Genomic DNA, 204,822 nt, shown 5'->3' on the forward strand with positions numbered 1-204,822 from the left:
ATTGCCCATTCACATGCTTCTTCAATCACTTGTTGCGGGATGATTTGTTTGTCTAAGGTACTCATAGCTGCACTTCATATTTTTTTAACCTAATGTACTTAAGACGCTGAAAGTTGCAATAAGACGCTCACTTTCTGGATTTATTTTTCGTTTTTTTACTCAACAAAGCGCCGAGTCATATCCTGCCTTGTGTTTATCTTGGAAAGAGCTAACTATTCCGCTTCGTTGTTTTCCTTGCTTACTTTCGATAAACAGAGAGTCAGTGACAACGCTCTGAATCCAGCACCTTGAAGTCACTTGAGTATATCCCTCTTTCTTTGCGGCGGATGACTGGTTAAAATGCACAAAATTGCGCACTAACTGGATAGAACATGGCAAAACTTACCCTTCAAGAGCAAATGCTAAAAGCAGGCTTGGTTAACGAGAAAAAACTGAAGAAAGCGAAAAAAGGCTCTAAAAAATCACGCGTTCAAGCTCGCGAAGTAAAAGCGGCGGTTGAAGAGAACAAACGTCAGCAGTTAGAGCGTGACAAGCAATTGAGCGAGCAACAAAACGCAGAACGCTTGAACAAAGAAATTAAAGCACAAATCAACCAACTGATTGAAATGAACAAGGTTGATTTGAAAGATGGCGATATCAAGTACAACTTCACACACGGTACGCTTGTGAAGTCTTTGTACGTTGAGTCAGAGATCCGCGAACAGCTTATCAAAGGCATCTTGGCAATCGCGATTGTTGGTGAAAGCTACGTTGTCATCCCACGTGGTGTAGCAAACAAGATTGCTCAACGTGATGAATCTGTGATCATCGAACAGAAAGAACCAGAAGCAGACATCCCTGCAGAAGATGACCCGTACGCAGATTTCGTCGTACCAGACGATTTGATGTGGTAAGAGTACCTCAATTTATAATAAGAAAGGCCGCTGTCTAAGCGGCCTTTTTTCTTCCCGAGATGCATTAAAATCTAAAAACAGTGTCTTTACTGCTCTTCAATATCAGCATGAAGTTGCTTGATTCTTGCTTGAAGCCTTGGTGCTAAATTCTGCATCATAGTTTGGCTTAAAATCATCGACTCCTGAGTCACTTGAGGCATCTTCTTCAAAATGCTCTGACCCTCGTCCGTTTGATAGAAAGCCAGCATTGCTGAAATCTCAGCTTCAGTAAACTGTCTCATGTAGACATCCATTGTCATAGGCTTAAGTTTAGCCCAACTCACTTCCTCTCTAAGCATCTGGTTAACATCTTGGTAGTACTGCTCAATGATGGCTTGCTTCGACTCTGAGACGTTGAGCTCTTTGGAGGCTTGAATAGTGACCTCATTCACCTGGGCATGAATTGTTTCAACAATCGCATCCATGTCCATAATCTCTAGCAGTTCACTGAGTTTTTCTAATTTGGTTTCTTCTGAAGCCATTACATGTAACGGCAACACAAGCAACAGAGCTAATACCAACTTCCTCATCACTCTATCTCATCCTCTAAAGCTATTGATATTTCTAAAATATTCACGTAATTGCTTAAACAGGTATGACTTTATAAGTTCGTGAGCAACATTGCACTACTGCTGATCACAATAACGGATTTCCTCACTAAATAAGCCAAGATAAATGACTACCAGCACCGTAAACGTGTTCAATGTGCTCTTTCAAAGCATCTCCGCCTCAAAGCGCGCCGTTCGCGCTTGCGCGATGGTACAGTTTGTTTCTGACATCAACTCTGCCAAAGTAATATTTGGGTTTTCTGATACCAATCTAACGAGCTTGGCTTCCAGAGGTTCGAGCTTATCGCTGTGTTTGGTGAGACCAACTTCTATTTTGCTGATCATAAATCGCATCGGCTCGGGCTCTTCGGCCTTGATATGATTTAAAAAGGCTTTCACGTCCAAAGCTTCACCAGCGATTTGCCAATTACGTGAACGTCGAATGCGTTTTAGTTCGCACTTCTTCTCCACCGCAATTGCTTTAGCCCGCTTAGCATTATCACCACCAATTCGGTGTATTAACGATGGTAGAGGGATAGTAATGGTTGTGTCTTTCAATGTATTACACCTCTACCACCGATACATTCTCACCCACCCACTTCAACAACTGTTTGGCGGCTCTGGATAGCACCTGATTCTGACGCACGATGTAACCAAAATCGGTGTTGGGGAAACTAGGCAGCGGTGTTACTTCTCGTGAGAGTTTTAATCTTGGGTCGAGCGAGAAATCTGGCACAATCGCAGTGCCAAAACCGGCTTCTGCCCAATCTATTTGCGCTTCAACACTGCCGACTTCCATGACTCTATGTTTTGGCAGGTTTAGCTCTGGCAGAGACGCATCAATCAGTTCACGCGTTCGGGTATCGTGCCCAAGTAGAATCAAGGTTTGGTTTTCTTCTGAGTTCTCTTTCCATTTAAAAATATTATCGCCAAAAGCGCACCAATGAATTTGTGTGAGCGGAGTAAAGTGCAGTGGTTGACTCTCTTTCTGTGCAATAACAAAACCAATGTCTGCTCGAGCACTTTTTACCAAATCCACCGCTTGTGATGAGGTGGTATTGAACAGCGCTAAATCGATACCAGGATACTCGTTTTTAAATTGTTGGAATGGCTTGATAAGTAACAAACGCGAGACAATATCACTCGCCGCAATTGAGAGCGTGCCTTGTGTTAAGTCATTGATCGCATTGAGATCGGATTGGCAGATTTGTAACTCATTCAACATATGCTGAGCAGTGTCCAATAATCGCTTACCCGCTTGAGTCAATTGCACAGGGTTACGTTCGATCAATTTCGCGCGCGTCGCTTGCTCAAGTTGTTTGATGTGTAAGCTCACATTTGGCTGTGTCATATGCAGTTCAATCGCTGTTTTGCCGAAATGTTTTACTTCTGCCAAGGTGACAAACGTACGTAACCAGTTCAAATCTAACATAGAAAATTACCCGATATGAGTTTCTTATCAAGTTAATGAGTATAATTAATTTCTCTTATTCATGCGAGCATCCTAAGATTTTCCGGTCTGTTTTTGGAGAATGAATTATGTCGTCTATCGTTGTTGTGGGTGCAAACTGGGGTGATGAAGGCAAAGGCCGCATCGTTGACTTTTTGGCAGAGCAAGCTTCTGCAAGCATTCGTTTCCAAGGTGGTAACAACGCGGGTCACACCGTAGTTAACGACCTAGGTACGTTCAAGCTGCACCAGCTACCAAGTGGCGTTTTCAACCCTGACTGTTTGGCAGTTTTAGGTCCGGGTATGGTTATCAGCCCTGCGTCGCTGTCTCAGGAGATTGCGGAAGTTGAAGAAGCGGGCGTGAAAGTGAAAATGTGCATCTCTGATCGCGCAACACTGTGTCTACCTCTACACGCACTAGAAGATACGCTAGAAGAACAACGCTTAGGCGACAACGCATACGGTTCAACTCGTCAGGGTATTGCCCCTGCATACGGTGACCGTGTGATGAAAAAAGGCATCCTAGTTGGTTGGTTGAAACAACCAGAAGTTCTAGTAGAACGTATCAAGTTCTGGATGGACTGGAAACTTCCACAACTACGTGCACTTTACCCAACGTTCGAATTCGAACAAACCGCTGAAGAGATGGCGAACTGGTTACTAGAAGTGTCAGCACCTTGGCGTGATGCTATCTGCAACGTAACGCTTCCGCTAAAAGAGCTGCAAGCAAAAGATCAAACTCTACTATTCGAAGCACAGCTAGGTGCGGGCCGTGACCTTGTTTACGGTGAGTACCCATGGACAACCTCTTCAAACGTTGTGTCTATGTACGCTGGTATCGGTAGTGGCCTTCCTGCTCTGCGTCCAGAGCGTGTTATCGCAGTAGCAAAAGCGTTCAGCTCATCAGTAGGTACAGGTACGCTGATCACAGCAATGGAAGAGCAAGATGCATTCCGTGAACTAGCGGGTGAGTTCGGTGCAACAACCGGTCGTCCACGTGACATGGGTTACTTCGATGCTGTTGCAACGAAGAACGGTGTTGAACTTCAAGCAGCGACTGAAATCGCGCTGACAAAAGTGGACTGTCTGACTGGCCTTAAAGATCTAAAAATCTGTGTTGGCTACGAAGGCGAGCACAGCGAAAACCCAATTTGGCCTCAAACGGCTGCACTAGCACCAATCTACGAGAAGATGGAAAGCTGGAGCGAAGACATTACTGGTTGTCGTAAATTTGAAGATCTACCAGTCGCGGCACAAAAATACGTTCTACGTATTGAAGAACTGATGGGTGTACCAGTGAAAATGGTATCGGTTGGTCCTGGTCGTGAACAAATGATTATGCGCTAAGACGTGGAATAACACGTCTATTGGCAAGCGGCTTTTATCTTTTCCGGGGTAAAGCCGCTTTTTTTATAGCTGTCAAATACATAGCAATATATTTCATGAAGACAAGCTCACGTTCTTCATGCAAAATACTTGAGTTTGAAACTAATGATTTTGCGCCAATTAGGCTTTTACAATATCCAAGACTTCTATTTCTCTAAGTCTACCCCGCACGATGAATTTCTAGCGTTTGTAGAGCATAACGAAACAGTAGGAACATCAGGTAAGTCTGATAAGAGCACACAATGCACTCTTTTGAACGCTCATTAGATCAACCGAACAAACGACGCTTCATCCCTGCCCTTTCGAGAATTCGCGTAGTGATCTCTTCCACCGACAAAGACGAAGTGTTGATGTAAGGAATTGCTTCCCGTCTAAACAGCGCTTCTACCGTATCAAGCTCCAACTTACATTGCTCTGTGCTCGCGTATTCACTGCCTGATAAACGGTTCTCACGGATCTCATTCAACCGTTCTGGGTTGATGGTTAAACCAAACAGCTTGTGTCGATGAATTTCAAACTCCGGCAATAAACGCATCATCTTGACGTCTTCTGCAATAAACGGGTAGTTCACCACACGTAAACCAAACTGCATCGCCATGTAAAGACTGGTTGGGGTTTTGCCGCTGCGTGAGACGCCAAGCAAAATAATGTCAGCCTCCTCCAAGCCTTTGAGCGTAATACCATCATCATGAGCAAGTGTGTATTCAATCGCCGCGATACGGTCAAAGTAAGTATCTGAATCTTTGCTCACACTTCGTGAACGCTGCATTTTGGGTTGAGGCGCAATCTGAATATCATCCTGCACCTTCTGCACTATACTTTCCAATACATCGTAGCTGTACGCTGGTGCTTGTAACAGCATTTCGCGAATTTCTGGCACGACAATCGAGAAGAAAACCAAAGGCTTCACGCCATCACGCTGATAGGAAATCTCGATTTCTCTGATGACATCAGCAACTTTGTCTTCACTTTCGACAAAAGGAAAGGTTTTTTCATTAGGAATGAACGAAAACTGCCCCAGGACAACATGTCCCAAAGTCTCACATGTTATGGCGGTTCCATCAGAAACATAGAACACATCACGACTTTGGCTTTTTATTTGCATTTTTGTTTATTTTTTCAAATTCATTTGAGTAGGATGACTTACATAATATTAATAAAAGAGTTTGGCTTGCAATTACGTACCCCACAGCTTTGAAGATTCTTCGAAGTTTTTTTTGAGCTGAGACGTAATCGTTTGCCTTAACTATCAACTAAGAAAAATGGTTGGTACATGTTTGCGTCGGAAAATTCGTTTAAGCCCTAGTTGGGAAGTTGTAGTTAATATCCCTTACCTACAATGGCTGCTTTCAGCCCGATACTGCGTCTTCGATGACATTGACCTGCAAGGATGAACACCCACTGTTCGAGGTTGGTATTAATCCCCTACAAAGCTGCAATGTTTCTGGAGAAAGACATGCAAAAGAACACCCTCTGGTTCAATGGACTATCCATGGATGATGTCGACAAGGTCGGCGGTAAAAATGCTTCACTTGGTGAAATGGTGTCTAACCTAGCCAATGTTGGTGTATCCGTACCGAACGGTTTTGCGACAACCTCATATGCGTTTAATCAATTCCTTGACTACGAAGGTTTGGACGAGCGCATTCACCAACTACTTGATGAACTGGACGTTGATGATGTAGAAGCCCTGCGTAAGACAGGTGCCACCATTCGTCAATGGGTATTAGAAGCCCCGTTCCCAGCGGATCTTGAACAAGACATCCGTGATAACTACAAAGAACTGACAGACAATCATTCTGAGATTTCTGTTGCCGTTCGCTCTTCTGCAACTGCAGAGGATCTGCCGGACGCGTCATTTGCTGGTCAGCAAGAGACGTTCCTAAACGTAAAAGGCATTGACGCAGTACTAGAAGCGACTAAGCACGTGTACGCTTCCCTGTTCAATGATCGTGCTATCTCATATCGTGTACACCAAGGCTTTGACCACCGCGGCATCTCGCTATCGGCGGGTATTCAACGCATGGTGCGCTCGGATATTGCATCCTCTGGTGTAATGTTCACCCTAGATACGGAATCTGGTTTCGACCAAGTGGTATTCATCACCTCTTCTTGGGGCTTGGGTGAAATGGTGGTTCAAGGCGCGGTTAACCCTGATGAATTCTACGTTCACAAGCCAATGCTAGAAGCAGGTCAACACCCGATTGTTAAGAAGACTTTCGGCTCTAAGCAGATCAAGATGATCTACTCAAACAGCCAAGAGATCGGCAAGCAAGTTGAGATCATCGATACCTCTGTAGAAGAGCGCAATGCCTTCTCTCTGAACGATGAAGAGATCAAAGAGCTTGCTAAACAGGCGATGATCATCGAGAAGCACTACCAACGTCCGATGGACATTGAGTGGGCAAAAGATGGTATCGACGGCAAACTTTACATCGTACAAGCACGCCCAGAGACCGTCTGTTCTCAAAGCGAGCAAAACGTGATTGAACGCTACGAGCTAAACAACAAAGCAGACGTTTTGGTTGAAGGTCGTGCAATCGGTCAGCGTATCGGTAAAGGCCCAGTGCGTTTGGTGGACTCTCTAGACCAAATGTCATTAGTGCAAGAAGGCGATGTGCTGGTTACTGACATGACTGACCCAGATTGGGAACCAGTGATGAAAAAGGCGTCTGCGATTGTTACGAACCGTGGCGGCCGTACTTGTCACGCAGCCATCATCGCACGTGAGCTTGGCATTCCAGCTATCGTAGGTTGTGGTGATGCCACCAGCAAGCTGACTGACGGTGAGACAGTGACCGTATCTTGTGCAGAAGGTGAAACGGGCTACGTCTATCAAGGCGAATTAGAGTTCGAAATCAAACGCTCTGCGGTTGATGAACTGCCAATGCTACCAACCAAAGTGATGATGAACGTGGGTAACCCAGACCGTGCATTCGACTTCGCTCAAATTCCGAATGAAGGTGTTGGTCTTGCGCGTCTTGAATTTATCATAAACAAGATGATTGGTATTCACCCGAAAGCGCTGCTGAACTTCGATGCACAAAGCGATGAGCTAAAAGCAGAAATCGCTGAGCGTATTCGTGGTTACAAAGACCCAATCGATTTCTACGTCAGCAAATTAACAGAAGGCATTGCGACCATTGCGTCTGCATTCTGGCCAAAACGTGTCATCGTTCGTATGTCTGATTTCAAATCAAATGAATACAGCAACTTGGTTGGCGGTAGTGCTTACGAACCACATGAAGAGAACCCAATGCTGGGCTTCCGCGGAGCCTCTCGTTACATTTCTCCAGTGTTTGAAGAATGCTTCGAGCTTGAAACCCAAGCAATCAAACGAGTACGTAATGAAATGGGACTGAAGAACGTTGAAGTCATGATCCCATTTGTTCGTACACCAAGCGAAGCGGCATCGGTTATCGACTTACTTGCGAAATTCGATCTGCGCCGTGGCGACCAAGGTCTGAAAGTGATCATGATGTGCGAGCTGCCGTCAAACGCAGTGCTTGCAGATGAGTTCTTGAAGTACTTCGATGGCTTCTCTATCGGTTCTAACGATATGACTCAGCTTACGCTTGGTCTTGACCGTGACTCTGGCGATGTGGCACACCTGTTTGATGAACGTAATCCAGCAGTAAAAATCATGCTCAAGATGGCTATTGATGCCGCTACTAAAGCTGGCAAATACGTTGGGATCTGTGGTCAGGGACCATCAGATCATGAAGATCTTGCTGAATGGCTTATGGAGCAAGGTATCAGCTCTGTTTCACTCAACCCAGACACCGTTATCGATACTTGGTTGCAGCTAGGTAACGTGAGCAAGTAATTCCTCCCCCCTAGCCCATAACATAGCCCTCAAGCTCCTTAGTTTGAGGGCTTTTTCTATGTCTATCACGTCAAAGCACAGTAAGTTCGTGACGCCAATCTCAAGCCATATATACCTTTCATTCTCCCACCTCTCTTTTTCACCTAAAATTAAAACAACACCATTTCATAGAAGAACGGATGTATGAAAAAGCCTCTTGCTCTTATCTCAGCCTTAGCTTTGCTCGCCACCCCTACTTATGCCGATTGGGATGAGTTTTCCAACAAGCTTTCAGATATCGGTGAATCTGTATCTGAAGGGGCTAAAGATGCTTGGGATAGCACCAAGGAATTCTCTAAACAAGCTTGGCAAGATTTTACAAACTGGTCAGAAGAGGCGATTAATACTGCCGGAGAATGGACTGATGCAAGTATTGAAACAAGTAAAGAATGGATTGATGCAGCAGACAAGAAAATCGACGAGTTAATGGAAGGCGATACACCAGAAGAAGCTCGCCAAGCGATTGACTTGATGGCTGACAGTACCCTACTTAAACTGTTTAACGAAAAACCTGAAGCCAAAGTGCTTTACGACAAAGCTTACGGCTATGCCGTGTTTGATTCACGCAAACTGTCATTGATGTTCCACACTAACTCAGGCTCCGGTGTTGCGGTCAACAAATCGACCGACAAGCGCACTTATATGAACATGTTTGGTGCCGGCGTCGCCCTTGGTGTTGGCGGTAAGTTCTACCAACAAGTCGTGCTGTTTGAGGAAGAAAAAGACTTCAACACCTTTGTCGAAGAAGGCTGGGAAGCATCAAGCGAAGCTTCTTTAGTCGCTGGTGAGGATGGAGAAGAAATGACAGCCCAGTTCAACAGCGGCGTGGCTGTGTATCAGCTAAACACTACTGGCTTACTGGTTGATGCGAACGTTTCTGGCTCAAAATACTGGGTGAATAAAGAGCTAACCGACTCGCAGTAATCTCTTGGTTACAATGATTTATTGATGGGGAGCACAACGCTCCCTTTTTGTTTATCTCAACACTCGCCCCATCACTGGCATTCCAGCGTATTTCGATGAGAGCATGAACCCAGCGTGCTTATGAACCCACGATGTCGCATGAACCACACAACAGTCCTCATACCGTCACTCCAGCGAGCCGAAGCGAGACTAGGAGTCTCTGCAGCACGTTGCTAAACCCACAACGTCGCACGAACCACACAACAATCCTCATACCGTAACTCCAGCGAGCCGAAGCGAGACTAGGAGTTTCATGCAGCACGTTTCTAAACCCACAACGTCGCACGAACCACACAACAATCCTCATACCGTAACTCCAGCGAGCCGAAGCGAGACTAGGAGTCTCATTCAGCACGTTTCTAAACCCACAATGTCGCATGAACCACACAACAATCCTCACATCGTCACTCCAGCGAGCCGAAGCGAGACTAGGAGTCTCATGCAGCACGTTTCTAAACCCACAATGTCGCATGAACCACACAACAATCCTCACATCGTCACTCCAGCGAGCCGAAGCGAGACTAGGAGTCTCATGCTGCACGTTTCTAAACCCACAACGTCGTACGAACCACACAACAATCCTCATACCGTCACTCCAGCGAGCCGAAGCGAGACTAGGAGTCTCATGCAGCACGTTTCTAAACCCACAACATCGTACGAACCACACAACAATCCTCATACCGTCACTCCAGCGAGCCGAAGCAAGACTAGGAGTCTCATGCAGCACGTTTCTAAACCCACAACGTCGTACGAACCACACAACAATCCTCATACCGTCACTCCAGCGAGCCGAAGCGAGACTAGGAGTCTCATGCAGCACGTTTATAAACCCAAAACGTCGTACGAACCACACAACAATCCTCATGCCGTCACTCCAGCGAGCCGAAGCGAGACTAGGAGTCTCATGCAGCACGTTTCTAAACCCACAACATCGCATGAACAACAAAATAGCAGATAACTTGGGAATGCCAGCCCGTTGCGTTATGCTTACCTCAACCTTTATCGAACTCTCGAATCCCCATGCCGAACGACGCATTCAACACTCAACTTGCAGAGACAATTTCTGCCCTTAACTCACCAAGCTTTACGCCTAAACTCATGCGCGTTATTGCTTCATTGCTGAGTTTTGATTGCGCGGTGATCCTCGGCTACCGCGAAGGCAAACACCCTATCTACCTGTATGATTCGATTGAGAATGAACGCGAGCTTTTGTTCCAGCGTTATCTCACCACCTCTTTTCAAAACGACCCGTTTTACCAGAAGCTCAACGCCAGCAAAGAGCAAGGCATCTTCACGCTCAAAGATGTCGTAGGTAAAGACGTCGCGCGCAACGATCTCGATTACCAAGCCTACTGTGAGCAGTTTTACCATCAAACGGGCTGGAAGGATGAACTCAGCATGCTGATCGAAATTGAACCGACGCGTTGGGTGATGCTCTACTTCGGTTTTATGCAAGACGACAAACGCTTCGCTAAGCCTCAAGTGACCAAGCTAAAATCTCACTTTGCCATCATCCAATCTTTGTGCCAGCAGCACTGGAAACAGACCGAGTTTACACTCGCCGAGCCAGTGTTCAGCCCTAACGCTTATTCAGGACAAATGCGTGCAGCAATTGAATCTGCACTCGCATCTTTTGGCCAAACCATCCTCACCAAACGAGAACAAGAAATCGCCACATTGATCGCGCAGGGCTATGACAGCAAAGAGATTGCAACACACCTAGATGTTACGGAAGGCACAGTGAAGAACCATCGTAAACGCATCTACGCGCAGCTGAATGTGGCGTCTTTAAGCGAGTTCTTTCAGTTGTTTCTCAACCACCTGATCACTCAATCAAGATAACAAACTGTCCCTTTAGGGATATATCTCGATTCCGCATCGCCTTTTAATCTGAATACAACCAAACCAGATAAAGATAAGACGATGACACTGATAGAAGATTTACAAGCTCGCGGTTTGATTGCCCAAGCGAGCGATTTAGACCAAGTTCAACAACTGCTATCTGAGCCACAAACCTTGTACTGCGGTTTCGATCCAACCGCAGGTAGCTTGCACATCGGTCACCTTGTGCCACTGATTATGCTCAAGCGCTTCCAAGATGTCGGACACCAAGCCATCGCCCTGATTGGTGGTGCAACGGGTATGATCGGCGACCCCAGCTTTAAAGCCACAGAGCGAAGTTTAAACTCAGAAGAAACCGTAACGGGCTGGGTACAAGATCTGTCGAACCAAATTCAACAGTTGATGAATAACCAAGTCAGCAAACCAATGATCATGGTAAACAATGCGGATTGGGTGAAGCAGATTAATGTGATCGACTTCTTCCGTGATGTAGGTAAGCATTTCTCCGTGAATACCATGATCAGCCGCGAGTCCGTTAAACAACGCTTACAACGTCCAGATCAAGGTATCTCATTCACCGAGTTCAGTTACGCACTGCTACAATCTTACGACTTCGCAGAATTAAACCGTCAGTACGGCTGTCGCCTACAAATCGGTGGTAATGACCAGTGGGGCAACATTGTTAGCGGCATTGACCTTACTCGCCGTCAAAATGGTGAGCAAGTATTTGGCCTAACCTTACCTTTGATCACCAAATCCGATGGCACTAAATTTGGTAAAACCGAAGGTGGCGCAGTTTGGTTAGATCCAAGTAAGACGTCGCCTTACGCTTTCTACCAATTCTGGTTATCCGCGGAAGATGCCGATGTTTACCACTTCCTACGCTACTACACCTTCTTGAGTTGCGATGAGATTGCTGCGATTGAGGCACAAGACAAAGACAGCAAAGGCAAACCGCAAGCACAGCGTATCCTAGCAGAGCAAATGACGCGCTTTGTCCATGGAGAAGAAGGCTTAGCAAGTGCAGAGCGAATCACTCAAGCGCTATTTAGCGGCAATGTGCAGCAACTAAGTTTGAGCGAACTAAAACAGTTGGAGCTCGATGGCTTACCGAGCATGCAAAGTGCTGAGCAAGACTTAGTAGAACTACTGGTTGAATCGGGCTTAGCCAATTCAAAGCGCATTGCTCGTGAGCTAATTGGCAACAACGCCATCAGTGTAAACGGCGAGAAAGTCGATGCAGAACACCCAAGTTTGAACTTCCCGTTGTTCGATCAGTACTGGTTGCTTCAACGCGGTAAAAAGCACTTCTACTTGGTGAAACGCGTCGAGGGTTAACTGTTCCCATCTAACTACCTCCGACCTAGCTAGAGCAACTAAAACGCGAGCCAAAGTGCTCGCGTTTTTGTTTCCCAATTTTGTGAAGCCAAAAGCTAACTTTAGGGTGGATGCCCGTTATAGTGCTGTTCTTCAAATACAACAAAATATAACAACAGCACAAAACCATGATCAGACACATTCTACTCATCAAATTTAAAGCATCTGCCACCAGCGAAAAAATCCAACACCTGCGAGAGCTATTCGAAGCCATGCCAACGAAAGTGGAAGGCATAACCGACGTTGAGTGGGGCTTAAACAACAGCCCAGAAGGCAAAAACAAAGACTACACACACGCTGTAATGATGACGTTTGCCAATGAAGCGGGTCGTCAGAATTATCTGCCTCACCCAGAGCACGATGCATTGAAAGAAGTATTTAGACCACTGCTTAAAGACGTCATCGTGTTTGATTACGAAATCTGAATCTCTCAGGTAAGTATCCGGACAAATAAAAAGCCACCACGACAATTTGCATCATAGTGGCTTTTGAGGTTACTTCACGTGTTTAAAGTTTGGCAGAATCGTTTCTGGTTTCTGCTCAACAAACGCTTTGCTTGGTGAGTAAGCGCGGAAATACACAAACCAGTTTTCATCCGGTCGAGTTTGTACCCAGTTTGCTTCATTCACACCTTCTGGCTTAGTGGGTGAGAAATGGAACGTGTAGTTACCGTTGGCGTCTTTCACTGTGCCCGGAACGTTAGATCCCACATCGGCACGTTGAATATCGTTATCGATGATGGCGCGGTTTTCCACGTTGTACACCGTAATGGTCCAGAACAAATCGGCGTAATTCACATCGCCATCTAAAGTTAACGTGTAGTGATTGCTGCCATTTAGGCCATAACCTTCACCATCACGGTAGTTATCTAGATAAATCTGCCCCCAGCCACCATTTTCAAAACCATGCATCGCAATGTCGTTCGTTACTGCTTCATAAAACCATGCCGCGCGACCATCGAGATCCATACCATAAGCGCGATCTTGGTTTGGTGTTGATGCTGTTGCGACTTCCCATCGGTTCCCTTCAGGGCCATATTCTGATTGAGGTAAACGACCTGTTTTGTTGAAGTCGATATTCTTAGTCATGGCCTCACCAAGTACTACCGCTTCTTGCATGATCTTCACTTGTTCGGCATTTGGTTCGAAAGGTTTACCCTTCTCAATACCCAATGGACGCAACATGTCATGCATCATGCGATCGCGCTCTGCAACAGGTTCTGTTTGAATAGCTTCGTTGAGCACTTGCCAAAACTCCATACCACGTGGATGTTTCGCATCGAGACCTTTTTTCGGGAAATTAACGCCTCGATCGCTGAGTGGTTTGCCATCCAGATGCGTGATTGACATCGACTCCAAGTCCGTCATGCGTTGTTTCTCTGTTTTCGCCATTAAGCGCACACCAAAGAAGACATAGTTGGTATCCGATTCAAGTACCACCGCATCTTTTGGTAGGTTCTTTGGTGTTTCGCTGCCCTTAGCTTTTATCACGTATGTGCCTGGCTTGGTCATTTGTGCAATGCCAATCTGCCACATGGTATGCACCGCACCACGCAGTTCATCGGTCGGGATGTTCACCACTACGGGCTCTTTCTCTACGTTAAACCATGTAATCGCGTAAGGCGTTGAAGTGTTGTAAGTTAGGCCGCCCAATTTGGATTGATGCGATGCCACATAAGTAATTTGGCCATCTTCTGAGCCCATTTTTTCATACGCTGCCTTCCACGCGTAGTTAGACGTCAGCGGAATAGACCAAATGTAAGCTTGTGTCGCGCGCTGAAAATCCATCAGATTAAACAGTTTCTTTGAGCTTTCCTCTGTTGGAATGCCGTTGAGCACGCTGGTTTCAAAAGCAAAATCACCAGAGCGGGTGTGCATGTTTTCAATCTTGATGTTGTCTGCGTATGCGCTACTGGTTAAAGCAGCAAATATCAAACCAGAGATAAGGTTTTTCGTTACTTTGTTCATGTCTATTCTCTACTCATCGTTTCAGGCGGTATCGGGAGGATGAAGTTGAAATCAGTCATTTCTTGACCAACTCAATGTGGCGCAGTATAAAAACAAGTCAAGACTGAAAATTGACATTTTGAGAATATTTGAGTGAAAAACGAATATCGATTGAGTGCGTTATATCTCTCTGCTTTCCCTAGATTGTGCAGACGATATGGTGTTGAGCCTCAAACCTTAACCTCAAAGCTCAATATTCAAATCTCAACCTTACACGATGAAAACCAAGAGCTTAGCCATCAGCAATTTGCAGAACTGCTGAACTTGGCCGCCAAAGAGACCAAAGACCCACTGTTCGCCCTAGAGCTCAGTACCTTGATTGACTACCAGTCTTTGGACATCGCTATGTTGCTGATTGCCAGTCAGGAATCTCTCGCAAACATCTATCCGGTTTTGTTTGGTCTGTACAGCTATCAGCAACGTGCTTCTCGCCATCAACTTGATATTCGTGACGACATTGCTCGCCACTTTACTCAGTTCTTATTCGAACCCAATGTCGATACAAGCCAACACGCTTTGCTTTCCATTGGAGGTATCATTACGACATTCAAGATGGTCTTGGGCGAACAGTTGAAGTTGCATCGAGTGCATTTTAAAGCGCACTACCAAGGTGAATCAGGAGCACAGCAGCAAACACAGATAGAACGTCTTGAACGCTTCTTTGGATGCAAAGTGATATTGGGTAGTCAGTTCGATGGTTTTGAGTTCCCCAAAGCCCTACTCGCAGAAAAGCCCGACTTGGAGATGACCATTACCAATCAAATGCGACGCAAAGTCTCTCACGGTCTTCAACATCACAACACGCTATTGGAAATCACCACCAACTCGATTCTGTTATTGCTTCCTCTCGGTGATATCAGCAAAACCTTGGTCAGCAAAATGCTCGGCATCCACCCGAGAACGTTGCAGAACTTGTTGAACAAAAATGACCTCACCTACCGAGATATCGTGAATTCAGTCCGCGACACCGAGAGTAAGAAGCTGCTCACCAACAGCGAATATCCAATCCGCACTATTGCTGACATGCTTTGCTACGCTTCTGCCGATTCTTTTATCCGCCAGTTCAAACGCACCAATGGCACCACACCTTTGCAATATCGAAAACAGCATTGCGTATGACGGCTAGCAATCCAAGCTTGCAATTCGATTTGGTTATTACCTGAATTACATCAATTCATTTCTGTCATCACAGGCATATCGATAAAGTCAGGTCATCTCTTAATGACGACCTCAAGGTAAGCGACATGAAAAAGACCATCTTAGCGACTCTTATTGCCATCACCTCTATTCAGACCATGGCAGCCGTTAAAGTGACCGACGAAAACTTCGCCCGCGCAGAAACTGATCTGTACTTCACTCAACAACTAGAGCGCCAACCAATCAATGTGTTTGACCACAACCGAGACAGCGTCACCGTTGATAATCAGATGATCATTCGCTCAAACACCGACTTGCTCTACTCGACAGCCGTGGTCGATGTGTCGAAAGGGGCCACTTTCCGTTTAGCGAAAGGTGATGCTTACCAAATCATGCATTTCTTCAACAACAATCACGACAACCATATGGCCATTTACGGTGGTGACGAGATCTACATTGATTCGAAAATTGCAGGCTCGGATTACATTTACATCCTAATGCGTACCGCTACGACAGCAGGCATGGAAGAGGCACATCGCTTACAAGATGCCGCCGAGATTGATGCAAAATCCGCAAAACCATTTAAGCCAGCGCAAGATTGGGACAGCGCCTCTCGCGACGCGGTGCGTGCGAAATGGGAGAAGCAAGTCAATACAATTAAGACTGAAGAGGCCTTCACTACTGGCATTACTGCAACTTCAAACAATAAAGACTTTATGATTGGCACTGCATCCGGCTGGGCGGGTTTACCGGCAGACTACGCCGTGTACTCTTCACGAGCAGGCTCAGGGAAAGTCCAATGTGCTAGCGTTACCTTTGACAAACCATCGCTAAGCTACGAGAAAGGTGGTTATTGGTCTATTACCGCATACTCTGGTGAAGGCTGGTTGATGACCAACAATAACAGTATGAATTCAACCTCCGCCGTTCCAAATAAAGATGGCTCTTATACCATTCAATTCGCGCCACAAGGCGAGACATGTGGTGATGCTAACAATGTCATTGAGGTTAATGACGCTGAATGGAAATTTGTAACGCGAGCTTATCGCCCAAATAACAAAGCAAAAGTTATCAAAGAGATGCATAACTTCCCGAATGTGACGGCAAAGTAACGCAGAACAGGCTTAATCTCCTCAGACCAAGCCTCTGAGAACAAACCTCTAAGAACAAGCCTCTCAACCGAGAGGCTTATTTTTTTCTTCGATGATGGCTTGAGAAGTTGTGATGATTTTTCGTTTGAGCCACTGATGCATCGGGTGCATTCGCTTATTGTGCGATTCCACCAGCACAATATTTTTTAGCTCATCTGGGGTGTGATTAGGGAAAGAGACATATTCAAACTCACCGCGCAAATAATGAGCAAGCTGTTTAGAGCAAGGTAAAATAATATCGCTCTGCTTGATCACATCGAGCAAGGTATGCAGATAGGAACTTCGTGCTTTTACCTTTAACGTTTCACTTGAAAGGTGCTTGGCAATAAAGGGCTGGGTATCGTTCCATCCCGGCACCACCAAACTGGCGTATTCTGCTTGATTGATTTCAGATTGAGACAGAGTCTTTCCTGCCAATGAATGGTTAGTTTTCACTAAACCAACAAAATCATCTTCACCAATGACTTGGTGGGTAAACTGCTTACTGGTTTCAATTGGCGAATAGTTGATGGCTGCTTGAATCTCACCATCGAGTAGCTTTTTGAGTGTTTGAGAACCCCAATTCACGATGTTTACTTGTGCGCTTGGTGCCTCTTCAATCACCGCGAGACACAAGCGTGCACCTAGCCAGTTGGAGATAAAACCGTTAATCGCAATGGTAATGTTGCCTTGATAATCAGAAGGGTTAAAGCTTGGGGAATCCAGAATGACCTCATCCAAGCTTTCCATGATCATGGGAAGTTTCTCTCCCAGTTCAAGCGCACGTGGTGTTGGCTTCAGGCCCGAGTGAACACGGGTAAACAACTCATCATTAAAGTAATCACGCAGCCTCCCTAACGCTTTACTGACTGCAGGTTGGCTAAGTGCCAGTCGATCCCCAGCAATACGCGTGTTCTTGGTTTCGAGTAACACCAGAAAGATGCGAAGTAAGTTGAGATCCAATTGCTTCATCGTGATTCGTTCCCTAGTACAACCCTGTTTAGTATCGGCTATTCATTCCGAATCGGTGTGACATATCATCATCCATACGTCCACCTTTCCAGCCGCCGGAGCCTAGTAGATTCAATACATCTTGTGCATTGTAGTCACCACCGTCGAAGAAATCGTTGGCAACATCAGCACGCAGAGACTGAATTTGAGTATTTTCTTCCACGTTAAGTTCTTCAGGATTAGCATAAAGCGCTAAAGCGATTTGTTGTTGGCGCTTGCTCAACTCGCTTGTGCTGCTTTGCACTTGTCCGATAGAGAAATACTCGCGGCTGCCATAGCCCTTAATTAATCGGGCGGAGAGCAGCTTTATGACCTTCTTAATTCGACGACGTTGAATGACTCTAAGCACATTAATACCCTATTCTTCTTTTATCAAAATTGACGTTATATTTTGTGCATAACGTTGTGATGCTTTAGAGTGTCACGGTTTAGTACAGTGTTCAATAAGCATGGAGTGCCAGAGTGAAAATCGACGATCTCAAACTATTCATCAAGGTGGTGGAGTTAGGTAGCTTTACCGCCGCAGCCAATGCGTTGGATTTACCTCGTGCGAATGTCAGCCGACGAATCGGCGATTTAGAGCAATCCCTTGGTGCTCAGCTTTTCCATCGCACCACGCGCAGTTTATCGCTGACCAACAACGGCGAAGCCTATTATGAGAACCTACAAAAAGCGCTGACGATGCTCGACTCGGCGAACGAACAAGTTAGCAACGACACCAACGAGGTTCGTGGTCGTATCAAGCTTGGATTGCTACCAGAAACTGACGAACTGGTTCGTCCAATTTTGTTCGATTTCCATGACCAATACCCTCATGTTGAGTTAGATATTCGCAACATCAACAACGGCTTTCATGACATGTTCCAGCAAGGGCTAGACATCGCTTTTCATGGCGGTGCTTTGTTTGATTCCGATATCGTCGCACGCAAGTTACTGACGCTCGACCGCTGCTTAGTCGCTTCCCCAAGTTACCTGCAAGCCCACGGTACGCCGGAGACTCTCGAACAACTAACCGAGCATAAATGCGTGTGTTTTCGCTGGCCAAATGGTGACATCGATAATGTATGGCACTTTCAAGAACAAAGCGTACGGCTCAACCCGAAGCTTATCTCCAATAACATCGGCTTTATTAAGCATGCCACAATCTTAGATCGCGGCATTACATTTATGCCTAAGTTATTGGTGCAAAGAGAACTGGAAGCTGGCAGTTTAGTGCAGCTATTGTCACAGTATTCAGTAACAGAAGAGTCGGGCTGGCTGCTTTACCCTCAACCTAAAACCCTCAGCCAAGCAAGTAGACTACTTATTGAACACCTAATTCAAGAAATACCAAAACTTGTTTAGCCCAAAGCATTGTCTCGCTTTATGAGACAGTGAGTCACAACGTTGAGTAATTATCTGAACGACGTTCGATTGTATGATGGCACCAAATTTATGGAGCCAACGTATGAATCGTCTATTCAAAATCACCACTTTGAGTGCTGCGACATTTGCCCTATTGGGTTGCAATCAAAGTCAAGCCACTCTAGAAAAGCCAAAATCTTCACGCCCGATTCAAGTGGTCGAGGTTTCTGCTGAAAACGCTGCATTGAACAAATCTTTCAGCGGCATTGTTCAAGCTAAAGAGAGCGCATCTCTTTCTTTCCGTGTCCCTGGCACCGTTGAGAGTGTTTTGGTAAAGAAAGGCGATCATGTCGAGAAGGGAGAGATCATTGCTACGCTTGACCCTCACGATTACCAAGTTTCTTTGGAAGAACTGCAAGCGCGAATGTTGGAAGCAAAGTCCGCACATAAACTTGCAAAGGCTGAGCTAAAACGCGTGAAACAAGCGACGGCAGACGACGCGATTGCCAGCGTTAATTTAGATCGTGCCATCAGCGGTTATGAACGCAGCTTGTCCGCAGTGAAAGTGGTCGAGAAAAATATCCAACGCGCGGAAGACGCTCTGGCATACACCACACTACGGGCACCATTCACTGGCACCATTGGTGAAATTCGCATTGATTCATTTGAGCAAACTCTGCCAGGAGTGAGTGTTGCTACCATCCAACAAGATGGTCAATGGGAAGTCGATATCGACGTGCCTGAAAACATGATTCGCCAGTTCAGTCTTGGTCAGTCTGCAGCACTTTCTTGGTATGCTTCGGAATACGCTTATGACGCGAAAGTGACTGAAATTGCGCCGAAAAAGCATCTACTCAAACAAACATATCCTGTCACCCTAGCGATCGACTCGCTTTCTACTGAGTTATTCAATGGCAAAGCAGTGACAGTGACGACTTCATTCCAACCTAACCAATCTAGCCATTGCTTCCCGTACTCTGCAATTTTGGGCGAGAAGAAAACGCTTCACGTTAACGTCGTGCGCGATGCGGTTGTCCATACCGAGCCAGTGAGTTTGGAATCCATCGATGCTCATCAAGCTTGCGTGTCTGGCACTTTCCGCCAAGGTGACTATGTCGTGATCAGCGGAACGCATTACCTCAAACCTGGCGACAACACGCCAAACCTAACCATCAAAACGCTATAGGTCTGAACCATGCTCAATTTAGCTGAATTCGCGATTAGGCAGCGTACTTTCGTGCTGTTTTTCATCGCCTTAAGTGTGGTGGCGGGTATCTACTCTTACTTCGATTTGGGTAAGTTAGAAGACCCAAGTTTCACCGTAAAAACAGCAGTAGTCGTCACCTTGTATCCGGGGGCGTCAGCCCAAGAGGTTGAACACCAAGTTACAGATACCATTGAAACCAAGCTGCAGGAAATGGCCGAGCTGAACCGCTTACGTTCATTGTCTCGCCCGGGCATGTCGATAGTATTTGTCGACTTAAAGGAAAGCCTCAACTCCAAGGCATTGCCTCAACAGTGGGATTTGCTGCGCCGCAAAGTCGATGACGTGAAGCTACAACTACCTTCCACTGCACAAATAAGTATTGTGCAAGATGAATTCTCTGAAGTATACGGCATGCTTTTCTCTATCCACAGTAACGATGCTGCTCCAGAAGAACTACGCCGTTACGCAGAGGAGCTTCAACGCCAAATTAAGGCGGTAAAAGGCATCAAAAAGATCGAACTTCACGGTGTACAGCCACGTGTCGTACATATCGATATGCCTGATGAGCGTTTAGCACAATACGGCTTATCTGTTGCACAAGTGTGGAACCAGCTCAGCACACAAAACATGACCTTTGAAGCGGGCAAATTCGATGCTGGGACAGAGCGTATTCGCGTCACACAAACCAGTGAGTTTCAATCATTAGACGATATTCGAAACTTGGTGATCAAAGGTGGCGTAAGTGAACTAGGAACTGGTTTGATTCGCTTAGGCGACATTGCTGACGTATCTATGGGCTATCAAACGCCGGCGCTGACAGAAAGCCGATTTAACGGTGAAGCTGCGGTGACGCTAGCTGTGAGTCCAGTAGAGGGCATTAATGTAGTGTCATTGGGCGATACCATTCGTGACATTATCCATAACTACGAGCAGACGCTTCCGCTTGGTGTAGATGTTTCTACCGTGGCTTACCAGCCTGAAGAAGTACAAAAAGCGATTGATAACTTTGTCGGCAACCTGCTGGAAAGTGTCGCCATTGTATTTGTCGTGCTATTGGTCTTCATGGGCTTTAAGAGTGCGACGATTGTTGGTTCTAGCTTGCTGCTAACTATCTTACTCACACTGATTTACATGAACATCGCAGGCATTGACTTACACCGCGTTTCGTTAGGCACCTTCATCCTTGCTCTGGGCATGTTGGTGGACAATGCCATCGTGATCACTGACATGATGATTGTAAAGCTGAGCAAAGGTATGGAACGCACTCGTGCTGCTATTGATTCGGTCAAGGAAACGGCGGTACCACTGCTTGGTGCGACCATTATCGCCATCATGGGGGCAAGCCCTGTATTGTTCTCCAAAACTGACTCTGCCGAGTTCGCAAGTTCGGTATTCTACATTGTTGCTTCATCGTTACTACTGTCTTGGTTGGTCGCGATGACCTTTACCGTGCTGATGTGTTGGATGTTCATCAAACCAACACCTGTCGATGAAGACGCAAAGCCAAGCCGCTACAAGCAGTTGGTGTTTTGGACAGTTGATAACCCAATGAAAGCACTGACAGCATTGATTCCCCTGCTTTTAGTGACTGCCGTGGCCGTGCCTTACGTGGCGGTGAACTTTATCCCGCAATCTGATCGCCCTATCGTGTTCCTTGATTACTGGCTACCGAATGGTGCCAAGATTGAACAGACCTCAGCGGACATGCGCAAAGTTGAAGAGTGGCTGATCAAGCAACCTGAAGTAGAAAGTATTTCTAGTTACATGGGCGCAAGTGCACCTCGATTCTCGGTCACTGTAGAACCAGAGCCGTTTGATCCTGCATATGGCCAGATCTTGATTAATACCAAAGACTACACAGGCATCAACAAGCTCGTTGAACGTGGAGACAAATGGTTGCAAAACCAGTTCCCAGATGCAGAGCCACGCTTTAGAGCACTAAAACTGGCGACGTCAGACAAGTACGCGGTAGAAGCTCGCTTCTCCGGTCCAGATGAAGTGGTATTGCACCAGTTGGCGGATCAAGCTAAAGCCATCTTAGCTACTCACCCAGATGCAAAGTACGTTCGTGATGACTGGCGTCAAGAAAGCAAGGTGCTTCAACCTATCATCAACCAAGACAAGATGCGTCAAGCTGGCATTAACCGTGCGGACATCGCCTTTGCTTTAAAGCGCGCCTCTGATGGCATGCCACTAGGTCAGATGAACCTCAATGATGAGCTGATTCCGATTCAGCTGCGTGCCACGTCTCAAAACATGGCCTCGCTAGAAACCCTGCCAGTGCGTTCGCTGCTTGGCATGCACAGTGTGCCTCTCGGGCAAGTGGTTGACGGCTTTGAACTCGTAACGGAAGAGAGCATGATTTGGCGTCGAGACCGAGTCAAAACCATCACTGCACAAGCGGGTGTAGCGCGTCACTCGACGCCAGCAACGGTAAGAAATGCTGTCAAAGAACAGATTGAAGCGATTCACCTTCCTGCGGGTTACAGCATGGAATGGGGTGGCGAGTTCTACGACGAGCACAAAGCGGTCACAGATATCTTCAAGCAGCTACCGAAAGCAATGTTGATCATGGTGATCATTTTGGTGGCGATGTTTAACGGCTTTAAACAGCCAATCATCATCTTTGCGACTTTGCCATTAGCCGCGACGGGCGCCACCTTTGCGCTACTTGGTTTTGATAAACCATTTGGTTTCATGGCGTTAATCGGTGCAGTAACACTTACGGGGATGATCATTAAAAACGGCATTGTACTGATGGATCAAATCGAGCTTGAACGAGCAAATGGGCGCCCGTTGGCAGATGCCATCAAAGAAGCAACCGTTAACCGCACCATGGCGATATCGATGGGTGCTTTGACAACGGCTCTTGGCATGATCCCTTTGCTGTCGGACCTACTGTTCGACCAAATGGCCGCAACTATTATCGGCGGGTTAGCAGCGGCAACCGTATTGTCACTGTTCATCATGCCTGCGCTTTATCGCTTGGCATACAAAGACAAACCACAAACGACCCAAACAGACGCTGAAATGAAGGAGGCGTAATCATGAAAAAATTCGTTATTGCGCCACTAGTATTGGCAATGAGTTTATCTGGTTGTGCGGTTGGTCCAGATTACCAAGCACCGACCACCAGCATGGCAGAGACCTATCTGCATGTTGAGCAAGGTGGTGTTAGCCAAAACAGTGAGAAGGAAACCTTTTGGTGGACAGAGTTTAATGACCCAACACTGAATGATTTAGTTCTCGATATGCAAAGCCAAAACATCCCGCTCAAGGTAGCGGCAGAGCGTATCAAGATGGCTGACAGCTACAAAACCGTCGTAGAGTCATTCAAAGTGCCGACCATCAATGTAGGTGCAGGTTACTTCAATTACCAATTAAGTAAGAACGACTCCCTGCTTGGTCCTGCGCTCAATCCTATTGGCGACTCGGCAGCAGGCTTACCACCGCAGATTGGCAACACGACACTGTTGGACAACCAGCATGACGGCGTATTCGCAGGGGCGAGCATCGCATGGGAATTGGACTTATTTGGTCGTATTGACCGCCAGTCCAATGCTGCAAAAATTCGAGTTGAGCAAGCAGAGATCTATCAAAGCGGACTGACGACTTTGCTCACCGCAGACTTGATTCATAACTACTTGCAGTATCAAGGGGCAACCGAGCGTCTCGACTTAGCCAAATCGAACCTTGAAGACCAACAGAAAACCATGGCGTTGGTCGAGAAGGTGGTTCGCAGTGGTTATGGCTCTGAGCTCGATTTAGCCCAAGCTAAGGCAACGTTGGCAGCGATGGAATCGATTATCCCGCAACTGGAAATCGCACAGCAAGTTCATAAACATCGCATCGCGGTACTAATTGGTGAGCCGCTGTCGAAAGTCGAGACCAGACTTGCAGACACTCAGGGAGTGCCAGCGATGCAGAACATGGTACCAGTGGGATTACCTTCTGACTTGTTACAACGTCGTCCTGATATTCGTATTGCAGAACGTGAAATGGCAGCCATCAATGAAGAACTCGCGGCAAGTATCGCCAATCAATATCCGAAGTTCTTCCTAACGGGAGCGCCGGGCGTGTCCGCTTCTAGCTTTGATGATCTATTCAGCAGTGATTCTTTCGGTTGGGTTGGTGCGGCTGGTATCAGTTGGAATGTCTTCGATGGTGGTCGCGGCGATGCGCTTGAAGAGCTCAACCAAGCTCGTTTTGATGCAGCAACGCTGACTTACCAACATGCCGTAGATTCGGCCTTTTCCGAAGTAGATTCAACCTTGTTTGCTTATGGCAGAAGTCAAGAAAACCAGCGTCGAATTGATGATGCACTGGTAGCCACAGACAAAGCCGTGAGTAAAGCCAAGTCGCTCTACCGTGCTGGGTTGATTGACCACTTGTCAGTGCTCGATGCTCAGCGTCAACAACGCATGATGCAAGACAGACAGGTCGCGGCCAAGTTGCAAACAGCTCAAGTCACGGTTGCGCTCTACAAGTCGCTTGGTGGTGATTGGGAGTTGGAAAAAACGACAATTCAACAAAATTAAATGAACAGTTTTTGATTTTGGGGAGCGAGTTACGAATTCATAGGGGACCAAGAATTCAACCGCTCCCCTTTTTTATCCATAGCAATCCGACTAAGTTCAAATTCGTCGCTATGTAACTGGATGAAATGCAAACATGTCAGTATGTTTAAAAGATGAGCATACGGATTGATTTTCATATCGTGTGTATTCACCTCAACAGGAGTGATTATGAATTTTGTCGACGGCGTATTACAAGTCGAATCTTTTCTCGCGGTGACCCTTGGGATCGTCGTTTTATTTTTGGGCAGGCGCTTAACTCAGGCAAGCTCATTTCTCAAAGAGTTTAGCATTCCAGAACCTGTATCCGGAGGCATTTTGGTCTCTGTGCTATTCACTATTCTCCACTACGTCACTCAGATAGATGTACAGTTCGATCTAGCAACTCGTGACTTACTTTTGGTTTACTTCTTTACCACTATCGGCATCAACGCCAGTCTGCAAGACTTGTTCAAAGGTGGTAAGCCTTTATTGATTCTGCTTTCGGTGACCATCGGCTATATGCTAGTTCAGAACCTAACAGGTATTGGTATTGCCACCATGCTTGGACAACCAGAAGCAGTCGGCTTGTTAAGTGGTACTGTATCGTTAATTGGTGGCCATGGAACAGCCATAGCTTGGTCACCAAGAATTGCTGAGATCTTCGATCTTAATACCGCAATGGAAATCGGTATTGCCAGCGCAACATTTGGTCTAATTTTAGCAAGTTTAATGGGTGGCCCAATTGCTAAATACCTGATTAACAAACACAACCTTAAGCCAGAAAAAGTCGAAGAAATGGATGTGGGTACCGCGCAAGATGAGCCTCAACCATCCATCAGTGCTTATGACTTCTTAGATGCCATGCTTGCGATTCATGTTTGTATCATATTGGGTGCGATTTTGAATGAAGGAGTCAACAGCTTAGGATTGGAGTTGCCACTATTTGTGTCTTGTTTGTTTGCGGGTATTTTGATTTCCAACCTGATCCCTGCATCGTACCCTCGTCTAACAGGCACTCGCTGGCCGGCACGAAAACCTGCTGTTGCACTCATTGCGGACATGGCTTTGGGAGCCTTCCTTGCGATGTCACTAATGAGTATGCAGTTATGGGCGTTAGTCGACCTCGCAGGCCCTATTTTTATTATTCTTGGTGCACAATTTTTGGTGGCAATCTGCATCGCAATCTTCGTTGTGTTCCCATTGATGGGGAAAAACTACGACGCAGCGGTAGTATGTTCCGGTTTTGGCGGCATTTCTCTTGGCTCCACACCAACCGCCATGGCAAACATGTCGGCAGTCGCGCAAAAGTACGGTAACTCACACCAAGCGTTTATCATCGTGCCTTTAGTGTGTGCATTCTTTATCGACTTAGCGAACGCACTCATTATTCCTTACTTCATTAAATGGATTGGCTAATTAAAACGCTAAACGGTTAAAAAGAGGCCGCTTTGGTGGTCTCTTACCTAATCCGAATAAATATCACTACCACCTTGCCCCTAACTCAGTTGTATAATAGCTATTCTGAAATATTTTGTTACGTACTCGAACACCTTTGAGAAAACACATGAACAGCAGCAAATGGGCAGGCCTCGTGGTTGGCACGCTCTTTCTAATCGGCACTCTTATTCTATTCGGTTCTACTGTGCATTCGGCATGGTACAAAATTCCGTTGGAAGCTGTGAATGGCATTGCCTTCACCCTAGCTTTTGGGTTGGGTTTAAATCACGTCTTTGCCTATATTTCTGCTTTTATCACCCTAGCAGCCCTTTTCTATATTGGATACGCCATCGGGTCTCGTATTTTCCACAAGATAAGATAAGCACCTCCCCCATATATCTACACCTAACTAAAGATAGTGGCTTTAAAACAGCCGCCATCTCCTTCCTAAAGACACTCGGGGCCTTGTTCAAGGCTACATTGGTATCTGAATAGCCGCTCACTTTTTCAATAAGCATATTGAGATCGAGCCATTTTCCCGAAAACCGAATAGTTTTATGCAACTTCGAACAATAAAATGGTTTATAAAAACGGCGGTTTGTATCGAGTAATTCTATAAAGGTCGGTGTAGTGTGCTTGGGAAAATGAAGTGTTAATACAAACCTTTGGCTACCCTTAAAGATAGAATTCCCAGCGTATTTTCTTGTTTCATTGGAAAAAAACAAACATCGATACCAGATAAAAATCGACCTCTACTTCGCCTTCGTTGCTCCTCAGAGATGTTTGTATGGAAAGAACTTCCTTAGATAGGGTATTTGCGTTTTACTATGTTTGCTTAACGAGCTTGGGGATTGTTGTTACCTTAGTGGTGAGTGTTTATAGGAATGAACCGACTATAACTTACATTCCTTACCTGCTATCAGCATTTCTCTGCAGCTTGTATATTTGGTTTGGGCGAGCCTTGAACATCTCCCCGAATCAAAAGCTAATCATCATAGCTCTAATTTTTGGCTACTCGATTTGGTTCTATATCGATTCCATCAAGTCGGCAATGAGTTCATGCAGCCTAGAATTCGAAACCGTGAATATATTTAAAAATGTATGATAAGGGGCGCGACACTGCGCCCCTTATTTGGTTCTGAATCAACGCTATTGCATTAGATGGTAGACGCGTAGCGATTCCGCCATCATTGCTAAATCTTCACCAAAGAACTCCACGGTGACAGGTTGGTTCGCCAATAGCGTGATGCTTGAGTCGTCAAAGCGTCCAGCTGTATCACATTCAAGATGAACAAAGAACGCTGGCTTATCGGCAACGAGCGTGACTTTGTTAGCTTCAATCGTTACGTCAATCTTGGCGCTTTCCATTGGCAATGTTTTTAGCTCGTGAGTACTAAACCAAGTGTTGGTGATTCTCTCTTGCCTTACTTGCCCGTCTACGTAGAAGAAACCCGATTTCAATTCAGATGAATCAAATGCCTCATCCAACTGCCAAACAACGGTGTTGCTGTCATTGGAAACGGTGCGCTCTAACGACCAAGTTTGTTTCACTTCACCTTGCCAGCTCACCCAATTCAATTGCGCACTGACACCAACTGATTCTTTGGCGTCATTTAACAAGTGAAGACTCAACTTGCCAGTATGCTCCGAGAACACCAAGTACTGCGGCGCAAAGAAGCGTTTCGCATGGTAATGCAATTGCTTCCAACGGCCGCTGTACTCCAAGCTAGACCATGAACTCACTGGCCAATTATCGTTTAATTGCCAGTACAACATGCCACGACATACTGGAGAGATCGCGCGCCAATGGTCACAAGCGGTTTTGATTGCCATCGCCTGTTGCACTTGGCTGAGGTACAACATTTGTTCAAAGCCGGAAGGGAAACGGAAGTAGCGAGTAAACATCTCTGTGATGATGCTGTTACCGCGTGGGTTCTTTTGGTGCTGCTCAAACGTTGGTGAGGTAACATTCCAGTCCTGCTCTGGTACGAACTGTTTTGCTTCAGCAAACGAAGGCCAAGATTGGAAACCGAACTCGGAACAGAATCGTGGGTTGATGTTTAGATAAGCATTAAACGATTTTCCTGAGTGCCAAACATCCCAGAAATGCATGTCGCCTTTACTGTCATCGTGCCACGCATCGCCAAAATCCAGCTCGCCGTTACAAGGCGAGCTTGGCCAAAATCGACGTGAATCGTCCTGCTGACCAATGACTTGTTCGATCATTCGATTCAGACGATCGTAGTTCACCGTATATTTGACTTTGTTGTGCTTGGATTCGTCGTACCAACCAATTGCACCAATCACTTCGTTATCACCACACCACAGCGCAATGGAAGGATGCTCTTTTAGACGCGGGATTTGGAATCGCAACTCTTGTTCCACATCTTTTAAGAAATCATCATCAGATGGATACAGCGAGCAAGCGAACATCATGTCTTGCCAAACCAACAGACCCAATTCATCACAAAGGTTGTAGAAAGTTTCGCTCTCATATTGGCCGCCACCCCAGACACGAATCATGTTCATATTGGCATCGACAGCACTTTGCAATAACGCACGATAGCGGCTTTCACACTCACGCCCTGGCATAGCGTCCACCGGAATCCAGTTTGCGCCTTTGGCATTGATTGGTGTGCCGTTGACAACAAACTCCATCGCCGAACCATGCTCATCAGCTTGGTTATTTAAGCTCAACTCTCTCAGACCAATCTTGCGTGATAGCGATTGATCACCACAAGATACTGTCATTGGGTAAAGGTAAGCTTCACCATAGCCCGCAGGCCACCAGCGTTTTGGCTCGGTAATATGGAACTGGCAGTGATAGTGACCACTTCCTTCGGTTTGAATCGATTGGCGCTGACCATCAAATTCAATCGTGATTTCATGAGGTTGAGTATCGGTTTCTACTTCGGTTAATACATCAACTAGCACGCTACCATCAGCTTGCCATTGTTGCTCTGTAGAGAATCCTTTGAGCCACACATCGTTTATTACATCAATTTGAATCAGGTCATAAATGCCAGACACCATCAAACAAATGCCCCAGTCCCATCCCGAGTGACATTGTGTTTTGCGAATCAAGTTCATGTGCGGGATCTGGTTGTTCCCCATCGCCGAAGGAATAGGGAATGGTAATTTCTTCGCACGTTCTAGCCCTTCTATATCCACACGGGCAAACTCAACTCGAATCGTGTTAGTGCCTTGTTTTAAGTAAGGTTTGATATCAATACGTTGCTGGGCAAACATGTTGCTGCTAGTTAGTGCTTGCTCACCATTGATATAAAAGTTCGCTAAGGTGTCTACACGGGTGAGCGTCATCCACACTTGTTTGGCAGAGAGCACAGAACCATCGACATCAAACTCGCGTGAAATGTGCCAATCGCAAGTTTCAATCCAACGAACTTTCGCTTCATTATCAGCAAAATAGGGATTCGGGATGAGCTCTGCTTGCAATAATGCGGATACATTGTCACCGGGCAAAGTCATAGGAATATCGATATCTGGACGATGTGGCGAGGTAAGCTGCCACGTCCCGTTGAGTTCGATTTGAGCCATAGGGTAAGACCTTTAATTTTTATTAGAACAGGTTGGCTCAATGTAATCCTGAGGTGTCCTTACAAGAATAAGGGAAATGTCATTTACGTATGAAATGCGGCGCACTTCACGCAAATAATCTCATTCCATAAATCAGTTATTTACTTTAGAGATCGACAATTAATCGCGCTCTGCGGTTATATTGAGGTTCTCAACGTGCTAGTATCAGCGGCTTTTTGATCATCCTCACACTTTTCGAGCTATTGGTGTGAGGGAAATGCACGGCTTCCGAGCCCTAAAAAGCGAAGTAATTATGTCAAATATGACGAACGCCGCCTCTCATGCTCCTATTCAGGAGGCAGACTATTCTGCGATCCATCCTCCTTCCCTTCTAAAGCGCCTTGAACTCACTAACCCAGTATTCTGGCTAAGTGGTAGCTTCCTCACCGTGTTTGTATTACTTGCTCTGACGAATACAGACTCTCTGACCGCAATGGTTAACGCAGGCTTCGGGTTTGCGACTCAATACTTCGGTGCCTTCTGGCAAGTATTACTCCTTCTGAATTTCCTTATTGGTTTGGCTATTGCGCTAGGTCGTACGGGTTACGTGCGCTTGGGTGGTTTAGCGAGACCAGATATCGATACCTTTAAATGGTTGTCGATCGTACTTTGTACCCTACTCGCGGGGGGCGGTGTTTTCTGGGCTGCAGCTGAGCCTATCGCGCACTTTGTTTCTGCGCCACCGCTATATGGTGAAGCTTCACCAAAAGCTTCTGCAATCAATGCACTTTCTCAGTCTTTCATGCACTGGGGCTTCCTTGCTTGGGCAATCTTAGGTTGTCTTTCTTCTGTGGTTTTGATGCACCTTCACTACGATAAGGGCTTACCACTTAAACCACGTACTCTGCTATACCCTGTGTTTGGCGACAAAGCGATCAACGGTTGGATTGGTGACGTGGCTGACGCCTGCAGCATTATCGCCGTAGCCGCTGGTACTATTGGTCCAATTGGCTTCTTAGGTCTGCAGATCAGTTACGCGTTGAACTCTCTATTCGGTTTGCCAGATACCTTCATCACTCAAAGCATGGTGATTGTGGCTGCAATTCTAATGTACACCTTGTCAGCGCTAAGCGGCGTGAGCAAAGGCATCCAGCTTGTGAGCCGTTACAACATCATTTTGTCTGTAGCTCTGATCGGTTACATCCTGTTCTTCGGCCCAACCAGCTTTATTGTTGATGGTTATGTACAGGGTATTGGCCGCATGGTGGACAACTTCTTCCCGATGGCGCTTTACCGTGGCGACACAGAATGGCTAAGTTGGTGGACCGTGTTCTTCTGGGGCTGGTTTATTGGTTACGGCCCGATGATGGCAATCTTCATCGCGCGTATCTCACGCGGCCGTACTATTCGTCAGTTGATCCTGTCTATCAGCATCGCTGCGCCTTTGATTACCTGCTTCTGGTTCAGTATTGTTGGCGGTAGTGGTCTGGCATTCGAGCTAGAAAACCCAGGTTTGATTTCATCCGCATTTGAAGGCTTTAACCTGCCAGCGGTTCTGCTTGCAATTACTTCTGAGCTGCCTTTCCCAATGGTGATTTCGGTATTGTTCTTGATCCTGACTACGACCTTCATCGTAACAACCGGTGACTCGATGACGTACACCATCAGTGTGGTAATGACAGGTTCTACTGAACCCAATGCCGTGATTCGCTCATTCTGGGGCTTAATGATGGGTATCGTGGCTATTGCGCTTATCTCGATGGGCTCAGGCGGTATCTCTGCATTGCAGTCTTTCATCGTGATTACTGCCGTGCCAGTGTCTTTCATACTACTACCAAGCATTTGGAAAGCGCCAAGCATCGCCAACCACATGGCAAGAGAGCAAGGCTTGGTTTAACTACGTAACCCAAGTCTTTCTCTCAATTAGATAAGAAAACGGCCCCGACACATAACCTGTGTCGGGGCCGAATATTATGGATTAGATTCGAAAAGCTTCACTACTTACAAATGAAGTTTACGTAACTCTTTCTTATCCACTTTACCTACGCTAGTCTTGGCGATCTCATCCACCAGTTTCACTTTGAGTAGTAGTGCTTCTCTGGCAAGAATGCCTTTCGTGATAAAGTCTTTCGCAAAGCCTAATAGCTCTTTCTCTGTCACTTCAGCATCTTCTTTCAACGTAACCAACGCTAGTGGCACCTCGCCCCACTTATCATGAGGCATACCTATCACAGCGACTTCAGACACTGCTTGGTGCTGATGCAGAATGTCCTCTAGTTCTAGAGAGCTTACCCACTCACCAGAAATCTTAATCATGTCTTTTACGCGGTCAGTGATCTTGATAAAGCCTTCATTATCGATATGCGCGACATCGCCCGTATGCAGATAGCCACCACGCCACAATGCTTTAGAGTTCTTGTTATCTTTGTAGTAGCTTGGCGTGAGCCAAGGTGCACGAACAACAATTTCCCCTGCGGTTTCACCATCGTGAGGAAGCCTGTTCATCTCATCATCGACAATATGAGCTTCCACCAGCGCGACTTTCTTACCAGTCTTAGAGCGGTATTCCGCTTGCTGATCGAGGTCAAGTTCAAGCTGTTCTGGAGTAAGTTGAACAATAGACAAAATTGGTCCTGTTTCGCTCATACCATAACCCGCAAACACGTCGATATCGCGTTCAAGGGCTGATTTACACAATGCTTTTGGCAGTGCAGCACCACCAATCACAACTTTCCAACCCGAGAAATCAATAGACTTGGATTTTGGCGAGCTCAATAGCAGATGCAGGATGGTTGGCACACAGTGCGAGAATGTCACCTTCTCCTGCTCAATCAAGTTAAGCAGAACATCAGGTACATACTTGCCCGGGTAAACCTGTTTAACACCAAGCATGGTTGCCATGTACGGAAGTCCCCATGCGTGAACGTGGAACATTGGCGTAATCGGCATATAAATATCGCCTTGATGCAATCGACCTTGCGACGCATTGGTGCCGATTGTGCTCAGTATGCCAAGTGTATGCAGAACTAGCTGGCGATGAGTAAAGAACACGCCTTTAGGGAAGCCTGTCGTTCCCGTTGTATAGAAGGTCGTGGCTACGGTGTTTTCATCAAAATCTGGGAAGTTGTATTCGGTACTTTCTTGCTCAAGCAGACGCTCATACTCACACTCATCATTATCACGTAAAACGACGTAACGCGTGACCGTATCAATGCGGCCTTTGATCTGATCCAGAATTGGCAGAAACTCTTCGTTAATAAGGAGAATGTCATCTTCCGCATGGTCGATAGTGTAAAGGATCTGTTCTGGAGACAAGCGCACGTTGATCATGTGCAGCTTGGCACCAATCATTGGGATAGCAAAGTAGCATTCAAGATAACGGTGAGAGTCATAATCCATGACCGCTACCGTATCACCTTTCTTCACACCCATTTTGGTCAGCGCGTTAGCAAACTGTTTCACACGGTCATGAAACGTTTTGTAGCTGTGACGACGGTGGTTCGCATAGACGATTTCTTGCTCGGGGTTGAAAGCAACTGGGGAAAACAGCAAGTTTTTAATTAACAACTGATAATTGGATGGATCATTTACATACTGGTTCATATCGGGGTTTCTTTTTGTATTTTTCTTAACGTTCGCTTTGCGAGTGACTCTATTATCGCTCAAAAGCGTGACTGTATTCAGTACACAAGAATGAGATTAGATTCGAAAGTTCTATTGTAGCTCTCTAACGCCAACTCAGAAATGCTTCATCCCTAATCATTGAAACTCAGTTTTGTGATAGTCCGAGAAAGTGCAACGAAACTGTCACAGTTTGTCGTTAGCATACCTCACACACTCATAAGCCTTGCCAACCTGAGCATTGTAATTTCTTAAGCTTAATGTCCCTCCAAGTAGTTTCTTCAATCGGAACATCGCTGTCTCTGAGAGAGAGAACGTTTATGGTAACCGTACTTCTTTTTCCAATGCTCATTTGAACCATAGAGTTTCTGACACCCAACTGCTAGATTGCGAGGATGACCTCGCTCCCAGAAGACGGCACCTTCCCTCGGCGGAATGAGCGGAGCGGCTCGCTTGATGCGAATGGTTTTGTAGCGCGACCTTGCGTCATAAGCACCATCGCCAGATATCTCTGCGATTTTTCGTCAAGTCTGTTTGAGCAAATTAGGCAACACTTCACCGTCGCTCACATTCGATAAACTGAACTCAGCAGCAAGATTTCATACGTTTCGGTATCGACCGCTAAATGCAACTTTCTCCAGAAACAGCGCTTCCCGTCAATACCATGCTTTCTGACTTTCCACTCGCCCTCACCGTAGACCTTTAGCCCTGTCGCATCAATGGCTAAGTCACTAAACAAGCGAGGTCTTCCGCGGTTGCCCTATTTGATTTGCTTCCATAGCTTAATGGCTTCTTCATCAATCCAAATTGTCAGTGAGCCGCGATTAATTAAAGCTGGGTTATAGTGTTTCCAGCTGGTTGTCTAGTAGCGAGGCTTGGTCATTGGTCTAAGTGTTTGAGTGAACTTAGCTGATCAGATCGTGGGCTACTGATTTAGTTCCCTGATTTAGGAAACAAAGCCGTAGTTACACAGAATTATTTACAGGTTCCCTTTAATCAGTGGTTGGCAGGACAATCGTGTGAGAGGAAAGCTCATATTTTTTTTCTAAGTTTTGCTTTTCGATGAAACTCTTCTCTTCCGGTAAACAGGAGCTTGTTGCCATTAAGTCGAGGAAAATACCTTGATAACTCCACCCTTTACGACGCAACTTACTCACTGATTGCTCTCCACTTTGTAGCTTTCTTCCGTACCTATCTCTGACTGTCACAGTAACTTTTGTATTTTCCGGCTGCTCATTATATCCGTACCATATTAATGCCTGGGATTTTTCACCCAGTATAAATGGGTCATCGTTTGGGATATCTGAGCATTGAACAACGGTAAACGTTTGGTTTTCTCTGTCTTTCTTGTCGTGTTGGTGAGATAAGTATTTCAAGCCTGCAACCGGTTTGAGTTTATAGTTGTAGTTGGCAGAATCATATTCAAAGTACGAGTCATCGTAATGTGGATACATAGCCTTTTCAAACCAATCCCCACTTGGATTATCGACAAATTTAATCTCTGGTGCAGCGTGACTTTCGACAAAAGAAGGCGTGTATTGATAGGTCACTTCAAAAAGATGCTCTTCCATGTCTGGGTTGGTCAGTGAATCAAACGCTCGTCCCACGGATTTCTTGATTTTGCTAATCGAGTCAGGATGAGTTAGATAGATTTCAATTAAACCGTGCCCTGCAATATCTGCCGTACTCGGTGCTATAACGGTATTTGGTACAGGGACAGAGCCGATTCCTGTTAGTTGCAAGCCATTAATAACAAGGTCAGACGTTGATAAAATATAGTCACTATCGGGGGTTAATGTTGGCGAGGCCGGCGCAATATGAACCACGTGAATATTATCAGCGTCGTATCCTAATTGAGAAACAACATACTTGTAAGATTGGTTCACCCATAAGTTTCCTTGCGAGTGAGCAATATAAATTAGCTTTTTGCCTTTCCATGTATTGGAATCATTGATGAGTTTATGCTGCATCTGAGTTTTTTCAGTATCAGGTGAATCAATCGAAGCACTCAAGAGTTGTAAAAACTCACGAATCATCGTATTCATACCTTGGCTGACAAGATCAGAAACAAACCCTTTAAACCATGAAAAAGTCGCGCTAATTTTTTGGATAATGGAACTGTCCTGACGTCCGCTAACAATTTCCCAAAACGCTTCCCATCGGTCAAATTGCTTTTGACCCAACTCTAGTGTTCTTTGGTCAAAAGTTTCAGCAAAATCAGCTAAAACATTCAACCCGTTACTTTCAATGTAAGAGTCATTATAGAACAGTTGGTATTCAACGGGCTCACCGTTGAACTGTTCGATACCAAGAGTCGACTCTATTTTGTACTTCCCCTCCTTAGCCGAGTCTCGCGATGTAGCGACACCATTAAAAAAACTTATTGTGTATCCTTCAATATCACAGGAGTTCGCACTAACATGCACGGGAAGCACCATGCAAAGTAAAAAGGCATTTGTTAGCTTATTCACAGTACTTTTCCTCAGCTGGAAGCGATGTACTGACTGCACCATCTTGCAAATGATTGTAAGCCAGATAAGCCATAGTTCTGGCTTTTGTATTGTATGTTAATGCTCTGATTGTTTTAGAAGTTTCGATTAAATCATCTACTGGGATACCCACAAAATCTTTGCAAGCGATGACTTTATCGTATTCGTCACCAATCGCCATGGCTTTGTCAATATTAGCCTCAGTCTTCTCACTCCAATCATGATATAGATTCTTTTGAGAGTAACGCGCGTTTTGCTTAAGCGCACTGCGCACCGGCTCTGACACTTCTAACGCATTGATGAATGCCTCAATATCGTCGCGTATTCCGTCCTTGTTTTCATCACGACCAGTCAGGGCGTCGCTTCTATCTAATGTGTAATCAAATTTTCGATACAGCAGAGCAAATTGGTCATCAATTGTAGGCTGAGCTTTAAGTTCTTCAACAAGCTTCGGTGTTTTTTTAAAACTCTGATGTTGGTGATTGTGATTTGGCTCTGAAGGCGTGGTGTTTTGCTGGTTACAGCCAGAGAGTACAAGCAGAGCGAGTAGCGATATTTTTTTCATATGCATAATCCATGTTTTTTATGGATATTACCTTTGCAGTTTATTGCTATGCCAATTGTTTTTTATTATGGAATGGATGAGCTACAACCCTCACCAATTCTTATCAAAGTCCATTTTAGGCGCAAATTATTGAGATCCTAATTGCTTTTTCAACCATAGATATCGTGCAGGGAAACGGCATTGAGCAAACTCCTGATTTGTTCGATTGGCGTCGCTTGCGTATTTTCATCCAAGCAGATCACTCAATAAACTGTTTTTCAAGCAAGCTGCCGTCTTTTTTACAATTTAGCAACGTGAATGATTACGCAGCACACTTTTGGATTCACGTGATCTTCAGGCACAAAGAAAAACGCATCCGACTCAATCAAACTTCCTCCCCTTTGAAAGTGCAGGAGCTTTAGCCATTGAGGGGGGACTGTTTGTTCGACAATTGCAGCCTTTTGGCTATCGATAGATGACAAAGGTTTAAGCATGGGGTCTAGTAAACTGCAATTATAAAAAGAAAAGGAGCGCTTTCTCTGTTTGAGTAAACCCTACATTGTTTGTATCTTGAATCATTTTGCCGAAATCCTGACGAGTTCCATTAACGATTTCTGGGCGTACTGAGTCACTCAAAGATATCTAACATCGCCATCATATTGTTCACCACTGCCCTAAACTGTAACCTGCTCGATTAGCGGGTAAGTGTCATTTATAAATTTTTCTGCAGCCCAAAATGGGCCAGCACAGATTTCAGGCGTAGAAACATGTGAAGTTGTCGCCGTCGTTCCTAAATCCCAAACAATGTTGGTAGTTAGTGCTGGGAATCCTTTCAGAGTTGGGCCTGCGATCCAGTGACATATATGGCAACAAGCCCCAACCCCTCATATGCACACAGCATCATATAAAAAGTATCATTCGTAATGTACCGTTTACTTTCTTAGTTGAAATTAATCACTTGATTAAATACTGATTAATTTTTCGCATGTCGCATGAGAAATCAGCGTCTTATAATTAATCAAATGTTGAATATTTTGAGAGAAGATTGTGACGGAAGCTCATCGCAGGGCGGGAAGACCCACAGACAAAATCGATGCGCGGGAAAAACTCATTTTCCATGCGCGCGAACTCTTCACCATTATGGCTTATGACAAGGTGTCAACTCGCTTAGTCGCACAGAAAGCAGGCGTGAATGTAGCGATGATTCGCTACTACTTCGGCAACAAAGAAGGCTTGTTTGAGACCATGTTGCGCGAAACCCTGTCGCCAATGCAAAAACAGATGCAAGCACTGGTAGCTGACAGCAACGAGCGAAACTTCTTCGATTTAATGCGGACTTACTACCGCGAAATGATCAAGGTGCCACAGTTTCCACGCTTGATTGCCCAAGTCATGCACATGCCCCCCTCCGAGACTCAACGTAAATTACTCGAGAAAGTCTTCGCTGATATCAGCCAGCCAATGCAAGGCGTTCTCTTTGATAAGTTAGTCGAAAGCGGCGTTTTACGAAAAGACGCTGACCCTCAACTTTGTCGCGTCTCTTATATCAGCTTAATGGTATTTCCTTTTATGGCACCACCTGCACTCCTAGCCATTCACGGTATCGAACTCTCAGAAGCCTTCTTGAACCGATTATTCGAACACAACATACAACTGATGAAACATGGATTTTTAGACTCGGGCGACCAATATGAAAATGAATAAAAAATTGCTTTTCTTTCCTGCCCTTGCTGTTGGGGTCGTCATTCTGTTTTTGGCTATTAGCCTTAAGCCTGACTTGCCCGTAAAACCAGCGAGTGATCGTGCAAGATTGGTTGAAACCATCCCGCTGGAACTTAAAGCCATTGCTCCTATCGCTATCGGTTTTGGCAAAATTGCACCGAAAGTCGAGTGGAAAGCGATAGCAGAAGTAACGGGTAAAGTAGTTTACCGCCACCCGCAACTGGAAAAAGGACAAGTGCTGCAAGCAGGAACGGAAATCTTGCGCATCGATCCACTCGATTACGAGTTAAAATTGGTTCAAGCTCTAGCCGATCTCAAATCTGCCCAAACTTCTCTGGCTAAGCTGAACCAAGAAGAAGCGAATCTCAAAAGCACACTCAAGATAGAGGCCAATCGTCTGGTTATCGCCAATAAAGAGTTGGACCGAAAACAAAACCTACGCAAGAAAGGCCTAACTTCCCAATCAGATGTAGACCAACAAGAACAAAGCGCACTCTCTCAACGCAAGGTAGTACTGGATATTGAAAACCAAATCGGATTAATGCCAGATGAAAAGCGCGTCGCTGAAGCCTTAGTAAAGGTTAATGCATCAAAAGTGGATGAGGCCAAACGCTCGCTCGACAAAACCATCATCACTCTGCCTTACGATCTGCGTATTGCTGAAGTAGAAATTGAACAAAACCAAGTGGTCAATCTCCAACAAACCATGGTGACCGGGCATGGCATTGATGTCATGGAAGTTGAGGCTCAACTGTCCATTCATGACATGCAAACCTTGGCAGCGAGTATCGGTGAGTTTGTTCGCGACGAGTCCGGTATTCCACAGCCTGATATGAATGCGATTCACGCTAACATTGAACTCAACAGCGGTAATCTTTCTGCAAGCTGGCCTGCTAAAGTTGCACGCATCAGTGAAACCGTCGATCCAAGCCAAGCAACTGCTGGTGTGATTCTAGAGATTGAACAAGACTACCGAGCATTGAACCCAACCTCTGTTCCCCCACTGGTTAACGGCATGTTTGTTCGAGCCTTGATTGAGGGACAAGAAAACCCGAGTTGGGTCATACCGGAGCGTGCGCTTCATGGCGATAATATTTACCTGATGGGCGATGATAATCGTCTGCAAGTCGTGACGGTTGAAGTGCTATACCGCCGCAATAACCAAGTGGTGATTGATGGTGAACTTGAGCAAGGTCAGAAGCTGATCATCAACGATTTGCTGCCTGCTATTAACGGCATGCTATTGAAAGAATCACCTGAACAGTCAGAAGCCACTATTGAGGAGTCTGATTCATGATCCGATTCTTCGCCAAGCACCCAACAGCAGCCAATTTGCTGATGCTAACGCTGCTGATATTGGGGATTTCTTCACTTTCCACGATTAAGCGGGAAACCTTTCCTGAGTTTGATCCGCCCTACATCCTAGCTGGTGTGGTATACCCTGGCGCTTCCCCTCAAGAAGTCGAAGAGAGTATCTGTGTCCGAATGGAAGATGCGGTTGATGGCCTTGCTAACATTGAAGAAACTCAGTGTGAAGCAATTGAGGGCTCAGCACGTCTTATCTTAAAACTGAATGAAGAAGCCGACATCGGCCGTATGCTGGTCGACGTTCAAACGCAGATCAACTCGATAAACGATTTCCCACAAGAAATTGAGTCTCCGGTGGTTCAAGAGCTCGACTGGAATGAGCCTGTTGTGGATGTCGCCATCACCGCAGATACCACATGGCCGGAGTTAAAAGCGTATGCTGAACAGCTTAAGCGCACGTTAAAGCTCGACTATGACGTATCTTTAGTTGACGTGGCCGGCTTCTCAGACCACCAATTCAGAGTAGAGTTAGACACTCAAGCCATTCGCCAACTTGGCTTGAGTGTTGGTGATATTGCTGAGCAGATTGGTCGTCAAAACGTCAAGTTACCAAGTGGTAATGTAGAAACGCCAGATAAGAACTTTCTAATCCGCTTTGATGAGCGTCGTGTTACGCCTGAGGAACTTGAGACTATCGTCGTTGGCTCTGGACCAAATGGTTCTATCATTCGCCTAAGCGACATTGCGACGATTACCGATCGATTTGAATTGGACGAACAGAAAGTCCTCTTCGATGGTCACCCTTCTGCCCTACTAAAAGTCAGCAAAAACAAAGAAGACGATGCACTGCGTATCAAGGAACGTGTTGCTCAATTTGTCGAAGAACAACAAGCCATCGCGCCAGACGGTGTGATGCTACAAATGACCAATGACCTTTCATCCGTGCTTTGGGATCGCCTGACCATGATGGTCAAAAACGGTTGGCAAGGTATCATTCTGGTTTTCGCCACCATGTGGTTGTTCTTTAGTTTTCGCTACTCTTTTTGGGTCGCGGCTGGTTTGCCAGTTGCCTTCTTAGGTGGTTTATTTTTGATGGCACAACTTGGCCTGTCCATCAACATCATGTCTTTGGTTGGGCTACTCATGGCCATCGGTATCATGATGGATGATGCCATCGTTATTGCCGAATCGATCGCCGCTCACCTCGACCGAGGAGAAGAGATCGATGATGCCGTGATTAAAGGGGTGAAAAAGGTACTGCCGGGGGTAATTTCTTCCTTCCTAACCACAGTCTGTATCTTCGGTAGCTTGTTATTCCTGCAAGGAGAAATGGGGGCGGTACTTAAAGCGGTTCCTCAAGTTCTGATCCTCGTATTGAGTTTAAGTTTGGTGGAAGCCTTCTTGATCTTACCTAACCACCTTTCTCACTCACTGCATAAGCAAAAACAAGAGAAGACGACACCAAAGTTCAAACAAAAGCTGCTCGCTTCTTTTGAAAACTTCCGCAACACCACATTGGTCAATTCGGTAGATAAAGTAGTTGAATATCGCTATGCCTTTATGGGAGGTGTAATTACCTTGCTTCTTATCTCCGCCGCAACGTTAGTAGGTGGTTTGCTCAAGTTCCAACCTTTCCCTGAGTTGGATGGCGACATTGCAGAAGCGCGCATTATTCTTCCTCCGGGTTCTTCTCTATCTCAAACGGAAGCTGTCGTCGATAAGATCGTCGCTTCCGCTCAAAAGCTAGATAAAGAATGGACAGAGAAAGTGGAAGACGGCAATCCATTGGTTCTGCACATCACCAGTCAATTCAATGCTAACGCCGACGCAAATGAGTCTGGCCCACATATTGCCACGGTACGTCTGGATTTGCTTGGCGCAGAGAGTCGTAACACACTCATCGATGAATTTATCGATGCATGGCGCGAAGACATTGGTGAACTTGCAGATCCTATCTCGTTGGTATTTAAACAACCGACCATGGGGCCGGGTGGACGAGCTATTGAGATTCGAGCGAAGCATGATGACCTGGATGCGCTCAAAGCGGCTTCTATCGACATTCAGCAATACTTGAATGAGTTTGACGGTGTGCATGGCGTGTTGGATGACATGCGTATGGGTAAAGAAGAAGTCTTGGTTAAACTGCGTCCGGGGGCGGAAGCTTATGGGATTAACGGCCAGCTCATCGCTAATCAATTACGTGCGGCTTTCTTTGGCCAAACCGCAGACGAAATCCAAGTTGGGGTAGAAAACATTTCTATTGAAGTTCGCCTTGATAAAGCACAAGCCGGTGACTTACAGCAATTGGCAAACTTCCCAATTATCTTGTCCGATGGCAGTCAAATTCCACTCGCGACCATTGCGACTTTGGATTTCCAACGTAATTACGTCCGAATCCAGCGCATTGATGGCTTGCGTACAGTGAGCGTATTTGGCGACATCGACAACACGAAAGCCAACTCAACCGCCATCATTCGTCAATTCCAACAAGATGAAGCGCCTAAGCTTATGCAAAAGTATCCCGGTCTTCGCTTCGATTTTGAAGGCGAAGCCAAAGATACTGCTGAAACTGGCACCTCGATGGGCAAAGGCTTCTTACTTGGTTTGTTTGGCGTGTTTGCGATTCTGAGTTATCAATTCCGCAGTTACTTAGAGCCGTTCGTAGTGATGCTCGCAATCCCGCTTGCCTTTATTGGCGTAGTGTGGGGACACATTCTGCTTGGCCACTCTTTAAGCATGCCGAGTATGATGGGCTTTGTGTCATTGGCAGGGATTGTGGTGAACGATTCAATTCTGTTGGTTCAGTACATACGCCATCATGTGGATGAAGGGGATAATGTTCACGACTCGGTAGTCAAAGCAAGTCGAGAGCGTTTTCGCGCCGTATTCCTTACATCGATGACTACTGCTGCTGGTTTGCTCCCACTACTCACAGAAACCAGTTTGCAGGCACAGGTTATCCAACCTCTGGTGATCTCCATCGTGTTTGGTATCTTTGCTTCTACTCTGTTAGTCCTGTTTATGATCCCAGCGGCGTATGCCATTTTGGCCGACTTCGGATTGGTCCATAAGCACGAAAAAATCTAAAACGACGAATAAGTTTCCTTATCAAAGTGGACGAGAGCGGCTTCGGCCGCTCTTTTTTGTTTGCGGTAAAAGCGTTAAATACCACACAAACACTTAACAAACTCATGGTTATTATGTGGCATTAAGTGCAAATATGAACAATTGAGAATGCAGTATGTCGAGTTTTATATAACCAATTCAAATGACAGGTAAGGAATTTATGATGAGTTTTATTATCAAAAGCGGCATTTGGCACAGTAAAAATACACACAAACAACACATTCACAATCTGGACTAACGATAATGAAATCATTGATTGAAGAATTAACATTTTAACAATGATTACAACAATGTTAACTTTAGCCCCGTTGGTCGCACTGGTGGTAAGCCTCTCACCAAGCCTATTGTCAGTATGATATGGACGTTCGACCACCTCCAAAATGAATAGACACCAATTTGGTGCCCTTTTTTCGCCCGTGAAGGTATTCTTCGCGGGCTTTTTTCTATCTGCCATATTTTCTCTTAACCTTTACCCCAGCTTCTAGCTAAACTTCTTCAATTAGCAGGCATAAAAAAGCCAACCCAATTGATAGGTTGGCAAACAGAGCAACAAGGTTGACGCAGACTGCTCACTAGCGCCACACTTGTATCGGATGCACTCTGGTTAATCACTCATCCTTGTGACTAACACGGAATCTTTGTGGTCAGAGGTTATGACTTGGTTGCCCCTGTCTTCTGGCATTTGATCTTTACCAGTTGAGCTTGCTGTTCTTTGATGTGTTTAACAATACGGTCATCGCGTTCATCAATTGCGTCCATGTTCATTTGTTCGATGTCCGCTACTGCCTCATGCTTCATTGTTGTAAATTCTTGACGTAGATCTGCACTCCACTCTTCTTTGTCTAGAGTGTTGGCAGCAGCGATTGGTGATGACATTACAGCAATAAGACCTAGAGTAGATAGAAATACGCTTTGCATAATAAGCTCCTTAAGGATTAGCAGTTCATTGGGTTGCACTTTATACATTGCACATAGAATGCCAACTTTTTAAGCCTTTAATATCAACAGCTTAAATGTGCATTTATTTTCCTACCATCTGCTCAATGGCGAATTTCACACACACAGTGTTAAATTAACCAACGATATTTATGAATATTTAACCATTCACTCAACTTATAGTATAGAGTCTATTCCAGTTCGCTTAAGGCATAAAAAAAGCAGCCCGAAGGCTGCTCTAGATTTTCGCTTTAGATGAAACTAGCTTTGCGTACTTTCGTTACCAACAGCGCTTGATGACTGTGACTTAAACTGACCAATCAAGCGACCAAAGAATCGCTTCACAATGCGGAAGATATTTTTAATATCTTCTAACATCAGGTACAAACACGGCACCAAAATCAAGGTAAGTACGGTTGCAAATAGAACGGCAAAACCAAGCGCTACCGCCATAGGAATAACAAAACGAGCCTGCAAGCTGGTTTCAAACATGATAGGTAGAACACCAGCGAAGGTGGTAATTGACGTCAGCGTGATCGCTCGAAAACGTGCACATCCAGCGTCAACGACAGCCTGCTTAATGCTCATGCCTTTTTCACGCACTTGATTGACGTAATCCGTCATCACCAACGAATCATTGATAACAACACCCGCAGCAGCAATTAAGCCAAAGGTCGACATCATGCTGATATCCATGTCTAGCCAGAAATGTCCCCAAATCGCCCCCGTTAAGCTAAACGGAATTACCGACATAACAATCAGTGGTTGTGTGTAACTCTTCAATGGCACAGCGAGCAAGATGTATACGATAATCATACCTGCGATAAAGAACATGATTTGCTCATTACGTTGTGCCGCCTGCTCTTCGATGTCACCACCCAATTCAGTTTTCACACTTGGGAAGACTTTCTGCATATCCGGCAGAATGTTATCATCGATAACCTTCACTACTTCCTGTGGCTCTACCAATTCCTCATCAATCGAACCATACACATACACAGTTTGATAGCCACCCTCACGGCGAATACTGCTTACTCCTGGTTGCTCACTAATCTTAACCACGTCACCAAGCATGACCTTTTTACCTGCTGGCGTCGTAATCACGGCATAGCGCAAAGAAGAGAACGCTTCACGAGTAAGTTGTGGGTAACGCACCATAACTTTGATTTCTTCACCGTCACGGATAATGCGCTGCGCTTCACCACCATAGAAGCTACCACCTACTTGCTCTGCGATCATGGTGAGATCCAAGCCTAAGTCATAAGCGACTGGAGCAAGAGATAGCAACACTTCTTTACTACCGGAATCGATAGAAGAAGAGATATCGTACAGACCTTCTTCTTGCTGTAAGCGACCAATCAAGTAGCGACCCGCTTCATTTAGCTCATTGATGTCCGAACCAAATAGCAAGTAACCAAACTCATCACGGTCACCGCCACCTGCGCTTTGTTCACGAATCTTAAAGCTCTTCATTCCCGGAATGACTGGCATAGCTTCACGCCAACGACGAGCAAGTTCAAAGGTATTAAATGGACGGAGCTGTTCATCCACAAGTGGCACGAGAATACGACCTTCTGTCCGACTGCGATTATAGGAAAGCACATCGCGAATCATGCCTTGCCCGTGTTCATCAATGATCTGGTTTTCGATGTTTTGCATTACACCTTCAATGGTTTTTAACGCATTGATGGTTTGCTCACTCGATACCGTATCATTCATCTCAATCGTAATCGCTGGGTAATCCGTTGGTACTTTCGGATTAGGAATCACGCGCACGTAGTTTGAACTCACTAAAGCAGCACTGATTAACAGCAAGCCACAGAAGAAAGCAAACACCGTCCAGCGCCAATGAGTACAAGCTTTCACAAAGCTACGATAAGGTCCGTTTACAAAACCAAAGAAACGCTTGTTGAAGCCATCGCGCCAACCACCTGGCTTGATAGGTGTGAAATTGGTGTGCGCCAAGTGAGCCGGAAGAATCAACTTAGATTCAATCAAGCTAAAGATAAGACACAGGATTACCACACCCGCAATGCCATAGAAAAATGCACTATCAATACCGCTTGAGAGTAGGAATGGGGCAAATACCGCAATCGTGGTTAAAACACCAAAGGTAGCAGGTGTCGCGACACGTTTAACACCCGTCACAACATTCTCAACACCACCTCCCTTTTCTTCGATCTCACTGTAGGCACTTTCTCCGGTCACGATGGCGTCATCCACCACGATACCAAGCACCATAATAAAGGCGAACAAGGAAACAATGTTCACTGTGATACCCAACATTGGCATCATCATCACAGCACCTAAGAAACACACTGGCAGCCCCAGCATTACCCACATTGCCAATCGGAAACGAAGGAACACCGTCAACATGATCGCAACTAGCGCTGCACCTTGAAGCAGGTTTTTCAGCATCATGTCGAGACGACCATTGAGGTAATAGGTCATATCAACCAACACCTTGAGCTGAATGTCGTCAGGTAGGGTTTTGTTCTTCGCTTCGATGTAGTTACGAACCGATTCGGCAACTGGAATGATGTTTTGATCACGCGTGGCTTGAACCGCCATGTAGATTGCGTTTTGGCCCGAGTATTCGAAGTAACGATCTTCTTCTGTGAAGCCGTCTTTAATCGTTGCTATGTCTTGTAGGAGTACCTTCGCGCCATTCGCCCCAAGCTTGACTGGGATATTGCGGAACTCATCACCATGGTAGTACTGGTTCTCAATACGTACCGCGATCATACCTGCGTTGGTTTTTACTTCACCAGCAGAATAGTTCGCAGAATAACGACGAATCGCATTACTCACATCGTTCAACGTCAGGTCGTATTTACGCAAAACAAGCGGATCGACTTCAATCGCAATCTCTTCTTCGGGTGCATTCAAGTCCACCAGCATAACGTTTTTCAGTTGTAGTAACTCATCTTCAACTTGCTTGGCGATGGGCTTGAGCTCTTCTAGTGGTCTGTCACCCACCAGTCCCATCTCGATTACTTCTTGTCGCCATTCAACCTGATAGACATTAATTGGCTCCATGCTCGCTGGTAGATTGGATAAAGTGTCTACCCGCTGCTTAACATCGTCCAGAACGCGCTTTATGTCTGTATTTACGTCAACTTCAATCGACACGTAAGCACTGCCCCGGGAGGCTCGTGCAACGGTCTTTTTAATACCAGTAACGTCTTTGATCGATTCTTCGACTTTAACCAAAATACTCTCTTCAATCTCTTGAGGAGACGCACCAGGGTAAGCAGCCCGGATATTGATGTAGTTAATTTCAACGTTCGGAAACATCTGACGTTGAATAAACATAAAACTCACAATACCCATGACGATGATGAACATCATCATTAGGTTCGCAGCAACAGAGTTATTGGCAAAATAGGCAATAATGCCCTTTTGTTGATTATCTTCCATGATCGACCCCTACTTACTGTACGACGGTTTCGGAGTCGTCATTCTTTTTTGCGACTTGAACTGCCATGCCCTGTTGTGGATACTCAGGCAAAGTTAGAACCAGCTTGTCCGATTGCTCTAGGCCCTCACCGACGAGGAGAAACTCACCTTCTGCACGAAGCACATTAACGGTTCTTGGTTGCAGTTCATTTTCACCGTTCACAACCCAAACTGTGCGATTTTTCACTAACTCTTGAGGAAGGCGGTAAATGTGTTTGAGCTCTTTACCAGTAAAGCTCACTTCAACATACGAACCAAACTTAATCGGTGGCTGATTGTTGTCTAGGCCATATGGGTCTCTAACTTGGATCACCATGTTAATCATGCGCGTCGCACTATCGATCATGCCAAGATCTCGAACGACTTTACCTTCACGAGTGGTAGAGAGAATCCCTTGTTGGGTCACCGTAGCATGTAGCTCTTTCAATGATTCAGGTAAGAACGCACTGTCAAAGCCTGCGATAGGCACGTGAATCTCTGCCACTTCGATATTGTTCAACGTTGCAACGCGAGAACCTGAAGAGACAAACTGCCCGACCCCAATTTCACGCTCAACCACTAGCGCATCATAAGGCGCCACTACCTTGCAGTTTTCTAGATCGCGTTTCGCTCGTTTCAACGCAGCTTGAGCAGACTTAACTTGCGCTTGCGCACTAAGTACTTGCGGCTTACGTAGGTAAAGATCGGTCACTTGCTTGTCGCTTAGTTTCTTCGCCTGACGCTTTGCCACTTCCGCTTTTGCCTGCTCTTCAATCAGCGAAGCACGCGCACTCGCTAACCCCGCTTCAGCTTGTAGAACAGCCGCCTCGTAGTTATCACTCTCTATCGTGAAAAGAACCTCACCACGCTTAACAATACCACCCGTCACGAAGTTTGGATGCCAACTCACCACCTCACCGCTAACTTGGGCAGCTAGGTGTGTCTTTTCAAACGGAACCATTTCGCCATGGCTAGTAATGACAACTTTATGATCGGTAGGAAAGAGTGAAGATATTTGTACTGTCGGTTCACTGATGGTGTCTTTGATTGACTCTTTTTCCGGCGCCGTTGCAGCGATTGCGGCATAACCCGCATAAGAGCCACCAATGACAGCGAAAGGTAAAAGCCAACGTAATACTGGTTTTGCTAACATCGAAAATCCTTTTTATTTTTGTATTCTTCCATTTGTCCCCATTAGGCCTTGCCTTAAGCCAAGTTAAAAAGCCAATTGCTCAATAACCTTGCTACCTACTCCCCGCGGACAAACAGTGAGGTTTTGCATCTGAAATAGACAACTTTATAAGAGAGCCGTGCTTGCGTTGTTTTTGCAAATATCCATCACAAGTAAACTATCCATGGCAAGTTAATAAAATTAACAAAAAGTTAACCATCTTCGCAAGTTACAGCCTCTCTCGCTCACTCTTTATACGCAATGAGCATGCCAAAGAATTAACCATTAAATATCAACAACTTACTTTGAAAGTGTTATTTTTCACAGTTCAGTGTTGGCAATAACCACCAGATATTAGTGATATTGACCAATTACACCGAAAACATCACCCAAAAACATGATATTGTCCGCCCGAATAATATCGTTTCCAAAATGGCTATCATCCAAACCGGACTCAGTGATCTATTGAAAAATCTGCGACTTTGCGACAAGCATGCACGTTACCAGTCTTCGAAGCTTGATATATAATCAAAGGGTTGCGTCGTGTATTAACAAGGAAGTGTGTATTGCTACGTTATCTCTCTAAAGCCTTACTTGGCTCTATGCTTGTCCTGATCTCAGCATGTTCGTCGATCCAGCCAAGAGATCCCAGTGAGAAGTCCACCAGCTTTCAGTTTGGCTACCAAGCAGACTCCGCACTGGCTGAATTTTTTGAAAGCTACGATAAAGCTCCTGATTCAGACACTGCTTTCTATCCTCTCAATCAAGGAAATGATGCGCTTTTGGCTCGAATCGCACTGATTGAATCTGCAGAGAAAAGCATAGATCTGCAGTACTACATCTATCGCAGTGACGAGACTAGCCAACTTATCACTTGGCGTTTATATGAAGCCGCTCAGCGTGGTGTCCGAGTTCGTTTATTATTAGATGACATGCAAAAACGTAATGATGCAGGTATGGCGGAGCTGAACGCTCATCCAAACATAGAGATTCGTCTATTCAATCCCCATCATTATCGCGAAGCCCGAGTCTTTGCCTTCGCAAGCGATTTCGACCGATTAAATCGACGCATGCATAACAAATCTCTAATTTCAGATAGCGTCTCTGCCATAGTGGGCGGCAGAAACATTGGTAATGAGTACTTTTCTTTTGAATCCAATGTAGAGTTTGGGGATTTTGATGTGATGCTATTTGGTGAAGTAGTCACACAAACAGCAGACCAATTTGACCTTTACTGGAATAGCCTTTACGCCGTTCCAATGGAATGGATTGTCCCAAACTCCAACAAAGTTGATGATGACGAAATTCAAGCCCAAGTTAAAAAGTTGGGGTTAGAAGCGAAGTTCTCAACCGGTCGGTATAACTTCAAAAAGTTGGATCTGTACGAAAAACTACAACAGGGTCAACTGAAATTGTATTGGGGTCAAGGTGATGTCTGGTTTGACTTACCCGATAAAATCGAAACTCAAGAAAGCCAACTTGTTGCCAACTTAAGTGAGCTATTAGAAAGCGTTGAAGATTCGTTTGTACTAATTTCCCCTTACTTTGTACCAACAGAATCGGGAACCAAAGCACTGACAGAAGCCGCCCAACGTGGGGTTGATATCACGATAGTCACTAACAGCTTGGCATCAAACGATGTGTTTGCCGTTCATGGCTGGTACGCCAAATACCGTGAAGATTTGGTTAAAGCAGGGATTAAACTTTGGGAAGTAAAAGCCAGCGCCAAAATCAAAAGCAAATGGAGCTTAACGGGCAGCAGCCGAGCAAGTCTACACGCCAAAGCCATGATGATCGATGGCAAAACCTTATTTGTCGGTTCAATGAACTGGGATCCTCGCTCTGCAGAGCTCAACACCGAAATGGCTGTGGTTATAGAGCAACCAGAGTACGTAGAGAAATCTCTAGCACTATTGCCTGAGCAACTCAAAGAAAGTGCTTATCAAATAGCCATTAAAGATGGTGATATCGCATGGCTAGATAAAGAGACTGGCGAAGAATTCAATTCAGAGCCAGAAGCGAGTGTGTGGCGAAAAATGGGCGCTTGGTTTTCGGGAATTCTTCCAATCGAAGACCAACTTTAAGTCACTCACACTATGGTAAATTAAAAGTTCTTTACTCGAAGAAATTGGTTAACCTTTGAAAAATCAAAGCGCTATTCATGGTTGAGTCGCGTTTTTTATAACTAGAAAGGAATCGCAATGTCAGCAACATGGAACGAATACTATCAGAAGGTTGCGAGCCAACCTCACCGACCAAACGTAGAACGAGCCGCCAACCTGCTTACGCTCAACACCAAAATCGCCATTGATGCAGGATGCGGTATCGGTCGAGATTCCAACTATCTTCTCAAACAAGGCTTTACCGTTTACGCGTTTGACACTCATCAAGATGCGGTGGAAACTTGCTTGACGCGTTTCGAAGACAATCCTAACTTTTCCATATCGCAGTCTTGCTTTAGTGATTTTCATTACCCGCAATGCAGCTTGTTCATTGCCAGTGCCAGCTTGTTCTTTTGCCCTAGCGAACGCTTCGAAAGCGTGTGGCAGAGAATCAACGAAACATTACCGCCGGGTGGTGTATTTTGCGGGGATTTACTGGGGATTCACGATTCTTGGGTTGGCGCAAACACACATCCAAATATCAGTGCGTTTACTAAGGAAGAAGTGGAAGCATTATTTGAGGATTACGAGATCGTCCACTTTTATGAGAGGGACGAAGATGGCTGCACAGCCGTTGGTAGTACAAAGCATTGGCATATGTTCAGCATCACTGCAATTAAACGTTAGTGCATTATAACAAGGAGTGTTATGTACCATTTTCAAGGTGTCACATTAAGAAGAGCGATTCCGGAAGAAGCAAAAGCACTTTATCAGTTGATCACTGAAGATGAACGATGGGCTGAGTTCAATGGCCCTTACTTTCCATATCAGACACCAACACTAGAGGGCTTTCGCAACAACACCTTACAACGACTAATGAAAGGCGAAGACATGTTGTTGATTGAGTTCGAGGGCAAACCCGTCGGCTCTGTCAGTTGGTATTGGGAATGTGAAAGCACACGTTGGTTAGAAGCAGGCATCGTCATCTACGATTCCGACTACTGGAACAAAGGTCTGGGCTTTTGCGCGCTAGTGCCTTGGATAAGCCACATCTTTGATACTCAAGAGATCGAACGAGTCGGGTTAACAACTTGGTCGGGCAATCCAAGAATGATGCGCTGTGCTGAAAAGCTTGGCATGCAGCAAGAAGCTCGCATTCGTAAGGTACGCTATTACCAAGGCGAGTACTACGACTCGATCAAATACGGTGTATTAAGAGAAGAGTGGCAAGCGCTGATCCAGCAACTGTATAGTCAAGAACAGTTAGCTTAAGTCATTGTGCATAAAAGAAAAGGCTTAGTATTTAACGAAGCCTTTTTTATCAGGTTCATGTCAATTTCGGATAAACCACTACAAACCGCTCTAGCAGCAATAATCGCTGTTCGTGCCACTCAATGCCTAACTCATCACACTCGGCTTTGAAAAACCGAGTGTGTGCGTTTCGCCACCAAGCCATGGTGCGGTCACCTTCCCCTTCTGCGTGAGCAAAATCCTCACTCACGTCTGCATATCGACAAGTACTAACATCCGTGATTCGAATGATGCACACAGGTTCACCATCCCAGTTTGTCACAACTTGTAAGTGACCTACTTGCGGCATTACTTCTCCTTGTTGGCTATACCAAAGTTCCATGCTGCAAGATGCGGTTTTCTGACCAATTCTTACCAACTCAGCACAATTGTTGGCGTTGTACTCATCAGCACAGTAGTAATCCGCACTCACCGATGGGATTACGTCTTTTTCTTGCTGAGGCAATGTTTGAAGGTATTGTTCGAGGTAGGCTTGTGATTTTGCGTCCATATTGCTTGCCATTGGTTTCCAGTGGAGAAGAGAGTATCTATTCACCACAAAAAGAGCAACGCAAAAGCGTATTAGAACACGTTATAAAACAAGCATTTTTCATGAGAATTTTGCTAAACCTCATCTCTATTTGCTATGGTTTCAGAGATTCACCCATTCTCGACGCAAAAGGACGTTCTATGCGCTTAATCATCGGCATCTTCTTCGCTGCTCTTCTCTCTTTTCCAACCTTAGCAGCAGAAGGAAAACATTCAGAATCCGATCTTTTAGACAGACCACTAATGGAGCGTTATATCCTCGATGAACTGAAATCTCTGCGTCAGGAACAACAAGATCTTGAGCGACGAATGATCGTTGAGATCACTGATCGTGAGTTAACAGTCGCTGACAAATCATTGAACTACGCGAATGTGACCGTCACGTACTTCTTCTACATCATTGCTGGTGTTGCCTCGCTCATCGCCTTTGTAGGTTGGCAATCACTACGAGAATTTAAACACAACACCAAAGAGATGGCAGACAAGCGATTAGAAAAAATAGCCCAAGAGTACGAGAAGAAGTTTTTAGCATTAGAACGCGACTTAAAGCGTAAGACTCGCATCATCAGCGAAAACAATAAAGAAATTGAAAAGATCAACGAAATCCATAACTTATGGCTTCGTGCACAAAGCTCACAAACTCCGGAACAACGCATCGATATCTACGATGAAATTTTGCTTGTTCGCCCTGGCGATTTAGAAGCGCTGACTTACAAAGCCGACGCCGCTATGGAGATCAAAGAGTATCACTGGGCATTGAGTCTCTGTAACCGCGTACTTGAAGTGGATGACACCAACGGTCCAGCCTTGTATCAACGAGCTTGTGCATACTCTCGTTTAGGGATTGAAGAACAAGCAATTGAGGACTTGGAACGTGCGATTGATACCAGCCCTTCAATTCGTGACTTGTTGGCTGAAGAACAAGATCTCGAGCTGCTTCACGGTCATGAACGCTTTGAGCAACTCTTAGCAAGCAGCACGCCTGAGTCTTAAGCATGAGCAGCCACTTTAACCTTGAAGATGCCAGCCAAGTTTTGGTTGGCGCTTTTGCTCTCGCCGTCCCTATTTCTTTCTCGGAAGAAGCGTGGCGCTTGGGTGAAAGCTTGCCGATGTTGAATTTGCTGATGCTATTCAGCTTGTCAGTACTCTTCTTAGGGTTTTTCGCTTATCAAAGCGTATTTCAAAGCAACATAAAAACGCGCGTTGCCGTGTTCATCTTTCGTGTTGTGATTGCTTACTTCATTGCCGCTGTGGTGGTGGCTTTAGTGCTATTCTGCATCAACAAACTTCCTTTATTCACCGACCCACTAATCGCCCTCAAACGGGTGATTGTGATTACCATGCCCGCTTCAATGGGCGCGATTGTGGTGGATAGCTTCGATAAGGAATAGCCAACTCGGCGATTGTTATGACTCTTGTTCGTTGAGAGTTAGATTCGAACCTGCATGATCTTTACCAAGCACATCTTCAGGGTTTCTTAATGCACAAGTTTCTAGTGAGAGACACCCACAACCAATGCAACTACCCAAATCGTTTTGTAGCGCTTTAAGCTTTTGAATCTTTTGCTCTAACTGCTTATGCCAATGACTGGCCATGGTTTCCCACTGCTGCTTGTTGGGTGCCTGATGCTTGGGTAATTCTTCTAACGCTTGTCTGATCTCTTCCAACGATAAACCGACTTGCTGCGCGGCTTTGATCACTGCAACACGGCGAAGCACGCTGCGATGATAACGACGTTGATTACCTTGATTTCGCCAACTTGAAATCAATCCCTTCTGTTCATAAAAGTGCAATGCCGATACCTTCACTCCAGAACGCTTTGCTACCTCACCTACGCTGATTTCCATTTATTGTCCCTCTGAAAAAACAAAGGCCTAAAGATTACAGTTGCCCTTTGTTAAACAGAATATTAACAAACAACAAAACCAAAATCTAAATTGCCCATCTTGTCTAAAGACAACCCTAACATGTGATTTTATACTGACTAGATCGCTCCACCGCTCCTATTGCCACACAAGCAATGAGAACTCCAAACACGCATCTCTTAATTCATGATCCAGATTAAAAAATAATCACTTCCAGCATGAAATAAGTCACATAAATTATACTGCTATTACGGCATGCTAGTGTTGTAGTAACCCCTTATCTTATTTCAGCAAGGTGGTGGTTGTATGTATAGAGTCATCCGAAAAATGACATGGAAGACGAAAAGGCGGTAAACCCGCCCTACTCCAATGCAGTTCATGACCTGATATCAGGTTTGCTTTGGAATCGTTGATGTCTACAAAGACATGTTCGGTTTCGCAAGTCATTTGCAAGGAGGCTCTATGCCTATCAATAAGATCCGCAACGTCGCTTTTGTCGGTCAAACGGGTACCGGCAAAACCACTCTGATAGAAAAACTGCTCTACACCTGCCAAGCCACTAACCATTTAGGGTGTGTCGAAAAAGGCGATACCGTCACCGATTTCGACCAACAATCCATCCAATATCAACACAGCATCGAAGCCACTCCAGTCACCCTCAGCTGGAACAAACACCGCCTCAATATCATCGACACGCCCGGACAGAGTGAACTGCTCGGACGCACGCTCAGCGTGTTCCCTGCCGTTGAAACCTCAGCGCTGATCATCGACCCACAAATGCCCATCAACCAAACTTCTGACCGTTTATTCGCCTTTGCCAAAGAGCAGCAAAAGTGCCAGATGATCATCATTAACAAGCTCGACAATCACGGTAACCAACTCGAGGCTGTGATGGAAAACATCATCGAGCATTTCGGGGATAACTGCTTACCAATCAACTTACCTGCTGCCGATGGTCAATCGGTTGTAGATTGCTACTTTGAGCCAGAAATCGAGCGCGAAACCTTACTTTCTCAAGTCGATGAAGCTCATGAAACCTTGATTGACCAAGTCATCGAAGTCGATGAAGAGTTGATGGAACTGTATCTCGAACAAGGTTCCGAACTGACACCGGAGCAGCTGCATGATCCATTTGAAGAAGCATTAAGGACCGGGCACGTGATCCCAATCTGCTTTGTGTCTTCCGAGACAGGCGTCGGGGTGGAACTGCTGCTCAGAACCCTAGCGGAAATCATGCCGATGCCAAATGAAGGTAACCCGCCACTGCTTGAGAAAAATGGTAAGAAGGTCAAAGTAAACTGTGAAACTCTAGAGCACAGCGTGGCGCATGTGTACAAAATTAGCGTCGATCCCTACATGGGCAAGCTCGCCTATTTACGCGTTTACCAAGGCGAAATCAACGCAGGCAGCCAGCTCTATGTTGGCGAGAGCAACAAAGCATTTAAAGTCGGCCATCTCTACCAGTTGCAAGGCAAAGAGAGAACTGAAATCCCAAGAGCACTTGCTGGCGATTTCTGTGTGCTCGCCAAAGTAGACGAGTTAGAGTTTGACTCTATTGTTCATGACTCCCACGAAGAAGATGGTGTGCAACTCAAAACCCTCAACTTCCCGGATTCGATGTATTCTCTGTGCCTCAAACCTGTTAAACGTGGCGACGAACAAAAACTCGGTGACGTGCTGAATAAAATCGCCAGTGAAGATCCATCACTTCGTATTGAGCATCGTGCACGTACCAACGAAACCATCATCAGCGGACAGGGTGAATTCCATCTAAAAGTCGCGCTAGAGAAGATGTCTGCGGTCTACAAACTGGAAGTGGAAACTAGCCAACCAAGCGTGGAATATTTTGAGACCATTACCAAGCCAGCTGAAGGGCACTACCGTCATAAGAAACAAAGTGGCGGCGCTGGTCAGTTTGGGGAAGTTCAGTTGAAGGTGCGTCCACTTGAGCGTGGTTCAGGCTTTAAGTTTATTAATAAAGTAGTGGGTGGCTCTATTCCGACTGCACTGATACCAGCCGTAGAAAAAGGTATTGTTCAAGCACTAGAAGAAGGGGCAATTTCTGGTAATCCAATCAAAGATGTGGAAGTCACGGTTTACGATGGGAAGTATCATTCGGTCGACTCAAAAGAAATCGCGTTCGTCATCGCCGGTAAGAAAGCCTTCTTAGATGCGATCAACAATGCAGATCCTATTGTGCTCGAACCGATTGTTCAAATGGAGCTTCACATTCCAACCGCGAATGTTGGTGATGTGTCCGGCGACTTATCTGGCAATCGCGGCCTGATTGAAGGAACAGAGCCAATCGACGCTAACTTCACCATGCTAAGAGCGAAATCTCCAGTGAACGAGTTACAAGATTATGCTCGTCGTCTACGATCAATTACTGGCGGTGAAGGCAGCTTTAACATGACACTCAGCCACTACGAACCTGCACCACCAGCGGTTCAGAAACAAGTGTGTAATGAATCAACACAGCAAAATTAATACACCTTTTCACTAACAAAAAGCGCCACTTATTTCATCATAAGTGGCGCAGGCTTAATGAAAGTAGGTCTAATAACATCCGCGGTTCGACATTTTAAGTTCGAGGAATCAACCCCATCTTAAAACACGAGTCTCATTACCCTCCTCTGGCGTAGCAGGAATATTTAGCGACAGCAATAGGCTTATCGCCGCCATACCAGCCCCGATGTAAAACACGCTTGAAGGTGAGACTAACCAAATGACACCAAAGGTCACCGGAATCACCACAGCTGCAATATGATTGATGGTAAACGCAACGCCCGCCGTTGATGCCATATCGGCAGGATCCGCTATCTTCTGGAAGTATGTTTTGATCGCGAGGGCTAAAGCAAAGAACAAGTGGTCAATCACATACAGCGCAGCGGCCCACTCTGCCGTTTGCACCAAACCGTAACCAACGAAAACAAAAATCAAACCGACGTATTCAAACATCAGTGCTTTGCGTTCACCGACAGCCCCAATAAAGCGGCCGATACGCTTAGCAAACAGGAAGTTGAATAAGTAGTTGATTAAGAAGAGAAGCGTAATATCTGCTGCCGAATAACCAAACTTCTCAACCATCAAGAAGCCAGCAAAAACCGTAAAGATTTGGCGGCGAGCACCACTCATAAAGGTTAGAGCGTAATAAAGCCAGTAGCGCTTACGTAGAACCAGTTTTTTGTTTTGAGGCACTTCTGTTTTGAATTCAGGGAAAGCAAATGCCATGACGATGATTAGGATAAAACCAACACCACCAGCCAACAAATAGACAGTTTTAAAATCCAGTTTAAGCTGTTCTAGTAAAACCCAAATAGCACCATAAGTGATTAAAGAAGCAAGCGCCCCAACCGAGATAAACTTACCTAACATCTCCGGTGCTTCTTCTTTAGAAAGCCACTGTAAAGAGAGGGATTGTTTTAAGGTCTCAAAATAGTGAAAACCCGTCGACATCAGCAAGGTGGTAAAGAGTAAACCAAATAAAGTTGGAAAGTATCCAGTTAACGCGGTACCCAGAGTTAGCATCGCTAGCGAGACTAACATAAATCGTTGTTCTCTAATGAATAGCAATACAAACACAACCGTAAATGCTAGAAATCCAGGGATCTCTCGAACACTTTGCAGTAATCCAATGTCTGCACCATCAAAGTTGGCTTTTTCAATCACAAAGTTGTTTAGCAACGCCATCCAAGTTGAGAACGCGATCGGGACAATGATGGATATCAGTAGAAGAAAGTTTTGCGGCGTTCTCCAGCTTTTCGTGGGCGTATTCATGGCAAGTCCTTAGAATATGAAGTTGCCATCATACTGCTAAATGTAACAAATTCGCAATATCATTATTACCTCTGCTAATGAGCAAAAAGTACGCAACAATTTTGTAGCGTACTTATTTGACCAGCAAAGAAGAAGCTGAGTGCTATCTAGAAAAACCAATGCCTTAATCGATATTTTTCACATTCAATCGGTTGTGGAATTCAAATACCTTTTCAGGGCAGACATCTATGCAGCGACCGCAACTTATACAAGTTTGGTCCATTATACGTCGATCCCCCTCTTTGAGTGGTTGACGCAAAATGTCTGGCTCAGGGCAAACGTAATAACAGTCCATACATTTAGTGCAGTCTTCTCGTCGAACAGCGGTGACACGCAATAAACTCTTGCTGCCAATGACACCATAGGTTGCACCTAAAGGGCACAGGTGACCGCACCAGCCATGCTCTACCAACAATAAATCCAATACAAATACGAGCAATATCAGTACCCAACCTGCGCCCATCCCAAACACTAAGCCGCGATGGAGTGCAGCAACAGGATCTAACCATGTCCAAAGCACCGAGCCTGAAATCGCACTACCTAACATCAAAGCAGGGATCAACCAGTAACGGATATTTGGCGACCAACGGTAGCTCGCTTTAAGGTTGAGTTTTCTCCTGAGCCAAGCCGCAAAATCAGTAACAATATTCAATGGACATACCCAAGCACAGAAGGCTCGAGGAGCAAGAATTGCATAGAATACCAAGACGATTGCGACACCAAGAAAGGCATTGAACTCTGGAATGTGACCTGTCGCAAGGGATTGTAGAACGATCAAAGGATCGCTCAAGGGCACAGTATTAAGAAGCATACTAGAAGACAAGTTCCCTTGCAGAATGCCCCATGTCGGCCCAGCCATAAACAACACAATGATCATCAGTTGGCATAAACGACGTAGAATCAGGAAGCGATGTGCTCGCCACCAGCCCAGTTTCTCGATGGCTTCTTTGCCTGCACCTTGAGCTAAATTCTTGGCCATTATTGACCTCCTTTCAGCGACTCAAGCGCGCCACTTGGAACGGGGGTCTCTTCCGGCAGCACGTTCTCTAACGGCTTATCGATTTCTTGCCAACCAAAGTTGTAATGACTACCGACTTTACCTTTTGCTAAATCAGTAGGCACCACTTTGATGGCAGCGACATCCAACACACAAGCTTGCTCACACTTACCGCAGCCAGTACACACTTCGGAGTTTACTGTCGGGATCAGTTTCGCGTGATAACCCGTACGGTCATTTCTAATGTTTTCTAACGTAATCGCTTCATCGATTAACGGACAAACGCGGTAACAGACATCACAACGCAAACCTTGCCAGTTAAGGCACGTCTCATGGTCGATGAGAACAGCCGTTCCCATGCGCGCATCGTCGATGTCGGTCAAATCATGATCCAACGCGCCACTAGGACACGCCACGACACAAGGAATGTCTTCGCACATTTCGCATGGAATATCGCGAGCGGTGAAGTAAGGCGAACCAGTCGCGACTGGGGATAATAAACTGGCAAGTTTTAAGGTGTCGTAAGGACATGCCTGAACACACAAGCCGCATCGAATACAGGCAGATTCAAAGTCGCCTTCTGGTAACGCGCCTGGCGGGCGAATTGGCACCCCTTTGGTTTCGCGGGCTTGGCTTTGCAGCGATTGCAACCCAAGAACACACGCTGCCGCACCCACACCAGCTGCGGTGCGGGCAGTATCACGCAAGAATCGACGTCGACTTTGCGAGACTTTTGACTGAGAGGATTTCATTATAATATTCCTCAAACACGCTCTAATTGCTCTTAAATAAGTTAAGCATAAATAGCGCTAAAAAGACGTGCTCCCCATACCCCATAAGAGGTAAGTCCAATCTGCCTTGATTAAAATCAACTCGTTGCAGATACCAACTTCGCACTTTAATAAAAATGGCCTTATTTCGATCAATATACCCAAGTGACTTCAAGATGCTGAGTTCAGAGCGTTGTCATTGATTCGAGGTCAAAGAAAACAACGCCGTGGAATAGCGAGCTCTTTCCAAGTTGTTTGAAGCAGAGATCGAGTCAATGACACGCTCCCGAAGGGCACTCTTTGCAAATAGTAAGGGTCTTGGCTTGTATAATTTGCTGTCGATTCTTGATTTAGAACAACTAGACCTTTAAATCGCCGCCGCGTCTACAAACCAAGTCATTCTCGCTGAACCAAGCATCTCGAGGTTACTTGGGTATACAAATTCACCATTATTCTCCATAAAGGTGAAGTTCCTTAGTACGAAAATTCAACGAAAAATCACTCTCATTCGTGTTTTCAATGATAATTCACTAGAAAAAGTAAAAGTTAGAGGTTCATAACATGCTAATTTAAAAGCCATTTGAAGAGTAAAGGCAAAAAATGCTATTCAAAGTAACGTTCTCTAGTTAGATTGAAGTTAATTCCAATAAACCTAAGGAGAGAAGCATGGAAATTATCGTCCGTCCAACCACTGTTGAAGACGCTGCTGCGCTAGTCGAAATTTATTCGCAACCAAAAGCACAACGTGAAACCCTGCAACTCCCTAAGCCATCTCTCGCAATGTGGGTCGACCGGTTATCAAACATACCTGCTGGCGTGTATAGCTATGTCGCAGAAATCGATGGCAAGGTAGTCGGTAATATTGGGTTTCATCATTCACAGCGCCCGAGAACTTCGCACACTGCTTCATTTGGCATTGGTGTACATGACAACTTCCACGGCTTAGGCGTCGGCAGCGCGCTGATCAGTACCGTAATTGAGTTAGCAGATAATTGGCTGAACGTAAGACGCATATATCTTGAAGTGAATTCAGATAATGATGCTGCAATAGGCTTGTATAAGAAACACGGCTTTGAGATTGAAGGTGAGCTTGTCGATGCCTCTTTCCGAGACGGTGAGTTTATTAACACCTACAGTATGGCCCGCATCAGAAAACCGAAAAACTAACCGCTATCCACCAGAACAAACCTCCCGCTTATTCGCTATTGAAATCCAGCGGGAGTTTTTTTATTGCTTCAAGTCCAAATAGTCTAACGCTCGTTTCGTTAACGATTCGGTATAAGGGTTAATTTTCCAGTGGCCAGGACTCCATCCTTTAACAAACCGTTGAAAGTCAGCCCATGCAACAGCAAACAACGGGCGCCATTCTTGCTCAACGGCTTCACCATCGAGTTGTGGTTGATAGTGATTCAGCGCATTCGTTAGTGCGGCAAAATAGGTATCCAGTACCCAAGATTCCATCTCAGCACACTCGCTCGGTTCTACTGCGCTACTCATAAACAATGCAACATCTTTCATTGCACAGCCATGACCCACGTACTGAAAATCTACCGCAGCGACAGCTGAACCTTCATCGTTAAAACAAAAATTGGCTAACTTAGCGTCCCCATGAACCAAAGTTTGGAAATGCGCCTGACGTAAAATGCGATCAATTAACTCAGCACATTGCTTGAGCCTATCATCTTGTAGCGCAGCCAATTCATCCGGCCGCGTATCCAAATGCCAATAGGTACCGATTTGCCACAACTCTTCATGGCAGACACCAATATAGCGCGCGTGAAAGTTTGCCAACCACGTCAAACAAGCTTTCAGCTGCTCCTTACTGGCATGTTTGGCGACATTTGCATAACCCGCCTGAGCCAAATCTTCCATCACAATCAGCCATTCATTTTCATTCTGAAAGCACTTCAGAACTTGTGGGATTCGGCAACGCTCATCCAGTGTTAGACTAAAGTGCTGATACCAGCTCACTTCAACTTGGTATGAATGCAGCTTACGCTGATGTGAGCGATCGGTATTCCAGCCTCGAGGGTGTTCGGAGAGTTTAGGAAGTTGGACGTGTTTAATAATGATAGAACGGCTTGGAAAAGTCAGTCGCACCAACTCCCCATAACCACCCCACAGCGATTGAATGACATCAATGCGTTCAAGCGAACCAAGTTCGAGTTCATCACCGATGCTTTGATATAGCGGATTAATCATTGACTCCATTATGCGAGTATATGTGCCCATTCAGGGTGTGTTGCCATGTATTTAATCACGTATGGGCAAACGGGTACAACGCAGTAGCCTTGCGCTTCAATCTCGGGTAATACCGCTTCCATCATCACGTTGCCATAACCCTTCCCTCTGGCTTCTTCAGGGATAAGAGTTGAAGTGATACGCATCTCTTTTCCGTCGAGTTTATAAACCACTTTTGCTTTGTGGTCTTTATCTAAATCAACCCAAAAGATGGCATTTTCAGTGTCATGTGTCACTTTATGCATCTTTTACCCCCTATTTTTGGCAAACGTTTTATTGATTCAAACTATATCACTGCATAGAATTATTGCTACGTTTCGGCTTTGTAGCAAAACTTGCCGAAGCGCGTTACACCTAGGGACCAATATAATAATGAGAAATACGATGGCTAGTGGAAGGGACAATAGAGCAGCTCTTCATGAAAAGTCTGTACAGCAGCGACAGGCAAGTACCTTAAATAGTACTGATGCTATGGGAATGGTAGAGCATGGTAGTGAAGTGACATTAAACGTTACCACCCCAGTAGGAACTAAGTTTATTACAACTAGCCTTTTTATTGGGTGTCATTCCAACAATAGCGCATTGATAGAGATCCCTAATATTTCTGATGACGACCTTAAGTTCTATTTTCAAGAAGGTTTCTGGGTGAACGTGAAAGCACTATCGCATCGAGGTGAAGGAGCAATTATTCCTTTTAGGGCGCAAATAAAGCACCGTCTCGAAGAGCCCTTTCCTGTATTAGTACTGAGCCTGCCAAATACGATGCAGGTGTATCAACTTCGGAAAGAAGTCCGTTATGAAGTAAATCTGCAAGCCAAGGTTCATCTTGATGACTATAAAACTGATTGTGAAATCCGAGATCTGTCCAAGAGCGGCTGTCGATTTATTACCTCGCCAATGAGTAGGCAAATCCAAGTTGGCGAACTGGTTTCTCTTAATATCGTGCTGGGTGAGCGTGGCCCTATGCTCGCACCGCTTAAAGGCAAAGTTTGCAACTTACAGAAGTCCACTCACTATGCTCGTTATGGTGTTCAGTTTGACGACTTTGGTAAAGCCAATGCCAAAAACCTATTAGGGCAACTGAAGTTCAACGGCACAAAACTAATGCTCAAATAGCATTATATTTGCTAATACAAATAAGGCGCCAGTGGCGCCTTTTTTTACTTATATCTTAAAGAAACTCAATTGTTCTTTTTGCTTCTCTGCTAAAAGAGAAAGCTCACTACTCGCGGCCGCACTTTGGCTGATTCCCGCCACATTTTGGTTAACCAGCTCAGACATGTTCACCACGTTTCGATTAATATCTTGAGTGACTTGTGACTGTTGCTCAGCAGCTGTTGCGACTTGAGTATTCGAGTCATTAATATCTGCTACTGATTCAGTAATACCAACAAGTGCATGGTTCGCCTGTTGGGCAAGCTCATTGTTTTTAGAAAGCATATCTAAACTCACTTGCATGCTTTCATTCGCCAAACCAGACTGTGCTTGAAGCTCTTCAATAATTGATTGAATTTCTTCCGTTGATTTCTGAGTGCGCGCAGCAAGCATTCTCACTTCGTCCGCTACGACAGCAAACCCACGTCCCGATTCACCTGCACGTGCTGCTTCAATCGCCGCGTTTAATGCGAGTAGATTGGTCTGTTCAGAAACACCTCGAATTACCTCAACCACATTACTGATTTGCTCAGATTGCGATTGTAGGCGTTGCACTACTTGAGCGGCGTCTGCTAGCGCTTGTGACATGTGCTCACTTGCTTGCGCACTTTCTTTAAATACAGCAAGGCCTGACTTCGCTAATCCATCGGCTTCACGAGCCGTTGAATCTGCAGATGTCGCATTACTGCTCACATTGTCTGCCGTGCTAGCAAGCTCGTTGACAGCTGATGCGACTTGCTCTATCTCGATTAGTTCTTGCTGCGCATTCGCTTCTGCCTGAGTCATCACCGCAGCAAGTTCGGTTGAAGCCGATGCAACTTCTTCACTAATTCGCATTAGTTGGTCAACAGTACTACGTAACTGCTCTGCCGTTTGGTTTACATCTTTGCTCAGCATTGAAAGTTCATTGCTACCGTCTGACTCTGCACGTGCATTGAGATTCCCCTGAGCTAACTCACGCATAACTCGTTGCAAGTTGACTATCGGTGTAACTATTTTACCTGACAAGACCCAAGCACATAGCAGAGAGAGTGCAAATACGGATAGCACAATTGTTGTCGCGTTGCTCTGTACACGTTGGTTCTCGACTTCCGTCTGCTTCATGCTTGCTGCCGCAACTTCATTGACTCGCTTTGAAAGGGCGTTCATTACTGCCACCATGTCATTACCGGCTTGTCGGTAATTGGTGATAACGGCTTCTCGCTCAGCGTTGGATAGTAATCCTTGTTCAAAACGCGATACAGCATCAATCACACCGTGTGCATGCTTGATATAAGCGTCCACTTTGTCCTTCATTACCATCGCTTGCTGGCGGTACTCCGGATTGGATGCAATTTGATTCAGTTCTTGATGAATATCTTTAGATATGGATTTGAGCTCAGACACAAACGCCAGTCTGCGTTCTGGAATATACATGGCATAGATGCCACTAATTCGGAGAGGGTAAACCTGATTATCTATCGTTGCCAAAAGGTCTTTGTAGTGAATTACAGATTCGCTATTTTGAGTACTCTTTTCTAACTCAGCTTGCAAATCATTACGAGCAACACCTAGCGCAACCATTACTGCCAATGCGGTTACCAAAACTGGCAGCAATACTTGCATTCTAACTGACAAGTTTTTTAATAAAGCCTGCATTTTCGCCTCAATATTAGGGTCTGTTGACCTTTTGCGGTTAAATTTTGTTCGAGATAAAAGCATTTTAATCGCGGCGAGAGGTTTGTAGCCTAGTTATTCTAAGCAAAATCCTCTCAACAAAGAGTAAAACGCTTTTAGCCGAACCCTTCGGGCAGCGTTTGTGGCTCCTTTCTACTGCGTTATCGGCTTATCAGGTAGGGCAACTACATTTCAAAGCCTCTTCCTTGTATAAAGAACCCACAAACTGCTGCAAAAATCAGCTCAAAAGGTCAACAGACCCTAATGCATATTGTTTTATAAAAGGGCAGGCATCGTATAGAAATGTGCGTTTAGCGACCATCAAATTTCCACTATCGTAACGACAACAAGAATTTCTCAACAGCACTAAAAGGTGGAATGACTATACCCAAGCAACCTCGAGATGCTTGGGTATATTTTCCTAGGTTCAAAAAAAATCCCCAAGCCAATGCTCGGGGATTTTTGTTAATACTTCTAACAAGCACTATTACAGTTTGAAGAAACTTAGTTGCTCTTTCTGCTTCTCAGCTAGATGAGAAAGCTCTGTACTCGCACTTGCGCTCTGGCTGATACCAGCAACGTTTTGGTTCACTAACTCTGACATGTTTACTACATTACGGTTAATGTCTTGTGTTACTTGAGACTGCTCTTCTGCCGCTGTCGCTACTTGAGTGTTTGAGTCATTGATGTTTGCTACCGACTCAGTGATACCGACAAGAGCATCATTCGCTTGTTGCGTCAGTTCATTGTTTCGAGCCAGCATTTCTAGACTAACTTGCATGCTGTCATTCGCAAGACCCGACTGCGCTTGAAGCTCTTCGATAATCGATGAGATTTCTTGAGTTGAATCCTGAGTACGAGCAGCAAGCATACGCACTTCATCCGCAACAACAGCAAAACCACGACCAGATTCGCCAGCACGTGCAGCTTCAATCGCCGCGTTTAGTGCTAGAAGGTTAGTTTGCTCAGAAACACCACGAATCACTTCAATAACATCGTTGATTTGTACTGACTGATCTTTAAGGCGCATAACAACTTGCGCAGCGTCGTTTAGTGCTTGCGACATTTGTTCACTTGCTTGCGCACTTTCTTGGAAGATCGCTAAGCCAGATTGTGCTAGGCCATCCGCTTCACGCGCTGTCGCATCTGCAGAAGTCGCATTATCACTTACGTTGTTTGCTGTACTTGCCAACTCGTTAACAGCAGAAGCAACCTGCTCGATTTCTGCTAGTTCTTGTTGAGCATTCGCTTCCGCTTGAGTCATTACTGCGGCTAGCTCAGTTGAAGCAGAAGCAACCTCTTCACTAATGCGAGTCAAGTGGTCAACCGTATCATGAAGCTGAATAGCAGTCTGGTTTACGTCTTTGCTCAACTGCGAAATCTCGTTATCACCGTCAACATCGGCACGTACTGAAAGGTCACCGCCAGCCAGCTTACGCATCACTTCTTGTAATTTTTGAATTGGAGTAACGATCATTCCTGATAGGAACCATGCACCTACAAGCGAGAATACAAATACTGACAGAATAGTGATCATCGCGTTATTTTGAACGCGGATACTCTCACGATTGCTACTTTCTGCTGCTTCAATAGTAATTTCGTTAACGCGTTGAGATAGCGCATTGATGGTTGATACCATCTCATTACCTATGCGGCGATACTGAGAGATAAAATTACGGTATTCGCTATCTGACACTTGGCCGCTATCATGGCGATTAAAAAACTCGACTGCACGAGTTGAGTAATCAACATAAGCTTCAATCCCTTTACGAACCTGAACGGCCTCTTTGCGGAACGTTTCGCGAGCTTCAATCTGTTCTAAATCAGATTCAATCTCTCTCATGCCTACTTTGAGTTCATTTAAGAAACCATCGCGGCGAGATACGTCATAGATCGCGTAAACGGCGCTGATGCGCAATGGGTAAACTTGGTCATCAATATGTGCAAGAGTATCTTTATAAAAGACAAGAGCGTCAGAGTTTGAAGCGACAGCTTCTTGCTCAGCTTGAAGGTTATTTTTTGTGATCCACAGTGCAATAAACAATGCGAATGCGGTAAAGAGTACAGGGACAAGTACCTGCGTTCGTACTGACAGATTTTTCAAAGAAAACTGCATGATTAGCCTCGGATAGATTGGTCTTTGCTTCCATGCCAGTGGGATTATTCCCACGTGAATAAACAACGCGCCAATATTAGAGGCAGATCACAATTTTGTCCAGATAAAAGGCACACAATTTCATAAAGTTAGCGACAACATCCCGACGAAACGTCGGAATATTGTCGTTATTTTTATTTATGAAAATTTATGTCTTTATCTCAAAAGATATAGGAATTGATGCAGTTATTTTCGTAGAGAGTTCAGTTTCGCTTGAGCCAAACCAAATATCGTATCAATTGGGTATGACCCTTCATCTGTTGGCTCACCCGCAGCTTTCCCTGTAAATAACTCGATCGCTTCAGTGACGTGGTCAATTGCCCAGATGTGGAAATCCCCCTTCTCTACCGCTTTAACAATGTCAGAGCGAAGCATCAAATTGTGCACATTCGAGCGTGGGATGATCACCCCTTGCCCAGCATGACGACCTTTGATTTCACACACATCGTAGAAGCCTTCAATCTTCTCGTTTACCCCACCAATAGGCTGTGCTTCTCCGAACTGGTTCATCGAACCGGTGATAGCGATGTCCTGACGGTTTGGTTGCTTCGAGAACGCCGATACCACAGCGCAGAACTCTGCCATACTTGCACTATCACCATCAACGCCACCATATGACTGCTCAAAGGTAATCGTCGTTGTCAGTGGAACACGTGCCGTTTTACCAAACACAGATGACAAGTAAGCGGACAGGATCATTACCCCTTTAGAGTGAATACTGCCGCCCAGATCCACACTACGCTCAATATCAATCACCTCACCATCACCATAACAGGTTGTCGCAGTGATTCGATTCGGTGCACCAAACATGTGATCGCTAGTACTCAACACCGATAGAGCGTTCACCTGGCCGATGGCAGAGCCATCAGTATGAATCAAGGTCGTCCCATTAACGAAGGTTTCCATCACACTATCTTGCAAGCGGCTCACTCGCATTTCCTGATTGCTCAGCGCTTCTTCCACGTGTCCGATGCGGATCATGTTAGAGTTCGCTTGGCGAGCTACGTAGTTAGACTCACGCAATAAGTTGGCGATATTCGCAGAGTGAAGTGAAAGCTTGGTTTGGTCACCAGACAAGCGTGAGCTGTACTCGACAATACGTGCAATGGCTTTCATATCGCAATGCAGCATATTGTTGTCGTTCACAACACTCGAAATAAAGCGGGCATATTGCAGCTCTGAATCCGGAGTGCGTTTCATTTCGTCTTCGAAGTCAGCGGTCACGCGGAACAACTCACCAAACTCCGGATCATAATGTTGCAGCAATTGATAAGTATGATAATCACCGAACAAAATGATCTTAATATCCAAAGGAATTGGTTCTGGATCTAACGACACTGCACCCGTTAACGTAACTTCCTTCTCTAACGAGGTGAAACTTAGTTGGCGAGAGCGAATTGCTCGTTTCAGCCCATCCCATACATAAGGCTGCTCAAGTACCTTCTGTGCATCAAGCAGCAAAACACCACCGTTTGCCTTATGCAGGCTTCCAGCTCGAATCAACGAAAAGTCAGTAAATACTGTGCCTTTGAAGGTTGCAGTTTCAATTGAACCGAACAGTGAGTGGTAATTGGGATTTTCTTCTACAACGATTGGAAATTCAGTGTTGTTACGGCTGACTAATACGTTCACTTTGTAGCGACGCGGCAGTTTTTTATCCAACGACGCCGTTGCGATCTCTCCTTGCTCATCACTCTGATCAAGGAAGATATCTGCATTATCGACAATGTCTTTTTGCAGATCGGTTAAGTAAGTTTTGATTTCCGCATAGTTAGCGTAATCGACTTTCAACTGCTTGATAAAATGGGTGATCACATCCAGTGTCACATCATCGTTCAGTTTCTTAATTTTTTCACTAAACGTTTCTTCCCACTCGGTCAGTTCACGGATCATATTCCGCAAACTCACTTCCAGTTCATCGATACTACTACTGAAGTATTCTTGTTCTTTCTTACTCAACTCATCAAACGACTCTTCGGTATGTAATTCATCACCGTTCATCGCAACAAACTGATAATCACCCTGAGTGGTAATAGTTAAGCTAATGCCTTTTTCTTTTGCTTCTTTACTGATGCTATCGAGCTCAAGTTGCTGTTTATTAGCCAACTGGTTCTTCAGGCGATCGGCACGGCTGTAGTACATCTCATTGTCAAATGCGAGGGGCAACGCGTTAAGTAATTTGCCCATCAACTTTTCAATGTCCGCTTTCAACTTATTACCAATACCGCATGGCAATTTGAGGACCTTCGGTATGCGAGTGTCTTCAAAGTTGGCAACATAACACCAATCGAAAAGCGCTGCGTCATCGTGCTGATGACGATTTAAATAGCGCAAAATCATCGTGCGCTTACCTAGACCATTCTGGCCAATAGCGTAAATATTGTACCCTTTCTCCTTGATTGACATCGCAAACTCGACCGCCTTTTGTGCGCGCTCCTGGCCTACGATTTCATCAATTGGAGGTAACTCCTTGGTCGACTTACATGGCATATTTTCTAAATCAGCTACTGAATACAGCTGTTTAGGTTCCAATCTTTGTACTGCCATACTCGCCTCCTTTTTCTTATTGTCGTCTTCTCAGTGTAGAGATTATTTGCTTAATTTTAAGTGATTTACCTAGCAACGCAGTCTGAGTGCACACATTTTAACCGCATAGAACATCCGTTAATGACAATGATACACACTTGCAATTGATAATTGCTTTCATTTAATATCTAGGAAAATCTTATTTCTAGGGACGAGTCATGAATATAGAGCAATGCTGGATGAGGTATCTAAAAGCAGAACAATTGATGGAGCAAGGTCATTGGCCTGAAGCCCATCGGCTATACGATGATGTTCTTTCACACTTGCCAACACACATTCACTCGTCTTTGGAGAATGAGCAAACCAAGCCCTGTCAGTTTGTTTGTCTTATCACCGGGCTTCGAGATGCCGCGGTAACGCAATCAGAAATTTTGAACAAAATGGGCCAGCAAACTGATGCTTTTAAAACGCTCAACCAAACTTATGCTTTGTTCCAGTTTTTGCAGCTTGAAAGCCATGACTTGATCAATCGAGTAAACAATCTGCTAAGCAAGCAGAGTGAAGATTTGTTAGCTCATATGGCTGCATTTTGCTCCGCACAACGCAATGCGCAATGGATGATTGAACTTGATAATGTGACTCGTGCGCATGAACAGTTTTTGTATCTACAAGCCATGAGCGGTGCAGAAGCAAGAGCAACACAGCTTTACAACTAAGCGAATCAAGCATAAAAACGAGCCTCAGCAAGGCTGCAATATAGTAACAACTCGATACACAAGGAAAAGTGATGTCTACACAAACCATTCTTTCGGTGAACAACCTATCTGTCAGCTTTACGACAAACGATGGAATCATCGATGCAGTAAAGAAGGTGAGTTTTGATCTCAAAGCTGGTGAAACACTGTCTATCGTCGGTGAATCAGGCTCTGGGAAGTCAGTATCAACTAACGCATTGATGAAACTGCTGCCAGATAACGCCATTTTGCATCCTGATTCTTCTATCGTCTTTGAAGGTGAATCGATTCTAGATAAAAGCGAACGTCAGATGCAGAGCATCCGTGGCGTTCATATTGGGATGATTTTCCAAGAGCCAATGACCTCACTGAATCCTTACATGCGTGTTGGTATCCAAGTAGCAGAAGCCATCATGTGCCACCGTCCAGTAAGTAAGAAACAAGCCAAAGCTAAAGTGCTCGAACTGTTTGATTTGGTCCACCTACCAAATCCTCAACAAGCTTATGATAAATATCCGCACGAATTCTCAGGCGGTCAGCTGCAACGTATCATGATTGCCATGGCGTTGATTAACGAGCCCGACATTCTGATAGCTGATGAGCCGACAACAGCACTTGACGTCACCGTGCAGGCAGAAGTGCTTTATCTGATCAAAGAGATCCAAGCCAAAATGGGCATGGCAATTTTGTTCATCACTCACGACTTAGGTGTGGTGAAGCATTTTGCTGACCGAGTATTAGTGATGTGTAAAGGTGAAGTGGTAGAAGAAGGCATCACAGAAACGCTCTTTTTAGACCCGCAGCATGATTACACCAAGATGCTAATTAACTCGATTCCGAAAGGCAATAAAGACCCTATCGATGAAGGTGCAACCGAGCTACTCAAAGCAGACGACATCCGCGTTAAGTTTCTTGTTAAGCCGCACTTTATTGCAAGCAAAAATGAGTACTTTGAAGCAGTGAAAGGTATCTCCTTAGAGCTAAAGCAAGGTGAAACGCTAGGTATCGTTGGTGAATCGGGCTCAGGTAAATCAACGCTTGGCCGAGCATTGATTGGATTGTTGCCGTCAACGGGTAAAATCCAATTCAAAGGGCAAGAGCTAGCGCTTCTGACTGATAAGGAACGCTTTGCACTGAAAAAAGACGTACAAATGGTTTTCCAAGACCCATATGGTTCGCTTTCTCCGCGTATGACCGTTGGCGAGATCATTACCGAAGGGCTAACCGTTCACCAACCTCAGATGAGCAAAGCGGAACGAATGCAAAAAGCCCGCGATGTACTCCGAGAAGTACGTCTCGACCCGGCATCCATCAACCGTTATCCGCATGAGTTTTCAGGTGGTCAGCGTCAACGTATCGCCATTGCACGCGCGTTAATTCTAGAGCCTTCTTTCATTCTGCTTGATGAACCGACATCAGCACTCGATCGTTCTGTTCAGTTAACGGTGATTGATTTGCTAAAAGATTTGCAGAAGAAGCACAACATTGGCTATCTATTTATTAGCCATGACCTTTCTGTCGTGAAAGCACTGTCTGACCGTGTATTAGTGATGCAAAAGGGAGAAGTGATGGAGCAAGGTACAGCGGAAGAGATCTTCCATCATCCAAAAAGCGATTACACAAGAAAGCTGATTGATGCCTCATTTGATCTTGAAAACAATGAAAATCAACATGATGCTGCTTAGATTAATCGCAGTTTCATATTCATGCACTAGGATTAAAGTATGGTGAAATTTTCACCATAACTACGAAAATGGTATAGCTGCCATTCGGTTTGGCCGCCGACACTGGTTGGTTCAAAGTTAGGCTTAGTCACCCTAACTAACAATTTGAGTTCCCCCCAACCATGAAAAATGCCGCGATAGAAATCGCGGCATTTTTTATTGTCTTTCTGGTGCATTAAATTTAACAATTTGCACCAGTAAACGCTCATTAAATATCGAGCTTTTCGATACCCATATTATGTAATGCAAACGCATAAACATCTGTCGTAAGGTCGATTTGTTTGCTAAGTGGCATACCCGCACCATGTCCCGCGTTGACATCAATACGAATCAACACTGGATTGTCTCCCTGATGCTTATCTTGCAACTCTGCGATGAACTTGTACGAGTGAGCTGGGACAACACGGTCATCGTGGTCAGCGGTCGTGACAAGTGTTGCAGGGTACGAAACACCCTCTTTCACGTTGTGCACAGGTGAATAGCCCAGGATGTATTTAAACATCGCCTCACTTTGTTCAGAAGTCCCAAAATCGTACTTCCAGCCTTCACCGGAAGTAAACGTGTGGTAGCGAAGCATGTCCAGTACGCCAACCGCAGGAATCGCCACTTTAAACAACTCTGGACGTTGCGTCATACACGCGCCGACCAACAAGCCGCCATTTGAGCCGCCACGAATCGCAAGGCGCTCTGAGCTGGTGTAGTCGTGCTCAATCAAGTATTCCGCCGCGGCAATGAAGTCATCAAACACGTTTTGCTTTTGTTGCTGGGTACCTGCATTGTGCCAAGCTTTGCCATATTCGCCGCCGCCGCGCATATTTGCCACCGCGTAGATACCACCAAGTTCTAACCAGTTTGCGACATTTCCTGAGAACATAGGAGTCAAACTGATGTTAAAGCCACCATAGCCATACAGCATGGTTGGTGCGCTGCCATCGAGTTTGATGCCTTTCTTGTAAGAGATGATCATCGGTACTTGGGTACCATCTTTTGAGGTATAAAACACTTGTTGAGATTCGTATTCTTTACGGTCGAACGGTGCTTTCGATTCTTTATAAAGTACTGACTCACCGCTTTCTACATCAAACGAGAAGATGGTTGGTGGTGTCACGTAGTTAGTAAAGGTGTAATAAAGCGTCTTATCTTCTGCTTTGCCCTGCAAGCCATATACGGTGCCTTGGTCAGGTAGAGTAACTTCACGTACTAACTCACCTTGATAAGTAAACTGCTGAACTTTAGACAAAACGTCGACCATGTAAGTCGCAAACAAGTAACCACCACCTTTGCTGATATCCAGTGGCTGCTCCTGCTCGGCAATGATCTCTTCCCATTGTTGAGTTTGGGTGTGGTAACCAACCACTTTACCGTTAGGCGCATCTAAGTTGGTGTAGAAAATCAGGGTATCATCTTGGTTATCAATCAAATAGGTATCACCATCGGTTGTATCTCGAAGCGTGATAACTGCCTGTTCTTCCGAAGTGAGATCCACATAAAACAGTCGGTTTCCTGATGTAGATTCCGCACCTGTGATAATCAAGAAACGATCGTCTTTGGTGGTCACTCCCCCTACATAACGGTGCTTTTGTGACTCCAACGCGCCAAAAACCACTTTGTCTTGAGATTGTGGTGTACCTAACTCATGGTAGTAAAGCTTGTGCTGCTCAGTACGAGCCGAAAGCTCACTGCCCTTTGGTTTGTCATAGCTAGCGTAGTAAAAGCCTTTGTTACCAAGCCAAGAAATAGTGGTGAACTTAGCGTCGACAATTTCAGGTTCAAGCTGCTCTTTAGTTTCTACATCAATGACGAAGATCTTACGCCAATCGCTGCCACCTTCAGAAATGGAATACGCCACAAGTGTGTCGTCTTTAGAGAGCTTCACTTCGCCAAGCGATGTCGTTCCTTCTTCTGAAAAGGTATTTGGATCTAGGAAGATCTCCGCCTCTTCGTCCCCTTTGCGACGGTATAAAACGCTCTGGTTCTGTAAACCATCATTTTTATAGAAGTAAGTGTATTCACCATGAACAAAAGGTTGAGAGTACTTTTCGTAGTTCTGACTATTCGCCACTAAATCGCGAATTTGCTGGCGGAAAGGGATTTGACCTAAGTAATCAAAGGTCACTGAGTTTTGCCCTGCAACCCACTCTGCGGTTTCTTGGCTGAGATCGTCTTCTAGCCAGCGATATGGGTCTGCAATGTCGTGACCAAAATAAGTGTCCACGACTGAATCTTTACGAGTTTTTGGGTAATGCATAACGTCCGTGTTACTCCGTTTGAAGTTGAGTATTTTGTTTTATTATTTTGTTGAGACTTATTCTCAATCATCTACCTTAGGGCTCAGGTATAGAATTTCAACCAATAGATTGAAACATTTCTTATATTTATGAACCAACTAAAAGTAATGCGAGATAGTGAGATATCGCTCTCGAATGTGTTCTATCAAAAGCTTCACTTTGTTCGGCGGTTGACGAGTAAAAGGATAAACCGCGTAGATGCCGAGCTTTTTGCCGACCAACTCAGGGAAAATGTCCACCAGCTCACCACTGCGAATATCGTGGTAAACCAAACAACGCGGTACGTAAGCGATACCATGCCCACCCAAGGCTGCTTTTCGCAATGCCGTTGCGTTATCTGTAGAGAAGCAACCGGAGACTTTTACAATATAGTCGCCATCTTTACCTTTGAACTGCCAGTCGGTTGCCCCTGTGGTTTGGTAGGCGTATTGCAAACAGTTGTGCGTCGTCAGGTCGATCGGTTCAATAGGCTTGCCATGTTTAGCAATATAAGAAGGAGAAGCACACACCACCCACTGAGAGTCCAGAATATGCCTCGCTATCAGGCTAGAATCTTCTAGATAGCCGGTACGAATCACCAAGTCAAAACCACCAGCGACCAAGTCAACAAAGCGGTTATCAAGCGACATGTCTACTGTTAAACCAGGATGCATATTACAAAACTCTGCAACCGCGTCCGCCAAGATCAAATCACCTGAGATAGTCGGCACCGACATTTTGATATGACCACTGACATTCTCACCAAAGCCTGAAACTGCATCCATAGCCTCCTGAGTGGCTTGCTTCACATTTTTAGCACTGTGTAACAAAACCTTTCCCGCTTCGGTCAAAGTCAATTTACGCGTAGTTCGATATAATAGTTGAGCACCGATTTCTTCCTCCAACCGAGCTATCCTCTTACTAACTACTGAATTTGTAAGATTATTTTCCTCTGCCACCTTACTAAAACTGCCCATTTCTACCACCTGTGAAAACAGGATTAAATCATCTGCACGCATTCGATTATGTCACTTTTGGAAAAAATTAATTTCATTATTTCCCTATATCTATAAAAAATAAAGGGGTAGATTCACGTCAAATTAACAAAACCATTACAACAAAAATCATCTCTACAGCATAAAGCCGTTCGAGAAGTCAGCTTACGAGGATGTACCAATGAGTGAAACCCTACTTGCCCTTGTGGCGTTTTCGCCAATTGTTGTCGCCGCCATATTATTGGTTGGTCTCAACTGGCCTGCTAAAAAAGCCATGCCCGTCGCGTTCGGTCTAACCGTCGCTATCGCCCTAATGTTTTGGGATATGTCAGCCACTCGCGTACTGGCGTCAGTATTTCAAGGATTAGGTATTACTGTCTCTGTCCTTTGGATCGTGTTTGGTGCCATCTTCTTGCTCAACACTTTAAAACACACTGGCGCGATCACCACTATTCGCAATGGGTTTACTGATATTTCAGCCGACCGTCGCGTGCAAGCCATCATCATCGCTTGGTGTTTTGGTTCATTCATCGAGGGCGCGTCTGGTTTCGGTACGCCAGCGGCCATCGCAGCCCCACTATTGGTAGCGATTGGCTTCCCTGCTCTTGCCGCGGTACTGATGGGCATGATGATCCAATCTACGCCAGTATCATTTGGTGCGGTTGGTACGCCAATCATCGTGGGTGTGAATAAAGGCTTGGATACACACAACATCGGTGAAGCGTTGGTTGCTCATGGCTCAACATGGGATGCATACCTGCAACAAATCACCTCAAGCGTTGCAATGATTCACGCAACGGTTGGTACTCTAATTCCTGTACTTATGGCAATGATGCTGACTCGCTTCTTCGGCAAAAACAAAAGTTGGAGCGAAGGTCTAGATATTCTGCCATTTGCACTATTCGCCGGCATTGCCTTCACCGTTCCTTACGCACTTACTGGCGTGTTCCTAGGTGCTGAGTTCCCATCATTAATCGGTGGTCTAGTTGGCCTGGCAATTGTAGTTACAGCAGCGAAGAAAGGCTTCCTAGTACCAAAAACAAAATGGGACTTCGAAAGTGAAGATAAATGGCCAGCAGAATGGTTGGGCTCTCTGAAGATCAATCTTGATGACAACCCAGGCAAGCCGATGAGCCTAACTAAAGCTTGGGCACCTTACGTAATGCTAGCGGTTATCCTAGTAGCAAGTCGCGTAAGCCCTGAATTCAAAGGTTTGCTTAAGAGCGTAAGCCTATCATTTAGCAACATTCTTGGCGAAACAGGCATCAGCACGGCAATTCAACCTCTATACCTTCCGGGTGGCATCCTAGTCTTCGTTGCACTGCTTGCAGTTCTTCTACAAGGCGGTGGTGCGAAATCACTAGGCAAAGCGTTTGGCGAATCGAGCAAGACGTTAATCGGCGCAGGTTTCGTACTCGTGTTCACCATCCCTATGGTTCGTATCTTTATTAACTCAGGTGTCAACGGCGCAGAGCTAGCAAGTATGCCTGTAACCACAGCTAACTTCGCGGCAGAACTCGTTGGCTCAGCATTCCCAGCGTTGAGTGCTACCGTTGGTGCCCTTGGTGCATTCATCGCAGGTTCGAATACTGTGTCTAACATGATGTTCAGCCAATTCCAGTTCGAAGTGGCACAGACACTGACCATCTCAAGTGCTGTTGTTGTTGCATTGCAAGCGGTGGGCGCTGCTGCGGGCAACATGATAGCTATCCACAATGTGGTAGCTGCATCCGCAACCGTTGGTCTATTAGGACGCGAAGGTGCAACGCTGCGTAAGACGATCATCCCAACCTTCTACTACCTAGTAGTAACAGGCATCATCGGTCTGATTCTGATTTACGGATTCCAAATCACCGACGCTTTAATGAAGTAAGACTAAATGCAGGGTTTCCCCGCCCTGCTCTTTCTCTGGCACATCGGTCAGCACTACTACCCCGACTTTTGGTGTAGCTTGCTGCATCAATCCCCCGTCCGATGTGCCAGCCTTTTTCAATGCAGATAATTGATTGTTCTGTGTATGGAACAACCCCAGCTCAATCACTTATCTATACTCTAATTCTGACGTCGACTGCCGAAAGGAAGGCAGTCAGTGAAACACTGACAGAGCAGCTGCTCATTGATTCAGGACGCAATCTTAGAATAACAGCCAGGACACACTATTATGATTATCTCTGCTTCTACAGATTATCGCGCTGCTGCGAAAGCCAAACTGCCTCCATTCCTTTTCCATTACATTGATGGCGGCTCATACGATGAGCGCACGCTAAAGCGCAACACCGATGACCTAGGTGATGTTGCGCTGCGCCAACGTGTTCTGCGTGACATGAGCGACTTAAGCCTAGAAACGGAGATCTTCGGTGAGAAGCTCGCTATGCCAATCGCACTCGCGCCTGTTGGCTTAACAGGCATGTATGCACGCCGTGGTGAGGTTCAAGCAGCAAAAGCGGCAGAAAAGAAAGGCATTCCTTTCACCATGTCGACCGTATCCGTTTGTCCAATTGAAGAAGTGGCACCTGCGATTGAACGCCCAATGTGGTTCCAGCTGTATGTTCTGAAAGACCGTGGCTTTATGAAGAACGTACTTGAGCGCGCGAAAGCCGCTGGCGTAACAACGTTGGTCTTCACCGTTGATATGCCAGTCCCTGGCGCACGTTACCGTGACATGCACTCTGGTATGAGTGGTCCAAATGCAGCGATGCGCCGAGTATTCCAAGCCATGCGCCATCCAAGCTGGGCACTGGATGTAGGCGTGCTGGGTAAACCTCACGACTTAGGTAATATCTCAACTTACCGCGGCGAACCAACGAAACTGGAAGATTACATTGGCTGGCTCGGTGACAACTTTGATCCTTCAATCTCTTGGAAAGATCTAGAGTGGATTCGCGACTTTTGGGATGGGCCGATGGTCATCAAAGGTATTCTAGATGAAGAAGACGCAAAAGATGCGGTTCGCTTCGGCGCTGATGGTATTGTTGTATCGAACCACGGTGGTCGCCAGCTTGATGGTGTTCTATCGACGGCGAAGGCATTGCCTAGCATCGCCGATGCAGTAAAAGGTGATCTGAAAATTTTCGTCGACTCAGGTATCCGTACAGGTCTGGATGTGGTTCGTATGCTAGCGCTTGGTGCTGACTGCACACTGCTTGGTCGCTCTTTTGTTTACGCTCTAGCAGCTCAAGGTGGTGCTGGCGTGGAAAACTTGCTCGACCTATATGACAAAGAGATGCGTGTAGCGATGACGCTCACCGGAGCGAAAACCATTTCAGACTTATCACGCGACTCCTTGGTTAAGATGCCATAGACTTTTCCGACTATATCCCTAACAAAAAAGCGAGCTCAATGAGCTCGCTTTTTTTAGAAATTTGAATTAGTGGACGTGATGTTCGTACTCAATCACCACTTGGTTGCCTTCAATAAAAACGTTACGAATGTCGCCATCTACGGTCACTCTGTTTTGTAAGTAAACCGAACCTGAACCTAACACATCGCGCTCGGTCATTGATGGGATAACTTGCCCAGGACGAACATGCAATTGCTCACATAACTGTTTAACAAAGCCCAAAGTTAATGGCGCATTACCGCGTAGCAACGAGGAGAACTCATGTAGACTTAAACCTAGACGTTTTGCCATCTCCATCTGAGTAAGGTGCATTTTTGCCTTTTGTGACATCCAAATGTCGTAGAGCGCATTTCTGTCTAGCTCTGTAAATTCCATGGTTCATCTCCGCATTTCAAAGTAACGGTAAAGTCTCATATTTAGCTGTGATAAATGTTAGCGATGAGTCAAAGAACCTACAATTGATGGTTCGAATGATAGCGCTTATCTTTCAATCTACGAGTTTAATCACACCCTGCAGCACTGAAGACACATTGATTACATTTCACTATACGTTTCATTGCGTTGTATTTACATTTAAATCACTAACCTCCCTATAAACACAATCTCTACATTGGTATGGCACTGGATTCGAATGTGCATCACTCGGGTAGCATCATTTCTCTAGGGCGAATAGGCAATTTCTGATACCTTTCCCCCATTGTTTTATGAAAAGAAACTTTACTTATGCCACAGTGGTTTACAGAATTTCAAACATACGTATTAACCCATCAGCAAGACTGGAGTAGCAGTGTATTATTCATTACTGTTGCGAGCTTCTTTGCTTGGATTGCTTGGAGACTATTGCACTCACGCCTAGCGATATTGGTTGAGAAAACCCCTTTCCATTGGGATGACCTACTGCTAGAAGCATTAAAAACTCCCGTTAGTACGTTAATTTGGTGCTGGCCAGCAACGGTTTCATTAGGAATCGTTCTGCAAAGTGAGCTAGGAAACAAATTCAACTGGCTAAGTACGCTAAAGCTTATCCTTGTCATTAGTGTGATGGTATGGATTGTAATGCGGCTCATCACCAATGTAGAAGATTACATTCTAGAGCAAAAAACACGTGACGAGACTACTGTCCAAGCTGTCGCAAAAGTCGCGCGCCTGTTCTTTATCGTGATTGGTGTCCTCACCATCATGCAAGCATTTGGCTTAAGCCTTTCAGGGTTACTGACTTTTGGTGGTGTGGGTGGCTTGATTGTCGGTTTGGCAGCAAAAGACTTACTTTCGAACTTCTTTGGTGGCTTGATGATTTACTTCGACCGCCCGTTTAAGGTAGGTGATTGGATTCGTTCTCCGGACAGACAAATTGAAGGTACGGTAGAGCGTATCGGTTGGCGTATGACCAGCATTCGTACCTTTGATAAACGTCCTTTGTACGTACCTAATTCTGTATTTAGTAACATCGTAGTAGAAAACCCATCACGCATGCTTAATCGACGTATCTTTGAAACGATTGGCCTACGTTACGACGATGCAGACAAAGTTCCCGCGATCATTAATGACGTGCGTGAAATGCTGAAAAATCACAAAGACATCGATACACGTCAGACGTTGATCGTTAACTTTGATGCGTTTGGTGCTTCGTCACTAAACTTCTTCATCTACACTTTCACCAAAACCGTCAACTGGGTACGTTATCACGAAGTGAAGCAAGATGTGCTATTGCAAGTGATGACAATAATTAAGGAACACGAAGCGGATATCGCTTTCCCAACCCAGACGCTTAAACTCGACCCGGTTCAAATGGCAAAAAGACAATTACCAGATGAACATGAATTCTAGCTTTATCAAGGCGCCCTCATATTGAGGGCGTCATTCGATTCATTTACTCCTGCAACTACTTATCTAAAGACATGCCTACCTGATTAAGTTTCGCTTCAAATTGTTCGATGCTGTCGGCTTTATAAGTAGGAGAACCGTTAAAGTAGCGAGGCTTCTCTGGCAACATCGCATTCTTTAGTTCTTGCTCCTGGTCGACATTGTCATGGTACACCGTTACTCGATTTGGAATATCCTGTTTCATAAATGCCATTTTGGTTCTCCTTTATTAAGACGAATCTTAAGCATAGAAATGAACAAAAAATGCGCGAATCAATTTGTATAAAAATTAGACACTAGCAACAGTTTTTATTGATGACTTCAAAGCATTATACAAACCGAATGTGAACTGAGTTTTGATACGAAGCTATCGAATTGGTAGCAAATTAATCCGATCCCCTACCAAACGTGCGCCTTTTATCATTTCCATAAATTCTGTCTTTTTTTTGAGATTTTAGTCAGTAATGTGTCGATATAAGTAGCCTCATAGTTGACTTAGTTGGCTCCGGTTACCGTTCTTATTTTTGAGTTTTACTCGACTTGCTGATTCAGATGAATAGACGTGTTTTTAATAAACGCCCAACCATAGGTATCGTACTGCCTATGTTGAGCGGTTTTTATATGGGAGAGCTTAACGCCACGTTGCGCCAAATGGCCAAGCAACATGGGGTTAATTTGGTTTTTATCCGCAGCGGACATCGCCGAGATTTCGATTTACCTATCGCACTCCATCATTTAGACGCTTTATTAGTAGTATTGCACTCTGCTGCAGACCATTTGGTGCAAAAAGCACTAAGTAAAGGCATCCCTGTGTTGTCTTTGGGCGCAAGTTACGCACCTCTCAATGTAGAGCAATTTATCAGCGTACAGAGTGATGGTGTTCAAGCGCTTTATCGCTGGTTATTAGAACAAGGACATCAACGCATTGGCTTTTGTGGTGACCTGTCCGTTAACGATGTTCGCTCGCGCTTCAAAGCCTTTCAGCACGCAACAACCGAACATCAGGGCGCTTTCTGCCCTGAGAACTTCTTTAGCGTCAGCAACTGCTCACTGGCTGGTGGGCGAGAAGCCGCAGTAGCGTTCGTGCAACGTAAATCAAAATGTACCGCTGTTATTTGCGCCACAGACCACAATGCCATTGGCATGATAGAGCAACTCAAACACCTTAAAGTTACCGTGCCTGATAACGTTGCTGTTGTTGGCATTGATAATGTGTTCTTTGGACAGCAAACGCAGCCACCCCTGACCACGGCAGACCAACAGTTAGAGGTGCTGGCACGCCAAGCATTTAACCGAGCTATTGAGCGCATTCAAGGGGCAGGTTTTTCCAACCAGATCAATCAAGTTCCACAAAAGCTAGTCATCCGACAATCATGCGGCAACAATAATCCAGCCAACGAGTCAATAGAGAGCCCTACCTCGATTCGTCACACGCTGCTCAATGTTGCAGGTCGTTCGCCAGCAGAAATCTTCGAGAACTTCTACTCACAAGCTCAAAATGGCTTTAACTCCATACTTGATGCGCAAAGCCTTTATGGCAACAACCTTGATTGGGCATGCCTCGCACAATGCGATCAAGAGCAGTACCAAATCGAAAGTTGGGTCGAACAAGGGATGACTCAACCAACCACACTGCCAAAGCAGAGTACTGCAAGTGATGATATTCGTGACTTCCCTTTCCTCGAAGGCTGTGAACATTTTGTCGCTACAGTAATGCCGATTGCCACTGGCCAAAAGAATCGATGGCAGTTGGTTGCAGTGATCGATTCGCTCAACGATCAACAGAACATCAGCACCCAATCAGTGTTCAACAATTATCTCGATATGTTGTCTTTGTTCATCGAACGCGACGCGTTACTCCATACCAGCAACTTACGTCAGAAGAACTCACAGCAATTACTGCAACAACTCAAAGTGGTATCGAATAGCTCAAATGATGGTATCTGGGACTGGGATTTAACCAGCAATAAACTACGCTGGAACAGCCGCTTGGTGAACATGCTCGGCAATGAAAACCTCTCTCATCAGCGCTACATCGATTGTGATCAGCTATTCCAATTTATTCACCCTGAAGACATCGACCAACTAGAAGAGCACATCCAAGCGCACTTGGTAGATAAAGTGCCTTTCAAAACTGAATTCCGTATTCGCAAGCACGACAGCAGCTATATCTGGGTGCAAGCGAATGGTTCTGCTGTACGCAATGCTCAGGGGCACGCCGTTCGTTTTATTGGCTCTATGACTGATATTACAGAGCAAAGGGAAAGTGCTGCCAAGATCCATCATATGGCCTATTTTGATGCACTCACTGGTGTAGCCAATCGACGCAAGATAATAGAAGAGATCGTCACGCACATAGAAACAAACCCAGACCAACCTCGCGCAGTGATGTTAATGGATCTTAATCGTTTTAAGATGATTAACGACTCTTTTGGTCATCATGTTGGTGATGCACTATTATGCCATGTCACGAACGAGCTACAGAGTATTCTGGTTAAGCCACATACCATAGCAAGGCTTGGCGGTGATGAGTTCTTATTCTTTTGTAATGTCGCGAATAAAGCGCAAGCAAATCAAATTGCCAGCATGATCTTGCGCACTATCGAAAAACCCATGATTCATGAAGAAATAGAGCTTGTTAGCCAAGGAAGCTTAGGAGTTTCTTTCTATCCATTTGATGGTACGTCACCGGAAGAGTTGGTAAAAAAGGCGGATATTGCGATGTACCAAGCTAAGCAGCTAGGCGGGCGTAAAGTGGTTCATTATCATGAGAGTATGGACGCGAGTACGCAAAGCTTAGTAAAACTTGAACATCATTTAAACCGGGCAATAGAACAGGGCGAAATAGAGGTATTTTACCAACCTCAACTTTGTTGCAAAACACGTCGAGTATTGGCTGTAGAAGCTCTTGCGCGTTGGCACTCTGATACCTTAGGGTGCGTGCCACCAAGCCAGTTTATTCAAGTCGCGGAAAATGCTGGTTTGATTTCTCGATTAGGAGAGTACATTCTCAACCGCGTGTGTCGTGATGTTCAACAGTCGTCATGGCTGCAATCCATGAGACATATCTCCGTAAACATCAGCGCGAAGCAGCTAGTTCAACCTTATTTTCCCGATGATATCGTTCAAACTATCCTCAATTACCGTCTGCCGTTGTCGTTATTCTGTATCGAGATCACCGAAACCGCCGCTATCAGTGATTATGACCTGTGCGTAAAATCGCTTGAGAAGCTTAGGAAGGCTGGTATTGCTATCTCATTAGATGACTTTGGTACCGGTTTCTCGTCACTGTCACTATTAAAGAAACTTCCATTGAGTGAAATCAAAATCGATCGCTCCTTCATCGCTGACATCATCAAAGATCAATCTAACTTAGATTTTGTCTCCACGATGATTTTAATGGGTAAAAGTTTAGGCTATCGAGTCGTGGCAGAAGGGGTGGAAACTGCAGAGCATCTCTCTAGCTTGAGCGAACTTGGAGTAGATCTACTGCAAGGTTACTACTTCAGTAAACCTCAACCCATTACACAACTAGAGCAACAATACACGCCACTTAGTGTGATTTAAGTACAAATAAGTCGAACCTCAATGTTCGCCTTGTTCTTGAAAATCCTAGCTGAATTAATTTAACAATATTAATCCAACTTCATTTCCATCAAAGGTCGCCACATCTCGATGATGTCTTCCTCGGGTGGCATTTCGCTCTGCTCGATAGATTTTACTACGCGACATGGATTACCAACTGCAACGCAATCTGCTGGAATATCTTTAGTCACCACACTGCCTGCACCAATAATCGCTCGGTCACCAATCGTCACACCGTCCAGAATGATAGCGCCTGCGCCAATCCAAACACTGTCTCCAATAGTAATTGGATTTCCTGTTGCGATTGGACGAACACGCTCTGCAAGCTCAAATGGGTGCCCCGCCGTGCTGATCACGACATTTGGACCAATTTGCACATACTCACCAATATGAACAGGCGCAAGATCGAGAATGGTGACTCCTGCATTCAGAAAGCCACCTTGAGTAAAGTGGATGTTGTTACCCATGTCACAATAAAAAGGCGGCACAATATTCACACCGTTCGCACTGCCGAGCAGTGACTCAATTATCTCAGCTTTCTTCACATGCTCAGATGGTCGTGCATGGTTAAAGTCATACAACTTCTCCTTCACTTCGGTTTGAAATTCAAACAACTCAGGAGTAATGGGAATATGTACAGAAAAATCAGCCAGTTTACTACTCATCGCCAACCTCTTAAGAACATAGAATACGTCGATAAATAATCTTAAATTCAGCCAGTTAAGTGCTAACTATTCGCATCAATTCGAGATGTATTTGCGAGCAACAGCTCATTTTAAAGTTGGCAATACCAAAGTGGTGCAAATCAGTGTCGTTAGAGGCAAGTTTAACTAAGCGTTAGCTTTCGAGCTTGGCTCTTGGATCTGATAGAGGCGGCGTTCGTTGTCTGCGCAAGTGGTCTCGCAGTTACACACTTTATCAACGCCTACATTATTCAGACCACCGCAACTGCCTTGAATGCGTTTGTTGTGAAAAATTACGCCAAGTGACATCAACAAAATGATGGCTAAGAACCCAAGAAACGTGAATAACCAAACCATTACTTCACCTCTTTCATATAAGAAGAAACCAATGCTTTTAGTTTAGTTGGGCGAAGCGTCATGAGTGCATTTTTTGATTGAGGCTTAGAGTTGAGTAATAACGATGGCGCTTTTTTGCTGCCGCAGCCACCACAGCCACCCTTTTTCGCATGATTGATTGAGGGACGACCTTGTGTCGCGACTGTCAATGCTGATCGCGGCACACCCATAACATCATCCAGTGAGCTGCGCGTTGAGAGTTTGAACACTTGCTTACCGCTACTTAGAAGCTTGCCAAGCGCACGCTCGCCTATATTACGAACCAACACCGCATCAACTTTATACTCTTGTAGAGATTGAATGAGCTGTGACTTGGCTTTGCAGCCAGCTTGCGGCATAGCAGCAATATTGGCGAGGTTCTTCAACAGCCCTTCCGTATCGGAGTAAATAGCAATATATGGGGCTTTAACAAAGTGATTGGCGACGCGTTCGCCGTCATTTGGAATGGCATAAATCATGAGTTTGACTCCTGGTCAGGAAAAACAAGTGCATGACCCTCGACTAGGCTCTTCGCGACTTTAAAGCGCGCGCTCTTAACCGTGTTACCAAAGGTCTGGCGAGAGACACCCATTTGTTCAGCGGCTTGCTGTTGGCTTAGGCCTTCAAGGTCCGCCAATCGCAACGCTTCCAATTCTTCTGGCAATATGTCGACTTTTTCTAATTCATAAAACGGCACACCATTAGGCTTAAAACAATGGTGCGCTGCACGTCCACATATGCGTCTTTCTATTTTTGGTCTCGCCATCACATCCTCTCTACAAAACGCCTTCACTTTACGCTCGTTTATGGCATATGCCAATTATAGTTTTTAGCATATGCCAACATCTTAGTTTGCAGAAATAGAGTTTAACCCAAAATATTAATTAGACATCTAACTACGATGTAATCAAACATCTAAACCGACATGCTATTCATTGGCATATCATGATAAACGAACTCGTACAATCGATGCCATTTCAATCAATTTATCACCATTCGTTTCACGCTTGTTAACAGATAAATATATAATTAAGCTGACACATTAGTTTGAACACTAACGATTATTTCGTTACCCTAGATGAGCTATTTAGAGAAAGGAAACTCAATATGACGTACAAAACTCCCTTACTACTAGCGATTGGTGCGCTAGCTGCAACCAACGCAAACGCAAGTGAGTGTGGGACGGTTACCATTGCAGATATGAACTGGAACTCTGCAACACTTATTGCCAATGTGGACCGTTTTATTCTTGAGCACGGCTACGGCTGTGATGCCGAACTTATTCCTGGCGACACCATGCCAACTGGCACCTCAATGATTGAAAAAGGGCAGCCCGATGTGGCACCAGAACTTTGGAGTAACAGCCTTAAAGATGCGCTAGACAAAGGCGTTGAAGAAAAACGTCTACGCTATGCAGGTAAAGCACTCCTCGATGGTGGTGAAGAAGGTTTCTGGATCCCAGCCTATCTTGTTAAGCAATACCCTGAAATGAAATCTATCGAAGGTGTAAAAAAACACGCAAAGCTGTTCTCTCACCCAGAAGATAAAGCAAAATCAGCGTTTTACAGTTGTCCGGCTGGCTGGAACTGTCAAATCAGCGCAGGCAACCTTTTCAAAGCAATGGACCTTGCTGACTCGGGTTTCGACATCATTGACCCAGGCTCAAGTGCTGGTCTATATGGCTCAATTGCAAAAGCCTATGAACGCGAACAAGCATGGTTTGGTTACTACTGGGCACCAACTGCGGTTCTTGGTAAATACGACATGGTAAAAGTGGATTTTGGTAGCGGCGTAAATGAAGAAGAATTTGTGAACTGCACAACACAAGCAGATTGTGAAAGTCCAAAAACAACCATGTACCCACCTTCGCCAGTTCACACCATCACCACAGAAGAATTTGCTTCGCGCTCTCCAGCTGCGTACGGCTACTTCACTAAACGTGGTTTCACTAATGCAGATATGAACCAACTGCTAGCTTGGATGGAAGACAACCAAGCAGACGGTGAAGAAACTATGTTCCATTTCCTAGAAAACTACCCGCAGATCTGGACTACATGGGTTCCTCAAGACGTAGCTAAAAAAGTGCAAAGTGCACTGTAAGACTTAGACGTTTCGTAAACGGTATAGGAATACCGAATTGTTGTATGCCGAGGCTCGCTGGAGTCTCGGCAAGAAAAGGAAGTAAACATGTCTGACTCGAATTGGCTTAGCGAATTCCCAGAAATGGATCGCTCAGATCTTAGAGCCATCCGTAAAACCTTAGATGGTGCCTACCGCGATTTCTCTCGCGAATACGGCGACATTATTGAATCATTCTTCGATCCTCTTCTCTCATTTCTCGTTTGGTTCGAAAAACTCCTCATTTCTACACCATGGATGATCATTCTTGCTGTATGTACTGCGCTGGTTTACGCCGCAAGTCGCTCATGGAAGCTGGCAGTAGCGTGTTTCGTGTCATTGCTCCTGATTGGGTACTTTGGCATGTGGGAAGATACAATGCGGACGCTCAGCATTATCACTGTGTGTACCATGCTCGCCATTGCGCTCGGCATACCGATTGGTATTGCCATGGCACGTTCGAATCGCGTGCAATCCGTTGTGACACCACTGCTCGACGTGATGCAAACCATGCCCGCGTTTGTCTATCTGATTCCAGTGGTTATGCTACTTGGTATCGGTAAGATCCCCGGCTTGATTGCCGTTGTTATCTACGCAATCCCACCAGTGATTCGTTTGACCAACTTAGGTATTCGACTGGTAGACAAAGAAGTACTTGAAGCCGCCACCGCCTTTGGTGCCAGTAAGAAACAGCGCTTAGTCGGCGTGCAATTACCTTTGGCAATGCCAACCATTATGGCAGGCATCAACCAAACCATCATGATGGCGCTTTCTATGGTTGTTATCGCTTCTATGATTGGTGTTAAAGGCTTAGGTCAGCCAGTATTAAAATCAATCACCAACCAGTACTTCACGCTTGGTCTGCTTAACGGCCTAGCAATTGTGGCACTGGCGATTCTGTTTGACCGTGCATCGCAAGCTTACGCGAAGCGAACGCAAGCACACTTAGGAGATCTGAAACATGACTAAGCCACTTATTGAAATCAGCGGGCTGTATAAGATCTTCGGAGCAAAGCCAAAAACCGTCATTGAGCGAGTAAAGCAAGGACAAAGCAAAGACCAAATTCTTGCTGATACGGGTCATACCGTTGGTTTAAAAGACATCAACCTACAAATTAACAAAGGCGAAATTTTTGTCATTATGGGGCTGTCTGGCTCTGGTAAGTCAACCATGATTCGCCACTTCAACCGTCTGATTGACCCGACCATGGGGCAAATATTGGTTGAGGGCGTGGATGTAATGCAGCTTTCAGCGACCGAACTGGAGGAGTTTCGTCGCCATAAGATGTCGATGGTATTCCAACGTTTTGGTCTATTGCCTCACCGCACTGTGGTTGACAACGTCGCTTACGGCTTGGAAATCCAAGGTATCAAGAAAGAAGCGCGTCTTACGAAAGCTAATGAATGGTTGGAAACTGTCGGCCTTAAAGGTTACGAGAACCAATATCCTGCTCAGCTTTCTGGTGGTCAACAGCAGCGTGTCGGTTTAGCTCGCGCTCTTGCTACTGACGCCGAAATCCTACTGATGGATGAAGCTTTCTCTGCACTCGACCCATTGATCCGCAGTGAAATGCAAGATCAACTTATCGAACTGCAAGAAAAACTGCACAAAACTATTATCTTTATTACCCATGATTTGGATGAAGCTCTTCGCTTGGGTGATCGCATCGCAATCTTGAAAGATGGTGAGTTAGTACAACAAGGTTCTCCAGATGAAATCCTTCTTAACCCAGCAGATGATTATGTAGAAGCCTTTGTTAAGGACGTAAACCGAGCTCGAGCTCTGACCGTAGAAACCGTGATGCAGCCACCAGCGTACCGCATTACAGCAACCACCATCGAAGAAGCTCTCATAGAAATGAAGCGCGTAAAACAAGACTACGCCTACCACGTGACCGACGAAGGCTACCAAGGTGTCGTAACTAAAGAGAGCTTGCTAGACGCAGCGAAAACCGATGCCGCGCAAGAGCTGGCGGAGGAGATCTACGAAGAAGTGCCTGTTGTTTCTCCTGATTCGGTGATTGAACAAGTTCTGCCCGACACCATGTCTTGCGACTACTCACTGCCAGTTGTGGATGAACAAGGTAATCTACAAGGCGAGCTTGAGCGCAGTGCTGTTGCGGAAATCTTCACTGATAATTCAGATGAGGAATCACCGCCAAAGGAGGTCAAAACGCCTCCAGCAATGGATAAGGCATCCTAATACGTAAAAGGCTCATCATCTGATGAGCTTTTTTTATCTCAGAGGCATTATGGGGTTCACTGCTAGAGCCAAATCATCAAAGCAAAAATTACAACCAGCAGCAACATGCCAAAGTATCTCATCCTTGCGAGGAAAAACACGATAACAATCCAGCGGTGAAGCCTTCCGGTAACACTAACCGTCCAAGTGAATACCTCTTCCATTTTCTTTTTCTGTGCCTTCTTATTTGCAAACCACTGACGTTAAAGATTTTTTCTTACAAAAGTTGTTCAATGGTTTGCTTTTTTCTGACGCAGGCTTAGGAAACAGGTCTATTATTATGGCGGTATACCCAAGTGACCTTAGCATATAGTTACTAGGTTATTTGGGTATATCAACTCGTTGATTTAAAGAGGAATAAAATGAACAAGACATTACTAGCAATAACAATGGCTGCTGTATTTACTTTGGCAGGCTGTCAGGATGAGAAACCAGCAGAGAGCACCGCGACTGATGTACCTCAAGCAACTGAAGTTGAAACCACTCTTGATGCTACACCGATTGAAGAAGAGCAAGTGATCACCACAGAGACATTTGTTGATTCAGCACACAATGCACAAAATGCGCTAGATTGGAACGGCACATACACAGGTAAATTACCATGTGCCGACTGTGCAAGCATTGATACAACTCTAACCTTAAACCCAGATGGCAGCTATACATTGATGCAAGTTTATAAGGGTAGAGAGGACGGTGAGTTTAAATCTGAAGGCCAGTTCACTTGGAACAAAGCAGGTAACACTATCACACTGGTTGACGAAGCCGCACCAAACCAATACTTCGTTGGTGAAAACATGTTAATGAAACTCGACATGAATGGAGAAAAGGCAACTGGTGAGCTAGCTTCATTTTACAACCTAAGCAAGATGCCTTAATGCTGAGTAGCGATTTCATCTAATCCTGATAACGACCCAATCCGAGCCTCCCCCGCTCGGATTTTTTTATTCTCGTTCATTAGAACGACAACCAAGAATTTTCATTTATTGAGAAAAATAACAATGGTACCAATTGACGCAAACGATTGCCATTGGTAGATTGCGCCATCTTTTTCATTTGTAAGTATGCCGTATGCAAATCTTTAAACGTTTCGCTGCACTTATTCCTGCAGTACTTTCCTTCTCTGTTTTCGCTCAAACTCAACCAATCCTTGTTCAAGGTGCGATGGATATTGAAACCAGCACACTAGTTGAAGCTTTAAATGATGCGAAAGAAACCACCGTTGGCTCTTGGACCTTCTGGCAAGGTGAAATCGACGGCTACCCAGTGGTGGTATCTCGCACTGAAGTAGGATTGGCGAACGCTGCTGCTTCTACAACGATAGCGATTGAGCATTTCAACCCGAAATACGTCATCAACCAGGGCACATCTGGCGGCCACGATCCTAAGCTATACCGTGGTGACATTGTTATTGGTGAAGCAAGTTTTAACATGGGCTCTTACAAGTCTGAATTTGCTGAAAAAGGCAAAGGCATCGACCCAACCAAGTGGCAGAACTTCGACGTAACCATGCGTCTACGTGAAAACGGTGAGTTGGTTGAACATAAACAGTTCAAAGCGGATCCGGCATTGGTTGAAACTGCTCTTTCTTTGTCTGAAGGATACAAAAAAGGCCAAGTTGTGAAAGGCTTGATTGGTTCAGCGGACGAATTGAACCGCGAAGTAGACCGCATCAACTGGTTCCATGAAATCTATGGTACGTCTGTTGAAGAGATGGAAACGTCATCAGCGGCATTGGTTGCTCAAGCTTACCAAGTGCCGTTTGTAGGCATTCGTATTCTGTCGAACACAGACCAACATAAGCAAGACTTCGATCCGCAGACCGCTGTAGATTGCCAGCTGTACACAATTGACGTGATCAATGCGTTGATCAAAAAGCAGTAACGCCGCAATAGAACAGCAAAGGGAGGCTTAGCATAGCCTCCCTTTTACTTTGAATGTCGAATTAGGACTCATTCTAAATACACAACCAACAAATCGGCCTCAATAGCATTGGCAAGTTTTGGAATTGAAGAGAACAATCGACTCATGAACTTATGGTGGTGTCCACAAACAACCAGGTCGATGCTTTTTTCCTTCGCAATACCCGCAAGTTTGATATGCAGATCCCCTATCACAACCATGGTATCTCTCACCGGGTAATCACTCTCGTCAGCCAAAGCTTGCAATTCTTGCATTAGCTTTTGCTCATCCTTCGATTCTAGCGCCACTCTGTCGTGATCAACAAAAACAAAAGAAAGCTTACTGTTCGCATCTTTGGCAATCGCAATGGCCTTGTCGATCACCGCTCGGCTTGAATCCGATAAATCCACGGCAACCAAAATATGTTCGTAACTCATGCATTTCTCCCAACTGACCTACCTAGCTTAAGTCTAGCACCCCAAAAACAGCACAAGGCAACTCCCTTCAATATGTTATAAGCATTGCTGTTTGAGCCAGTTGGTCAATTTGATGATTTCAGGTTGGCGAGCACGATTCTTCTTATGCACAAAGTAAAAGCTGTCTCCGGTCTCTAATCCATGAGAAGGGATATAAACCAAATCCTGAGCTTTATCGCGCTCGTTCAACATAAAATCATTGGCGAAGGTAATACCCTGATCGTAACGTGCCGCTTCAATCGCTAGCAGCATGTGACTAAAGTGCTGCATATCGATATCTTTTGGTAGCTCATACCCACCAGCTTTACACCATTCCATCCAATCTTTACCACGCTCTCGATAGATAGAATCTGTAGAGAGAAGTGGATATTGCCACAATGCAATTGGCAGTGGTTGGTTTTGAATCTCTTTCCAAATCTTTAGGCTGCACACTGGGTACAAGGTCTCATCGTACAGACGTACCGCCATATAGTTTCTTTTTGGCTTTTGCACCGTGATAAAGCAATCCCCTACGCTATCGGTTTGATCTGGATCCCCCGCAACCATATTGAGCGTAAGATCAATTTCTGGATGTTGACGCTTGAAGTCCGCCAATCGTGGGATTAACCATTTCACCGCCAGCGAGCTGTAAATCGCCAAACGTAGACTGCCCTTTTCGCCTTCACGCACTTTTTGACTCGCCATCGCAATCGCACTAATGGCAGGGCTGATATCTTCAAGATAACGAAACCCCGTATCCGAGAGCGATAACTTACGCCCCTGACGGATAAACAACGCTTCTCCGAGATAATCTTCCAATAGGCGAATCTGGTGACTAACGGCGCTTTGGGTTACGTTGAGTTCTTCCGCTGCAAGGGAAAAACTTAAATTACGCGCAACGGATTCAAAGCAATGGACAGCTCTAAGAGGCGGTAATTTCATTATCTAAAAATCTCATACTTAAACCAATAAATATCACTTCACTTCATCCTATGACATCACCTACTCTTTGGCAAAGAATCAGGAGAGGAATAAAGTGAAAGTCACATCGGTCGGAGCAGCCATGCTGCTGTTAATTGTTGGTAACTTAGTTGCGGTGCTTTCAGATGCTTTGATCAAAAGCGTCAGTAATGAAGTACCAGTTTTTCAGTTTGTTTTTTACCGACAACTGTCAGCTGTGATGATGTTATTACCCGTTTATCTGCTTACAAAACAAACCCCCTTAATGGAAGGCTTTAAATGGCATGCTGTGCGTGCTCATGTATGGCTCACGGGGGCGATCTTTATGGTCTTCGCTATCTCATCAATGCCACTTGCCACAGCAAATGCGATCTTCTATGCCGCACCTTTGATCATGTTGCCATTGGCTGCGATCTTCTTTGGCGAAAAACTTTCCAAGCAATCTATTGCTGCTGCAGTTATGGGGTTTGCTGGCGTACTGGTGATTATTCGTCCCGATCAAATTGATTGGGCCGCATTGTCTGCTTTGGTTGTTGCGGTAACGCTTGCAGTCAATAACTTGTTGATTCGGAAACTTCCAAAAAAACAATCAGTGCCACATACACTGCTAATGACTAATCTTGCTGGTATTCCGGTATCACTGTTGTTGGTATTTATCGAGGGTGAAGCATGGGATTGGAGCTCTTTTCCTGTTGCAGCAGGTTCAAGCTTGTTCATCATGATTTATGCAGCAACGTGTGTGTTGGCTTATCGCTCCATTGATAGCAACAAAATTGCCAGCGCAGAATACAGCGGCTTGATTGGTGCAGTGGTTGTAGGTTTAATCTGGTTTGGTGAAGTGCCTGATATCTTTATGGCCATTGGTACTGTGATGATTGTTGTTCCTCTAATCTGGCTATCCAAACGCGAACGCCGTAGGCAAAAACAAGAGAAAGCCGTTAAACTCGCTGAAGAACAAAAGCACCATCAAGCGCCCGCTGCTTAAACTATCTAAAAAGCCGAGAATTCATCGCTCGGCTTTTGTGTTTTGGGACGAGACAAGGTTTAGAGAGAGACGAACATCGTCCCTCGCTGGCAACCTCTCGCTACTACCTGATCGCATTAATGGTAGCCGCACTCTGTTCCAAGGTTTTAAACTTATCACTCTGCTTAATCTGATTCAGTGCAGCTGAGACATCAAACTGACCGACTACCTGCTTTGCAGCGTCAAATGGTGTGATACCACTTTCTAACTTATTAATATCGTAACCTGCCGCTTTCAGTGCATAGATGGCTGCGGCGCCACTTGGATAAAAATAGCCCCACCCAAATTGAGATTCCACACTCTCTCGATTCTGGTAATTTGTGGTAAATGCATAGGACTCTACAAATTTTAGGTCAGAAAAGTTTGGCAACGCATTTCTCAAAGCCATCACTTCAACATACCAAGCACTGCCTTCAAACAGCTCTTGTCCCAACCCCATGTTCTTTGCATATTGTTTAGTGCTGGTATCAATATTGACCTGCTCTTGAGTCAGCGCAATGTATTGTTTGAGCATTGTTGTTGCCTCTTCTTGAGTCATCACTTTTGGCAAAGACTTGAATAGATCTAAAACGGCAAGCTTGTAGGTAATCTGCTCTACATTCACTGGATAGCCAGTAAGCTCATTGAAGTGGTTAGCAGGATATTTAAAGTGTTCATCCTGATAATCATGAAACATCTCATGCACGGCTAACGCGATGGTGTTACGTTGATGCACGCCTTCTACAAAGGTCTCCGAGGGCTTATACACTTGTAGGTAGTACTTAGCTCCATTAAACGAATATTGTCTTTCGTAGGCTCCATTGCCCTTATTGATTGCATCATGAAAGACATGCATATTGGGTTCATACTTATAGATATTCAACGCGCCGCTTTCGTTCACCCCTAACTTTTGCGCGCCATCAGGAGCTCTATTTGGATTGATCAGAAAAGCAGTAACAGGCGTGCTGCTTTTCTCGTCCAAACGCAACATATAAGTCGGAGCTTTACTCAGGTAGTTACCATAACCTCCCCAAATTGATTGAACCTTAAGAGCATTCAAAGACGAATTGAATTGCACAAAAAGCTGACTATCAACTTCACTTGCTAAAGCCGTTTCACCAGAAGACACCACCTTTCCAAGCCCATAAGCCGTAATTTCTTGCTCAGTCATATTATGCATACCTTCAGCAGGAGCGGCTTGAATGGTGAAGTAATAGAAACCTTCTGGGTTTGGGAGCTTCATTTTATTGTAGTAATCAATATAAGGTTGGTGATACTTATGACCGACAGGAAAGTCCGTTGCAACTCCGTCGCCAGCAGCCCATGCATGCACGCCAATTGTGGCACCTCGTTCGATAATTCGATTTACACCAGCTAAGAACAAATCCGTGCCTCCCGATGCAATCTCTCCGTCAGAGGCAATATACGAATCCAGCTGCTTCTCACGGACTTTATAAGCAAGTTTAAGGTTTGCCTCATCATCAATCGAACCGTCAATACTGATAAATTTGAGTTGCTTAATACCACTATGTGCAGCCATCATTTGTTCAAATGCCTTTGGAGAACCCTCACAAATAACACCTTTTAGTTCTGCTACGTCGCCTTTAACAGAAAAAGACAAACTTGGCTCTTGCGCTGACAATTGCTCATTGCACTGGGAGGTAAACACCTTGGTGTTGCTAGTTGTAGTGCTCTTCTCCCCATCCGTACCACAACCACTTAACGCGACGAGAATGCTCATCGTCAATACTTGTTTATTCATTTTTTTCCTCAATAAAACACCGTTCAATAATTAAAGTCATGATAAACAAAAACGTAACGCTTTCTGCTAATTCTTACGTGCGCTTACAGACGCTTAAGAAACGGTCAGTTACTCGACTTTTGTAAGCAGATACAGGAAGTTTGCTGGTATGAACCGATGAGGTGAGAAAGAGCACGTGAGATGAACTGCTATAGTTAAAGTAGTAATCAATATAAATAAGGCAGTATTGAATTCGTCATCGCCTCTCTTAACTTCTCAATACTTTTATGAGCTATAGCTCACGATTCAATGTATTGCTGCCTCTACTTGAGGGTCTGCACATGCAACACGGTTTTAAATCGATACTTCAATCTTTTGTAATTTCGGCATTTTTTATCCTCTCTTTTATCAGCACGTCTTCTGATGCATCTTCACTCAAAGTGGGGAGCTACCCCTGCCCACCTTTCGTTATCGGCACTATCGATACGGATTTAAGCGGTCTCAGCATTGAACTGTGGGAACAGATAGCTAAGGAGATGAATGTCGAGTTTATCGTTGAAAATCGCCCTTTAGATGACCTACTCAACGCGATAGAAACCGAGCAAATCGATATTGGTGTTTCGTGTATCTCCATCACTCCAGAACGTGAGCTATTTGCGGATTTCTCTCACTCTTTCTATGAAACTCACCTGGCGATAGCGGTAAAAAATCAAGGTTATCTTCATACTTTACAGTCGATTTTTTTGAACCCTTCTTTGTGGTTTATCGTTGGTGCAGTTGTGCTTGTCGCAGGATTAGTCGGAGCGTTTTTCTATGTTTTGGAGCAAGGGAAAAATGAAAAGCTTTACTCAATGAAAAGCCGAGCTGGTCGCTGGATTGAAAGCTTCATTCTTGGCTTGCTCTTTATCACACGTGGACCTTTTAACTATTTTGAGTTCAGGAGCTTGTCAGGACGGGTCGTTACTGTGTTTATTGGTGTTTTCAGTATGCTTTTTATCGCCAGTATTACGGCTGTATTAGCCAGTAAACTCACGTTGAGCCAAGGTTATTCACAAATCAAAGGCATCAATGACCTTGCCAATATTGAAGTTGGCGCTAAAACCGCTACCACCTCTTCTTTGCTGCTAACCAGTTTTGGTATCCGTCACAAGGATTATACTGATATGACAGCTCTTTTAGAGGCTCTGGAGAACGGCGAAGTCGAGGCCATTGTTGCTGATGACGTAGTACTCAAATACATGATTGGCAGCGGCAGATTAGTCGGGCAGTTTGAAGAGTTGGAGGTGTTGCCATACCAACTAGAGAAGCAGAATTACGGCTTTATTATTACGGAAAACAATCCGTACGAAGAAGAGATCAATCGTGCTCTACTGCAAATTCGCGAGTCACGAAAATGGCGTAAAACGCTGGTTGACTATTTCGCGGATAAGTAGCCATTAACACCAAATCCTAAAATTAAAAAGCCCTTAAGTTCAGTGAACAAAAGGGCTTTTTTGCATTCAAATTCGTTGGTGATTATTGAGGAAGAACCACTTGGCCATCTTGGATTGGGAATGACTTACCTGCAGGCTTACTCTTCATACGCACGGTGGTCGGTGCGCCTGCCACCTCATAAGTGACATTGTAACCAACCACTTTCTCAGAAGTCGTGTATTCTGTATGACATTGCTTCTCTGTTGAAGTAACAACATCGCCCTTTTGAACATTGTCTTGAATTTCACGCCCTGCAATTGCTCCAGCGATGGTTCCTGCTGCCGTTGCAATAACTTTACCCGAGCCACCACCAATTTGATTACCTAGCGCAGCACCTGCCGCCGCACCGCCAACAGTACCAAGGATCTTATTGTTGTCTTTTGGCGCAACTTGATGAGTTACAACCACATCCTTACAAACTTGGTGTGGGTTCTTCACTGTTTCAGTGACCGCTTCAACAAGCGTGATGTTCGCTTCTGTTGGTGCTGGTGGTGTCTTATCTTTACAGCCTGCTAATACAGCAACAACTGCTGTAGCGATTGCGATAGATTTCATATTCATGGATTACTTCCCAGTACAGTTATCTTTGCTTGGCGGTATAGTAAATCGCGGACTGAAATTCACATCAGGCGAAATTGAGCCTTCTGTCATTAGCAGGTTAAAAAACGTTGTTTTATTATAGTTACGTCAGCAAAAGAGCAAGCTAAGGTAAATCAGAGCTAGATCACATCAAGATGAGCTATGAGTATTCGACTAACTACATTGCTAGGATGAGTAATAATTACGCAGGAACCATCCATCGCGTCCAGAAAGCAAGCAACATCGAAGCAAACATCACCCAAACAACCGTCGCTGCGGTTAACGTGCCAACCAAACTCAAGCGGTAACTAAAGTAGAAGACAGAAATCAGATACGCGGCATAAGGGATAAGAGAATAGATGCCAAACAAAGCCGTTTGACGCAATGCTTCCATATCTCGCTCACTACCCACAATAAAATGAGCAATCAGTGCAAAGGTAGGGAATAACGGCACCAAACCTGCGATATAGAAGCTTTTCGACTTAGAGAGCAGCGCAATGATCAACACTGCGAACGCACCAAGCATCGACTTAAGGAAAAGACTGGTCATTGACGTTTACTACACTACCTAAGCCAAACTCAAAAATAACTCATCGTCTGTTAGATACTTATGGCGATGACTTAAACTACGTAAATGCATAAACATAAAGTCGGGAAAGCCTGGGGCAATGATGTTGTTTGGTTCCCAGAAGATGCCGCCAACAAAAACGTAACGGCCTTGTTTTTCATCATCATGTATTGGATTGTTGATCGGTGTTGATAGCTCAGCACGGCAACCTTCAACGACACACACGATCTGGCCTTTGAAAATGCCAATTACACGCTTAACAAGGTTCGCTTTAATGCCGCACTTCCATGCTTGGCGCGTCGCCCATTCATAGCCATGTTTGTTAATCGTTTTTTTTTGTAAATGTACAACCACGTTCATCATTCATTCCTGACTAGATTACTGGTTGTACTATAACTAAATCACCCTCTAGTTTTGCCGATATAAATTTATCGAAACCATAGAGGGTGATAATGAAGAAAAAAGGTTAGAGCTTGTGTTTTTGACTAAGCGTCAATTAAGTAGTCATCACCTTCATTCTCCAAGCGATCAAGCATTACACGACACTCATCAAGATCGAGTGGCTGTTCAAAACGACGCTTCAAATTCATCAAGAAGAAGATATCTTCACACATCGCTTTCTCTGGCTCATCACTGATTTTTGCAACTGGTGAACCATTGCAAGACACCATTTTGATAACGATAGACAGTGGCTTGTAAGCAACACCTTGTGCATTCGTGTAATCACCCATATCGTTTGCTAGCGACGTCCCAATACCAAAACTCACTTGAATGCGACCTTGGAAGCGCTCACAAATATCCAGTGCTTGCTCGAAGTTTAAACCATCGGTAAACACTAAGGTTTTGGTCATTGGATCGATGCCAAGTGATTGGTAATGCTTGATCATCTTCTCGCCCCATGTGTAAGGGCAACCACTATCATGACGAACACCCACGTACGCATTACTGAGTTCTTCATCGAAGTCTTTTAAGAAAGCATCAATACCAATGGTATCGGTTAACGCAATACCTAACGCACCGTTAAACATCTCTTGCCAACGCTGCAAAGCCACCTTTTGCGAATCACGAACATTCACCAGAGCTTGATGCCCCATGAACCATTCGTGTGCCACCGTCCCAATCGGTGTCAAGCCAAGCTCTTTCGCCAAGTGGTAGTTGCTGGTTCCTGTTAAGCAGTCAGGCAACTCTTTGCTCAGGTACTGCAACATTGAACGTTGTGCTTGGAACGAGAAACGACGACGGGTCGACATATCGGCAAACTTAAAGTTGGTGATATTGCGACGTTTCAGTTCTGCTTTGAGATGACGAACTTTCTCTTCTAAAACAGATTGGAACTGCTCAACAGGAATATCTGCCCAACGAGCACGGCTTCGCACTTCAGACACAATGCTCATGATGATGGTTTCGTAGAGAATGGTTTCTGTCCAAAGACCATTGATGGTGATGCGTAATTGGCTTGTACCATCCGCCATGGTTTTAATATTGAAAGAAACATCGCGTTGAGGGTTAAAACGAAACGCGTGCAGAGCATCAACAAATTCTGGTTTTAGATAAGGCGCAACGCCCTTCATGTATTCAATTTCTTCAGCAGAGAAGGTGATGTCTTGCAGTTTAAGAACTTCCGCTTTCACCTCTGGCAGTAATTCAGACAGGTCTTCTTCACTACGCACGATGAATTTGTAGGACACCATCGCATCAGGATAAAGCGCAGCAGCAGCACTCATCATATTCACTTTGTATACGTCAAAATCTAACGCACTTTGGATGATGCGAGACGAAAATAAATTGGTGGTCATTCGGAGCCCTTCTACATGCCCTTTTTCGTTTATACCCAAATTCCCTCAGTACGGTGCAAACCGCATCTTATTGTTTTTCCAACGAAGTTGGCGGGAAGTTTTCCACAAGGTAAACTTGGGTATATAACTTGTTGTTACTAACTAAATTGCGTAAACAATAAACACCCGCTTATAGTTTGTCAACTTTTGTTACTAACTACTCTTTTTTATAAGGTTTTTACGCGCAAAATTCCGACAGTTATTGTGGATAACCCGAATAAATAAGCGCATCCATACCTAGGGCCAATTATTCTGTGGTGGTCGCTATGTTTCTAACAATCGGTTACTTACCCATTGATTGACTACTTGTTATGCGCTAGATTACTTACAAATTATTCTCAGGACCAAATCATGATCGTAACCGTCGACATTATTCCATTCAGACTATCTGGCTGTGCCGATAAAGGGTTGGAAGTGTTGCTGATCAAACGTTCGAACCCGGAACGTCCGTACCACGGTGTATGGGCCCTACCCGGCGGATTCGTATTTGATAAAGACATGACCCACGAAGGTGGACGCCCAGCAGACGAGAACTTCGAAGCTGCACGACGCCGCATTTGCCGCGAAAAAATCCACACCTACCCTCGTCACTTTAGTGAAGCCTTTGTCGATGGTGACCCCAAACGCGATCCTGAAGATTGGAGCCTGAACATCACCCATTACGCTTTGGTTGACCGCAACAACAAAGAGCAAATCGATAACGCAGGCGTACCAGAATGTCATCTGAAGTGGTTCCCGCTGCAAGCGATCCTCGATGGCGAAGAAACCCTCGCTTTTGATCACCAAAAGATGATTGAAAAAGCATGGCAAAAGCTACGCGCCTCTATCGAATACACCTCGGTCCTGCTGTTCGCACTTGATAAAGAGTTTTTGGTTGCCGACATCATTGCCGCCTATCAAGAGTTCGGCATCGATATCAGTAGAATGACGATCAAGCGCAGGCTGGTTGATTCTGGCGTACTTAAACCAACCAACAAAGTTGCTTCCACTAACAAAGGTAAAGGTGGCAAACCAGCCATGGTGTACACCCTAGCAAGCGACGAAGTGACCTTTTTCCAAAACTGTTTGCGTGGCTAACGTAAGCATAAAGACAGACAAGGAGTCTGCCATGACAGTTCGAGTTAACTACCAAACCACCGCAGTGATCGACGTCGATCCTGAAAAAGGCTTCACCGAACTTTGCCCTGACGAACTGCCAGTAACCGGCGCATTAGAAATCGTTCCAGAGCTACTAAAGAACCACACGAAAGGTCGCTTAAAATTAGTCAGCCGTGACTTGCACCCACCAAAAGCGGCTTGGGATGCAGAAACGCCAGCTAACATGCTTGAGCCAGTAGGTTTACCAAACGTGGATATTAAGTGGAACCGCCACTGTGTGCTTGGCACAACTGGTGTTGAGCTGCTTGATGGCTTACCCCCTGTTCTAGACTACGATTTCCAAGTGAACAAAGGCATGGACCCAGACGCACACCCATACGGCATCTTTTTCCACGATGTGGCTGATACCAAAACCACAGGCGCAAATGAGTTCCTCAAATTCAACAATGTAGACACAGTTGTTGTTGGCGGCTTAGCACTCGATTTCTGTGTGAAAAAGTCCGTCACTCAAGCACTCGATTTAGGTTTCAAAGTGATTGTGAACCTAGCATCTAGCCGCGCGGTATTGCCAGATACCGTCGATGCGGTAATTGCCGAGATGGAAGATAAAGGCGCGATATTTGTAGACAATGCCGATGACATCATCGTAGAACACTTCGCGTAATTTCTTTGGCTATCATCGCCTTTATTAATAAAAACGGCCCAGCTTATCTGGGCCTTTTTTGCGCAATTTTTACGCAAAAAACATTATGAAACGAGTGCTAGATTGGAGAACATCACCTCTATTAGCCAAGAACCACTTCCACGCCTTGCTTTCTCAACTGTTCGAGGTCGCTTTTCGGAGCGGCTTCGTCAGTTAACAGCACCGAGATTTCACTCGTTTTACCAATCGAAGATGGGTAGATTTGCCCAAACTTACTTGAATCCGTCAGCACGATGTTACGACGCTTTTTCGCAATGATGGTTTCAGCGATTTCTGCGCGCATCATGTCTCGACTAGTGAAGCCAGTATCTTGATGGAAGCCGTCAATACCCAAGAAAGCCGTGCTGAAGTGAATATTCTCAATACACAGCTTGGTTAACGGTCCAACTAAGCTCTCGCCTTGATGCTGATACACACCACCAAGCAAGATGATGTTAGCTGAGGTGTTACGGATGAGGTGAGCAATGTACGCCGATGGGGTAATGATGGTGACGTCACCACGTTCAGCTAACGTGCGGGCCAAAAGCGCATTAGCACTGCCGCCTTCGATCAAGACGGTTTCGTTTGGCGATACCAAGTCTGCCGCTTTATTGGCTAACGCTTGTTTGATGTCGAAGCGCACTTCGAGTCGCGTATCAATATCGTCACTTTGTAGCGCCGTCGCAGCGCCGTGTACACGCTTTAAGTAGCCTTGTTGCTCAAGGAAGTTCAAATCCTGCCTGATAGTCACGCCCGACACGCCAATGATGTCAGAAAGCTCCGTCACTTGAACGCGTTTGCGGTCATTAACCAATTGCAGGATTTCATTTTGTCTTGAGTTCACAGGCTCGCTCCTTTTTGATGAGCTTGCAGTATACGCCCGAACACTTTCATATGAAAGCAGCCTGAGAACGATAGAAATAAGCTAAGCTGCGTTACGCCGTAAGCTCAAGACGGTTGCCATCCGGATCTAACACACAGCTTTCATAATAACCATCACCTGTTTGTCTCGGACCGTCGACCCATTGGTAGCCATCATCCACTAAGGTTTTGGTTAATTGATCCACTGCCTGTTCAGATCCTAAAGCAAAGGCAAAGTGTGCTAATCCTGTTACCTGCATCGCATGAGATTTTTCACAGGCGGTCACACCTTCCATCGACATCAACTCTAATCGTGCACCACTTTCAAACGAAAGAAAGTAAGATGAAAACTGCTTAGTTGGGTTGTGGTATTTATCGTTAGACACCGCGTTAAAGTATTTCTCATAGAAGGCTTTTAGCTCTTCCAAACGTTCTGTCCAAATCGCGATATGTTCAATTTTCATTAGGATTTCCCCTAGCTCTTAACTGCGTTCAACCTAACGAGGAAACGCAGCACAAAAAAGAGAGCAAATCACCACCGAGCTGTTCCTGTTTTATGGTTGGAGTTGTGTTTGAATGAAAGTGATGCCCATAATGGCGCAAAGTTTTTCAGGACAGAATGATGGAAGAAATTTACTTCGCAGGCGGCTGCCTTTGGGGCGTTCAAGAATTTATGCGCCACCTTCCGGGCGTAATCAGCACCGAAGCAGGACGAGCAAATGGCACGACGGATAACACTCAATCTGAATACGATGGCTACGCAGAATGCGTGAAAACCCAATTCGACCCTGAGCAAGTTTCGGTTGAAACTTTAATCGGGTATCTGTTTGAGATCATCGACCCGCACAGTGTTAACAAGCAAGGTGAAGATGTAGGTGAGAAGTACCGTACTGGTGTCTATAGCCAAAACGAACAACACCTAGCGATTGCCAAAGCGTTTATTACAGCGAGACCAGATGCCGATAAGATCGCCGTAGAAGTGCTGCCACTCACAAACTACGTGCCAAGTGACGATGAGCACCAAGACCGACTTACGCACTTTCCAAATGACTACTGCCATATCCCGTTAGGTTTGCTGCACAAGTACAAGAATCAGTCTTAATAGGCTATCCAAATCCAGCGTAACAACCCCTCCTAACCTCCCCTTGACTTCAACTTCGGAGCTTAAATTAGCCAATGTATATCAAGGGGAGGAACTGTCCGAGATCACCCGTCAGCTTGTGTAGGCCATCAGCTATTACCCCAACGAAAGCCGTCATTCCGTACAGCGACGAAGGAGCGCAATACGGAATCTACTGTCCGCGAGCAATCAACACAATTGAGCCTGACAAGTTTTCAAAAAAAAAGTCCTGCTCGCTTTATGTCTTTTCTAGAAGAGATAGCAAATTACGTTAATAAAAGGGTTATTGCAGGAGCTCTAGCACAAAGCCTCATTTTTATAGCAATATTGAACCATCTTTGATTTGCATCTCGTTTATTTTAAAGCTTCATTATTAGTTTCAAAATAAATGGAATATAAGTCACAGTACTCATTCCCTACTAGGTCATTGATATTAATGACTTCTATCACACTTAGCTCTCAGTGATACAAAAGTATAGTTATTGGATTTTTTTTACTATTTCAGAAAACCATAACATTAATTAAATTTGCCTCATTACTTCAGTACCAATGAGTCAAAAATGATTACAGAACTAACAAACGTCAATTTAATTAAAGGCAACCTTCAAGCAAATAATAAAAAAGAAGTCTTTGAAGAGCTAGCACAAATGCTATTCGAAAATAACCGAATCAGCGGCAAAGAGGCTTTTTTAACCGACATCGAAGCACGTGAAGCATTAAGCGTGACTTCAATGGACGGCATCGCTTACCCACACGCAAAAAGCAAAGCGGTTACAGAGCCTGCAATCGCTGTTGGCGTAAAGCGCGAAGGCATCGAGTATGGCGACGAAGAGGGAGTCAAACCGACCGTATTCTTCATGATTGCCTCACCAGATAACGGTGCCGACCACCATATTTATGTTCTTCAAGAATTATTCGGTAAATTTAGCGAAGAGTTTATTGAAGATATTCATAACGCAAAAGACGAAAACCAAATACTAAATATTTTAATTAATTCATAAGGCGTGAAATTATGAGTACAATCACAGCTCAAGCTAGTAATAATAGCGATTTCAAAAAAATCCTAAGTACCATGAAAGGCCACCTTTTATTCGGTACTTCTCACATGCTTCCATTTATTGTTGCAGGTGGTGTACTACTGGCGCTAGCGGTAATGGCTTCAGGTAAAGGTGCGGTTCCTGCGGACGGTTTATTGGCTGATATTTCTAATATCGGTATTAAAGGTCTGGTGCTGTTCCCAATTATTCTTGGTGGCTTCATCGGTTACTCAATTGCAGACAAACCAGCACTAGCGCCGGCGATGATCTCTTCTGGCATCATGGCTGACATGGGCGGCGGCTTCCTTGGTTGTATCGTAGCGGGCTTCATCGCAGGTGGTGTGGTATTCCAACTTAAGAAGATCCCTCTTTCTGCTAACATGACTGCGTTGGGCGCTTACTTCATCTACCCTCTACTAGGTACGCTTGTTTCAGCTGGTATCGTTCTATGGGGTATCGGTGAGCCAATCAAGATCTTCATGGCTTCTATGAACGAATTCCTAGCTTCTATGGCTGGCGCTTCTAAAGTGGTTCTAGGTACGATTCTTGGTGGTATGACTGCATTCGATATGGGCGGTCCAATCAACAAAGTAGCAACGCTATTCGCTCAAACTCAAGTAGATACTCAACCATGGCTAATGGGTGGTGTTGGTATCGCAATCTGTACGCCTCCTCTAGGTATGGCACTAGCAACATTCCTATTCAAGAAGAAGTTCACTAAGCAAGAGCAAGAAGCAGGTAAAGCAGCAGCAATCATGGGCTCTATCGGTATCTCTGAAGGTGCTATCCCATTCGCAGCAAACGACCCTGTACGCGTTCTTCCTTCAATCGTTGCTGGTGGTATCGTTGGCTGTGTATTTGGCTTCCTAACAGACGTACTACTACACGCACCATGGGGCGGTCTAATCACAGCTCCTGTATCAAGCAACATCCCAATGTACGTTGTGGGTATCGCACTAGGCTCACTAACAACAGCAGTTATCGTTGGCTTCTGGAAACCAGTAGCTGAAGAAGAAGCAGAAGACGAAATCGCAGAAGCAGCACCTGCACAAGCTCAAGCCGCTCCAGCAGCAGGCGAAGGCGAGTACGACATCGTAGCAGTAACATGTTGCCCATCTGGCGTAGCACACACATTCATGGCAGCGAAAGCACTAGAGAAAGCAGGTGCAGCAGCGGGTCTGAAAATCAAAGTAGAAACTCAAGGTCAAAACGGTATCCAGAACCGCATCACTGACCTAGATGTAGCAAACGCGAAGCTGGTTATTCTAGCTCACGATATCCAAGTAAAAGACGCTCACCGCTTTGCAAAAGCAAACGTTGTTGAGTGTTCAACGAAAGAAGCGATGCGTAACGCAGCGACTCTTGTAAAAGCTTAAACCTTAAGCTCCTCCCCCTAAGAGCCCTTTCCCCCAAAGGGCTCTATTTCAAGTTTTTAAGTTTTAGTAATACCCCTGATTTTTTTAACTATATAACCCTACAATTTACAAGGCTTTAAAAATGAAATTCAAACCTTCCCTACTCGCTTGCGCAGTTCTCAGTGGTCTAGTCGGTCTGACAGGCTGTAACAGCGACAACGACTCTTCCTCTTCACTACCGGGCGAGCCAGTTGTTGATCTCGCGGTGTTAAAGTACGTCGATCCAATGATCGGCACAGCAGCTTCTGGTCATACATTCCCGGGCGCAACGGTACCGGCAGGTATGGTTCAACTGTCTCCAGATACCTTCATCGGCTCTAACACTGATCACGAATCAGGGCTTAACCCTTGGCACTCTGCTTCTGGCTATTGGGATTCATCCAACTACGCAACTGGCGAAGTGGTTAACACTGACGTTCCGCTGTACGGCTTCTCCCATACTCACCTTTCAGGTACAGGCGCAACGGACCTAGGTGACATCTTGGTTCTGCCATACGCAGACATGGCGGACACGCAGCTGAACTCGTTCGACAAAGCCAATGAAGAAGCAAGCGCGGGCTACTACAAAACCAAGCTAAACCAAGGCCAAATCGAAGTAGAACTGAGCGCAACCAAACGCGTTGGTTTGCACAAATACACCTTTACTGATGGAGCGGACCGCAACGTGAAGTTCGATTTGGGTCATACCCTAATGAACAACAACGGCAAGTCTTTGAAGAACAAAGTAGAAGTGGTGGACGAATACACCATTCGCGGTCGTAAAACATCAACAGGCTGGTTCCAAGGGCAAGATCACCAAGGTCAGGACATCTTCTTCTACGCGAAATTCAACCAACCAATCGCGAAAGCACTGTTGGGCGAACAAGATCTAGAGCCAACGCGCGAAATGCGTAATGGTGCGGTTTACTCAGGCGATGATCTGACCGCTTACCTAAACTTCGGCACAGGCGAAGAGCCAATTGAAATCCGCGTGGGTATCTCTCCTGTTAACTGGCAAGGCGCACAGAAAAACTTAGAAGCGGAAGCGCCAAGTTTCGACCTAGCACAAGTGAAAGAAGACGCGGAATACGCGTGGGCTGAGAAACTAGCAAAAATCAAAGTTGAAGGCGGCACAGATGCACAGAAAACCAACTTCTACACTGGCATGTACCACATGATGATCGCACCAATCGAGTTCTACGATGTGGACGGTCAATACGTCGATATGCTTGGCACAGTGCGCACACTGAAAGATGGCGACACACCAAACTACTCGATTTACTCAACGTGGGATACGTTCCGCGCCGTTCACCCAATGTGGACCATCATCGACCCAGACCAAGCAACGCTATACGTCAAAGACTTGATTCGTAAATCCAACGACGAGTTTGGCCTATTACCGAAATGGGAAGGTCACGGCTCAGAAACAGGCACCATGATCGGCTACCCGTCGGCAGCGATTCTGGGCGATGCCGTAACCAAAGGCTTGATTGATGCAGAGCAGGGTTACAAAGCATCCGTCAAATCCGCACATTACACACCGGATGAATACCCACAAATCCATGATGATATCTTGAGCTCACTCATGGCGGGTCAGTTGAACTACCACGAGAAAGAACAATGTGTTCGCTACCCGAACTGGAACTCAGTGTCGTACTCGTTGGAATTCTCATTCTACGATTGGACTATCGCAGAAATGGCAAAAGCCGCTGGTGATATGGACGCGTATGAAGAGTTCAAAGCCCGTTCTTACAACTCTCTGAAACACTGGGATGCTGACGCAGGTAACGCAGACGGCAAGGGCTTCTTCGTTCCGACTGAACTAAAAGATGGCGATGCATGTGCACTGAAATACGCTTCAACCGACTTCGACCCATACAAGTCTGATGCATACTACTACACCGAAGGTAACGCGTGGCAGTGGCAATGGACGTTCATGCAAGACTTAGACAAGCTGACGGAAATCATGGGCGGCACACAAGGTCTGAACGACAAACTGAACAACCTATTTACCGCCGATCCAAATGGCGGCGAAGCGCACCAAGATATGACAGGTTACATCGGTCAGTACATTCATGGTAACGAGCCTTCGCACCACGTCATCTACTTGTACAACCGTACTGAAGAATCTTACAAGGCGCAGGAATACCTAGACCAAGTTTACGACCAGTTCTACAAACCGACGCCAGACGGCATCATCGGTAACGAAGACGTAGGTCAAATGTCGGCGTGGTACTTGATGTCAGCACTTGGCTTCTACCAAATCTCGCCAACCGATCCAACCTACAGCATCGGTCGTCCAATCTTCGACAAAGCGACGGTAGACATTGGCTCTGGCACCTTCACGGTAACGGCTGAGAACAACGGTCCAGACAACATGTACATCAAAGAAGTGACCATCAACGGTAAGCCTCTGGATATGTACAACACCTTCCAGCACAGCGAATTCAAAGCAGGCGGCGAACTGCACTTCGTGATGACGGCTGACAAGTCTGAAGCAATGCAAGCCAACCTAGGTGAATAATGATTTTGAGGGGACCTTGTGTCCCCTTTTCTCGTGGAATAAAAACAATGAAACTAAAAAGAACCCTACTCTCTACCGCAGTGTTAACCGCCATGCTTGGTCTTGCAGGTTGCGGCAGCGACTCTGATCCAGAAACTCCAGTTATCTCTACCCCTACTTTGGAATTCGTTGATACCTTGATCGGCACTAAAGGTCTTGGCAACGTCAACCCATCTCCAGTCATGCCAGAAGGTATGATTCAACCGTCCCCAGATAACTTCGATCCAAACGGTTGGAATGGCAAAGGCTCGCCTGTTGAATACGATCCTGTGCACAGCCTGCTTTCTGGCTTCTCAATGACCCACATTTCTGGCGCAGGTAAAGGCGACCTAAACGACTTCGCTTTCTTGCCATACACAGGCTTTAATCCCGATGCCGTGACCATGGATAAAAGTTCAGAAGTGGCGGAGGTTGGTTACTACTCGGTTGACCTTGTAGAAACTGGCGTAAAAGCTGAGCTGTCGGCAACCGACCGCGTGGCGTTCCAACGTTACACCTTCAAACCGGGTGAAGATCGTAAAGTGCGCATCGATCTGCAACACGAACTGCTGGAGCAATACGGCAACCACTCTCGCAGCATTTACTACAAACGCATTAACGACACTACCGTCGTAGGCGCGCGTACCTCAAACGAATGGGGTCAATGGCAAACTGTTTTCTTCGCAGCAGAATTCTCTGATCCAATCATCGAAGAGAACCTGTACACCAAGCTGGTTTCTGAAAGCAAACTTACCCCAACTGACGCTACCGAAGTCGGCTTGGAAGATTACCGTGGTTACGCAGAGCACAAACCAATGCCGGGCGAACCAGAACCTGACCCAGAACGTTTGGCAAAACGCGCAAACGATGTCCAGACGCATTTGAACTTTGGTAAGAGCGATGAGCCATTGGTGGTCAAAGTAGCGATTTCTGGCACTGGCGTTGACGGCGCATTGAAAAACCTAGAAGCAGACACTAACGGCTGGGATTTCGACAACGTCGTACAACAAAACCGCGTGGCTTGGGAAAACATCCTTGGCGAGTTTGAACTGGAAGGCGGCAACAAAGCCGACAAAACCATGTTCTACACCTCGCTCTACCGTACGTTTGTTGCTCCATTCCTATACCAAGATGTGGATGGCAAATACCGCGGCATGGATGGCAAAGTACACCAAGCAGAAGACGGCTTAGTGAACTACTCAGTGTACTCAATGTGGGATACCTTCCGCGCCGCACACCCACTGAAAACCATCATCGATAAAGACCGCGCGATTGAACACGCACGCGATCTATTGAACAAATACCAAACGGGGGGCGTGTTGCCAAAATGGGAACTGCACTCAGATTACACCGGTGAAATGGTCGGTCATCCTGCGGTCTCGGTTATCGCCGATATCATGGTTAAACACCCAGAAGCCTTTACTGCTGCCGAGTTTGATTTGGCGTTGAAAGCCGCTGACGAAACGGTCAACTTCAACCTTGATAAAACTGAAAGCTGGGTGCCTTACCAAGATGCTTGGAACGGTGACAAACGCTTCACAGTAATGACGCGTCATAACGACTACCAAGAAGACGTCGGCTTTATTCCAGCTAACACCAAATGGGCGCCGGATTCTGGTGACAAACCGGGTTACGTAGAAGGCTTAAAAGTCGATAAATACGACGAACTCGTGAACGAGTCGGTGTCTTACGGTCTTGAGAACGCTTACTACGACTGGTGTATCGCTCAGATCGCTAAACTTGCGGGCAACGACCAGCAGTACGACCGCTACATGGCACGTTCTGAATCGTTCAAGAACTACTTCAATTACAACCCAGAGCAATACGGCAAACTGCAAGACACCAAAGGCAACGCATTGGGTGCAACGGGCTTTATGCGTCCGGCTTACATGAACAGCGGCAGCAAGGTTTGGGCAAACAACCTGAAAGCCGAATGTTTGGACGAGAACATGGCGCTGTCTATCCCAGACGGTATGGACTACAACGCCTGTAAAGACCGCAAAGCACTCAACGAAAGTGACGTGTTCTGGCCTTACCGCGCCGAGCACCGTGGTGAAGACTTCACCGAAGGCAATACATGGCAATGGACATGGTTTGCACCTCACAACTTGAACGGTCTGGCTAACGTGATGGGCGGCGAGCACATCGACCGCACCGACTTCTCTCTTCCTGAAGACGTAACCGAACAAGGCAAAGCGGCATTCTTGGCCAACTTGAATGCGCTGTTTAATGCTGACTCCAACGCCGATACGAGCCAATCACACGACATGTCTGGCTACATCGGTCAGTTCGTGATGGGTAACGAGCCTGATCATCATGTGCCTTACCTCTACAACTGGACGGCCGAGCCTTGGAAGACACAAGAAATCGTCGACCAAGCGATGAACGAGTTCTACCACCCAACGCATGAAGGCCTGATTGGTAACGAAGACGTCGGTCAGATGTCGGCGTGGTATGTGATGTCTGCATTGGGCTTCTACCAAGTCACACCGGGCGAAGCAAGCTACACCATCGGTCGTCCTCTGTTCGACAAAGCCGTGATTCCAGTCGCGGACGGTAAATTCACCATCACCTCAGAAAATAACAGCCAAGAGAGCATCTACGTTAAGTCGGTGACCATCAACGGCAAACAATTGAGTGACAACTTCAGCTTCGCGCACAGCGATTTGAAAGACGGTGGTGAGCTGCATTTCGTCATGACTTCAGACAAATCTGAAGCGATGAAAGCGCAGTAGCTGACACCGATCCAAATAACACCCCCAAACTACTTGGCGTTGTAACTAGGCAACATCGCTGCAACGTCAAGTAGGAAGGGGATAAAGGGGTACACCCTCGCCCTTTATTTTCTGTAGAACCTTCACTTCTGTGGAACCATAAAAATGAAACTAAAAAGAACCCTTATCTCTACCGCTATTCTCGCTGCCATGCTTGGTCTTGCTGGTTGTAACAGCGATGACGACAACAACAGCTCTGGTACACCATTCGACACCACTCTCACCCAATACGTTAATCCATTGATTGGTACGGGCGCAGATGGTCACACCTTCCCAGGGGCGGTTGTGCCCTACGGTTTGGTGCAACTTTCTCCTGATACCGAAATAGAAGGCTGGGGCTCTGCCGCAGGTTACTTCGACCACGGCAAGCTGACTGAAATCCCAGTATATGGCTTCTCCCACACTCATCTTTCTGGCACAGGCATTACCGACCTTGGTGACATCTTAGTTCTGCCTTTTACTAAGAAAGAAAACGCCGTTTTCAACACCTTCGATAAAGACAACGAAACCGCAGAAGCAGGCTACTACGCGGTTGAACTGAACAAAGGCGAAATCAAAGCCGAGCTAACTACTACGCAGCGTGTTGGCTTCCACCGCTACACCTTCAAAGAAGGCACCACGCCGCACATCAAGTTCGATTTAGACCACACACTCAACAAAGGTCACTTCAACAACCGCACCATGAAGGGCGATTTGGAGTTCATCGACGCTTACACCATCCGCGGTTTACGTAGCTCGAACGGCTGGGCGAACAACCAGCACGTGTACTTCTACGCCACCTTCAACCAACCTATCGTCAAAGCCATTGCTCTAGTTGACGGCGCAGAAACGGAAATCGATGTGAACAACGACAACATCGACGCAGTGAAAACCATCGCTTACCTAGAATTCGCGCCATCATCAACACCGTTAGAAATCCAAGTAGGCTTATCACCGACAGGCACAGAAGGTGCTGAGAAAAACCTAGAAGCAGAAGCGAAAGACGTGTCATTTGATACCGCGCGCGCTCAAGCCAACGACGCATGGCACCAAGAGCTTAGCCGCATGATGGTATCTGGCGGCACGGAAGATCAGAAAGAGATCTTCTACACCGCGCTTTACCACGCCTCTATTGCGCCAATGATTTTCCAAGATGTCGACGGTCAATACCCAGCGATGCGTACTCGCATTCAAAAAGACGCGGGCGACACACCAAACTACTCTGTGTACTCCATGTGGGATACTTTCCGTGCAGCGCACCCACTGAAAACCATCATAGATCCAGAACGTGCCGAAGAGTTTGCCAACGACCTGATTCGTAAATACGAAGACGGTGGCATCCTGCCGAAATGGGAACTGCACAGCCATTACACAGGCACTATGATCGGCTTCCCTGCGGTTTCCATCATTGCTGACGCGATGGCAAAAGGCTTAGACATCGACCCACAACTTGCCAAAGACGCAGCTGAGTTTACCGTGCGTTACCACGAGGCTTCTGAATTCCCAGACTGGACAGAAGACAACAACATCGGCGCAGCAAACGTTGTACAAGTGAAGGTGTACGAAGAAAACGGCTTTGTTCATCACGGCTACTGGAACAGTGCCTCCTACACACTGGAGTTTGCTTATGGCGATTGGGCAATGGCAGAAATCGCGCGCATGGCTGGCGATGTAAAACTGCAAGAAGAGTTTATGACTCGTGCCGACAACTGGCTTAACCATTGGGATGCAGAAACTGGCTTCTTACGTCCGAAAAACCACCCGCTGAGCTCATCGCCAAACAAACCACCATTGGAGTTCAACCAACCAGTTGATGAAGATCGTTTGGATGAGTGTGAGATGGTTGAGTGGCCAGAAGGCTCAGGTGTGATGAAAGAGAAATGCCCACTGCTGCCATTTAACCCTTACTACGTGGACGAGTTTGCTTACACCGAAGGGAACGCGTGGCAATGGAAGTTCCAACCAATGCACGATTTCAACCGTCTGAAACAAGAAATCTACCAAGCCGACTTGGCGCAAGGCAAAGACACCACGCCAGAGAAAGCCTTCCGTGAAGACTTGGACGAGCTATTCAACGCGCATTCTTCAAACACAGGTGAAGAACTGCCAGACCTAACGGGTTACATCGGTCAATACATGCACGGTAACGAGCCATCGCACCACATTCCTTACCTATACGCGCTAACGGATGAGCCATGGAAAGCACAAGAGTACCTAGACCGCATCATGTCAGAGATGTACACCAGCGAACCAACCGGTTTGATTGGTAACGAAGACGTGGGTCAGATGAGCTCTTGGTACTTGATGTCGGCAATGGGCTTCTACCAAGTGACGCCTGCAGATCCGGTCTACACCATCGGTCGCCCTATGTTTGATGAAATCACCATTCCAGTGGAAGGCGGCGAGTTCAACGTCATCGCAGACAACAACAGCCCACACAACAAGTACGTGAAGTCCGTAACCATCAACGGCAAACCGCTGGATGCCAACTTCACCTTCAAACACAGCGAAATCAAAGCGGGCGGCGAGCTTCACTTCGTCATGACAGGTGACAAGCAAGAAGCGCTTCAAGCTCAGTAACGTTTTATGTAATTCGTGTTTAAAGAATACACAGATAGATTAACTCAGTGGCAGGAAGTGATGCGCCTCCTGCCTAAGGAATCAAGATTATGAACTTTACGAAAACCGCTATCGCAACCGCTGTGATTGCAAGTGTTATTGGTTTGGCAGGCTGCAACAATGACGACGATAACACCTCACCAAGCGTCGATACTTCCAATCTAAAATACGTCGATCCATTCATTGGTACCGGCTTTAACGGACACACCTTCCCGGGTCCGGTTGTGCCAGAAGGCATGGTGCAACTTTCTCCAGATACCGAGCTGATCGGCTGGCACTCTTCATCAGGTTACCACTTTGATAAAAAGACCCTATTTGGCTTCTCCCACACTCACCTTTCTGGCACGGGTATGGGCGGCTTAGGTGACATTCTGTTCCTGCCATTTACCGAAGATAAAGCCAAATACATCGAAGACAGCGACGACTACCGCGAAGCGATTTCAGTCAAGATGGACAAAACCTCAGAAGTGGCAGAAGCGGGCTACTACTCTGTGAAGATTGCAGAGAACGGTATCAAAGCTGAGCTTACGGCGTCTGAACGTGTCGGCTTCCATCGTTACACCTACCCACAAGGTCAACCACAACGTTTGAAGATAGACCTCAACTCCATCCTAAACAGTGACTGGGGTTCGACCTCTCTGCGCAACAAACTGACGGTGAGCGAAGACGGTCATACCATCACAGGTGAGCGCGACGCAGCGCACTTCTCTGGTTGGGCGAAGAACCAAAAAATCTTCTTCTATGCGACTTTCGATAAGAAGATCAAAGACGTCTACATCCTTGCCAATGGTAAGCCGGTAGATGGCCTAACGGCAGAGCACGTTTCTGAATTGATTTACGATGATGAAGGCAATGCCATCAAACGTGTCAAAGCAGACGTCACTGCTTACATCGAATTTGAAGATGAAGATTCACAAGAGTTGAACGCGCAAGTGGCGTTGTCTGCGGTTGGCCCACAAGGCGCAGAAAACAACTACGATGCCGAAGCAAATGTCTCTTTCGATACTGCTCGCAACAACGCACGCGAGAAATGGGCAAAAGCGCTCAACTTCTATATCGAAGGGGGCACAGAAAATCAGAAAGAGATCTTCTATACCGCGCTTTACCACACCAAGATTGCACCTATGGTACATCAAGACGTGGATGGTCGATTCCGTGGCATGGGAAAAGGCTCAATTCGTGAAGGTGAAGGGGAATATTCCATCGCTTACGGTCAGGCGACAGAAGAGCAGCCAAACTTCTCGGTTTACTCTCTATGGGATACCCAACGTGCGTTGCACCCACTAAAAACCATCACGGAACCAACCCGCGCGGTGCAATACGCGAAGAACCTAGTGCAGAAGTACACTGAAAGCGGTTTGCTACCGAAGTGGGAACACTTAGGCGACGAGACAGGCACCATGGTTGGGTACCCAGCGGTAACGGTGATTGCGGATGCGATGACCAAGTTCCCAGAAGAGTTTACTCAACAAGAGAAAGAGTTGGCGCTGAAAGCAGCGATCGACTCTTCGACTTACGCGAACTACCCTGCACTGCAAGCCGATTGGGATCAAGGCGTATTGGATCGCACCTTAACCAAGCACATCGATTACATTGAGAAAAACGGCTTCACGCCAGCCATCCAACGTGTCGATGGTGAACCAGTCTTTGAAGACTACACGGTTGAGTCTGTTTCTTACGGTCTGGAAAACGCGTTCTACGATTGGGCTATCGCGCAAATTGCGAAAGCAGCCGGTGATACTCAAGCGGAAGAGCAATACCTTGAACGCTCAAAAGGCTACAAAAAGTACTTCGATTACAACCCAACGGAATACGCAGAGCATGGTGTGACGGGCTTTATGCGCCCGGTGATGATTGATGAAACCTTCATGACGCCATTCGACCCATACGGTACAGAGCATGAAACAGGCAACTACACCGAAGGTAACGCGTGGCAGTGGACTTGGTTTGTGCCGCATGACATCGCGGGCTTAAAAACCATCATGGGTGGCGATGCTGAGTTCCAGAAAAACCTAGAAGCGACCTTCTCCGCAGAAAGCCAAGGCACAGAAACAGCAGATATGTCTGGTTTGATTGGTCAAGTTGCGTTTGGTAACGAGCCTTCACACCACATTCCTTACCTATTCAACTGGACCGCAGAACCATGGAAGACGCAACAAGTCGTTGACCACATTCTTGATGACATGTATTTCGCTGCACCAGAGGGCGTAATTGGTAACGAAGACGTGGGCGCTATGTCCGCTTGGTATGTGATGTCTGCATTAGGCTTCTACCAAGTGAACGCAGCAGAACCTATTTACACTGTGGGTCGTCCGCTATTCGACAAAGCAGTGATTCCGGTGAAAGGCGGCACGTTCACCATCACCACAGAGAACAACGCCGATGACAACATGTACATCAAGTCTGTCACCATCAATGGCAAAGCTTTGGATAACGGTTTCTTCTTCGACCATTCCGAGTTCAAACCGGGTGGGGAGTTGCACTTCGTGATGACGGGCGATCTGTCAGAAGCGATGAAAGCGCCTCAATAAACCTCTATCACTCTTCCCTCTTCAAAGGTCAGTTCGCAAGCGCTGACCTTTTTCCGACTAGTACCATGTTGAACACCCCAATTAGCACGTATAATCTTCATCAGAACGATTAAGGGCAATTAACCTTGAGGAAAGGAACTCAATGAAAAAACTACTTCCGATTGTATTCACTTGTTTGAGCTTAGCTTTGACCGCACCATCGGTGTTTGCTTCTGAACGAGCAGAGCAAGGTTGGCAATGGATTAAGCAAGGCGCAATGATTGTCGATGTACGCACACCACAAGAATTTGCGGATGGTCACTTGGACAATGCGGTTAACTTCCCGCTTTCAGAGTTGGATAAACACTTTGCTAATGTCGATAAAGACACGCAGATCGTACTTTACTGCCGCAGCGGTAATCGCTCAGGGCAAGCATATCAGTACTTGCAATCGCAAGGGTTTACCAACCTTCATAACGCAGGTGGTTTAGTTGAGATGCAACAAGCGAAGTAACGACTAAGCCGCCTTAAAATAAACGGTAGGTTAAATAATACTCTGCCGTTTATCCTACTTCCCGCGCCCATACATCTTGTCGAAGTTAGGTATGTTCTTCTCCCAAATAGGTGTCTCTTCTCCCACAATGGATTTTAGCGTGTCGATGAATAACTTGGTTTTAATTGGTGCGTCTCGGTGTGGATAGACCGCATAGAAGGTGCCGAAATCATCAATATTCAAATCGGTCATGATCGGCACCAACTTGCCTTGTTTGATTTCATCTTGAACCATTTGTGCGGTTACTACGGCGAGCGTATTTCCTCCTGCTGCACTTCTTGCCAACATTTCCACATCATTCACTTTATAAGCGACATTAAGCTGAAAATACTGCTGTTTACCCTGCTCATCTTGGTAGCCGAATTTATCGAACAAAAGACCTGGTGCAGCGTAGATGGTGGCGGGTAGCGATTCCATTTTTTCTAGACTGTTCACCTCACCATACTTTTCTAAAAACTCAGGGGCGGCAACAATCAACAGGCGACTTCGTGCAATCTTACGAGTAATCAAGCTCGAGTTTTTAGGTCGTCCGATGCGAAAGCCAATATCAAAGCCCTCTTGCACCATATCAACCATGCGATCTTCCAAACGCAGCTCAAACTCCACATCTGGGTATTGCTGTTGAAACACTGAAATCGCATCTTGAACGTATTGACGTCCAAACATGGTCGAACTGGTAATACGTAAGACCCCACGAGGCTCTTCGTGATAATTCTGCGCCAAACGGTGAGTATCACTCAGCAGTGTACGAAGGAATTTAGCTTGGTTGATCATTTCATTCCCGGCAGCCGTCAATGATAAGGAGCGCGTGGTTCGGTTGAGCAAGCGAACACCCAGCTCTTCTTCCAAACGGCTGATCTGTTTAGAGATCACCGAACGATCCACATTCTTCTGTTCTGATACCTTGGTGAAGGAGCCAAGTTCGACCACTTCAAGTAACAGCAATAAACGACTAGAGAAATCCATAACGCCTTACCTACAAAACCATTGTTGCTTTTATAGCATCAATTATATGCCATTTAGCTTATTTTTCTCATCTTATAACAAATCTATAGTAGCTGCACACAACGGGAGAGAGACAAACCTCCTCAATACCAAACCAATATATTCGCGTTACTGAGGTCTGCTAATCTTACTAACGCTGAGGAAACAGCTATGAAAACGCTATCAATCACACAACAAAATGGCATCGCTACTGTTGAAATCAACAACCCACCAGTGAATGTACTGACTATCGATTTGATTAATGAAATCAACGAATTTGTACTATCACTTAAAGATGACCGCGATACGAAAGTGGTGGTATTCAAATCACTTCATGAGTCTTTCTTCTTAGCGCATTTAGATTTGAACGTTATCAATGGCACACAAGGTGGTCAGGCAGCATCAATTGAATTCAACCACATGATTACCAATATAAAAGCGATGAAACAAGTATCGGTTGCTGTGGTTGATGGTGTAGCTCGTGGCGGCGGTAATGAGTTTGTGATGGCGTGTAACTTGGCTTACGGCACTGAAAACGCAGCATTTGCTCAGCCAGAGATACACGTCAACATCCCAACGGGTGGTCAAGGTGCGGTACAGTTCGCTCGTCGCATGGGTAAAAACAAAGCGCTTCAAGCACTGCTACTTGGTAACGACTTTACGGCACAACAAGCAGAGCAGTTAAACATCATTACTCAATTTGTGCTTAAAGCAGACTTGGATGGGTTCTTGGCGGCAACATTGGGCGTGATTAGCCAACTAGAAGTGCGTGACATCGTAATGTACAAAGAGATCATCGCAACCTCGATTAAAGATGAAGACGCAGGTGCAGAGCTAGAGTTGCGTTACTTCTTAGAGCGCGCAAAAGAGCAGAAAACCGCAGCGATCATCGATGCGTTCCTAAAACACGGTGGTCAAACAGAGCGTGAAGCGAAAGACATCCAAGGTATCTTTGTTGATACTGCAGCAGAGCTAAATCAGTAATAAAAAATGGCACCATTTATCGGTGCCTTTTTAATTCACAAAGGGAAATTGTATTAGTCTTTTTCGAAAGTCGCGACGGTCTTAACTACGCCCGCCATCATGGTATTAGCGTCTACTTTCTTGGAAGAGCTTTGCATGACCTGTGAATTCTGACGCAGACGCTCACGCAGCGCTTCTAGCTCTTTCTGGGTATCCGATAATTCTACAGATTGGTGGTTACTCATTTTATTCTCTACTTTTGCTTAACGATTAATGGACCGATTATCATCTAAATTAGTTATACGATGTAGTTAGCTACCATCTAAAAAACCGATACATCGTTATGTTTAATCTGTGACAACTTGAAACTTTAGTTTTGTGCGTAGAGTGTGGTTCGTTTTCTGCCGTAGCCAGAAAGCTTGGTAAAGCACAGTCTGCTGTCAGTACTACGATTTATTAGGTTTAGCGTGTATTGAGATAAGTAAACTCATCACAACTTGCTCATCTCTGTCTGGACTCTGCTAAAGGCTTACATTAGGTTTGAATAAGACACTTTTGTAGGACCAAACCATCATGCACATCAGTTATGAGCAAGTGACCGCCTTTGTCGCTGTTGCCGAATGTGGATCTTTTAGCGCAGCAGCAAAACAATTAAATAAGCACCGCACTACGCTTGGTCAGGTGATCACCAACCTCGAAATTGAAATCAACATGACCTTGTTTGACCGTTCGACCCGCTATCCTCAGTTGACGGAAGAAGGCTTGGCACTGTATCAACATGCAAAGAACCTCGCGGAAACTACCAAGTCATTTGAGCGTCTTTGCCAAAGTACCGAGCAAGGGAACGAGAGCCAAATTACTATCTGCCATAGTGAATTGGTCCCGGGAAAACTGATTCAAGAAGTGATGATTGGGATTCGCAAAAAATTCCCTTTAGTCAAAGTGAACTGGCTTCACAAAAACAATCACGAAACTAAAGCTCTGTTCGAACAAGATGCCGCAGACCTTGCTGTCATGCTGGTTCCAACGGGCAATGCCACGACAGCATTCAGCTACACCTATCTACTCAATCTTCCCTTTGTTGTTTGTGCCACCAGTGAATTTATCAAGCAACATCAGATCGTTGACCTCACATCCCTTAAGCGAGCAAGGCAACTGTTGATGGCGGATTTTCACCATACTGGCATTGCACAAACGCTGACGATATCGAATCTCGCCCAACAAATCGAAAGTGTGAATGTGCTCAAAAGCCTATTAGTCGCAGGCGATGGCTGGGCAATTGTCCCAATCCATTGCGTGGAGGATCTTTTAGCAACCCAACAATTACAAACAATCGAGATAGACGAACTCCATGCTGTGCTTCAGTTCCCCATCAATCTTTGGCAACACAATCGATTAGCCGGCCCTGTCACGCGAGAAATGATTCGACTGTTTAAAGAACACAGCCACGCCCACACCATTCAAAGTGAGGATTGAATGCTCATAACGTGATTTAGGTTATTTTGTTTTCCACCGTACACTCCAAATCGTTCCTAAACATGAATCGGAGTTACTATGAAATTGAAAGCGATCACCCTAGCTCTTCTTGCTAGCACTCTTACTACTGGTGTAGCGCACGCTTGTACCTCAGTCGCATGGAATACCGACTTGGGCACTTTCACTTCTAGAACGATGGATTGGATGGAATCAACCTCACCTGTGCTAGGTACCATTAACAAAGGCGACATTCGCTCGCTCCAAGGTAATGGGTTGGGGAATACCTATACAGTGAAATACGACATGGTTGCGGTACTGGCTTATGGTGAGTTGGTTGCCGATGGCGTAAACAGCGAAGGCATGCAAGTTAATGCTCTGTTCTATCCAGGTATGACAATGAAAAAGGCGAAAACGGGTTCAGAAGTGACGCAATTTACCATCGCTGAATACCTACTTGCGAACTACGCAACAGTCAATGAAGTGGTTAAAGCCCTGCCAACATTGGAATACGCTTCTATCTCCATGGAAGGTATGCCCGTTGAAATAAAACTGCACTGGTCTGTGACGGACAAAAGCGGTGACCGCCTAGTGATTGAGATGGATAAAGAGGGCTTGAAGACCTACCTCGGTGATGAAGCGATGGTAATGACTAACGACCCTTCAATGAAAGAGCACATCGAAATGCGTAAGAAGGTTCAGCCAACGTGGGAGAACGCAAGTCGTGATACCGACTACGGATCAATTGGTAACGGCAACTCACACAGCCGCTTTGTTCACGCAAGCTACTTTATGGGTAAACTCACCGAACCAACCAGCATCACCAACGGTATGATGAAGCTGTCGACAGTGCCTTTCCGTGTGCCTGCAGATGCGCCTTACAAAGACTTTGGTAACGGCAATGGCATGTCTGGTTACGCGACAGAGTGGACCATGACGCAAAGCTTGGATACTGGTGACAGTGTGTTCGAATACAACTTTGAAGAAAATTGGAACACGGTGAAGTTTAACGTTTATGAAATGATGGGCAAAGATTTCCGCTTGCCACTGACTAAGTCATTTATGGCGAAATTCTAGTCGCTAAAAAAGACTACGTGCCATTTACACTCAAGCAAAAGCATCGCAATGTCGATGCTTTATACTTGGCTTACAACCATTCAATCTCTGGTCCAATTGCTCTAGCACATCAAACAAGGTTTCGCTCGCCTCTTTATTTGGATACCAAACGCCTTGTTCTAATACCGCCATACCTTACCTACCTTTCTTGATTAGCAACCCTGATTAATAGCGACTTGCGCGAGCATAGATAACTTATAGAGACTGCTCGAAAGACGCCATTAACTCACTCAACTCCGCTGAGGTCGCTGCATCAAATTCACCATCTTGGAACTTCTCGTAAAAACCGCCCAAGCTGTACGTACCTTTTACATCGCCACCCCACCAAGGCATCAACTCTGCCATGGTTTTAATGTTAGTTGCGCCGCCATTCGCACCAGGTGATGTGCTCACTAGCAGTACAGGTTTCTTAGTGTCACCAAAGAATGACGTACCTTGAGGCGCAACGCGTGATAGCCAGTCGATCGCATTTTTAAGGAATGCAGGCATTGAGCCGTTGTGCTCTGGTGATGCAATGATGATCGCATCATGCTCATTTAGGGTCGCACGTAGTTTGTGTGCGTTTTCTGGGATGCCCTGACCTTCAACGTCCAAACCGTACATTGGCAATTCAAAATCGTTTAGGTCGATGGTATTTACTTCTGTTTGTGTAACTTGCTTTGCTAACGCTTGGACCAATAGGTTGTGGATTGATTGGCTGTTGTTACTACCAGTAAATGCGACGATCTTTTTCATAGTGGAATCCTAATTACGTTTGCCCCTACTTATGTCGGGCACTCAGTGAATGAGGTGATATTAATTAACTCCCAATAGTGAATAAACACTATAATAGTAGCTATATAGTTCACTATTAGTGAACAATAAGAATGTGAGGAAACCGCTGCGTGGATAAGATCAGAGCAATAACCGTATTTCGCCGTGTGGTGGAGCTTGGCAGCTTCGTCGCGGCAGCAGAAGATTTAAACCTTTCAAAAGCCGCGATAAGTAAAAATATCAATGAATTAGAGAGCTACTTGAAAAGCCCTTTGATTAACCGCACCACACGCAATTTACACATTACCGATAATGGTCAGCTTTATTATCAGCAAGTGTGTCAGGTTCTCGATGCGCTCAACAATGCAGACCGTTCGGTGATTGAATCTTCGCACACCTTGAAGGGCACACTAAAAATCAGCATGCCGATGTCGCTAGGATTAATTGAGCTTAATCCGATCATTTGTGATTTCATGAAGCTGCACCCAGAACTCTCCATAGAAGCCATCATGAGTGACGAGCACATCGATTTAATTGAGCAAGGCGTCGATATTGCTATTCGTGGCGGTGGCGAATTGGGTAACTCGAGCTTGCGGTCGCGCAAACTTTTGGACATCCGTCGTGTGCTTTGTGCTTCTCCTCAATATCTTGAAGAGTCGCTGCCGTTTCAGTCTCCGAGAGATGTCGTAAACCATCGGTTACTCAGTTACAGCCTATCTTCAACTTCTCGCCGTTGGGTATTCCAAAATGATACTCAGGTCTTGGAGGTCGATCTTCCACCAAGTGTTTACACCGTCAACAGCGGTTTGGCGCTCACCCAAGCGACATGCGCAGGGCATGGGGTTGCGTTATTGCCAGACTTCTTTGTTGAGCCTCAGTTAGCATCCGGTGAATTGGTCGAGATTACCCCTGAATGGCAGATGGAAAAGCACGCGCTGTATATCGTTTACCCTTACCACAAAGAGCAATCGCAAAAGTTACGTGCTTTTATTGATTATGTCGTGGAAAGCTTCCAAGCGCGATTCAGCCGTCAGTCAGATCCGCAGCAGATGTACTCTTCGATTATTAAGCTAGGGTCTTGATAACAAGGTTTAGCTGAAGAAAAGACAATAAAAAAGCCAAACTGGATAGTTTGGCTTTTCATCAAAATCATCCTTGTACCTGATGCCTACAAGAACAAGAAAAGTGAAAGTTTATCGACGGTGGTTGTTAAAACGAGCGCGATCTGCACGCTGTTTAGACGAACGCTCTTTGTGTGCAGACGCAGCCTTCGCTTGTGAAGCCAGAATCGATTCAACCGTCAGTTCCATTGGCTCACGCGGTTCCAATCCATGACGGAAAGTACGTGCACGTGGTGGCAGGTTGTACTCGTATTCAGATGCCTTTGGCATACGCTTGTAGCGGTATAGGTAGAAGTTTTCTACACGCTCACGAGCCCATTCTGTTTTCTTCAGGTATTTAACACTGCTCGCAATGCTTGGCTTAGTGTTGAAACAGTTCATACGCATTGCTGTGTCGAGGATTTCCCAACCGTAATGGTCAACAAGCTGCTGCAACATGTCTTCTAATTTAAGACCGTGCAGAGGGTTGTTCTTCTGCAGTTCAATACGTTCTTCGTCGGTCATAAATTCATGGCTCATGAACGGCTCCTTAATTGTGGGTGGCGAGCATGGTACTCACCACCTTACCTCTATTAGGTTTAGATTAATTCATCATAGTGAACAAGCCATCAAAGTCTCTGTTTAACAGATATATCTTATTGGCTTGTTCACACTTATATGGCTTAGCTACGTTGGTTACGCGGCGCTCAACACTTTTTGCTGATGTGCCATGTACTCTTCAAACGTACCTTGGAAACTCACTAGCTGTTTGTCTTTCACATCAATGATCGACGTCGCCAAAGACGATACGAACTCACGGTCATGACTAACGAAGATCAAAGTACCAGTGTAGTCTTTTAATGCGCTATTTAACGCTTCAATCGCTTCCATATCCATGTGGTTGGTTGGCTCATCCATGATCAGCACGTTGATGTCTTGCATCATTAGCTTACCAAACAGCAGGCGGTTCTTCTCACCACCCGAGCAGTTTTTCGCCTTTTTGTTGGCATCGTCAGCAGTAAAAAGCAAGCGACCTAGAATGCCTCGCACCATTAGGTCATTGTGCTTCACGGTACGCCATTGTGAGATCCACTCAAAGATGGTCAGATCATTATCGAAGTCCGCACTGCTGTCCTGTGGGCAGTAACCAATCGAAGCGTTTTCAGACCACTTAACTACCCCCTGAGTTTGCTCTAGTTCGTTCACTAGGCAACGCAGCAAGGTCGTTTTACCCACACCGTTTTCACCGATGATCGCAAGGCGAGTGCCTGCTTCAAGTAACAAGTTGCCTTTTTCAAACAGCAGCTCATCATCAAATGAATGCCCAAGATCTTGCAACTCTAACGCTAAACGATGCAGCTTTTTACCCTCACCGAAATCAATCGATGGGCTAACACGGCTACTTGCTTTCACTTCGTCGAGTTGGATTTTTTCCATCTTCTTAGCACGAGAGCTGGCTTGTTTTGCTTTCGATGCATTCGCACCAAAACGATTTACGAATTCTTGAAGTTCGTTGATCTCAGCAGTTTTCTTCGCGTTAGAAGCCAATAACTGCTCACGACGAAGACCAGATGCTTCAAGGAAATATTCATAGTTACCAGGGTAAATGCGCAGTTCGCCGTAATCGATGTCTGCCATGTGAGTACACACAGAGTTTAAGAAGTGACGGTCGTGCGAGATGATGATCATCGTACATTTACGTTGGTTCAACTCTTCTGCCAACCAGTTGATGGTGTGAATGTCCAAGTTGTTGGTTGGTTCGTCGAGCAACAAGATATCAGGGTTTGCAAACAGGGCTTGCGCCAAAAGCACACGCAGTTTCCAGCCCGGAGCAACTTGTTGCATCAAACCAAAATGCAGTTCTTCTTCAATACCCGCTTGAAGCAAAATATCGCCAGCACGGCTTTCTGCTGTGTAGCCGTCCATTTCTGCGAACTCACTTTCAAGCTCAGCGACTTTCATACCATCTTCTTCACTCATTTCAGGCAATGAGTAGATGCGGTCACGTTCCTGCTTCACTTCCCAAAGCTTGCGGTCGCCCATGATCACAGCATCAATCACACTGTATTGCTCGAACGCAAACTGATCTTGGTTTAGTACACCAAGCTTTAATCCCGGGGTAATCGAAACGTTACCTGAGCTCGGCGTCAGCGCACCACTCAAGATTTTCATGAATGTCGATTTACCACAGCCGTTCGCACCAATCAGGCCGTAGCGATTGCCATTGCCAAACTTAGCAGAAATGTTTTCGAACAATGGCTCGGCACCAAATTGCATGGTGATATTGTTTGTACTAATGATAGCAGTGTCCTCGAAGTAAATTTCTTTTAATAACAAGCTCTTAATTTACTTTCGAGATACTGTTAAAAAAGGTCATATTGAATGTGGCCGCCATTCTATATGATTCATTCATAAGGTGATATAGGTCACACTAATATTGATTAGGATTTTTTAAACAATAAGAGTGCTTTTTGTAGTAACTAAGACAAGATTATGTGCGAGACGACATGGGATGGCTTGGACTCATCTCTAGTAAGTCCCACAGGTTGCCATAGAGATCTTCAAATACAGCGACTGTGCCGTAGTCTTGCTCCGCTGGCGGGCGAACAAACTTAATGCCCTGCTCTACCATTCGGTTATAGTCGCGCCAGAAGTCATCGGTGTTCAAGAATAGGAATACACGTCCACCGGTTTGATTACCGATAAAGTCATGCTGCTCTGGCTTAGACGCTTTGGCTAACAATAATGTCACACCGTTAGAACCTGGTGGAGAAACCACAACCCAGCGTTTATCTTGCTCTGGTTGGTAAGTATCTTCCACCAGCTCAAACTTCAGCTTATTTACATAAAAATCAATCGCTTCATCGTAGTCTTTTACGACCAAAGCAATATGGATAATGGATTGTTTCATCTTGTTATACCTTGCATTTTTATACCGGGGAGTCATCCAGCCATCAACCGATAACAACGCACTTCGTATTGCTCTTGTTTCGAATAAAATATATTGAGGAACTTACCACCAGCCTTCTCAATTACGCGCTTTGAGGCTGTATTATTGACATCACATGTGACAATAACCGCATCCTCAATAACTTCGAGTTTCACCCAGTTCAGCATAGTGGTAGCGATGCCTTTACCTTGTGCATCTGGCGCGGTTTCGTAACCAATATGCCCAATTACATTTTCAAGGTAGTCGTTGCTACCTTCACGAACTCGAATCGAGCCAAGTATCCTCCCTTCCTCAATACAGAAGTAAGTCGAAGATGGCGTCCATCCTTCAGGTAAACCTTCACCATTGGCGTATCCAATTCTTTTTTTCAGCAGAGCTTCACTGTCGCCCTTAGCCGAGACGTACATTTCCATTCCTGCCTGAGCACATTTCTCTACATAGTGTTTGAAAGCTCCTAAATGACTGAACTCAGCTTTAACTATTTGCATGGCCTTCCTTATTTTAATATCAGATAGAAATCACTACGAAACAAACGGCAGTAAAAATCAGTTTGAAAGATAAACGCGCTCTAGTTTTCTTACCAAACGTTCATTTTAAAATACAGCAAGAAACAACTAATGAATATTAAACCGCACCACGCAAAAAAGGTTATCGCCTTTTGCTCGGTAGTAGCCTCTTCAGGATCAGGATGCAAGATCCCGTAATAACAGGCAATAGGTATCAACTCGTAAGTCTTACCTATGTATTGGTGCCCAACTTCGAGAAATGGTGGGACGTACAAATACACCACAGTGTACGCAATGAAGTAAAGCATGCCGAGAATTCGGTTTAAGCCGATGGCCTGCCCTTCTCGGTAAAACCAAACTAATGCCGCTAAACCAACAACGGCTGCGATGAGTAAAAACATCCGTTCTTCTACCCTTGTTTTTAATTTTTCCCCACCCTATTGAAACAACCCAATTAATCAATCGGTTATGCAACTAAACTCGATACAGGTCAAATAGAAAAGGCACCAATCGGTGCCTTATTGTCTGAGTCAAACCAACATCTTTCTCATTTTGTACATTGCAGATGCTAATTAACCAAAAAGAATTGCTCCACTCTGCTTTTGGGCTCTGGCCACTAGAGTTAAGCGAACTTTTGAATCATTTCTGCCAAGTCCTCGGTACTTTTTCTTACTGTTTCATTCATTTTGTTTGTTTCTGTCATTAACTCATAAGACTCATTGTACTTAAGGTTTATGGTTTGGATATTTTCATTAATTTCATCAGTTACATATACTTGCTCTTCAATTGCGACTGCTATTTGTTGATTGCGTTCAACCACATCCTGCACAAGGTCTTCAAGCTGTTGAATACAATCTAAAGACGAATTTAGCAAAGATACTGTACCCGTTGATTTCTCGTTCCCTTTCTTGAGCGCGAGTACTGCTGATTGACTACCTTGCTGAATATTCTCTATTACTGTCTTTATTGACGTCGTCGACTCTTGAGTCCGTTTAGCCAATGTTCTTACTTCATCAGCAACAACAGCAAAACCTCGACCTTGCTCACCCGCTCTAGCTGCTTCTATAGCGGCATTCAATGCTAATAGGTTGGTTTGTTCAGCAATATCACTGATTACTTCCACAACTGAACCCACTTGTTCTGTTTGGTTGTTTAAACGCGTGACCACCTCAGATATTTGCCCTAGCTCATCCACGAGATCAAGAACTGAAACGTTAACTCCATCAATCACAGTGCGGCTTTCTGTCATTGTGTGCTGGGCTTTTAACGTCGCATCTGCCGTCGCTTGAGCATTCACCGATATTTCAGATGAAGATGCTTGCATTTCATTCACAGCGACCGATACGGAATCAATTTGGACTTTCTGGGCGCTGAGATTTTCAGTAACGCTTTCGCTGTTTACTGCAGCTTTATCTGCGTTTTGCTGAGTAGAGTCACATGAATCCTTGACTGAAATACTAATTCTTCCGAGCAAAGCATTTGCGTATTGCTTTCTCATTTTCATTGCTAGCTCAATCTCTGCTAGATCATTAATTTTATTGCAATAAATGTACTCCATTAGAGGATTATCGAAATCCTTTCTTGATTGTTTTGCTAGCTTTTCTAATGGTCGTGTCAAAACATAAATCGCTAATATTGACAACAAAGAAACCGCCATGAAAGCAACCCAAGAGGGCTGACCTAACGTTTCGAGCGTCATACCCAAAGCACTAGATACTAAAATAAAAAATGCGGCTCTCATCCAAAGGCGCGTTCTTGGAAAATACATTTGAATTGGTTTAGAACCTGCATTTAGCTTTGAGTACGCCTTCTCTGCTCTTTTTACATATGCCCGTTCTGGTTTAAACCTTACAGATTGATATTCTACTGTTTTTCCGTTGCTCTTTATTGGGGAAGCAAACGCATCCACCCAATAATACCCGCCATTCTTTCTCTTGTTTTTAACCATCCCCATCCAGTGTTTGCCACTTTTCAGGTGCGACCATAAATCTTTAAAAGCCTGTTTTGGCATATCGGGATGCCGAACAACATTATGAGGCTGACCAATTAACTCGCCATCATCAAAGCCTGCGACTTCATTGAAGTTAGCGCTCGCATACTTGATGTAACTAGACGGGTCGGTGATAGAAATTAAGTTATAGTTAGAAGGATAGTCATATTCCATTTCTCTCATATTCATTCCCCATAAAAATGTACCCCTAAATATTCATTAAGTTGCACAATTGATCGTAGGGCATAGGGTTAATATGTGAGAGAAAACTCGATTAATAAGTTCTAAAATGTGATTCACCTCAAAATACACATCAAGTTTCATATTGACTGTGCTTAGTTTCCATCATCCATTAAAAAGGCACCCATCGGTGCCTTTTGTTTACTTATCTAGTGCGCTTACAGCTCGTGTTCAGTACGTGCGATGATGTCGTCTTGCGCGTCTGGTGATAGGGCGGTGAAGAAGGCTGAGTAGCCTGCCACTCGCACAACAAGATCACGATATTGCTCTGGGTTCTTCTTCGCAGCTAGCAAGGTCTTGCGAGAGACGATGTTGTACTGCACGTGCCAGCCTTTGTGGTGGTTGAAGAAGGTACGAATCAACATAGATAGCTTGAGCTTATCCCCTTCAGAAGCAACCGCTGCCGGGCTTAACTTCTGGTTAAGCAGCACGCCACCAAGGATCTTATTCGCTTGGATTTTACCGACTGAGTTGTACACTGCCGTTGGACCTAAACGGTCTGAGCCAGACGACGGGCTTGCACCTTCTGCCAATGGCGTTTTCGCTTTGCGGCCGTCTGGCGTTGCCATGGTTGAAGCACCAAATGGGACGTTTGCCGAGATACTTGATGTACCTGCGTAGTAACCGCCGCCAATTGGACCACGCCCATGACGCGTATTAACGAACTGCTCTAGCTCATCAATATACACTTGGTACGCGTCTGCCAGTAGTTGGTCTACTGCGTCATCATCGTTACCGTATTTTGGTGCAAAGTTGATAAGACGTTGGCGAAGCTGCTCGTTCTCCATGCCGTCGAAATCTTCAGCCAATGCTTTTGCCAGCTGTTGTTGTGAGATAAGGGGCTGGGTGATTTGCGCATCATCGAAAACAAGGTGTTTGATGGCTGCTAGGCTGTTACCCAAGTTGGCGATGCCGACTTGCAAGCCCGATACCCAATCGTATTTCGCGCCGCCTTCTTTCACGGTTTTACCGCGAGCCAAACAGTCATCCACCAGCGTTGAACAGAAAATATCTTGCGCTTGCTGTTCAAGCACGCTGTCGACTACCGTATCAATCTCAATCGATTTACGGGTGTAGTAGCGGATTTGCTCTGCCCAAGAAGCCGTTACTTGCTCAAAGTTGTCAAAGTTACCTTTTGCTAATGACTTATCGTGAGGCAAGAAAGCTTTACCCGTTGTTGCATCCACACCTTCGTTAAGTGCAGCCAGTAAGATACGAGCGAAGTTAATAAAGCTCATGCCCGTACAACGGTAACCCCATTTGCCCGGAACTGCCGTCTCGATACAGCCGATAGATGCGTAGTTGTACGCGTCTTCTTTCTCTACGCCAAGTTTGATGAATTCAGGAATGACAATCTCATCGTTGTTGAACGCAGGCATACCGAAGCCGCACTTAATCACCTCGATACAGCCCATCAGGAATTCTTGGTTCAAACCCTCATGGTAACGCACACTCAAGTTAGGTTGCGTCGAACGTAACTGACCACAAGATTCCAGAATCGCCCAAGAAAGTGGATTTACTGCGTCTTCAGGCTCACCCTTTTCATTCAACTTCTGACCGCCGATACACACGTTTTGGTACAGCGGAGAACCTGCGGAGGCTTTCGAGTGTGCACCAGAGCGAATCTTGTTTACTTCAAGCAACTTCAACCAACAGCTTTGTAGCAACTCTAACGCGAAGTCTTTCTCAATTGTGCCGTTTTCGATATCACGAACATAAAATTCGTTTAGGAACTGGTCCATACGACCGAAAGAAACCGAGTGACCATTCGATTCGATTTGTAACATCAACTGAACGAAGTAGCTCAATTGTAGTGCTTGCCAGAAGTTTTCTGGTGCGTGGTTTGCTACATGACGACAGTTTGCCGCAATGCTTTCTAACTCAGCTTTGCGTAGCGGACGCGTCTCTTCTAGCGCCATTTTTGTTGCTAATTCAGCGTAGCTCACCATGTGGTCTTGAATGGCAAGCAACACGATTTCGACCGACTTGTAGAACTGCTCTTTCTTCAAGCCTTCAAAGGTCGAAACATCATTGTTAACACGGTGCTGACGAACATCCTCTAACAAACCGTTCATGCCTAGCTTAAGGATTTTCTCGTTATCCACCGCAAGGTGCGCGTCACCCGAAGTCATGTTGCCTTCAGCTTTAATGATGGTGCTGGCTAAGATTTCTTGCTGCTCATCAGTGAACAAGCCGTAACAACGGTCTTGAACGGTTTTACCACGCCAATACGGTGTGATGCTGTGAATGCTTTGCTTATCTTCTTCAGTAACAGCAAAGCCTGCACCAGGACGGTCGGCTAGCTCATCAATTTCCGCTTCAATCCAACGTACTGTGTATTCAGGGAAAATAGGTGCAGCGCGCACTTTGCTCGCTTGGTTACCGACGATTAACTCATCATGTTTAATCCAAATCGTACGAGTGCGTAAGTGCTCTTGCAGCGCCAGCGCACGTTGGACAATTACAGGTTTGTCCTCGTTTGCTTGATAAGCACGAGTGTATGCCTCTGCACGCTCGGTACAGACAGGTGGCGTTACGATATTTACCAGTGCCGATTTGTGCGCTTTGATACGCTCAGGAAGGTAATTCAGGTCCATAGTTAACCTCTTACAATCACGTTAAGTTGGGTGTTTTCGCTTGCGTATTGCATGCCGCTTTCTAGCAGTTCTGGTTTGTTTAATGGCTTGTCAGAACACTCGTAAGGCATATCGAGCAAACGGTATTTATTGATGCCGAGCGTGTGGTACGGCAGCAAGTGAAGTTCTTGGCAGCTTTCTAGTGAAGCCGCAAAATCGATGATGTCTTTCAACTCTTCGATGGTGTCATTGAACCCCGGCACAACGGGAACGCGAATCACAATGCGTTTCGCGATAGGTGCCAGTTTTCGGAAATTGTCTTTGATGCGTTTTAGTGAACCTTTCGCCCAGCTAAGAAACTTTTCTTCGTCGGTATGTTTTAAATCCGCCAACCAGCAATCAATATGCGGCGCGGCTTTTTCGACGTTCTTCCACGGCACATGCATGCACGATTCAATAGCGGTAGAGACTTGGTTGTCATGCAGACGCTGCGCGAGTTCTGCCACTAAATCCGCTTGCATGAGAGGCTCACCACCGGAGAAGGTCACGCCACCTTGGCTTTGGTCATAGAAAGGTTTGTCTTTCATTAAGGTGTCGAACAACATGTCTGATTTCGCTTCTTCACCGCAAACAGTCAGTGCTTGTGTAGGGCATACGTTTCGCAGCGCGATCAGTTGGTCTTCTTTGATGGCTTTGCGATTGATGATGATCTGGTTGTCGATGCGTTGAATACCATCGCTCACCGTTTCACTACCCGCAGTAGATTGAGTTGTAGCTTGATAAGCAGAAACGCACAGCTGGCAATCTTCCATGCAGCTTCGCTGATCAAACAACAGTGAATGCTTTTCGCTGCGGCTTTCTGGGTTTTGACACCAAGGGCAAGACAAGCTGCATCCTTTAAGAAAAAGAATGGAACGAATGCCATCGCCATCATGGGTAGAGAATCGTTGGATATTGAAATACATCTCTGCTTGCCTCTTGGTCTGTGCTACCGCTGTGTACCTGATTCGTTTCTTTTGCTTGTTAAGTCTTATGAACAGCTTTTCTGTTTTCTAACTGAAAGCTTCATTTGAGCGTTTATAAGTTTCACTTAACTTTCATTCAATGAAATTATTATAGTTTCAAATGAAATTTCAATTGATCAAAATCAAGATCTCGTTCGATTGTCAGATCTATAGTGATCCCATCATCAAAACGAAGATTTTGTTTAAGGTAGAAACCATGATTGAACTTTATTTAGATACTGCTGATGTGGCAGAAGTAAAACGCTTTAACCAGTGCCTACCGCTAAAAGGCGTGACGACAAACCCAAGCATTTTGGCGAAGTCAAAACAGGGGCTGAATGAAACCCTAGCAGGCATGCAAGAAGCACTTGGCGGTACACCTCGCTTTCACGCTCAAGTCGTGAGTTCAACCGTCGAAGGTATGCTGGCAGAAGCGCGCCAACTGAATGAATTGCCTTACGATATGGTGGTAAAAGTGCCAGCAACAGAAACCGGCTTAGCGGCAATTAAGCTAATGAAAAAAGAGGGAATTCAGGTTCTTGCTACTGCTATCTATTCAGCTCAACAAGGGTTCCTTGCAGCACTGTGCGGTGCAGACTATCTAGCACCTTACGTAAACCGCATTGATGCGATGAACGGCAACGGTGTTGAAGTGGTCGCGGATCTTCAATTGTTGCTCGATCAAAACCAACTACCAGCGAAGATTTTGGCAGCCAGCTTCAAGAACACTCAACAAGCGATGGAGGTGATGAAACTGGGCATCGAAGCCATTACATTGCCAACCGATGTGGCGGCACAAATGTTCGCACATCCAGCAGTAAAACCGGCGGTTGAGCAGTTCGATAAAGACTGGAAAGTGACCTTCGGCGATAAACTTTCATTTGAAAGCTGATTAAAAGCACAAACTCAATGCCTTAATTAAAAATAACAAAGGGAATCTTAACTCACCATGTTAGCCGGTGAGTTTAAGACTCCCTTTCCTAACTTATATAGCGGTTTTGGTCATAACAAATACGTTAAGCGTGTCTACGCAGCTTCAGCACAGTGAGTAATTTGATCTTTACCATTCATCTTAGCTTGATACATAAGTTGGTCTGCATACTTAAGCAAATCAGATTCAGTATGATACTCGTTCTTCACAAGTCCACCACTCAGTGTCAGGTAGACCTCACGATTATCCGCTTTCAATTGGATATTTGAAATCGCTTCTCTCAGCCTATTCGCTTTAGTGATGGCTTCAGGCATATGTTTCGCGGAAATCCAGACACAAAACTCCTCACCACCAACACGAAACACTCTCTCATTACCAACCTCAGTCTTCAAACAGAGTCCCATTTCAGATAGTGCCTTGTCACCAATATCATGACCATGCTCATCATTAATATGCTTGAAATCATCAATATCAAACATCAGTAGATAGTCACCAACGAAACTGGCAAAAGAACTAGTAAAAGCCAGACGGTTACTGGTACCCGTAAGGGCATCAGTCAACGCCAGCTTAGAGAGAGAAGTATTGGCTTTAGCGCGGCTTAATTCAAAAAAGTGAGTGACACACCAGATCGTTACATAACAGGTGATAAAGTTAATCATAACGGGTGCGTAGTCAAAGAACTCATCATTAAAAAGTCTGTATATCAGCACCGAGCCTACTGAAAAAAAGACAATTGCTGTGAGTTTGAAGCCAAGGCGGCCTCCCATCAACAAATAAGAAATTATGGGAAAGAAAAAAGCCCAAAGAAAGACAACATCGGTAAGGGGAAGAACCAAATTTGCCACTAGTATTAATAATGCAATACTCGACAAATAGGCAAATACCACATAGCGATGACAGCCTCCGTTCCTACATTGAAGAAAAACGTAGAGAGATAGCAAGGCAAACAATCCCTCTATCAATGCAAGTAAGTATTGCGAATGATAGAAGACATTAAAAACAACCAGTGCCGACATAACAAACATGAATACAGCACTTACAGACCGGAGTACTTTATTCCTGATCTGCTCTGTGTACTCCAAATTTTCCATACTCATAAATCCATTTTCATGCAAATCAAAAAGAGCGAGTTACGTACCACAAACATAATTGTGTTTTTAGTTTCATTGATGATAATGATATCAAATTGTTAGCAGGATGTTTATCTATTCATTGCAACCGAGAAGGGAACTCGACACTTATGTGTACACGCATCTTAAATAACTTAAACCCGTCATTTCCTATGACAGGAAGAAACTTCGATTGGCACAACCCATTAACAACTTATTTATACCGACTGCCTGCCGGAGATTCAATCCGGCTTGGAATCAATGATCGTCACTCAGAAGCACAAAAGGCACACCATTGGACAGCCCAGTACTCGAGTGTTTGTACCTATCTAGGCAGCGATAATATTGGCCTAGCGTCTATTGACGGGGTAAATGAAAAAGGTCTCGCCGTAAATGGGTTGGAAGATTTGCTAGCATACTTTGAAAATGCGACAGAGATCATAAAGAGTAAAGATTCAGTCTCGAAACTAATACTCGAGATGCTAGAGCAAGACGAGAAAGAACATACAACAACACAAATCATTCCAGATGGCGTCGCCATCATCAGCTCACTTCGCTGGGTACAATTCACATTAGACAATTTTGAAAGTGTTCGCGAAGCGGCGGACTATTTCAGAAATAACCCTGACAATCTATACATCGTCAGTGAATATGTTCCAGATGGAAAGAACGAAACACCGACTAAATTGCACTTAACACTCTCTGATACAGGTGGTAATTCTGCAATTATTGAACTGAGAGGTGGACGTTTCAGTGTAAACGAAAGTGAAAACTATAATGTCGCGACCGTTACACCGCGTTTTGAGATTCAGCAGCTGTTATTAAAGCCATGGTTAGAAAAATGGAACCATCCTAAGAACCTCGTTGGACTCACTCTCTTCGACGTTCCAGGTGGTACAGCAACTCATCAAAGGTTCGCTCGAGCAAGTTATTACTATAAGTTTTCCCAACCAGCAGCAGAGCAAACCGAGGTGCTTAGCCAAACAAGAGCATTGATGGCAACGTGCGCAACACCACTTGGTTGTCACTTTGAGCAAAAGCCTGAGTCACCACCCTCTGCGACTACGCTTTGGTGTAGCATCATCGATCACAATAACCTTTGCTACCATACCGTTAATTCATCAACCATGGTCCATAACTGGGTAGAATTAAAGCGCGACTTGCACGAGCCGCAAAGAACTTTAGTCATCAACGCCCAATCCACTAATATGGAATATGTAGGCGCAAACGTATTTGGTGACTTAAGCGAGCACATGGAAACCTGCCCCTCTCCCTTTGACAACTACTAGTTAGCCCCCCATAGCCTCCTGAACTGGGGGGCTATAGCCTTAATTGTTTTCAATTTGCAATTACATGTATTTATGAGCACTATGATTCCACCCATAAAAATGAACACCGTTCAATTTATATTCTAATGGTCAATTTGATTTCTTTTAAGGACATTTACTGATGAAAAGAGCACTTATTCCGCTTGCTTTACTCACTTTGCTCTCCGGTTGTACCAGTATGTCTCCCGATGAATGTAAGACGGCTAATTGGTACAAGGTAGGCTACCAAGACGGTCGAGAGGGTGACAACCCAAGCATCATCAACAGCTATACAGAAGACTGCAGTGAAGCTGGCGTTACGCCGGACAGAAAGGAATGGCAAGAAGGCTTCGATAAAGGCACGATTCTCTACTGCTCTCCGGATAATGGTTATACGGTAGGAGTAGAAGGTAAAACATATTACGGCGTGTGCAGCAATAAACAATTCATTGAAAACTACCAGTTAGGTCATCAGGAATATCAGCGCCAGCAACGTATCCAAGAGCTCGATACTCAAATTTCGGTGATCGACAACCAACTGGATAATAATCCAGATAAAGATAATGCCAAGCGCCTAAAAGAGAAGAGAAAAAGGCTAGCAGATGAACGTTCACAGTTGCTAATGCCAACCATCAATTTCAATTTGAATTTCTAAGGAACTTAACCTTAACTCGCTAGAAATACGTGACCCTAGCTCAGTTCTAGGGTCATAAATTGGCTGTTCGGATCGAGTTCGTAGTCACCAAACGGATCGCAATACACAAAGCCATGCTTTTCATACAACAGGCGCGCAGGTTTAAAAAATTCCATCGAGCCAGTTTCTAAACTTAAGCGCTGCAACCCTTTTTGCTGCGCTTGCTCAATCACATGAATCAATAATTGAGACGCCACACCTTGGTTTCTTGCTGCTGGTGTGGTGCGCATGGATTTTAGCTCTGCGTGTTGGTTATCCAACTCTTTAATTGCAGCACACCCCAACAGTTGCTCATCTTTCCATCCAGTCCAGAACGTTACAGCTGGCAGTTTTAGTTTATCCAAATCTAACGCATGTACACTCTCTGGCGGAGAGGTGGCATACATATCTTGTAAGTGTTCTTCTAGCAGCGCGATGACTTCGGTTCTTTCTAAATTATCGACTTCAATCTTCACAGGTCTTCCTTGGTTTAATCATTTAATTGCATCGAATTTATTTCAAAATCTGAGTGGATACAATCTTTACTCAGCCCTTTTTACAGCGCCTGACGCATGATGTGTTGGGGGCCAACGGGACCACCATGATAGAGCTCATGAGTATCTTCAAAGCCCGCTTTTAAGTAGCACTGATAGGCTGGTACGTTTCGGCAGTTAACCGTTAAATAAAGAAACTCAAAGGTTGGGTAATGTAACTTCGCAAAGTCCGCAAACTGGCTGATCGCTTGCTTAGCTATGCCTTTCCCCTGATAACGATGATCCACCAACAATGAGCGGACACCTAAGCTCCCTTGAGGACAAAAGTCATAATCTTCACTGTACGCAGCATCGAACAAAAAGAACCCGACCACACAATCATCTTCACAGATCAGGTGGGGCAGCTCTGTTGATTTAAGACTTTCCAATCGCTTACCAATATTGTCGACCGTAAACTGAACTTGCTCTTCCAAGACTTGAAGCTCAATGGTTTGGGCGTGTCGGTATGGTGTGTACTTTTCAATAGAAATCATTGTGCCCCTTATGTTTTAACGTACCTAATGCATCTCAACTAATGCATCTCAATATGTTCGATTCTGCTGTTCTCAACCATCAATTAATGGTTATCAAGTTTGTCATAGACTTTCTCTCACCTCCCGCAAGTCGAAGTCAATGAAAACAATCAAGTATCTACGCGGGCATAACTAATCACTTTATCAACTAATTAGCTTTTTATGTTTAGCGCTACACTGCTGTTCTCACCACATAATGAGGATAAGGAATGTCGACATTTATACTGACTGCGATTGCCATGCTGGCATTTGCCGCCAATTCACTATTTTGTCGAATGGCATTAGCAGAAGGATTAATTGATGCTGGAAGCTTTACCCTTATCCGTTTGCTGTCAGGTACGATCACGCTCGTGTTCATCCTTCTCGTTCGCGGAAACTGGCGAAGCCAACAACCAACCACCAAGTTCAGTATATTCGCCGGCTTAGCACTATTTGGCTATGCTGCGCTATTCTCTTTCGCCTATATAAACCTAGCAACCGGAACGGGAGCCTTGTTACTGTTTGGTGCCGTTCAACTCACCCTGCTTGCAATCTACTGGGGACAAGGACAACAGTTTAAACAACTGGAATTGATTGGCATTGTGATCTCTCTGTTTGGCTTTGCTTGGTTGATGCTGCCTTCGGCAACTCGTCCTGATACCTGGTCAGCGGTATTAATGGTTGTTTCGGGTATTTGTTGGGCAGGATTTACTGCGCTTGGCAAACAAGCACCAACACCAAGTAGTGGTATTACTTGGGGCTTTATTTCCGCATCGGTCGTTGCTCTTCTGCTTTCACCACTTCTGTTAGGGTCGGCGAGTTTAACCAACAAAGGGATCATGCTAGCAATAGCTTCAGGCACGGTCGCATCGGGCCTTGGTTATATACTCTGGTATCAAGTAATGAAAAAGCTGTCTCTATTGCAAGCTGCTGTGAGTCAACTCTCTGTCCCTGTTATCGCTCTATTACTTGGAACCACGTTCTTAGAAGAAGAATTGACACTTCATTCATTAATAACGGGCGCCATTGTCCTTGGCGGTATCGCATTAGTATTTTTATCTCGCTCTCAAAATGCATCAAAGAACTTGCCAACCCAATAAAAAATAAAAACTTTCCTATCAACTTGGCTATCATCATCTATGCTTTTTATAAGCCGTAAGTCCCACTATTTTTTTGGATGTGAACGCTGCTTAATGCACTGGCAATGTGTAGTGATAGAAAACGGAGTTTGGTAATCCCTGCAAATATGTATCAGTAATGAGACTTTCAAGGTAAACGTTTTCTTGGTCATTTTCACGTTAAGCCTTACCTGGTGGGGGATTCGCGACCATTTTCACTTTTTGACCTGTTTTGATTTTGACAAAGGATTTACAAACCGACGCTTTTCAATCGCTATATTCCGCCTCCGCTTTTTATTCAGGACGAAGTTCTGATTATTGATTGAGTAAATTCATTAACTTACAACTATAAGCCTGAGCAAACTTTGACACTATGAATGATAAAATCAAATTCGCCACAAAAGTCGCGCTTAGCCTAACTCTGGCTTATCTGATCCCTTTTGCGATGGGTTGGCCGCAGGCTTCCACCGCGGCGACAACGGTCATGTTGATCGCCTCTACCGGCAGCCGACGTGAATCATTGGCAAAAGGCACGTTACGTGTACTCGGTACATTAGTCGGTGCCGTCATTGGCTTGTTACTCGTTGGTATGTTTGCGCAAGATCGCTTGCTGTACATGCTCAGTGTCTCGGTAGTCGTCTCCTTTATCTTTTACTTCCGTAATGCTTACCAAAAAGATCCGACGCTATTAGCACTGACTGGCGTTATGGTCTTGATGATGTCGAATGGGGGGGATGCAGAAGGCGCATTTATGTACGGGGTGGATCGTGCCTACATGACGGTGTTTGGGGTTGTGCTTTACACCTTGGTTGGTACTTTCTTGTGGCCGACAAAAACAGAACAAAACCTGCGTCAAATGATCGAGCAATTAAACCAAGCTCAACAAGCCTTGTTCTCAGCTATCTTGCAGAGTTTTGAAGAAAAAACGAGCCCGCAACATAGTACAGTTGTCCCGACTTCTGAAAAGGAAGGGGATGAAGACGAAGAACCATCCCCAAGCATTGATGAGTTGTTAGATAAAGTATTCGCCGCTCAAAATGCGCTAGAACAACGCTTTACAATGGTGAGTGCTGAATGCAGTGATGTGTCTGCTTACATGAAAGAATGGCAACTCGCAGTTCACTTCAATAAACAAATTACTCAAGAACTTAGCGTTGCCGCGCACAGCCACTTTAGCCACCAGCAAGATCGTGATTGCATCAATAACTTCGACCAAGCGGTTGAAGAAATCCAAGCCCTATTTCAAACCTGCCAGGACATTTGGGAACAAGAAGGCCCTGCTTATCGTGCGCAAGAATTTAATATTGATTACAACCAAGCAGCACTTACCAACGCCTCTCACTTAACGAAGGGCTCCGCCCTCACTCTTGGGCATTTGCTTAAGCTAATGCATCAGAGTCTATCACGCCTTTCAGAGACCATCAGTTGCATTGACTCAGTCACCAACAGTGTTTCATTCCAGCAAGACTTACCGAAACAAAAGAGCAAATTCTTATGGTGGGATGCGGAAAACTTTAAGACAGCAATCAAAACCTTTACGACTTATTGGGTCGCGGGTCTGATTTGGATCTACTTCAACCCTCCGGGTGGCTACTCGTTTGTGACCTTCTCGACCATCTTTATGTCACTGCTGTCGTTTGTTCCGGTTCATCCATTTATGTTGTTGATCTTGTTTACGTTTGGCTTTCTGTTTGCGGTGCCATCTTACGTCTTCATCTTACCGGGATTAGAATTAGGTTCTGAACTGGGTTTATTTATCTTCATCTATACCTTTGTTGGCTTCTACCTGTTTAAGGGCCCTGTGACCATTTTCTATATGATAGGTTTATTCGTGCTTGGGCTCGATAACAACATGACCTATCACTTCGGAATTTTGATGACGATCATGACCTTGTTCTACATGGTAGTGTTTATGATCATCTTCGCCCATTACTTCCCGTTTAGCTCACGTCCGGAACATTTGTTCTTGACCTTAAAAGAGCGATACTTCCGGCACGTTGGTGACTTGTTTAGCAGTTATCACCAGCAATCAAACTCAAGTTTTAAGTCCATCAAACGCTCTCTGCATTTGGTGACACTGAATGTATCGTCAAAAAAACTCAAAGTCTGGGGCTCCAAGGTCAACCACAAGTTGTTTGACAAAACCACACCAGAGGCGATTGGCGCATTTAGCAAGTCATGTGATGCCTTGAGTAACCACGTCAACATTTTGGTTGCAGCGGAACAAAAACTACTAAGTAACCGACTTATCAAACAGTTACGTAGCAAACATACCGATTCAATATTACCTCTGATGGCAGGCGCATTAGCAAGCCATCAGCCAACAACTGAGCTCGATACAGTCTTCGAACAATACAGCCAAGATTACCAATCCTTTGAAAATAAATTGGAATATTTCTTTAGTGAGTTGGATTTATCTGACTACGCTTATTCAGAGATTGCTGGTTTTTATATCTTGCTGAATTTAAAACGGAACGTGTTCGAAGCGATCAACCAATGCAAGCAAACCTATGAGGATATCGATTGGGTGAACTTACGTCAGAAGCGGTTTTAAAGGTGAGGATATGATGCTTCTAAAATTAACTAAACCAAGCCTCGCCATACTCTCTGTACTCGGATTGAGTGCGTGTACTACTTTGGGCCCGGATTACGTCCACCCAGAGCAAAGCGCCTTGCCAAGTGATTGGTCGGTAGAAAAAGCGGCGCAAGACACACAGCAATCCGAGCAAAAACTGCAACAGTGGTGGCAACAGTTCAACGATCCAACGCTGAACCAACTGGTTGAGATGGCAAACCAACAAAACCTCGATCTTGAGGCCGCGGGTTTGCGTATTGTTCAAGCACGCTCGCTATTGGGCATCTCATCTGGATTGCAGTACCCACAAATGCAAACGGTATCCGGCAACTTGGCGCGAGCGTATGTTAACGACCAAGGCGTGAACAACGCAGCACTCTCTTTTGATGCTGGTTGGGAAATGGACGTCTGGGGAAAATACGCACGTGGCATTGAATCTGCCGAAGCGGGATACTATGCATCGATTGCGTCTTACCACGACATCATGGTGACCATTACTGCCGAAGTAGCGCGTAACTACATCAATTACCGCACTTTCCAAGAACGTATCTTGCTCTCTCGTCGCAACATCGAGATCCAAGAGCGCGTCGTGAGCATCACCCAAGTGCAGTTCGATTCTGGCAACGTAACCGAACTCGACGTTCAGCAAGCGAAAAACCAGCTCTTCAATACCAAAGCGGCACAACCATCATTAGAAATTGCGATGAAGCAATCACGCACTGCATTAGCGCTGCTTTTGGGGGTATTGCCAGAAGAGGTGGAGAAGCTACTGCAATCCGATGGCTTCGCTCAGCGCATGGCGGATTACGAGAACCAATTTAAGTCATCAGGCAGAAAACCCGCCTTATCTGGCAGCGACGAGCGATCCATCGTACCTCGTCCGCCGTTACTGGATAACAAAGTGGATGCAAACTTGGTAATGCGTCGCCCTGATCTTCAAGTATCTGAAATGCAGGCTCGTGCTCAGAGTGCCAAAATTGGCGTAGCCGAAACCGCGCTTTACCCAAGTTTCTCACTATTCGGCTCTATCGGCATCAACAGCACTGTACCCGATGGCAGCAGCTTTAGTTTTAGTGACTCACTGACCATGGTTGTGGGCCCAACATTCAGTTGGAACATCTTCCAATACGGACGAGTGAAGAACAACATCCGCTTTGAAGACGCTCGCTTCCAAGAAACGCTGACCAACTACAACAAGAAGGTACTGCAAGCCGTCAATGAAGTAACCAATACACTTGAAGCCTACGACTTGTACCTAGAGCAAAAATCTCTGCGTCTGCAATCGGTCAACTCATCGATTCGCGCTTTCAATATCTCCATGACTCAATATGAAAACGGTCAGATTTCTTTTGAGCGTCTATTGAATTCGGTAGAAAAAATGACCCGCGCTGAAGACAGCTACGCCAGCATCAAAGGTAATGTTGCCAATCAAGTCGTCGCTCTTTACAAAGCGCTCGGTGGCGGATGGGAAGCTCAAACTGGCCGGCCATTCTTATCAGAAACCATCGCAAAGCAAATGCAAGACCGCAGTGACTGGGATGGCTTACTAGATGAAGAAGAACGCACTTTGCCGCCAATTCGTATCGATGAACCTGCAAACAAAGTTCAAACGGATGATGCCCAAGATGATGGGGAGGTGCAGTAATGCCACATGAACTCTCTTGGGGTGACGTGTACTTCTCTCCCTTTTTGTTGGTGCTATTTCTTTCTGTCACGGCAACTTGGATTACCGTGATCATTTTAAACAAAACGCGCCTATCTCGTTTCATTGCGTTTCCGTCTCTGACATTCCTTGCCATCATGGTGTTTTACGTGGTGGCCATCGACAGTTTTTATATACAGTTTTAGGTGTCCAACAAGATGAAAAAACTACTCGTTATTGCACTCAATCTTGTCATTCTTGGTGGCGCGGCATGGTTCGGCTATCAAAAGTTCGAAGAGTATTTTAATAACCCATGGACGAGAGATGGCCAAGTTAGAGCCAACGTCATCAAAGTTGCGCCACGAGTTTCGGGGCCTATCGTGAACGTCTCAGTGCAAGACAATCAAGAAGTGAAAAAAGGTGACTTGCTGTTTGAAATCGACCCGACCACTTATGAAGTTGCTCTTTCCCAAGCGGAAGTTGCACTGCAAAAATCCGTCGTCAGCTCACGCGGTAAAAAGATTGAATACGACCGTTTAAAAGACATTCGCGCTAAAGATCGTGGTGCGGTTTCTCACAAAGACTTGATCCGCCGCGAGATCACTTATGAAGAATCGTTACTGCAAATCAAATCAGCTGAAGAACAGCTGAAATCTGCGCGTTTGAATCTGAGCTATACCAAAGTCTATGCGTCAGTCGACGGCTTTGTCTCTAACCTAGATATTCGCAACGGCACACAAGCAGTCGCAAACCAGCCGTTAGTGGCACTGATCGACAAAAATAGCTTCTGGGTATTTGGTTTCTTCCGTGAAAACCAGTTAGCTCAAATTGCACCGGGTAGCGATGCGCGCGTGACATTGATGTCTCACCCAGACAATCCGATTGATGCCACCGTCGACTCTATCGGTTGGGGTATTGCTCCGAAAGACGGCACTGTGGGTTATAACCTTTTGCCTAACGTGAACCCTGTATTCCAATGGATTCGCCTAGCGCAACGTATTCCTGTTCGAGTGTCATTGCATGAATTGCCTGAAGGCGTTGATCTGAGGTTCGGCCTTTCAGCTTCCATCATGGTGATGAAGGACTCATCACAAGAACAAAAATAGGAGTTAAACAGACAAACCATGGCTATTGGAAAGAAACTTAAAAAAATTAATGAAGAGAACAACTTCTTCTACCTGACTTTGGCACTTGTTGGGCTGTTGATTGGTGGGGCTTTTGTTCAGGTCGTAGGGGAAGGTGCAATGGAGTATCTTCTGCAAGCTTTCACCATTCTAACCTTCATCGTTTGCATGGCGAGCCTGCGCTTTGATAAAAACTGGTCACGCTTTCTGTACACCATGTTAGGGACGTGGGTACTAGTGAGCGCAGTAAAAGCAGTGCTAGGCATCAAGGAAATGGATGTTGTTATGCTCGCCCTCACCTTTGCTTTCTTCTTTGGCACGTTCAAATCGATTGCAAGACAGATTCTCTTCACTGGGCATATCAACAGTAACAAGGTAATTGGTTCTGTCGCACTTTTCTTGTTGCTTGGCCTAATGTGGGCCATTGCCTACCTCATTCTACTGGAATTTTCTCCCAACTCATTCACTGGAATGGAAGCCATCTCATGGGGGCAGAATTTCTCCAATGCTGCATATTTCAGCTTTGTCACTTTAACTACTCTAGGTTATGGCGACATCAGCCCTCTAACACCGTTAGCACAAGTTGTGGTGTATCTAGAGGCAATTGTAGGCGTATTTTATATGGCGATTGTTGTTTCAAGTCTCGTCAGCTCCAACATTGAACATCAGGTAAACAAAAATGGATAAACAATCGGTAAAAACAGAGAGCAAGATTTTCATCAGTAATATGGTGGAATCTGCTATACGCATCGGCTTGATCTTAATCTTGCTGATGTTTACATACGACATCATCAAACCTTTCATTCTTCCTGTCATTTGGGGGGCTATTATCGCTGTTGCTTTAATGCCTCTTTGCTTGAAGCTAGAGAAAATTTACGGAGGCAAACGCGGTCTAGCAGCCACGACAATCGCTTTGCTTGGTATTGCTTTGTTAGTAACCCCATTAGTGATGGTCTCGGGATCTATTGTTGATGGTGCAACGCATGCACTTGATGTGCTGCAAAGTGGTGAGATTAAAATACCCGGCCCTAAAGCATCCGTTGCAGACTGGCCTCTAGTCGGTGATAAGCTTTATGAAGTCTGGACTCTATTTGCAACCAACCTAGAGAAAGCTATCCAAACCTTTATGCCACAAATCAAAGCAGGTTTGACATCTCTACTTGGAATGGTGGGTGGCGCACTCGGTAGCTTGTTACTTTCTATCATTTCTTTAGCGATTGCAGCAGGCTTTATGACTTACTCAGAGTCAATCGCTTCTGGCATGCGAACAGTTGCTATACGTACTGCAGGTGACAATGCGAAGAGCTGGACAACGCTTATCGCAGCCACCATCAAGAGCGTATTACTTGGTGTTGTTGGTGTAGCCGCAATTCAAGCTCTATTGATTGGTGCAGGCTTCTTTATCTTTGGCGTTCCGGCTGCAGGCCTATTGACTCTAGTACTGATGATTCTGTGTATCGCACAACTACCTGCTCTGTTAGCAGTTCTGCCTGTCATTGGCTACATGTACATGACAAACGACACCAGCACAGCAACCATGTTTACAGTATGGGTTGTTGTTGCTGCTCTGTCTGAAAACTTATTCAAGCCTATGCTAATGGGTCGTGGCGTTGACGTACCAATGCCAGTGATTCTGCTAGGTGCTATCGGCGGTATGTTGTTCTACGGTATTGTCGGTCTGTTCTTAGGTGCCGTGATTCTCGCGATTTGGTACGAGCTGTTTGTATGGTGGCTAAGCATTGAAAAAGCACAACAGCGAGAAGATGTCATACAAGAACAGAAAGGGAGCTCTCAAGCCGAATCCGGTGATGGTGCTGGTATCTAACTTTCAAAACAATTGAAACAAACCGCTGCCTTTGCAGCGGTTTGATCTATTTGGCTCACAGTTTGATTATTCTGAATAAGATTAAAATGACGTTCTTGTTAAATTTTCATACTTCTTACATTCGAGAGTTGCAATCAAGCACTTAACGATGCACTCTCGATGACCACAAATGACTGTGCTTAGGATAAAAACAATGAAATTGATCAAGCCTTTAACTTGCGCGCTTGCTCTTGCAATGAGCGGAATGGCATTCGCTGATGTGACAATCCATGTTCCTGACGACGTTTCAGTTTTGGCCGCGAACGGTGAAAAAGTGAAGCTTTCTGGAGGCTTCTTTTCTTCAGATAAAAGCTTTACGCTTCCTGATGGTGTAAATCAGGTAGTGTTTCGATTCTCACCTTTCTTTAGTAAAGGAAATGATCGCGTAAGCGTTGACAGTGATGTGACTATCGCACGATTTAATGCTGATAACGCTGAACTGACTTTCCAACTTCCTAAGTATCGAGATCTACGAGATGCTGAAAGCAAAATTAAAGATATGGATTGGAAGTTAGTTGATGCTTCAGGATCGGCTATTCCTGTCGAACAAGACAAGCTTATCAAGCCAGGTATGCAGATCGGCCGCGATTACATTCGTGAAGTTGAAGATTACAACCGAGCTGGTGGCGTTGCTGCGATTGGTGTGGCAAGTGTCGCAGCGGTTCAGCCGGTAACACTTCCTGCAAAAATTCCAGCTGACATGAAGGCAGATTCAACCGCTGAAGAGATGCTGCATTTCTGGTACCAAAAAGCAGACGCAGAAACTAAAGCTCGCTTTAAAGAATACGTAAACAAACAACAGTAAATAGCGAATAAAAGAAAGCCCGCATCATAGCGGGCTTTTACTTTATTTATAGTTGCAGTTACAGCGAAATAAAGATACCCGCCAAACATGCACTCATTAGGTTAGCTAGCGTACCTGCAGCTACCGCTTTCAAGCCCATGTTTGCTACGTCTTTACGACGCTCTGGAGCCATCACACCGATAGAACCAAGTTGGATCGCAATAGAGCCGATGTTCGCAAAGCCACACAGAGCAAAAGTGATGATCACTTGAGTGTGCTCACTCAGCGTTGCTTTGTGCTGTACAAAGTCAATAAACGCAACGAACTCGTTCATTACAACCTTCTGACCAATGTAAGAACCAGCCGCTAGAACTTCGTGACTAGGCACACCAATTAGCCAAGCTAGAGGCGCAAACAGGTAACCGAAGATAGCTTGTAGCGTAATACCCGCAAAGCCGAACACCTCACCTAGGTTTTCTAACCCTGTGTTCACCATCGCAATCACACTCACAAATGCGATCAGCATAGTACCTACTGCAACCGCGACTTTCATGCCGCCCATCGCACCACTTGCTAGCGCATCGATCACGTTGCTTTCTTCAGACTTGTCTAGCTCGATGTTATTGTAATCACTTGGTGTTTGACGTTCTGGTACGATGATTTTTGCCATCAACAAACTACCTGGAGCAGCCATGAAGCTCGCCGCGATTAGGTATTTCAGCTCAACACCCAAACCTGCGTAACCGCCTAGTACACTACCTGCTACAGACGCCATACCACCGGCCATAACTGCGAACAATTCTGAACGAGTCATGTTTTGAAGGAATGGACGAATGAGAAGTGGCGATTCGCCTTGAGATAAGAAGATGTTACCGGTTGCAACAAGAGATTCCGCTTTGCTGGTACCCAAGAACTTTTGGATAGCACCGCCGATAAATTGAATCACTTTTTGCATGATGCCCAAGTAGTAAAGGGCAGAGATAAGAGCGCTGAAGAAGATGATGATAGGAAGGACACGAATAGCGAAAATGAAACCAGTAGAAGCGAGGTCACCGAAGAGGAACTTGATGCCTTCATCGGCAAAACTCAATAACCCAGCAACACCACTACTCAAACTTGCTAATGCCGCTTGTCCCAAAGGGAAATAAAGCACCAGAGCAGCAAACCCCAACTGGAGTAACAATGCGCGAGAAACAGTTTTCCAATTGATTGAAGAACGGCTCTCTGACAGCAGGAACGCACAACCTAATAGTGCAACAATACCAAATAGACTAAATAGAACACTCATGAATCGGACCTACTGAACGTTGAAAAGGAAAGGAGCGCCAAAAGCATTGGCAGAAGAAAGGGACAACGCATCGAGTGACAACACACTCGTAGATCCAAATTGGAGACAGAACGGATAGTTCGACATCTTTTTTTTACCTTATACAAGCAAATGAACGTAGCTGGTCCAATCCTTGGGGTCATTCACTGCCGATGAGTAAATACCTCATCCTGCTCCTTGTGACGGCTTGTATGGGTAAGGGTCCTGAACAACTGAACCCTAATTCCCGCTTAAACGGGACGCAAGTATAGCCAACAAAAAGAGAGTTTCATCACATTTATTTACGCAAACGTTCAAGCGTTCACTTTTTGTGCAAAGCTGTCATTTTATGGTCATACTTGTAGTAAAAGTAAGGGTATTGTGAGGTTTCTGAATGCCGAAAATATTAAAAACGGACAATAAATGCTCACTTGAACGCCAAAGACTAAAAATGAGCAATTTTACTCTCGCCAAGTTATGGATTTTGGATATACAATTTGGAACGCTTCATTTTGAAGCCTCTGTGTATTCAGAGCATCATGATGCCGAGATGGTGAAATTGGTAGACACGCTAGCATGAGGTGCTAGTGCCTTTGGTGTGAGGGTTCGAGTCCCTCTCTCGGCACCATTCCTTTCTTTCAAAGAATTAGAGTGTAATGCAAAGTTCTAAGCAGGCAAAACAATCCGCAGACGCTAATCAATTACTTAGCGAACTAGCGGTGCACGCCTTATTACACCTGCACTTCAAAATCCATGCATCATCACGAAGCCTTCCTCTCAAAGAACGTAACGATCTACTGCAAAAGTGGCTTAAACCTAAGCTCAAAAGTAATCGCTACAAACTGATTAAAAAGCCATTAAAGTCTCTGACTCAACAGGCAAAAGGGGAAAATGGCAACCTAGAAGTTTTACTTGAACGTTGTGTCGGTGCTGATAAACCAGGTAACCCACAGCCTCACCTTGATAGCTACCTGCTGTTGATCAACGAAGTAGAGAAAAAATTAGGTACCACTGTACTGCTTTCTCGCCCTGAAGACGTCGACTTATCTCACGATCAACATGGCTGTTTGCTGTGTGTGCTGTCTGATAACTTAAACCAACATTTCGACGACAATAACGCCTTGATCGCACCAATTTCGATGCTTTTCCGTGGACCTATGAGCCAGCGTTCTTTATTCCTAGGCAGTATCTACGCCAGCAACACCTTCAATTACGAAGTGTTGTACCAAGATGAGCAGTTTGTACGAATCACGCTAGATTTGGCATAATTCGATACTCAGATGAATTGAAAAAAGCCGCGAAGTTCGCGGCTTTTTGCTTTATTAACACCATTCAATATCTTGTTGCATCAACCCACGGAGCTATCAATCCAATTCGCGGAATCGAGCCGTGAAATGGCGAAGTACTGGTGGTTCGTATTCGAACGTCAGCCCTTTCAGTTCATGGGCACGATTCTTCAATTCAATGAGTGCGTCAGCAATGTAATCCATGTGATCGTTGGTGTACACACGACGTGGAATGGTCAAACGCATAAGCTCAAGCTCCGAAGCTTTCTGTTCTCCCGTTTCAGGATCGCGGCCAAGCAACAGTGATCCTATCTCTACTGCACGAATGCCCGCCTCCAAGTACAAAGCATTACACAGTACTTGCGCCGGGAATTGATCCGCAGGAATATGAGGTAAGATCTTCGCCGCATCAACGAACACCGCGTGACCACCCGTTGGGTATTGAATTGGAATGCCACCCTCGCGTAGACGCTCACCCAAGTATTGCACTTGGCTAATACGGTAGTGGAGGAAATCTTCATCCGCACCTTCATACAGACCACGAGCCAAGGCTTCCATATCACGACCAGCCATACCACCATAAGTCACAAAGCCTTCCATCGGTACGCATCGCGTTTGTACCGCTTGGAAAAGCTCTTGATGATCGCGAATACAACACATGCCACCAATGTTCACCATGGGATCTTTCTTCGCTGACATGGTGAGCATGTCGCCGTATTGATACATCTCACGGATGATTTCAAGGATCGATTTGTTCTCATAGCCCGCTTCACGCTGCTTGATAAAGTAGGCATTCTCACAGTAACGAGCCGAATCAATCACCACAGGAATATCGTACTTGGTTGCTATTTCGTACACGCTGCGCATGTTTTCCATCGACACCGGCTGACCGCCAGAGCTGTTACACGTCACCGTCGTGATGATCGCACAGATATTGTGAGAACCGTGTTCTTCAATCGTCGCGACTAGTTTGTCGAGGTTAAAGTTACCCTTCCAATCGTATGGCGTGGTGGTGTCGAACGCTTCTTCCGTTACCACATTAATCGCTTTACCACCATTGAGCTCAATGTGACCCGCAGTGGTATCGAAGTGATAATTCGAGATAAATACGGGCGTTTCACCACCGCGAACCTGACGCATACGTTCAATCAAAGCAGGGAATAGGATTTGCTCCGCCCCGCGACCTTGGTGCGCAGGTACTGTGAGCTTGTAACCAAAGAAATGCTCTACCGCATCACACAAGTTGTAGTAGTTACGACTGCCAGCATAGGACTCATCACCCATCATGATGCCTGCCCACTGATTGTCACTCATAGCACCAGTGCCAGAGTCGGTCAGCAGATCGATATAAACATCATCACTACGCAGAAGAAATGGGTTAAAGCCCGCTTGCTTGAGGGCAACTTCTCGGTCAGCCAAGGTCGTCATTTTGATTGGCTCAACCATTTTGATACGGAACGGTTCTGGGATACGTTTCATTGTTAATTTCCTTATACGCATGACCCTACGCATTTAAGCGTAAGATTAAAAACAAACTGATAAATTGCTTTTCAATGCGGGAGCATTGAGGAAATTAACGCGCAGAGATTTTACTAAGAAGAGACAAGCAGTAGTCTAGGTTGTACCAGAACGACAGCACCAAACGGCTATCGAGAATATCCTTAATTCTCATTGTCTTCGTCCTCCTGATAAAAAGAAAAGCCAGAAACCCCATGTTTCTGCCCCTTCAACTATAGTGCAGTTTTCAATCAAATTTCAGTGAAGCTCACCTCATTTTACGAAGGTCTTGCCCTTTTCATTCTGCGTTTAACGTTGTTCTCTTTGACCATGTAGTCGAACAGCGGTGCGAATAAGTTAGCAAAAAGAATCGCTAACATGATGCCTTCCGGATAGGCTGGGTTTAGCACTCGAATAAATATCGTCATCACACCAATCAAAATACCGTAAGCCCATTTACCGCCATTTGTGAAGGCAGCCGATACTGGGTCTGTCGCCATAAAGAAGGTACCAAACGCAACACCACCAATCACAAAGTGCCAGTAAAACGGCATAGAGAACATAGGATTGGTATTCGAGCCGATCGCATTAAGCAGTAGCGACGTCACAGCTAAGCCAACAAAGACCCCTGCAACGATTCGCCACGAAGCGATCTTCATAAAGATCAGCACCAGACCTGTGAGTGCGATCAGCAAGGTGGATACTTCCCCCATCGAACCGGGCAGATTGCCAACGAACGCGTCCATCCATGAGATAGGCTGCCCCGTCATGTTGTTCATCAAAGCACTCTGTCCCCCCTCATACCATTGGCTCAGCGGTGTTGCGCCGGAGTAACCATCTGCCGCAACCCAAACCGCGCCGCCAGACATGTTAGCGGGATAAGCGAAGTACAAGAAGGCTCGCCCTGCTAGTGCCGGGTTTAAGAAGTTTCGCCCCGTGCCACCGAATATCTCTTTCGCTACCACGATACCAAAAGTGATACCTAAGGCGGCTTGCCACAGTGGAATGGTTGGCGGCAGAATCAGTGAGAACAGAATGGAGCTCACGAAGAAGCCTTCATTCACTTCATGTTTGCGGACGATGGCAAACAGAACTTCCCAAAAACCACCGACGATGAACACCGTCGCGTAGACAGGCAGAAAATAGGTCGCGCCAACAAGCATTTTACTTGCCCAACCTGCTTGGCTCGCGGCTTCTACCGAACCCCAAACCCAGCTTAGCCCCCAAGAGGCATCAATGGCTTGCTGCGCTGCCGCTTGGTCAAGGCCATAGAGCAAAGCGTCACTGGATTGCTGACCAATGTTGTACATACCCCAAAACATCGCAGGAAATACGGCTAACCACACCATAATCATGATGCGCTTTAAATCGATGCTGTCTCGAACGTGTGTAGTGCCATGATTCACTTTACCCGGCGTATAAAAAAGGGTTTCAACAGCTTCAAAGAGTGGGTAGAACTTGTGGTACTGGCCTCCCGGTTCAAACTTTGGCGAGACCTTTTCAAAATAATGCTTCAGACTCATAACGTCTCCTCCTCTAACCAGTGTTACGAGTGCCACTCAAAAGCGATCGTTTTTTTACTCTTTTCACTCTTCTGAACCATACCTACAAGTTGGTTTGTAATTGCCTGCAATTATGTAAACCGTGAAAGTCGTGCTTATACTCAATCAATAACAAAACAACGGAGTGAATTATGAAGTTAAGGATGATGTGGACGACCATTGTGGCGATTACCGCGCTTCCATTTGCTAACAGTGCACTGGCAGTCGACAAACAAATGTCACCAGCTTTGAAAAAGAAAATGCAAGCGATATGCGATGCGCAAGGTGACGTCCCGGGAGGTTGGCAAGTGGCGAAAGTCACCCCAGATGCTGAGCGCTCTCTCAGCATGATTCTGCATCAAATGAATGCGACGGATAAGCTAAAACAAATCAATGATGTGAGAACCCAAGTCGTCGGCGGCATACACTATGCGATGGAGTTTGAGCTCAAAGACGGGCAAGTGTGGAATGCGATTGTGTTGCACAGTGCCCGAGGCGATTACATGATCGAAAGACACGCCAAGAAAGGCGAACTTTGCCCTAAAGGTGGAGAGTCCTAACGGCTCTTCCAAATACAGCAAAGGCGACGGTTTAGTCGCCTTTGTTCTTTTCTGGTTTAGCAACGGCTTCAAACGATCGTGTAAACTGATAACTCATAATCTGGGGGCGAAGCAAATCACATATTAAGTCAGACGCATCATGCTTGGTGAATGGTAAATGTTCCGATAAAACCTCTTTGGACTCTTTATCAACCGTTTGAAAGGATTCAATAATTCTTAGAGGAACGTGAAACTGACGATCTCTCACAAGAAAGAAATAGTATTGGAGATGCTCGCCATACGTCGCTGCGTTGTTAATCTCGCTACCAATTTTTACCGCTTCAACACGACTGCCTTCACAATCAAATTTAAACACATTGGTAATTTCTGCTTCCATAGAGCCTGGGACATAGACCACATAGTCAACACTGAGATCATGACTAACTAATACATAACTCTCGTCGCGCTCGTGCAGTTGATACGCAAAAGAATAAAATGCACTACAAAGCAAAATGAGCCCCAGCGGTTTCCTCATTCGGTCTTCCACTCATTTATGACTTTACGTACGAAACTCGTCTTAGCATCGGTATATTTTTCGATGGTAATTTCAGCTTGCTTCACCAAAGAAAACTTCAGAGCTAAGTACTCACTTCTAAGCTCAGCATTTCCATTTAGTCTATCTCGAAATTGAATCCAGTCTCGCCACAACTGTCCTTGATACTGAGTGAGGTGCAGATAGTGTGTTTTGACTTGATAAGAATCATCGGTGAACTTCGCAAAGACAATCTCATCTTGCTTTTCCACTTTCAAGCGCAGAAATCCAACACTTTTCAGTGCATCAATCAGTTTTGGAGAAACATGAGGAAAGTGCTCAATACCTAGCACAACATCGATAATAGGTTTGGCAGGCATATCCAAAATAGCAGTACTGCCAATATGCTCGATTTGAGTTGGCGCAATCTCCGTCACTAACGCCAGTTCAGATCGGCTGCGTGCAAACTCCTGTCGCCATGCTGGGTCATGTTTAACGACGTCTACTTTGTGATTGTCTAAACCTAGTTTCATCCATCCCTCTCCTGATAAACCCGAGTATCATAAAAAGGAAGTTACCCAACCACCAAAGTAAAAGCCAAACTTCCGGCACACCCGACACTAATAACCCAACAAAAAGAGTAATAATTTTTCTGGTGTACTTCTAGTTTGGCTTTTTACTGTTAAACCGTCTCGGTTTTCGCTTCTATCTTCTCATTCACTTTATCGCAAATGTACTCCCCAATCGGCATTGCAGATGTCGCTGCTGGAGAGGGTGCGTTGCAAACGTGTAGGCTTCTTGCGCTCTCGGCAAACAAAAAGTCATGAACCAAAGTACCATCGGATAACACTGCTTGCGCACGAATACCCGCAGGATATGGTTTGAGATCTTCCACCTTGATGCTTGGGCAGTATTTATTGACCAATTTCAGATAGCCCGGCTTCCACCACGAGTTCTTAAACTCATCCAATCCGGTTTTTAGATGCTTTTGTGTCACTTTCCAGAAACCGGAGAAGCTGAGCATTTGCATGGTATCTTGCAAGCTAAAGTTGACCTTGTCGTACCCTTCCCGTTTCCAGCCTTGCACCGCATTTGGACCAACGGTCACACTGCCATCAATCATGCGAGTCAGATGAACGCCCAAGAATGGCAAATCAGGGTCTGGAATTGGATAAATAAGATGGTTCACCACTTGGTCGTGTTTGCTATCTAAACGGTAGTATTCACCACGATAAGGGATGATTTGGAAATCGGTTGGAATAGACATCATCTTCGTCATGCGATCCGCCATCAAGCCGCTGCAAGTGACCAAGAATTTGGCATTGAGCTGCATGGTTTGCCCGTCTGAAATGCAGGTCAATTGAACTTCTTCATCCTTCTCTTCGGCAGCCACCACTTTGGTTCTCAGGCTAATTTGACCGCCGAGCTTTTTGAACTCTTCCGCCATCTGCTCAGTGACCAAACGATAATCGACAATACTGGTGGTTTTGACATAAATCGCGCCCAATCCCGTGATGTTTGGCTCAGCCAGCTTGAGTTGAACTTCATCGAGTAGCTTTACGTCGACGCCGTTGACATGACAGCGCTCATAAAGCGCATTCATGCGTTCGACTTCTTGCTCATTGGTCGCAACAAGTAACTTGCCACAGTTCTCCACCGGAATATCGTGCTCGGCACAGAACGAAATGGTTCGCTCTACCCCGCGCTTGCAAAAATCCGCCTTTAAACTGCCCGGCGCGTAGTACACCCCAGCATGAATCACGCCGCTATTGTGCCCGGTTTGGTGCTTAGCAAAACCGGACTCTTTCTCAACCAATAAAATGGATTTGTCTGGGTGACGTTGCTGCAGTTGCCATGCTGTCGACACGCCAACGATACCGCCACCGACAATGATGTAGTCATAGACTGATTTCATACGACCTCTTATAAAACCGATAGTTGAGATTGTTGCAATTTGAACTTGCGACCACTGTAAATAAAAATCGCGACAAATACTGCGCAGCTTGCTACACGAACCAACATTGGGATGTCGTGCCAAACCAGCAATGTACCCACCACAATCAACACAAGACGCAGCAGAATGTTTAGAGGACCTTCCAAGTAACCTTCAATCGCACCGATCAATGCATAGGTACCGATGATGGCAAAGAAGCCTACGGTAATTACCGACGTCACATCCCAACTTACCAAGCCTGTGTAGGCAATAAGTAGCGGCACAAGATACAAACCTTTGGCGATTTTCCACGCCATTAAACCGGTGCGCATTGGCGGTGTTTTTGCAATGGTTGCCGCAGCAAAAGCGGTCAAACACACTGGAGGGGTTACGTTGCTGTCTTGCGATAACCAGAAGATAATGAGGTGAGCAGCCAGCAGTGCTAAGCCTACCGCTTCCATACCCAGACTTTGCTCTAGTAGGGTTTCCATAAAGTCAGCGGGCACTAACGCCACCATTTCTTTCGCGGTTTCCAACGCCATTGGGGCATTGAGCAGTTCTAGCTTTTCTGGCGCCGCCAACATAAAGATGGCTTTTGCTTGTTCAGGCAATTGACCTGACACCATCAATTCAAGCAATTGATTTTCCGCAATCAACTTGTAAAGCGCAGGGGCAGACAGTGTACCCAATACAATATACGCCGCTGTCACGGGTAAACCCATACCTAAAACAAGAGAAGCGAGCGCAATCAGGACGATCATGATGAACAAGTCGCCATTCGCCCAACCGTCGATCATCAGTGAAAACGTGTTGCCGATGCCTGTTGTGCTGATCACGTTGATCACCAAACCAATACCCACCAGCAATACGGCAGTTGTCGCCATGTTTTTCGCGCCTTGCGAAAGTGCTTCGATGATCGCTTTTGGTCCCATCTTATGCTCTTTCGAAAACCAAGAAGCCACCACCACTGAAATGATCGACAAGCCCGCAGCGTAAGTCGGTGTAAAGCCTTGAACCAATAAAGTGACCAATACCGCCAATGGGATAAGATTGTGCCAACCGCTGATCAGCACTTTAAGTAATGATTCATCGCTGGTAGTGATCTTCTGAACGCCGCTGCGTTTGGCTTCGATACGCACAAAGAACGCCACAGACAAGAAATAGATAAGAGCAGGAATGAAAGAAACGGCAATAATATCAACATAAGGAATTTGCGTGTAAGACGCCATGATAAAAGCACCCGCTCCCATCACTGGTGGCATCAACTGACCACCTGTCGACGCCGCAGCCTCAACGCCCGCTGCAAAGCGCGAAGGGAAACCTGCTTTTTGCATCAAAGGAATACTGATAACACCGGTGGAAACCGTATTTGCCACACTAGAGCCCGATACTGAGCCCATCAAACCGGAGCCAATCACTGCGATAAAACCCGGACCGCCGATGATTTTGCCTGCCGCAGCACGTGCCACATTGATGATGTAATCACCAACACCAGAGCGAACGAGAAATGCACCAAACAGAATGAACATGAATACGAAAGTCCAACTGATGCGCGAAATAGAGCCAAACATACCCTCAGAAGAATAGAAGCTGCGGTAGAGTAAGGTTTCCATGCTCAAACCCGGGAAGTGGAAAATACCTGTTGCCCACTTCCCCCAAAGTACAACGTAGCTTAAACACACCACAATCAGCACTGGAATAAACCAACCCATGGTGCGTCGAATCAGCTCAATAACAATCAGAATTGCCATGATGGCGAAGACCCAATCGCTGGTCACAAACTTCACGCCACGCTCATACAGCGCATCTTCGGCATAGGGAATGTAGAGCAAACACGCGACCGCGCCCATGGCAATTAACACATCAATGCCGAGTGCAATCTTACTCTGCTTGAGGGAGATATGAGCCGGATACCAAAGCGCACAAATCACCGCAAAGCCAGCAAAGTGGGTCGCGGAAATCCATAACTCTGGTAACGTCGATAAGGTATTAAACCAAATGTGCAAAGCAGACAACACCACGCCAAACACTGTGATTGTTGTGGTTACCCACGGAAAATCAGTGCGCGTGGGCAGCTCAAACTTCTGCAATTCCTTTTCTATTGAGTCGCTCATCTCATACTCCAAGCTCTGGCGGCTATTTCCATCTTAGAAATCGGTAGGGATAAAATGCCCCGAGCCGAAACTCGGGGCGAAGTTGGCGTTATTTCGCCATTAGATCTGATGGGATTTCGATGCCCATTTCTTTGTAGTAACGCGCCGCGCCTGGGTGAAGAGGCACTGGCAAACCAGCAATCGCTTTCTCAATCGCCATTGCTTTTGTTGCTTTGTGGATGCCTTGTAGGAAAGGCAGGTTCTCGTAGATCGCTTTGGTTAGCTGGTAAACGTCTTCTTCCGAGATATCTTCACGAACTGCCAAGAAGTTTGGCTGTGCAATGGTGGTGATCGGCTTATCTAGACCCGGATAAGTGTTCGCTGGGATCTCGTACTTCGTCCATAGGTTATAACTGCCATTCGCCTCTTTAATCTGCTCATCGGTAAACGAAAGAATCGAAATATCTTTGCCTAGCGCAGCAAAAGCTTGGGTTACTGCACCAACTGGCACACCCGCAGGCGTGTTCATGCCGTCAATGGTGCCGTTTTGAAGTGCGCTCGCACTGCCGCCGTAGCCCATGTAAGCAAGATTGAATTTATCAGGGTCTACCTTCAGACCTTTCATGATTTGGCGACCCGAGTTCTCAGTACCAGAGTTCTTCTTACCGATAGAGAACTTTCTACCGTCTAGGTTGTTCAGATCTGTCACCGTGCCAGTTTTTGCTAAGTCAGAGCGAACAATAAAGTGCTCAACGTTTTGCCACAGCATAGAGACTGAGCGCAGCTGCTCTTGGCGACCGCTTTTCTCATAAGGACCTTCGCCAGACCAAGCCCATGCACCGTAAAGACCTTGTAGAATCGCGAACTGTGCTTCGTTTTCGTTCAGCAGTTTGACGTTTTCACCAGAGCCCGCAGAGCTGATTGCAGAAAGGGAGAAGTGGTGCTTTGGTGCCAATTTCACTTTGCTTAATGTCGCCAGCGCTACGCCCACAGGGTAGTAGGTACCACCTGTCGATGCCGTTGCAAGAATGTAGCTACGATCTTCTGCCGCAGCGTTAGCAGCAATACCAAAAGAAGTCACAGCGACAGCCAAAGCTTTTACCAGCTTGTTCATTTTCATTATTACTCTCCGTGTAGTCGTTTCACGATTGGGGATTTACATCATGTTAAATATTTATTAACAATAAATTCCCTAGAGCAATTGAAATGCCAACTTTTAAGTCATTGTATTTATTGACCTAAGCACAGAAAGACATCAAAAGTGAGCAAAATCATGCTGATTTGATAGCAAAGCGATGAGCAAGATCTTGCTTATTCAAGAGGAGAAGGTTGCACGCCTAGATCGCAAAAGGTTAATAAAATGTGATCAAGACAAAACAAATGCACGATTCATGAGGGTCTGTTGACCTTTCGAGCTGATTTTTGCAGCGAATTGTTGGGTTATTTATACAAGGCAGAGACTTTGCTGTGTAGCGAGACTACATGAGAAGTCGATTACGCAGTAGAAATGACCAACAAACGCTGCCCGAAGGGTTCGGCTAAAATCGTTTTATGCTTTGTTAAGGAGTATTTGCTTAGAATGACTAGGCGACACACTCCTTGCCTCACCTAAAACGATTTTATCTCGAACAAAATTTAACCGCGAAAGATCAACAGACCCTAATAAGCAATATTTTGCCGATGCAATTTTGGATTGAACTGCAACTAATGAGCGTCTTAACAATAAGAATAAAAAGCGCATCATTCTAAACTGCTCACTTTACCAGCGGAGGTTTATAGCCTAAACGACTACAAATAGCACAAAAATACAGCAAAACAATCCATGTTAATGAAATGAAAAGTCATTTATTCTAATTTTGAATTTAAAAACCAGTTCGATCCACCAGTTCAGAAACAAACATTGACCGTATCAACTTATTTTCTACTTCGGGGTTGTGCCAATAGCCCGATGTTCGTTAGGGTAACAACACGCCAAGGCAAACGTATTCCTTGGTATTTTTTCGTCATTAAGGATCACCCATGTCAGCAACTGCGCAATTACAATTCGCTTTAAAACGCCCATCTGGCGTTGCTGCTGCGATCCTCCTGCTCTCTCTGGAACTGATTCAGAGCTGACAGGCTATATCTTAACTTTCTGTCAGCTTGAGAAGAAGCTGACGGGAACACCACATACTCCTCCCATTCCTTTCAGTTTCTTCCAAGCGAAACATAAGAGGAATAATAATGTTAAGCGCACGCAATATCGCCGCTTTGGGCTTCATGACTTTCGCCATGTACTTAGGCGCGGGTAACCTGATCTTCCCTCCATTTTTGGGTTACCAAGCAGGTGAAAACTTTCTGAGCGGGATGTCTGGCTTCCTCTTAACGGGCGTAGGTCTGCCTGCAATGGCACTGGTGATGGTGGCTGTCGTAAACGGTTCAGATAAATTAACCGCTGCCCTACCTAAACCTTTGGCGACCAGTTTTTGGGTAATGGTATTTATCGTGATTGGTCCTGCGTTCGTAATACCACGTGCGATTACCGTCGCTTACCAATTTAGCTTTGCACCAATGTTTGGTGATGCCGCTTTGGTGCCTTTCACAATTGCTTTCTGTGTTATCACTATCTTGTTTGCGCTATACCCGGGCAAATTGGTCGACAACCTAGGTAAGATCTTAACGCCTGCCTTGATGGCAATCTTGATCATCATGTCTGTGACTGCTTTGGTTTCTCCTGCAGGTGAGCTAACTACCGCAACAGGACCATACGTATCTGGTGCATTTGCTGAAGGCTTGACCCAAGGCTACATGACGATGGATGCGCTAGGTTCTATCGGTTTTGGTTGGATTATCTTCCGCGCGATTCGCAGCATGGGTGTGGATTGTCCGAAGGCCACCGCAAAATACACGCTAATCGCAGCTTTGATGTACGCAGTTGCCATGGCATTTGTTTACATCTCATTGGCTTACATTGGTTCGACAAGCTCATACTTGGGTTCTGAGTTCAGTAATGGCGGCGACATTTTAACGGCATTCACCTTCAGCCACTTCGGCGCATTTGGCTCACTATTACTAGGTGCCGTGATGGTATTAGCGTGTTTGACTACTGCTATCGGCGTAACCACCGCAGGCAGTGAGTTCTACGACAACACTTTCAGCAAAGTGAACTACAAAGGCTGCGTTATCACGACCATGGTATTGGCAGGTTTAATCGCTAACGTAGGTCTAGAGCAACTATTGGCTATCACATTGCCAGCGGTTGTGGCGCTTCACCCAGTAGCGATTGCGTTGATGATCATGGCACCGGTGCGCAACAAGATGTCGCAAATCATGGTCGTCGCGACGGCGTTCACTGCTCTAACGTTTGGTTGTATTGATGCGCTGCACATCCTAGGTTACATGCCAGAAGCGGCAAACCAATGGTTAGACAGCAACATGCCGCTGTACCACTACTTTGCAAGCTGGATTGTTCCGACGATTGTCATGGTGGTTGTGGGTGTCGTCTTTACCCGCAAGGCAAGCCAGCAACACACTGAACTGGTAAACCAAGCCTAGATTGGCGAATACCTCAACAAAAAATATCTCAACAAAAAACGGCTTCCTCAGAAGCCGTTTTTTCTATGTATAATCAGAGCGATTTAGGCCAAACTTCTGCATCTTTTGGTTGAGGGTTCGGCGCGGTAAATCTAGCTCGACCATCACATCCGTAATTCGTCCTTGGTGTCGAACTAAGGAATCGTGTAGTACCTTTCGTTCAAAGTTGTGTAGCTGAATCGCCAACGGAACGCCTGCTTGTGTCTCTTCGGTTGTAGAAGATGGTCGACTGGAGAGAATTTCCATTACGGAGACGGTTTCATCCAGTGCAAAACGCATCGCGACATTCCTTAGCTCACGCACGTTACCGGGCCAAGCGTAAGCAAGAATGGCTTTTCTATCGGCTTCACTCAGTGGGCGGCTCTCAGGATTACTTTTCAGGGCAAAGTGTTCGAACAAGATCAACGCGTCTTCTTCTCGCTCACGTAATGGTGGCAAATAGATCTGCGCCACATTGAGTCGATAGTACAAATCCTGACGAAACTCATCATGATCATTGAGATCTTCTTTCGCGGCGGCGATCACTCTCAAATCAACTGAAATCTGCTGATTACCCCCAACGCGTTCTACCGTATGTTCCTGTAATGAACGCAACACTTTCACCTGCATCGACAGCGGCATACTCTCGATTTCATCAAAGAATAAGGTGCCTTTATCCGCGTATTCCAATTTACCAATGCGCTTTTTACCCGCTCCGGTAAAGGCCCCTGCTTCATGCCCAAACAGCTCACTTTCAAACAGGTTCTCAGGAATAGCACCACAGTTGATTGGCACAAAATGATGGGTTCTGCGTTGGCTTTCATTGTGCAAACTGGTCGCTACCAGCTCTTTACCACAACCTGTTTCACCGTAAATAATCACGTTAGTATCAATGCGTGCTAACTTGGCAACTTGTTCTCTAAGCTGTTGCATCACTCGGCTTCGCCCAATCAACACTTCTTCTAAGCCACTAACGCTAGATAGGTACTCTTGGCGATCTTGAGTAGACGTTTGTGCGCGATAGCTCTCTACCGCTTCGGTCACTCGTTGGGATAAGCGCTCAGGTTGAAAAGGTTTCTCGATAAAATCGAACGCACCGTTTTGTAACGCGCCTACCGCCATATCAACGTCACCATGTCCGGTGATCAAGATAATCGGCGTTGGAATGTGATTGGCAATCAGGCTTTCTAGTATCGACAAACCATCGGTGTCTGGCAGGCGAACATCACTGACAATCGCATCAAATTCTTGGCTAAGAATGGCGGCTTTGCCCTCCTCCCCCAAACTGAACGCGGTCACATCAAACCCCGCCAGTTGCAGCCACTGACTGGTAGCCTGACGAACAATGTCATCGTCTTCGATAAGTGCAATTTTAGGGGAGTCGTTAAAAGCCATACGTTACTGCCATAAGGTGAAAAAGAAATCGCTCTTTGTTAACGGTAGCAAAAACCACTGAGGAGAAAAGGAGCTAGATCTCACTTCTTGCTTACAAGTCTTTAACATCCAAACAGTTAGGCGCACTCTTTAATGACTCTCGGTGAGAACGCACTAGCTGAATGGAGTCAGTATGCAGCGCAAAAGGAATGGCAAAACATGGCTTGTGGTCGCAATTGCGGCGGTGCTGATGTTGTCTTGCTATAGCGCCAGTAGAGAAGTGGCTCGTCAGTGGTTGAGCGTACAAACTCAAACCGAAGCTCCACAAAAACTGCTCGACTATATTGGTGAAGTTCGTCGTGCACTTAAACGCTTCTACCATCTGCCTTACCTCGTTACCAACAATCCAGAAACCATCGCGTTTGTGAAAGGAAGCCGAACTTATTACGAACCGTTGCAAACCCAACTGACTCAACTCGACAAGGCTGCCAATACAGAAGGGTGGTTAATTCTGTCTAACTCTGGTGAAGTATTGGTATCAAGTTTGATCGAAGAGCGTTTTAGCCTGTCTGACCGAAAAGCCATTGTGGAACAAATTCACAATCAAGGCGGCGGCGTTTCCTTGGTGAACAAAACCAAAGGTTCGAGCCCATTGTATTATCTTGCAGCCCCTATCTACGACGGTCTAGATATTGCAGGCATTGTGGTGGTGCAAATCAACCTCAGCCTGTTGACCGAACAGACCATTACTAGCCAAGACATCATTACGTTGCAAAATCGCCAGCAACGTTTTTTCCTATCGAGCAGCTCGCTTTATAACGCTGACTGGTTTAACGAACCGAGCAACACCGTTCAGTTAGAAACTCAGCGCTTATACGACAACACCAATATCAGTGTGTGGACGCTCAACCAACAACGTTATTTTGCGCACACCGTTAAACTGGATGATTTGAATTGGTACGTAAGCTACCTCACCCCTTCTAAGCCGATTCAACAAACCATCAACGTGATTGGTTGGAGCGTAGCAGCGCTGCTCTTATTGGTTGTATTACTCGTCATCATTGGTCTACAACGTCGCCAAAAGTACATCAACCAACAACGAATTCAAGCCCTGTTGGAAGAGTCCCAACGCCGCTTGAAACAGATGATCAATAAGACCCACGTTGGTTTGCTATTGATTGATGAACAAGGACAACTGTTCGATCTCAACCCAATGGCGAAACGTTTGTTCTGTTTACCAGAAAGCGTCAATCGACACGCTTTTGCTTGGGAGTTATTCGACGCAGGCAATCCCAATTCCACCACACTTAAGTTACTCAAAGACTTGCCTAAACATAAAGAGCTCACAGAGATCAGCACCGTCGAAACCATTGCCAGACGCAGTGACGGTAGCGTCTTCCCTGTCCTGTTCTCACTGACCAGTTTCCCTTGGCATGGCGAGCAGTATTTCCTTGCGACGATCATCGACATCAGTAAGCGAAAAAAAGCCGAGCAATCTCTGCAACAGGTCAACCAAGAACTAGCACAGCGCGTAGAAGAGAGAACCCAAGCACTAAAAGAAGCGCAAAGCCAGTTGATTGAATCGAGCAAAATGGCCGCCTTGGGTCGCATGTCGAGCGCCATCACTCATGAACTCAATCAACCATTGACGGGCCTGCGTACTCTGCTCACAACGAATGAGCTGTTAGCGGAACGCGGTGAAACCGAGATGATGAAAGCCAATAATGTCTTAGTACAGAAACTGATTGATCGCATGGCAAGCATGACCAGTCAGCTAAAGACATTTGCTTACAACAAACCCGAAAGACTACAAGCGATTTCCCTCACAACCGCTTTGGAAGAAACCCTACGAGTCTATCAATCTCAATTAAAGAACGTTGATGTACGTGTGCGTGTTCCTCATGACTTGCCCAACATCATGGGAGAAGAACAACGACTACTACAGATACTTGGTAACCTTGTATCAAATGCATTGGACGCAATGAGCCAAACTGCAAATCCGCAGCTGAGTTTGATCGTCAATCCAACCGAAAGTCATATTGAACTTGTCATAAGCGATAATGGCTGTGGCGCATCAGACGAAATGCTCGAATCAATGTTCGAACCGTTCCAAACCTCAAAGAAAATTGGTGAAGGGTTAGGTCTGGGATTAGCGATCACCGCCAACAATATGCGCGATATGGGTGGCTACATTACAGTACGTAGAAATGCTCAAGAAGGGCTGACTTTCACCTTATTGTTCAAATCAGAATGATTTTGTATCGATTACAAATCCATCATTAGAACTAGACATCCCCGTCGTTTGAGAAAAACACGATCTCAATATCAGAACCCCTCTTTGACCTACACTATTCTCAAATACAGAAAACATACATTTCAAAACAATAAAGAGTGAGAAACATGATTAAGTTTCCTGAACATTTTCTTTGGGGCGGTGCTATTGCTGCAAACCAAGTAGAAGGGTCGTACAACCTTGGGGGTAAAGGGTTATCGACATCAGACATGCTGCCAAACGGTATTTTGAGTCCGCATCAAACCCGTGAAGAGCGTACGCCGGGTATCAAAGACCTGGCAATTGACTTCTACAATCGCTACCCAGAAGACATTGCGCTGTTCAAAGAGATGGGATTTAACTGTCTACGCCTGTCTTTGGCGTGGAGCCGCATCTTCCCGAATGGTGACGAGCTAGAACCGAACGAAGAAGGTTTGGCGTTCTACGATAAAATTTTTGATGAGCTAGCGAAGCACGATATCCAACCTTTCGTGACCTTATCTCACTACGAAATGCCTTACGCACTGGTTGAAAACTACGGCGGTTGGGGCGATCGTCGCGTGATCGAGTTCTTCGAACGTTATGCTCGCACCGTGCTTGAACGCTACAAAGACAAAGTGAAGCTATGGTTAACGTTCAACGAAATCAATATGTCTCTGCATGCGCCATTTACTGGTGTCGGCTTGCAAGAAGACGCTAACGAACAAGAGATTTATCAAGCGATTCACCACCAGCTAGTCGCAAATGCGAAAGCGGTAAAACTGTGTCAGCAAATCGTACCAAACGGCAAGATTGGTAATATGCTGCTTGGCGCAATCAACTACCCGTACACCTGTAACCCTGATGACGTGCTTGCTGCGATGCATGAAAACAACAAGTGGTTGTTCTTCGGTGATGTACAAACTCGTGGTCAGTACCCAGGCTACATGAAGCGTTATTTCCGTGAAAACGGCATTGAAATCGAGATGGAAGCAGGCGACTTAGAAGAGATCGCATCGGCAAGTGTCGATTTCATCTCATTCAGCTACTACGCAAGTGGCTGTGCAAGTGCGGATCCGAAACAGAAAGAAGTGGGTAACATCGTCGATAGCGTACCAAACCCATATCTTGAAAAGAGCCAATGGGGCTGGTTAATTGATCCGAAAGGCCTGCGCGTTCTGCTTAACTTCTTGCATGATCGCTACCAAAAACCGCTGTTCGTCGTAGAAAACGGCTTAGGTGCGCGTGATGAAATCGATGAAAACGGTCAGATTCAAGATGATTACCGCATCGCTTACCTGAACGACCATCTTGTGCAAGCACACGAAGCGATTCTTGATGGTGTTGAGTTGATGGGCTTTACTAGCTGGGGACCAATCGATTTGGTCGCGAACTCAACTGCTGAAATGAGCAAGCGTTACGGTTACATCTACGTTGATCGCCACAATGATGGCCAAGGCACGTTAGAACGTAAACGTAAAAAGAGCTTCTTCTGGTATCAAGATGTGATTCGTACTGCTGGCGGATCTCTAAAAAGCTAGCCTTAGTAAGCAACTCATCAGAAATAACAAAGCCCTGTAAACACAGGGCTTTTCTTATTCCCGATTTTCAGTCATATGACCTATTGGTTAAACACCAATTTCACCACCGTCTTCACGGCGAATAACCACCGTTGCGGCACGTGGACGAATCGACATCCCCGCTGGAGTCTCTTCCGCAGCATTATCGCTGTATGGCCAGTTACCCGGATGCTGAATGTTCACGAACAGCGATTTGTAATCTGGGCTGATGGTAAAGCCAGTCACTTCACAGCCGTTAGGACCAACAAAGAAACGCTTCAGTTCCGCTTGGTTCTCCGCACCAATCACCTCTTGCGTGCCGTTTTCATCTGTCAGTTTTGATGGCACGACAGCAAGCATTTGATCATTGGTGTAGGACGTCACTTCATCTGCACCATTATCCGTTTGAATCCAAAGGATGCCGCGAGGATCAAACGCCAAACCGTCTGGGCTCGCAAACTGGTTAAGCTCTGTCAAGCTCGAACGGTTAGTGTCCGCATCACCATTTGCTGGAGAACCAAATACGAAGATATCCCACGTGAAGTCTGTTGCTACTTCGCCTTCGTCCCAGCGAATTACATGACCAAACTTGTTGTTCAGACGTGGGTTTGCTGGGTTAGTTTCGTCTGTACGCTTGGTGTTGTTCGTTAGCGTTAGATAAACCGAACCTGTGAACGGGTCAACGGTACACCACTCAGGACGATCCATTGGCGTCGCACCAACAAGGTCAGCTGCACCCGCGGTATTCAGGATGATTTCTGCTAGAGAATTGAAGCTATCAGCTAACGTACCACCAGAGACGGTTGCGCTATCTAGTGTCAGTGGCAACCAAGTACCAGAGCTGTCTTCGTTGAAGCGTGCCACATAAAGAGTACCTTCATCCATGTACTTATCGCCCGTTGCTAAACGGTTCACTGGATTAGCATCTGCTGGATCCCACGCTGCCGCTGACTCAAATTTGTATAGGTACTCAAAACGAGAATCGTGGCCAGAGTAAAATACCACTGGTTTGCCTTCTTCAAGCTTGCCGAATGTACAACCTTCATGACGGAAGCGACCCAGTGCCGTACGCTTCTTCGCTCGTGAGTTTTGCGTGTAAGGGTCGATCTCAACGATGTAACCATGGCCGTTCGCTTCATTACGGTAATCGTCCAATGCACTTGCGCCAGTTGGTTCTACATTGAATCGTGTGAACTCGTCTAAACGCTCCTCAGTGTTGCCCGCCAACGTTTCCCATAAATAGCGAGTGCGTTCATCATCCACACCAATACGATCTTGCTCTTCAGTGCGAACACCTGCGTTGACGAAGTAACCCGGCCAGTTCTCTTCACACGTTAAGTACGTGCCCCAAGGCGAGAAACCATTACCACAGTTGTTCAGTGTGCCACGTGCTTGGCTGCCATCTTGAGAGAAGCGAGTCACGGCCAATTCTGTATTTGCCACAGGACCAGATAAGTCCATAACCGTAGCACCGGTGTAACGGCGGTTTAGTGGGTCAGTATCCACCAGCTTCCACATGTTGTCTTCAAGTTGAACGCGAACCACAGAAACACCATGTGCGTTAATTTCTTTACGAACTTCGTCGACGATAGTGCGCACACCGCCCACAACGGTTGGACCACTTGGATGCAATGCCGAAGTATCAATGTACTCGTGGTTAATACACAACAATCCATCAGTATCACTGTCATTTAGTGAGAAAAAGTGCATGCCATCGTGGTGCATACCCAGCGCATTCAGCTGATCAGTACTCGTGTTACTACCATCATCTTTCCAGGCATTACCTTGTGCGTTTAGCGGCGTCCCCCAAGGCACTAATACCTGTGCGATATAACCTTGCGGAATCGAAACTGCATCCGTCAGAGAACCTGGTATCGAATCAAAATTGAGGACTGCACTTGAAACGCCAGAGCCATTCCCGGCAGAAGTACCCGAGCTAGACGAGTTGCACCCAGATAAACCAAATGCACCAAAAGCGGTCATTGCACTAATACCTAAACCACCTTTCAGGATACTGCGTCGAGAGAGGCTCGCTTCCAGTACTTCTTCAAAAGGCTTGTTATTACTCTGGTTGTAACGCTTCGCGTCGAAGGTTTCCTTACTCATGGTGTTGCTTTCCCAGTGTTAGGTTGAATTATAGGTTTGTAAAGCGAGGGGAATTTTGGAAGATAAAAGTGACAGATTTAGTCTATCTTTATGAAGTTTGCGTTTCGGAAATGTTATAAGATCATCATCTATTCTACCTAATCCCGATTTTGCTTGGGCTAAGCTAGATTTGGGGGTATAAGGTTTATACTCAAGTAACTTCAAAATCCCCCTAAAGGGCGAGGTTACTTAAGAACATTTAAATCATCCACGAGAGATAATCATGAAACTAGATAAAATCGATAACAAAAATCGTCGTCTGCGTAAAAAGCTATTCCTAGGCGAATTCGCTATCCTAGGTTTTGAAATCAGCTGTGAAACAGACATTAACGACTTCGACCGTTACGATGCATTCGTTGATGAGTTTATCGACTACATTGATGGCCTAAACCTTTGTTTCGGCGGCGGTGGTCTTGAACTGTTTGAAGGCTTCCTATGTTCAACTGGGCGTTACGAAAGCGCGACTGAAGAACAAAAAGCACAAGTTTTGGCTTGGCTACAAGCTCGTCCAGAAGTTAGCAGCGCAAAAGCTGGCGAATTGGTTGACGCAAACTACCTGTAATTACAGAGCCATTCCGTAATACAAATAATTGAGCAAATAATTGAGAAAGCTGGTCTTCGGACTGGCTTTTTTGCGTTTTGGGCAATGATTTTGTGCTAAATGCACCAAGGCTTGGAAAGCGGATAGTTTTTGGGGTATTAGGAAACTTTGGTATTTGGAAAGAGTTAGCGTACTAGATAATTTTAGAGCTGGCATTCTATGGAGGGTCATCCGTCCATTGCCAGCTCATTGTCACGAGTGTGGTTAACTATGCTTTTTTAGCAGCGTCAGTTTTTGTGTCTTTCCAATATTGAATACGTACACGATGCAACTGTGCTCTTCTCATCTTTTTCATAGTAATCTCCCTCATCTATATAGGTAGCGCTCATCATGAGCTTATTGTCTAAGGTTGTTTTCCCCTTCAATCTATCGGGGAATGGACAAATTAACCGTGATTGATTTCACAACATAATGACAAAACATGCCGTGTTGCAGTCAATTTTTGAACAGTTCGACTGTGTTTTATCGTATGGCAAGGGTTAACCTATCCACTGAATATGACAAATTAATGGCAATCAAGTTCCCTATTTCATCTGTCATTGAATCTTAATAATGATTCTTGAATAACCTAGCAAGTAATATACCAGTTGCACATTAATTCCCGTTCAGAGCTCAGTTATAATGCTTATTAACTCTGGCTAAGGCTGAATCCGCTGCTGATAGTGTTGGCGGTAATCTCTCGGAGTAAGCCCTTTATAAGTCTTGAAATGGCGATTAAATAAGGCTTGGTTTCGATACCCTACTCGTTCAAACACTATCCCAATCGGTAACTCTGTCGATTGCAGTAAGTCCGCTGCGTGATTAATACGCAGCTTCATCAAGCGCTGGCTAAAGGGTTCTTTAAAGTGCTTTTGAAATAATCGAGTCACGGCACTTTCACTAAGCGATAAATCGTTCGCTAAGTCGGCAAGGGTTATTTTACGAGCAAAGTGCTGCTCAAGGTACGCATTGACCTTAGCAACCCGCTCTCTTTCTTGTTGCTCATGTTCACTCAGCGAGAGGTAAGAATGCGTCATCAGTGTTTTTGCGGCTTCATCATGAGCAAGCAAAGAGAGAACGTGAATAAAACGAGCAAGTTGTTCGATTGCAGGAACTTTCATCAGCTCATGCATCAAGTCCACCACTTGTTGGGCCGTTCCCTCAGAAAAGACCACACCTTTATTGGCCGCTTTTAATAACGGGTCCAGTTTACGTAGCTCCGTGCAATAAAACATGAGATTGGAAATCCACTCACGCTTGAACCAAACCACGTGAGTCTCACAATTGTCTTTCGAAGACGTAGAGCAAAAAGAATGCGGAACACCAGGGGCAATCAACAACATCTGATTATGTTCGATATCCATCTCGCAATGGCCGACATTTAACTCTCCATGAAAATGGCGATGAATAACCAACTCATACACATCATCATGAAAGTGTAAGTCAGACTGCTTTGTTGACTCATCAATTCGACGATAACGCCAAGAAAAGCCTGGCCTCTGAGGTATTTTTTCAATGTACGCCATTCATCACCCTACTAGATAATATTGCTCTACGCGTAAATAGTATCAGTAATGCAGGTCGATTCTTCATTACGCCTCAATAGTATTGATATTAAGCGGCATACTATCAACTTAGCCTCGTCTCGCTCCTTATTCTTGCCTCATAAAGACGCTAACTAAAGGAGCTGTTATGAGTAACTTCAAAACCAAGCTATGCCGGATCATGCAGAAAACTCGCGATGAACGGGCAATACTTGCAGTAAAAGAGATGGGTATTTCATCCAAAACGATCGCTAAATCTTATGGCTACAACTCGAGTTGTGATCTTGAGCAAACTCTTAGAAAAGGCGAAAAAGACAGCGATTCGTACATTCGCTCGGAACCTTGTGCGAGATCTCTCACAAGCGATGTAAGTAAAACGACCATTTTTGACTAAGAACAAACCAAATAATAAACATAAAGCATTGAAAGTTAACATTTATTTATTTTTAAGTCATATTCACTGCCAAAATTTTTTTACCTAGCTTATTGAGAGTAATCAGCAAAACAACAATACTAAATGTGTCGACAGGATGTTGGCGGGAACAGGAAAAAAACCTAAAGGATTGGGTATCTTCAGGATGAAGATTTGGTAGCTTAGGATGAGTTATCAGCAAGGATGTAGTTAAGCTCTAGGATAGAGTCCGCCCGTCAGGATGATAGGCAAGAATGGACACCGCTAGGAAGGCGATGAACAAGGAACTCGGTTAAAGGACTTAGCCACAATCAAGGATAGATGCAGGGAGCACCTATTAGTAGCCGGATTGCTGCGAAAAAGAATAAGCCCCGTCTGGGAAACCAGGCGGGGTTTTATTTTGCCTGTCATTTATCTGCACCTCTGCGCTCAGCTATGCATCATGCTATTATTTCAGCAATTTCTCTAGCAGACGATACCCTATGCTGAATCCAGTTTGGTTACATACGTTTAAAACCCTTGTCGAAGTCGGTCACTTTACTCAGACGGCTGAAAAGCTCTATATGACACAACCCGGTGTCAGCCAACACATCAAAAAGTTGGAACAAGCTTGTCAGCATCCCTTAATTAAACGCGAGAACAAAAGCTTCGAACTCACCGAGCAAGGCCGCATGGTATATGCCTACGCGTTAGAGCGAGAAGAAAAAGAGAAAAGCCTACTAGAAGATTTAAGCTTTGACGACCCACATGCTGGATACTGCAAGCTCGCATGCTCTGGGGCGCTTGCCTTAATGCTGTTTGATCCGCTGCTTGAAAAGCAAAAGCAGCATAAAGACTTATCGATTCACCTAGAAGCGGCGCCTAATCAATCCATCCTTAATGGTGTTGCTGAGGGGCGTATTGATATGGGTATCGTGACCTACTCACCAAATAAAAGCGTGTTCCAAAGTGAACAGATAGGCCGAGAGGCATTATGTTTGATCTTGCCTAAATCCTACCAAGGGAAAACACTGACACCAGAACTGTTGAAAAACTGCGGTGTAATAGGGCATCCAGATGCCGAACATTACATGACCTTATTGTTTGACCAATGCACCGAGCCTTTGTTGAAAGAAATAAAAGTCAGCGACATGCCACTATCAGGTTACGTCAATCAGTTAAGCCAGATCTTATTGCCAGTGAGTAAAGGGCTTGGATTCACCGTTTTGCCGCGTAGTGCAGTGGAAACCTTTTCATTACGAGAAGAACTATACGTGGCCGAGTTAAAGCAGCCAGTATATGAGGACTTGTTCTTAGTGAGAAAACGAAGCCGCGCTTTGCCACTGCGCTATCAAACCATCAAACACGTGTTATTGGATGTGATTGGTGGTACTGCCTTTCAATCAGAATAGCCACCCAAACGGCTGGACTCTTCTTGGGCCTCTGTCAAAACAAATAAAAGAAAGCGACCAAATAGACATTTTTTCAGTTTTATCACATCGAAAAATGATGAATTTATGACTCAGTTTTCTTTTTCTCACCCTTGACAGTCGCACACAGCAAGGCGCGAGAGTTCGATAAATTATTTTTGTCGTATCGACGATATTTTTTCGTTTTCATCTCATGAGAAAACGCCCTAAGGTGCGCACCTCTGACGACGTGGTTGTCCAACCACAATTCTAAGTCGCTGAAGAGAGTGGATTCTGTCACATCAATTAAACCCACTCACTATACTCTATAATTACATTTTTAATTTGGTACTGACTTACTAAGGAATTGCCATGCGTATTGCTATTCTTTCTCGTAATGAGAATCTGTATTCAACTATGCGCCTAAAACAGGCGGGTGAAGAGCGTGGACATCAAGTTGATGTTATCGACACTCTGCACTGTTATATGGATATTACGAGCAACAACCCTAAGATTCGTTACATGGGTGAAGAATTGCCAAAGTATGACGCGGTTATTCCTCGTATCGGTGCATCCATCACTTTCTACGGTACGGCAGTTGTACGCCAGTTTGAAATGATGGGTACATTCTGTGTAAACGAGTCAGTAGCAATCAGCCGTTCTCGTGACAAGCTACGCTCTATGCAGCTGCTATCACGTAAAGGCATTGGTCTACCTCGCACAGGTTTTGCACACCACCCTGACAACATTCAGGACGTGATCAAAAACGTTGGTGGCGCACCTTTGGTTATCAAGCTACTTGAAGGTACTCAAGGTATCGGCGTTGTACTTGCAGAAACAACTAAAGCGGCAGAAAGCGTTATCGAAGCATTCATGGGTCTAAAAGCGAACATCATGGTGCAAGAGTTCATTGAAGAAGCAAACGGTGCTGATATCCGCTGCTTCGTTGTCGGTAACAAAGTTATCGCAGCAATGAAGCGTCAAGCTAAAGAAGGTGAGTTCCGTTCTAACCTTCACCGTGGTGGTTCTGCTGAGCTAGTGAAACTAACCAAAGAAGAGCGCGCAACCGCGATCAACGCAGCAAAAGTAATGGGGCTAAACCTATGTGGCGTTGATATTCTTCAATCGAAGAACGGTCCTGTTGTGATGGAAGTGAACTCTTCTCCAGGTCTTGAAGGCATCGAAACTGCAACAGAAAAAGACGTTGCGGGCATGATCTTCGACTTCATCGAGAAGAACGCAAAACCAAACGCTAACCGTACTCGCGGTAAAGGCTGATAATTGTTTGAGTGAGAGCCTATAAACTGGGCTCTCTTTATCACTCATCGCTAGGATGACACTATGAATCAGAAAATGATCATTGGGAACGCCGAAGCAATTTGCTTACCTGAGTTAGGGATTACTCACCTTGAAGCGCGTATTGATACAGGCGCACAGACTTCTTCTCTGCACGTAGATAACCTAGAGTGCACAGAGCAAGACGGTCAGTCATACGTAGAATTCGATCTACACCCAGATGTTTACCACTTAGAGCAAGTGGTTCGCTGTAAAGCTCCACTGAAGGCGAACCGCAAAGTGAAATCATCAAACGGGACCTTCGAACACCGCTGCGTGATCACGACGATGCTGCGCATGGGCGACCAAGAGTGGCCTATCGACATCACGCTGACTAACCGTGAAAAGATGACCTACATGATGTTGCTAGGTCGTCAGGGTATGGCAGACAAAGTTCTGGTAGACCCGAGCCAATCTCACTTATTGGCTCCATAATCCCCGTAGCTTCAGGTGAGCGAACTCCGTGGTCGCTCATCTGGCTCTTCTAGCTATCCTTTTCCTTTTTATCCCTCTCCTTTTTCACATTCTTACTTCTCAGTACAGAACGCATTAATCCTTTCAGTTTTATCTTCGTCACTCGCCAGTGCGTAATCGGTCTAACCGGTGCAGTATTGATGATGTGTTGATAAGCATCTTCATCGAACTCAACTTCACCGCCATGAGCCGCCAACAAACAACTCGGATTCATCTCAAAAACGCGCTTTAACGAACTGCGATACTTATTGGGATGAAAGATAGGAAACGGCGCAATCAAATGGCTTTTCACCTGCACCATTAAGTCCGCGACATAAAGTACATCTTGATCGGCATGATAAACCGACAAATCTCTATCAGTATGTCCGGGGGTTTCCAAAATTTGCCAATCAGCAAATCCGGGGACGGCGTCTCCATCCACCAGCTCAATATCCGGTCTTAGTTTCCGCGAATACCATAGATTCCGCTTAGGTTTACGCATTCGGTTCGCCATCCAACGCGCCAAAATCAAATCCGTAAGATGCATCAACCAACCATCAAAACCACCATACCAATGCGTGTCTCGTTTTGCTGCCAGAAGCTGACAACCAGTTAGCTCTCGTAACTTGTGCGCTGCACCAGCGTGGTCCGGGTGCATGTGGGTGACGACGACCAGTTTTAGGTCAGTGAACGAGCGATTAAGCTGATGCTCAATAAAATCTTTGAGGTGAGGAATGTCTGCTCGACTTGCGCCATCAAGCAACATTAATTTGTCTGGATACTCGGCAAGATACATGGTTTGGATGTATCCCTGAATTCTATGCAGCTGCAAAACATATCCTTGTTTTGTTGAGTCTTAATTCTTTTTTTTCTTCGACCAAATCCTTACTGGTCAGACCAACTATAACAGCAGAGTGGACACTCTGTTAAATAAATGTTTACACCACAACTCAACAACGATTATTAATCGAAAGAACAAATTTTAATCATTAGACACTAGTGGGGTTTTATCCGTTAATGCGCGCACACGGAGTTCGTGTCAGGGTATGAGGTTAGCGCCTCATGATTTGCTTTTTTGTATTTTCTCCTCTACTTCCTATGAGGGCTTAAATACATTTTTGTGAGAATCGAGTTGGAAAAAGCAACTAAATTAGACCGCATCCGCGCGGACTACAACGTTCACTACTGGAGCCAAGGCTTCTACGGAATTGATGACCAAGGCGAGGTATACGTATCTCCTCGTAGTGACCGTGCACACCAAATCCCTTTCAGTGCGATTGTTAATGAGCTAGAAGCTAAGCAGTTGAATCTGCCTGTATTAGTGCGCTTCCCGCAAATCGTGCACCAGCGCGTGCATGGCATTTGCCAAGCTTTCAACCAAGCAATTGAAGAATACCAATATCCAAACAAATACCTGCTGGTATACCCAATTAAAGTAAACCAACAGCGTGAAGTGGTTGATGAAATCTTAGCGAGCCAAGCACAGCTAGAAAACAAACAGCTGGGCCTTGAAGCAGGCAGTAAGCCAGAGTTATTGGCCGTATTGGCATTGGCTCAACAAGGCAGCTCCGTGATCGTGTGTAATGGCTACAAAGACCGTGAATACGTGCGTCTTGCATTGATCGGTGAAAAGCTAGGTCACAAAGTATTTATCGTACTAGAGAAGCTATCTGAGCTTGATCTGGTACTTGAAGAAGCGAAAAGCTTAGGCGTAACCCCTCGCCTTGGTTTGCGTATCCGTCTTGCATCTCAAGGTGCAGGGAAATGGCAAGCAAGCGGCGGTGAGAAATCGAAATTCGGTCTATCTGCATCACAAGTATTGAGCGTGATTGAACGACTCAAGCGTGAAGACAAACTGGATACCATGCAATTGGTTCACTTCCACCTAGGCTCACAGATGGCAAACATCCGTGATGTACGTAATGGTGTGAATGAGTCAGCACGTTTCTACTGTGAACTACGTGCCATGGGTGCAAACATTGATTACTTCGATGTAGGCGGTGGTTTAGCAGTAGACTATGACGGCACACGCAGTCAATCGTCGAACTCGATGAACTACGGTCTTGCAGAATACGCGCGCAACATCGTAAATACAGTAGGCGATGTATGTCAGCAATACGAGCAACCGATGCCAGTGATCATCTCCGAATCAGGTCGTTCTTTGACTGCACACCACGCGGTATTGATTTCTAACGTCATTGGTACTGAAACGTATCAACCGGAAGAAGTATTCGAACCAGCTGAAGATGCCCCAATCTTGCTACAAAACATGTGGCGTAGCTGGGAAAACTTGCAGAATGGTACCGATGCGCGTGCATTAATTGAAATTTACAATGATACCCAAAGCGATTTAGCAGAGGTACACTCGCAATTCGCTACAGGCGTACTGAACCTTGAACAACGTGCGTGGGCAGAGCAACTGTCACTACGTATTTACTTCGAGCTAAGCCGCCAAATGAGTACCAAGAACCGTTTCCATCGTCCAATTTTGGATGAGTTGAGCGAACGTCTTGCGGATAAGTTCTTCGTGAACTTCTCTCTTTTCCAATCCCTGCCAGATGCATGGGGTATTGATCAGGTATTCCCTGTTCTGCCACTTTCTGGTCTTGGTGATGTGGAAGAGCGTCGTGCGGTGATGTTGGACATCACTTGTGACTCCGATGGCGCAATTGACCATTACGTTGATGGCCAAGGCATTGAGAGCACACTACCAGTACCAGCATGGAGCAACGACAAACCGTACCTAATGGGCTTCTTCCTCGTAGGCGCATACCAAGAGATCCTTGGTGACATGCACAACCTATTTGGTGATACCCACAGTGCAGTAGTCAATGTTGATGAAGACGGTCAATTTGAGATCAGCTACATCAACGAAGGTGATAGCGTAGAAGACATGATGCGCTACGTTCATATCGACGTAGATGCGATTCGTGACAATTACAAACAATTGGTTTCGGCACGCGTTGAAGCCAGTGAACAAGAACAAATCCTAGCTGAACTAGAACAAGGTTTGGCTGGCTACACCTATTTAGAGGACTTCTGATATGAATGATTTGTTTACTAAAACCGATTATTCGCTTTACTCCAACTCTATGTCGTTTTTACGTCGACCGTACATCAAAAACCCAGTATCGGCAGACGCAGACGTTGTAGTGCTCGGGGTTCCTCTGGACATGGCGACTTCTGGTCGCCCTGGCGCTCGAATGGGTCCAGATGCCATCCGCCGCGCATCAGTAAACTTAGCGTGGGAAGGTAAGAAGTTCCCTTGGGACTTCAACGTATTCGACAAACTGAAAGTAATCGACGCAGGTGACCTTGTGTTCGATTGTGGCGATGCTGAAGATTTCACTTACCGCCTAGAAGCGGCAACAAGTGAGATTCTAAAGAGTGGTAAGACAATGCTAGGCTTGGGTGGTGACCACTTCATCACGCTACCAATCCTACGAGCTTACGCAAAACACCATGGTCAAATGGCACTGATTCACTTCGATGCGCACACGGACACTTACGCGAACGGCAGTTCTTACGACCACGGTACTATGTTCTACCATGCGCCAAAAGAAGGTCTGATTTCTGCAAAGAACTCAGTTCAAATTGGTATTCGTACTGAATATGAGCAACAAGATCACGGCTTCAATGTCATCAACGCGATGCAAGCGAACGACATGTCAGTGGAAGAGATTCTGGCAGAGATTCGTCGTACGGTTGCGGATAAGCCAGTGTATGTCACTTTTGACATCGACTGTCTGGATCCTGCGTTTGCACCAGGTACAGGTACGCCTGTTTGTGGCGGCTTGAACTCAGATAAAATTCTGAAGATCATTCGTGGTTTCGCTGGCATGAACATCGTGGGTATGGATGTGGTGGAAGTCTCTCCTCCTTACGACCACAGCGATGTAACAGCATTGGCTGGTGCGACCATCGCACTTGAACTTCTTTACGCCTACGCGTCAGGTCGCGAATAACGTAAGTTTGTTCAAAGTCATCACGGTATTTCAAAGGGAGCTTCGGCTCCCTTTTTCGTGTTCTACTCCCAATAAAAAATAGATTAGTTTTTCTAATCCAAATCATAGATTTTTATCTTGCTCAACTTCACACTTTTTGATTGCTAAGTCGGCACTCAGGCTCTAATATCTCGCGCCTAGAACCCCTAATCACTTTGTTTATTTGGCTCTCCTATTATGGAGCGCTGAGGCTTTTTACGTCTTAAATTTTTGGAGAGATACGCAAATGTCCGCCTCGTTTCCATTAGCGAAACTTACCTTTTTAATCGCAATTCTGACTGCCGTAGGTCAAATGACCCAAACGATGTACGTGCCTTCTATCGGTCATATGGCGGGTGAGTTCTTGGTATCAGCGTCTTCACTTCAAGCTGTGATGGCTTGTTACCTGATCCCTTATGGTTTATCGCAATTTGTATATGGTACGCTTTCTGATCGCCTTGGTCGTAAACCTATTATTGTCGTCGGTTTGATCATCTACATTCTTGGTACCTTGGTGGCGCTGTTCGCTCATGAATATGAATGGTTCCTAGCAGGTAGCTTTATCCAAGGTTTGGGTATCGGCTGTGGTGGTGCGATGTCTCGTACATTGACTCGTGACTGCTTTGAAGGCGCAGAGCTACACCGAGCAAACAGCTTGATCAGCATGTGCGTGATTTTCTCACCATTGATTGCGCCAGTACTTGGCGGTTACCTAACAGAAGCTTTCGGCTGGCGTTCTAGCTACTTGTTCCTTGCACTATTTGGTATCGCGGTGGTGATCACCATGATGACAAGCATGATGGAAACATTGCCAAAAGAGCGTCGTAAACATGAATCTGTTGCGAAGAGCTACAAGTTCGTACTGTCAGACAAACGCTTCCAAGGCTTTTTATTAGTATTGGTTGCAACCTTCGCTGGTGTCGCGGTATTTGAAGCGGCGGCAGGTGTACTACTGGGTGGTGTACTTGGTTTGCCAGCAACTACTGTGAGCTTGCTGTTTGTATTACCAATTCCGGGTTACTTAGTGGGCGCAGGCCTATCGAGCTACATTGCACAACGTCGCTCTGAGCGCCGAGCTCTGAATGTAGGACTAGTGGCTATCTTAGTTGGCTCTGCAGTCGTGCTAATTCCAGGTCTGTTTGGTCTAACAACGGCATTGACCCTTATTGGTGGTGCAACCATTTACTTCTTGGGCGCTGGCATTTTGTTCCCAGCAGCAACAACTGGTGCACTTTCACCATTCCCATACCATGCAGGTACGGGCGGTGCGATTTTGGGTGGCATGCAGAACCTAGGCGCAGGCATCGCAACGCTATTAGCTTCTTTCTTCCCAGCACAAGACCAAATGCCACTTGGTTGTTTGATGATGGCAATGTCGATCATCGCCATGCTTGGTCTACGTTGGGTTAATCGCAAGCACGACCATTCCAACGAAATGCCTTTGGCGATTTAAAATCGAGGTCTCATCCTCCCCAAAATAAAGAGAAGGGACATGCTGAAAAGTGTGTCCCTTTTTTGTTGTATATATCTTGTCCTTTGGATCTCATCCACCAGCAATTGCATTTAACATCCCACCTAATCTTTGTTAAAAAGAACAATTGCTTATACAAAAATTATTCGTTGGCCATTCGATATAAAAATATTCACTGGAAGAACACAAACGTACTTTTACTCACACTATAAATGAATGGCAAAGTGACACGAGAAGAGTACACAAAAAGGACACATAGATGCGTTTCACTTTAACCACGTTGGCCATATCGGTCGCGCTAGTCACCGGATGCAGCAATCAAGGATTACCAACCATGAACCATTACTCCCAATCGCAACTCGTTGCTCAACAAACCCAAGCACCCGTTGCTAAAAAAGTCCCTCATGCAATGAATATTCATGGTGATACACGAGTCGATAACTACTACTGGATGCGTGATGATGAACGCCAAGATCCAGAAATCTTGCAACACCTTGAGCAAGAGAATCAGTACGCCGAAACCGTACTGAAACACACCGAAGCACTACAAGAACAGCTGTTTGAAGAGATCAAAGGTCGCATTGCGAAAGATGACAATTCGGTTCCAGTTCGTAAAGGCAGTTACTACTACTCGAATGAAGTGACGGGCGACAACGAATACGAAGTACACCTGCGTGCAAAAGACTTTGCTGGTACAGATAAGCAAGTCATCTTGGATGTTAACGAACTGGCAAAAGAGCATGAGTTCTTCAGTATTGGCGGTCTATACGTGAGCCCAAATGAAAACATGCTGGCTTACGGTGAAGATACGCTGAGCCGCCGTATTTACACCATCAAGATCAAAGACCTCATGACGGGCGAATATCTAAAAGATGAAATTGAAGGCGCATCAAGCGCAATCGCGTGGCAAAACGATAACCAAGCTTTCTATTACATCAAGAAAGACCCGCAAACACTGTTGGGTTATCAAGTTTACCGCCATGTACTAGGCACCCCTCAGACAAGCGATGAGCTGATCTACGAAGAGACCGACAGCGCTTACTACACCTTCTTGAGTAAGAGTAAAGACGGTGAGCAAGTTTACATTTGGCACTCAAGTACAGAGACAAGTGGCGTATCAGTAATTGATGCTAACAACGCTAACGCTAAAGCCAAAGCTTTCTATCCTAGAGAGACTGGTATTGAATACAGCATCGCTAAACTGGGTGAGTGGTATTACATCTACACTAACTACCAAGCCGTAAACTTCCGCTTGATGAAAGTAAAAACGGAAGAGATGCACGACCGCTCTAAATGGGTTGATGTCATTGCTGCCGACGATAACACTCAGCTTGTCGATTTCGACTTGTTCGACGACCACCTTGTCTACGAGCAACGCGCAAACGGCTTATCTACCGTTAAGGTTCGCCAACTATCGACGGGCAAAGAGTTCCCACTTGAATTTAATGACAGCGCGTTTGCGGCTTACCTAACAGGCAACTATGAATTAGATAACTCAAAAGTTCGCATCTATTACAGCAGCTTGACCACACCGGGAACTTACTATGATTTCGACCTGAACTCTGGTGAATCTGAAATCATGAAGCAAACGCCAGTACTGGGTGATTTTGATGCCGATAACTATCAATCAGAGCGTATCATGGTTACTGCTCGTGATGGTAAGCAAGTGCCAGTCTCATTGGTTTACCGCAAAGACCTCTTTAAGAAAGACGGCACCAACCCAATCTACCAATACGGTTACGGCTCTTACGGTTCCACCATCGAGCCAACGTTCCGCTCAACTCGCCTCAGTTTACTTGATCGCGGTTTCGTGTACGCAATCGCTCATATTCGTGGTTCGGAAATGCTTGGCCGTCCTTGGTATGAAGATGGTAAAAAGCTAACGAAGCAGAATACCTTCAATGACTTCATCGATGTGACTAAGGGACTTGTGGAAGAAGGCTACGGGGCAGAAGATAAAGTATTTGCGGTTGGTGGCTCTGCGGGCGGTCTACTGATGGGCGCCATTATCAACCAAGCTCCAGAGCTTTACCGTGGTATTGGCGCACATGTTCCATTTGTCGACGTTGTAACAACCATGCTGGATGAGTCAATACCTCTCACCACCAACGAATACGACGAATGGGGTAACCCGAACGATAAAACCTACTACGATTACATGCTGAGCTACTCACCATACGATAATGTGAAAGCTCAGAACTACCCGAACATGTTGGTGACAACAGGTTTGCATGACTCACAGGTGCAATACTTTGAGCCGATGAAGTGGATCGCTAAACTTCGTGAAATGAAGACCGATGACAATGTACTGCTGTTCAAAACTGATATGGAAGCAGGCCATGGTGGCGCATCAGGTCGATTTAAGCGATTGAAAGAAGACGCATTAGAATACGCATTCTTCTTAGATTTACTAGAAACGAAATAGTGCCAGCGTAAATAGCAGTACTCACAAAATTCAGTGCCCGCTTAATGCGGGCATTTTTAATCCAAACACAAGCTATGTTGTCCTTCCGAGCTTAACAGAAAGAAAAACGCCTACTCACAACGAGTAGGCGTTAACACAATAAATGTGTTTAGGCAGTAGAAACTGTCCTTGGTTAGAAGTAGTAACGTGCACCTACAGTCCACCAATCATTTTCTTTCGCACCTACATCGTTACCTAGGTCAAACTGGTAACCTGCAAAGGTGTAGAAAGAAGGCGTAACCGCATACTCCGCTTGAAGTGCAGCTTCGCTATAAAGTGTTTTGCTTGCTTTATCATCTTCTACAGATTCGTAGTTCACGCTGAACGTCCAATCATTGACGCCATATGCTAAAAGACCTTCTAGCTGAGTCGTTTCCTCGTAACCGTCGAAGAAATATTCATTCATGCCATAAACAACAGCTGCATATAGACCTGAACCATATTTGCCATAGTTCGCTGACAGCACGTGAGATGTCGCTGACTCAGATTTAGCACCAACTTGGATATCACCGCCGCTATACACGTATCCTAAACCAAAACCTGCTAGTTCCGTGCTTAGTGCAATTTGGCCACGTGCATCGTACTCATCGTGCTCACCTTGCCAACCTAGACCTAAGTTTAAACCAAAGCCTTCACCAAATTCGAAGCCCTTACGGTAACTCAACATTTTGTTAGCACGACCAGAACCTAGGTTACCATGGTTGCTGTAAATAAAATCGTTAGCAAACGCAATTGGCATATCAGCTACGCCAGCTACATCATAGTATGGAGCCCATTGAGTACCAGCAACTACACGACCGAACTGCTCATGTGTAGCACCGATGTAACCTAGACGCGTTTTGAACGAAGTATCGCCGCCGTTTAGGTAGTTAAGAGCCCATTCGCCTTTCGCATCAACTGTTACACCATTACCAACATCTTTCTTACCTGCGACATTGATACGCGGCGATACTTGGTGAACTTCTACATTCTCGTTGAAGTACTCACCCACGCCTACAGAAACGTGACCACCAATCGACATTGATGTGCCATCGCTGTTATAAACTTCTGCTGCGAAAGCTTGAGAACCACATGCTAGTGCCGCCACTGCAACGGCTAGAGTTTTCATTTTCATTGTTAACATCCGTATAGTTGTTTGTACTGGTTCGTCCCGACAGCAAAATCAGCAACCAGATCGCAACGAACAGATAACAAAGTAGTAATGAAACATAAATGAAACAAATACTTTCTTATGCAATTGGTGGTATTTGTGGTTAATTCTTAAGCAAGATCACATAAAAAAAGGGAACTTTTCAGTTCCCTTCATAATTTGTGTGGAGTTTTGCGTGTTACAACTGCCAGCGTGCGAGTGGCTTCTCAGTTTTGATACCTTTGCTTCCCCAACGGTCAATAACGTCAATTTGCAGTATGCGATCCTGTGCTACTAATGAAATCAGTGTTTTTGACGGTCGCTTATCTGTGATCAACCACAGAGTTTTATCTTCCTCAAATTGAGCTTTTAAAGATAGTTTCTCTTTGTCAGTCCATTCCAATTCAGGTTTGAATTGACGATCGACAACAAACAATTGATTACCTGATGCGAAATCTTCTAACGATTTTCCCAACAATACCACCGAATCGATCTCTTTTTCGAAAATGACTTCTTGTTGTTGATTAATAAGCTCTCGTACATTCAACATCAATGCTTGTTGGTTCTTCTCAATTCGCTCTTGATATTGAGGGTATATTTTTTGCAGATCCTCACCGACAATCGCAGCCATCCGAATCAAGTTGGTCGGGTTCATCCAGGCAAATTTAGACGTTTCGCCGTTTTCTAGTTTCAACGCCGCAACCCCTTGCGCCCTTGGAGAAATTGCTTGGGAAGCATCAATTTCAATCAATCGTACGTTACCCTGACGAGCGTAAACAAAGGTAGGATCTTGATGCCAAATAGCCCCCAACGTGACCGCAACTGTTGCATCCTGTCCCGCTTTAATCACTTGTTGCTGACCCTTGCTCCCAAACCAGTTAACTAAACGCTCAATGCCATATCGCTTAGGTGGTAAGTAACTGGTTTCAATGCCTGTTCCTTGCATCAACTGCTGTGACAACATGTAAGTGACAGGGGTACTGGTGAGAATGTCTTTAGCAACAGTAAGTGGCGTATATGCACTCGCTGCTATTATGCCCAACCCGATGATTAGCTTTTTCGTATTCATATTTAGATACCTGACTAAGCTTTATGTACGATGCGGTACATCGTTGCGGTTAAGAAGAAAATGGCAGAAACGATAATGATCGAAGCGCCAGATGGCACCGGAAGTTCCAACTCCATCGGTAAGACGGTCCCCACCAAGCACGCGATGGTCGCGAGTAAGGATGACAGCAACACAAAGCTACCCATTCGCTTAGTGAGTAGACGTGCTGTAGCCCCTGGGATAAGTAGCAACGCACCGACTAACACGGCACCAATGATCTTCACTGCCGCAATGGTGACAAGCGTGATCATCATAACGAACAGGTAGTCGTAGAAGCTGGTATTAAAGCCTCGAACACGAGCAATATCTGGGCTGATGCAAGTCAACAAAATTCGGTTAAATGTCGGGATCAGCAACAATAAAATGATCAAGCAACTCACCGCCAAAATCGTAATATCTCTGTCTGTCACCGTCAGGATTGAGCCAAACAGAACGTTCTCTAACATGTGGATATTGATTTTTCGTGCCACATACATCAGCAAGGCAGCACCAACTGCCAAAGCCAGCGCGAGGAATACCCCGACGAGTGTATCGTATGGAACATTGGTTCGATTTCGCACGAAATGCAGCAATAAAGCGAAGATCATGCAGAAACTAAACAGTCCAATAAATGGATTTTCTGGTGGCTCGCCCAGCAGGACACCAATCGCAATACCAGTCAGAGCTGCGTGACCGACGGCTTCAGAAAAGAACGCCAAACGCTTGGCAATCACCAACGTGCCCAAACCGCCCAACAAAGGCCCCAAAATTAACGCAGCGACAATCGCGTTAACCATAAACGCATAAGCAAAACTGTCGCTTAACCAACCCGCTTCAACGCCATGCAGGGCCAGTTCTCTTAACCAATCCATTATGCAGCCTCCACTTTCGCGGTGTAGTGCTTAAACAGAGACTCAATTCGCTCTGGGCTTAACACTTCAGAGTGATGTCCTGACGCGACTATCTGACGATTCACAACATAGACCTGGGCATCCAAACGACGCACAGCCGTTACATCATGATGTACAGCGAGAACTGTTTTCCCCTCTGCAACCACTTCATGAATCAAACCCTCTAGGTAACGAACCCCTTGCTCGTCCATACCTGTTGTTGGCTCATCTAGGACAAGTAAACTTGGGTCGTCTAGCAAAGCTTGAGCAAACAATACCCGCTGTTGTTCACCACCTGATAGTTGTCCCATGCGACGGTCACTGCGCGCTGCCATCCCCACACGCTCTAACTGAGTCAGTGCTTGTTGAGTTTGCTTAGACTTACGTCGCCAAAACAGCGGAACGCGTGTTTGATTCAGCAATACAAAGTCCATGACTGTAAGTGGCAGACTGGCTTCAAACATGGCCTTTTGAGGTACATAACCAATTTTACCTGCTTGTTGCGTCTGCTTTGGATCTGGCCAATGAACCGAGATATCACCCGTAAAAGGCGTTAGGCCCAACACTGAACGCAACAGGGACGTCTTACCACCACCGTTAGGGCCCATAATGACGTGGCATTGTCCCGCCTCGAACTGGGTTTGAATACCTTGCAGAATGAGGTTGTCACCATATTTCAGGCCTACCCCGTTAAGAGAAATAAAAGGACCTGGCATCACGCTTTCTCCTGCGCGTGTTTGCTTGCGACGAACTTCATTGCTTCAATAAGCGTTGCGACGTTTTCACGCATTTCAACTTCAACCTTATTGGCTTCGTACTCGCCATGGGTCATATGAGAAAAACGGTAAAGCTGTACGCCAGTCGCTTCTTCGATCGTATCGACAAAACGGTTAGGCATATTGAGTTCGTAAAACAGCACATCAATGCCAGATTGACGGATCTTCTCGATGGTTTCTTGAAGTTGGCTAGCACTTGGCTCAACACCGTGTGCTGGTTCAATCACCGCTGCAACATCGACACCAAACTCTTGCAAGATATAACCGTAAGCATTGTGCGTGGTCGCAACCTTCATGCCTGCCGTATCTAACTGCCCAAGTGACAACATGGCATCACGCTTTAAAAGGCGAAACGCTTTTGCGTACTTTCGCGCATTTTTACGGTAAAAAGCAGCATTTTCTGGGTCAAGTTTACTCAGTTCACTTGCAATGGTGTAAACCTTTTGAATCGTAGTCGATAGGCCAACAAACGTATGTGGATTCACCGCGCCTTTGCCGACTGATTGCCCCATTGCTGGTAACAGCGGTACTTCTTTGTTTGCTTCTATCACCACTAGGTCATCACGTTGAGCCGCTTGGATCACTTTTAGTGCAAAATCGTCATGGCCAATCCCATTCACGACAATCACATCCATTTGGTTCAAACGCTTAAGATCATTCGGTTGCGGCAAGTAGTTATGAGGATTAAAGCCCGCATCGACCAAAGGAATGATCTCCGCTTTATCTCCGACCACCGCTTTGACATAGCTGTAGTAAGGCTGCAAGGTAATACCTATGTTCAGCTTCTCTGCGAAGGTTGAAGTGGATACGGCCAGTAAAGTACATGCCGTTAGAATTCGACGTAAGAAGGCGCGCTTCTTCATAGTTGTTATCATATTGATGGTTACTTATTGAACGTGATGACTTGTTGATCGAAATATTGATTGATCATAACGACTTAGTGGGCATGCGTAGCAGTGGATGAAGGCATTAAGACAATCTGGTGCCAGCCATTTTGCTTTCGCTCCTCTTGCTGGATAAGGTGACTCAATTGTTCCGCTGACGCGGATGTAGAGAGCCAAATATCGGCTTGCTCATGACGACTATCTAGGAGCATCGAAGCCGAGCCCTTTTCACCTTGTCTCATACCAATGTAAAGACCTGCATCCAGTTTTTGCCACTGATGAGAGCCTTTGCGCTGCCAGCTTTGGTCTTTAACAAATGGAGCAACCCAAAACTCTTCCAGCTCACTGATTTCTGGCCATTGGCCTTCATCAATATGAAGATCACGGATTTCCTCATGAGCAAGTTTGAGCTCAGCAATCATGGCAAGCTCTTCTTGTTCAAGATCGGTAATCAATACTTGATGTGCGAGCGCTTCGGTATGTTCTGATTCGGTTTGATGATAAGGCAGCAAAAGCGTTGATATAGCGAGAATGCCAGCAATGGTCAGAGCAACCCATTTGCCTTCACGACTGCCATTATCTGGGCGAACTTTCTGGGTAATCATTTCTCTTTTAACTCAACCACATCCACTTCTACTGGGTTTTCGTGACCAGCATCGAAGACAAGGTAGAAGTCCGTTTGAGGATGAGTAAATTCAGCAATCGAACGCTTGTCTGTGGTTACTTTTGCAATCAAGTTGTCATCGTAATCGTACATCTCAACATCGTAATCCACTGCAGTTGAACCATCAGAGTAGCCCGCTTCGCAGATCACTTTTTCTTGCTCTAGATGGCAACTCATCAATGGGAAATGCGCCGCTGCTTGAAAGGAAATAAAACCAGCAAAAATAGCTGAGACTTTAAGAATTGAAAGGTTTTTCATGGTGTATCCAAAATGGCTCAGTGTTTCACTGAGCCAAGCTTTGATTAGTTAAGTTGCGTTTCAAAAGTCAGGTGAACATTCGCACTGGCTTTATCTGCTAGTGGGTCATTTTTCAGCTCACCTTTGTAGTTGGCTTTCATCAGGTAACGGCCCGCCACTTCCGGCGTGAATGTAATTTTGCCGTTTTTATCACTCACTACATCGATTTGCTCTTGATGGTTGCGGTAAAGCGTACCTTCACGAGTAATTTCCGCAGTCACACCTTGTTGAGGTTCCCCATTGAAGAAAAATTGGAAGATCACTTCTTCACCTTCAATGATGTCTGAAGGGTGCGTAAGCGGCTTCATCTCAAGCAATTTGCCTTCAATTTCCAATGCTTTTTCTGTTGGCATGCCCACTGTTACGTAGCTTTCTGCGCGGGTGTAGCTTAGCTGAGTCACCACATCACGCGCTTTTTCCGGAATAACGCTCGCACGGTCAGCTTTACTCGCTTTTGCCCATTTAATCGTGTCACGACGGCCCGCTTTGTATTGGGTGTAGTAACTAGGTTGGTTGTTGATAGCCACCTTGTGTGTGCCTGCCTCTTCGAAATAGAAGTCAAACATCGAGCGGCGTTTGCCACGCACAACAAAGTTAGGACGCTCAGAACGACCATCCGGCATGATCACCAACGCTTGCTCACTGCCTGCTGGTTTATCAAACACAAACGTCCCGTGAGATGCGGTCACATCGAACGTGAGCCAATCACCACCTTCTTTCGATACCGTGAAATGAGAAGGTAGAACCCAACGTGGGTGCGCTTGTGCCGTTGTCGCCGCAGCTAAACTCATCGCCATTACGCTTGCTAGTGCCACCGCTTTCATTTTGGTTTTCATTATTATTCCTTCTCTATCACTTAACTTGGTAATTGACGGTGATTACGCCCGTCTCTTCCGTTGGTTTTATTTGGTAGCGCACTTCACTGTCCGCTAACTGAATTTTTTGACGCAGGTAGTTGCGACCACCATGCTCACGCACCACTTCCACATGGAGCGTGTAATCACCTTGCTCAAGGCGCTGACCGTCATCGTTGGTACCATCCCAAACGAATCGGTATTGGCCCGCTGGACGGGTGGCTGACGTTACAGCATCGACGAGTTCACGATCGTAGCGACCCACTTTGCGCCACCAGCTACGAAGATCTTTTAACCACTCATCTTTACCTACCCAAAGTTGAATGGTTTTGACTGGTTTACGCTTTTCATCTTCGATCCACACTGCGACATAAGGTCTTGCATACATCGAGGAATCAATCTTTGGTAACTCAAACTCAAAGTCGACTTTGGCATTATCAGGAAAAGGAGCAGCCAATAGAGGCAAAGGTGCTAAGGCAGCAATCAAAGCTACTTTGCAAAAGGAGTTGTGACGAAAGAATCGACCTTTGTTTAACATCGGGTTTTCTCTGAATAGGCCGCTATGGCACAGCAGCAAAATAAATAATAAGTGACAACACAGTGCCAAAAGACATCCACTGCATTGAGGTTCTAAAAGTCTTTTTCTTTGGAAGCAGCAGACACACACCAGTCAAAACAAAAAAGACCATCAGCAAAGCGGTGATATCAATAAACCACTTCCAAACATCTCCGCTATTGCGCCCTTTATGTAGATCGTTTAATAGCGCAACAATGCCGTAATTGGTGGTTTCTATTTCAGCTTCACCGGTCGTCATGTCAACGAATACCGTCGCGTTGTAACCTGGGCCTTTGAAATCCAAAGAAAGCTCACCAATGAGCAGCTCACCGCCCTCAACCTCGGTGTACACATCAAGTGCTGATGGCGTGCCTCGTAAGCCTGTTTCTTGGGTGAGGAAACTCAGTAGTGCTGCTCGATTAGGTTGAAAACTTCCCTCGTTAGCAAAGAGTTGTTCATTCGGAATGGTCAGCGTGTGTTGCTGAATGATGGGTTCACTGCGCTCAAACAGTTCTGGGCGATTTAATGTGATACCAGTTAACGCAAAGAATAGCGTCACCAATAAAAGAGCCATCGAAATGTAAATGTGCAGACGGCGTGCCCAAGTTTGCACACCTTTGCTTTTGAGCAACATAGGAAACAATCATCACCAATAAATGAGGGCTTAATTTAGGTGATAATCATTCGTATTGGCATTTAATTTACATTGTTTACGTTTAGAGGCAGAGTCAGGCTCCCACTGGAAACAACGGGAGCACATGAAGAGAAGCTTATCGAGCTAAAATGGGATAAGTGAAGAACAGTAAATGGCAGAAGTTAAATAAGAAATGAGCTAACACCGCGCACCATAAGCGGCCAGTGAAATGAAATACAAGTCCATAGCCAAGGCCCGCTAAGGTTGCGAAAACGATAAGTAGAGGACCACCAGCAAAGTGAGCCAATCCAAACAAAATGCTAGCGATAACCAAACCTAGTCGCCAATCAAAACGGCGGGATAATGATTGCTGTATAAACCCTCGGAACAGCGCTTCTTCAGCCACACAAGTTAGTATTAGGTTGTTCAACGCAAATAGCCACCACCATGATGGCAAACTCAACTCTGGCTTTAATGCACCAAGCATAGCGGCAATAGGCAACAGTGAAAGTAACGGGATCATCACCAGCAATGCAGGCTTTACTCTGTCTTTAGCCTCGCTCCCCAGCAAAAGAGGGTAAGCAAGAAAGAGAGCAAAAAGAGCCAGTGGCTTATCTAAATTCAGATACATCGAGAAAGGTGCGCTCAGTGGGCCTGCCGTCACTTTGTCGAGTACTTGTAGATTATTGAAACCCGGAATGAGATGCACAAAGAGCATCACACACCAAATGATCACGACACTCCAACCCAAATAATAAACGGGCTTCATTTTTTGGTTGGATGCCAACATGGGCAGTCGATACGTAACACCCAAAACCACTAAAGTGCTTGTGAATGCGATGAACTCCATCCGACCGACAAACAATGCGCTCAACAAGGTGAGTCCAAGTAAAGCCAGAGCAACCGCCTTTTGCCGCAAAAACACCGCACCTATCGCGAGAATAAGTGGGACCCATAGCCAGATAGCAGAATCGAGAATCATAGTACTGTCCTTACAAGAGAAACTGACGTTCCAGTCTTAACGCTGGATGAAGGTACTATAACGTTATGATATTTAAAAAGAGATCGAACCAGATTCACTGTTTACAAACAAAAAGACCCGAGCTTTCACTCAGGCCTTTCGGTTTATTTGAATACGATTAGCTGTTTTGACTTGCCTTAGCTTTGCGTAGTTGAGACAAGTATTTCACCCAGCTCTCAGCTTGGGTTGATGGCTCAATCTCGTTCGCGCGCTTGGCATTCGCTAGCGCATCTTCTAGACGTTTCAGCTTGTAGTAAGCGCGAGTCTTCACTAATGCCACATCGGCTTTACGCCCAGAGACCTCGTCCAAGGCAACCAGCGCATCTTTGTATTGACCTTCTTGAACAAGCAGTTGAGACAAGTTCCAGTAATATTGACGATCCAACTTTGCTGCCACTCGCCAACTTTCAATCGACTTATCCCACTCCTTAGCCATCTGCCAAAAAGTCGCTTGTTGAGCTTTCAGTTTGCTGTCTGAGTTAATGTCATCGAGCTCACCCAACACTTTCGCAGCTCGCTCTGGTATGCCACGCTTGCCATAAAGCTGAGCAAGAAGTCTTAAGTCATCTTGGTTCAACGCGACGCCTTGTAATTTAGCAAGAGCAAGAGAATCCAGCGCACGCTTGTCATCATCAACACGTAAATACAGAGCAACAAGCTGACGCCACCATTCCACACGCTCAGGCTCAATCGCAATCAAGCGTTTGATCGTGCCAGTTGCAGGCCCCCACTTTTTCAGTTCAAGCTCTGCAGACAATTTGATCGACAACGGAGCCATCTCATCTGGCTGGCCTAATTTCTCGTATCGTGCCATCGCAGAGAGCACTTTGTTCCATTGACTCAACTGATAGTGAGACTGCGCGATGCGCAACCAAATATCGTGCGCTTTTTGATTCTTTGGCACTGATGTGCTCAAGTCGTAGTAGTGAGGCAGCGCTTTAGAAAACTGCTGCTCATTTAACAGCATATCCGCTAACATTTTGCGTGTTTGCCAAGCTTGCTCGTCCTTCAAAAGACCGCTATTTACTGCGATCTCCAATTGTTTGATCGCAGGCTTAACTTGCTCGTTCTGCCAGTAGAAAATACCCAGCATGCGAGCAACAAATGCTTGATCATACTCACGAGATAAGTCGAGACCTTCAAGCGTGGAAATGGCTTCTTGCAGCTTTTCTTCTTGCGCTAGGTTATGAGCACGTTGAACACGAGTCGCCGTGTACTGACTCAGTTCATTCGCGACAGTGGTAAAAGCGCTCAGGCTTAATACCGCTCCGATTAAGAATTGCTTCATCATTTAGCTAACTTGAACTCCACTCTTCTGGTTTGCCCAAAGCGCTCGACCGCTACACCATTTTCAACCTTCGGCTGATACTTCGATTTCTTCAATGCACGAATGGCTTCTTTCTCAAACATTCTCTTAGGCTTAGCATCAATCACTTCAATGTCTTTAGGGCGGCCTGTCGCATCAATGGTAAAGCGCATTGTCACGTAGCCTTCGATCTTCCGCTTCACCGCTTTACTTGGATAGCGAGGCTCTGGGCTGTAAAGCATTATCGCCTGTTGGTTGCCCATGCTGCCTTTTAAGTTCGGTGCACTGATCGCGATACCATCCAACGCAGTATTCAAACCCAATGCGCTGATTGGCGTGACTTGGCTCATTGGCTCTACTTGGGTTTCCGCTTGAGACAAATCCATCGGCTCTGGCGATTTTGGTGGTTCAGGCTGCTCAGGTACAGAGCGTTGACGACGTTGCACATCAGCATCGTTCTCTACCATCACCATATCAAAGCGCACCGCCTCCGAAGGCTTAGGTGCACGCTGATTACCTTTGTCGACCATCCAAGCCATAAAGCTAAACAGGCTCACCGCAATCATTATTGATGCTGGTAGTGCGAGTAACAGCCTACCCATTAAGGTTTCTCCGCCGCCAAAGCAATGTTCTTCACGCCAGCCCCTTTCGCTGCATCCATCACTTTAACCACCGTACCGTTGTAAGCATGCTCATCAGCTTGAATCACAAGCGACGCGTCTGGCTGCTCAAGCAACAGGTGCTCAATGGTGGCTTCCACACGCTCGATATCCACCAAACGTTTATCGATGTACACATCATTAGCAGCAGTTACCGCAATAAAAATGCCCGCATCTTTTTGGCTAACGACATTCGATGCTTGAGGGCGATTCACTTCCACACCAGACTCACGCACAAATGAGCTAGTCACAATGAAGAAGATCAACATGATGAAGACAATATCTAGCATCGAGGTTAAGTCGATCTGTGCTTCATCCTGTCGATTGGTTCTACGTCCGAGTCTCACCTCTGACTCCTTAAAGATTGTTCTAACTGGAGGGCTTTGCGTTCACACACTTTGCTTAAGCGCGCATGCACAAACATGCCAGCAAGTGCTGCGACCATACCTGCCATGGTTGGCAGCGTCGCAAGTGAAATACCAGAAGCCATCAATTTTGGATTGCTGCTACCTTGTGTGGCCATCACATCAAAAACCGTAATCATACCTGTTACCGTTCCTAGTAGACCCAGCATTGGACAAATGGCCACAAGAACTTTAATCGTTGATAGGTTTTGACGCAGTTCAATGTGCGCTTTGGCAATCCATCCTTCGCGGATTTGATGCGCGTACCAAGAGTGATGATCGGCTCTTGCTGACCACTGCTCACAAAGCTGTTTCTTCACCTTTGGAAATTCCATTGTTAGGTAAAGTACACGCTCCATAACCAGCAGCCAGCACACCGCAACAACGGCTGCCAACCACCATAGGATTTGGCCACCTTGCTGCATAAAACGCATCAAGGTTGAGGCCCAATCCTCACTGATCAAACCCAATGTGTTGAGTAGGATCTGCTCCATTACGCTGCGTTCTCCGCTACAGTATTCGGTGCTTTTTGGCCTTTTGGCATATCACGCTCAGCTTGTTCTGCCACAAGGCCAATGCCTTGCTTTTCAAGGATATTGCGAATGTTCTCAGCTTGAGAGCTCAATACGTTGTGTGCCAGAAGTAGTGGCATCGCTGCGATCAAGCCAAGTACAGTGGTCACCAATGCCATTGAGATACCACCAGCCATCACTCTCGGGTCACCGTTACCAAACTGAGTGATCACTTGGAAAGTTTCGATCATGCCTGTTACTGTGCCCAGTAGACCTAGCATCGGTGCCAGCGCCGCAAGTAATTTCAGCATCGACAAACCTTTTTCTAGGTGAGTCTGCTCATCCACTACCGCTTCTAGTAGACGAAGCTCAAGCGCTTCTACACTGCGGTGTTTGTCTTTTTGGTAAACCGCTAAGATACGACCGAGTGGGTTATCTTCTGGTTGAGCTGGATTCTTAAGCTGTTTGGCGATTTTCTGACGAGCAATCATTAGTGACACACCGCGAACCAACGCGATAATCAAACCAATCGCTAACAAGCCAAGAATGATCTTACCAACCACACCACCTGCGTTCAGGCGATCGGCCATGGTTGGTGAATTTGCTAATTGCTCAAGTAGAATGCCACGAGATGGGTCAATCACTACGGCATCGATTTCACCAGCCTTTACGCTGCTTGCCGTTGGGCCATTATCTGGTTGGCGGAGATAGCTAACTGCATCACCGCGTTGACCATTCCATTTAACGTAACCCGCATCGTTCAACAGCGCCATTGAGCCAAGGCGGACACCATCAACGGTTTGCTCACGCCCTTCACCATCAAGCAATGAGAAGGACACGTTCGCTATCTCGCCACTTGCTTTGACTTGCTCTTCCATACTGCGCCACATTGCTTGAAGCTGTGGCAATGTTGGTAGTGATTTAGCGGCAACAATGTCGACGATATTTTGCTGGTAAGAGTTTGCGTCTACACCAGTAACAGAATGCTTAAGTTCTGCTTCCAGTTCTTTTGCATTTTGGCGAACCACACCAAACAACTCACCTAAGCTGCCTGTTTCAAGGCGTAGCTTTTCTTCTAGCTGTGCCAGCTCCGCTTCATTTTCACTGAACGTCACACCGAGGGTGTCAGCTTCTGCTTGCAGCGCCGCACGTTCTGCTACAAGCTTATTTTTCATTACCTGTAGCTTTTGCTGAGTTTTGTTAAAACCAGATTCACGAGCCACGTTATGGGATTGCTGTTGGCGATTTTCTTGTTGTGCTTTTTGCAGAAGAGTGTCACTTGCAAACGTCGTATGCGGTAAAAGCGCAGCAGTAGAAATCAATGCAACCAATAGCCATTTCTTCATCATTTATTTGCCCTCCGCAACGTTTAGAGACACAGGCAAAGTAAGCATGCTCGGTGCTATCTGTTTGTTCGCCATAGCAAATGCGTTATCGAGTTCTGCTTTCTGTTCCGTTCCAACGGCTTGCCATGTTCTTTGTTGCTGAGACCAACTCCAGAAATGCTCACCTGACAGGCTACGCGCAATAAGCGACACACGGCCTAGGTAGAGAATATCGGCTTCAACTTGGTCGTTGCTATCCAAGGCGATCTTACCTTGGTAAACACCTATCTTAGTGCCGTAGTCCATTTCAATTTGGTACGCTTCTAGAATTCGACGGAATTTCTCAGCATCCGCGACGTCTGCGCGGGTCATCATGGCATCGAGTTTGGCAATACGCTCTTCACGCTGTGCTTTGCGGATAGGTTTATCATTCGCCACAATCGTTTTAAGGCCATCAAGCATGTGGTACATCAAAGGCACTACACCTTGACGAGTCTGAGCGATCTGCTCAATCTGCTCATTCAAACTTGCGACTTCGTCATTCTGACTTTCGACAAGATTTGACAGGTGATCGCGATAAATCTTCAAGTTGCTGACTTCTTCTTGCAGCTGCTCAATTTCAGCTTCTAGAGACAAAGACTTCTCTGCACTTGCATCAATGCGCTTTTGGCTCACTGCCGACGCTTGGTTGGTTTTACTCTGCACTGCTTGTGCATCGTTAAGATTTTCCGCTTGAACGGGAATCAAAACCGATGAGATCAACAGAGCGATACTTGATTTCATTAGATTCATACGAGTTATATTTCTGTTTTCCAAAAACGACTAAAGGGGAAGACTCTTCTTCCCCTTTTAAAATCAGCTTGTTATCAGTATTTAAACTGGATTGTCGCCATGTAGTTTCGACCTTCGCCAATCACTACACCACTCGCTCCATCTTGCTTACTGTTGGTGCTACCGCCACCTGCTAGGTAATCGGTATCAAACAGGTTCTCAACATTGAATCGAGTTACGATATCCAAGTTCTCATCATACTTGTGTGTGTACGACACGCCCATATCAATACGTGCATACCCATCTTTCTTAAATGTGTTCGCTGCGTCGCCGTAGCGCTCACCTTCATAAATCAAACCTAGGTTCACGTTAGTGCTGTTCTGGACTTTGTAGCTTGACCAAACACTTGCTGAAAACTCAGGAACGTCTGCTGGACGGTTGCCTTTGTAATCCGCACTCTCAGTGATTTCAGCATCTAGGTACATCGCAGAAGCCGTTAGTGAAAGCTCTTCAGTAACAAAGCCCTGCGCTAGGATTTCTGCACCGCGGTGTACTTGTTCGCCATCTTGGGTCTTCTTGTACATCACATCGCCACCAGCATTAACACCGTCTTCCACATCTAGTGCGATGTTTTCTAGGGTGATATCGAATAGCGCACCCGTAACGTATAGACGCTCATCAAATAGCTCCCACTTGGTACCCACTTCGTACGAGATACCGCGTTCTGCATCTAGCTCTTCACCATCGTTAGTGTAGTCCGTGCTATTTACTGTACCTTGAGGCATAAAGCTCTCAGAGTATTGAACGTAAATCGAGCCGTTACTTGCTGGGTGGAAAATCACACCTAGCTTCGGTGAAACCTGACTTTCTGTCAGTTCATCACTGCGTTTCTCATCATAACGAACACCAGCAAGTACCTGCCAGTAATCGTTAATTGTCATCATGTTTTGCGCGTAAATACCCCAAGTGTCATATTCGCTAGTCGGCCATTTTTTAGAACTCGTTGGCTGAGGCTTCACGACCGTTTCACCCGCAGGGACATACTCACCATCATGGAAAGCCATAAAACGGTCGTAACTGTAATCTAGGTAGTTTGCGCCGACTAAGAAGGTGTTGTCTGTACCAAACAAAGAGAAATCTGTCGTCACATCTACGTAAGCAGTATCAAATACCCAGTTATCTGAGCGCTCGTTACCCTTGTGCTTGATCGTACCGTCTTCTTCGTACCTATCGAATTTCGGGTAAGACTCTACATCAAAGCGCTTAAAATCTTGACGGTTGTAGCCCGCTTTCACGTTTACGCTATCCGTCACTTGTGCATTGATGTCGATACCGTAGTTTTCTACATCGTTGTCAATTTTTGACCATTGTGCATCCCAGATATACTTGTCACCACGGACTGGTTTACCGTCCACAATGTATGCACCTGAATCAACACTACCGTCATCTTTAGTGCGGTCATAGTGCGCTGACACCATAATATCTTCAGTGATGTCGTATTCCACAACTAGTCCACCAACAACGCGATCAGTTTGTGGCTCTGTACCATCACCGTATTCACGCCATGAGCCGTAACTTTCTTTTGCAACAATGGCGCGGGCACGTAGTGTCTCTTCTTCATTCAATGCGCCACTCACGTCTAGGACTGTACGTGAATGATCGTTTGAGCCGATATCTTGACTCAAGCTTGCTTGCGTTTCTGTTGTTGGCTTCTTCGAAACCATGTTCACAAGACCACCCGGCTCAGACTTACCATAAAGTAGACCTGAAGGACCTTTAAGAACTTCAACTCGCTCTAAAAGCTCAATTGGTTGACGGTAGTGAGACCAGTGCTGACGGCCATCACGTAGGAAGCCATCCGAGCTGCTTAGTTCAAAACCACGTAGTGAGAAGCGCTCGCGGTTACGGCTTGTACCACCCGCGCTAACACTTGCGTCATTTTGTAGAACCTCACCTAGTGTGCTTGCACGCTGCTCATCGATGACTGCTTCATCGATCACAGCAACCTGCCCTGGAGTTTCCAGCTGCGTCATTTCCATGCGCATTGCTGTGCTGTTGGTATCCGCTTTGTAACCAAACTCACGGCCTTCTACTACTAGGTGTTCATCTGTTGTTTGAACTTCTGCCACTGCAGGCGCTGCTAGCACCGCACCGATCACTAATGCCAATTGGCTCTTAGTAAACATATCCTTTCACTCCGACTATTTTCGGGTCGCACACTCTATGATGTGATTCCCTTTTATTTATTTCGGCAGTGAATATAAATGACAACCATTACCATTTGCATTAAATTTACATTCTTTGCATTCGTATAGCTTTGTAAAGAAGTAGTGGCTTATATACCTCACTAAATAGAGGTCACTCACATAATTGCTTTGTTAAAGTGACTTCGAATTATTGCCTAAATAACAGCGTCACCAAAAGTCCTCCCTTAGGACAATTGGATGCAATGGCCTGCCCGCCCATCATTCGCATAGACTCCTTTACTATCGCTAGACCCAAACCGTAACCTCCACGCTTTTTATCACGAGATGCATCCAATCGGGTAAATGGGTCAAATATATCCGAAAGCTTTTCTTCTGGAATGCCTGGGCCATTATCGGCAATAGTGACGGCTAAATAGTCATGATTGTCGGTATGTTTACTGGATAAAGAGACATTGATCTGCGCTAACTCACCTGCATATTTAATAGCATTTCCTACTAAATTATTTAAACAGCGGAACACTAGCGTATCAACACACTGTGCTTCAGTGCTCTCCATGTCAGACGAAAAAGAAAGAGTTTGTTCCCCTTTAAGATCGATCTTACAACGTTCAATTTGAAGAGCGATGAGCGCGCTCAAATCACTGTGCTTTAACTCTGTATCATATCGAGCGTTCTCTAGGCGGCTGAACTCCAAAATCTCACCAATAAGGTGATTCAGTTCATTCGCTTCTTCTTCCATACGAGTCACAAGGCTTTGCTCATTTTCACCAACACGCTTACGCAATAAATGTAGTACCAAGTTTTGCCGTGCCAAAGGAGTCCTAAGCTCATGAGAGACATCGCGTATCAATCTGCGCTGCTTTTCTGCGAGTAAATGAATTTCCCTTGTCATGTGATCAAAATCTTGGGCTAACTCATTAAACTCAAGCGTATTGGACTGAAGTTCACTCACTACACTGACATTAAAATCTCCGTTTGACAGTTTTTTGCTCGCCTCTCTCAACCTATCAAGCGGTTGTTGTAAGTTTCTCGCCATCAACAATGAAAACAGTGCCAAGATCACGCCAGCGATCACAACCTTCAATATCGAGAAATACAGAATAAAATCATGAGCGGGGTGCAATTGATGGGGTAACTGAATAACGAGATTATTATTTTCTACTAGAGGGATATTGATTATTGGTCGGCTCACTCGACCTTCCAACTGATCCTCAATACTGCGCTTAAATCGTAATTTGAATTCAAAGTGAGGATGCATCATACGGTGCGTCAACGGTTGGTAATTGTCGTCCAGTACAAACAGATAGTATTGTTGAGCATTTGACCAATCAGCAAGTTCATCCATATCCCCCTCTTCGATTAGGATGTTCGCTTGGTCAGCTAAATTGAGCATTTCTGCTTTTATACCCGCGGGAACTTTGAGCATAGCTTTGACCAATGCTTGTTCAGCGATAGCTTGGACCGCTAAGATACTAATTACAATCGCGGTCATATAGCTAAATAGCTTAAACGCAAGGCTGTCTTTTCGTTTAAAGAAATAAGAGGGACATGCAATCTTCATCAACTGGTTACAGCCTCTAAAAAGCTATAACCTTTGCCACGAAATGTCTTTATATGTTGCTTAGCCAAACCCGCTTCAACTAGCTTGCGGCGAATATTGCTAATATGCATATCGAGATTACGGTCAAATGGGCTGAGCTCTTTCTTCAATACCTTAATTTGCAACTCTGCCTTAGAAATCACGACACCTTGATTCTTAACTAGATAACTCAACAAATCTGCTTCCGTTCCAGTCAATGGCAGTGTGTCCAGTTGTTCACTGATACTTTGTACCGTGCAACGCATAACTTGCCGTTGACGCTCCAAGCCTACACGACGAAGAATTGCTTTAATACGCATCAGTAACTCGGAAACGTTGAAGGGCTTTCCGATGTATTGATCTGCTCCAGCTTGATAGCCGTCTAGCATCGAGTTCTCATCATTTAACGCCGTTAGCATCAAAATCGGAGTGGCAAAACGTTGACAAATACGACGTGCGACCTGCATACCGTTTAGATTTGGTAGCATGACGTCGAGAAGAACAAGGTCAACGGGCGTTTTCTCCATATACTGAAGTGCACTTTCTCCACAATGGACGGATGAAACAGTGTAACCCTCTTCTTGTAATACCGCTTCCAGCAATTCACACAACGGAACATCATCATCTACAATCAAAACTCGAGACATAATCAAGTATCACTCAAATAAAAATGGTTCGCATTCTATTACTCATTTACAGATTAAACAACCATAGATTCTAGGGTTTCTATGTAAAATTCAGGCAGAAAAAAAGCCCACTTTTCAGTCGGCTTACATCACGAAGAACTTTACTTATTTATATATACGAATCAAAACTTTAGGCCCGTCACTTTCGCAACATCTTCAACAATACCTCGCAGATTACTGCTGATCGCCTGAAGAGTTTCTAGTTCTTCTTCGGTGAAAGGGTGAGTAAGCACTGACTCAGCACCTTTTTTTCCTACAACGGTTGGTAAGCTGAGGATGACACCATTCACACCGTATTGTCCCTTCATCATAGTGCCGACTGGCAGTACAGAACGTTCATTAATCATGATGGCTTGGATAATACGAAACACACTTGCAGCAATTCCGTGAACCGTATTTTGCTTGCGACGAAAGATTTCATACCCAGCTTGTTTGACTGCTTCGAGCAATTCATCTGCATCTATACGCGGTATATTGTGCGTATCACAATAGTAATCAGCGGGCTGACCTGCGATAGAAATTAAGCTTTTGGGTGTGAAACAGTTACTGCCATGCTCACCAAGCACATAACCAAAAATGTTCTTAGGATCCAAATCAACACGGTTTGCGACGATACTCATCAACCGTGCCGTATCAATCACACAGCCACTGCTAATGACTCTGTTGTTATCGAAACCAGTATTAGCCGCGATGAAGTGTGCGACAATATCACAAGGATTAGAAACAACAATCAATGTTGCATTAGGAGCAACTCTCTCTACTTTTCGAGCAATTTCAACACCAATCTTAGCATTAATCTCTGCAATATCGATTCGTGTCTGACCTTGCTTAATCTGCGCGCCAGCAGTAATCACAACGATATCTGCACTAAGGAGGTCGAGATAATCATCGGTAGGAATAATATGAGTATTCTTGGAAAACGTAAGCGCCGCGGTATGACGAAAGTCGAACACTTCCCCTTCGGCACGTTCTAAGTTCTGGTCCAATAGAACCAATTCACTCACACTGCCCATAGTCAGTAAGTAGTTACATACACCGACACCTACTGCACCTGCGCCAATTACACCAATTTTCATACTTCTCTCCCTGATAATATAACTGCACACTCTCTTTAGATTCGCCCTAAAAAATTGGGCTATGAGAGCACAAAAGTCCAATCACTTTATGTTACCTAGAATACTTATCTAAGCTAGTCTTTCTCTACTCGATGATGATTAAATGATTGAAATTTCTTCTTAAGAAACATCAGACCCCATTAATGAAAAGAACTCCATACATTTAAACTCTATTCGAGAAAAGAAAAAGGAGTACAATTCTTTGTAGTTTCTTATTGAGAATAGACGTATATGACAACGCTATTAATTGGTCACCGAGGCGTGGCAGGTAAGTATCCAGAAAACACAAAAGTCAGTGTTCAAGCGGCCATTGATATGGGCCTGAATTGGGTTGAAGTTGACGTTCAACCAACCAAAGACAACGTACTGGTTGTTTGTCATGATCACACGGTAAACCGTTGTAGCAATGGCCAAGGTCGAGTTGACCAAATGACCTTACCTGAGCTCAAAGCGTTGGATTTTGGCCACTGGTTTAGCGATGAATTCATCGGTGAATCCATTATGACATTAGAAGAGTTGCTAGAGCTCGCCGCAGAAAATAACTTAAACCTCAACATCGAAGTGAAAGTCGATCATCATTCAGCAGAAGATGTCGCCAAGATGGTAGCTAGCGCCCTATCTAAAGGTTCATTGGCTCAAGAGTCCATCCTATTATCGAGCTTCAGCCATGAGGTTATCAGAGCACTGAACAAGCACTGTGAAGGCTATCGATTGGGGGTATTAAGTGAGTTCTTTACTCGTAAAGACAAACTGTTGTTAGAAGAGGTAAGTGCTTACAGTTGTAATCTCAATATCAACTGGGTGCGTTCACGTCAAATCAAGAAGCTACAACAAGCAGGCTTTAAGGTGATGTGTTATACGGTCAATAATCCAAACAAGTTAAAACACTTGCCAACTTTGGATGGCATCTTTAGCGACCACCCAAGCCGCTTTATACCTCAAACATAATGTTGGTATCAGGATCGCTACTACCACTCTATGGTAATTGGAGTTCCCATTTTGACCAACTTGATAAACTCATCCATCTCTTCGTTGGTAATGGCGATACAGCCATTGGTCCAATCAAAACTCTGAATAAATTGGGGTGGTTGAGTTTCACCATTTTTTAAACCATGGATCTTGATATCTCCGCCAGGAGAAACGCCTCGTCGATGCGCCTCCAAACGGTCAATCGCATCTGGATAACTGATATGGACAGAGCGATAGAAAGCTGAGTCGTTAATCACATAATCTAGAGTGTAATCACCTTCTGGGGTTCTATTGTCCCCTTCCTCCTGTTTGTGTCCTTTGGGGTTAGCACCTAACGCAATTCGGTATTCTTTTACCACTTCGCCATTTTCCATTAGGTACATTCTGCGCTTTGATTTATCTACTTTGACCAGATCAACAGCAGCCTGCGTAAGAGGGATAAAAGAACAACACAAGATTAAAGACAACCATTTTACTGACATCGCCAGAACGCCTAACTCTTACAATTTAAGGGAACACAAAAGAGCAGCCATGCTAATCATAAGGTAATACTAAAGCAAACTTAATGTGTGTAAATATCACTACTTATTGCGACTAAGTTAGATTATTTTATAAGGGTATTACTTTATAAATTCAGCACAAATAGAGAGGGAATTATGCTTAACATTGCTTTTTTCAGTGCAAAATCCTATGACGAAGCCTCTTTCAACAAAATCAAAAACCATCGAAACTTCGAGTTCCACTATCACGATTTTCGATTGACCTCTAAAACAGCCAAAATGGCGCAAGGCTGTGAAGTGGTATGTGCTTTCGTAAACGATGACTTATCTGCACCAGTGCTGAAACAGCTTTCTCTAAACGGCACTAAGCTTATTGCTATGCGTTGTGCAGGCTTTGACAAAGTAGATTTAGAGTCCGCAAAAGAGCTAGGACTACAAGTAGTACGCGTTCCCGCCTATTCCCCAGAAGCCGTCGCTGAACATACGGTAGGCATGATGATGTGTCTGAATCGCCGACTACACAAAGCGTATCAGCGCACACGTGATGCAAACTTCAACCTAGAAGGTTTGGTGGGTTTTAATTTCTATGGAAAAACCGTAGGCATTGTTGGTACCGGTAAAATTGGTATCGCGACTATGCGCATCTTCAAAGGCTTAGGCATGGAACTGCTCTGCTATGATCCTTATGAAAACCCACTTGCGCTAGAAATGGGGGCTCGCTATTGCTCTCTCGAAGAGATTTATGCCAACGCGGACGTTATTTCTCTACACTGCCCGATGAGTGAAGAAAACTACCACTTATTGAATGAGAAAGCCTTCTCTCAAATGAAAGATGGCGTCATGATCATTAACACCAGCCGTGGCGAACTACTGGATTCAGTCGCGGCTATTGAAGCGCTAAAGCAAGGCAAAATTGGCGCTCTTGGTTTAGATGTGTATGACAATGAAAAAGACCTATTCTTCCAAGACAAATCAAACGACGTAATTGTCGATGACGTGTTCCGACGCCTATCCGCTTGCCACAATGTATTGTTCACGGGGCATCAAGCATTCTTGACTCACGAAGCGCTGAACAACATCGCTTCAGTAACTTTGAACAACATTGATGCTTTCTTTGCGGGTAATACATCTGGCAATGAACTGATCAACTAAATCCTTAGATCGAGCAGTATAGTAGAGCGTTGAATTTCAGCTATGCTATACTCCTCGACCATTAAAAATTTGAGTCTAATTACCATGAGCATAAAAACTGATATTCAAAAGCTGCACAACCGTTTAGATACTTGCCAACGTAAACTTGATGCGGCTCGCTCTCGTGGTGATCACGAAATGATTACTAAGTTCACGAATGAAGTTGAAGATCTAACTAAGAAACTAAACCAACTAAAGCATAAGCAAACTTACGAGCTAAACAAAGAGCGTAAGAGCCTGCTAGATATGCCATTCTCTCGTGAAATCACTAAAGCGGAACAAGCGGATATCGGCAAACTTAAGAAGCGTGTGAAAGGTCTTGTTATCGTTCACCCACTAACTAAAGTTGGTAAAGAGCTTCGCCTAGATGTAATGACCGGTTTTGCTCCTAAAGAGTTCTAATAACTCTACCAAGCAACGGATATTGAAAAGCCCAAGCTGTTAGCTTGGGCTTTTTTGTATTTTAAATTCAGTAAATTTAGCTTTGGATGAACACCACTATAAACGGCGAGTGACAGTGCAACCTTATCAATCGTTTATCATTGAAAGTTGCGCTGGCAGTACTCAGAGCCACCTAATTAGAAGTATTAACGCAAAACCTCAGATAACTTTCAAACCTCTGAAACGACGAAAGCCCGTTGATTTCTCAACGAGCTTTCTAGGTAGTATCGGAGTTCGGGACGCCTAGTTTGGGGGCGAACACAACTAGGGGTTTACTAAATCCCTACCATTCCCAGTTTGCGCTGAAATGAAAAAAGCCTCGCTATTTCTAGCGAGGCTTCTTAATAGTGGCGGAGAGATAGGGATTTGAACCCTAGATACGCTATTAACGTATGCCGGTTTTCAAGACCGGTGCTTTCAACCACTCAGCCATCTCTCCACAAATTGTCATCAACAGATTAGTACACTGGTGATGTTGTTACTTGTCT

General features: G+C 45.4%; 174 protein-coding genes, 2 tRNA genes and 3 pseudogenes (1 of these 179 cut by a window edge). 84 read left to right on the forward strand and 95 right to left on the reverse strand.

Going from position 1 to position 204,822, the window contains the following annotated elements:
- Positions 1–65, reverse strand: the beginning of a protein-coding gene (locus ACTS60_RS18640) for a glutathione synthase (protein ID WP_440889459.1). 1,378 nt of this gene lie to the left of the window's left edge; the window shows 65 of its 1,443 coding nt (coding positions 1–65); its start codon is at positions 63–65; its stop codon lies off the left edge, out of view.
- A 306-nt stretch (positions 66–371) separates the two neighbouring features.
- Between ACTS60_RS18640 and ACTS60_RS18645 the strand changes: the two genes are divergently transcribed.
- On the forward strand, positions 372–893 hold the full coding sequence (locus tag ACTS60_RS18645; protein WP_005439241.1) for a DUF2058 domain-containing protein: 522 nt from the start codon (positions 372–374) through the stop codon (positions 891–893).
- 86 nt (positions 894–979) lie between these two features.
- On the opposite strand, the gene ACTS60_RS18650 is transcribed toward ACTS60_RS18645, so the two are convergent.
- The 3 genes from ACTS60_RS18650 to ACTS60_RS18660 form a co-directional block, all read right to left on the reverse strand.
- Positions 980–1,462: a DUF2059 domain-containing protein gene (locus ACTS60_RS18650; protein ID WP_071235136.1), complete on the reverse strand. Its 483-nt coding sequence runs from the start codon at positions 1,460–1,462 to the stop codon at positions 980–982.
- Positions 1,463–1,645: 183 nt separating this feature from the next.
- The gene (locus ACTS60_RS18655; RefSeq protein WP_440889460.1) at positions 1,646–2,038 is read right to left on the reverse strand and encodes a ribosome recycling factor family protein; all 393 of its coding nucleotides are present in this window, start codon (positions 2,036–2,038) and stop codon (positions 1,646–1,648) included.
- A gap of 4 nt (positions 2,039–2,042) precedes the next feature.
- Complete coding sequence (locus ACTS60_RS18660; protein WP_440889461.1) at positions 2,043–2,912, reverse strand: LysR family transcriptional regulator; 870 nt, start codon at positions 2,910–2,912, stop codon at positions 2,043–2,045.
- Positions 2,913–3,019: 107 nt separating this feature from the next.
- On the opposite strand from ACTS60_RS18660, the gene ACTS60_RS18665 reads away from it, so the two are divergent.
- A complete protein-coding gene (locus ACTS60_RS18665; protein ID WP_440889462.1) occupies positions 3,020–4,276 on the forward strand; it encodes an adenylosuccinate synthase in 1,257 nt (418 codons plus the stop codon).
- A gap of 307 nt (positions 4,277–4,583) precedes the next feature.
- Here ACTS60_RS18665 and ppsR read toward each other — a convergent pair whose 3' ends face one another.
- Positions 4,584–5,420 carry a posphoenolpyruvate synthetase regulatory kinase/phosphorylase PpsR gene (gene ppsR, locus ACTS60_RS18670; protein ID WP_440889463.1) on the reverse strand — a complete coding sequence of 279 codons (837 nt, stop codon included), beginning with the start codon at positions 5,418–5,420 and terminating at the stop codon, positions 4,584–4,586.
- A 351-nt stretch (positions 5,421–5,771) separates the two neighbouring features.
- Between ppsR and ppsA the strand changes: the two genes are divergently transcribed.
- The 5 genes from ppsA to ACTS60_RS18695 all read left to right on the forward strand — a co-directional run bounded on the left by ppsA (position 5,772) and on the right by ACTS60_RS18695 (position 12,787).
- Positions 5,772–8,141 (forward strand): phosphoenolpyruvate synthase, encoded by a 2,370-nt coding sequence (gene ppsA / locus ACTS60_RS18675; RefSeq protein WP_440889464.1) that lies wholly within the window; start codon positions 5,772–5,774, stop codon positions 8,139–8,141.
- A 183-nt stretch (positions 8,142–8,324) separates the two neighbouring features.
- Positions 8,325–9,104 carry a hypothetical protein gene (locus ACTS60_RS18680; RefSeq protein ID WP_440889465.1) on the forward strand — a complete coding sequence of 260 codons (780 nt, stop codon included), beginning with the start codon at positions 8,325–8,327 and terminating at the stop codon, positions 9,102–9,104.
- 1,059 nt (positions 9,105–10,163) lie between these two features.
- Entirely contained in the window at positions 10,164–10,985 is an 822-nt protein-coding gene (locus ACTS60_RS18685) for a response regulator transcription factor (protein WP_440889466.1), read from the forward strand.
- A gap of 81 nt (positions 10,986–11,066) precedes the next feature.
- Complete coding sequence (gene tyrS / locus ACTS60_RS18690; RefSeq protein WP_440889467.1) at positions 11,067–12,323, forward strand: tyrosine--tRNA ligase; 1,257 nt, start codon at positions 11,067–11,069, stop codon at positions 12,321–12,323.
- A gap of 167 nt (positions 12,324–12,490) precedes the next feature.
- Entirely contained in the window at positions 12,491–12,787 is a 297-nt protein-coding gene (locus tag ACTS60_RS18695) for a Dabb family protein (protein WP_440889468.1), read from the forward strand.
- Between the two features lie 69 nt (positions 12,788–12,856).
- On the opposite strand, the gene ACTS60_RS18700 is transcribed toward ACTS60_RS18695, so the two are convergent.
- A complete protein-coding gene (locus ACTS60_RS18700) occupies positions 12,857–14,329 on the reverse strand; it encodes a DUF1214 domain-containing protein (RefSeq protein ID WP_440889469.1) in 1,473 nt (490 codons plus the stop codon).
- A gap of 132 nt (positions 14,330–14,461) precedes the next feature.
- Here ACTS60_RS18700 and ACTS60_RS18705 point away from each other — a divergent pair, with 132 nt between their 5' ends.
- Positions 14,462–15,487, forward strand: coding sequence for an AraC family transcriptional regulator ligand-binding domain-containing protein (locus tag ACTS60_RS18705; RefSeq protein WP_440889470.1), 1,026 nt, complete (start codon positions 14,462–14,464; stop codon positions 15,485–15,487).
- 125 nt (positions 15,488–15,612) lie between these two features.
- Positions 15,613–16,617, forward strand: coding sequence for a DUF1214 domain-containing protein (locus ACTS60_RS18710; protein ID WP_440889471.1), 1,005 nt, complete (start codon positions 15,613–15,615; stop codon positions 16,615–16,617).
- Between the two features lie 63 nt (positions 16,618–16,680).
- On the opposite strand, the gene ACTS60_RS18715 is transcribed toward ACTS60_RS18710, so the two are convergent.
- Together ACTS60_RS18715 and ACTS60_RS18720 are read right to left on the reverse strand one after the other, a co-directional pair.
- The gene (locus ACTS60_RS18715; RefSeq protein WP_440889472.1) at positions 16,681–17,607 is read right to left on the reverse strand and encodes a LysR family transcriptional regulator; all 927 of its coding nucleotides are present in this window, start codon (positions 17,605–17,607) and stop codon (positions 16,681–16,683) included.
- Between the two features lie 28 nt (positions 17,608–17,635).
- Complete coding sequence (locus ACTS60_RS18720) at positions 17,636–17,995, reverse strand: DUF6559 family protein (protein ID WP_440889473.1); 360 nt, start codon at positions 17,993–17,995, stop codon at positions 17,636–17,638.
- Positions 17,996–18,108: 113 nt separating this feature from the next.
- On the opposite strand from ACTS60_RS18720, the gene ACTS60_RS18725 reads away from it, so the two are divergent.
- The 6 genes from ACTS60_RS18725 to ACTS60_RS18750 all read left to right on the forward strand — a co-directional run bounded on the left by ACTS60_RS18725 (position 18,109) and on the right by ACTS60_RS18750 (position 26,572).
- Entirely contained in the window at positions 18,109–18,990 is an 882-nt protein-coding gene (locus ACTS60_RS18725) for a LysR family transcriptional regulator (protein WP_440889474.1), read from the forward strand.
- A 103-nt stretch (positions 18,991–19,093) separates the two neighbouring features.
- Positions 19,094–20,176: an efflux RND transporter periplasmic adaptor subunit gene (locus tag ACTS60_RS18730; protein ID WP_440889475.1), complete on the forward strand. Its 1,083-nt coding sequence runs from the start codon at positions 19,094–19,096 to the stop codon at positions 20,174–20,176.
- A gap of 9 nt (positions 20,177–20,185) precedes the next feature.
- Positions 20,186–23,242 carry an efflux RND transporter permease subunit gene (locus ACTS60_RS18735; RefSeq protein WP_440889476.1) on the forward strand — a complete coding sequence of 1,019 codons (3,057 nt, stop codon included), beginning with the start codon at positions 20,186–20,188 and terminating at the stop codon, positions 23,240–23,242.
- A gap of 2 nt (positions 23,243–23,244) precedes the next feature.
- On the forward strand, positions 23,245–24,735 hold the full coding sequence (locus tag ACTS60_RS18740) for an efflux transporter outer membrane subunit (RefSeq protein ID WP_440889477.1): 1,491 nt from the start codon (positions 23,245–23,247) through the stop codon (positions 24,733–24,735).
- A gap of 207 nt (positions 24,736–24,942) precedes the next feature.
- Positions 24,943–26,169 carry a sodium/glutamate symporter gene (gltS, locus tag ACTS60_RS18745; RefSeq protein ID WP_440889478.1) on the forward strand — a complete coding sequence of 409 codons (1,227 nt, stop codon included), beginning with the start codon at positions 24,943–24,945 and terminating at the stop codon, positions 26,167–26,169.
- Positions 26,170–26,317: 148 nt separating this feature from the next.
- Positions 26,318–26,572 (forward strand): hypothetical protein, encoded by a 255-nt coding sequence (locus ACTS60_RS18750; RefSeq protein WP_440889479.1) that lies wholly within the window; start codon positions 26,318–26,320, stop codon positions 26,570–26,572.
- Positions 26,573–27,339: 767 nt separating this feature from the next.
- Here ACTS60_RS18750 and ACTS60_RS18755 read toward each other — a convergent pair.
- Positions 27,340–29,748 (reverse strand): beta-mannosidase, encoded by a 2,409-nt coding sequence (locus tag ACTS60_RS18755; protein ID WP_440889480.1) that lies wholly within the window; start codon positions 29,746–29,748, stop codon positions 27,340–27,342.
- Between the two features lie 292 nt (positions 29,749–30,040).
- Between ACTS60_RS18755 and ACTS60_RS18760 the strand changes: the two genes are divergently transcribed.
- Complete coding sequence (locus ACTS60_RS18760) at positions 30,041–31,624, forward strand: BCCT family transporter (protein WP_440889481.1); 1,584 nt, start codon at positions 30,041–30,043, stop codon at positions 31,622–31,624.
- Between the two features lie 104 nt (positions 31,625–31,728).
- Here ACTS60_RS18760 and ACTS60_RS18765 read toward each other — a convergent pair whose 3' ends face one another.
- From ACTS60_RS18765 to ACTS60_RS18785, 5 genes and pseudogenes are all read right to left on the reverse strand, one after another.
- Positions 31,729–33,330, reverse strand: a complete 1,602-nt coding sequence (locus ACTS60_RS18765; protein ID WP_440889482.1) for a long-chain fatty acid--CoA ligase — start codon at positions 33,328–33,330, stop codon at positions 31,729–31,731.
- 204 nt (positions 33,331–33,534) lie between these two features.
- A pseudogene (locus ACTS60_RS18770) lies at positions 33,535–34,177 on the reverse strand (IS5 family transposase).
- A 163-nt stretch (positions 34,178–34,340) separates the two neighbouring features.
- Positions 34,341–35,786 carry a hypothetical protein gene (locus tag ACTS60_RS18775; RefSeq protein ID WP_440889605.1) on the reverse strand — a complete coding sequence of 482 codons (1,446 nt, stop codon included), beginning with the start codon at positions 35,784–35,786 and terminating at the stop codon, positions 34,341–34,343.
- A 25-nt stretch (positions 35,787–35,811) separates the two neighbouring features.
- Positions 35,812–36,402: a chromosome partitioning protein ParA gene (locus tag ACTS60_RS18780; protein WP_440889483.1), complete on the reverse strand. Its 591-nt coding sequence runs from the start codon at positions 36,400–36,402 to the stop codon at positions 35,812–35,814.
- 126 nt (positions 36,403–36,528) lie between these two features.
- Positions 36,529–36,579 (reverse strand): annotated as a pseudogene (locus tag ACTS60_RS18785) (hypothetical protein); the annotation flags it as partial.
- Positions 36,580–37,428: 849 nt separating this feature from the next.
- On the opposite strand from ACTS60_RS18785, the gene ACTS60_RS18790 reads away from it, so the two are divergent.
- Genes ACTS60_RS18790 through ACTS60_RS18800 form a run of 3 tightly spaced genes read left to right on the forward strand, consistent with a single transcriptional unit; the run spans position 37,429 to position 42,498 of the window.
- Positions 37,429–38,085 carry a TetR/AcrR family transcriptional regulator gene (locus tag ACTS60_RS18790; protein ID WP_038882837.1) on the forward strand — a complete coding sequence of 219 codons (657 nt, stop codon included), beginning with the start codon at positions 37,429–37,431 and terminating at the stop codon, positions 38,083–38,085.
- Positions 38,072–39,400 (forward strand): efflux RND transporter periplasmic adaptor subunit, encoded by a 1,329-nt coding sequence (locus tag ACTS60_RS18795; protein ID WP_440889484.1) that lies wholly within the window; start codon positions 38,072–38,074, stop codon positions 39,398–39,400. The genes ACTS60_RS18790 and ACTS60_RS18795 overlap by 14 nt, the downstream gene beginning before the upstream one ends.
- Entirely contained in the window at positions 39,397–42,498 is a 3,102-nt protein-coding gene (locus ACTS60_RS18800) for an efflux RND transporter permease subunit (protein WP_440889485.1), read from the forward strand. Before ACTS60_RS18795 ends, ACTS60_RS18800 begins: the two co-directional genes overlap by 4 nt.
- A 690-nt stretch (positions 42,499–43,188) precedes the next feature.
- On the opposite strand, the gene ACTS60_RS18805 is transcribed toward ACTS60_RS18800, so the two are convergent.
- The 3 genes from ACTS60_RS18805 to ACTS60_RS18815 all read right to left on the reverse strand — a co-directional run bounded on the left by ACTS60_RS18805 (position 43,189) and on the right by ACTS60_RS18815 (position 48,064).
- Positions 43,189–43,455, reverse strand: coding sequence for a hypothetical protein (locus ACTS60_RS18805; protein ID WP_010453008.1), 267 nt, complete (start codon positions 43,453–43,455; stop codon positions 43,189–43,191).
- A gap of 279 nt (positions 43,456–43,734) precedes the next feature.
- Positions 43,735–46,893: an efflux RND transporter permease subunit gene (locus ACTS60_RS18810; protein WP_440889486.1), complete on the reverse strand. Its 3,159-nt coding sequence runs from the start codon at positions 46,891–46,893 to the stop codon at positions 43,735–43,737.
- 13 nt (positions 46,894–46,906) lie between these two features.
- Positions 46,907–48,064 carry an efflux RND transporter periplasmic adaptor subunit gene (locus ACTS60_RS18815; protein ID WP_045385548.1) on the reverse strand — a complete coding sequence of 386 codons (1,158 nt, stop codon included), beginning with the start codon at positions 48,062–48,064 and terminating at the stop codon, positions 46,907–46,909.
- Positions 48,065–48,648: 584 nt separating this feature from the next.
- Between ACTS60_RS18815 and ACTS60_RS18820 the strand changes: the two genes are divergently transcribed.
- The 3 genes from ACTS60_RS18820 to ACTS60_RS18830 all read left to right on the forward strand — a co-directional run bounded on the left by ACTS60_RS18820 (position 48,649) and on the right by ACTS60_RS18830 (position 51,456).
- Positions 48,649–50,166 carry a phospholipase D family protein gene (locus ACTS60_RS18820; RefSeq protein WP_440889487.1) on the forward strand — a complete coding sequence of 506 codons (1,518 nt, stop codon included), beginning with the start codon at positions 48,649–48,651 and terminating at the stop codon, positions 50,164–50,166.
- A 117-nt stretch (positions 50,167–50,283) separates the two neighbouring features.
- Positions 50,284–50,871 carry a class I SAM-dependent methyltransferase gene (locus ACTS60_RS18825; protein WP_440889488.1) on the forward strand — a complete coding sequence of 196 codons (588 nt, stop codon included), beginning with the start codon at positions 50,284–50,286 and terminating at the stop codon, positions 50,869–50,871.
- 21 nt (positions 50,872–50,892) lie between these two features.
- Entirely contained in the window at positions 50,893–51,456 is a 564-nt protein-coding gene (locus ACTS60_RS18830; protein ID WP_409384089.1) for a GNAT family N-acetyltransferase, read from the forward strand.
- Between the two features lie 55 nt (positions 51,457–51,511).
- Here ACTS60_RS18830 and ACTS60_RS18835 read toward each other — a convergent pair whose 3' ends face one another.
- On the reverse strand, positions 51,512–51,985 hold the full coding sequence (locus ACTS60_RS18835; RefSeq protein WP_440889606.1) for an ASCH domain-containing protein: 474 nt from the start codon (positions 51,983–51,985) through the stop codon (positions 51,512–51,514).
- Positions 51,986–52,164: 179 nt separating this feature from the next.
- Here ACTS60_RS18835 and ACTS60_RS18840 point away from each other — a divergent pair, with 179 nt between their 5' ends.
- Together ACTS60_RS18840 and ACTS60_RS18845 are read left to right on the forward strand one after the other, a co-directional pair.
- Positions 52,165–53,016 (forward strand): tetratricopeptide repeat protein, encoded by an 852-nt coding sequence (locus tag ACTS60_RS18840; protein ID WP_440889489.1) that lies wholly within the window; start codon positions 52,165–52,167, stop codon positions 53,014–53,016.
- 2 nt (positions 53,017–53,018) lie between these two features.
- Positions 53,019–53,414: a DUF2391 family protein gene (locus ACTS60_RS18845; RefSeq protein WP_005441475.1), complete on the forward strand. Its 396-nt coding sequence runs from the start codon at positions 53,019–53,021 to the stop codon at positions 53,412–53,414.
- 15 nt (positions 53,415–53,429) lie between these two features.
- Here ACTS60_RS18845 and soxR read toward each other — a convergent pair whose 3' ends face one another.
- A complete protein-coding gene (gene soxR / locus ACTS60_RS18850) occupies positions 53,430–53,870 on the reverse strand; it encodes a redox-sensitive transcriptional activator SoxR (protein WP_440889490.1) in 441 nt (146 codons plus the stop codon).
- 480 nt (positions 53,871–54,350) lie between these two features.
- Here soxR and fusA point away from each other — a divergent pair, with 480 nt between their 5' ends.
- On the forward strand, positions 54,351–56,375 hold the full coding sequence (gene fusA, locus ACTS60_RS18855) for an elongation factor G (protein WP_440889491.1): 2,025 nt from the start codon (positions 54,351–54,353) through the stop codon (positions 56,373–56,375).
- A 108-nt stretch (positions 56,376–56,483) separates the two neighbouring features.
- Here fusA and ACTS60_RS18860 read toward each other — a convergent pair whose 3' ends face one another.
- The 3 genes from ACTS60_RS18860 to napG form a co-directional block, all read right to left on the reverse strand.
- Positions 56,484–57,665 carry an MFS transporter gene (locus ACTS60_RS18860; RefSeq protein WP_440889492.1) on the reverse strand — a complete coding sequence of 394 codons (1,182 nt, stop codon included), beginning with the start codon at positions 57,663–57,665 and terminating at the stop codon, positions 56,484–56,486.
- A gap of 163 nt (positions 57,666–57,828) precedes the next feature.
- Positions 57,829–58,683, reverse strand: a complete 855-nt coding sequence (gene napH, locus ACTS60_RS18865) for a quinol dehydrogenase ferredoxin subunit NapH (protein ID WP_440889493.1) — start codon at positions 58,681–58,683, stop codon at positions 57,829–57,831.
- Positions 58,683–59,453: a ferredoxin-type protein NapG gene (gene napG, locus ACTS60_RS18870; RefSeq protein ID WP_440889494.1), complete on the reverse strand. Its 771-nt coding sequence runs from the start codon at positions 59,451–59,453 to the stop codon at positions 58,683–58,685. The genes napH and napG overlap by 1 nt, the downstream gene beginning before the upstream one ends.
- Before the next feature lie 684 nt (positions 59,454–60,137).
- On the opposite strand from napG, the gene ACTS60_RS18875 reads away from it, so the two are divergent.
- Positions 60,138–60,638: a GNAT family N-acetyltransferase gene (locus ACTS60_RS18875; RefSeq protein ID WP_440889495.1), complete on the forward strand. Its 501-nt coding sequence runs from the start codon at positions 60,138–60,140 to the stop codon at positions 60,636–60,638.
- A gap of 60 nt (positions 60,639–60,698) precedes the next feature.
- Here the strand turns inward: ACTS60_RS18875 and ACTS60_RS18880 are convergent, their stop codons facing one another.
- Positions 60,699–61,682, reverse strand: a complete 984-nt coding sequence (locus ACTS60_RS18880) for a phosphotransferase (RefSeq protein WP_440889607.1) — start codon at positions 61,680–61,682, stop codon at positions 60,699–60,701.
- On the reverse strand, positions 61,682–61,957 hold the full coding sequence (locus ACTS60_RS18885; protein WP_440889496.1) for a GNAT family N-acetyltransferase: 276 nt from the start codon (positions 61,955–61,957) through the stop codon (positions 61,682–61,684). The genes ACTS60_RS18880 and ACTS60_RS18885 overlap by 1 nt, the downstream gene beginning before the upstream one ends.
- A 127-nt stretch (positions 61,958–62,084) precedes the next feature.
- Between ACTS60_RS18885 and ACTS60_RS18890 the strand changes: the two genes are divergently transcribed.
- On the forward strand, positions 62,085–62,828 hold the full coding sequence (locus ACTS60_RS18890) for a flagellar brake protein (protein ID WP_440889497.1): 744 nt from the start codon (positions 62,085–62,087) through the stop codon (positions 62,826–62,828).
- Positions 62,829–62,876: 48 nt separating this feature from the next.
- On the opposite strand, the gene ACTS60_RS18895 is transcribed toward ACTS60_RS18890, so the two are convergent.
- The 3 genes from ACTS60_RS18895 to ACTS60_RS18905 form a co-directional block, all read right to left on the reverse strand.
- Positions 62,877–64,505 (reverse strand): methyl-accepting chemotaxis protein, encoded by a 1,629-nt coding sequence (locus ACTS60_RS18895; protein WP_440889498.1) that lies wholly within the window; start codon positions 64,503–64,505, stop codon positions 62,877–62,879.
- A 505-nt stretch (positions 64,506–65,010) separates the two neighbouring features.
- Positions 65,011–66,639: a methyl-accepting chemotaxis protein gene (locus tag ACTS60_RS18900; RefSeq protein ID WP_440889499.1), complete on the reverse strand. Its 1,629-nt coding sequence runs from the start codon at positions 66,637–66,639 to the stop codon at positions 65,011–65,013.
- A 225-nt stretch (positions 66,640–66,864) separates the two neighbouring features.
- Entirely contained in the window at positions 66,865–69,225 is a 2,361-nt protein-coding gene (locus ACTS60_RS18905) for a Lon protease family protein (protein ID WP_440889500.1), read from the reverse strand.
- A 197-nt stretch (positions 69,226–69,422) separates the two neighbouring features.
- On the opposite strand from ACTS60_RS18905, the gene ACTS60_RS18910 reads away from it, so the two are divergent.
- Positions 69,423–69,920, forward strand: coding sequence for a hypothetical protein (locus ACTS60_RS18910; protein ID WP_440889501.1), 498 nt, complete (start codon positions 69,423–69,425; stop codon positions 69,918–69,920).
- Positions 69,921–69,991: 71 nt separating this feature from the next.
- Positions 69,992–71,623, forward strand: coding sequence for an ABC transporter ATP-binding protein (locus ACTS60_RS18915; protein ID WP_440889502.1), 1,632 nt, complete (start codon positions 69,992–69,994; stop codon positions 71,621–71,623).
- 247 nt (positions 71,624–71,870) lie between these two features.
- Here the strand turns inward: ACTS60_RS18915 and ACTS60_RS18920 are convergent, their stop codons facing one another.
- The gene (locus tag ACTS60_RS18920) at positions 71,871–73,910 is read right to left on the reverse strand and encodes a prolyl oligopeptidase family serine peptidase (RefSeq protein ID WP_440889503.1); all 2,040 of its coding nucleotides are present in this window, start codon (positions 73,908–73,910) and stop codon (positions 71,871–71,873) included.
- Positions 73,911–74,048: 138 nt separating this feature from the next.
- A complete protein-coding gene (locus ACTS60_RS18925) occupies positions 74,049–74,948 on the reverse strand; it encodes a LysR family transcriptional regulator (protein WP_010450976.1) in 900 nt (299 codons plus the stop codon).
- 157 nt (positions 74,949–75,105) lie between these two features.
- On the opposite strand from ACTS60_RS18925, the gene ACTS60_RS18930 reads away from it, so the two are divergent.
- A complete protein-coding gene (locus ACTS60_RS18930; protein ID WP_440889504.1) occupies positions 75,106–76,797 on the forward strand; it encodes an L-lactate permease in 1,692 nt (563 codons plus the stop codon).
- Here ACTS60_RS18930 and ACTS60_RS18935 read toward each other — a convergent pair.
- Positions 76,786–76,965 carry a hypothetical protein gene (locus ACTS60_RS18935; RefSeq protein WP_440889505.1) on the reverse strand — a complete coding sequence of 60 codons (180 nt, stop codon included), beginning with the start codon at positions 76,963–76,965 and terminating at the stop codon, positions 76,786–76,788. The genes ACTS60_RS18930 and ACTS60_RS18935 overlap by 12 nt on opposite strands.
- 120 nt (positions 76,966–77,085) lie before the next feature.
- Here ACTS60_RS18935 and lldD point away from each other — a divergent pair, with 120 nt between their 5' ends.
- The gene (gene lldD / locus ACTS60_RS18940) at positions 77,086–78,225 is read left to right on the forward strand and encodes an FMN-dependent L-lactate dehydrogenase LldD (RefSeq protein ID WP_045391029.1); all 1,140 of its coding nucleotides are present in this window, start codon (positions 77,086–77,088) and stop codon (positions 78,223–78,225) included.
- 66 nt (positions 78,226–78,291) lie between these two features.
- Here lldD and ACTS60_RS18945 read toward each other — a convergent pair whose 3' ends face one another.
- Positions 78,292–78,639, reverse strand: coding sequence for a helix-turn-helix domain-containing protein (locus ACTS60_RS18945; protein ID WP_440889506.1), 348 nt, complete (start codon positions 78,637–78,639; stop codon positions 78,292–78,294).
- A 348-nt stretch (positions 78,640–78,987) separates the two neighbouring features.
- Here ACTS60_RS18945 and ACTS60_RS18950 point away from each other — a divergent pair, with 348 nt between their 5' ends.
- On the forward strand, positions 78,988–80,091 hold the full coding sequence (locus ACTS60_RS18950; RefSeq protein WP_440889507.1) for a mechanosensitive ion channel family protein: 1,104 nt from the start codon (positions 78,988–78,990) through the stop codon (positions 80,089–80,091).
- Positions 80,092–80,146: 55 nt separating this feature from the next.
- On the opposite strand, the gene ACTS60_RS18955 is transcribed toward ACTS60_RS18950, so the two are convergent.
- Entirely contained in the window at positions 80,147–80,341 is a 195-nt protein-coding gene (locus tag ACTS60_RS18955; protein ID WP_440889508.1) for a hypothetical protein, read from the reverse strand.
- Between the two features lie 338 nt (positions 80,342–80,679).
- Here ACTS60_RS18955 and ACTS60_RS18960 point away from each other — a divergent pair, with 338 nt between their 5' ends.
- Positions 80,680–83,694, forward strand: a complete 3,015-nt coding sequence (locus tag ACTS60_RS18960) for an EAL domain-containing protein (protein ID WP_440889509.1) — start codon at positions 80,680–80,682, stop codon at positions 83,692–83,694.
- 68 nt (positions 83,695–83,762) lie between these two features.
- On the opposite strand, the gene ACTS60_RS18965 is transcribed toward ACTS60_RS18960, so the two are convergent.
- From ACTS60_RS18965 to ACTS60_RS18980, 4 genes are all read right to left on the reverse strand, one after another.
- On the reverse strand, positions 83,763–84,377 hold the full coding sequence (locus tag ACTS60_RS18965; protein ID WP_440889510.1) for a sugar O-acetyltransferase: 615 nt from the start codon (positions 84,375–84,377) through the stop codon (positions 83,763–83,765).
- 165 nt (positions 84,378–84,542) lie between these two features.
- A complete protein-coding gene (gene nqrM / locus ACTS60_RS18970; RefSeq protein ID WP_440889511.1) occupies positions 84,543–84,752 on the reverse strand; it encodes a (Na+)-NQR maturation NqrM in 210 nt (69 codons plus the stop codon).
- Positions 84,752–85,249, reverse strand: a complete 498-nt coding sequence (locus ACTS60_RS18975) for a NifB/NifX family molybdenum-iron cluster-binding protein (protein WP_440889512.1) — start codon at positions 85,247–85,249, stop codon at positions 84,752–84,754. Before ACTS60_RS18975 ends, nqrM begins: the two co-directional genes overlap by 1 nt.
- A complete protein-coding gene (locus ACTS60_RS18980; protein ID WP_440889513.1) occupies positions 85,246–85,536 on the reverse strand; it encodes a DUF134 domain-containing protein in 291 nt (96 codons plus the stop codon). The genes ACTS60_RS18975 and ACTS60_RS18980 overlap by 4 nt, the downstream gene beginning before the upstream one ends.
- Before the next feature lie 341 nt (positions 85,537–85,877).
- Between ACTS60_RS18980 and ACTS60_RS18985 the strand changes: the two genes are divergently transcribed.
- From ACTS60_RS18985 to ACTS60_RS19005, 5 genes are all read left to right on the forward strand, one after another.
- A complete protein-coding gene (locus ACTS60_RS18985; protein WP_440889514.1) occupies positions 85,878–86,870 on the forward strand; it encodes an ABC transporter substrate-binding protein in 993 nt (330 codons plus the stop codon).
- Between the two features lie 87 nt (positions 86,871–86,957).
- Positions 86,958–87,857 (forward strand): ABC transporter permease, encoded by a 900-nt coding sequence (locus ACTS60_RS18990; RefSeq protein WP_440889515.1) that lies wholly within the window; start codon positions 86,958–86,960, stop codon positions 87,855–87,857.
- Positions 87,850–89,091: a quaternary amine ABC transporter ATP-binding protein gene (locus tag ACTS60_RS18995; protein ID WP_440889516.1), complete on the forward strand. Its 1,242-nt coding sequence runs from the start codon at positions 87,850–87,852 to the stop codon at positions 89,089–89,091. Before ACTS60_RS18990 ends, ACTS60_RS18995 begins: the two co-directional genes overlap by 8 nt.
- Positions 89,092–89,492: 401 nt before the next feature.
- A complete protein-coding gene (locus tag ACTS60_RS19000; RefSeq protein ID WP_440889517.1) occupies positions 89,493–90,005 on the forward strand; it encodes a copper resistance protein NlpE in 513 nt (170 codons plus the stop codon).
- A gap of 193 nt (positions 90,006–90,198) precedes the next feature.
- Entirely contained in the window at positions 90,199–91,011 is an 813-nt protein-coding gene (locus ACTS60_RS19005) for a 5'-methylthioadenosine/S-adenosylhomocysteine nucleosidase (RefSeq protein WP_440889518.1), read from the forward strand.
- Between the two features lie 68 nt (positions 91,012–91,079).
- Here the strand turns inward: ACTS60_RS19005 and ACTS60_RS19010 are convergent, their stop codons facing one another.
- Both ACTS60_RS19010 and ACTS60_RS19015 read right to left on the reverse strand, forming a co-directional pair.
- Positions 91,080–91,466: a universal stress protein gene (locus ACTS60_RS19010; RefSeq protein WP_440889519.1), complete on the reverse strand. Its 387-nt coding sequence runs from the start codon at positions 91,464–91,466 to the stop codon at positions 91,080–91,082.
- Between the two features lie 75 nt (positions 91,467–91,541).
- On the reverse strand, positions 91,542–92,426 hold the full coding sequence (locus tag ACTS60_RS19015; protein ID WP_440889520.1) for a LysR family transcriptional regulator: 885 nt from the start codon (positions 92,424–92,426) through the stop codon (positions 91,542–91,544).
- Between the two features lie 94 nt (positions 92,427–92,520).
- Here ACTS60_RS19015 and ACTS60_RS19020 point away from each other — a divergent pair, with 94 nt between their 5' ends.
- Positions 92,521–93,429, forward strand: a complete 909-nt coding sequence (locus ACTS60_RS19020) for a DMT family transporter (RefSeq protein ID WP_440889521.1) — start codon at positions 92,521–92,523, stop codon at positions 93,427–93,429.
- Positions 93,430–93,532: 103 nt separating this feature from the next.
- Here the strand turns inward: ACTS60_RS19020 and ACTS60_RS19025 are convergent, their stop codons facing one another.
- The gene (locus ACTS60_RS19025; RefSeq protein ID WP_440889522.1) at positions 93,533–95,209 is read right to left on the reverse strand and encodes a hypothetical protein; all 1,677 of its coding nucleotides are present in this window, start codon (positions 95,207–95,209) and stop codon (positions 93,533–93,535) included.
- Positions 95,210–95,529: 320 nt separating this feature from the next.
- On the opposite strand from ACTS60_RS19025, the gene ACTS60_RS19030 reads away from it, so the two are divergent.
- Positions 95,530–96,621 carry a transporter substrate-binding domain-containing protein gene (locus ACTS60_RS19030; protein ID WP_440889523.1) on the forward strand — a complete coding sequence of 364 codons (1,092 nt, stop codon included), beginning with the start codon at positions 95,530–95,532 and terminating at the stop codon, positions 96,619–96,621.
- Between the two features lie 82 nt (positions 96,622–96,703).
- Here ACTS60_RS19030 and ACTS60_RS19035 read toward each other — a convergent pair whose 3' ends face one another.
- The 4 genes from ACTS60_RS19035 to pncB all read right to left on the reverse strand — a co-directional run bounded on the left by ACTS60_RS19035 (position 96,704) and on the right by pncB (position 99,604).
- On the reverse strand, positions 96,704–97,222 hold the full coding sequence (locus ACTS60_RS19035; RefSeq protein ID WP_440889524.1) for a glycine zipper 2TM domain-containing protein: 519 nt from the start codon (positions 97,220–97,222) through the stop codon (positions 96,704–96,706).
- 220 nt (positions 97,223–97,442) lie between these two features.
- Entirely contained in the window at positions 97,443–97,790 is a 348-nt protein-coding gene (locus ACTS60_RS19040) for a GlpM family protein (protein WP_440889525.1), read from the reverse strand.
- A gap of 18 nt (positions 97,791–97,808) precedes the next feature.
- Positions 97,809–98,168, reverse strand: a complete 360-nt coding sequence (locus ACTS60_RS19045) for an acyl-CoA synthetase (RefSeq protein WP_440889526.1) — start codon at positions 98,166–98,168, stop codon at positions 97,809–97,811.
- Between the two features lie 125 nt (positions 98,169–98,293).
- Positions 98,294–99,604, reverse strand: coding sequence for a nicotinate phosphoribosyltransferase (pncB, locus tag ACTS60_RS19050; protein WP_440889527.1), 1,311 nt, complete (start codon positions 99,602–99,604; stop codon positions 98,294–98,296).
- Between the two features lie 390 nt (positions 99,605–99,994).
- Here pncB and ACTS60_RS19055 point away from each other — a divergent pair, with 390 nt between their 5' ends.
- Positions 99,995–100,720, forward strand: coding sequence for an NUDIX domain-containing protein (locus ACTS60_RS19055; protein WP_440889528.1), 726 nt, complete (start codon positions 99,995–99,997; stop codon positions 100,718–100,720).
- Between the two features lie 31 nt (positions 100,721–100,751).
- Positions 100,752–101,405, forward strand: coding sequence for a nicotinamidase (locus tag ACTS60_RS19060; RefSeq protein WP_440889529.1), 654 nt, complete (start codon positions 100,752–100,754; stop codon positions 101,403–101,405).
- 121 nt (positions 101,406–101,526) lie between these two features.
- Here ACTS60_RS19060 and ACTS60_RS19065 read toward each other — a convergent pair whose 3' ends face one another.
- Both ACTS60_RS19065 and ACTS60_RS19070 read right to left on the reverse strand, forming a co-directional pair.
- Positions 101,527–102,267 carry a DeoR/GlpR family DNA-binding transcription regulator gene (locus ACTS60_RS19065; RefSeq protein ID WP_005436345.1) on the reverse strand — a complete coding sequence of 247 codons (741 nt, stop codon included), beginning with the start codon at positions 102,265–102,267 and terminating at the stop codon, positions 101,527–101,529.
- A 91-nt stretch (positions 102,268–102,358) separates the two neighbouring features.
- Positions 102,359–102,748: a VOC family protein gene (locus tag ACTS60_RS19070; protein WP_440889530.1), complete on the reverse strand. Its 390-nt coding sequence runs from the start codon at positions 102,746–102,748 to the stop codon at positions 102,359–102,361.
- A gap of 158 nt (positions 102,749–102,906) precedes the next feature.
- Here ACTS60_RS19070 and ACTS60_RS19075 point away from each other — a divergent pair, with 158 nt between their 5' ends.
- From ACTS60_RS19075 to ACTS60_RS19110, 8 genes are all read left to right on the forward strand, one after another.
- Positions 102,907–103,386, forward strand: a complete 480-nt coding sequence (locus ACTS60_RS19075) for a peptide-methionine (S)-S-oxide reductase (RefSeq protein WP_440889531.1) — start codon at positions 102,907–102,909, stop codon at positions 103,384–103,386.
- Positions 103,387–103,964: 578 nt separating this feature from the next.
- A complete protein-coding gene (locus tag ACTS60_RS19080) occupies positions 103,965–104,405 on the forward strand; it encodes a PTS sugar transporter subunit IIA (protein ID WP_440889532.1) in 441 nt (146 codons plus the stop codon).
- A gap of 11 nt (positions 104,406–104,416) precedes the next feature.
- Positions 104,417–105,817 carry a fructose-specific PTS transporter subunit EIIC gene (locus ACTS60_RS19085; RefSeq protein WP_440889533.1) on the forward strand — a complete coding sequence of 467 codons (1,401 nt, stop codon included), beginning with the start codon at positions 104,417–104,419 and terminating at the stop codon, positions 105,815–105,817.
- A 121-nt stretch (positions 105,818–105,938) separates the two neighbouring features.
- Positions 105,939–108,359 (forward strand): GH92 family glycosyl hydrolase, encoded by a 2,421-nt coding sequence (locus ACTS60_RS19090; RefSeq protein WP_440889534.1) that lies wholly within the window; start codon positions 105,939–105,941, stop codon positions 108,357–108,359.
- A gap of 47 nt (positions 108,360–108,406) precedes the next feature.
- The gene (locus ACTS60_RS19095) at positions 108,407–111,112 is read left to right on the forward strand and encodes a GH92 family glycosyl hydrolase (protein WP_440889535.1); all 2,706 of its coding nucleotides are present in this window, start codon (positions 108,407–108,409) and stop codon (positions 111,110–111,112) included.
- Between the two features lie 144 nt (positions 111,113–111,256).
- Positions 111,257–113,710, forward strand: coding sequence for a GH92 family glycosyl hydrolase (locus tag ACTS60_RS19100; RefSeq protein ID WP_440889536.1), 2,454 nt, complete (start codon positions 111,257–111,259; stop codon positions 113,708–113,710).
- Between the two features lie 89 nt (positions 113,711–113,799).
- Positions 113,800–116,280, forward strand: coding sequence for a GH92 family glycosyl hydrolase (locus ACTS60_RS19105; RefSeq protein ID WP_440889537.1), 2,481 nt, complete (start codon positions 113,800–113,802; stop codon positions 116,278–116,280).
- Between the two features lie 142 nt (positions 116,281–116,422).
- The gene (locus ACTS60_RS19110) at positions 116,423–116,773 is read left to right on the forward strand and encodes a rhodanese-like domain-containing protein (protein WP_440889538.1); all 351 of its coding nucleotides are present in this window, start codon (positions 116,423–116,425) and stop codon (positions 116,771–116,773) included.
- 54 nt (positions 116,774–116,827) lie between these two features.
- Here ACTS60_RS19110 and ACTS60_RS19115 read toward each other — a convergent pair whose 3' ends face one another.
- Positions 116,828–117,778: a LysR family transcriptional regulator gene (locus tag ACTS60_RS19115; RefSeq protein WP_440889539.1), complete on the reverse strand. Its 951-nt coding sequence runs from the start codon at positions 117,776–117,778 to the stop codon at positions 116,828–116,830.
- A gap of 189 nt (positions 117,779–117,967) precedes the next feature.
- Here ACTS60_RS19115 and ACTS60_RS19120 point away from each other — a divergent pair, with 189 nt between their 5' ends.
- Positions 117,968–118,780 carry an enoyl-CoA hydratase/isomerase family protein gene (locus tag ACTS60_RS19120; RefSeq protein ID WP_440889540.1) on the forward strand — a complete coding sequence of 271 codons (813 nt, stop codon included), beginning with the start codon at positions 117,968–117,970 and terminating at the stop codon, positions 118,778–118,780.
- A gap of 53 nt (positions 118,781–118,833) precedes the next feature.
- Here ACTS60_RS19120 and ACTS60_RS19125 read toward each other — a convergent pair whose 3' ends face one another.
- Positions 118,834–119,004 (reverse strand): hypothetical protein, encoded by a 171-nt coding sequence (locus ACTS60_RS19125; RefSeq protein ID WP_440889541.1) that lies wholly within the window; start codon positions 119,002–119,004, stop codon positions 118,834–118,836.
- 98 nt (positions 119,005–119,102) lie between these two features.
- Here ACTS60_RS19125 and ACTS60_RS19130 point away from each other — a divergent pair.
- The 3 genes and pseudogenes from ACTS60_RS19130 to ACTS60_RS19140 form a co-directional block, all read left to right on the forward strand.
- Positions 119,103–119,213: pseudogene (locus ACTS60_RS19130) on the forward strand (LysR family transcriptional regulator); the annotation flags it as partial.
- A gap of 119 nt (positions 119,214–119,332) precedes the next feature.
- On the forward strand, positions 119,333–120,235 hold the full coding sequence (locus ACTS60_RS19135; protein ID WP_440889542.1) for a LysR family transcriptional regulator: 903 nt from the start codon (positions 119,333–119,335) through the stop codon (positions 120,233–120,235).
- 78 nt (positions 120,236–120,313) lie between these two features.
- Positions 120,314–121,309 (forward strand): linear amide C-N hydrolase, encoded by a 996-nt coding sequence (locus ACTS60_RS19140; protein WP_440889543.1) that lies wholly within the window; start codon positions 120,314–120,316, stop codon positions 121,307–121,309.
- A gap of 30 nt (positions 121,310–121,339) precedes the next feature.
- Here the strand turns inward: ACTS60_RS19140 and ACTS60_RS19145 are convergent, their stop codons facing one another.
- Together ACTS60_RS19145 and ACTS60_RS19150 are read right to left on the reverse strand one after the other, a co-directional pair.
- Entirely contained in the window at positions 121,340–121,480 is a 141-nt protein-coding gene (locus tag ACTS60_RS19145; protein WP_440889544.1) for a hypothetical protein, read from the reverse strand.
- 63 nt (positions 121,481–121,543) lie between these two features.
- On the reverse strand, positions 121,544–122,083 hold the full coding sequence (locus ACTS60_RS19150) for an NADPH-dependent FMN reductase (RefSeq protein ID WP_440889545.1): 540 nt from the start codon (positions 122,081–122,083) through the stop codon (positions 121,544–121,546).
- A 149-nt stretch (positions 122,084–122,232) separates the two neighbouring features.
- Between ACTS60_RS19150 and ACTS60_RS19155 the strand changes: the two genes are divergently transcribed.
- On the forward strand, positions 122,233–123,183 hold the full coding sequence (locus tag ACTS60_RS19155) for a LysR family transcriptional regulator (RefSeq protein ID WP_440889546.1): 951 nt from the start codon (positions 122,233–122,235) through the stop codon (positions 123,181–123,183).
- A 111-nt stretch (positions 123,184–123,294) separates the two neighbouring features.
- Here the strand turns inward: ACTS60_RS19155 and ACTS60_RS19160 are convergent, their stop codons facing one another.
- The 8 genes from ACTS60_RS19160 to ACTS60_RS19195 form a co-directional block, all read right to left on the reverse strand.
- Entirely contained in the window at positions 123,295–123,726 is a 432-nt protein-coding gene (locus ACTS60_RS19160) for a VF530 family DNA-binding protein (RefSeq protein ID WP_440889608.1), read from the reverse strand.
- Positions 123,727–123,897: 171 nt separating this feature from the next.
- Positions 123,898–125,502: an ABC-F family ATPase gene (locus tag ACTS60_RS19165; RefSeq protein WP_440889609.1), complete on the reverse strand. Its 1,605-nt coding sequence runs from the start codon at positions 125,500–125,502 to the stop codon at positions 123,898–123,900.
- 190 nt (positions 125,503–125,692) lie between these two features.
- Positions 125,693–126,112: a VOC family protein gene (locus tag ACTS60_RS19170; protein ID WP_440889547.1), complete on the reverse strand. Its 420-nt coding sequence runs from the start codon at positions 126,110–126,112 to the stop codon at positions 125,693–125,695.
- Positions 126,113–126,144: 32 nt separating this feature from the next.
- Complete coding sequence (locus ACTS60_RS19175; RefSeq protein ID WP_440889548.1) at positions 126,145–126,639, reverse strand: GNAT family N-acetyltransferase; 495 nt, start codon at positions 126,637–126,639, stop codon at positions 126,145–126,147.
- A gap of 89 nt (positions 126,640–126,728) precedes the next feature.
- On the reverse strand, positions 126,729–127,058 hold the full coding sequence (locus ACTS60_RS19180) for a hypothetical protein (protein ID WP_440889549.1): 330 nt from the start codon (positions 127,056–127,058) through the stop codon (positions 126,729–126,731).
- 221 nt (positions 127,059–127,279) lie between these two features.
- Positions 127,280–128,830 carry a methyl-accepting chemotaxis protein gene (locus ACTS60_RS19185; RefSeq protein WP_440889550.1) on the reverse strand — a complete coding sequence of 517 codons (1,551 nt, stop codon included), beginning with the start codon at positions 128,828–128,830 and terminating at the stop codon, positions 127,280–127,282.
- A gap of 215 nt (positions 128,831–129,045) precedes the next feature.
- Positions 129,046–131,484, reverse strand: a complete 2,439-nt coding sequence (locus ACTS60_RS19190; RefSeq protein ID WP_440889551.1) for a formate C-acetyltransferase/glycerol dehydratase family glycyl radical enzyme — start codon at positions 131,482–131,484, stop codon at positions 129,046–129,048.
- Positions 131,485–131,486: 2 nt separating this feature from the next.
- Positions 131,487–132,428, reverse strand: coding sequence for a glycyl-radical enzyme activating protein (locus tag ACTS60_RS19195; RefSeq protein ID WP_440889552.1), 942 nt, complete (start codon positions 132,426–132,428; stop codon positions 131,487–131,489).
- A gap of 256 nt (positions 132,429–132,684) precedes the next feature.
- On the opposite strand from ACTS60_RS19195, the gene ACTS60_RS19200 reads away from it, so the two are divergent.
- On the forward strand, positions 132,685–133,359 hold the full coding sequence (locus tag ACTS60_RS19200) for a fructose-6-phosphate aldolase (protein ID WP_440889553.1): 675 nt from the start codon (positions 132,685–132,687) through the stop codon (positions 133,357–133,359).
- 134 nt (positions 133,360–133,493) lie between these two features.
- Here the strand turns inward: ACTS60_RS19200 and ACTS60_RS19205 are convergent, their stop codons facing one another.
- Positions 133,494–134,489: a GGDEF domain-containing protein gene (locus ACTS60_RS19205; RefSeq protein ID WP_440889554.1), complete on the reverse strand. Its 996-nt coding sequence runs from the start codon at positions 134,487–134,489 to the stop codon at positions 133,494–133,496.
- A gap of 149 nt (positions 134,490–134,638) precedes the next feature.
- Here ACTS60_RS19205 and ACTS60_RS19210 point away from each other — a divergent pair, with 149 nt between their 5' ends.
- Positions 134,639–135,796, forward strand: a complete 1,158-nt coding sequence (locus ACTS60_RS19210; RefSeq protein ID WP_440889555.1) for a linear amide C-N hydrolase — start codon at positions 134,639–134,641, stop codon at positions 135,794–135,796.
- 160 nt (positions 135,797–135,956) lie between these two features.
- Positions 135,957–136,469, forward strand: a complete 513-nt coding sequence (locus tag ACTS60_RS19215) for a DUF2799 domain-containing protein (RefSeq protein ID WP_038885515.1) — start codon at positions 135,957–135,959, stop codon at positions 136,467–136,469.
- Positions 136,470–136,504: 35 nt separating this feature from the next.
- Here ACTS60_RS19215 and ACTS60_RS19220 read toward each other — a convergent pair whose 3' ends face one another.
- Together ACTS60_RS19220 and ACTS60_RS19225 are read right to left on the reverse strand one after the other, a co-directional pair.
- Positions 136,505–136,963, reverse strand: a complete 459-nt coding sequence (locus tag ACTS60_RS19220) for a GNAT family N-acetyltransferase (RefSeq protein ID WP_440889556.1) — start codon at positions 136,961–136,963, stop codon at positions 136,505–136,507.
- 80 nt (positions 136,964–137,043) lie between these two features.
- The gene (locus tag ACTS60_RS19225; protein WP_440889557.1) at positions 137,044–137,514 is read right to left on the reverse strand and encodes an N-acetyltransferase family protein; all 471 of its coding nucleotides are present in this window, start codon (positions 137,512–137,514) and stop codon (positions 137,044–137,046) included.
- A 248-nt stretch (positions 137,515–137,762) separates the two neighbouring features.
- On the opposite strand from ACTS60_RS19225, the gene ACTS60_RS19230 reads away from it, so the two are divergent.
- The 8 genes from ACTS60_RS19230 to ACTS60_RS19265 all read left to right on the forward strand — a co-directional run bounded on the left by ACTS60_RS19230 (position 137,763) and on the right by ACTS60_RS19265 (position 146,660).
- Positions 137,763–138,632, forward strand: coding sequence for a DMT family transporter (locus ACTS60_RS19230; protein ID WP_440889558.1), 870 nt, complete (start codon positions 137,763–137,765; stop codon positions 138,630–138,632).
- Between the two features lie 391 nt (positions 138,633–139,023).
- Positions 139,024–141,204 (forward strand): FUSC family protein, encoded by a 2,181-nt coding sequence (locus tag ACTS60_RS19235; protein WP_440889559.1) that lies wholly within the window; start codon positions 139,024–139,026, stop codon positions 141,202–141,204.
- Positions 141,205–141,214: 10 nt separating this feature from the next.
- Positions 141,215–142,870 (forward strand): TolC family protein, encoded by a 1,656-nt coding sequence (locus ACTS60_RS19240; RefSeq protein WP_440889560.1) that lies wholly within the window; start codon positions 141,215–141,217, stop codon positions 142,868–142,870.
- Positions 142,870–143,073, forward strand: coding sequence for a DUF1656 domain-containing protein (locus ACTS60_RS19245; protein WP_440889561.1), 204 nt, complete (start codon positions 142,870–142,872; stop codon positions 143,071–143,073). The genes ACTS60_RS19240 and ACTS60_RS19245 overlap by 1 nt, the downstream gene beginning before the upstream one ends.
- A gap of 12 nt (positions 143,074–143,085) precedes the next feature.
- Complete coding sequence (locus tag ACTS60_RS19250; protein ID WP_440889562.1) at positions 143,086–143,973, forward strand: HlyD family secretion protein; 888 nt, start codon at positions 143,086–143,088, stop codon at positions 143,971–143,973.
- Positions 143,974–143,991: 18 nt separating this feature from the next.
- Positions 143,992–144,678, forward strand: a complete 687-nt coding sequence (locus ACTS60_RS19255) for a potassium channel family protein (RefSeq protein ID WP_440889563.1) — start codon at positions 143,992–143,994, stop codon at positions 144,676–144,678.
- The gene (locus ACTS60_RS19260) at positions 144,671–145,816 is read left to right on the forward strand and encodes an AI-2E family transporter (protein WP_440889564.1); all 1,146 of its coding nucleotides are present in this window, start codon (positions 144,671–144,673) and stop codon (positions 145,814–145,816) included. Before ACTS60_RS19255 ends, ACTS60_RS19260 begins: the two co-directional genes overlap by 8 nt.
- Before the next feature lie 193 nt (positions 145,817–146,009).
- Positions 146,010–146,660 (forward strand): DUF2057 domain-containing protein, encoded by a 651-nt coding sequence (locus tag ACTS60_RS19265; RefSeq protein WP_440889565.1) that lies wholly within the window; start codon positions 146,010–146,012, stop codon positions 146,658–146,660.
- Between the two features lie 58 nt (positions 146,661–146,718).
- On the opposite strand, the gene ACTS60_RS19270 is transcribed toward ACTS60_RS19265, so the two are convergent.
- Positions 146,719–147,927: a NupC/NupG family nucleoside CNT transporter gene (locus tag ACTS60_RS19270; RefSeq protein ID WP_010453227.1), complete on the reverse strand. Its 1,209-nt coding sequence runs from the start codon at positions 147,925–147,927 to the stop codon at positions 146,719–146,721.
- A 562-nt stretch (positions 147,928–148,489) separates the two neighbouring features.
- Here ACTS60_RS19270 and ACTS60_RS19275 point away from each other — a divergent pair.
- Together ACTS60_RS19275 and ACTS60_RS19280 are read left to right on the forward strand one after the other, a co-directional pair.
- A tRNA-Leu gene (locus ACTS60_RS19275) sits at positions 148,490–148,573 on the forward strand.
- Positions 148,574–148,601: 28 nt separating this feature from the next.
- Positions 148,602–149,213 carry a DUF2913 family protein gene (locus ACTS60_RS19280; protein WP_440889566.1) on the forward strand — a complete coding sequence of 204 codons (612 nt, stop codon included), beginning with the start codon at positions 148,602–148,604 and terminating at the stop codon, positions 149,211–149,213.
- Positions 149,214–149,309: 96 nt separating this feature from the next.
- Here ACTS60_RS19280 and ACTS60_RS19285 read toward each other — a convergent pair whose 3' ends face one another.
- Together ACTS60_RS19285 and ACTS60_RS19290 are read right to left on the reverse strand one after the other, a co-directional pair.
- On the reverse strand, positions 149,310–150,710 hold the full coding sequence (locus tag ACTS60_RS19285) for a tryptophanase (protein WP_440889567.1): 1,401 nt from the start codon (positions 150,708–150,710) through the stop codon (positions 149,310–149,312).
- Positions 150,711–151,006: 296 nt separating this feature from the next.
- On the reverse strand, positions 151,007–152,251 hold the full coding sequence (locus ACTS60_RS19290; RefSeq protein WP_440889568.1) for an NADH:ubiquinone reductase (Na(+)-transporting) subunit B: 1,245 nt from the start codon (positions 152,249–152,251) through the stop codon (positions 151,007–151,009).
- A gap of 170 nt (positions 152,252–152,421) precedes the next feature.
- Here ACTS60_RS19290 and ACTS60_RS19295 point away from each other — a divergent pair, with 170 nt between their 5' ends.
- Positions 152,422–152,829 (forward strand): cystatin, encoded by a 408-nt coding sequence (locus tag ACTS60_RS19295; RefSeq protein ID WP_038885500.1) that lies wholly within the window; start codon positions 152,422–152,424, stop codon positions 152,827–152,829.
- 31 nt (positions 152,830–152,860) lie between these two features.
- On the opposite strand, the gene ACTS60_RS19300 is transcribed toward ACTS60_RS19295, so the two are convergent.
- The 5 genes from ACTS60_RS19300 to ACTS60_RS19320 all read right to left on the reverse strand — a co-directional run bounded on the left by ACTS60_RS19300 (position 152,861) and on the right by ACTS60_RS19320 (position 158,486).
- Positions 152,861–153,343, reverse strand: a complete 483-nt coding sequence (locus tag ACTS60_RS19300) for a hypothetical protein (protein WP_440889569.1) — start codon at positions 153,341–153,343, stop codon at positions 152,861–152,863.
- Positions 153,340–153,873, reverse strand: coding sequence for a GrpB family protein (locus ACTS60_RS19305; RefSeq protein WP_440889570.1), 534 nt, complete (start codon positions 153,871–153,873; stop codon positions 153,340–153,342). The genes ACTS60_RS19300 and ACTS60_RS19305 overlap by 4 nt, the downstream gene beginning before the upstream one ends.
- Before the next feature lie 149 nt (positions 153,874–154,022).
- Positions 154,023–155,255: an L-2-hydroxyglutarate oxidase gene (gene lhgO, locus ACTS60_RS19310; RefSeq protein WP_440889571.1), complete on the reverse strand. Its 1,233-nt coding sequence runs from the start codon at positions 155,253–155,255 to the stop codon at positions 154,023–154,025.
- A gap of 8 nt (positions 155,256–155,263) precedes the next feature.
- Entirely contained in the window at positions 155,264–157,387 is a 2,124-nt protein-coding gene (locus ACTS60_RS19315; RefSeq protein WP_038885497.1) for a TRAP transporter permease, read from the reverse strand.
- 88 nt (positions 157,388–157,475) lie between these two features.
- Complete coding sequence (locus ACTS60_RS19320) at positions 157,476–158,486, reverse strand: TAXI family TRAP transporter solute-binding subunit (RefSeq protein ID WP_440889572.1); 1,011 nt, start codon at positions 158,484–158,486, stop codon at positions 157,476–157,478.
- A gap of 1,103 nt (positions 158,487–159,589) precedes the next feature.
- Here ACTS60_RS19320 and brnQ point away from each other — a divergent pair.
- Positions 159,590–160,900: a branched-chain amino acid transport system II carrier protein gene (gene brnQ / locus ACTS60_RS19325; RefSeq protein ID WP_440889573.1), complete on the forward strand. Its 1,311-nt coding sequence runs from the start codon at positions 159,590–159,592 to the stop codon at positions 160,898–160,900.
- A gap of 63 nt (positions 160,901–160,963) precedes the next feature.
- Here the strand turns inward: brnQ and ACTS60_RS19330 are convergent, their stop codons facing one another.
- A complete protein-coding gene (locus ACTS60_RS19330) occupies positions 160,964–162,313 on the reverse strand; it encodes a sigma-54-dependent transcriptional regulator (RefSeq protein WP_409575973.1) in 1,350 nt (449 codons plus the stop codon).
- Positions 162,314–162,485: 172 nt separating this feature from the next.
- Between ACTS60_RS19330 and ACTS60_RS19335 the strand changes: the two genes are divergently transcribed.
- Positions 162,486–164,546, forward strand: coding sequence for a sensor histidine kinase (locus tag ACTS60_RS19335; protein WP_440889574.1), 2,061 nt, complete (start codon positions 162,486–162,488; stop codon positions 164,544–164,546).
- 146 nt (positions 164,547–164,692) lie between these two features.
- Positions 164,693–166,084, forward strand: coding sequence for a glycoside hydrolase family 1 protein (locus ACTS60_RS19340; protein ID WP_171305565.1), 1,392 nt, complete (start codon positions 164,693–164,695; stop codon positions 166,082–166,084).
- Between the two features lie 87 nt (positions 166,085–166,171).
- Here ACTS60_RS19340 and ACTS60_RS19345 read toward each other — a convergent pair whose 3' ends face one another.
- Positions 166,172–168,208 (reverse strand): PhoX family protein, encoded by a 2,037-nt coding sequence (locus ACTS60_RS19345; RefSeq protein WP_440889575.1) that lies wholly within the window; start codon positions 168,206–168,208, stop codon positions 166,172–166,174.
- Between the two features lie 262 nt (positions 168,209–168,470).
- Here ACTS60_RS19345 and ACTS60_RS19350 point away from each other — a divergent pair, with 262 nt between their 5' ends.
- The gene (locus tag ACTS60_RS19350) at positions 168,471–168,809 is read left to right on the forward strand and encodes a YggL family protein (protein WP_010453251.1); all 339 of its coding nucleotides are present in this window, start codon (positions 168,471–168,473) and stop codon (positions 168,807–168,809) included.
- Positions 168,810–169,486: 677 nt separating this feature from the next.
- On the opposite strand, the gene ACTS60_RS19355 is transcribed toward ACTS60_RS19350, so the two are convergent.
- Positions 169,487–170,353 carry a helix-turn-helix domain-containing protein gene (locus tag ACTS60_RS19355; RefSeq protein WP_440889576.1) on the reverse strand — a complete coding sequence of 289 codons (867 nt, stop codon included), beginning with the start codon at positions 170,351–170,353 and terminating at the stop codon, positions 169,487–169,489.
- A gap of 166 nt (positions 170,354–170,519) precedes the next feature.
- Here ACTS60_RS19355 and ACTS60_RS19360 point away from each other — a divergent pair, with 166 nt between their 5' ends.
- The 4 genes from ACTS60_RS19360 to ACTS60_RS19375 all read left to right on the forward strand — a co-directional run bounded on the left by ACTS60_RS19360 (position 170,520) and on the right by ACTS60_RS19375 (position 173,941).
- Positions 170,520–170,765 (forward strand): hypothetical protein, encoded by a 246-nt coding sequence (locus ACTS60_RS19360; RefSeq protein WP_440889577.1) that lies wholly within the window; start codon positions 170,520–170,522, stop codon positions 170,763–170,765.
- A 500-nt stretch (positions 170,766–171,265) separates the two neighbouring features.
- Complete coding sequence (locus tag ACTS60_RS19365) at positions 171,266–172,174, forward strand: LysR family transcriptional regulator (protein WP_440889578.1); 909 nt, start codon at positions 171,266–171,268, stop codon at positions 172,172–172,174.
- 369 nt (positions 172,175–172,543) lie between these two features.
- On the forward strand, positions 172,544–173,449 hold the full coding sequence (rimK, locus tag ACTS60_RS19370; RefSeq protein WP_010453259.1) for a 30S ribosomal protein S6--L-glutamate ligase: 906 nt from the start codon (positions 172,544–172,546) through the stop codon (positions 173,447–173,449).
- 63 nt (positions 173,450–173,512) lie between these two features.
- The gene (locus ACTS60_RS19375; protein ID WP_005432588.1) at positions 173,513–173,941 is read left to right on the forward strand and encodes an ATP-dependent zinc protease family protein; all 429 of its coding nucleotides are present in this window, start codon (positions 173,513–173,515) and stop codon (positions 173,939–173,941) included.
- A 49-nt stretch (positions 173,942–173,990) separates the two neighbouring features.
- Here the strand turns inward: ACTS60_RS19375 and ACTS60_RS19380 are convergent, their stop codons facing one another.
- The gene (locus ACTS60_RS19380; RefSeq protein ID WP_172622613.1) at positions 173,991–174,755 is read right to left on the reverse strand and encodes an MBL fold metallo-hydrolase; all 765 of its coding nucleotides are present in this window, start codon (positions 174,753–174,755) and stop codon (positions 173,991–173,993) included.
- Between the two features lie 336 nt (positions 174,756–175,091).
- Between ACTS60_RS19380 and speA the strand changes: the two genes are divergently transcribed.
- The 4 genes from speA to ACTS60_RS19400 all read left to right on the forward strand — a co-directional run bounded on the left by speA (position 175,092) and on the right by ACTS60_RS19400 (position 181,838).
- A complete protein-coding gene (gene speA / locus ACTS60_RS19385) occupies positions 175,092–177,002 on the forward strand; it encodes an arginine decarboxylase (protein WP_440889579.1) in 1,911 nt (636 codons plus the stop codon).
- Between the two features lies 1 nt (position 177,003).
- Positions 177,004–177,924: an agmatinase gene (gene speB, locus ACTS60_RS19390; RefSeq protein ID WP_010453266.1), complete on the forward strand. Its 921-nt coding sequence runs from the start codon at positions 177,004–177,006 to the stop codon at positions 177,922–177,924.
- Between the two features lie 265 nt (positions 177,925–178,189).
- Positions 178,190–179,395: a multidrug efflux MFS transporter EmrD gene (emrD, locus tag ACTS60_RS19395; RefSeq protein WP_440889580.1), complete on the forward strand. Its 1,206-nt coding sequence runs from the start codon at positions 178,190–178,192 to the stop codon at positions 179,393–179,395.
- 277 nt (positions 179,396–179,672) lie between these two features.
- Positions 179,673–181,838 carry a S9 family peptidase gene (locus tag ACTS60_RS19400; RefSeq protein WP_440889581.1) on the forward strand — a complete coding sequence of 722 codons (2,166 nt, stop codon included), beginning with the start codon at positions 179,673–179,675 and terminating at the stop codon, positions 181,836–181,838.
- Positions 181,839–182,010: 172 nt separating this feature from the next.
- On the opposite strand, the gene ACTS60_RS19405 is transcribed toward ACTS60_RS19400, so the two are convergent.
- The 21 genes from ACTS60_RS19405 to ACTS60_RS19505 form a co-directional block, all read right to left on the reverse strand.
- The gene (locus ACTS60_RS19405; protein ID WP_440889582.1) at positions 182,011–182,991 is read right to left on the reverse strand and encodes a porin; all 981 of its coding nucleotides are present in this window, start codon (positions 182,989–182,991) and stop codon (positions 182,011–182,013) included.
- A 214-nt stretch (positions 182,992–183,205) separates the two neighbouring features.
- The gene (locus ACTS60_RS19410; RefSeq protein WP_440889583.1) at positions 183,206–184,075 is read right to left on the reverse strand and encodes a metal ABC transporter solute-binding protein, Zn/Mn family; all 870 of its coding nucleotides are present in this window, start codon (positions 184,073–184,075) and stop codon (positions 183,206–183,208) included.
- Positions 184,076–184,089: 14 nt separating this feature from the next.
- Positions 184,090–184,965 (reverse strand): metal ABC transporter permease, encoded by an 876-nt coding sequence (locus ACTS60_RS19415; RefSeq protein WP_440889584.1) that lies wholly within the window; start codon positions 184,963–184,965, stop codon positions 184,090–184,092.
- Positions 184,965–185,699 carry a metal ABC transporter ATP-binding protein gene (locus tag ACTS60_RS19420; protein WP_440889585.1) on the reverse strand — a complete coding sequence of 245 codons (735 nt, stop codon included), beginning with the start codon at positions 185,697–185,699 and terminating at the stop codon, positions 184,965–184,967. The genes ACTS60_RS19415 and ACTS60_RS19420 overlap by 1 nt, the downstream gene beginning before the upstream one ends.
- Positions 185,699–186,622, reverse strand: coding sequence for a metal ABC transporter solute-binding protein, Zn/Mn family (locus ACTS60_RS19425; RefSeq protein WP_182052551.1), 924 nt, complete (start codon positions 186,620–186,622; stop codon positions 185,699–185,701). Before ACTS60_RS19425 ends, ACTS60_RS19420 begins: the two co-directional genes overlap by 1 nt.
- A gap of 74 nt (positions 186,623–186,696) precedes the next feature.
- Entirely contained in the window at positions 186,697–187,248 is a 552-nt protein-coding gene (locus tag ACTS60_RS19430) for a DUF6162 family protein (RefSeq protein ID WP_440889586.1), read from the reverse strand.
- Positions 187,245–187,565 (reverse strand): hypothetical protein, encoded by a 321-nt coding sequence (locus ACTS60_RS19435; RefSeq protein ID WP_005432620.1) that lies wholly within the window; start codon positions 187,563–187,565, stop codon positions 187,245–187,247. The genes ACTS60_RS19430 and ACTS60_RS19435 overlap by 4 nt, the downstream gene beginning before the upstream one ends.
- A 44-nt stretch (positions 187,566–187,609) precedes the next feature.
- Complete coding sequence (locus ACTS60_RS19440; protein ID WP_440889587.1) at positions 187,610–188,440, reverse strand: DUF4198 domain-containing protein; 831 nt, start codon at positions 188,438–188,440, stop codon at positions 187,610–187,612.
- A 16-nt stretch (positions 188,441–188,456) separates the two neighbouring features.
- Complete coding sequence (locus ACTS60_RS19445) at positions 188,457–188,996, reverse strand: DUF2271 domain-containing protein (RefSeq protein ID WP_440889588.1); 540 nt, start codon at positions 188,994–188,996, stop codon at positions 188,457–188,459.
- 22 nt (positions 188,997–189,018) lie between these two features.
- Positions 189,019–189,648, reverse strand: a complete 630-nt coding sequence (locus tag ACTS60_RS19450; protein WP_440889589.1) for a PepSY-associated TM helix domain-containing protein — start codon at positions 189,646–189,648, stop codon at positions 189,019–189,021.
- 136 nt (positions 189,649–189,784) lie between these two features.
- A complete protein-coding gene (locus ACTS60_RS19455; RefSeq protein WP_440889590.1) occupies positions 189,785–190,630 on the reverse strand; it encodes a lysostaphin resistance A-like protein in 846 nt (281 codons plus the stop codon).
- Between the two features lie 157 nt (positions 190,631–190,787).
- The gene (locus ACTS60_RS19460) at positions 190,788–191,960 is read right to left on the reverse strand and encodes a hypothetical protein (RefSeq protein WP_440889591.1); all 1,173 of its coding nucleotides are present in this window, start codon (positions 191,958–191,960) and stop codon (positions 190,788–190,790) included.
- Complete coding sequence (locus tag ACTS60_RS19465; RefSeq protein WP_440889592.1) at positions 191,957–192,577, reverse strand: TonB family protein; 621 nt, start codon at positions 192,575–192,577, stop codon at positions 191,957–191,959. Before ACTS60_RS19465 ends, ACTS60_RS19460 begins: the two co-directional genes overlap by 4 nt.
- On the reverse strand, positions 192,577–192,981 hold the full coding sequence (locus ACTS60_RS19470) for an ExbD/TolR family protein (protein ID WP_005432634.1): 405 nt from the start codon (positions 192,979–192,981) through the stop codon (positions 192,577–192,579). Before ACTS60_RS19470 ends, ACTS60_RS19465 begins: the two co-directional genes overlap by 1 nt.
- A complete protein-coding gene (locus ACTS60_RS19475; protein WP_440889593.1) occupies positions 192,978–193,532 on the reverse strand; it encodes a MotA/TolQ/ExbB proton channel family protein in 555 nt (184 codons plus the stop codon). The genes ACTS60_RS19470 and ACTS60_RS19475 overlap by 4 nt, the downstream gene beginning before the upstream one ends.
- Positions 193,532–194,899, reverse strand: a complete 1,368-nt coding sequence (locus tag ACTS60_RS19480) for a MotA/TolQ/ExbB proton channel family protein (protein WP_440889594.1) — start codon at positions 194,897–194,899, stop codon at positions 193,532–193,534. The genes ACTS60_RS19475 and ACTS60_RS19480 overlap by 1 nt, the downstream gene beginning before the upstream one ends.
- Positions 194,900–195,667: a DUF3450 domain-containing protein gene (locus tag ACTS60_RS19485; RefSeq protein ID WP_440889595.1), complete on the reverse strand. Its 768-nt coding sequence runs from the start codon at positions 195,665–195,667 to the stop codon at positions 194,900–194,902.
- Positions 195,668–195,741: 74 nt separating this feature from the next.
- A complete protein-coding gene (locus ACTS60_RS19490) occupies positions 195,742–197,832 on the reverse strand; it encodes a TonB-dependent siderophore receptor (RefSeq protein WP_440889596.1) in 2,091 nt (696 codons plus the stop codon).
- Between the two features lie 208 nt (positions 197,833–198,040).
- Entirely contained in the window at positions 198,041–199,414 is a 1,374-nt protein-coding gene (locus ACTS60_RS19495) for a histidine kinase sensor domain-containing protein (RefSeq protein WP_440889597.1), read from the reverse strand.
- On the reverse strand, positions 199,414–200,079 hold the full coding sequence (locus ACTS60_RS19500) for a response regulator transcription factor (protein ID WP_440889598.1): 666 nt from the start codon (positions 200,077–200,079) through the stop codon (positions 199,414–199,416). The genes ACTS60_RS19495 and ACTS60_RS19500 overlap by 1 nt, the downstream gene beginning before the upstream one ends.
- A gap of 161 nt (positions 200,080–200,240) precedes the next feature.
- Positions 200,241–201,194 carry a lactate/malate family dehydrogenase gene (locus ACTS60_RS19505; protein WP_440889599.1) on the reverse strand — a complete coding sequence of 318 codons (954 nt, stop codon included), beginning with the start codon at positions 201,192–201,194 and terminating at the stop codon, positions 200,241–200,243.
- Positions 201,195–201,464: 270 nt separating this feature from the next.
- Here ACTS60_RS19505 and ACTS60_RS19510 point away from each other — a divergent pair, with 270 nt between their 5' ends.
- Positions 201,465–202,181, forward strand: a complete 717-nt coding sequence (locus ACTS60_RS19510; protein WP_440889600.1) for a glycerophosphodiester phosphodiesterase family protein — start codon at positions 201,465–201,467, stop codon at positions 202,179–202,181.
- 20 nt (positions 202,182–202,201) lie between these two features.
- Here the strand turns inward: ACTS60_RS19510 and ACTS60_RS19515 are convergent, their stop codons facing one another.
- The gene (locus ACTS60_RS19515; protein WP_440889601.1) at positions 202,202–202,684 is read right to left on the reverse strand and encodes a L,D-transpeptidase family protein; all 483 of its coding nucleotides are present in this window, start codon (positions 202,682–202,684) and stop codon (positions 202,202–202,204) included.
- Positions 202,685–202,858: 174 nt separating this feature from the next.
- On the opposite strand from ACTS60_RS19515, the gene ACTS60_RS19520 reads away from it, so the two are divergent.
- Together ACTS60_RS19520 and ACTS60_RS19525 are read left to right on the forward strand one after the other, a co-directional pair.
- On the forward strand, positions 202,859–203,854 hold the full coding sequence (locus tag ACTS60_RS19520; protein WP_440889602.1) for a 2-hydroxyacid dehydrogenase: 996 nt from the start codon (positions 202,859–202,861) through the stop codon (positions 203,852–203,854).
- A gap of 84 nt (positions 203,855–203,938) precedes the next feature.
- Positions 203,939–204,295 carry a YibL family ribosome-associated protein gene (locus ACTS60_RS19525; RefSeq protein ID WP_071235255.1) on the forward strand — a complete coding sequence of 119 codons (357 nt, stop codon included), beginning with the start codon at positions 203,939–203,941 and terminating at the stop codon, positions 204,293–204,295.
- Between the two features lie 387 nt (positions 204,296–204,682).
- Here ACTS60_RS19525 and ACTS60_RS19530 read toward each other — a convergent pair.
- Positions 204,683–204,773, reverse strand: a tRNA-Ser gene (locus ACTS60_RS19530).
- Positions 204,774–204,822 lie beyond the last annotated feature (49 nt).

The organism is Vibrio sp. WZ-1 (genome assembly GCF_052037695.1).
Lineage (GTDB): Bacteria > Pseudomonadota > Gammaproteobacteria > Enterobacterales > Vibrionaceae > Vibrio.

Excerpts from the sequence above, each read along its gene's own strand:
- ACTS60_RS18645 (WP_005439241.1), top strand. The coding sequence starts at position 372 with ATGGCAAAACTTACCCTTCAAGAGCAAATGCTAAAAGCAGGCTTGGTT.
- ACTS60_RS18650 (WP_071235136.1), bottom strand. The coding sequence starts at position 1,462 with ATGAGGAAGTTGGTATTAGCTCTGTTGCTTGTGTTGCCGTTACATGTA.
- ACTS60_RS18660 (WP_440889461.1), bottom strand. The coding sequence starts at position 2,912 with ATGTTAGATTTGAACTGGTTACGTACGTTTGTCACCTTGGCAGAAGTA.
- ACTS60_RS18665 (WP_440889462.1), top strand. The coding sequence starts at position 3,020 with ATGTCGTCTATCGTTGTTGTGGGTGCAAACTGGGGTGATGAAGGCAAA.
- ppsR (WP_440889463.1), bottom strand. The coding sequence starts at position 5,420 with ATGCAAATAAAAAGCCAAAGTCGTGATGTGTTCTATGTTTCTGATGGA.
- ppsA (WP_440889464.1), top strand. The coding sequence starts at position 5,772 with ATGCAAAAGAACACCCTCTGGTTCAATGGACTATCCATGGATGATGTC.
- ACTS60_RS18680 (WP_440889465.1), top strand. The coding sequence starts at position 8,325 with ATGAAAAAGCCTCTTGCTCTTATCTCAGCCTTAGCTTTGCTCGCCACC.
- ACTS60_RS18685 (WP_440889466.1), top strand. The coding sequence starts at position 10,164 with ATGCCGAACGACGCATTCAACACTCAACTTGCAGAGACAATTTCTGCC.
- tyrS (WP_440889467.1), top strand. The coding sequence starts at position 11,067 with ATGACACTGATAGAAGATTTACAAGCTCGCGGTTTGATTGCCCAAGCG.
- ACTS60_RS18695 (WP_440889468.1), top strand. The coding sequence starts at position 12,491 with ATGATCAGACACATTCTACTCATCAAATTTAAAGCATCTGCCACCAGC.
- ACTS60_RS18700 (WP_440889469.1), bottom strand. The coding sequence starts at position 14,329 with ATGAACAAAGTAACGAAAAACCTTATCTCTGGTTTGATATTTGCTGCT.
- ACTS60_RS18710 (WP_440889471.1), top strand. The coding sequence starts at position 15,613 with ATGAAAAAGACCATCTTAGCGACTCTTATTGCCATCACCTCTATTCAG.
- ACTS60_RS18715 (WP_440889472.1), bottom strand. The coding sequence starts at position 17,607 with ATGAAGCAATTGGATCTCAACTTACTTCGCATCTTTCTGGTGTTACTC.
- ACTS60_RS18730 (WP_440889475.1), top strand. The coding sequence starts at position 19,094 with ATGAATCGTCTATTCAAAATCACCACTTTGAGTGCTGCGACATTTGCC.
- ACTS60_RS18735 (WP_440889476.1), top strand. The coding sequence starts at position 20,186 with ATGCTCAATTTAGCTGAATTCGCGATTAGGCAGCGTACTTTCGTGCTG.
- ACTS60_RS18740 (WP_440889477.1), top strand. The coding sequence starts at position 23,245 with ATGAAAAAATTCGTTATTGCGCCACTAGTATTGGCAATGAGTTTATCT.
- gltS (WP_440889478.1), top strand. The coding sequence starts at position 24,943 with ATGAATTTTGTCGACGGCGTATTACAAGTCGAATCTTTTCTCGCGGTG.
- ACTS60_RS18750 (WP_440889479.1), top strand. The coding sequence starts at position 26,318 with ATGAACAGCAGCAAATGGGCAGGCCTCGTGGTTGGCACGCTCTTTCTA.
- ACTS60_RS18755 (WP_440889480.1), bottom strand. The coding sequence starts at position 29,748 with ATGGCTCAAATCGAACTCAACGGGACGTGGCAGCTTACCTCGCCACAT.
- ACTS60_RS18760 (WP_440889481.1), top strand. The coding sequence starts at position 30,041 with ATGTCAAATATGACGAACGCCGCCTCTCATGCTCCTATTCAGGAGGCA.
- ACTS60_RS18765 (WP_440889482.1), bottom strand. The coding sequence starts at position 33,330 with ATGAACCAGTATGTAAATGATCCATCCAATTATCAGTTGTTAATTAAA.
- ACTS60_RS18775 (WP_440889605.1), bottom strand. The coding sequence starts at position 35,786 with ATGGTGCTTCCCGTGCATGTTAGTGCGAACTCCTGTGATATTGAAGGA.
- ACTS60_RS18780 (WP_440889483.1), bottom strand. The coding sequence starts at position 36,402 with ATGAAAAAAATATCGCTACTCGCTCTGCTTGTACTCTCTGGCTGTAAC.
- ACTS60_RS18795 (WP_440889484.1), top strand. The coding sequence starts at position 38,072 with ATGAAAATGAATAAAAAATTGCTTTTCTTTCCTGCCCTTGCTGTTGGG.
- ACTS60_RS18800 (WP_440889485.1), top strand. The coding sequence starts at position 39,397 with ATGATCCGATTCTTCGCCAAGCACCCAACAGCAGCCAATTTGCTGATG.
- ACTS60_RS18805 (WP_010453008.1), bottom strand. The coding sequence starts at position 43,455 with ATGCAAAGCGTATTTCTATCTACTCTAGGTCTTATTGCTGTAATGTCA.
- ACTS60_RS18810 (WP_440889486.1), bottom strand. The coding sequence starts at position 46,893 with ATGGAAGATAATCAACAAAAGGGCATTATTGCCTATTTTGCCAATAAC.
- ACTS60_RS18815 (WP_045385548.1), bottom strand. The coding sequence starts at position 48,064 with ATGTTAGCAAAACCAGTATTACGTTGGCTTTTACCTTTCGCTGTCATT.
- ACTS60_RS18825 (WP_440889488.1), top strand. The coding sequence starts at position 50,284 with ATGTCAGCAACATGGAACGAATACTATCAGAAGGTTGCGAGCCAACCT.
- ACTS60_RS18830 (WP_409384089.1), top strand. The coding sequence starts at position 50,893 with ATGTACCATTTTCAAGGTGTCACATTAAGAAGAGCGATTCCGGAAGAA.
- ACTS60_RS18835 (WP_440889606.1), bottom strand. The coding sequence starts at position 51,985 with ATGGACGCAAAATCACAAGCCTACCTCGAACAATACCTTCAAACATTG.
- ACTS60_RS18840 (WP_440889489.1), top strand. The coding sequence starts at position 52,165 with ATGCGCTTAATCATCGGCATCTTCTTCGCTGCTCTTCTCTCTTTTCCA.
- ACTS60_RS18845 (WP_005441475.1), top strand. The coding sequence starts at position 53,019 with ATGAGCAGCCACTTTAACCTTGAAGATGCCAGCCAAGTTTTGGTTGGC.
- soxR (WP_440889490.1), bottom strand. The coding sequence starts at position 53,870 with ATGGAAATCAGCGTAGGTGAGGTAGCAAAGCGTTCTGGAGTGAAGGTA.
- fusA (WP_440889491.1), top strand. The coding sequence starts at position 54,351 with ATGCCTATCAATAAGATCCGCAACGTCGCTTTTGTCGGTCAAACGGGT.
- ACTS60_RS18860 (WP_440889492.1), bottom strand. The coding sequence starts at position 57,665 with ATGAATACGCCCACGAAAAGCTGGAGAACGCCGCAAAACTTTCTTCTA.
- napH (WP_440889493.1), bottom strand. The coding sequence starts at position 58,683 with ATGGCCAAGAATTTAGCTCAAGGTGCAGGCAAAGAAGCCATCGAGAAA.
- napG (WP_440889494.1), bottom strand. The coding sequence starts at position 59,453 with ATGAAATCCTCTCAGTCAAAAGTCTCGCAAAGTCGACGTCGATTCTTG.
- ACTS60_RS18875 (WP_440889495.1), top strand. The coding sequence starts at position 60,138 with ATGGAAATTATCGTCCGTCCAACCACTGTTGAAGACGCTGCTGCGCTA.
- ACTS60_RS18880 (WP_440889607.1), bottom strand. The coding sequence starts at position 61,682 with ATGGAGTCAATGATTAATCCGCTATATCAAAGCATCGGTGATGAACTC.
- ACTS60_RS18885 (WP_440889496.1), bottom strand. The coding sequence starts at position 61,957 with ATGCATAAAGTGACACATGACACTGAAAATGCCATCTTTTGGGTTGAT.
- ACTS60_RS18890 (WP_440889497.1), top strand. The coding sequence starts at position 62,085 with ATGAGAAATACGATGGCTAGTGGAAGGGACAATAGAGCAGCTCTTCAT.
- ACTS60_RS18895 (WP_440889498.1), bottom strand. The coding sequence starts at position 64,505 with ATGCAGGCTTTATTAAAAAACTTGTCAGTTAGAATGCAAGTATTGCTG.
- ACTS60_RS18900 (WP_440889499.1), bottom strand. The coding sequence starts at position 66,639 with ATGCAGTTTTCTTTGAAAAATCTGTCAGTACGAACGCAGGTACTTGTC.
- ACTS60_RS18905 (WP_440889500.1), bottom strand. The coding sequence starts at position 69,225 with ATGGCAGTACAAAGATTGGAACCTAAACAGCTGTATTCAGTAGCTGAT.
- ACTS60_RS18910 (WP_440889501.1), top strand. The coding sequence starts at position 69,423 with ATGAATATAGAGCAATGCTGGATGAGGTATCTAAAAGCAGAACAATTG.
- ACTS60_RS18915 (WP_440889502.1), top strand. The coding sequence starts at position 69,992 with ATGTCTACACAAACCATTCTTTCGGTGAACAACCTATCTGTCAGCTTT.
- ACTS60_RS18920 (WP_440889503.1), bottom strand. The coding sequence starts at position 73,910 with ATGCATTACCCAAAAACTCGTAAAGATTCAGTCGTGGACACTTATTTT.
- ACTS60_RS18925 (WP_010450976.1), bottom strand. The coding sequence starts at position 74,948 with ATGCGTGCAGATGATTTAATCCTGTTTTCACAGGTGGTAGAAATGGGC.
- ACTS60_RS18930 (WP_440889504.1), top strand. The coding sequence starts at position 75,106 with ATGAGTGAAACCCTACTTGCCCTTGTGGCGTTTTCGCCAATTGTTGTC.
- lldD (WP_045391029.1), top strand. The coding sequence starts at position 77,086 with ATGATTATCTCTGCTTCTACAGATTATCGCGCTGCTGCGAAAGCCAAA.
- ACTS60_RS18945 (WP_440889506.1), bottom strand. The coding sequence starts at position 78,639 with ATGGAATTTACAGAGCTAGACAGAAATGCGCTCTACGACATTTGGATG.
- ACTS60_RS18950 (WP_440889507.1), top strand. The coding sequence starts at position 78,988 with ATGCCACAGTGGTTTACAGAATTTCAAACATACGTATTAACCCATCAG.
- ACTS60_RS18955 (WP_440889508.1), bottom strand. The coding sequence starts at position 80,341 with ATGGCATTTATGAAACAGGATATTCCAAATCGAGTAACGGTGTACCAT.
- ACTS60_RS18960 (WP_440889509.1), top strand. The coding sequence starts at position 80,680 with ATGAATAGACGTGTTTTTAATAAACGCCCAACCATAGGTATCGTACTG.
- ACTS60_RS18965 (WP_440889510.1), bottom strand. The coding sequence starts at position 84,377 with ATGAGTAGTAAACTGGCTGATTTTTCTGTACATATTCCCATTACTCCT.
- nqrM (WP_440889511.1), bottom strand. The coding sequence starts at position 84,752 with ATGGTTTGGTTATTCACGTTTCTTGGGTTCTTAGCCATCATTTTGTTG.
- ACTS60_RS18975 (WP_440889512.1), bottom strand. The coding sequence starts at position 85,249 with ATGATTTATGCCATTCCAAATGACGGCGAACGCGTCGCCAATCACTTT.
- ACTS60_RS18980 (WP_440889513.1), bottom strand. The coding sequence starts at position 85,536 with ATGGCGAGACCAAAAATAGAAAGACGCATATGTGGACGTGCAGCGCAC.
- ACTS60_RS18985 (WP_440889514.1), top strand. The coding sequence starts at position 85,878 with ATGACGTACAAAACTCCCTTACTACTAGCGATTGGTGCGCTAGCTGCA.
- ACTS60_RS18990 (WP_440889515.1), top strand. The coding sequence starts at position 86,958 with ATGTCTGACTCGAATTGGCTTAGCGAATTCCCAGAAATGGATCGCTCA.
- ACTS60_RS18995 (WP_440889516.1), top strand. The coding sequence starts at position 87,850 with ATGACTAAGCCACTTATTGAAATCAGCGGGCTGTATAAGATCTTCGGA.
- ACTS60_RS19000 (WP_440889517.1), top strand. The coding sequence starts at position 89,493 with ATGAACAAGACATTACTAGCAATAACAATGGCTGCTGTATTTACTTTG.
- ACTS60_RS19005 (WP_440889518.1), top strand. The coding sequence starts at position 90,199 with ATGCAAATCTTTAAACGTTTCGCTGCACTTATTCCTGCAGTACTTTCC.
- ACTS60_RS19010 (WP_440889519.1), bottom strand. The coding sequence starts at position 91,466 with ATGAGTTACGAACATATTTTGGTTGCCGTGGATTTATCGGATTCAAGC.
- ACTS60_RS19015 (WP_440889520.1), bottom strand. The coding sequence starts at position 92,426 with ATGAAATTACCGCCTCTTAGAGCTGTCCATTGCTTTGAATCCGTTGCG.
- ACTS60_RS19025 (WP_440889522.1), bottom strand. The coding sequence starts at position 95,209 with ATGAATAAACAAGTATTGACGATGAGCATTCTCGTCGCGTTAAGTGGT.
- ACTS60_RS19030 (WP_440889523.1), top strand. The coding sequence starts at position 95,530 with ATGCAACACGGTTTTAAATCGATACTTCAATCTTTTGTAATTTCGGCA.
- ACTS60_RS19035 (WP_440889524.1), bottom strand. The coding sequence starts at position 97,222 with ATGAATATGAAATCTATCGCAATCGCTACAGCAGTTGTTGCTGTATTA.
- ACTS60_RS19040 (WP_440889525.1), bottom strand. The coding sequence starts at position 97,790 with ATGACCAGTCTTTTCCTTAAGTCGATGCTTGGTGCGTTCGCAGTGTTG.
- ACTS60_RS19045 (WP_440889526.1), bottom strand. The coding sequence starts at position 98,168 with ATGAACGTGGTTGTACATTTACAAAAAAAAACGATTAACAAACATGGC.
- pncB (WP_440889527.1), bottom strand. The coding sequence starts at position 99,604 with ATGACCACCAATTTATTTTCGTCTCGCATCATCCAAAGTGCGTTAGAT.
- ACTS60_RS19055 (WP_440889528.1), top strand. The coding sequence starts at position 99,995 with ATGATCGTAACCGTCGACATTATTCCATTCAGACTATCTGGCTGTGCC.
- ACTS60_RS19060 (WP_440889529.1), top strand. The coding sequence starts at position 100,752 with ATGACAGTTCGAGTTAACTACCAAACCACCGCAGTGATCGACGTCGAT.
- ACTS60_RS19070 (WP_440889530.1), bottom strand. The coding sequence starts at position 102,748 with ATGAAAATTGAACATATCGCGATTTGGACAGAACGTTTGGAAGAGCTA.
- ACTS60_RS19075 (WP_440889531.1), top strand. The coding sequence starts at position 102,907 with ATGGAAGAAATTTACTTCGCAGGCGGCTGCCTTTGGGGCGTTCAAGAA.
- ACTS60_RS19080 (WP_440889532.1), top strand. The coding sequence starts at position 103,965 with ATGATTACAGAACTAACAAACGTCAATTTAATTAAAGGCAACCTTCAA.
- ACTS60_RS19085 (WP_440889533.1), top strand. The coding sequence starts at position 104,417 with ATGAGTACAATCACAGCTCAAGCTAGTAATAATAGCGATTTCAAAAAA.
- ACTS60_RS19090 (WP_440889534.1), top strand. The coding sequence starts at position 105,939 with ATGAAATTCAAACCTTCCCTACTCGCTTGCGCAGTTCTCAGTGGTCTA.
- ACTS60_RS19095 (WP_440889535.1), top strand. The coding sequence starts at position 108,407 with ATGAAACTAAAAAGAACCCTACTCTCTACCGCAGTGTTAACCGCCATG.
- ACTS60_RS19100 (WP_440889536.1), top strand. The coding sequence starts at position 111,257 with ATGAAACTAAAAAGAACCCTTATCTCTACCGCTATTCTCGCTGCCATG.
- ACTS60_RS19105 (WP_440889537.1), top strand. The coding sequence starts at position 113,800 with ATGAACTTTACGAAAACCGCTATCGCAACCGCTGTGATTGCAAGTGTT.
- ACTS60_RS19110 (WP_440889538.1), top strand. The coding sequence starts at position 116,423 with ATGAAAAAACTACTTCCGATTGTATTCACTTGTTTGAGCTTAGCTTTG.
- ACTS60_RS19115 (WP_440889539.1), bottom strand. The coding sequence starts at position 117,778 with ATGGATTTCTCTAGTCGTTTATTGCTGTTACTTGAAGTGGTCGAACTT.
- ACTS60_RS19120 (WP_440889540.1), top strand. The coding sequence starts at position 117,968 with ATGAAAACGCTATCAATCACACAACAAAATGGCATCGCTACTGTTGAA.
- ACTS60_RS19125 (WP_440889541.1), bottom strand. The coding sequence starts at position 119,004 with ATGAGTAACCACCAATCTGTAGAATTATCGGATACCCAGAAAGAGCTA.
- ACTS60_RS19135 (WP_440889542.1), top strand. The coding sequence starts at position 119,333 with ATGCACATCAGTTATGAGCAAGTGACCGCCTTTGTCGCTGTTGCCGAA.
- ACTS60_RS19140 (WP_440889543.1), top strand. The coding sequence starts at position 120,314 with ATGAAATTGAAAGCGATCACCCTAGCTCTTCTTGCTAGCACTCTTACT.
- ACTS60_RS19145 (WP_440889544.1), bottom strand. The coding sequence starts at position 121,480 with ATGGCGGTATTAGAACAAGGCGTTTGGTATCCAAATAAAGAGGCGAGC.
- ACTS60_RS19150 (WP_440889545.1), bottom strand. The coding sequence starts at position 122,083 with ATGAAAAAGATCGTCGCATTTACTGGTAGTAACAACAGCCAATCAATC.
- ACTS60_RS19160 (WP_440889608.1), bottom strand. The coding sequence starts at position 123,726 with ATGACCGACGAAGAACGTATTGAACTGCAGAAGAACAACCCTCTGCAC.
- ACTS60_RS19170 (WP_440889547.1), bottom strand. The coding sequence starts at position 126,112 with ATGAAACAATCCATTATCCATATTGCTTTGGTCGTAAAAGACTACGAT.
- ACTS60_RS19175 (WP_440889548.1), bottom strand. The coding sequence starts at position 126,639 with ATGCAAATAGTTAAAGCTGAGTTCAGTCATTTAGGAGCTTTCAAACAC.
- ACTS60_RS19180 (WP_440889549.1), bottom strand. The coding sequence starts at position 127,058 with ATGTTTTTACTCATCGCAGCCGTTGTTGGTTTAGCGGCATTAGTTTGG.
- ACTS60_RS19185 (WP_440889550.1), bottom strand. The coding sequence starts at position 128,830 with ATGAGAGAAATGGAATATGACTATCCTTCTAACTATAACTTAATTTCT.
- ACTS60_RS19190 (WP_440889551.1), bottom strand. The coding sequence starts at position 131,484 with ATGGACCTGAATTACCTTCCTGAGCGTATCAAAGCGCACAAATCGGCA.
- ACTS60_RS19195 (WP_440889552.1), bottom strand. The coding sequence starts at position 132,428 with ATGTATTTCAATATCCAACGATTCTCTACCCATGATGGCGATGGCATT.
- ACTS60_RS19200 (WP_440889553.1), top strand. The coding sequence starts at position 132,685 with ATGATTGAACTTTATTTAGATACTGCTGATGTGGCAGAAGTAAAACGC.
- ACTS60_RS19205 (WP_440889554.1), bottom strand. The coding sequence starts at position 134,489 with ATGGAAAATTTGGAGTACACAGAGCAGATCAGGAATAAAGTACTCCGG.
- ACTS60_RS19210 (WP_440889555.1), top strand. The coding sequence starts at position 134,639 with ATGTGTACACGCATCTTAAATAACTTAAACCCGTCATTTCCTATGACA.
- ACTS60_RS19215 (WP_038885515.1), top strand. The coding sequence starts at position 135,957 with ATGAAAAGAGCACTTATTCCGCTTGCTTTACTCACTTTGCTCTCCGGT.
- ACTS60_RS19225 (WP_440889557.1), bottom strand. The coding sequence starts at position 137,514 with ATGATTTCTATTGAAAAGTACACACCATACCGACACGCCCAAACCATT.
- ACTS60_RS19230 (WP_440889558.1), top strand. The coding sequence starts at position 137,763 with ATGTCGACATTTATACTGACTGCGATTGCCATGCTGGCATTTGCCGCC.
- ACTS60_RS19235 (WP_440889559.1), top strand. The coding sequence starts at position 139,024 with ATGAATGATAAAATCAAATTCGCCACAAAAGTCGCGCTTAGCCTAACT.
- ACTS60_RS19240 (WP_440889560.1), top strand. The coding sequence starts at position 141,215 with ATGATGCTTCTAAAATTAACTAAACCAAGCCTCGCCATACTCTCTGTA.
- ACTS60_RS19245 (WP_440889561.1), top strand. The coding sequence starts at position 142,870 with ATGCCACATGAACTCTCTTGGGGTGACGTGTACTTCTCTCCCTTTTTG.
- ACTS60_RS19250 (WP_440889562.1), top strand. The coding sequence starts at position 143,086 with ATGAAAAAACTACTCGTTATTGCACTCAATCTTGTCATTCTTGGTGGC.
- ACTS60_RS19255 (WP_440889563.1), top strand. The coding sequence starts at position 143,992 with ATGGCTATTGGAAAGAAACTTAAAAAAATTAATGAAGAGAACAACTTC.
- ACTS60_RS19260 (WP_440889564.1), top strand. The coding sequence starts at position 144,671 with ATGGATAAACAATCGGTAAAAACAGAGAGCAAGATTTTCATCAGTAAT.
- ACTS60_RS19265 (WP_440889565.1), top strand. The coding sequence starts at position 146,010 with ATGAAATTGATCAAGCCTTTAACTTGCGCGCTTGCTCTTGCAATGAGC.
- ACTS60_RS19270 (WP_010453227.1), bottom strand. The coding sequence starts at position 147,927 with ATGAGTGTTCTATTTAGTCTATTTGGTATTGTTGCACTATTAGGTTGT.
- ACTS60_RS19280 (WP_440889566.1), top strand. The coding sequence starts at position 148,602 with ATGCAAAGTTCTAAGCAGGCAAAACAATCCGCAGACGCTAATCAATTA.
- ACTS60_RS19285 (WP_440889567.1), bottom strand. The coding sequence starts at position 150,710 with ATGAAACGTATCCCAGAACCGTTCCGTATCAAAATGGTTGAGCCAATC.
- ACTS60_RS19290 (WP_440889568.1), bottom strand. The coding sequence starts at position 152,251 with ATGAGTCTGAAGCATTATTTTGAAAAGGTCTCGCCAAAGTTTGAACCG.
- ACTS60_RS19295 (WP_038885500.1), top strand. The coding sequence starts at position 152,422 with ATGAAGTTAAGGATGATGTGGACGACCATTGTGGCGATTACCGCGCTT.
- ACTS60_RS19300 (WP_440889569.1), bottom strand. The coding sequence starts at position 153,343 with ATGAGGAAACCGCTGGGGCTCATTTTGCTTTGTAGTGCATTTTATTCT.
- ACTS60_RS19305 (WP_440889570.1), bottom strand. The coding sequence starts at position 153,873 with ATGAAACTAGGTTTAGACAATCACAAAGTAGACGTCGTTAAACATGAC.
- lhgO (WP_440889571.1), bottom strand. The coding sequence starts at position 155,255 with ATGAAATCAGTCTATGACTACATCATTGTCGGTGGCGGTATCGTTGGC.
- ACTS60_RS19315 (WP_038885497.1), bottom strand. The coding sequence starts at position 157,387 with ATGAGCGACTCAATAGAAAAGGAATTGCAGAAGTTTGAGCTGCCCACG.
- ACTS60_RS19320 (WP_440889572.1), bottom strand. The coding sequence starts at position 158,486 with ATGAAAATGAACAAGCTGGTAAAAGCTTTGGCTGTCGCTGTGACTTCT.
- brnQ (WP_440889573.1), top strand. The coding sequence starts at position 159,590 with ATGTTAAGCGCACGCAATATCGCCGCTTTGGGCTTCATGACTTTCGCC.
- ACTS60_RS19330 (WP_409575973.1), bottom strand. The coding sequence starts at position 162,313 with ATGGCTTTTAACGACTCCCCTAAAATTGCACTTATCGAAGACGATGAC.
- ACTS60_RS19335 (WP_440889574.1), top strand. The coding sequence starts at position 162,486 with ATGCAGCGCAAAAGGAATGGCAAAACATGGCTTGTGGTCGCAATTGCG.
- ACTS60_RS19340 (WP_171305565.1), top strand. The coding sequence starts at position 164,693 with ATGATTAAGTTTCCTGAACATTTTCTTTGGGGCGGTGCTATTGCTGCA.
- ACTS60_RS19345 (WP_440889575.1), bottom strand. The coding sequence starts at position 168,208 with ATGAGTAAGGAAACCTTCGACGCGAAGCGTTACAACCAGAGTAATAAC.
- ACTS60_RS19350 (WP_010453251.1), top strand. The coding sequence starts at position 168,471 with ATGAAACTAGATAAAATCGATAACAAAAATCGTCGTCTGCGTAAAAAG.
- ACTS60_RS19355 (WP_440889576.1), bottom strand. The coding sequence starts at position 170,353 with ATGGCGTACATTGAAAAAATACCTCAGAGGCCAGGCTTTTCTTGGCGT.
- ACTS60_RS19360 (WP_440889577.1), top strand. The coding sequence starts at position 170,520 with ATGAGTAACTTCAAAACCAAGCTATGCCGGATCATGCAGAAAACTCGC.
- ACTS60_RS19365 (WP_440889578.1), top strand. The coding sequence starts at position 171,266 with ATGCTGAATCCAGTTTGGTTACATACGTTTAAAACCCTTGTCGAAGTC.
- rimK (WP_010453259.1), top strand. The coding sequence starts at position 172,544 with ATGCGTATTGCTATTCTTTCTCGTAATGAGAATCTGTATTCAACTATG.
- ACTS60_RS19375 (WP_005432588.1), top strand. The coding sequence starts at position 173,513 with ATGAATCAGAAAATGATCATTGGGAACGCCGAAGCAATTTGCTTACCT.
- ACTS60_RS19380 (WP_172622613.1), bottom strand. The coding sequence starts at position 174,755 with ATGTATCTTGCCGAGTATCCAGACAAATTAATGTTGCTTGATGGCGCA.
- speB (WP_010453266.1), top strand. The coding sequence starts at position 177,004 with ATGAATGATTTGTTTACTAAAACCGATTATTCGCTTTACTCCAACTCT.
- emrD (WP_440889580.1), top strand. The coding sequence starts at position 178,190 with ATGTCCGCCTCGTTTCCATTAGCGAAACTTACCTTTTTAATCGCAATT.
- ACTS60_RS19400 (WP_440889581.1), top strand. The coding sequence starts at position 179,673 with ATGCGTTTCACTTTAACCACGTTGGCCATATCGGTCGCGCTAGTCACC.
- ACTS60_RS19405 (WP_440889582.1), bottom strand. The coding sequence starts at position 182,991 with ATGAAAATGAAAACTCTAGCCGTTGCAGTGGCGGCACTAGCATGTGGT.
- ACTS60_RS19410 (WP_440889583.1), bottom strand. The coding sequence starts at position 184,075 with ATGAATACGAAAAAGCTAATCATCGGGTTGGGCATAATAGCAGCGAGT.
- ACTS60_RS19415 (WP_440889584.1), bottom strand. The coding sequence starts at position 184,965 with ATGGATTGGTTAAGAGAACTGGCCCTGCATGGCGTTGAAGCGGGTTGG.
- ACTS60_RS19420 (WP_440889585.1), bottom strand. The coding sequence starts at position 185,699 with ATGCCAGGTCCTTTTATTTCTCTTAACGGGGTAGGCCTGAAATATGGT.
- ACTS60_RS19425 (WP_182052551.1), bottom strand. The coding sequence starts at position 186,622 with ATGAAGAAGCGCGCCTTCTTACGTCGAATTCTAACGGCATGTACTTTA.
- ACTS60_RS19430 (WP_440889586.1), bottom strand. The coding sequence starts at position 187,248 with ATGATTACCCAGAAAGTTCGCCCAGATAATGGCAGTCGTGAAGGCAAA.
- ACTS60_RS19435 (WP_005432620.1), bottom strand. The coding sequence starts at position 187,565 with ATGAAAAACCTTTCAATTCTTAAAGTCTCAGCTATTTTTGCTGGTTTT.
- ACTS60_RS19440 (WP_440889587.1), bottom strand. The coding sequence starts at position 188,440 with ATGAAAACCAAAATGAAAGCGGTGGCACTAGCAAGCGTAATGGCGATG.
- ACTS60_RS19445 (WP_440889588.1), bottom strand. The coding sequence starts at position 188,996 with ATGTTAAACAAAGGTCGATTCTTTCGTCACAACTCCTTTTGCAAAGTA.
- ACTS60_RS19450 (WP_440889589.1), bottom strand. The coding sequence starts at position 189,648 with ATGTTGCTCAAAAGCAAAGGTGTGCAAACTTGGGCACGCCGTCTGCAC.
- ACTS60_RS19455 (WP_440889590.1), bottom strand. The coding sequence starts at position 190,630 with ATGATTCTCGATTCTGCTATCTGGCTATGGGTCCCACTTATTCTCGCG.
- ACTS60_RS19460 (WP_440889591.1), bottom strand. The coding sequence starts at position 191,960 with ATGATGAAGCAATTCTTAATCGGAGCGGTATTAAGCCTGAGCGCTTTT.
- ACTS60_RS19465 (WP_440889592.1), bottom strand. The coding sequence starts at position 192,577 with ATGGGTAGGCTGTTACTCGCACTACCAGCATCAATAATGATTGCGGTG.
- ACTS60_RS19475 (WP_440889593.1), bottom strand. The coding sequence starts at position 193,532 with ATGGAGCAGATCCTACTCAACACATTGGGTTTGATCAGTGAGGATTGG.
- ACTS60_RS19480 (WP_440889594.1), bottom strand. The coding sequence starts at position 194,899 with ATGATGAAGAAATGGCTATTGGTTGCATTGATTTCTACTGCTGCGCTT.
- ACTS60_RS19485 (WP_440889595.1), bottom strand. The coding sequence starts at position 195,667 with ATGAATCTAATGAAATCAAGTATCGCTCTGTTGATCTCATCGGTTTTG.
- ACTS60_RS19490 (WP_440889596.1), bottom strand. The coding sequence starts at position 197,832 with ATGTTTACTAAGAGCCAATTGGCATTAGTGATCGGTGCGGTGCTAGCA.
- ACTS60_RS19495 (WP_440889597.1), bottom strand. The coding sequence starts at position 199,414 with ATGAAGATTGCATGTCCCTCTTATTTCTTTAAACGAAAAGACAGCCTT.
- ACTS60_RS19500 (WP_440889598.1), bottom strand. The coding sequence starts at position 200,079 with ATGTCTCGAGTTTTGATTGTAGATGATGATGTTCCGTTGTGTGAATTG.
- ACTS60_RS19505 (WP_440889599.1), bottom strand. The coding sequence starts at position 201,194 with ATGAAAATTGGTGTAATTGGCGCAGGTGCAGTAGGTGTCGGTGTATGT.
- ACTS60_RS19510 (WP_440889600.1), top strand. The coding sequence starts at position 201,465 with ATGACAACGCTATTAATTGGTCACCGAGGCGTGGCAGGTAAGTATCCA.
- ACTS60_RS19515 (WP_440889601.1), bottom strand. The coding sequence starts at position 202,684 with ATGTCAGTAAAATGGTTGTCTTTAATCTTGTGTTGTTCTTTTATCCCT.
- ACTS60_RS19520 (WP_440889602.1), top strand. The coding sequence starts at position 202,859 with ATGCTTAACATTGCTTTTTTCAGTGCAAAATCCTATGACGAAGCCTCT.
- ACTS60_RS19525 (WP_071235255.1), top strand. The coding sequence starts at position 203,939 with ATGAGCATAAAAACTGATATTCAAAAGCTGCACAACCGTTTAGATACT.